This is a genomic window from Pseudomonas sp. LB3P93, assembly GCF_054898025.1.
Genome location: NZ_CM142713.1, coordinates 1,497,697 through 1,728,382 on the forward strand (window position 1 = coordinate 1,497,697; position 230,686 = coordinate 1,728,382).

Annotated in this window: 191 protein-coding genes, 2 tRNA genes, 7 pseudogenes and 1 riboswitch (2 of these 201 running past the window's edge); of the genes and pseudogenes, 111 read left to right on the forward strand and 89 right to left on the reverse strand. The window is 59.1% G+C overall.

Annotated elements, in window-relative coordinates:
* The 6 genes from ACYZT8_RS06605 to ACYZT8_RS06630 all read left to right on the forward strand — a co-directional run.
* Positions 1-404, forward strand: partial view of a PA3715 family protein gene (locus ACYZT8_RS06605; protein ID WP_461980061.1) — the 3' portion only. Its footprint begins 325 nt before the window's first position; only the last 404 of its 729 coding nucleotides appear in the window; its start codon lies beyond the left edge, outside the window; its stop codon occupies positions 402-404.
* 6 nt (positions 405-410) lie between these two features.
* Complete coding sequence (gene fos / locus ACYZT8_RS06610) at positions 411-827, forward strand: fosfomycin resistance glutathione transferase (RefSeq protein WP_461980062.1); 417 nt, start codon at positions 411-413, stop codon at positions 825-827.
* A 64-nt stretch (positions 828-891) separates the two neighbouring features.
* A complete protein-coding gene (locus ACYZT8_RS06615; protein ID WP_461957591.1) occupies positions 892-1,530 on the forward strand; it encodes a LysE family translocator in 639 nt (212 codons plus the stop codon).
* A gap of 86 nt (positions 1,531-1,616) precedes the next feature.
* Positions 1,617-2,966 carry a sensor domain-containing protein gene (locus tag ACYZT8_RS06620; protein WP_461980063.1) on the forward strand — a complete coding sequence of 450 codons (1,350 nt, stop codon included), beginning with the start codon at positions 1,617-1,619 and terminating at the stop codon, positions 2,964-2,966.
* A gap of 117 nt (positions 2,967-3,083) precedes the next feature.
* Complete coding sequence (locus tag ACYZT8_RS06625) at positions 3,084-3,242, forward strand: KGG domain-containing protein (RefSeq protein WP_309676802.1); 159 nt, start codon at positions 3,084-3,086, stop codon at positions 3,240-3,242.
* A gap of 75 nt (positions 3,243-3,317) precedes the next feature.
* Entirely contained in the window at positions 3,318-3,821 is a 504-nt protein-coding gene (locus tag ACYZT8_RS06630; protein WP_461980064.1) for a DUF4142 domain-containing protein, read from the forward strand.
* A 65-nt stretch (positions 3,822-3,886) separates the two neighbouring features.
* Here ACYZT8_RS06630 and ACYZT8_RS06635 read toward each other — a convergent pair whose 3' ends face one another.
* The 3 genes from ACYZT8_RS06635 to ACYZT8_RS06645 all read right to left on the reverse strand — a co-directional run bounded on the left by ACYZT8_RS06635 (position 3,887) and on the right by ACYZT8_RS06645 (position 5,613).
* Positions 3,887-4,297, reverse strand: coding sequence for a low affinity iron permease family protein (locus ACYZT8_RS06635; protein ID WP_461980065.1), 411 nt, complete (start codon positions 4,295-4,297; stop codon positions 3,887-3,889).
* A 149-nt stretch (positions 4,298-4,446) separates the two neighbouring features.
* Positions 4,447-4,986, reverse strand: a complete 540-nt coding sequence (locus ACYZT8_RS06640) for an AidA/PixA family protein (RefSeq protein WP_461980066.1) — start codon at positions 4,984-4,986, stop codon at positions 4,447-4,449.
* Positions 4,987-5,109: 123 nt separating this feature from the next.
* Positions 5,110-5,613 carry an inclusion body family protein gene (locus tag ACYZT8_RS06645; RefSeq protein WP_461980067.1) on the reverse strand — a complete coding sequence of 168 codons (504 nt, stop codon included), beginning with the start codon at positions 5,611-5,613 and terminating at the stop codon, positions 5,110-5,112.
* A gap of 536 nt (positions 5,614-6,149) precedes the next feature.
* Between ACYZT8_RS06645 and tam the strand changes: the two genes are divergently transcribed.
* Positions 6,150-6,920 (forward strand): trans-aconitate 2-methyltransferase, encoded by a 771-nt coding sequence (gene tam / locus ACYZT8_RS06650; protein WP_461980068.1) that lies wholly within the window; start codon positions 6,150-6,152, stop codon positions 6,918-6,920.
* Between the two features lie 239 nt (positions 6,921-7,159).
* Here tam and ACYZT8_RS06655 read toward each other — a convergent pair whose 3' ends face one another.
* From ACYZT8_RS06655 to ACYZT8_RS06730, 16 genes and pseudogenes are all read right to left on the reverse strand, one after another.
* Positions 7,160-7,903, reverse strand: coding sequence for a class I SAM-dependent methyltransferase (locus ACYZT8_RS06655; RefSeq protein ID WP_461980069.1), 744 nt, complete (start codon positions 7,901-7,903; stop codon positions 7,160-7,162).
* Positions 7,904-8,294: 391 nt separating this feature from the next.
* Positions 8,295-8,585 (reverse strand): annotated as a pseudogene (locus tag ACYZT8_RS06660) (type II toxin-antitoxin system HicB family antitoxin); the annotation flags it as partial.
* Positions 8,586-8,666: 81 nt separating this feature from the next.
* The gene (locus tag ACYZT8_RS06665) at positions 8,667-8,930 is read right to left on the reverse strand and encodes a short-chain dehydrogenase (protein WP_438660528.1); all 264 of its coding nucleotides are present in this window, start codon (positions 8,928-8,930) and stop codon (positions 8,667-8,669) included.
* Between the two features lie 443 nt (positions 8,931-9,373).
* Positions 9,374-9,583 (reverse strand): annotated as a pseudogene (locus tag ACYZT8_RS06670) (helix-turn-helix domain-containing protein); the annotation flags it as partial.
* A 214-nt stretch (positions 9,584-9,797) separates the two neighbouring features.
* Positions 9,798-9,871 (reverse strand) — tRNA-Gly (locus ACYZT8_RS06675).
* Positions 9,872-10,052: 181 nt separating this feature from the next.
* Positions 10,053-10,937 (reverse strand): alpha/beta fold hydrolase, encoded by an 885-nt coding sequence (locus ACYZT8_RS06680; RefSeq protein WP_461980070.1) that lies wholly within the window; start codon positions 10,935-10,937, stop codon positions 10,053-10,055.
* A gap of 313 nt (positions 10,938-11,250) precedes the next feature.
* Positions 11,251-11,943 carry a pseudouridine synthase gene (locus ACYZT8_RS06685; RefSeq protein ID WP_461980071.1) on the reverse strand — a complete coding sequence of 231 codons (693 nt, stop codon included), beginning with the start codon at positions 11,941-11,943 and terminating at the stop codon, positions 11,251-11,253.
* 57 nt (positions 11,944-12,000) lie between these two features.
* Positions 12,001-12,195 carry a cysteine-rich CWC family protein gene (locus ACYZT8_RS06690; RefSeq protein WP_461980072.1) on the reverse strand — a complete coding sequence of 65 codons (195 nt, stop codon included), beginning with the start codon at positions 12,193-12,195 and terminating at the stop codon, positions 12,001-12,003.
* A gap of 6 nt (positions 12,196-12,201) precedes the next feature.
* A complete protein-coding gene (locus ACYZT8_RS06695) occupies positions 12,202-13,689 on the reverse strand; it encodes a sensor domain-containing diguanylate cyclase (protein ID WP_461980073.1) in 1,488 nt (495 codons plus the stop codon).
* 192 nt (positions 13,690-13,881) lie between these two features.
* Positions 13,882-15,654, reverse strand: a complete 1,773-nt coding sequence (gene atzF / locus ACYZT8_RS06700; protein WP_461980074.1) for an allophanate hydrolase — start codon at positions 15,652-15,654, stop codon at positions 13,882-13,884.
* Positions 15,655-15,679: 25 nt separating this feature from the next.
* The gene (gene uca, locus ACYZT8_RS06705; protein WP_461980075.1) at positions 15,680-19,309 is read right to left on the reverse strand and encodes an urea carboxylase; all 3,630 of its coding nucleotides are present in this window, start codon (positions 19,307-19,309) and stop codon (positions 15,680-15,682) included.
* 282 nt (positions 19,310-19,591) lie between these two features.
* Positions 19,592-20,233, reverse strand: a complete 642-nt coding sequence (locus tag ACYZT8_RS06710; RefSeq protein WP_461980076.1) for an urea amidolyase associated protein UAAP2 — start codon at positions 20,231-20,233, stop codon at positions 19,592-19,594.
* Between the two features lie 11 nt (positions 20,234-20,244).
* Complete coding sequence (locus tag ACYZT8_RS06715) at positions 20,245-20,970, reverse strand: urea amidolyase associated protein UAAP1 (RefSeq protein ID WP_461980077.1); 726 nt, start codon at positions 20,968-20,970, stop codon at positions 20,245-20,247.
* Positions 20,971-20,982: 12 nt separating this feature from the next.
* Positions 20,983-21,771 (reverse strand): ABC transporter ATP-binding protein, encoded by a 789-nt coding sequence (locus tag ACYZT8_RS06720; RefSeq protein WP_461980078.1) that lies wholly within the window; start codon positions 21,769-21,771, stop codon positions 20,983-20,985.
* The gene (locus ACYZT8_RS06725) at positions 21,768-22,583 is read right to left on the reverse strand and encodes an ABC transporter permease (RefSeq protein WP_077749608.1); all 816 of its coding nucleotides are present in this window, start codon (positions 22,581-22,583) and stop codon (positions 21,768-21,770) included. Before ACYZT8_RS06725 ends, ACYZT8_RS06720 begins: the two co-directional genes overlap by 4 nt.
* Positions 22,584-22,599: 16 nt before the next feature.
* Positions 22,600-23,667: a putative urea ABC transporter substrate-binding protein gene (locus ACYZT8_RS06730; RefSeq protein ID WP_461980079.1), complete on the reverse strand. Its 1,068-nt coding sequence runs from the start codon at positions 23,665-23,667 to the stop codon at positions 22,600-22,602.
* A gap of 62 nt (positions 23,668-23,729) precedes the next feature.
* Positions 23,730-23,830: riboswitch (guanidine-I (ykkC/yxkD leader) on the reverse strand.
* Between the two features lie 276 nt (positions 23,831-24,106).
* Between ACYZT8_RS06730 and ACYZT8_RS06735 the strand changes: the two genes are divergently transcribed.
* On the forward strand, positions 24,107-24,349 hold the full coding sequence (locus tag ACYZT8_RS06735) for a hypothetical protein (protein ID WP_461980080.1): 243 nt from the start codon (positions 24,107-24,109) through the stop codon (positions 24,347-24,349).
* A 167-nt stretch (positions 24,350-24,516) separates the two neighbouring features.
* Complete coding sequence (locus ACYZT8_RS06740; RefSeq protein WP_461980081.1) at positions 24,517-24,972, forward strand: hypothetical protein; 456 nt, start codon at positions 24,517-24,519, stop codon at positions 24,970-24,972.
* A 51-nt stretch (positions 24,973-25,023) separates the two neighbouring features.
* On the opposite strand, the gene ACYZT8_RS06745 is transcribed toward ACYZT8_RS06740, so the two are convergent.
* Positions 25,024-26,136: an enoyl-CoA hydratase/isomerase family protein gene (locus ACYZT8_RS06745; protein ID WP_461980082.1), complete on the reverse strand. Its 1,113-nt coding sequence runs from the start codon at positions 26,134-26,136 to the stop codon at positions 25,024-25,026.
* A 132-nt stretch (positions 26,137-26,268) separates the two neighbouring features.
* Between ACYZT8_RS06745 and ung the strand changes: the two genes are divergently transcribed.
* Positions 26,269-26,961 carry a uracil-DNA glycosylase gene (ung, locus tag ACYZT8_RS06750; RefSeq protein WP_461980083.1) on the forward strand — a complete coding sequence of 231 codons (693 nt, stop codon included), beginning with the start codon at positions 26,269-26,271 and terminating at the stop codon, positions 26,959-26,961.
* 161 nt (positions 26,962-27,122) lie between these two features.
* On the opposite strand, the gene ACYZT8_RS06755 is transcribed toward ung, so the two are convergent.
* Genes ACYZT8_RS06755 through ACYZT8_RS06775 form a run of 5 tightly spaced genes read right to left on the reverse strand, consistent with a single transcriptional unit; the run spans position 27,123 to position 32,500 of the window.
* Positions 27,123-28,163, reverse strand: coding sequence for an AbrB family transcriptional regulator (locus ACYZT8_RS06755; RefSeq protein ID WP_461980084.1), 1,041 nt, complete (start codon positions 28,161-28,163; stop codon positions 27,123-27,125).
* Positions 28,156-29,670, reverse strand: coding sequence for a tripartite tricarboxylate transporter permease (locus ACYZT8_RS06760; RefSeq protein ID WP_461980085.1), 1,515 nt, complete (start codon positions 29,668-29,670; stop codon positions 28,156-28,158). Before ACYZT8_RS06760 ends, ACYZT8_RS06755 begins: the two co-directional genes overlap by 8 nt.
* Position 29,671: 1 nt before the next feature.
* A complete protein-coding gene (locus ACYZT8_RS06765) occupies positions 29,672-30,130 on the reverse strand; it encodes a tripartite tricarboxylate transporter TctB family protein (RefSeq protein WP_461980086.1) in 459 nt (152 codons plus the stop codon).
* 60 nt (positions 30,131-30,190) lie between these two features.
* Positions 30,191-31,168 carry a Bug family tripartite tricarboxylate transporter substrate binding protein gene (locus ACYZT8_RS06770; RefSeq protein ID WP_461980087.1) on the reverse strand — a complete coding sequence of 326 codons (978 nt, stop codon included), beginning with the start codon at positions 31,166-31,168 and terminating at the stop codon, positions 30,191-30,193.
* Positions 31,169-31,207: 39 nt separating this feature from the next.
* Positions 31,208-32,500, reverse strand: a complete 1,293-nt coding sequence (locus ACYZT8_RS06775; RefSeq protein ID WP_461980088.1) for an OprD family porin — start codon at positions 32,498-32,500, stop codon at positions 31,208-31,210.
* Positions 32,501-32,734: 234 nt separating this feature from the next.
* On the opposite strand from ACYZT8_RS06775, the gene ACYZT8_RS06780 reads away from it, so the two are divergent.
* Positions 32,735-33,406 carry a response regulator gene (locus ACYZT8_RS06780; RefSeq protein ID WP_038358340.1) on the forward strand — a complete coding sequence of 224 codons (672 nt, stop codon included), beginning with the start codon at positions 32,735-32,737 and terminating at the stop codon, positions 33,404-33,406.
* A complete protein-coding gene (locus ACYZT8_RS06785; protein ID WP_403098955.1) occupies positions 33,399-34,787 on the forward strand; it encodes a sensor histidine kinase in 1,389 nt (462 codons plus the stop codon). The genes ACYZT8_RS06780 and ACYZT8_RS06785 overlap by 8 nt, the downstream gene beginning before the upstream one ends.
* Before the next feature lie 178 nt (positions 34,788-34,965).
* Here ACYZT8_RS06785 and ACYZT8_RS06790 read toward each other — a convergent pair whose 3' ends face one another.
* Both ACYZT8_RS06790 and ygfZ read right to left on the reverse strand, forming a co-directional pair.
* Positions 34,966-35,787: an HDOD domain-containing protein gene (locus tag ACYZT8_RS06790; protein WP_461957621.1), complete on the reverse strand. Its 822-nt coding sequence runs from the start codon at positions 35,785-35,787 to the stop codon at positions 34,966-34,968.
* 35 nt (positions 35,788-35,822) lie between these two features.
* Positions 35,823-36,764 (reverse strand): CAF17-like 4Fe-4S cluster assembly/insertion protein YgfZ, encoded by a 942-nt coding sequence (gene ygfZ / locus ACYZT8_RS06795; RefSeq protein WP_461980089.1) that lies wholly within the window; start codon positions 36,762-36,764, stop codon positions 35,823-35,825.
* Positions 36,765-36,913: 149 nt separating this feature from the next.
* Here ygfZ and ACYZT8_RS06800 point away from each other — a divergent pair, with 149 nt between their 5' ends.
* Both ACYZT8_RS06800 and ACYZT8_RS06805 read left to right on the forward strand, forming a co-directional pair.
* Positions 36,914-37,168, forward strand: coding sequence for an FAD assembly factor SdhE (locus ACYZT8_RS06800; protein ID WP_007944081.1), 255 nt, complete (start codon positions 36,914-36,916; stop codon positions 37,166-37,168).
* A complete protein-coding gene (locus ACYZT8_RS06805; protein WP_461980090.1) occupies positions 37,152-37,604 on the forward strand; it encodes a protein YgfX in 453 nt (150 codons plus the stop codon). Before ACYZT8_RS06800 ends, ACYZT8_RS06805 begins: the two co-directional genes overlap by 17 nt.
* Here ACYZT8_RS06805 and nadB read toward each other — a convergent pair.
* Positions 37,573-39,189 carry an L-aspartate oxidase gene (gene nadB, locus ACYZT8_RS06810; RefSeq protein WP_461980091.1) on the reverse strand — a complete coding sequence of 539 codons (1,617 nt, stop codon included), beginning with the start codon at positions 39,187-39,189 and terminating at the stop codon, positions 37,573-37,575. The two genes, ACYZT8_RS06805 and nadB, sit on opposite strands and share 32 nt — an antisense overlap.
* Positions 39,190-39,747: 558 nt before the next feature.
* Here nadB and rpoE point away from each other — a divergent pair.
* From rpoE to ACYZT8_RS06830, 4 genes are all read left to right on the forward strand, one after another.
* On the forward strand, positions 39,748-40,329 hold the full coding sequence (gene rpoE / locus ACYZT8_RS06815; protein WP_007944079.1) for an RNA polymerase sigma factor RpoE: 582 nt from the start codon (positions 39,748-39,750) through the stop codon (positions 40,327-40,329).
* Positions 40,330-40,359: 30 nt separating this feature from the next.
* Positions 40,360-40,947, forward strand: a complete 588-nt coding sequence (locus ACYZT8_RS06820) for a sigma-E factor negative regulatory protein (RefSeq protein WP_461957625.1) — start codon at positions 40,360-40,362, stop codon at positions 40,945-40,947.
* Positions 40,948-40,955: 8 nt separating this feature from the next.
* Positions 40,956-41,912 carry a MucB/RseB C-terminal domain-containing protein gene (locus tag ACYZT8_RS06825; RefSeq protein WP_461980092.1) on the forward strand — a complete coding sequence of 319 codons (957 nt, stop codon included), beginning with the start codon at positions 40,956-40,958 and terminating at the stop codon, positions 41,910-41,912.
* Between the two features lie 182 nt (positions 41,913-42,094).
* Positions 42,095-43,522, forward strand: a complete 1,428-nt coding sequence (locus ACYZT8_RS06830) for a DegQ family serine endoprotease (RefSeq protein ID WP_461980093.1) — start codon at positions 42,095-42,097, stop codon at positions 43,520-43,522.
* 80 nt (positions 43,523-43,602) lie between these two features.
* Here the strand turns inward: ACYZT8_RS06830 and ACYZT8_RS06835 are convergent, their stop codons facing one another.
* The gene (locus ACYZT8_RS06835; RefSeq protein WP_461957628.1) at positions 43,603-45,036 is read right to left on the reverse strand and encodes a M48 family metalloprotease; all 1,434 of its coding nucleotides are present in this window, start codon (positions 45,034-45,036) and stop codon (positions 43,603-43,605) included.
* Between the two features lie 98 nt (positions 45,037-45,134).
* Between ACYZT8_RS06835 and ACYZT8_RS06840 the strand changes: the two genes are divergently transcribed.
* Positions 45,135-45,374 carry a sulfurtransferase TusA family protein gene (locus ACYZT8_RS06840; protein ID WP_028621876.1) on the forward strand — a complete coding sequence of 80 codons (240 nt, stop codon included), beginning with the start codon at positions 45,135-45,137 and terminating at the stop codon, positions 45,372-45,374.
* Positions 45,375-45,405: 31 nt separating this feature from the next.
* Entirely contained in the window at positions 45,406-46,476 is a 1,071-nt protein-coding gene (locus ACYZT8_RS06845) for an AI-2E family transporter (protein ID WP_461957629.1), read from the forward strand.
* A 126-nt stretch (positions 46,477-46,602) separates the two neighbouring features.
* Here the strand turns inward: ACYZT8_RS06845 and ACYZT8_RS06850 are convergent, their stop codons facing one another.
* Both ACYZT8_RS06850 and ACYZT8_RS06855 read right to left on the reverse strand, forming a co-directional pair.
* Positions 46,603-47,076, reverse strand: a complete 474-nt coding sequence (locus ACYZT8_RS06850) for a peroxiredoxin (RefSeq protein WP_010462257.1) — start codon at positions 47,074-47,076, stop codon at positions 46,603-46,605.
* Positions 47,077-47,086: 10 nt separating this feature from the next.
* Complete coding sequence (locus tag ACYZT8_RS06855) at positions 47,087-47,647, reverse strand: glycine cleavage system transcriptional repressor (protein WP_109628402.1); 561 nt, start codon at positions 47,645-47,647, stop codon at positions 47,087-47,089.
* Between the two features lie 328 nt (positions 47,648-47,975).
* Here ACYZT8_RS06855 and dapA point away from each other — a divergent pair, with 328 nt between their 5' ends.
* The 10 genes from dapA to ACYZT8_RS06905 all read left to right on the forward strand — a co-directional run bounded on the left by dapA (position 47,976) and on the right by ACYZT8_RS06905 (position 54,214).
* On the forward strand, positions 47,976-48,854 hold the full coding sequence (gene dapA / locus ACYZT8_RS06860) for a 4-hydroxy-tetrahydrodipicolinate synthase (RefSeq protein WP_131060374.1): 879 nt from the start codon (positions 47,976-47,978) through the stop codon (positions 48,852-48,854).
* A 17-nt stretch (positions 48,855-48,871) separates the two neighbouring features.
* Complete coding sequence (gene bamC, locus ACYZT8_RS06865) at positions 48,872-49,987, forward strand: outer membrane protein assembly factor BamC (RefSeq protein ID WP_461980094.1); 1,116 nt, start codon at positions 48,872-48,874, stop codon at positions 49,985-49,987.
* 4 nt (positions 49,988-49,991) lie between these two features.
* Positions 49,992-50,750 carry an MBL fold metallo-hydrolase gene (locus ACYZT8_RS06870; RefSeq protein WP_131060376.1) on the forward strand — a complete coding sequence of 253 codons (759 nt, stop codon included), beginning with the start codon at positions 49,992-49,994 and terminating at the stop codon, positions 50,748-50,750.
* 28 nt (positions 50,751-50,778) lie between these two features.
* Entirely contained in the window at positions 50,779-51,492 is a 714-nt protein-coding gene (gene purC, locus ACYZT8_RS06875) for a phosphoribosylaminoimidazolesuccinocarboxamide synthase (RefSeq protein ID WP_008034929.1), read from the forward strand.
* Between the two features lie 83 nt (positions 51,493-51,575).
* Positions 51,576-51,665: transfer RNA gene (locus ACYZT8_RS06880), tRNA-Ser, on the forward strand.
* A 271-nt stretch (positions 51,666-51,936) separates the two neighbouring features.
* A complete protein-coding gene (locus ACYZT8_RS06885; RefSeq protein ID WP_461957644.1) occupies positions 51,937-52,242 on the forward strand; it encodes a type II toxin-antitoxin system TacA family antitoxin in 306 nt (101 codons plus the stop codon).
* A complete protein-coding gene (locus tag ACYZT8_RS06890; protein ID WP_461980095.1) occupies positions 52,214-52,765 on the forward strand; it encodes a GNAT family N-acetyltransferase in 552 nt (183 codons plus the stop codon). Before ACYZT8_RS06885 ends, ACYZT8_RS06890 begins: the two co-directional genes overlap by 29 nt.
* A gap of 207 nt (positions 52,766-52,972) precedes the next feature.
* A complete protein-coding gene (locus ACYZT8_RS06895) occupies positions 52,973-53,296 on the forward strand; it encodes a hypothetical protein (RefSeq protein WP_461980096.1) in 324 nt (107 codons plus the stop codon).
* 248 nt (positions 53,297-53,544) lie between these two features.
* A complete protein-coding gene (locus tag ACYZT8_RS06900) occupies positions 53,545-53,910 on the forward strand; it encodes a hypothetical protein (RefSeq protein ID WP_461980097.1) in 366 nt (121 codons plus the stop codon).
* A complete protein-coding gene (locus tag ACYZT8_RS06905) occupies positions 53,903-54,214 on the forward strand; it encodes a hypothetical protein (RefSeq protein ID WP_461980098.1) in 312 nt (103 codons plus the stop codon). Before ACYZT8_RS06900 ends, ACYZT8_RS06905 begins: the two co-directional genes overlap by 8 nt.
* 95 nt (positions 54,215-54,309) lie before the next feature.
* Here the strand turns inward: ACYZT8_RS06905 and ACYZT8_RS06910 are convergent, their stop codons facing one another.
* Together ACYZT8_RS06910 and ACYZT8_RS06915 are read right to left on the reverse strand one after the other, a co-directional pair.
* Positions 54,310-54,909 carry a cupin domain-containing protein gene (locus tag ACYZT8_RS06910; RefSeq protein ID WP_461982386.1) on the reverse strand — a complete coding sequence of 200 codons (600 nt, stop codon included), beginning with the start codon at positions 54,907-54,909 and terminating at the stop codon, positions 54,310-54,312.
* 70 nt (positions 54,910-54,979) lie between these two features.
* Positions 54,980-56,941 (reverse strand): oxidoreductase, encoded by a 1,962-nt coding sequence (locus ACYZT8_RS06915; protein ID WP_461980099.1) that lies wholly within the window; start codon positions 56,939-56,941, stop codon positions 54,980-54,982.
* 216 nt (positions 56,942-57,157) lie between these two features.
* Here ACYZT8_RS06915 and ACYZT8_RS06920 point away from each other — a divergent pair, with 216 nt between their 5' ends.
* The 18 genes from ACYZT8_RS06920 to ACYZT8_RS07005 all read left to right on the forward strand — a co-directional run bounded on the left by ACYZT8_RS06920 (position 57,158) and on the right by ACYZT8_RS07005 (position 80,130).
* Entirely contained in the window at positions 57,158-58,207 is a 1,050-nt protein-coding gene (locus ACYZT8_RS06920; protein WP_461980100.1) for an ABC transporter substrate-binding protein, read from the forward strand.
* A gap of 76 nt (positions 58,208-58,283) precedes the next feature.
* Positions 58,284-59,063 (forward strand): class II aldolase/adducin family protein, encoded by a 780-nt coding sequence (locus tag ACYZT8_RS06925; protein ID WP_461980101.1) that lies wholly within the window; start codon positions 58,284-58,286, stop codon positions 59,061-59,063.
* A gap of 279 nt (positions 59,064-59,342) precedes the next feature.
* Positions 59,343-59,990, forward strand: coding sequence for a TetR family transcriptional regulator C-terminal domain-containing protein (locus ACYZT8_RS06930; protein ID WP_461957652.1), 648 nt, complete (start codon positions 59,343-59,345; stop codon positions 59,988-59,990).
* Between the two features lie 92 nt (positions 59,991-60,082).
* A complete protein-coding gene (locus ACYZT8_RS06935) occupies positions 60,083-60,799 on the forward strand; it encodes a response regulator (RefSeq protein ID WP_461980102.1) in 717 nt (238 codons plus the stop codon).
* A gap of 5 nt (positions 60,800-60,804) precedes the next feature.
* Positions 60,805-61,578: a substrate-binding periplasmic protein gene (locus tag ACYZT8_RS06940; protein WP_461982388.1), complete on the forward strand. Its 774-nt coding sequence runs from the start codon at positions 60,805-60,807 to the stop codon at positions 61,576-61,578.
* Positions 61,575-63,836: an ATP-binding protein gene (locus tag ACYZT8_RS06945; protein WP_461980103.1), complete on the forward strand. Its 2,262-nt coding sequence runs from the start codon at positions 61,575-61,577 to the stop codon at positions 63,834-63,836. The genes ACYZT8_RS06940 and ACYZT8_RS06945 overlap by 4 nt, the downstream gene beginning before the upstream one ends.
* A gap of 186 nt (positions 63,837-64,022) precedes the next feature.
* The gene (locus ACYZT8_RS06950) at positions 64,023-65,435 is read left to right on the forward strand and encodes an amino acid permease (protein ID WP_461980104.1); all 1,413 of its coding nucleotides are present in this window, start codon (positions 64,023-64,025) and stop codon (positions 65,433-65,435) included.
* Between the two features lie 319 nt (positions 65,436-65,754).
* Positions 65,755-66,546, forward strand: a complete 792-nt coding sequence (locus tag ACYZT8_RS06955; RefSeq protein WP_461980105.1) for an enoyl-CoA hydratase/isomerase family protein — start codon at positions 65,755-65,757, stop codon at positions 66,544-66,546.
* 53 nt (positions 66,547-66,599) lie between these two features.
* Entirely contained in the window at positions 66,600-67,760 is a 1,161-nt protein-coding gene (locus tag ACYZT8_RS06960; protein ID WP_461957657.1) for an acyl-CoA dehydrogenase family protein, read from the forward strand.
* 18 nt (positions 67,761-67,778) lie between these two features.
* Positions 67,779-69,878 carry an acetate--CoA ligase family protein gene (locus ACYZT8_RS06965; RefSeq protein ID WP_461980106.1) on the forward strand — a complete coding sequence of 700 codons (2,100 nt, stop codon included), beginning with the start codon at positions 67,779-67,781 and terminating at the stop codon, positions 69,876-69,878.
* 10 nt (positions 69,879-69,888) lie between these two features.
* Positions 69,889-71,496, forward strand: coding sequence for a 5-guanidino-2-oxopentanoate decarboxylase (locus tag ACYZT8_RS06970; RefSeq protein WP_461980107.1), 1,608 nt, complete (start codon positions 69,889-69,891; stop codon positions 71,494-71,496).
* 27 nt (positions 71,497-71,523) lie between these two features.
* A complete protein-coding gene (locus ACYZT8_RS06975; RefSeq protein WP_461980108.1) occupies positions 71,524-72,714 on the forward strand; it encodes a pyridoxal phosphate-dependent aminotransferase in 1,191 nt (396 codons plus the stop codon).
* Positions 72,707-74,122, forward strand: a complete 1,416-nt coding sequence (locus tag ACYZT8_RS06980; RefSeq protein ID WP_461980109.1) for an aldehyde dehydrogenase family protein — start codon at positions 72,707-72,709, stop codon at positions 74,120-74,122. The genes ACYZT8_RS06975 and ACYZT8_RS06980 overlap by 8 nt, the downstream gene beginning before the upstream one ends.
* A 106-nt stretch (positions 74,123-74,228) precedes the next feature.
* Positions 74,229-75,830 (forward strand): ABC transporter substrate-binding protein, encoded by a 1,602-nt coding sequence (locus ACYZT8_RS06985; protein ID WP_461980110.1) that lies wholly within the window; start codon positions 74,229-74,231, stop codon positions 75,828-75,830.
* A gap of 137 nt (positions 75,831-75,967) precedes the next feature.
* The gene (locus tag ACYZT8_RS06990; RefSeq protein ID WP_461980111.1) at positions 75,968-76,927 is read left to right on the forward strand and encodes an ABC transporter permease; all 960 of its coding nucleotides are present in this window, start codon (positions 75,968-75,970) and stop codon (positions 76,925-76,927) included.
* A gap of 3 nt (positions 76,928-76,930) precedes the next feature.
* The gene (locus ACYZT8_RS06995) at positions 76,931-77,758 is read left to right on the forward strand and encodes an ABC transporter permease (protein WP_461980112.1); all 828 of its coding nucleotides are present in this window, start codon (positions 76,931-76,933) and stop codon (positions 77,756-77,758) included.
* A gap of 2 nt (positions 77,759-77,760) precedes the next feature.
* Entirely contained in the window at positions 77,761-79,416 is a 1,656-nt protein-coding gene (locus ACYZT8_RS07000; protein ID WP_461980113.1) for an ABC transporter ATP-binding protein, read from the forward strand.
* A 9-nt stretch (positions 79,417-79,425) separates the two neighbouring features.
* A complete protein-coding gene (locus ACYZT8_RS07005; protein ID WP_461980114.1) occupies positions 79,426-80,130 on the forward strand; it encodes an NAD(P)H-dependent oxidoreductase in 705 nt (234 codons plus the stop codon).
* A 216-nt stretch (positions 80,131-80,346) separates the two neighbouring features.
* Here the strand turns inward: ACYZT8_RS07005 and ACYZT8_RS07010 are convergent, their stop codons facing one another.
* Complete coding sequence (locus tag ACYZT8_RS07010; protein WP_010462174.1) at positions 80,347-80,538, reverse strand: YegP family protein; 192 nt, start codon at positions 80,536-80,538, stop codon at positions 80,347-80,349.
* Positions 80,539-80,815: 277 nt separating this feature from the next.
* Here ACYZT8_RS07010 and ACYZT8_RS07015 point away from each other — a divergent pair, with 277 nt between their 5' ends.
* The 6 genes from ACYZT8_RS07015 (at position 80,816) to ACYZT8_RS07040 (ending at position 86,410) form a co-directional block, all read left to right on the forward strand.
* Positions 80,816-81,784: a glycosyltransferase family 2 protein gene (locus tag ACYZT8_RS07015; RefSeq protein ID WP_461980115.1), complete on the forward strand. Its 969-nt coding sequence runs from the start codon at positions 80,816-80,818 to the stop codon at positions 81,782-81,784.
* A 2-nt stretch (positions 81,785-81,786) separates the two neighbouring features.
* On the forward strand, positions 81,787-82,497 hold the full coding sequence (locus tag ACYZT8_RS07020; protein WP_461980116.1) for a class I SAM-dependent methyltransferase: 711 nt from the start codon (positions 81,787-81,789) through the stop codon (positions 82,495-82,497).
* Positions 82,494-82,880 carry a GtrA family protein gene (locus ACYZT8_RS07025; protein ID WP_461980117.1) on the forward strand — a complete coding sequence of 129 codons (387 nt, stop codon included), beginning with the start codon at positions 82,494-82,496 and terminating at the stop codon, positions 82,878-82,880. The genes ACYZT8_RS07020 and ACYZT8_RS07025 overlap by 4 nt, the downstream gene beginning before the upstream one ends.
* The gene (locus tag ACYZT8_RS07030; RefSeq protein ID WP_461980118.1) at positions 82,877-84,973 is read left to right on the forward strand and encodes a DUF6311 domain-containing protein; all 2,097 of its coding nucleotides are present in this window, start codon (positions 82,877-82,879) and stop codon (positions 84,971-84,973) included. Before ACYZT8_RS07025 ends, ACYZT8_RS07030 begins: the two co-directional genes overlap by 4 nt.
* Before the next feature lie 87 nt (positions 84,974-85,060).
* Positions 85,061-85,987, forward strand: a complete 927-nt coding sequence (locus ACYZT8_RS07035) for a LysR family transcriptional regulator (protein WP_461980119.1) — start codon at positions 85,061-85,063, stop codon at positions 85,985-85,987.
* A 57-nt stretch (positions 85,988-86,044) separates the two neighbouring features.
* Positions 86,045-86,410 (forward strand): 5-carboxymethyl-2-hydroxymuconate Delta-isomerase, encoded by a 366-nt coding sequence (locus tag ACYZT8_RS07040; protein ID WP_461980120.1) that lies wholly within the window; start codon positions 86,045-86,047, stop codon positions 86,408-86,410.
* 3 nt (positions 86,411-86,413) lie between these two features.
* Here the strand turns inward: ACYZT8_RS07040 and ACYZT8_RS07045 are convergent, their stop codons facing one another.
* Positions 86,414-87,349 (reverse strand): LysR family transcriptional regulator, encoded by a 936-nt coding sequence (locus ACYZT8_RS07045; RefSeq protein WP_461980121.1) that lies wholly within the window; start codon positions 87,347-87,349, stop codon positions 86,414-86,416.
* A 197-nt stretch (positions 87,350-87,546) separates the two neighbouring features.
* Positions 87,547-88,731, reverse strand: a complete 1,185-nt coding sequence (locus ACYZT8_RS07050; RefSeq protein WP_461980122.1) for a cyanate transporter — start codon at positions 88,729-88,731, stop codon at positions 87,547-87,549.
* A 515-nt stretch (positions 88,732-89,246) separates the two neighbouring features.
* Between ACYZT8_RS07050 and ACYZT8_RS07055 the strand changes: the two genes are divergently transcribed.
* The 6 genes from ACYZT8_RS07055 to ACYZT8_RS07080 all read left to right on the forward strand — a co-directional run bounded on the left by ACYZT8_RS07055 (position 89,247) and on the right by ACYZT8_RS07080 (position 95,794).
* A complete protein-coding gene (locus ACYZT8_RS07055; RefSeq protein ID WP_461980123.1) occupies positions 89,247-90,629 on the forward strand; it encodes a glutamine synthetase family protein in 1,383 nt (460 codons plus the stop codon).
* 179 nt (positions 90,630-90,808) lie between these two features.
* Positions 90,809-92,458 carry a phosphoethanolamine transferase gene (locus ACYZT8_RS07060; protein ID WP_461980124.1) on the forward strand — a complete coding sequence of 550 codons (1,650 nt, stop codon included), beginning with the start codon at positions 90,809-90,811 and terminating at the stop codon, positions 92,456-92,458.
* A 73-nt stretch (positions 92,459-92,531) separates the two neighbouring features.
* Entirely contained in the window at positions 92,532-93,194 is a 663-nt protein-coding gene (locus ACYZT8_RS07065) for a class I SAM-dependent methyltransferase (RefSeq protein WP_461980125.1), read from the forward strand.
* Between the two features lie 123 nt (positions 93,195-93,317).
* Positions 93,318-94,451, forward strand: coding sequence for a ribonuclease D (gene rnd, locus ACYZT8_RS07070; protein ID WP_131060408.1), 1,134 nt, complete (start codon positions 93,318-93,320; stop codon positions 94,449-94,451).
* Positions 94,448-94,741 carry a YcgL domain-containing protein gene (locus ACYZT8_RS07075; RefSeq protein ID WP_007898694.1) on the forward strand — a complete coding sequence of 98 codons (294 nt, stop codon included), beginning with the start codon at positions 94,448-94,450 and terminating at the stop codon, positions 94,739-94,741. Before rnd ends, ACYZT8_RS07075 begins: the two co-directional genes overlap by 4 nt.
* Positions 94,742-94,861: 120 nt before the next feature.
* Positions 94,862-95,794 (forward strand): D-2-hydroxyacid dehydrogenase, encoded by a 933-nt coding sequence (locus tag ACYZT8_RS07080; protein WP_219095184.1) that lies wholly within the window; start codon positions 94,862-94,864, stop codon positions 95,792-95,794.
* A 132-nt stretch (positions 95,795-95,926) separates the two neighbouring features.
* Here the strand turns inward: ACYZT8_RS07080 and ACYZT8_RS07085 are convergent, their stop codons facing one another.
* Positions 95,927-96,520: a nitroreductase family protein gene (locus tag ACYZT8_RS07085; RefSeq protein WP_131060411.1), complete on the reverse strand. Its 594-nt coding sequence runs from the start codon at positions 96,518-96,520 to the stop codon at positions 95,927-95,929.
* Between the two features lie 278 nt (positions 96,521-96,798).
* Between ACYZT8_RS07085 and ACYZT8_RS07090 the strand changes: the two genes are divergently transcribed.
* Together ACYZT8_RS07090 and ACYZT8_RS07095 are read left to right on the forward strand one after the other, a co-directional pair.
* A complete protein-coding gene (locus ACYZT8_RS07090; protein WP_461957674.1) occupies positions 96,799-97,248 on the forward strand; it encodes a YcgN family cysteine cluster protein in 450 nt (149 codons plus the stop codon).
* Between the two features lie 18 nt (positions 97,249-97,266).
* Positions 97,267-98,496 carry a hypothetical protein gene (locus ACYZT8_RS07095; RefSeq protein WP_461980126.1) on the forward strand — a complete coding sequence of 410 codons (1,230 nt, stop codon included), beginning with the start codon at positions 97,267-97,269 and terminating at the stop codon, positions 98,494-98,496.
* Positions 98,497-98,623: 127 nt separating this feature from the next.
* Here ACYZT8_RS07095 and ACYZT8_RS07100 read toward each other — a convergent pair whose 3' ends face one another.
* The 4 genes from ACYZT8_RS07100 to ACYZT8_RS07115 all read right to left on the reverse strand — a co-directional run bounded on the left by ACYZT8_RS07100 (position 98,624) and on the right by ACYZT8_RS07115 (position 100,846).
* A complete protein-coding gene (locus ACYZT8_RS07100) occupies positions 98,624-99,001 on the reverse strand; it encodes a YgaP family membrane protein (RefSeq protein ID WP_461957676.1) in 378 nt (125 codons plus the stop codon).
* Positions 99,002-99,082: 81 nt separating this feature from the next.
* Positions 99,083-99,553, reverse strand: a complete 471-nt coding sequence (locus ACYZT8_RS07105; protein WP_008153126.1) for an RNA methyltransferase — start codon at positions 99,551-99,553, stop codon at positions 99,083-99,085.
* Positions 99,554-99,736: 183 nt separating this feature from the next.
* Positions 99,737-100,111 (reverse strand): YajD family HNH nuclease, encoded by a 375-nt coding sequence (locus tag ACYZT8_RS07110; RefSeq protein WP_461980127.1) that lies wholly within the window; start codon positions 100,109-100,111, stop codon positions 99,737-99,739.
* 48 nt (positions 100,112-100,159) lie between these two features.
* Positions 100,160-100,846, reverse strand: a complete 687-nt coding sequence (locus ACYZT8_RS07115; protein WP_027925870.1) for a spermidine synthase — start codon at positions 100,844-100,846, stop codon at positions 100,160-100,162.
* 80 nt (positions 100,847-100,926) lie between these two features.
* On the opposite strand from ACYZT8_RS07115, the gene ACYZT8_RS07120 reads away from it, so the two are divergent.
* Positions 100,927-101,217 carry a hypothetical protein gene (locus ACYZT8_RS07120; RefSeq protein ID WP_461980128.1) on the forward strand — a complete coding sequence of 97 codons (291 nt, stop codon included), beginning with the start codon at positions 100,927-100,929 and terminating at the stop codon, positions 101,215-101,217.
* Here ACYZT8_RS07120 and ACYZT8_RS07125 read toward each other — a convergent pair.
* Together ACYZT8_RS07125 and ACYZT8_RS07130 are read right to left on the reverse strand one after the other, a co-directional pair.
* Positions 101,214-101,687, reverse strand: coding sequence for a cyclic nucleotide-binding domain-containing protein (locus tag ACYZT8_RS07125; RefSeq protein ID WP_461980129.1), 474 nt, complete (start codon positions 101,685-101,687; stop codon positions 101,214-101,216). The two genes, ACYZT8_RS07120 and ACYZT8_RS07125, sit on opposite strands and share 4 nt — an antisense overlap.
* A gap of 208 nt (positions 101,688-101,895) precedes the next feature.
* Positions 101,896-103,950, reverse strand: a complete 2,055-nt coding sequence (locus ACYZT8_RS07130; RefSeq protein ID WP_461980130.1) for a S9 family peptidase — start codon at positions 103,948-103,950, stop codon at positions 101,896-101,898.
* Positions 103,951-104,207: 257 nt separating this feature from the next.
* Here ACYZT8_RS07130 and ACYZT8_RS07135 point away from each other — a divergent pair, with 257 nt between their 5' ends.
* The 3 genes from ACYZT8_RS07135 to ACYZT8_RS07145 are packed head-to-tail and all read left to right on the forward strand — an operon-like array spanning position 104,208 to position 106,069.
* On the forward strand, positions 104,208-104,705 hold the full coding sequence (locus tag ACYZT8_RS07135; protein ID WP_461957680.1) for an MFS transporter: 498 nt from the start codon (positions 104,208-104,210) through the stop codon (positions 104,703-104,705).
* Positions 104,706-104,737: 32 nt separating this feature from the next.
* Positions 104,738-105,514: a class II glutamine amidotransferase gene (locus tag ACYZT8_RS07140; protein WP_461980131.1), complete on the forward strand. Its 777-nt coding sequence runs from the start codon at positions 104,738-104,740 to the stop codon at positions 105,512-105,514.
* A gap of 12 nt (positions 105,515-105,526) precedes the next feature.
* Positions 105,527-106,069: a DUF2937 family protein gene (locus tag ACYZT8_RS07145; protein WP_448092066.1), complete on the forward strand. Its 543-nt coding sequence runs from the start codon at positions 105,527-105,529 to the stop codon at positions 106,067-106,069.
* Between the two features lie 120 nt (positions 106,070-106,189).
* Here ACYZT8_RS07145 and ACYZT8_RS07150 read toward each other — a convergent pair whose 3' ends face one another.
* Positions 106,190-107,104: a LysR family transcriptional regulator gene (locus ACYZT8_RS07150; RefSeq protein WP_461980132.1), complete on the reverse strand. Its 915-nt coding sequence runs from the start codon at positions 107,102-107,104 to the stop codon at positions 106,190-106,192.
* Positions 107,105-107,262: 158 nt separating this feature from the next.
* Between ACYZT8_RS07150 and ACYZT8_RS07155 the strand changes: the two genes are divergently transcribed.
* The 4 genes from ACYZT8_RS07155 to ACYZT8_RS07170 all read left to right on the forward strand — a co-directional run bounded on the left by ACYZT8_RS07155 (position 107,263) and on the right by ACYZT8_RS07170 (position 110,980).
* A complete protein-coding gene (locus ACYZT8_RS07155) occupies positions 107,263-108,549 on the forward strand; it encodes an MFS transporter (RefSeq protein WP_094468621.1) in 1,287 nt (428 codons plus the stop codon).
* 63 nt (positions 108,550-108,612) lie between these two features.
* Complete coding sequence (locus tag ACYZT8_RS07160) at positions 108,613-109,365, forward strand: 5-oxoprolinase subunit PxpA (RefSeq protein ID WP_461980133.1); 753 nt, start codon at positions 108,613-108,615, stop codon at positions 109,363-109,365.
* On the forward strand, positions 109,362-110,066 hold the full coding sequence (locus tag ACYZT8_RS07165) for a 5-oxoprolinase subunit B family protein (RefSeq protein WP_461980134.1): 705 nt from the start codon (positions 109,362-109,364) through the stop codon (positions 110,064-110,066). Before ACYZT8_RS07160 ends, ACYZT8_RS07165 begins: the two co-directional genes overlap by 4 nt.
* The gene (locus tag ACYZT8_RS07170; protein WP_461980135.1) at positions 110,063-110,980 is read left to right on the forward strand and encodes a 5-oxoprolinase subunit C family protein; all 918 of its coding nucleotides are present in this window, start codon (positions 110,063-110,065) and stop codon (positions 110,978-110,980) included. Before ACYZT8_RS07165 ends, ACYZT8_RS07170 begins: the two co-directional genes overlap by 4 nt.
* A 104-nt stretch (positions 110,981-111,084) precedes the next feature.
* Here the strand turns inward: ACYZT8_RS07170 and ACYZT8_RS07175 are convergent, their stop codons facing one another.
* Together ACYZT8_RS07175 and ACYZT8_RS07180 are read right to left on the reverse strand one after the other, a co-directional pair.
* On the reverse strand, positions 111,085-112,263 hold the full coding sequence (locus ACYZT8_RS07175) for a vWA domain-containing protein (protein WP_077749161.1): 1,179 nt from the start codon (positions 112,261-112,263) through the stop codon (positions 111,085-111,087).
* 13 nt (positions 112,264-112,276) lie between these two features.
* Positions 112,277-113,122, reverse strand: a complete 846-nt coding sequence (locus ACYZT8_RS07180; RefSeq protein WP_010462104.1) for an AAA family ATPase — start codon at positions 113,120-113,122, stop codon at positions 112,277-112,279.
* A 217-nt stretch (positions 113,123-113,339) separates the two neighbouring features.
* On the opposite strand from ACYZT8_RS07180, the gene ACYZT8_RS07185 reads away from it, so the two are divergent.
* On the forward strand, positions 113,340-113,843 hold the full coding sequence (locus tag ACYZT8_RS07185) for a DUF2442 domain-containing protein (RefSeq protein ID WP_461982390.1): 504 nt from the start codon (positions 113,340-113,342) through the stop codon (positions 113,841-113,843).
* On the opposite strand, the gene ACYZT8_RS07190 is transcribed toward ACYZT8_RS07185, so the two are convergent.
* Positions 113,840-114,916 (reverse strand): AsmA family protein, encoded by a 1,077-nt coding sequence (locus tag ACYZT8_RS07190; RefSeq protein WP_461980136.1) that lies wholly within the window; start codon positions 114,914-114,916, stop codon positions 113,840-113,842. The two genes, ACYZT8_RS07185 and ACYZT8_RS07190, sit on opposite strands and share 4 nt — an antisense overlap.
* Before the next feature lie 127 nt (positions 114,917-115,043).
* On the opposite strand from ACYZT8_RS07190, the gene cysK reads away from it, so the two are divergent.
* The 4 genes and pseudogenes from cysK to ACYZT8_RS07210 form a co-directional block, all read left to right on the forward strand.
* On the forward strand, positions 115,044-116,018 hold the full coding sequence (cysK, locus tag ACYZT8_RS07195) for a cysteine synthase A (RefSeq protein ID WP_461980137.1): 975 nt from the start codon (positions 115,044-115,046) through the stop codon (positions 116,016-116,018).
* 221 nt (positions 116,019-116,239) lie between these two features.
* Positions 116,240-117,178, forward strand: coding sequence for an aspartyl/asparaginyl beta-hydroxylase domain-containing protein (locus tag ACYZT8_RS07200; RefSeq protein ID WP_461980138.1), 939 nt, complete (start codon positions 116,240-116,242; stop codon positions 117,176-117,178).
* 47 nt (positions 117,179-117,225) lie between these two features.
* Positions 117,226-117,318: pseudogene (locus ACYZT8_RS07205) on the forward strand (EamA family transporter); the annotation flags it as partial.
* Positions 117,319-117,373: 55 nt separating this feature from the next.
* A pseudogene (locus ACYZT8_RS07210) lies at positions 117,374-117,577 on the forward strand (aldehyde dehydrogenase (NADP(+))); the annotation flags it as partial.
* 131 nt (positions 117,578-117,708) lie between these two features.
* Here ACYZT8_RS07210 and ACYZT8_RS07215 read toward each other — a convergent pair.
* Complete coding sequence (locus ACYZT8_RS07215) at positions 117,709-118,617, reverse strand: DMT family transporter (RefSeq protein ID WP_461980139.1); 909 nt, start codon at positions 118,615-118,617, stop codon at positions 117,709-117,711.
* A 157-nt stretch (positions 118,618-118,774) separates the two neighbouring features.
* On the opposite strand from ACYZT8_RS07215, the gene aceK reads away from it, so the two are divergent.
* From aceK to ACYZT8_RS07240, 5 genes are all read left to right on the forward strand, one after another.
* On the forward strand, positions 118,775-120,493 hold the full coding sequence (gene aceK, locus ACYZT8_RS07220; protein WP_461980140.1) for a bifunctional isocitrate dehydrogenase kinase/phosphatase: 1,719 nt from the start codon (positions 118,775-118,777) through the stop codon (positions 120,491-120,493).
* A gap of 195 nt (positions 120,494-120,688) precedes the next feature.
* Positions 120,689-124,600, forward strand: a complete 3,912-nt coding sequence (gene hrpA / locus ACYZT8_RS07225) for an ATP-dependent RNA helicase HrpA (RefSeq protein WP_461980141.1) — start codon at positions 120,689-120,691, stop codon at positions 124,598-124,600.
* A 358-nt stretch (positions 124,601-124,958) separates the two neighbouring features.
* Positions 124,959-126,080: a beta-ketoacyl-ACP synthase III gene (locus tag ACYZT8_RS07230; RefSeq protein WP_461980142.1), complete on the forward strand. Its 1,122-nt coding sequence runs from the start codon at positions 124,959-124,961 to the stop codon at positions 126,078-126,080.
* 12 nt (positions 126,081-126,092) lie between these two features.
* Entirely contained in the window at positions 126,093-126,707 is a 615-nt protein-coding gene (locus ACYZT8_RS07235) for an RNA polymerase sigma factor (RefSeq protein WP_461980143.1), read from the forward strand.
* Complete coding sequence (locus ACYZT8_RS07240; protein ID WP_461980144.1) at positions 126,701-126,937, forward strand: anti-sigma factor family protein; 237 nt, start codon at positions 126,701-126,703, stop codon at positions 126,935-126,937. The genes ACYZT8_RS07235 and ACYZT8_RS07240 overlap by 7 nt, the downstream gene beginning before the upstream one ends.
* A gap of 133 nt (positions 126,938-127,070) precedes the next feature.
* Here the strand turns inward: ACYZT8_RS07240 and ACYZT8_RS07245 are convergent, their stop codons facing one another.
* Positions 127,071-128,387, reverse strand: a complete 1,317-nt coding sequence (locus ACYZT8_RS07245) for a putative porin (protein WP_461980145.1) — start codon at positions 128,385-128,387, stop codon at positions 127,071-127,073.
* Positions 128,388-128,671: 284 nt separating this feature from the next.
* Between ACYZT8_RS07245 and ACYZT8_RS07250 the strand changes: the two genes are divergently transcribed.
* Positions 128,672-129,796 (forward strand): GNAT family N-acetyltransferase, encoded by a 1,125-nt coding sequence (locus ACYZT8_RS07250; protein WP_461980146.1) that lies wholly within the window; start codon positions 128,672-128,674, stop codon positions 129,794-129,796.
* A 120-nt stretch (positions 129,797-129,916) separates the two neighbouring features.
* On the opposite strand, the gene ACYZT8_RS07255 is transcribed toward ACYZT8_RS07250, so the two are convergent.
* The 4 genes and pseudogenes from ACYZT8_RS07255 to ACYZT8_RS07270 all read right to left on the reverse strand — a co-directional run bounded on the left by ACYZT8_RS07255 (position 129,917) and on the right by ACYZT8_RS07270 (position 134,142).
* Entirely contained in the window at positions 129,917-131,749 is a 1,833-nt protein-coding gene (locus ACYZT8_RS07255; protein WP_461980147.1) for an ABC transporter ATP-binding protein, read from the reverse strand.
* Between the two features lie 85 nt (positions 131,750-131,834).
* Positions 131,835-132,395: a peptidylprolyl isomerase gene (locus tag ACYZT8_RS07260; RefSeq protein WP_461980148.1), complete on the reverse strand. Its 561-nt coding sequence runs from the start codon at positions 132,393-132,395 to the stop codon at positions 131,835-131,837.
* A 3-nt stretch (positions 132,396-132,398) separates the two neighbouring features.
* Positions 132,399-133,204 (reverse strand): annotated as a pseudogene (locus ACYZT8_RS07265) (alpha/beta fold hydrolase).
* 14 nt (positions 133,205-133,218) lie between these two features.
* Positions 133,219-134,142: a LysR family transcriptional regulator gene (locus ACYZT8_RS07270; RefSeq protein WP_461980149.1), complete on the reverse strand. Its 924-nt coding sequence runs from the start codon at positions 134,140-134,142 to the stop codon at positions 133,219-133,221.
* A 49-nt stretch (positions 134,143-134,191) separates the two neighbouring features.
* On the opposite strand from ACYZT8_RS07270, the gene ACYZT8_RS07275 reads away from it, so the two are divergent.
* From ACYZT8_RS07275 to ACYZT8_RS07290, 4 genes are all read left to right on the forward strand, one after another.
* Positions 134,192-134,506: a 3-phosphoglycerate kinase gene (locus tag ACYZT8_RS07275; protein ID WP_461957704.1), complete on the forward strand. Its 315-nt coding sequence runs from the start codon at positions 134,192-134,194 to the stop codon at positions 134,504-134,506.
* A 234-nt stretch (positions 134,507-134,740) separates the two neighbouring features.
* Positions 134,741-135,340: an FMN-dependent NADH-azoreductase gene (locus ACYZT8_RS07280; protein WP_102594234.1), complete on the forward strand. Its 600-nt coding sequence runs from the start codon at positions 134,741-134,743 to the stop codon at positions 135,338-135,340.
* Positions 135,341-135,620: 280 nt separating this feature from the next.
* Positions 135,621-136,487, forward strand: coding sequence for a carboxylate/amino acid/amine transporter (locus tag ACYZT8_RS07285; RefSeq protein WP_461980150.1), 867 nt, complete (start codon positions 135,621-135,623; stop codon positions 136,485-136,487).
* Between the two features lie 114 nt (positions 136,488-136,601).
* Positions 136,602-137,450, forward strand: a complete 849-nt coding sequence (locus tag ACYZT8_RS07290) for a mechanosensitive ion channel family protein (RefSeq protein WP_461980151.1) — start codon at positions 136,602-136,604, stop codon at positions 137,448-137,450.
* Positions 137,451-137,534: 84 nt separating this feature from the next.
* Here ACYZT8_RS07290 and ACYZT8_RS07295 read toward each other — a convergent pair whose 3' ends face one another.
* Positions 137,535-138,833 carry a mechanosensitive ion channel family protein gene (locus ACYZT8_RS07295; protein ID WP_461980152.1) on the reverse strand — a complete coding sequence of 433 codons (1,299 nt, stop codon included), beginning with the start codon at positions 138,831-138,833 and terminating at the stop codon, positions 137,535-137,537.
* 193 nt (positions 138,834-139,026) lie between these two features.
* Between ACYZT8_RS07295 and ACYZT8_RS07300 the strand changes: the two genes are divergently transcribed.
* Positions 139,027-140,373, forward strand: a complete 1,347-nt coding sequence (locus ACYZT8_RS07300) for a DEAD/DEAH box helicase (protein ID WP_008153197.1) — start codon at positions 139,027-139,029, stop codon at positions 140,371-140,373.
* A 62-nt stretch (positions 140,374-140,435) separates the two neighbouring features.
* On the opposite strand, the gene ACYZT8_RS07305 is transcribed toward ACYZT8_RS07300, so the two are convergent.
* From ACYZT8_RS07305 to ACYZT8_RS07315, 3 genes are all read right to left on the reverse strand, one after another.
* Positions 140,436-141,035, reverse strand: a complete 600-nt coding sequence (locus tag ACYZT8_RS07305) for a hypothetical protein (protein WP_461980153.1) — start codon at positions 141,033-141,035, stop codon at positions 140,436-140,438.
* A 12-nt stretch (positions 141,036-141,047) separates the two neighbouring features.
* Positions 141,048-141,632, reverse strand: coding sequence for a papain-like cysteine protease family protein (locus ACYZT8_RS07310; RefSeq protein ID WP_461980154.1), 585 nt, complete (start codon positions 141,630-141,632; stop codon positions 141,048-141,050).
* Between the two features lie 260 nt (positions 141,633-141,892).
* Positions 141,893-142,168 carry a hypothetical protein gene (locus ACYZT8_RS07315; RefSeq protein WP_461980155.1) on the reverse strand — a complete coding sequence of 92 codons (276 nt, stop codon included), beginning with the start codon at positions 142,166-142,168 and terminating at the stop codon, positions 141,893-141,895.
* Positions 142,169-142,453: 285 nt separating this feature from the next.
* Here ACYZT8_RS07315 and ACYZT8_RS07320 point away from each other — a divergent pair, with 285 nt between their 5' ends.
* From ACYZT8_RS07320 to ACYZT8_RS07340, 5 genes and pseudogenes are all read left to right on the forward strand, one after another.
* The gene (locus tag ACYZT8_RS07320; protein ID WP_461980156.1) at positions 142,454-144,160 is read left to right on the forward strand and encodes a ShlB/FhaC/HecB family hemolysin secretion/activation protein; all 1,707 of its coding nucleotides are present in this window, start codon (positions 142,454-142,456) and stop codon (positions 144,158-144,160) included.
* A gap of 24 nt (positions 144,161-144,184) precedes the next feature.
* A complete protein-coding gene (locus tag ACYZT8_RS07325) occupies positions 144,185-154,483 on the forward strand; it encodes a two-partner secretion domain-containing protein (protein WP_461980157.1) in 10,299 nt (3,432 codons plus the stop codon).
* A gap of 3 nt (positions 154,484-154,486) precedes the next feature.
* Positions 154,487-154,816, forward strand: coding sequence for an Imm40 family immunity protein (imm40, locus tag ACYZT8_RS07330; protein ID WP_461980158.1), 330 nt, complete (start codon positions 154,487-154,489; stop codon positions 154,814-154,816).
* A gap of 391 nt (positions 154,817-155,207) precedes the next feature.
* Positions 155,208-157,460: pseudogene (locus ACYZT8_RS07335) on the forward strand (DUF637 domain-containing protein); the annotation flags it as partial.
* Between the two features lie 2 nt (positions 157,461-157,462).
* Complete coding sequence (locus ACYZT8_RS07340) at positions 157,463-157,735, forward strand: hypothetical protein (RefSeq protein ID WP_461980159.1); 273 nt, start codon at positions 157,463-157,465, stop codon at positions 157,733-157,735.
* Positions 157,736-158,013: 278 nt separating this feature from the next.
* On the opposite strand, the gene ACYZT8_RS07345 is transcribed toward ACYZT8_RS07340, so the two are convergent.
* A complete protein-coding gene (locus ACYZT8_RS07345) occupies positions 158,014-158,172 on the reverse strand; it encodes a hypothetical protein (protein ID WP_461980160.1) in 159 nt (52 codons plus the stop codon).
* Positions 158,173-158,318: 146 nt separating this feature from the next.
* Entirely contained in the window at positions 158,319-159,704 is a 1,386-nt protein-coding gene (locus ACYZT8_RS07350) for an IS4 family transposase (RefSeq protein WP_461977426.1), read from the reverse strand.
* Between the two features lie 178 nt (positions 159,705-159,882).
* On the opposite strand from ACYZT8_RS07350, the pseudogene ACYZT8_RS07355 reads away from it, so the two are divergent.
* From ACYZT8_RS07355 to ACYZT8_RS07375, 5 genes and pseudogenes are all read left to right on the forward strand, one after another.
* Positions 159,883-162,582 (forward strand): annotated as a pseudogene (locus tag ACYZT8_RS07355) (DUF637 domain-containing protein); the annotation flags it as partial.
* On the forward strand, positions 162,582-163,055 hold the full coding sequence (locus ACYZT8_RS07360) for a hypothetical protein (RefSeq protein ID WP_461980161.1): 474 nt from the start codon (positions 162,582-162,584) through the stop codon (positions 163,053-163,055). The pseudogene ACYZT8_RS07355 and the gene ACYZT8_RS07360, both read left to right, overlap by 1 nt.
* 382 nt (positions 163,056-163,437) lie before the next feature.
* Positions 163,438-163,890 (forward strand): hypothetical protein, encoded by a 453-nt coding sequence (locus ACYZT8_RS07365; protein ID WP_461980162.1) that lies wholly within the window; start codon positions 163,438-163,440, stop codon positions 163,888-163,890.
* Positions 163,891-164,016: 126 nt separating this feature from the next.
* Positions 164,017-164,319, forward strand: a complete 303-nt coding sequence (locus ACYZT8_RS07370; protein WP_461980163.1) for a hypothetical protein — start codon at positions 164,017-164,019, stop codon at positions 164,317-164,319.
* Positions 164,320-164,390: 71 nt separating this feature from the next.
* Positions 164,391-164,570, forward strand: a complete 180-nt coding sequence (locus tag ACYZT8_RS07375; RefSeq protein ID WP_461980164.1) for a hypothetical protein — start codon at positions 164,391-164,393, stop codon at positions 164,568-164,570.
* Positions 164,571-164,576: 6 nt separating this feature from the next.
* Here ACYZT8_RS07375 and ACYZT8_RS07380 read toward each other — a convergent pair whose 3' ends face one another.
* Positions 164,577-165,311: a DUF899 domain-containing protein gene (locus ACYZT8_RS07380; RefSeq protein WP_461980165.1), complete on the reverse strand. Its 735-nt coding sequence runs from the start codon at positions 165,309-165,311 to the stop codon at positions 164,577-164,579.
* 178 nt (positions 165,312-165,489) lie between these two features.
* Here ACYZT8_RS07380 and ACYZT8_RS07385 point away from each other — a divergent pair, with 178 nt between their 5' ends.
* A complete protein-coding gene (locus ACYZT8_RS07385; RefSeq protein WP_461980166.1) occupies positions 165,490-165,879 on the forward strand; it encodes a transcriptional regulator in 390 nt (129 codons plus the stop codon).
* Between the two features lie 140 nt (positions 165,880-166,019).
* On the opposite strand, the gene ACYZT8_RS07390 is transcribed toward ACYZT8_RS07385, so the two are convergent.
* From ACYZT8_RS07390 to ACYZT8_RS07400, 3 genes are all read right to left on the reverse strand, one after another.
* Positions 166,020-166,889 carry a DUF6279 family lipoprotein gene (locus tag ACYZT8_RS07390; protein WP_461980167.1) on the reverse strand — a complete coding sequence of 290 codons (870 nt, stop codon included), beginning with the start codon at positions 166,887-166,889 and terminating at the stop codon, positions 166,020-166,022.
* Positions 166,890-166,966: 77 nt separating this feature from the next.
* Positions 166,967-167,683: a TorF family putative porin gene (locus ACYZT8_RS07395; RefSeq protein WP_461980168.1), complete on the reverse strand. Its 717-nt coding sequence runs from the start codon at positions 167,681-167,683 to the stop codon at positions 166,967-166,969.
* A gap of 221 nt (positions 167,684-167,904) precedes the next feature.
* On the reverse strand, positions 167,905-168,093 hold the full coding sequence (locus ACYZT8_RS07400) for a hypothetical protein (RefSeq protein ID WP_017337097.1): 189 nt from the start codon (positions 168,091-168,093) through the stop codon (positions 167,905-167,907).
* Between the two features lie 352 nt (positions 168,094-168,445).
* Here ACYZT8_RS07400 and ACYZT8_RS07405 point away from each other — a divergent pair, with 352 nt between their 5' ends.
* The 3 genes from ACYZT8_RS07405 (at position 168,446) to ACYZT8_RS07415 (ending at position 170,873) form a co-directional block, all read left to right on the forward strand.
* Positions 168,446-169,282 carry a CvfB family protein gene (locus tag ACYZT8_RS07405; RefSeq protein WP_461980169.1) on the forward strand — a complete coding sequence of 279 codons (837 nt, stop codon included), beginning with the start codon at positions 168,446-168,448 and terminating at the stop codon, positions 169,280-169,282.
* 46 nt (positions 169,283-169,328) lie between these two features.
* Positions 169,329-169,721, forward strand: coding sequence for a DUF2177 family protein (locus ACYZT8_RS07410; RefSeq protein ID WP_461980170.1), 393 nt, complete (start codon positions 169,329-169,331; stop codon positions 169,719-169,721).
* A gap of 219 nt (positions 169,722-169,940) precedes the next feature.
* Positions 169,941-170,873: a DMT family transporter gene (locus ACYZT8_RS07415; protein WP_461980171.1), complete on the forward strand. Its 933-nt coding sequence runs from the start codon at positions 169,941-169,943 to the stop codon at positions 170,871-170,873.
* Here ACYZT8_RS07415 and ACYZT8_RS07420 read toward each other — a convergent pair.
* Positions 170,818-171,999: an MFS transporter gene (locus ACYZT8_RS07420; protein WP_461980172.1), complete on the reverse strand. Its 1,182-nt coding sequence runs from the start codon at positions 171,997-171,999 to the stop codon at positions 170,818-170,820. The genes ACYZT8_RS07415 and ACYZT8_RS07420 overlap by 56 nt on opposite strands.
* A 103-nt stretch (positions 172,000-172,102) precedes the next feature.
* Here ACYZT8_RS07420 and ptrR point away from each other — a divergent pair, with 103 nt between their 5' ends.
* Positions 172,103-172,996: a putrescine utilization regulator PtrR gene (ptrR, locus tag ACYZT8_RS07425; protein WP_461980173.1), complete on the forward strand. Its 894-nt coding sequence runs from the start codon at positions 172,103-172,105 to the stop codon at positions 172,994-172,996.
* Positions 172,997-173,135: 139 nt separating this feature from the next.
* Entirely contained in the window at positions 173,136-173,264 is a 129-nt protein-coding gene (locus ACYZT8_RS07430; protein ID WP_007914492.1) for a PA1414 family protein, read from the forward strand.
* A 212-nt stretch (positions 173,265-173,476) separates the two neighbouring features.
* Here the strand turns inward: ACYZT8_RS07430 and ACYZT8_RS07435 are convergent, their stop codons facing one another.
* The 6 genes from ACYZT8_RS07435 to speB form a co-directional block, all read right to left on the reverse strand.
* The gene (locus ACYZT8_RS07435) at positions 173,477-173,728 is read right to left on the reverse strand and encodes an acyl carrier protein (RefSeq protein WP_461980174.1); all 252 of its coding nucleotides are present in this window, start codon (positions 173,726-173,728) and stop codon (positions 173,477-173,479) included.
* A 52-nt stretch (positions 173,729-173,780) separates the two neighbouring features.
* On the reverse strand, positions 173,781-174,506 hold the full coding sequence (locus ACYZT8_RS07440) for an MBL fold metallo-hydrolase (RefSeq protein WP_461980175.1): 726 nt from the start codon (positions 174,504-174,506) through the stop codon (positions 173,781-173,783).
* Positions 174,507-174,591: 85 nt separating this feature from the next.
* Entirely contained in the window at positions 174,592-175,971 is a 1,380-nt protein-coding gene (locus ACYZT8_RS07445) for a sodium:solute symporter family protein (protein ID WP_461980176.1), read from the reverse strand.
* A 224-nt stretch (positions 175,972-176,195) separates the two neighbouring features.
* A complete protein-coding gene (locus ACYZT8_RS07450) occupies positions 176,196-177,707 on the reverse strand; it encodes a purine-cytosine permease family protein (protein ID WP_461980177.1) in 1,512 nt (503 codons plus the stop codon).
* Positions 177,708-177,761: 54 nt separating this feature from the next.
* A complete protein-coding gene (locus tag ACYZT8_RS07455) occupies positions 177,762-178,184 on the reverse strand; it encodes a YybH family protein (RefSeq protein ID WP_461980178.1) in 423 nt (140 codons plus the stop codon).
* Positions 178,185-178,193: 9 nt separating this feature from the next.
* Complete coding sequence (speB, locus tag ACYZT8_RS07460; protein WP_010462004.1) at positions 178,194-179,144, reverse strand: agmatinase; 951 nt, start codon at positions 179,142-179,144, stop codon at positions 178,194-178,196.
* A gap of 310 nt (positions 179,145-179,454) precedes the next feature.
* Between speB and ACYZT8_RS07465 the strand changes: the two genes are divergently transcribed.
* Complete coding sequence (locus ACYZT8_RS07465) at positions 179,455-180,348, forward strand: LysR family transcriptional regulator (protein WP_007945995.1); 894 nt, start codon at positions 179,455-179,457, stop codon at positions 180,346-180,348.
* A 4-nt stretch (positions 180,349-180,352) separates the two neighbouring features.
* Complete coding sequence (locus ACYZT8_RS07470) at positions 180,353-180,949, forward strand: tRNA-uridine aminocarboxypropyltransferase (protein WP_461980179.1); 597 nt, start codon at positions 180,353-180,355, stop codon at positions 180,947-180,949.
* 146 nt (positions 180,950-181,095) lie between these two features.
* Here ACYZT8_RS07470 and ACYZT8_RS07475 read toward each other — a convergent pair whose 3' ends face one another.
* The 3 genes from ACYZT8_RS07475 to ACYZT8_RS07485 are packed head-to-tail and all read right to left on the reverse strand — an operon-like array spanning position 181,096 to position 186,009.
* Positions 181,096-182,463 (reverse strand): HlyD family type I secretion periplasmic adaptor subunit, encoded by a 1,368-nt coding sequence (locus tag ACYZT8_RS07475; RefSeq protein WP_461980180.1) that lies wholly within the window; start codon positions 182,461-182,463, stop codon positions 181,096-181,098.
* Positions 182,464-182,472: 9 nt separating this feature from the next.
* Positions 182,473-184,632, reverse strand: a complete 2,160-nt coding sequence (locus ACYZT8_RS07480) for a type I secretion system permease/ATPase (protein ID WP_461980181.1) — start codon at positions 184,630-184,632, stop codon at positions 182,473-182,475.
* An 18-nt stretch (positions 184,633-184,650) separates the two neighbouring features.
* On the reverse strand, positions 184,651-186,009 hold the full coding sequence (locus ACYZT8_RS07485; RefSeq protein ID WP_461980182.1) for a TolC family outer membrane protein: 1,359 nt from the start codon (positions 186,007-186,009) through the stop codon (positions 184,651-184,653).
* Positions 186,010-186,599: 590 nt separating this feature from the next.
* Here ACYZT8_RS07485 and ACYZT8_RS07490 point away from each other — a divergent pair.
* Positions 186,600-194,510 (forward strand): retention module-containing protein, encoded by a 7,911-nt coding sequence (locus ACYZT8_RS07490; protein ID WP_461980183.1) that lies wholly within the window; start codon positions 186,600-186,602, stop codon positions 194,508-194,510.
* A 383-nt stretch (positions 194,511-194,893) separates the two neighbouring features.
* Here the strand turns inward: ACYZT8_RS07490 and ACYZT8_RS07495 are convergent, their stop codons facing one another.
* A complete protein-coding gene (locus tag ACYZT8_RS07495) occupies positions 194,894-195,253 on the reverse strand; it encodes a DUF6124 family protein (protein WP_461980184.1) in 360 nt (119 codons plus the stop codon).
* 245 nt (positions 195,254-195,498) lie between these two features.
* Between ACYZT8_RS07495 and ACYZT8_RS07500 the strand changes: the two genes are divergently transcribed.
* The 5 genes from ACYZT8_RS07500 to ACYZT8_RS07520 all read left to right on the forward strand — a co-directional run bounded on the left by ACYZT8_RS07500 (position 195,499) and on the right by ACYZT8_RS07520 (position 203,622).
* The gene (locus ACYZT8_RS07500) at positions 195,499-195,804 is read left to right on the forward strand and encodes a transposase (protein WP_461973777.1); all 306 of its coding nucleotides are present in this window, start codon (positions 195,499-195,501) and stop codon (positions 195,802-195,804) included.
* Positions 195,801-196,637 carry an IS3 family transposase gene (locus ACYZT8_RS07505; protein ID WP_461973779.1) on the forward strand — a complete coding sequence of 279 codons (837 nt, stop codon included), beginning with the start codon at positions 195,801-195,803 and terminating at the stop codon, positions 196,635-196,637. Before ACYZT8_RS07500 ends, ACYZT8_RS07505 begins: the two co-directional genes overlap by 4 nt.
* A gap of 424 nt (positions 196,638-197,061) precedes the next feature.
* A complete protein-coding gene (locus tag ACYZT8_RS07510) occupies positions 197,062-199,008 on the forward strand; it encodes a hypothetical protein (RefSeq protein WP_461980185.1) in 1,947 nt (648 codons plus the stop codon).
* 123 nt (positions 199,009-199,131) lie between these two features.
* On the forward strand, positions 199,132-201,081 hold the full coding sequence (locus ACYZT8_RS07515) for a hypothetical protein (RefSeq protein WP_461980186.1): 1,950 nt from the start codon (positions 199,132-199,134) through the stop codon (positions 201,079-201,081).
* Between the two features lie 249 nt (positions 201,082-201,330).
* Positions 201,331-203,622 (forward strand): autotransporter outer membrane beta-barrel domain-containing protein, encoded by a 2,292-nt coding sequence (locus ACYZT8_RS07520; RefSeq protein WP_461980187.1) that lies wholly within the window; start codon positions 201,331-201,333, stop codon positions 203,620-203,622.
* A 420-nt stretch (positions 203,623-204,042) separates the two neighbouring features.
* Here the strand turns inward: ACYZT8_RS07520 and ACYZT8_RS07525 are convergent, their stop codons facing one another.
* From ACYZT8_RS07525 to ACYZT8_RS07595, 15 genes are all read right to left on the reverse strand, one after another.
* Positions 204,043-204,339, reverse strand: coding sequence for a hypothetical protein (locus ACYZT8_RS07525; protein ID WP_461980188.1), 297 nt, complete (start codon positions 204,337-204,339; stop codon positions 204,043-204,045).
* 438 nt (positions 204,340-204,777) lie between these two features.
* Positions 204,778-205,146 carry a DUF6124 family protein gene (locus ACYZT8_RS07530; RefSeq protein WP_461980189.1) on the reverse strand — a complete coding sequence of 123 codons (369 nt, stop codon included), beginning with the start codon at positions 205,144-205,146 and terminating at the stop codon, positions 204,778-204,780.
* A gap of 472 nt (positions 205,147-205,618) precedes the next feature.
* On the reverse strand, positions 205,619-207,004 hold the full coding sequence (locus ACYZT8_RS07535) for an IS4 family transposase (protein ID WP_461977426.1): 1,386 nt from the start codon (positions 207,002-207,004) through the stop codon (positions 205,619-205,621).
* Between the two features lie 240 nt (positions 207,005-207,244).
* Positions 207,245-211,399 (reverse strand): hypothetical protein, encoded by a 4,155-nt coding sequence (locus ACYZT8_RS07540; RefSeq protein WP_461980190.1) that lies wholly within the window; start codon positions 211,397-211,399, stop codon positions 207,245-207,247.
* Positions 211,400-211,975: 576 nt separating this feature from the next.
* Positions 211,976-213,034 carry an IS110 family RNA-guided transposase gene (locus ACYZT8_RS07545; protein WP_461982392.1) on the reverse strand — a complete coding sequence of 353 codons (1,059 nt, stop codon included), beginning with the start codon at positions 213,032-213,034 and terminating at the stop codon, positions 211,976-211,978.
* A gap of 292 nt (positions 213,035-213,326) precedes the next feature.
* Entirely contained in the window at positions 213,327-213,695 is a 369-nt protein-coding gene (locus ACYZT8_RS07550; protein WP_461980191.1) for a DUF6124 family protein, read from the reverse strand.
* A 654-nt stretch (positions 213,696-214,349) separates the two neighbouring features.
* A complete protein-coding gene (locus tag ACYZT8_RS07555; RefSeq protein ID WP_461980192.1) occupies positions 214,350-217,250 on the reverse strand; it encodes a hypothetical protein in 2,901 nt (966 codons plus the stop codon).
* 137 nt (positions 217,251-217,387) lie between these two features.
* Positions 217,388-217,771, reverse strand: a complete 384-nt coding sequence (locus ACYZT8_RS07560; protein WP_461980193.1) for a hypothetical protein — start codon at positions 217,769-217,771, stop codon at positions 217,388-217,390.
* Positions 217,719-219,329 (reverse strand): hypothetical protein, encoded by a 1,611-nt coding sequence (locus ACYZT8_RS07565; protein WP_461980194.1) that lies wholly within the window; start codon positions 219,327-219,329, stop codon positions 217,719-217,721. Before ACYZT8_RS07565 ends, ACYZT8_RS07560 begins: the two co-directional genes overlap by 53 nt.
* A 33-nt stretch (positions 219,330-219,362) precedes the next feature.
* Positions 219,363-220,271, reverse strand: coding sequence for an Ig-like domain-containing protein (locus ACYZT8_RS07570; protein WP_461980195.1), 909 nt, complete (start codon positions 220,269-220,271; stop codon positions 219,363-219,365).
* A 66-nt stretch (positions 220,272-220,337) separates the two neighbouring features.
* Positions 220,338-224,354: a hypothetical protein gene (locus ACYZT8_RS07575; RefSeq protein WP_461980196.1), complete on the reverse strand. Its 4,017-nt coding sequence runs from the start codon at positions 224,352-224,354 to the stop codon at positions 220,338-220,340.
* A gap of 139 nt (positions 224,355-224,493) precedes the next feature.
* The gene (gene lapD / locus ACYZT8_RS07580) at positions 224,494-226,434 is read right to left on the reverse strand and encodes a cyclic di-GMP receptor LapD (protein ID WP_461980197.1); all 1,941 of its coding nucleotides are present in this window, start codon (positions 226,432-226,434) and stop codon (positions 224,494-224,496) included.
* A 22-nt stretch (positions 226,435-226,456) separates the two neighbouring features.
* Entirely contained in the window at positions 226,457-227,161 is a 705-nt protein-coding gene (gene lapG, locus ACYZT8_RS07585) for a cysteine protease LapG (protein WP_461980198.1), read from the reverse strand.
* A 238-nt stretch (positions 227,162-227,399) separates the two neighbouring features.
* Positions 227,400-227,795, reverse strand: a complete 396-nt coding sequence (locus tag ACYZT8_RS07590; RefSeq protein WP_461980199.1) for a YbaN family protein — start codon at positions 227,793-227,795, stop codon at positions 227,400-227,402.
* A 10-nt stretch (positions 227,796-227,805) separates the two neighbouring features.
* The gene (locus ACYZT8_RS07595; protein ID WP_010461974.1) at positions 227,806-228,393 is read right to left on the reverse strand and encodes a UPF0149 family protein; all 588 of its coding nucleotides are present in this window, start codon (positions 228,391-228,393) and stop codon (positions 227,806-227,808) included.
* Between the two features lie 412 nt (positions 228,394-228,805).
* Between ACYZT8_RS07595 and recQ the strand changes: the two genes are divergently transcribed.
* On the forward strand, positions 228,806-230,686 hold the 5' portion of the coding sequence (gene recQ, locus ACYZT8_RS07600) for a DNA helicase RecQ (protein ID WP_461980200.1). It continues 246 nt past the right edge of the window; only the first 1,881 of its 2,127 coding nucleotides appear in the window; its start codon is at positions 228,806-228,808; its stop codon lies beyond the right edge, outside the window.

The window sequence follows — 230,686 nt, forward strand, 5'->3', positions numbered from 1 at the left end:
CGGCACGCTACAAATTGACGCCCGACAGTCGCGCTTTTGGTATTCGCTCGAGTTTTGAACACAGCTCAAGCGTCAGCCCTTACCACAAAACGGAGCTGGCCTTGTATATCAAGGAGGGCGATACATTGCGTCCGGTACTGGAAGGGCTCGTCATTTCTACAAGCAGGGGCGAGTGGGACGGCAATTGCGCAGGAGAGGGCGAGCGAACACAAAGAACCGTCGATATCGGCAATACAACTCATAACGGATTTGCAGATCTTGTTGTCAGTTCCACCGTGACAGTCACCAAAAACTTCCTGGTTGGCGAAGAGTGCGAAGACACGTCCAGCAAGTTGAAAACAACCCGGTCTACCCTGAAGTACGACGGTAAACAGTACGTCGTGCCAGAAGCACTCAAAGGTTAATCGCCCATGCTCACCGGCCTCAACCACCTGACCCTCGCCGTCACCGACCTGAACCGCAGCGTGGCGTTCTATCAAGACCTGCTGCAACTTCGCCTTGATGCTACTTGGGACAAAGGTGCGTACCTCTCGCTGCCCGGCCTGTGGCTGTGCCTTTCCCTCGATCCACTGCGCAGACCCGAACCCGCGGCCGACTACACCCACTACGCCTTCACCGTCAGCGCAGCGGATTTCCCCGTGTTCGTCGAACACCTGCGATCCGCCAACGTGCAGGAATGGCGCGACAACCGCAGCGAAGGTGCGTCCTTTTACTTTCTCGACCCGGACGGCCACAAGCTCGAAGCCCACGTCGGCGACCTGGCATCACGGCTGGCGGCCTGTCGCGAGCGTCTGTATGCGGGGATGAAGTTCTTCGACGATCAGTAAGTTCGTGCGAGTGGACCTGAGATAGACTTGCGCCCATTCACCAAATAGTTCAAAAGGATTTCCCATGACCCCATCGCTGCTAATGGCCGTCCTCGCCTCGGGTTTTATATATGGCATCACGCCGGGGCCTGGCGTATTAGCGGTATTCGGGATCGGTGCAGCGCGGGGTCGACGGGCAGGGGCGGGTTTCCTTTGCGGGCATTTGTTGGGGGATGTGGTCTGGTGCAGCACGGCGTTGATCGCCATTGTTGGCGCGCGGGAAATCGGCAGCACGGCGTTCGATGTGTTGGGCGTGCTCAGCGGGCTGTACCTGTTTTGGCTCGGTTTACGCGCAATACGGGCGAAACGCAGTAGCGCCGATGCACCTCAAGGCCCGGCTCGCCAGCCGTTTTGGCACGGCATTCTGTTCGGCCTGACCAATCCCAAGGCATACCCGGTGGCGGTGGCGACGTTCACAGCATTGCTGTCCAGCCGCGCAGAGTTGCTGCACTGGTCCATGCTGCCGTGGTTGATTGTCCTGAGCTTTATCGGTGGCCTGATGGCCTACGCTATCCTCATTGGCATTGTCGGTGCGCGGCAGGTACGCACCTTGTATCAACGCCATGAACTGGCGATCACCCGGTTGTGCGGGGTGATGTTTATCGGTTTTGCCATCAATGCCCTCGCTCATGCGCTGCCGGGGCTGGTGTCGAACAAGGCTTGAGGTTGAGCGCACGGATGCGTCAGCGTTACTGATCGGTCAGGGAGGGTTCTTTGATTGCTGCATTGTCTGGACACGCTCATCGCACCATGGCAACCAGAAATTCCGCGCCGTTGGCGAGCTACATCGATCTCTTGCTGGACGCCGTCTGTGCGGTGGATAAACAAGGTCGCTTCGTTTTTGTCAGCGCGACCTGCGAGCGTATTTTCGGCTACACCCCCGACGAACTGATCGGCCAGCCGATGATCGACCTGGTGCATCCTGCCGATCGCCAGCGCACCCTCAACGCCGCGCGCGAGATCATGGGCGGCGAGCCCAAGCTCAATTTCGAAAACCGCTACCTGCGCAAGGATGGCGGGGTGGTGCATATCCTGTGGTCGGCGCGCTGGTCAGAAGTCGATCAGTTGCGCATCGCCGTGGCCCGGGACATCACCGAGCGCAAGCAGGCCGAGTCCCGGCAAGCGGCGTTGTATGCAATCTCCGAAGCGGCCCACGCGGCGGAAGATTTGCTGGCGCTATTCAAGCGCATCCATTTGATCATCGGCGAATGGCTGCCGGCGCTGAATTTCTCCGTGGCTCTGTATGACGAGCACTGCGCGCAGCTGAACTTCCCGTATCACGTCGACGACCACGAACTGCAACCCGAGCAGCCCGGGACCATCACCGGGCGCCTCTGCTCCGAAGTGATTCGCAGCGGCCAGCCGATTCTGCTGACCCCGGATCAGGACACTCCGCCAGAGGGATTTGAGTTGCTGGTCGCCGGACCGGATTCGCCTTGCTGGCTGGGTGTGCCGTTGAACTCGCAAAACGGCACCATCGGCGCGCTGATCGTCAAAAGCGTACCGGGTGGCGAGCGCTATACCGAGCAAGACAAGGAATTGTTGCAATACGTCTGCGCCCAGGTCGCGACCGCGATCGAGCGCAAGCAATTGCATGCTCGATTGCAACGCATGGCCCAATACGACCAACTGACTCAACTGCCTAATCGAGAGTTGCTGCGCGAACGGCTCAAAGACTCGCTGGCGCTGGCCCGCGCGGATTCTGGGCGAATGGCGCTGCTGTACGTCGACCTCGACCGTTTCAAGGAAGTCAACGACACCCACGGACATGCGGTCGGCGACATGCTGTTGCAAGCGGTTGCCAATCGGCTCAAGGGCTGCGTACGCGAGACCGACACGGTGGCACGCATCGGCGGGGATGAATTCGTGGTGTTGTTGCACAGCATCCACGCGTCGGAAGACGCTGAGCGCGTGGCGGGAAAAATCCGTCTGGTCCTGGCGCAACCCCTGCGGCTGGACGGGCACAGCGTGAACATCCAGCCGAGTATCGGCGTCGCGCACTATCCCGAACACGGCACTGAAGAAAAGCAGCTGTTCCGGCATGCCGATGAGGCCATGTACGCCGCCAAACGCCAACATCACCAAGGCCTCGGGGCCTGAAAAATCTGCCACCGTTCGTCGCGGCGATTTCAACTTTTCTAAACCTTTGCGGTGATCGAAATTCAGATTCTATGCGGGCTCCTGCTCGCCGCGATCATCACCAAGAGGTAGAGAATCATGCCTAATTCAAGAAACTCGAACTCGGGAAACTTCACCAACGATCGAACGAAGGCGTCTGAAGCCGGTCGCAAAGGTGGGAAAACTACCACCACGACTGTCGATAAAGACCCTGCGAAACCCGATATGGGCCGCAAAGGTGGTCAGAAATCGAAGTAGTCGGTGAAGGTAGTTTTGATTGAGAGGCGGGGGCGAAAGCTCCCGTTTGAATTTTTTCAGAAGGAGGGCGCGACCATGAGCCGGATGGCCACCCGATTACGCACTGCCAGTTTTGCCACGTTGCTGGGCCTGTTTGCCAACAGTGCTTTCGCCCAGTCGCCCGCCGAATTCATCAACGATGCGTCGGCCAAAGGCATGGCCGACATCGAAGCCAGTCGCCTGGCGCACCAGAAAACCGAATCCAAAGAGGTCAAGGACTACACCATCGTGGTCATCAATGACCGTACGACCGCCAACCAGCATCTGGCGAAAATCGCCAAACAACTGGATCTGCCGGTTGCCCCACGAGAAGAAGTAGTCGACAAGGCCAAGGCCTTGATGCCGGAAGTGATGGACGGCGCGACTTTCGATCAGGCCTACGCTGCCAGTCAGGTGAAAACCACCCAGGAAGCCATCGAGCAACTTCAGCAAACCGCACAGACCACCGACGTGCCGGAAATCAAAGCCTTCGCTGAAGAGACATTGCCAAAATTGCAAAACCATCTGCAAATGGCCAGGGCACTTCAAGCGGGTCGATAACAACCGCGTTCGACGACGTTTAAAGCAAACGGCGCGTGATTTACATCACGCGCCGTTTTGTTTACTCAGCACTCATTCAAATCCTGTTTGCGCTTGTTCGAAGCCGTCAGCCCCTCCAGGCCATGCACCTCGTTTTCGCCCATGGCGCGATAGTGTTTGCGCAGCGCCTCGAGTTGCTTGAGGTCCAATGCTTCAAGCCCCAACATCGCGTTCTGCGCCTCCTTGTTCACCCGCAGCAACTCATCGATTTTCAAGTGCAGGATGTCGGTGTCGCGGTTCTGCGTGTTCTGGATCAGGAACACCATCAGGAACGTGATGATGGTGGTCGACGTGTTAATGATCAGTTGCCAGGTGTCGTTGTAATCAAAAATCGGCCCGCTCATTCCCCATAGAGCAATCAGAATCAGAGCCCCCATAAACGTCTTGGGACTGCCAGCCCACAGGGCGAGTTTCTGCGAAATTTTTGCGAATTTCATTGCCGTGTTCCTTATTGGGATGCGCCTGAATTTCAGACAGCGACGGCGTGTTGAAAATTCTACTTACATTTATACATTCGGCCGCGACGCACTTTCGCAGCAGCTGGCGAAGCTAGCAGCTACGAGTCGCGTTTCGGCTTACTTGGTGTTCAGTCCGTCAACTTCACATCAACCGCCCAGCTGAAATACCCCACCACCTCGCAACGCTGGTCAACCAGCATGAAGCTCAGTTCGCAGGCTGCCACACCTGGGGTCATTTGCGAGCATTCCCAATAGTGATCATCGGCCTGGTGGCTGCCAGGTTGGGTCGGGTTTTCCGGGTCGGGGGCCGGCACGGTTAGGTCGCCGTTAACCAGCAGTTTCGGCTGCGATAGCACTTGGGAATCGCCCACGGCCATGTCGTAGAAAACCACGCTGTGTTCAGCGATCAGACTCACGGTTCGGCCGCGAATGTGAAAGGTTTTTCCGTTGCTGGCAGTCAATGTCAATTTGCTGTCATTTTCGCCTGTTTTTTCTACATCTGCCCCATTGACGACAAAGACGAATACATCGGTGATAGTCGTCGGGTTTTCGGCTTCCAGGCTGGGTGCTGGATACTTTGAAAGCAGCGATTCAGCATCAACAACCAGCAACACATTGTTGGCAGTCGCGATACTCGATGAAGGGGATTTGATCGGTTCGGAGGTCATCATGGATTCCTTTCATGATGTTGACGCACAACGGCAGCCGCTTCGGTTCATGCAAGACATCCTGTTCCCGCCGAAACGGCAACGAACGGGGTTGGCCCCCTGTCGCCAAGGGGCCAGCCTTAGTCAGTTGCTGATGGTGATGAACGGATCCCAAGAGCAGCAGCCGACGATTTTGCAATCGCGATCAACGATCAGGAAATGGAAGTGATAGGTCACACTGCCGGTCTTCAGCGTTTCCGAGGACCAGTAATGGTTAGCGATTTTCTGGCAGCTCGGGACCGACGGGTTATCGGGGTTTGGAACAGCGACGCAAGCTTCAGCCTCGCGGGGAGTAGGCGTGGATATCAGATTGTTACCCTGATTGGCGATAAATTTGTAGAAAATAACAGCAGTCTCGAAGCTCTGCGACAAGCTGGTTTCACGCCAGCGAACCAGGTCGCCCACCCGGGCTTTCAAGTTGAGTTCGCCACCGGCCTGACCATTTATAACGTTGTCCTTGTTGGTCACCATGTACACATGATTGACGTCGATCAACGTAGGCGAGGCGGGATTTTTGCTGATGTTCGGGTAGTTTTTCAGAATGGTTTCAGTGTCGATTGAAACAAGCACGTCCGTGACTCGAGACATAGTAAAGCTCCATTTTCATAGTGAATGCCTGGTTAGTTACAGGCACAACAACGTTTGGTTGCCTTGCGGCCGTTGCGAAAACACTACGGGCGGAACCCACCAATCACGGGAGATAATTTGGCCTTGCTCCTGCGTGCAAACTGATAAGCCGGGTTCCTTCCGACAGGCCGCGATTAGGACTATAGATGCGAAACATAGGCTGTCAAAATTGATTGTCTTATCGCGCGACGGACGGTCGATATGGTTATGACTTCCGATGATATGGCGATAAAAAACAGCTCATTCAAAACTTCTTCGATTCGCCGGCGCCAAGTGATGCCAGTTCAGGCAATAGACAGACATGACCTGCTACAAGATTCAGTGAGCCAGGCAGGAGCATGGCTGGAAAAGGGGGCAATTTTGCTGGTTGACTCGATGTGGCCGGCCAACAGACATCTTTCGCCATAGGTCGGATAGGGCAGGGCGCACCGGTCGGGGTATCGTAGCGAACCGGTTGTGCGCCTCTGGCCACAACAACGCACCGACAGGAGAACGCAATGAGTTGGTCCGCCAAACAATACGTCGCTTTTGAAGATGAACGCACCCGCCCGGCCCGTGACTTGCTCGCGGCGATCCAGCCGATGGATGCGCACTCGGCCATCGACATCGGTTGCGGCCCCGGCAATTCCACCGAGTTGCTGGTGGAGCGCTTCCCCAATGCGTCGGTGCGTGGCCTGGACAGTTCGACCGATATGATCGAGGCCGCCCGCAAGCGCTTGCCTCAGGTGCAATTCGACACGGCAGACATCGATACCTGGAACGAACCGGGTCCGTTCGATGTGATCTTCGCCAACGCGGTGTTGCAGTGGGTGCCCAATCACGCGACGTTACTGCCTTCGCTGGCCGCCCGACTGACCCAGGGCGGCAGCCTGGCCATTCAGATGCCTGACAATCTCAACGAGCCGTCCCATCGCTTGATGCGCGAAGTCGCTGCCGATGGGCCGTGGGCGAGCAAGTTGGCGGACGCCGCCGGGCAACGCACGGAAATGGCGAGCGCCAGTGATTACTACTCGATGTTGCGACCGCACTGTGCGCGAGTCGATGTGTGGCGCACCACCTACCATCACCCGCTCGCGGGCGGCGCGTCGGGCGTGGTCGAGTGGTTCAAGGGCAGCGGCTTGCGGCCGTTTCTCGAACCGCTGGATGACGCGGAAAAGGCGCGATACCTCAAGCAGTACCAAGCCGCGATTGAGCAGGCGTATCCGGCACTGAGCGATGGTTCGGTGCTGCTGCCGTTCCCGCGGTTGTTCATCGTCGCGACGCGTTAATGCAAAAAGGGACGGATCACGCTGAGCGTTATCTGTCCCTTTGCCGGGCACTCAAGTACTCAAAAATAAACGAAGCAAAGCCGAACAACCCAATCATCGAAATGATCATGATCCCCAACTCTGAATTGTCCATGTCGATCTCTTGGCGATGTGTGAGCTGGCACAATAAAGGATCTGTGGTCAGGTCCAACGCAGCGCTACTGCTTCTTTACTGGCTTCCCGGAATCCATACGCAAAAATTACGAATACCCGGTGGGGCACTCAGCGCTGACCAGCATCATCATCGGTCGCTCCCGCTCTTCGGCGAGGGCTGGTTGCGCGGCCACTTCTGCATCGGTCGGGCCCCATTCGTTGACATGCAGGATGCTGAAACCTGCGCCAATCAGTGTATTGAGCAAGGTGCCGATCGTGCGGTGCTGCTTGATCACGCCATCGGCCAGCCAGTTCGTCATCCGCTCGCCTTCCAGTTGATAACTGTCCAGCGGCCAGCGCTTGTTCCCTTTGTTATCAATCAGCCAGCCCGGATTGCGAGGGGCCATGAAGATTGGGTGTTCGATCGAAAATACAAAGCGTGAGCCGGGTTTAAGTGCCGCGTGGATTTTGGCGAACAGACCTGAGAGATCCCTGATGTAGTGCAACACCAAGGAGCTGTATGCCAGATCGAAACTGGCTTCCGGCTGGTCGAGTTGTTCCAGGTCGGCACGGGCGTATTGGATATTGGTTTCTGACGTCGTCCTGCGTGCCTGCTCCAGCATTTTTTCCGAGACGTCCAGTCCGAGCACGCTATCGGCGCCTTGATCACTGGCCCAGCGGCAGAACCAGCCGTAACCGCAGCCAAGGTCTACGACCTTCAGGCCTTTCATGGGGGGCAACATTGATTTGAGTGCAGGCCATTCGGGTGCAGCGTCGAGGCCGCCGATGGAGCGGGCCATCTGGCTGTAGCCCTGGAAAAATTCCGGGTCGTCGTAGATGTTTTGAGTCATGTTTGGGGGGGCTCTGTTGAGATCGTTCATGGGCGGCACCTGATGTGCGGCCGATTGGGTTCCCTCGGAGAGTGATGACGCGTTTTCGTCGATGGCCGCGCAGGGGGGAGGGTGGTTGAAGATAGGGAAATGCTAGCGGGTTCAGCGGGTAGGGGAAGCGGGATGAGCGTTGGGGATTTGTAAGCGAGGTTCATTTCAAAAAAGCGGCTATACGGTTAATGCCGAACAGATAATTGGCGGAACACCGCAATGTATGTGGGAGCGAGCTTGCTCGCGATGACGGTTTAACATTCAACAGCTGTATTGACTGCCAGTCCGCTATCGCGAGCAAGCTCGCTCCCACATAGATTGCGGCTGAACTGATCGGAATTTGCAATCCATAGCTGCCTCATACGTCGATGCTAGTAGGTTTCGCGAAGTACTTGGTCAAGTTGATCTCCACCACTTCCCAGACACATCCCGCGTACTTCGGAATCGCTCTATGCCGGGTGACTTTGCCGGCAGGTGGAATCGGCAAGCGGTTTTCATCCAGTATTTCGAAATGCCCCTCAATGGCTTCACGCGCCATGGCCATCGCATCGTCCAGATCTTTCCCCGCCGAAAAACAACCCGGGACATCCGGGATTTCCACACCCCTTGCATGCTTGTCATCGCCCATTGAAATTGCAATCGGATAAAGCATGTTCACTGCCCTCTCTTAGACCAGTTGCTGGCGCTATAAACGCAAAGGACGCCCAAAAGGCGCCCTAATCTCACGTCACAACTATTCCGCATCCATGCGTCGAGCGATGACGTCCAGCACATCACAACCGTCGCGCAAAGGCACGCAGCACAGCAATGCAAAGTCGCTGAGGATCACAGCGTCAGACGTAATGTCGCCTCGCATCGCGAGGTTTTCAAGAAGCTGCGTCACGGCCCGGATTCTGTAACTGGCAGTGCTGAGCAGCGAATGCAGCGGTTGGGTGGTGTTGACGAACAGGGAGGGAAGGTCGTCAGCGTTACTGGTTAAAGCCATGTATTCGTTCATGAGTAATTACCGTTAGTAGGTGGAAGACCTACCACTCAATCGTCGCCAACTAATTAGGGTGGCAGCTGTACGCGGGTTGGCGAACCGGACAACGGTGAAACCGGCAGACCCGAAAGTCTCCCACGCACAGCTACCAAAAAAAGCGCAGTAAAGTGCAGTCAGAAAAAGCTCCGAAAAAGTTCGGAGTGCTTCTGAATCGTTGTCATCGAGTCGCCAAACCCAATACGCCATTTGGGCGCGGAACGGACTATAGGCCTCGTGACAACAGCGCAGCAATGCGCAAGTCTACGGACAATTCCCACCGTAGTGTAGGACCTTGCCTTTTCGATAATTGGCCACTTTCGTGCCACTAGCGAATGGGTTTTCGACAGGTGATGGCAGGCGTTGATTAATCATTCAGGATGAAAAAATCAGCGGTTCACTAAATCCTGTTCTCAACGATTCAGGCCTTGCTGATGCACACGGAATTTAAGAGCCTCAATCGGATCGGACGGCGGCATCGGGTGATGTTCGTCTTCGTACTTTTCGATGAGCAGCGCCAGAGTTTCCAGATATTCACCTTCACGCGACCCAATGCCTGCCCCCCACAGCTTCTCCACACGAGCAAATGCAGCGTTCAGGTCTTCTTGGTTGAGAATTAGCTTACGGTTCATTCCACGGTCTCCGCGTTGATCTGTTCATCCTGGGCAACGGGTGCCGACAATTCCGTTACCGGGGCAAGTAAAACGCTAACAAAACACCATTTTTGTGCGAAAACGTTAATTTTCGCGATGAAACACAAATCCCAGACACAAAAAAACCGGCCATCAAGGCCGGTTCTTTTGACTGCATCCCCCGTCAAAAAACAACGTGAGACCAAAATTCGATTGGAGCGGGTGAAGGGAATCGAACCCTCGTTATCAGCTTGGGAAGCTGGAGTAATGCCATTATACGACACCCGCTCAGAGCGGCTGACTTTGTACCAGATGTGCGCGTGGAAATGAAGTTTTTCTTTGCGCTGGATAGCTTTAGCGCAGGTGAAGCAAGACATCAGACCGCGTAACGGTCGTTCGCGGGCAAGCCTCGCTCCTACAGGAGTGCGTTTAATGCTGTAGGGCGGGGCTTGCACGCGATGACGCTGTTTCAGATGGCCAATGCATGTTGGTCCTGGACGTAGTGGTAACGCGGTCGGCTGGCGTGTTGCGCCGGTTTCAGAAAGCCCAGCAGTGCGTCGCGGCTGTCTCGGCAGGCAGCTTTGTGCTCCATGTCGAGAAAGTGGCCGGTGGCCTGCAAAGTGCTGAAGGTGGCGTTTTGCACGTGGTTGGCGAACAACCGGGCGCCATCGGCGGCGGTGTATTCGTCCCATTCGCCGTTCATGAACAGCACCGGCACGTTGATTTTCTCTGCGGCTTTGAGAAAGCACTGGCGATCGCTGTTGAGCAGGTCGCTGATGTGGAAGTGCATTTGCCCGTATTCATGCTCGGCCAGGGAGCTGACGTGGCGATAGTTGAAGCGCTTGAACAGCGTCGGCAGGTGTTTGCCGATGGTGCTGTTGACCAGGTTGCCGACCCGGTCACCGTCACGGCTGCCGAGGTAGTCAACGCCGCGCTCGAGGTAGTCGAGCATGTGCGCGTTGATCTCCGGGGAGAACGAGCTGATCACGGCTTTTTCGATGCGCCGTGGCTGGTGGGCCAGGGCGACCAGAGTCGCGGCGCCACCCCAGGAAAACGACAGCACGTGTTCGGCGGCGAAGTGGTCGATCAGCTCCAGGAGGATCTGCCCTTCGACTTCCTTGGTCAGCAATTTCTCATGTCGGTTGTGGGCTTTTGACTTGCCCGCATAGGGCTGGTCGTAGCAGACCACATTGAACTGCGGATGAAGGTTTTTCACGGTTTGTGCAAACGACGCAGTCGTGGCCATCGAGCCGTTGACCAGGATAATGGTCTTCTCTGCGGCGTCTGCGCGATAGAACTCCGTGTAAACCCGATACTGACCCTGTATATCCAGCACAGCGATTTCTGGCCTCATGTCATAAGACTCCAAGCAAGCGGGTATGCGCGCAAATGAGATTGCACGAGCTTTGTGACAGGTAGGCATACGCCTGGAATTTGGAGGCCCATGTCGATCCAATGCAGTCCGGTCGACGGGTATTGTTATTGGCGGGCAGTCTGTCGGTCTGAGGCGGAACCTGAGGGTTCTCTAACCGGCAAAAAGTTTCTTAGAAGTATGTTGTGACTCGTCGGTCACATTTCGGCCGACGTCCTGATTCAAGCAGGGGTCACGTGATCGCGCAAGTGTCATTCGTAAATTGTTCGACAACTTCTGCTCAGCGGTAGGCTGCTTAGATCAAATGGATCTCTTCGGTGCGTAATGCGCGGTACTCGCCCGGTTTCAGCGCACTGTCGAGCACCAGCGGGCCCATGCTTTCACGGTGCAGGCGCAGCACCTTGTTGTCGAAGTGGCCGAACATCCGCTTCACCTGGTGATAACGGCCCTCGACGATGCTCAGACGCGCTGACTTCGGCCCGAGCACGATCAGCTCGGCCGGTAGCGTGGTGAGGTCTTCGAAAGCGAAGTACAAGCCTTCGGTGAATTTCAATGCGTATTCCGGGCCAATCTCCCGCTCGGTCTCGACGTAATAGACCTTGGGCAGTTTGGTCTGCGGCTGGGTCAGGCGCCGTGACCAGCTGCCGTCGTTGGTGATCAGCATCAGGCCGGTGGTGTTGAAATCCAGACGACCGGCGATGTGCAGGTCATCGCGATCCGGCTCATGGATCAGGTCGAGTACGGTCGGGTGTTCCGGATCGCGGGTGGCGCTGACGCAGCCGGGCGGTTTGTGCAGCATGAAGTAGCGTGCGGGTTTGCCGATTTGCAGCACTTCTTCATCGACCTCGACGCGGCTGAATTCGAGCACCTCGGCATGCGGGTCGCTGACGATTTTTCCGTCGACCCGAACGCGCTTTTCCACCAGCAACAGACGCACTTGCTTACGGTTAAAGCGCGGCAGATTGCTGAGGAAACGGTCAACGCGCATGGCTGGGGTTCAGTTGGAAAAGGGCCGCGTATCTTACGTGATCGGCTGGGCGCTTGCTTACAGCTGCGCCTCGACCTCGGCACAACGTGGGCACAAGCAGGATTTGTCGCGCAGTTCCGCCGGCAGCGCTTCGAGCACTGCCGGGTCGATGCTGACGCCAAAGCACCAGCACGTCTGATCGACGGTGCGCGGGTCGGCCAGGGTGCAGGCGTTGGAGGCGCCGCAGGCGGGGCAAAGGTCAGGCTTGTTCATGCAGGACTATTCATAACGGGAGTGAGGCATTTCCACGCAGGTTCGGTTACGGCCGGATTGCTTGGCCCGATACATCGCATGATCGGCCCTGGAGAGCAGGGTGTGCAAGGTTTCATCCGGTTGCAGCGTCGTCAGGCCAATGCTGACTGTCAGCTGCAAGGCCTGATCGTTGTAGGCATAACGCTGTTGCTCGACATGTTGACGAATTTTCTCGGCGATCATCAGACCGGTCTCACCGTCGGTGTCCTTGAGCAGCACGATGAACTCTTCGCCACCCCAGCGGCAGACGATGTCGGAGTGCCGCAGGCAACTCTCCAGATCCCGGGCGAAGCCGATCAGCACTTGATCTCCAGCCAAGTGACCGTAGGTGTCGTTCAAGGCCTTGAAGTGATCCAGATCCAGCAGCAACGCGGTCAGCGGTTTGGGCTCGCGCTCGGCTTCGTGCATGGCTTGTGCCGCCAAGAGGTCGAAACCACGGCGGTTCGGCAGTTCGGTCAGGCTATCAAGCGTTGCCTGTGCCTGGATCTTGCCCTGATAGCGCTTGATCACGCGGTTGAGCAGGGCCAGCACGATCAGCGTGACGAGCAGGCAGATCAGCAGGTTGAGGTACAGCGACTGGCGAATTTCACTGAGGGCGCCGTCTTCACGCTTGTCGACAAACAGGTACCAGTTCAACTCCGGAATGAACCGCACGTTGAGGAAATGTCCCTGGCCATGGACGGAATATTCGTAGCTGCCGCTGTGGGGTTTTGGCAGCTGGCTGACCAAGTCCTTCATGTTCTCGAGCTCGCCGAGTTTCTGGCCGATGTGCGCGCCTTGCGGGCCACCCTCTGCGCCGGTGAGCACCAGGCGTCCGAAGTTGTCGACGAAGTACACGCTGCGCTGGTAACGCTGCTGGTATTTATCGATCAGCTTGATCACCGCATCGACCGTCAGGCCGACGCCCGCGGCGCCAATGAAACGGTTGTTGTAGTCGTAGACCTTGTAGTTGATGAAGAAAGTCTGGTTGTCCTTGTTGGCAAGGTCCGGGTCGACGTTGATCTCGTAGGGATCGGCCATGTCGCGCACGCGAAAATACCAGGCATCGCGGGGTTCAGTGGACTTGACCTGCTTGAGTACGCCCTTGGCGTGGTAGTAGGTGAGGCTGGTATTGGAGACGAAAAATGCCGTGTAGGCGCCGTAGTGGGTCATGACCTCGTTGAGGTAACGGGTCATTTTCTCGGGGTCTTGCTCGCCGTTTACCACCCAGTCGCGCATGAAGGTGTCGCGGGACATCATCGAGGAAATCAGGATCGGTCTGACGAGGTCTTTCTGGATCTCCGAGTAGACCGTGTCCGACGTCAGGGGCAGTTCGGTGTTGACGATGCTGTCGCGGATGGAGGCTCGCGAGGCGTAGTAACTGAGGAAAGAGGTCGCGAGAAAGCCTGCACCCAGCAACGCGATAAGCGTGAGGACCAACGATCGTTGCGAATACAGCGGCGAGCGAAGCGGCATGACGATTCCGTTGGCAGTGACCCGATGGCAGGCATTCTAATGGCACAGCGGGTAAATAACTGCTGCATTTGTAGGGTGAATCGGCACAGATCAAGCGTTGTGGCGTCTGGGCTGACGCCTTCGCGGGCAAGCCTCGCTCCCACAGGGATAACGCGGTCCTTGTGGGAGCGGGCTTGCCCGCGAATCGAGAGATCACCGCATATTTTGCAGATACGCACGCCACCCGCCCATATGACTGATATTGGCTGCCCCCTCCAACCCATACCCCTCGCAAATAAACCCACTCTCCCAGCGCCCGTCCGCCAGTTGCACCTTGCCCAACCCCAGCGGTGCCGGAATCCCGGTCAGAAACGAACCCAGCTCACTGCTCGGCAATTCCCAGACCTCCACGGCAATCGCCACGCCACAGTCCTTCACCCGAACCATTCCCGGACGAAACGGCGGGCCGCCGGCCAACGCGTACAACTGATAGTCAGGCGAGCTAAACGTCGTCTCGACCAAACGAGCCCCGCGCGTCTTCAATTGCCAGTTCAAGGCCAGCCCATCCAGATGCGCACCGCACACCACCAGTCGTGCGCGGTCATGGCGAGCGACAGTCGTCGGTGCAGGCTCAGCCGAACGGCGCTGCAGAGCATCCGCCACACCCAACAAATACTGGTCGGTAAACGCCCGGCCAAACACAGTCACTCCCCACGGCAAACCATTGCCCATAAAACCGCTGGGCACGGCGACGGCCGCGTAATCCAGCAGGTTCATGAAGTTGGTGTAGTAACCCAGTTCCGAATTGCGCAGTACCGGTTCGGCTTCCAGTTCTGCCCGCGTAACGGGGCGACCGAGGGTGGGCGTGACGACGCAATCGAGCCCTTCCAGCGCTTGGTCGCAGAGTGCCTTCAAGGCTTGCAGCCGATACTGAGCACGGAAGGTCTGCACGCCGCTCACCCCCGGCGCCTTGGCCAACACCGCGCGAATCACCGGCAGTACGGCTTCAGGATTCTGCTCCATCAACTCGCCGGCCACGCTGTAGCGCTCGGCCACCCACGGGCCTTCATACAGCAGCCGCGCCGCTTCGAGGAACGGCGTCAGATCCAGTTCCACCGCTTCCCCGCCCAATGCCTTGAGCTGGTCGATGGCATCACCGAACAACAACGGTCCTTCAGGGCAGCCGAAGAATTCCAGGTCCTGCGCACGCGGTACGCCGAAACGGAAAGGACGCGGAGCGCCGAACGCCGAGCCGTCATTCCACATCGGGTTGCGGCGGCTGTATTCATCTCGCGGGTCGAGGTGTGCAGTGAGCGCCAGCAACTGACTGGCCTCCCGGGCTGTCGCGGTGAACGTGGTCACGCAATCGAGCGTGCGACAGGCCGGCACCACACCCGCCGTGGAGATCAGCCCTTTGGTGGCTTTCAACCCGACCAGATTGTTCAGCGCCGCCGGCACACGTCCCGATCCCGCCGTGTCGGTGCCCAACGAAAAACTCGCCACGCCCAGCGCTACCGCCAGCGAAGATCCGGCGCTGGAACCGCCTGACGGATACTCCGGCAATACGCTGTTCGGGCATGCGCCATACGGCGAGCGACTGCCATTGAGGCCGGTGGCGAACTGGTCGAGATTGGTCTTGCCCAACGGGATCGCGCCCAGCGCCAGCAACTGCTCGACGATGGTCGCCGAACGCTGCGGCACATAAGCAAACGCCGGACATGCTGCGGTGGTGGGAATACCCGCCAGGTCGATGTTGTCCTTGATCGCAAACGGCACACCAAACAGCGGCAAGCTGTCGAGTTCGCGGCCGTCGAGCGCGGCGAGGTACGGTTCCAGTTCTTCAACACTGAGCAAGTGGATGAACAGGTGATAGTCCGGGTTCAGCGCCGCGGCTTTATCGCGCAGGCTCAGCAGCAGTTGCCGAGGCGTGGTGCTGCCGTCGCGATAGGCGCTGCGCAGGGCGTCGAGTTGCAGATTGATGTTCATGGCGTCATTCCTTTTTAAAATGGGATCAATCGAGTTCCAGCACCACGACGCGCTGGCCGGCGCGCACCGCCGAACCCGGTTGCACGCGGATCTCGCGCACCACGCCGGCCATGGGCGCGAGCAGCGGAATTTCCATCTTCATCGACTCCAGAATCACCAGCACATCGCCGGCAGCGACGCGGCTGCCGGTCTGCACCTGAACCTGCCACAGGTTGCCGGCGATGTGGCTGTCGACGCTCATTTCACCGCTGGCGAGCGGTGCGTCTTCGGCCACTTCCGGGGCCGGTTCTTCGCTGTCGAAATGTGCCTGGCCGCTGGCGATCCAGCGTTCGCGCTCGGCGTTGAACGCGCCTTGTTGCTGATCGCGAAACGCGGCGATGGTCTCGGCTTCTTGTGTCAGGAAGGCCTGGTAATCCGCCAGATTCAGCTGGCTGTGCTCGATGTTCAAATCGAAGCGCCCCAGCGGGAAGTCCCGGCGGATGCGCAGCAGTTCATCGGCGCTCACCGGGTAGAAACGGATCTGGTCGAAAAAGCGTAGCAGCCACGGTTTGCCATCGAACGCGGCGACTTCGCGGTAGCGGTTCCACATCTGCAGCGTGCGACCGACAAACTGATAACCGCCGGGGCCTTCCATACCGTACACGCACAGGTAGGCGCCACCGATGCCCACCGAATTTTCCGCGGTCCAGGTGCGGGCCGGGTTGTACTTGGTGGTCACCAGACGATGACGCGGGTCGAGCGGGGTGGCGACCGGTGCGCCGAGGTAGACGTCACCGAGACCCATCACCAGGTAACTGGCATCGAACACCGTGCGCTGCACTTCGTCGAGGTTCGGCAGGTCGTTGATGCGGCGGATGAACTCCAGATTGCTCGGGCACCACGGTGCGTCCTTGCGCACGGTGGTCATGTATTTCTCGATCGCCAACTGACAGGCCGGGTCGTCCCAGGACAGCGGCAAATGCACGATGCGCGACGGTACTTGCAAGTCTTTGGCGGCGCACACCGCGTCCCATTCGCCGGCGACGATACCGAGCAGGTCCGCTAGCGGAAGTTGCTCGGGCTGGTAGTGCACTTGCAGTGAGCGGATGCCTGGGGTGAGGTCGATTACGCCGTGGAGGTGCTTGCTTTCCAAGGCTTGCATCAGGGCGTGGGCGCGGAAGCGCAGGACCAGATCGAGTTCCGGCGCGCCGATTTCCAGTAACAGATGAGTGTCCCCCGACAACCTCGCTACCAGACGCGTATCCCCCTGACCCAAATCCAATACCACAGGCGACAAAAGACCCTGTGGGAGCTGGCTTGCCAGCGATGAAGCTGATGCGGTGTCTGGTCTGTCCCCATCGCTGGCAGGCCAGCTCCCACAAGGGGTATTCCATTTCAGGGCGAGGTTGCGGGCGGTCTTGAGATCGACCGGGAGGAACTGGACTTTGTCCCCTGCCTTGAGTTGCCCGAGCTGCCAAAGGTCCGCCTCAATCACCGTTACCGGGCACACAAACCCGCCCAGACTCGGGCCATCCGGCCCCAGAATCACTGGCATGTCACCGGTGAAATCCACCGCCCCAATGGCATACGGATTGTCATGAATGTTCGACGGATGCAGCCCGGCCTCACCCCCATCGGCACGCACCCATTCCGGCTTCGGTCCGATCAATCGCACGCCGGTGCGGCTGGAGTTGAAATGCACTTCCCACTGGGTCGTGAAGAAAGTGCCGATGTAGTTCTCGGTGAAATATTCCGGCGCACCATGCGGTCCGTAGATCACCCGGATCTGCCGCACGGCAGGTAACTCGGTGACGCGGTCCAGTTGCTGACCCACGTTGCGGTCGATCAACGCAGGCACATGCAACACATCAGCCGCGCGCAACGCACGACCGCCATGCCCACCAAACTGTCCGAGGGTGAACGTACTTTTGCTGCCCAGATAATCCGGCACCAGCAAGCCGCCGCGCAGGCACAGGTAGCTGCGAGCTCCCGCACCGGCAATCGTGCCGAGGCTTAAAGTGGCGCCGGCCGGAATCAGCAGTGCCGTGTTCATCGCTACGGTTTCACCGTTAAGCGTCAGCGGAATCACCGCGCCGGTGACCGCCACCACCGCATCACAATTGAAGCGCAGCAACGGCCCGCTCATGGTGATTTCCAGTGCAGCGGCCCCTTCGTCGTTCCCTAGCAAACGGTTGCCCAGTCTCAACGCGCGACTGTCCATCGGACCCGACGGCGGCACGCCCACGGCCCAGTAACCGAGCCGGCCGGGATAATCCTGGACGCTGGTCTGGGTGCCGGCGCTGAGCACTTCAAACGTGTTGGCCTGATACACCAGACCTTCCAGGCAACGGGTCCATGGCTGGCCGCTGGCGAACGGCGCATCCAGCAAAATTTGCCGCAGGTAATCGCGGTTGGTTTCCACGCCATAAAGCAGGCTGTCACCCAGCGCCTGATGCAGGTCGGCAGCGGCCTCTTCACGGGTCGGCGCCCAGCTGATGACCTTGGCGATCATCGGGTCGAAGTACGGCGGGATCTCGCAACCGGCCTCGACCCACGTGTCGATGCGCAGGTGTTTGCCATCGGCAACAGGGAAGTTCACGGCGGTCAGCAAGCCTGGGCTCGGCTGGAAATCGCGGCCCGGATCTTCGGCATACAGCCGCGCCTGAATCGCATGGCCGTCGGCTTTCAAACCTTGGCTCAACACATTCAATGGCGGCAAATCACCGGCCGCCAGTTCCACCATCCAGCGCACCAGATCGACGCCCCATACTTGCTCGGTGACACCGTGCTCCACCTGCAAACGGGTGTTCACTTCGAGAAAGTAGAAACGCTGAGTCTCACTGTCGAAGACGAATTCCACGGTACCGGCGCTGCGGTAGTTCACGGCTTTTGCCAGTTTGATGGCCGCTGCGCAGAGTTCTTCAGCCATGCCTTCGGGCAGGTTCGGCGCCGGGGTTTCTTCGAGGACTTTCTGGTTGCGGCGCTGCACCGAGCAGTCGCGCACGCCGATGGTAAGCACGTCGCCACGACCGTCGCCGAACACCTGAACTTCCAGATGACGGGCGCGCTGGATGTATTTCTCGATGAACACCCCTGCGTCACTGAAATTGTTCTGGCCGAGGCGTTTGACCGCTTCGAAAGACTCGCTCAACTCGGCCGCGCTGCGGCACACGCGCATGCCGATGCCACCGCCGCCAGCGGTGCTTTTGAGCATGACCGGGTAGCCGACCTGTTCGCCAGCGATGAGCGCCGCGTCGAGGCTGTCGAGCAGTTCGGTGCCTTCGAGCATTGGCACGCCGTGTTGCTTGGCCAAAGCACGCGCGGTGTGCTTGAGGCCGAACACGCGCAGCTGCTCGGGTGTCGGACCGATGAAAGCGATGTCGGCGGCTTCGCAGGCTTCGGCGAACGCGGCGTTTTCCGAGAGAAAACCGTAGCCGGGATGGATCGCCGTGGCGCCGGTGGCTTTGGCGATGGCGAGGATTTTGTCGACGGCCAGATAGGTGCCGGCGGCCGCGCCTTCACCGAGGCTGTGGGCTTCATCGGCTTGCAGAATGTGCAGGCTCGCGGCATCGGCTACGGAGTAAACGGCAACGCCTTTGACCTGCAATTCACCCAGGGTGCGCAGGATGCGGCAGGCAATGGCGCCACGGTTGGCAATCAGGACTTTTTCGAACATGGCATAGACCCCGGAGGGGATGCGGGCCGTCCCGCAGTTTTTCGAAATGCACCCGGGCCGTCCCGGGCGAAATAACAATCTGCTTTTTTGTGGCGAGGGAGCTTGCTCCCGCTCGGCTGCGGAGCAGTCGAAAATCAGCCGCCGCAATTCCGGGGGCCGCTTCGCTACCCAGCGGGAGCAAGCTCCCTCGCCACAGGGTTCAGTGTTGCTTTGGGGGTTTGAGGCACTGGCCCGAACGGGCCTGGCACAGGGCAAACAACCACCGTCGCAACCGCGCTAATTTCAGTTCCATACCAAAAGCTCCGCAGGGGTCGGGTTGTAGGCGTTGCACGGGTTGTTCAGTTGTGGGCAGTTGGAGATCAGCACGATCACGTCCATCTCGGCCCGCAGGTCGACGTATTTGCCCAGTGCCGAAATCCCGTCTTCAAAGGTCAGTCCGCCGTCCGCCGTGACCGGCACATTCATGAAGAAGTTGATGTTCGGGCCGATGTCGCCCTTGCCCAGTCGCCCGTCATGGACGCAGGCGCGCAGGTAGTTGTCGCGGCAGCTGTGCATGTAGCGTTTTTCCAATGCGTAACGCACGGTGTTGCTCTCTTGCGCGCAGGCGCCGCCGAGGGTGTCGTGCCGTCCGCAGGTGTCGGCGACGATGGTCAGCATCGGTTTGCCGAGGTTGGAATAGAGCACGCTGCCGGTGCTCAGGTAGACGCTGTTCTGCCGGCGCAACGTGCGCTGCACGTCGTAGCGTTCCTTGGGATTGGCCACGCTGTAGAACAAAGTGTCGACGGCCTGATTGCCTTCCAGGTCGAGGATGCGCAGGGTCTGGCCGGCCTTGACTTCCATCAGCCACGGCTCGCCGGCCGGGATGGTCGCGCGGTAGATCGCGGTTTCGGGTAGCTGTTGAGCGGTAGCGATTGCGAGTGACATGGCAGCGATCCTCAGGCGAACAGGCGGTCGGTGTTAATGAAACCGCGCTGGTTTTCCGGGCGCGAGGTGCGGCAGTGTTCGGCGACGCTGGCGTCGGCGTTCATCCAGCTCAGCTTCAAGGGTTTGGGGGCGTACTCCGGCGATGGGTCCATCGGGTGTTGCAGCGCGGTCAGCACCACCAGCGTGTCCATCGGCGCGTACAACTCGATGTAGTCGCCAGCCTTCGAGTTGCCTTCGACAAAGTGGAAACGCCCGGCCTCATCGACGTTCACGCGGCTGAACAGGTTGAGGGTCATCAGCAGATCCGACAGGCCCAAACCCCACTTGCCCAGTTCCACCAATAGATTGTCGGTGCCGTTGCGGAAGAAGCCGTTGCGCAGTTCCTGATAGCGCCCGGCACCGTATTTTTCCGCGACCTCTTCAGCGCAAAGCACGCCGCCAAGGCTGTCGCTCCAGCCGCAAGTGTCGGCGGTGATCGCGGCCAGCACGCGGCCCATGTCCGAGTACAGGCAATGGCCAGCGGTGAGCTTGGCGGTGTGTTGGCATTTGAGGCTGTCGGGCAGGTTCAGGCGTTCGGTTTTTTCATTGGCATTGAGCAGCGTCAGGCTGACGTTGGCGCCGCCGCGCAGGTCGGTCAGGCGCAGCAGTTGGCCGCGCTTCAACACGAACGAACGATGGCCGCCACCGGGGAGCGTTTCTTCGGCGAAGGGTGGGAACAGTTGAGTCGAATCAGTCATTTCAAAATTCCTCTAAGCGATACGAAGCGTGCCTGCCAGCTCAGCCGGCAAGGCGTCGACGGCGGCGCGATTGACGCGGCGGTCGCTGTTCAAAGGGATGTCGTAGGTGATGCGCGCGCCATAGGCGCCGGGGGCGTGCGGGTCGATGCGGACCTTGTCGAACACCAGCAAGCGCGTGCCGAGGCTGAAACCTTCGGACAGGTCATGGGTGACCATGAACACCGTCAATTGCGTCTCGCGCCACAGCTCCAGCAGCAGGCTGTGCATGTCTTTACGGATGCCCGGATCAAGCGCGCCGAAGGGTTCGTCGAGCAGCAACACACGGGGTTTCATGATCAGCGCCTGGGCAATGGCCAGCCGTTGCTGCATGCCGCCGGAGAGCTGCGCCGGGTACTTGTCCAGCGAGTGACCGAGGCCGACTTTGTGCAGCAGCACCGAGGCCTGTTCGCGGGCCTCTTTTTTTGCACTGCCGAACAAGCGCCCGAGTAGCGGCGAACGTGGCAGTTCGAGGCCGAGGGCGACGTTGTCCAGCACCGTCAGGTGCGGGAACACCGAGTAACGCTGGAACACCACGCCACGGCTCGAATCCGGTTCGCCGGCCAAGGCTTGGCCATCGAGCAGAATCTCGCCGCGACTGGCGCGTTCCTGGCCAAGCAGCAGCCGCAAGAAGGTCGATTTACCGCAACCCGACGCGCCGACCAAGGTGCAGAACTCACCTTCGTTGACGCTCAGGTTCAACCCTTCGAGCACCACCTGATCGGCGTATTGCTGCCAGACGTTTTTCACCGTAATGAAGCTCATGCGCGGGCTCCTTCATACCAGGGAAAAGCACGCTGAGTCAGGCGCTTCAGGCCCCAATCCATCAGCCAGGCGAGCAGGGTGATCCACACCACGTACGGCAAAATCACGTCCATCGCCAGGTAACGGCGCACCAGGAAAATCCGGTAGCCGAGGCCATCGGTGGAGGCGATGGCTTCGGCGGCGATCAGGAACAACCACGCCGAACCCAACATCAACCGCAGCGAGATCAGCAGGCGCGGCAACAGTTGCGGCAGCACGACGCGCAGCATCAAGGTCCAGGTTGAGGCGCCGAGGGTCTGAGCCTTGATCAGCAACTCGACCGGTATTTCACGGGCGCGTTGTTCCAGATCACGGGCGAGGCACGGGGTGATGCCGATGACGATCAGCATCACTTTCGACAATTCCCCCAGCCCGAACACGATGAACAGAATCGGCAGAATCGCCAGCGGCGGCACCATCGACAGCACCGTCAGCAGCGGCGACAACGGCGCGCCGAACAGCGGCAACGTCCCGGCGGCGATGCCCAGGCACAGCCCGGCCAATGCGCTGATACCGAGGCCGATGGCCAGGCGGCGCAGGCTGGACGCGGTGTCTTGCCACAGCAGGTATTCACCGGTGCGCGTGTCGGCGGTGAAGGCCAGGCGTTTCACCGCGTCTGTCATCTGCACGGCGCTTGGCAGCAGCTTGTCGTTGGGGTTGTCCGTCAGCCGCTCGGCCGAGCCCATGAAGTAGGCGAACAGCACCAGGGCGAACGGCAGGATCACCAACAGCAGGCGACTCGGGCGATCCGGGTGGCGATTGATCAGGCGCATGGCCAGGTCCTCCGGTTTACAGCTTGGCGTCAGCGGCCATCTGCACGTAGGTCGGGTCGAAGCGCAGCTTGAGGTTGGTCTTGTCGCCGCTGGTCACGCCATTGGCGAAGGCCATGCCGACCGCACTGGTGTCCTTGGCGCCTTCACCCAGCAAGCCGTGCTGGAACGAGAACTCGGCGACTTTGCGCATGGTTTCCGGCAGCTGTTTGCTGGTGGAGAAATCCAGGGCTTCCTTGGGCGTGGCGAACAACTTGGTGGTGTCGAGTTGCGACTGGAAACCGGCCAGGTCGGTGCCCGAAGCTTTGGCCATGTGTTCCAGCGCGGTTTTGCTGGCGGCGTTTTTCGCGTTCATCAACGCGACCACTTCGAACCAGGCACCGGTCAGCGCCTTGCCCAGGGCCGGGTTGTCTTTGAGGGTGGCGCTGTTGACTACCATCATGTCCATGATTTCGCCGGGGATCTGGCTGGAGTTGAAGACTTCGGTCACCGCAGGCTTGGCCTTGATGTCCGAAAGCATCGGGTTCCAGGTGGTGACAGCGTTGACCTGATCGGTGTTGAAGGCGGCGGAGATGTCGGCGTCGGAGGTGTTGACCACTTTCAGGTCTTTCTCGGTGAGATCGACCGAATCCAGCGCCCGGGCCAGCAGGTAGTGGGAGACGGACAATTCGACCAGATTGACGTCCATGCCCTTGAGGTCGGTGATTTTCTTGCCATCGCCCTTGAGCACGATGCCGTCGTTGCCGTTGGAGAAGTCGCTGACGATCAGCGCGGTGCTGTCGACGCCACCGGCCGCCGGAATGGTCAGCGCGTCCATGTTGGTCATGGTGCAACCGTCGAACTGGCCGGCGGTGTACTGGTTGATGGATTCGACGTAGTCGTTGAGCTGCACCACATCGATCTTGATGCCGTACTTCTTCGCCCATTTGTCGACGATGCCTTGGCTGCCGGCGTACTCCCAGGGCATCCAGCCGGCGTAGATGGTCCAGCAGACGCTGAAGTGGTCTTTTTGCGCGGCCTGGGACGAGACGCTCACGAGGGCTGCGAAAGCAGCGGCGAGCAGGGCGGGTAAACGAAGCTTGAGCATGGGTGGTTCTCCAGTTGATCAAGGGCGGGCAGGAGTCAACGCGGCACCGCGAACGGTGGCTTGTCTCCCGGGCTTTTGTCCCGCCGTGTAACCTCAACTGGAGGTCGCCAACTCTCGGACCAGCCACTCGCCTTAGCGAGCCGGAACCCTAGTCAGCCATTGCAAATTGTGGTGCCGCGAACCTGTGATGACTCCTGCACAGGTTTGCTAAAGCGAGAGCCGTGCCAAGTCGGCTTGAGGGCTCTAGCGTGGGGGATTACGCAGTCAGCGCGTTGGGGAGAGGCGGCGGCGTTGCATTGTGATGGTGCGTGGGTGCACCGCAATGGATCGGGCTGGCCGCTGATCTGAAGGTCCGTGCCGCTCGGCACTCGGTGCAGGATTGCCAGTCAAAAGGGATGTCAGCCGGCCTGTTCCGGTTGTGGTCTTTCAGGAGGCCGCCATGTTTCGTCGACTGTTGTTTGCCGTTGTTTTCGGTTTGGGGTTGTCCGGCTGCTATTACTACGCCGGTGGCTACGATGTGTATTCCTCGCCTTATTACTACCCCGGCTATTCCCCTTATTCCTACTATTACGGCCCGCGCTATTACTACGGTCCGCGCTTTTATGGTGGCTATCGCTACTTCTATTGGGGCGGGTACGGGCCACGTCATTACGGTGGTGGATATCGCGGTGGCCACCACTAATCAGCGGGTGAATAGATGAAAAACCTTTCATCGGCGACTTGTTTCAATCTATTTCAAGAACGCACCAGATTTCGAAAACGATGTCTGATCTTTCGACAGTCACCGAATAATTGACTGTCGCCCGCCAGCGTCGCTGGTGTGGCTCACTCGCGGTCCAGGAGGCCGCCATGCTCTGTCGAAAACAGGTCCACCGAATTCTTCTGATTGCAGTATTGGGATTGTCTCTTGGTGCGTGCGTGCCCTATTCCGATGGAGGAGGCAGCTATTACAGTTCCGAGGTCTATACCTCGCCAGCGCCAGCCTATTATTCCGGCGGCGGGCCTTATTACTCAGGTGGCGGGGGTTATTACACGCAGCCACGCCGGTACTACGCGCCCCCTGCGCGGTATTACCAGCCAACTCCGCGCTATTACCACCAGCCGCGGGTTTATCAACCGGCACCCCGTTATTACCAGTCGCAGCGAGGCGACTACCGGGCCCACCAGAATCATGGTTGGGACGGCCGGAATCGTGGCGGTTGGGACAATGACAACCGTGGCAATGGCGGACGCAACCATCACGGCGGGCGAGGTGACCATGACGGTCGTCGCGGTGATCACGATGGCCGAGGTGGCCATCGTTAATCCTCTACAAATAAGCGGCGCATTAAGCGCCGCTTTTTTTATGTCCGGACTTCAGTATTCCGACAGATCCGCCAACGGATGCCGGCCCTCCCATACTTTATGAAAGTGCGCTTCCACGACCGCATCCGGCACATTATTGATGTCCGGCCAGTGCCAATGCGGTTTCTGATCCTTGTCGATCAAGCGCGCCCGCACACCTTCGCTGAACTCCGGATGGCGGCAGCAGTTGAGGCTCATCGTGTATTCCATCAGGAACACTTGAGCGAGTGACATGTGCCGGGCGCGGGCGATCTGCTCCCACACCAGATGAGCGGTCACGGGCGAGCCTTCAGTCATGGTTTTCGCCGCGCGGCTGAACAGCAGATCCGTATGGTCGCGCAGATGGCTGATGGCCTTCCAGGCGCAGCGCACGTCGCTGACATCCAGCAGTTCATCGATTTGCTGGCGTCGAGGCAGCCACTGCGCTTCAGGCATTTGCGCGACGGCTTCCTGCTGCAAGGCCTTGAGCAGACTGTTGAGCTGCATCGGCGTCTGTTCCTGCCAGTTCAATTGCAGCAAGCCTTCGATCAGCTCTTCTTGCTGTTCATCGAGCAGGAAACGGTCGGCGAGGTCGAGGTCGATCGCATCACGACCGTTCATGTGCGCGCCGGTCAACCCCAGAAACAACCCGAGCTTGCCGGGCAGGCGTGACAGGAACCAACTGGCGCCAACGTCCGGGTACAGACCGATGCTGATCTCCGGCATCGCCAGACGGCTGCTCGGTGTGACAATCCGGATGCTTGCCCCTTGCAGCAACCCCATGCCACCGCCGAGCACATAACCATGTCCCCAGCAGATCAGCGGTTTGGGGTAGGTGTGCAGATTGAAATCCAGGCGATATTCCGCCGCAAAGAAATGCGCGGCCAAGGGCGGTACCTCCCCGGGATGAGCGCGACAGGCTTCCACCAGGCTGCGCACTTCGCCGCCGGCGCAAAAGGCCTTGGCGCCGTTACCGCGCAGCAGAACGCAGACGATTTGTGGATCCTTGGCCCACGCATCCATCTGATCGCGCAGGGCGTTAATCATTGGCAGGGAGAGGGCGTTGAGCGACTTTTCGGCATCCAGGCTGGCGACGCCAATGCGCGCACCGTCGGTGCCGGTGAGTTCTTCGAAGTGCAGATTCATCGTGACCTCGATAGGGAATTTGAGCGTTCAGTATGATCGCTGTACAGGAAAGTGCCGGATCTGCGTCAGATCAATTGACAAGCGTGATGGGCTTTCCTAGGGTTCGCCCCATTGTTTTTGCCGGATGTAACCATGACTGCTGACGACCGTATCAAACTCGAACCGAGCTGGAAGGAGGCACTGCGTGCCGAATTCGACCAGCCTTACATGGCAGAGTTGCGCAATTTCCTGCAACAGGAGCGCGCGGCGGGCAAGGAAATCTATCCTCCGGGACCGATGATTTTCAACGCACTTAACTCCACACCGCTGGACAAGGTCAAGGTCGTCATCCTCGGCCAGGACCCTTATCACGGCCCGGGACAGGCCCACGGGCTGTGCTTTTCGGTGCAACCGGGTGTACCGGCACCGCCGTCGCTGGTGAACATCTATAAAGAGTTGAAACGCGACCTGAACATCGACATCCCCGTTCACGGCTATTTGCAGAGCTGGGCTGATCAGGGCGTGTTGATGCTCAATACCACCATGACCGTTGAGCGCGCCAACGCCAATGCGCATAAGGACAAGGGCTGGCAGTTTTTTACCGATCGGATCATTGAAGTGGTCAGTCAACAGCAACCGCATCTGGTGTTCATGCTGTGGGGCGCGCATGCACAGAGCAAGCAGAAGCTTATCGATGCGACCAAGCATCTGGTGCTGACGTCGGTGCATCCGTCACCGCTGTCCGCCTATCGCGGTTTCCTGGGATGCGGGCATTTCAGCCGGACCAACAAGTATCTTGAGCAGAATGGCGAAACGCCGATCGAGTGGCGGTTGCCGCCTGTTTGAAGTGAAGTGGTGAAAAAAATGTGGCGAGGGAGCTTGCTCCCGCTGGGCTGCGAAGCAGCCCAAATATAGGGAACCTGATTTCTTCCAGCACACCGCATGCTCAGGTTTACGACTGCTACGCAGCCGAGCGGGAGCAAGCTCCCTCGCCACAGTGGGTTACGTCAGAGCTGTTCCGGCTCGCGATTCCAATACCTGAACAACGGCTCCGCCAAAAACAACACAAACAACAATCGCATCACCTGCATCGCCGTCACCAGCGGTACGGACAATTGCAGGGTCTCTGCCGTCAGGCTCATCTCTGCAATGCCACCGGGCATCATGCCCAACGTCAGCGAACGCAGGTCCAGATGGGTCAGCGCACTCAACCCCAGTGCCGCCGCTGTGGCGATCAGCATGGTCAACACCGTGCCGATCAAGGTTCGGCCCATGAATGAAGGTGCGCGACGGAAAAACTGCCGATTGAAGTGACAACCCAAGCCGCTGCCGATCAGCCATTGGCCGATCTGGCTGCCACCATTGGGCAAGCCGATGTGCAAATCCCAACCAATGCTCACCGCCGCACTCACCAGCAACGGCCCGAACAGCCACGGGTTGGGTTGACGAAGACGTTCCCAAAGCCAGGCCGCCAACGCGCCTGCCGGGAATAGAAGGGCCAGCCACCACCAATTGACGGCGGTTGGATGCAAGATCGGTGCGCCGTAGCCCAACAAATATTTGAAGGCCGCCGGCACGCACAGCACTACCACCAGCACCCGCAAGCTTTGTCCTGCCGCAACGCGGCTGAGCACCGCGCCATTGCGCGCGCCGAGGTTGACCATCTCCCCGGAGCCGCCCGGCATGCTGGAAAAGAATGCGGTGGCGCGATCCTCCCCGGTGCGGCGCATCAACCAGACCCCGACCACGGCGGACAGGCTGGTGATCAACGCACCGAAGAAGATCAGACCGAAGTGACTCAACACCTGCTCCATCACCCCCGGGGTGAAGTGCAGGCCGATACCGATGCCGACGACCCACTGGCCGCACTTGCGCCCGCCAGGGATTTCCGCTAATTGCCAGGGAGTCAGGCAGCGCACCAGGATGATCGCCAGCAACGAGCCGACCATCCACGGCAGTGGCCAACCGACCAGGCTGGCCAGGTAACCGCCCAGCGCGCCGACCAGCGGCGTACCCCACCAGGCTTTGAAGGGTGTTCGATCAAGCATCGGCGACAACGCGCCGGGCAACCGAACGTTTGCGCCAGATCCGCAGGATCGGCACCAGCAACATCACCGCGATCAACGCCCACACACCCATAGTGATCCCGCTCGACCAGAGTATTTCCAGCGAACCGTTGGAGATCGATAAGGCTCGGCGCAGATTCTGTTCCATCAAACCTCCGAGGATGAAGCCCAGCAGAACGGGCGACAACGGAAAGTCGAGCTTGCGCAGAATGTAGCCGAAGATGCCGATGCCGATCATGAGGAACAGATCGAAGGTGGTGGCATGCACCGCGAAAACGCCGATGGCGGTAATGATCGCGATCATTGGCACCAGTGCCCAGTTCGGCACGGCGAGGATGCGGGTGAAGATGCGGATCATCGGGATGTTGAGGATCACCAGCATGATGTTGGCGATGAACAACGACGCGATCAGGCCCCAGACAATGTCCGGTTGCTGTTGAAACAGCAGCGGGCCCGGCGTGATGTTGTACAGCGACAGTGCACCGATCATCACTGCTGTGGTGCCCGAGCCTGGAACGCCGAGGGTCAGCATCGGCACCAGCGCACCGCAGGCTTCAGCACCGATGGCGGTTTCCGGGGCGGCAAGGCCACGCTTGTCGCCTTGACCGAATTTTCCGCTTGGGCCAGCGATACGTTTCTCGGTCATGTAGGCCACGGCACTGGCCAGTGTCGCACCGGCGCCCGGCAGCACGCCCATGATGAACCCGAGTACGCCGCAACGCATGTTCACCCAGAACACCGAAGCTGCTTCCTTGAAGTTGAACATCATGCGGCCGGTGGCTTTGAACGCTTCCTGACCACGGTGGGTTTTTTCCAGCAGCAGGAGGATTTCGCTGATGGAGAACAGGCCCAGTACCAGCACCACAAACTGAATGCCGTCGGTCAGGTGAATGTTGTCGCCGGTGAAGCGATAGACGCCACTGTTGGCATCGATGCCGACGGTGGACAGGAACAGGCCGATCAACGCTGCAATAAACGTTTTCAGCGGTCGATCGCCGGCCATGCCGCCAAGGCAGACGATTGCGAACACCATCAGTACGAAGTATTCCGCCGGTCCGAAGGCAATCGCCCATTTCGCCAGGATCGGCGCAAAGATCACCATCCCGCAGGTGGCGATGAAGGCGCCGATGAATGAGCTCCAGGCCGACAGCGACAGCGCCACGCCCGCCATGCCTTGACGGGCCATCGGGTAGCCGTCGAGGGTGGTCATCACGGTGGACGCCTCACCCGGAATGTTCAGCAGAATCGAACTGATCCGGCCGCCGTACTCGCAGCCCAGGTAAACCGCCGCCAGCAGGATCAACGCCGATTCCGGCGGCAGGCCCAAGGCGAAGGCAATCGGGATCAACAACGCTACGCCGTTGATCGGCCCAAGCCCCGGCAGCAGGCCGACGACGGTGCCGATCAGCGTGCCGCAGAGTGCGGTCACCAGGTTGTAAGGGGTCAATGCGACGCCGAAGCCGTGACTCAAATAACCAAGCGTATCCATATCAGTTCTCCAGAACGTCGAGCAGGCCCAGAGGCAGTGGCACGTCCATCACTTTGTCGAACAGCAGGTACAGCCCGATACTCATCAGGCTGATAATCACCACGCTCGGCAACCAGCGCCCGCCGTACAGGCGTGCCATCGGAATGCCAATCAGCATGCTGCTGAGGATGAAGCCCAAGGGTTCGAACAGGCCGGCGAAGATCAGCAGCAACACGACGCAAAGGCCAATCTTGGTCAGGGTTTCGCGATCCATCGGCGGATCTTCGTCGGTGTGTTTGATGGGCGAGGGGCGGTACACCATGTAAACCAGCCCCAAACCCATCAGCCCCAGCATCAACAGCGGGAAGGCCCGTGGTCCGATCGGTTCGTAGGAAAAAGGCGCCTGGTAAGGCCAGGCCATCAGCACCAGGCTGAGACAGGCCAGCAACAGCACCGAAGCAAAAAAGCGTTGTAAGAGCATGGGAAACTCCTGGGCCACAGCCCCCGAGAATCAGGGGCCGCAACCGCTAGAAAGAGGCGATCACTGGATCAGGCCGAACTCTTTGGCCAGCACTTTGTAGTCCGCGACCTGCTTCTTCACGTATGTGTCAAGCTCCGGGCCGGTCATGGCGAACGGGAAGAGCTCACGCTGATCACGCAGCTTGGCGAAGTCTTCGGACGCCAGCAGTTTGTCGAAGGCCTCTTTCCACCAGGCGTAGTCTTCGTCGCTGACCTTTGGCCCGAGGTAGAAACCGCGAACCACTGGCCAGACGATGTCGTAGCCTTGCTCTTTGGCGGTTGGAATGTCTTTCATTTCCGGCTCGTCCAGACGCTTCTCGGAGAACACGGCGAGCAAGCGCATGTCACCGCTCTGGATGTGCGGCATGGAGTCGGAAATGTCGGTGCTGCCGACCTGGATGTGGCCGCCGAGCAGGGCGGTGGCGATTTCACCGCCGCCTTCGAGGGCGACGTAACGCAGGTCGCGCGGGTTGATCCCGGCGGCCTTGGCGATCAGCGCGGTCTGCATCCAGTCCTGGCTGCCGACGGTGCCGCCAGAGCCGATCACCACTTTGCTCGGGTCTTTCTTCAGCGCCTGGACCAGATCGTCCAGGGACTTGTAAGGCGAGTCGCTTTTCACCGCGATGGCGCCGTAGCTGGTGCCGACGGCGGCCAGCCAGCGAACGTTGGTTTCATCGAAACGACCGAACTTGCCCTGGGCCAGGTTCAGCAGCGAACCGCTGGACCAGGCCACTAACGTGCCGGCGTCGGCCGGACGCTGCGCGACCACCGCGTTGTACGCCACCGCGCCGACACCGCCGGGCATGTAGGTCACGCGCATCGGTTTGGTCAGCAGTTTTTCGTTCACCAGCGCGCTCTGCGCCAGTTTGCAGGTCAGGTCGAAACCACCGCCTGGCGAGGCCGGGGCGATGCATTCAGGGCGCTTTGGCTCGGCCATCAGTTGGCCGGCGAACAGCATGCAGCTGGCAGCTAGAGCAATTTTACGCAGTGATAAGTTCATCTTTGTCTCCTTAAGAGTTTTTGTTATGGACGTACTGAATTACCAAAGGGCAACGCTATAGCTCACCAGCAGACGCACTTCATCGGCATCGCGAGCGGAATAGTTGGAACGGTAGGTGGCATTACGCAGGCGTACGGCAACGTCCTTGAGGGCGCCGCTTTGTACAACGTATTTGATCTCGGTGTTGCGCTCCCACTCTTTGCCTTCGTCGCCGTTCTTGAGCTTGATGTTGTCACCGCTGAGGTAACGGCTCATGAAACTGAGGCCGGGAATGCCGAGCCTGGCAAAGTCAAAGTCGTAGCGCGCCTGCCAGGAGCGTTCTTCGGCGCCGGCAAAGTCGTTGATCTGCACGAAGTTGACGAGGTACGGGTCGCTGCCATCAACGTACGGGAACGCGCTGTCGCCGGACATGTGCTGATAACCGGCGCTGAATTTATGCCCGCTCAGGGCATAGCTCACCAGACCGTTGAGGGATTTGTTGTCGATTTTGCCGCCACGGGCTGCGCCCTGATCGTCACTGATGGCCAGACGCAGGTCTGTGCCGAAGGTGCCGGGGCCGAACTTTTCCGAGGCCACCATGCCGAGGAAGTGCTGGTTATAGACTTCATCAAGTTGTGCAAAGTGGTAACTGCCGGTGATCTTGTCGGTGAACTTGTAGTCCACGCCGCCAAAGTCGAAGTGTTTACCGGCCGCGGTGCCAGCAAAACGGCTGTTCTTGTTGTTGAGGGCAATGTCCTCGAAATCGGTGCTGTCGCGGTCCTTGGCTTTTTCCAGGCGTCCGCCGGTGAAGGTCAGGTTCTTAATCTCTTTGGAGGTCAACAAACCGCCTTCAAACGTCTGCGGCAAAATGCGCCCGTCGTTGGGCTTGAGGATCGGCAGCTCTGGAATCAGGCTGCCTATTTTCAGTTCCGTGGCCGAAATTTTCACTTTGCCGGTCAGGCCCAGCTTGGAATATTCATCCGCCGCGCGACCGTCATCGTGGGTCGGCAGCAGGCCGGTGCCCGTGCGGTCGGGACTCGAATCAAGTTTGACGCCGAGCATGCCCAGCGCATCGACACCGAACCCTACGGTGCCGTCGGTGTAACCCGATTGCAGATTGAGCATGAACCCCTGCGCCCATTCGTCCCGCTTCGATTGCTGGGCGCTGGTGCCGTCGCGAAAGTCACGGTTGAAATACATGTTGCGGGTTTCGAGGGTTGCCTTACTGTCTTCGAAGAAGGCAGCCTGGCTCAACGGCGAAAAGCCGGCGAAGGCAGCGGCACTGGCAAGGGCGGTGTGGCTGAGGCGAGAGAAACGAACAGGCGGGCGAGCCTGAGGCTGTGTAGACAGCATCGTGAAATACTCCGTTTTATTGTTCTTATTGGCGAAAACGCTTCGAGGCGTTTTTCGTATCGCTATGTGCGTAGCGACGGCAGTCGAAACTGTCCGTGGCTGAACTCTAACGGGCTAACCTTTCGCTAACCTTTCAGCAGCCTTTCGCGGTTTTCAGGCTTCACAGTGGCGGATGCGGCTGTAAACTCCGCGCCAAAGAATGGCGTCGACCATCCCTGACCGAGGTAAAGATCCATGCGTGTCCTGCTCGTCGAAGACCATCTGCAGCTCGCCGAAAGTGTCGCCCAGGCGCTCAAGAGCACCGGGCTGACCGTGGATGTGCTGCACGACGGCGTGGCGGCCGACCTGGCCTTGAGCAGCGAGGAATACGCGGTGGCGATCCTCGATGTGGGCTTGCCGCGCATGGATGGTTTCGAAGTGCTGGCGCGCCTGCGGGCCCGGGGCAAAAATCTGCCGGTGCTGATGCTGACCGCTCGCAGCGACGTCAAGGATCGGGTTCACGGACTCAACCTCGGCGCCGACGATTACCTGGCCAAACCTTTCGAACTGACCGAACTCGAAGCACGGGTCAAAGCCTTGTTGCGGCGCAGTGTGCTGGGCGGTGAGCGCCAGCAACGCTGTGGTGTGCTGGCCTATGACCTGGACACTCGGCGCTTCACCCTCGGTGAGGAATTGCTGACCCTGACCTCCCGCGAACAAGCGGTTCTCGAAGCATTGATCGCCCGGCCCGGTCGGGTGATGAGCAAAGAGCAACTGGCCTCTCAGGTGTTTGGCCTGGATGAAGAAGCCAGCCCGGATGCGATCGAAATCTACGTCCACCGCCTGCGCAAGAAACTCGACGGCCAACCGGTCGCCATCGTGACCTTCCGCGGCCTCGGTTATTTGCTGGAAAGCCGCGATGCATAAGCCCAGCAGCCTGCGCTGGCGGTTGTTGTGGAACCTCGCGCTGTTGTTGGTGGTTTTAATGCTGGCCAGTGGCTTGAGCGCGTACTGGAATGGTCGCGAAGCCGCCGACACGGCTTATGACCGGACGCTGCTGGCGTCGGCGCGGACTATCGCCGCCGGCGTCTCCCAGCGTGATGGCAGCCTCAGTGCCGATGTGCCTTACGTGGCCCTTGATACGTTCGCCTATGACAGCGCCGGGCGGATTTTTTACCTGGTCAACGACATCAATCAGAAGCTGATCTCCGGCTACGAAAACCTCCCGCCGCCGCCCCCGGGAACACCGCGTACCGATGACTATCCGGCACTCGCACGCTTCTATAACGCCCAGTACCGAGGGCAAAACGTACGCGTGGTGAGCCTGCTCAAGCCCGTGAGCGAGCCGAACATGAACGGCATGGCGGAGATCCGTGTGGCAGAAACCGACGAGGCTCGGGTCGCCATGGCCCGCAGTCTGGCGGCAGACACCTTGCTGCGTTTGGGCATGCTGGCGGTCGGCGCGTTGCTGATGGTGTGGTTTGCGGTCAGCGCGGCGTTGCGTCCGCTGGAGCGCTTGCGCACGGCGGTGGAAGAACGTCAGTCGGATGATTTGCGACCGCTGCCACTGGTGGAAGTGCAGCATGAGTTGTGGCCGCTGGTGCGCGCGCTCAATCACTTTACCGAGCGCCTGCGCGGGCAGTTCGAGCGGCAGGCGCAGTTCATCGCCGATGCCGCCCATGAACTGCGTACGCCGTTGGCGGCGCTCAAGGCGCGACTTGAACTGGGCCTGCGTTCAAACGAACCACAAACCTGGCGCAGCACCCTGGAAACCGCTGCCCAAGGCACGGATCGCTTGACTCACCTGGCCAATCAATTGCTTTCGCTGGCGCGGGTGGAAAACGGGGCCCGGGCGATTGCCGAGGGCGGCGCGCAGTTGTTGGACCTGAGTCAGTTGGCTCGCGAACTTGGCATGGCCATGGCGCCGTTGGCCCATGCCCGCGGCGTCGCCCTGGCGCTGGAGGCGGACGAACCGGTGTGGCTGCGCGGAGAGCCGACGCTGTTGAACGAACTGCTGAGCAACCTGGTGGACAACGCCCTCGCTCACACGCCGCCGGGTGGCAATGTGATTCTGCGGGTCACGGCGCCGGCGGTGCTGGAGGTCGAGGATGACGGGCCGGGGATTCCGATTGATGAGCGGGATCGGGTGTTCGAGCGCTTTTACCGGCGTAATCAGCAGGTGGCCGGTTCCGGGCTTGGGTTGGCGATTGTCGGTGAGATTTGTCGCGCGCATTTGGCGCAGATCAGCCTGCACGATGGTGAGTCGGCGGGGTTGAAGGTTCGGGTGAGTTTTATCGCGGGGGAATGAACACATTCCCTGTGGCGAGGGGGCTTGCTGTGGCGAGGGAGCTTGCTCCCGCTGGGCTGCGAAGCAGTCGTAAACTCGGACAATGTGGTTTAACTGAAAGACTGTGGTGCATGGTTTTGGGGCTGCTTCGCAGCCCAGCGGGAGCAAGCTCCCTCGCCACAGGCGCTAGTGTTCACAATCAATAAAACATCGACCGCGACTCTTCCAGATCCCGGCACATCGCCTCGTTCTCCGGATCGATGCCCAGTTTCTTGAACGCCGGCACACTGAACGCATCAATACGCGCCAGCGGATGATCGGTGTCCTTGTGGCAATACAGGCTGGCCACCTGAACCAGATCGACATAATCGACCCGCTCCGACTGGCGCTTGAAATCCAGATACAACCCCGGCAACTGCACCAGCATTTCCGGAAATTCCCAGACCCTGAGCAGTTTGTCGCCGATCAATGGATGAATGCGGTCGATGACATGGTTGAGGCTGACCGGGTCAGCGAGCAATTCATAATGGTCTTCGGCGTAGGTCAGGATCGGCAGCACGCCAATCTGATGCACCAGCCCGCCAAGGGCAGCCTGATCAGGTTTGAGTTGCGTGTAACTGCGGCACAGCGCATAGCTGACCCCGGCGATTTCCAGGCTTTTACGCCAGACATCGCGCATTTTCTGCTCCACCACTTCAGAGCGGGCGTGGAAAATCTGCTCCATCACCAGGCCAATCGCCAGATTACTGCTGTAGTTGACGCCCAGCCGTGTGATCGCCGTGTGCAGGTCAGTCACTTCCTGAGTCGCGCGCAGCAGCGGACTATTGACCACTTTGATCAGGCGCGCCGATAACGCCGTATCACGGCCGATTACTTTACTCAGGGCGCTGACACTGACCTCCGGATCTTCAGCGGCCTTGCGAATCTGCAGGGCCACTTCCGGTAACGTTGGCAGAACCAGGTCATCGTTATCGATGGCCTCAACCAAATCCTGTTGGACCTTATCCGCCAGCTCGCTCATTTCTTTTCTCTAGGGTGTTGCAACAAGTGCTGCGGTTAACGCTGGATTTCGCGATCGCGATCCAGTTGATAAGGCAGGTCGAGCAGGTGCAGGGCTGGCCCTTCGAGGGCGCCCAGATGAATATCGCCACCTTCTGCTGCTTCGGCTTGCAGCACGGCCAGGAGTTCAATGTTTTGCCCGTCGTTGGCGGCCAGCACCACTTCGCCGATAGAACTGCCGTGGGACGGGGAAAACAGTTGCGTGCCGGGTTCGGGCAATTCGCTGGCATCCAGTGTCAGGCGATACAAGCGGCGCTTGAGTTTGCCCAGGTACTGCATGCGCGCGACGATTTCCTGGCCGGTGTAGCAACCCTTTTTGAAACTCACGCCACCGACGGCTTGCAGGTTGAGCATCTGCGGGATGAACAGCTCGCGGGTACTTGGCATGACCTGGCCGATCCCTGCGCGGATCTGGCCCAGCAGCCATTGATTCAGAGTGCCTTCGGTCAGCAGAGCGGACAACTTGCCCTTGGTGACCTCGGCCTTGTCAGCCGCAACCCACAGTTCAGCGCGATTCGGCGAGACGCGAATGGCGATCAGACCTTCATGGCGCACGACGCTGTCGGTGTCTGCCGGCAACTCAAGACCCAGGCTGCTCAGTGCGGCATCGCCATGATCGAGGCCGAAGCGGACCCAGGCGGCGCTTTCATCGGTTAGTTTGGATTTGGAGAACACGGCGTACTTTTTCAGGTCCGCCAACTGCGGTTCGAGCAGTTCGGTGGCCATCGCCAGCAGAACGCCGTCACCTTCAAGCAGAATGCGGAAACTCGATTGCATCCGGCCTTTCTGCGTGCAGCGGGCGCCGAGACTGGCCTGGGTGTCGCTCAGGTAATTGAGATTGCAGGTCAATTGGCCTTGCAGGAACTTGCTGGCGTCCGCGCCGCGGACTGCAAGAACGCCTTCATGGGACAGGGTGCAGAAAAAAGCAGAATCGGCCATGGGTCATCGCAGGGTAAAGAGTCTGGGGGACATCATAAGGGGGCGCTCTCGAAATGGGTAGTTCACAAAGGATCGATGGCGCCCGACCAAAGCCGAGTGTTCGACCGGGCCTGGGGCTGTATACTTGCCGCATATTTGAGGAGCGCTCCATGGTCGAAGATGTTGAACTGAATCGCCTCTACTGGCACAGCCGCCGCGGCATGCTCGAGCTTGACGTATTGCTGGTGCCGTTCGTGAAAGAGGTCTACCCGCACCTCAACGATGTCGACCGCGATTGCTACCGCAAACTGCTCGAATGCGAAGATCAGGACATGTTCGGCTGGTTCATGGAACGCGCCGAATCGGAAGATCCGGAGCTTCAGCGCATGGTTCGCATGATCCTGGATCGTGTCCAGCCCAAGTAATGCGTTCGAATGCCGCTGGCATGCCTCGCGGCAGTTGCTGGCGGCGTATCTTGTGGCCCAGCTGTTCGCGCTGGGTTCATTGCTACTTCTTTCCATACCGGTCTGGGCCAGTCTGCTCGGCATGACACTGTGTGTGATTCACGGATTCTGGTTATTGCCACGACAGATTTTGCTAACACATCCTCAGGCATTTCGCGGCTTGCGTCGCGATGCCGATGGCTGGCAGTTGTGGAATCAGACCTCAGGTTGGCAACCCGTACAGTTGCGACCGGACAGCCTGGCGTTGCCAATGATGGTGGTCTTGCGTTTTCGACTGCGGGGCGAACGGCGGGTCAGATCGATCTGCGTTCCCCACGATTCGCAGGCCGCCGATTTGCACCGACGCCTGCGGGTGAGGCTCACCTTCAGTCGACGTAGGTGGGCGGCACCAGAATAGTGTCCAGCGCGACCGGCAGCATGTTCGGGTAGTCGAGGGTGTAATGCAGGCCGCGACTTTCCTTGCGCTCCATGGCTGACTGGATCATCAGCTCCGCCACTTGGGCCAGGTTGCGCAACTCGATCAAATCCCGACTGACCTTATAGTTGCTGTAGAACTCGTCGATTTCGTCCAGCAGCAGCCGTACGCGGTGTTGCGCGCGTTGCAGGCGCTTGTTGGTGCGCACGATGCCGACGTAGTCCCACATGAATCGCCGCAGTTCATCCCAGTTGTGCGCAATGATCACGTCTTCGTCGGAATCGGTGACCTGGCTCGCATCCCAGACGGGCAGGGCGATCGGAATCGAAACCTGCGGCAACTGATCCAGAATGTCCGCCGCCGCCGAACGGGCGTAAACGAAACACTCCAGAAGCGAGTTGCTGGCCATGCGGTTGGCGCCATGCAGGCCGGTGAAGCTAGTTTCGCCGATGGCATACAGCCCCGGCACGTCGGTGCGACCGTTCTGATCGACCATCACGCCGCCGCAGGTGTAGTGCGCCGCCGGAACCACCGGGATCGGTTGTTTGGTGATGTCGATGGAAAACTCGAGGCAGCGCTCGTACACCGTCGGGAAGTGGCTCTTGATGAACGCTTCGGGCTTGTGGCTAATGTCCAGATAGACGCAGTCGACACCCAGGCGCTTCATCTCATGGTCGATGGCGCGGGCAACGATGTCGCGCGGGGCCAGCTCGGCGCGAGGGTCGAAGCGCTGCATGAAGCGTTCGCCGTTGGGCAGCTTCAGGTGTGCGCCTTCGCCGCGCAGGGCTTCAGTGATCAGGAAACTCTTGGCTTGCGGATGGTAAAGGCATGTCGGGTGGAACTGGTTGAACTCCAGGTTTGCCACCCGGCAACCCGACCGCCAGGCCATGGCGATGCCATCACCGCAGGCGCCGTCGGGGTTGCTGGTATAGAGGTAGACCTTTGCCGCGCCGCCGGATGCGAGGATCACGAATCGTGCGCCGTAGGTGTCGACTTCGCCGGTGCTGCGATTGAGGACATAGGCGCCGAGACAGCGATCGCCTTCGAGGCCCAGGCGTTTTTCGGTAATCAGATCGACCGCAACCCGCTGTTCCAGCAGTTCGATGTTCGGTCTCTGTTTGGCTTGGGCGAGCAAGGTTCTGAAAATCGCCGCGCCCGTGGCATCGGCGGCGTGAATGATGCGCCGATGACTGTGACCGCCTTCGCGGGTCAGGTGAAATTCGAATCCACCGTCTTCGGTGCCGGACTGTTCATCGCGGGTGAATGGCACACCTTGGTCGATGAGCCACTGAATGGCTTCTTTGCTGTGCTCGACGGTAAAGCGCACGGCGTCTTCATGGCAGAGTCCACCACCGGCATTGAGGGTGTCGTCGACGTGGGATTCGACAGTATCGGTGTCATCCAGAACGGCAGCGACGCCGCCCTGGGCCCAAAACGTCGAGCCGTTGGCGAGGTCGCCTTTGCTCAGTACGGCGATGCGCAAATGACCGGGCAAGGTCAGCGCAAGGCTCAAACCGGCAGCGCCGCTGCCAATGACCAGAACATCGTGTTGAAACTGTTGGCTCATTTCAGGATTCCGCTCAAAGCGACCCGGGTCGGGGTTGGCGCAAGACTCCTGGAAAGGCGAGTCAAGGCAGCCACACAGCCCACTAGTATATAGAGGGGGGGAGCGGCACAATAGCCGAGCGCATATGGCATTGTGAAACTACTGTGACGGAAAATACCTGACGCTTCGTCGGATGCTTTTTCGGTCGGTTCGGCGACTGGGCGACTGTATCAACGATTTAACAGTCTTTTTCTATTCACGGTTGCACAATGTGCCTTTCGCCCGGCTATAAATATTTGGAACTTTTGTCAAAGGCCCAAGATCAATAGACGGTGCCTGAAAAGAAGGACAGTGTCGGTTTCAGGGCGGGACGTGCGGTTTGGTCCTGGTCAGTGAATCCGACGACAAGATTATTCGCGCAGCCGGGTCATGCCGAGCTGCGCTTTTCGTGCGTGCCAAATCAGAGCCCGCAGGAAACTTGCTTGGAGGGGGAGAACTTTTGCGAAAAGCCCGAGTCTATGTTTGCAAGTCTGGTCGTTTAGTTATGCAAGCCTCCTCCGAGCTTATCGAGGAGTGTTCATGCTAACCCAGGAAGAGGATCAGCAGCTTGTCGAGCGCGTTCAACGCGGCGACAAGCGAGCTTTCGATCTGCTAGTGCTGAAATACCAGCACAAAATTCTCGGGTTGATCGTGCGTTTCGTGCACGACACCCATGAAGCCCAGGATGTGGCACAGGAAGCCTTTATCAAGGCCTACCGCGCACTTGGAAATTTTCGCGGAGATAGCGCGTTTTATACGTGGCTTTACCGCATCGCCATCAACACGGCGAAGAATTATCTGGTTTCACGCGGCCGCCGGCCGCCGGATAGCGATGTCAGTTCCGAAGATGCAGAGTTCTACGATGGCGATCATGGCCTCAAGGATCTCGAGTCGCCAGAACGTGCGTTGCTGCGGGATGAGATCGAAGGCACCGTCCATCGAACCATTCAGCAACTTCCAGAAGATTTGCGTACAGCTTTAACTTTACGTGAATTCGATGGTCTGAGTTACGAAGACATTGCGGCGGTCATGCAATGTCCGGTGGGTACCGTGCGCTCCCGGATTTTCCGCGCTCGGGAGGCCATCGATAAAGCCCTGCAGCCGTTGTTGCAGGAAAACTGAGACAGCGGCGATAGCCAAGAGAGGAACGCCATGAGTCGTGAAGCCCTGCAGGAATCGCTGTCCGCAGTGATGGATAACGAAGCGGACGAATTGGAATTGCGTCGGGTATTAAATGCCTTTGACGATGTTGAAACCCGTGAAACATGGGCTCGTTATCAGATCGCTCGGGCAGTTATGCACAAGGATCTGCTGCTTCCACGTCTGGACATCGCCGCGGCAGTTTCTGCTGCTTTGGCCGACGAAGCCGTACCGGCAAAAGCCTCCCGTGGTCCATGGCGCAGCCTGGGTCGTCTGGCTGTCGCTGCTTCGGTGACCGTTGCCGTGCTGGCAGGTGTTCGTCTGTACAACCAGGACGAGATCGCTGGTGTCGAACTAGCTCAGCAGTCCGGTCAACCGACGCTGGCCGTTCCTCAGGTCAAAGGCCCAGCTGTATTGGCAGGCTATAATGAGAGTTCGGAAGCCACTGGCCCTATGGCCAACGGCGTATTGCAAGGTCAACCAGGCTGGCACGATCAGCGTCTGCCAGGCTACTTGCGCCAACATGCTCAACAGGCTGCACTGAAAGGTACTGAGAGCGCTCTGCCTTACGCTCGTGCAGCAAGCCTGGAAAACCGTTAAGGAGGATCATGCGCGCCATACCTCTACTTTCGCTTCTGCTCGGTGGCTGGTTTGTTGTTCCAGCCCACGCCGATGAAGCCCAGGACTGGTTGACCCGTCTTGGTCAGGCCGAGCAACAGCAAAGCTTTCACGGCACTTTCGTTTACGAGCGTAACGGTAGTTTTTCTACCCATAACATCTGGCACCGCGTCCAGGATGGCAAGGTCCGCGAGCGTTTACTCCAGCTCGACGGCTCAGCACAGGAAGTCGTGCGCATTGATGGGCATACTCAATGCGTCAGTGGCCTTCTGATAGCAGGGCTTGGGGATTCACCCAACTCCGCAGCTCGTGCACTCGATCCACAAAAGCTGAAAAATTGGTATGACCTTGCCGTCATTGGCAAGTCGCGTGTGGCTGGGCGTGCGGCAGTGATTGTTTCACTGACGCCACGTGATCAGCATCGCTACGGTTTTGAGCTTCACCTCGATAAGGAAACCGGCTTGCCGCTGAAGTCATTGTTACTCAATGACAAAGGGCAATTGCTCGAGCGCTTCCAGTTCACCCAATTGGATACTGACACCGTGCCTTCGGAAAGCGACTTGAAGGCCGGCGACGATTGCAAGGCTGTCACCCTCGGCGGTGACAAGGCTTCCGCGGTCAAGACCGCTCAGGCTTGGCATTCTGACTGGCTTCCACCCGGTTTCGAGTTGACCAGCAGCAGTGCCCGCAAGGATCCAGAGACTAAAACCCAGGTCAACAGTCTGATGTATGACGATGGTCTGGCGCGCTTCTCGGTATTCCTTGAGCCGTTGAACGGTGCGACCGTCACCGACACCCGCACCCAGTTAGGCCCTACCGTTGCTGTTTCTCGACGCTTGACGACCCCTCAAGGCGAGATGATGGTGACAGTGGTTGGTGAAATCCCGATAGGTACTGCTGAACGGATCGCGCTGTCCATGCGCACCGATGCCACTGCAACCAAGTAGTGAGCTGATGCCGAAATGTTTGGTGAGCATTTCAATTTGCAAAAAAACCTGAATTTTTCTATAGGTCAGAGCCTCACGGCTCTGGCCTTGTTTTGTTGTTCCCGGAACAAAAATACCGGCGTATCTTTCCCGGTGTTCCTTGCTCCATATCGCTTAACCATGCTCGTCGTAACGGGAGCCGTATGTCGATACCACGCTTGAAGTCTTACCTTTCCATTTTTGCCACCGTGTTGGTGCTCGGTCAGGCGGTCACTGCTCAAGCAGTCGAGTTGCCTGACTTCACTCAACTGGTCGAGCAAGCCTCGCCCGCGGTGGTGAACATCAGTACCACGCAAAAACTGCCGGACCGTAGAGTGTCCGGTCAGATGCCAGACCTTGAAGGCTTGCCGCCAGCGCTGCGCGAGTTCTTCGAACGGGGCATGCCGCAGCAGCCACGCTCGCCTCGCGGTGATCGTCAGCGTGAAGCGCAGTCCCTCGGCTCGGGTTTCATTATCTCGCCTGACGGCTACATCCTGACCAACAACCACGTGATCGCCGACGCCGACGAAATTCTCGTGCGTCTCTCCGACCGCAGTGAATTGAAAGCCAAGCTGGTTGGCACCGATCCACGTTCTGACGTGGCGTTGCTGAAAATCGAAGGCAAGGATCTGCCAGTCCTGAAGCTGGGCAAATCCCAGGACCTGAAGGCCGGCCAATGGGTCGTCGCGATCGGCTCGCCGTTCGGTTTCGACCATACCGTGACCCAAGGTATCGTCAGCGCTGTCGGTCGTAGCCTGCCGAACGAAAACTATGTGCCGTTCATCCAGACCGACGTGCCAATCAACCCGGGTAACTCCGGTGGTCCGCTGTTCAACCTGGCTGGTGAAGTGGTCGGGATCAACTCGCAGATCTACACCCGTTCCGGTGGCTTCATGGGCGTATCGTTCGCGATCCCTATCGATGTGGCCATGGACGTTTCCAATCAGCTGAAAAGTGGCGGCAAAGTCAGCCGTGGCTGGTTGGGTGTGGTGATCCAGGAAGTGAACAAGGACTTGGCCGAGTCGTTCGGTCTTGAGAAACCGGCCGGTGCGCTGGTGGCCCAGATCCAGGAAGATGGCCCGGCTTCCAAGGGCGATCTGCAAGTCGGCGACGTGATCCTGAGCATGAACGGTCAACCGATCGTCATGTCTGCCGATCTGCCGCATCTGGTGGGGGCACTGAAAGAAGGCGAGAAGGCCAAGCTTGAAGTGATTCGTGACGGCAAGCGCAAGAATGTCGAGCTGACGGTTGGCGCGATCCCTGACGAAGGCAAAGAGCTGGACTCCAAACTCAAGTCAGGTGCTGAAACCAGTAGCAATCGTCTGGGCGTTGCTGTCGCCGATCTGACCGCTGAGCAGAAGAAAACCTACGACCTCAAAGGTGGTGTGGTGATCAAGGAAGTTCAGGATGGTCCTGCATCGCTCATCGGCTTGCAGCCAAATGATGTGATCACTCACCTGAACAACCAGGCCATCAACGACAGCAAAGAGTTCGCTGAAATCGCCAAGGCGCTGCCGAAGAATCGTTCGGTGTCCATGCGGGTTCTGCGTCAAGGTCGTGCCAGCTTCATCACCTTCAAACTGGCTGAATAAACCGGTTGTCGGCTGAATAAAAAACCGCCTCGAAAGAGGCGGTTTTTTTGTGCCTGAAGCTTTTGTGTTTCTGAAACAGGTCAGCCCATCATGTCCTTGACCATGCGTTCCTGCTCCATCAGCTCACGCTGCCGGGCGTCGATACGCGATGACAACGGGAAATTGGTGCCGGCCTTGCGCTTGGCGAAGTCCAGTTGCTGAATAGCCTGACGATAGTCGCCAACCAGGGCGAAGTACTCCGCGCGAGCCTGATGCAGGCCGATGATGTTGCCTGACAGACCGCGCGTCTCGGCAACCTGATACCACACGTCCGGATCATCCGGGCGTGACTTGAGCAGCCCTTCCAGCGCCTTCTCGGCATCGGCGGCGCGGTTTTGTTTCAGCAGCAGATCGACACGCACCTGGTTCAGCGGATAGTTGCCGGGGTACTGAGTCAGCATCCGGTCAACCCGTGTTTGAGCATCGGGCAGACGATTGTTGGTGATGTCCAGATCGACCTGCGCCAGGTTGTAGATGATCTCGTTCGGTGATTTGGCCAGCAGCAGCTTGAGGTTCTCGCGAGCTTCATTCAACTGGCCGCCCTTGATCTGGGCGATCGCCAGACCATACCGGGCGACATCGTTTTTAGGGTTCTCATCGAGTTGCGCGCGAAAGCGCTTGGCGCCCAACCCTGGGGTTTCTTCATAGACCAGCTGAACGCGTGCACGAATCAGCTGATACCGCATGGTGTCTTCGATACCGCCCGGTTTGGCCTGTTCGGCGCGGTTGCGGGTGTCGGCGATCCGCGATTCGGTCACCGGGTGAGTCAGCAGGAATTCCGGCGGCTTGGCGTCGAAGCGGTATTGACGCATCAACCGCTCGAACATGGTCGGCATCGACCGCGGGTCGTAACCGGCCTTTTCCAGATTAAGGATGCCAATGCGGTCGGCTTCCTGCTCGTTCTGGCGCGAGAAGCGTCGTTGTTCTTGAATAGCCGCCGCCTGAGTACCGGCAATCGCCGCGATCCCGGCGTCACCGGCACCGGCGGCTGCAATGACAATACCGGCCAGCAGGGCAGCCATCATCGGCACCTGCATGCGCTGTTGGGCTTCAACACCACGGGCAAAGTGGCGTTGCGACAAGTGAGCCAATTCGTGCGCCAGTACTGAAGCGTATTCGCCCTCGGTCTGCGCGTTGAGAAACAGACCGCCGTTGACCCCGACAATCCCGCCCGGCGCCGCAAAGGCGTTGAGTTGCGGACTGTTGATCAAGATAAATTCCAGGCGCCGGTCATTGACCTGGCTGGTTTCTACCAGTCGGTAAACGCTGGATTCGACGTAATCCTTGAGCTGCGGGTCATTGAGCTGCGAGACCTGGCTGCGCAACAGTGCCAGCCATGCACGGCCCAATTGGTATTCCTGTTGCGGCGAGACAATGGCAGAACTGGCGTCGCCGAGTGACGGCAAGTCGTCGGCGAAGCCCGGTGAGGCGAGCAGGCAAGCGAGCGTCAGCAGGGTAGGGCGCAAAAAAGTCATGCACAAAGCCTTAGTCGACAAAGACCTTACTGTAGCCGGACACTTGGCTTGGGACCAGATATTCTAGGCAACTCCACCACCTGACCCGGAGCGATGTAATGACCGACGCTGTAGCCCATGACGCCGAACTGGACGCCAGTGGCCTGAATTGCCCTTTGCCGTTGCTCAAGGCCAAGCTGGAGCTCAATCGAATGGCCAGTGGCGCGGTACTCAAGGTGATCGCCACCGACGCGGGCTCCCAGCGCGACTTTCGCACCTTTGCCCGATTGGCCGGTCATACGCTGCTTCGCGAAGAAGATGAGGCGGGTGTTTACCGCTACTGGCTGAAAAAAGCCTGAAACCTGCTGCGTTCGTTTCTAAGGATTATTGATGTTCAAGGTGTTACGCGACTGGATTCAGCGCTACTTTTCCGACGAAGAAGCCGTGGTGCTGGCCGTGCTGCTGTTTCTGGCCTTTACCGCCGTACTTACTTTGGGTGGCATGCTCGCGCCGGTGTTGGCCGGGATGGTGCTGGCGTATCTGATGCAAGGCCTGGTCGTCACCCTCGAACGCCTGCGCATGCCCGGCGGGGTGGCGGTGGGGCTGGTCTTTGCGTTGTTCATGGGCGTGTTGCTGGTGTTCATTGTTGTCGTAGTGCCGTTGCTCTGGCATCAGCTGATCACGCTGTTCAATGAACTGCCCGGCATGCTTGCCAAGTGGCAATCGCTGCTGTTGCTGCTGCCCGAGCGCTATCCGCACCTGGTATCGGACGAGCAGGTGTTGCAGGCCATCGAAGTGGCGCGGGGCGAGATCGGGAAGTTCGGTCAGTGGGCGCTGACGTTTTCGCTGTCGAGCCTGCCGTTGCTGGTGAACATCATGATCTACCTGGTGCTGGTGCCGATCCTGGTGTTCTTCTTTCTCAAGGACCGCGAGATGATCGGGCAGTGGGTGCGCGGTTATCTGCCCCGTGAACGGGCGTTGATCACCCGGGTCGCCCACGAGATGAACCGGCAGATTGCCAACTACATTCGCGGCAAAGTCATTGAGATTTTCATCTGCGGTGGTGTGACCTACATCGGGTTCGTCGTGCTGGGGCTCAACTACGCAGCGCTGCTGGCATTGCTGGTGGGCGTGTCGGTGGTGGTGCCGTATGTCGGAGCGGTGGTCGTGACCGTGCCGGTGATGCTGATTGCGCTGTTCCAGTGGGGCTGGAGCGATCAGTTCATCTACTTGATGGCGGTCTACGGAATTATTCAGACGCTGGACGGGAATGTGCTGGTGCCGCTGCTGTTTTCGGAGGCGGTCAACCTGCATCCGGTGGCGATTATCTGCGCGGTGCTGTTGTTTGGCGGGTTGTGGGGGTTTTGGGGGGTGTTCTTTGCGATCCCGCTGGCGACGCTGTTTAAAGCTGTGCTGGACGCCTGGCCGCGCAAGGAACCGGTGGTGGCGCCGTTGCTTTAAACGTCATCTCTAATTTTGCAGTGAGGCTGATGGCCTCTTCGCGGGCAAGCCCGCTCCCACAGGATTAACGCAAACCCTGTGAGAGCGGGCTTGCCCGCGAAGGCGTCCGAACAAACACCGAAGAAATCAGGCCTTGTTCAACGCCTGGGCGGCAGCCAACACCGCATCCACATGCCCCGGCACCTTCACACCGCGCCATTCCTGACGCAGCACTCCGTCCTTATCAATCAGGAACGTGCTGCGATCAACGCCCATGTATTCCTTGCCATACAGCTTCTTCAGCTTGATCACATCAAACAACTGGCACAGCGCTTCTTCCTTGTCGCTGATCAGCTCAAAGGTGAACGCCTGCTTGGCCTTGAAGTTTTCGTGGGATTTCAGGCTGTCGCGCGACACGCCGAACACTTCAGTATTGGCCGCTTTAAAGGCGTCCAGCTGATCACGAAAGCCCTGACCCTGAGTGGTGCAGCCCGGCGTGCTGTCCTTCGGATAGAAGTAGATCACCACTTGCTTGCCTTTGAGGCCCGCGAGGCTGACGGTCTGTCCATTGGTGGCGGGTGCTTCGAAGTCGGCAACCGGTTGGTCGATGGCAACGGCCATGAAAGCTTCCTTACATTGGGTTTTGTGGGCGCCACGGTTCGATCAGCGCGTCCAGGTTCAGCGCGTCGGCGAAATCCAGGAACTGATCGCGCAGCCAGCTGATCTGCACGCCGGCCGGCAACGTCACGGTAAACGTGGCGTTGAGCATGGTGCCGCCGGTTTGCGGCGCCTGATACGTGTCGCAGGTCAGGTTTTCCAGCTCGACGTTGTGGTCCATGAAGAACTGGCACAGCTCGTTGATGATGTCCGAGCGATAGGCCGAGCTGACGTAAGCGACGTAAGGCAGGGCCTGAGGACGATTCTCCAGCGCCGCGCTGCGCACCACGTTGACGGTGAATGCGTGCTTCTTGGCGAGGCCAGACAGGCTGCCTTCCAGGCGCGCCAGAGCGTCCCAGCTGCCGGAGATCTCGAGGATCAACGCGCTGCACTCGCCGTGACGGGTCAGGCGAGAGGTGACCACGGCGCAGCGGTTTTCATGGCTGGCGCGGCACAGGACGTTAGTCAGCTCCATGGGGTTGGCGCCGAGGGCACTGATGACAAGGAATTGTTCGCGAACTGTGGGGGTGGACATGCAGCATTCCTAAAGCGATGAGCGGTCGATACTTCTACGGGCTTTTACTACCGGGGGCGAGCCTGCGGATGCGAATTCAGAAAACCCGGGCCGAAGGTTGCAACGTGCTCCAGCAAGGCAAGAGCGAGGGGTGGCAACGCTGGATCGGGGCTTGTGATGCCGAAAACGGAGGCTGAAATCCGGTGTGCGAGCTTATCAGTACCGATCAAAGTCTGAAGGGTAGCGAAAAGCAGCGCCAAGGGGAATGGCGGCAGCGCAGTACTTTGCTTGTACAAGCATCTTGGCGCCAGTACCATTACCGCTCTCTTTTTCCGGCAGGAGCGGTTGCATGATTGCGGGCAGTATGGTGGCACTGGTCACACCCATGGATGCACAAGGTCGTCTCGACTGGGACAGCCTGAGCAAACTGGTGGACTTTCACCTGCAGAACGGCACCCACGCGATCGTGGCGGTCGGCACTACAGGCGAATCCGCCACCCTTGACGTGAACGAGCACATCGAAGTGATTCGTTACGTGGTGAAGCAGGTGGCAGGGCGCATTCCGGTGATCGCCGGTACCGGCGCCAACTCGACGCGCGAAGCCATCGAGCTGACCACCAATGCGAAGACCGCCGGCGCCGATGCTTGCCTGCTGGTCACGCCGTACTACAACAAGCCGACCCAGGAAGGCTTGTACCAGCACTTCAAGGCCATCGCCGAAGCTGTCGACATCCCGCAGATTCTTTACAACGTGCCGGGCCGTACGGCCTGCGACATGCTGACCGAAACCGTGATCCGCCTGTCGACCGTGAAAAACATCATCGGCATCAAGGAAGCCACCGGCGACCTGACCCGTGCCAAAGCCATCATCGACGGTGTCAGCAAAGACTTCGTGGTGCTGTCCGGAGACGACGCCACCGCAGTTGAGCTGATCCTGCTCGGCGGCAAAGGCAACATCTCGGTCACCGCCAACGTCGCCCCGCGCGACATGAGCGACCTGTGCAACGCTGCCTTGAAAGGCGACGCCGTTACGGCCCGCGCGATTCACGAAAAGCTGATGCCGCTCAATAAAACCCTGTTTATCGAATCCAACCCTATCCCCGTGAAATGGGCACTGCATGAAATGGGCTTGATGCCGGACGGTATCCGTCTGCCGCTCACCTGGCTCAGCGCTGCCTGTCACGAACCGCTGCGGCAGGCCATGCGCCAGTCCGGCGTACTGGTTTAATTGAGGAAGCACTACGCATGAAGCGATTGGCCGGACTTTCCGCACTTGCCTTGATTATCTCCAGCACCAGTGGCTGTGGATGGGTCTGGGGCCCGGAAGGTTATTTCCGTGACCGTGGTAGCGATTACCTGGAAGCGCAACAGACTGCACCTATGCAATTGCCAACGGATGTCAGCACCGCCAAACGTCTGGATCCGCTGCTGCCGATCCCGCGTAACGTGGCCGATGACACCGCAAAGGGCGAGTACATCGTGCCGCGTCCGCAGCCGTTGTCGGCAGCGGCCGACGCCAGCGCTTACTCCCTGCAGAAGACCGGTGATTCGCGCTGGATCGTCGCCCAGAACCCTCCTGCCGAAGTCTGGCCAGTGGCTGTGCAGTTCTTTCAGGACAACGGTTTCCGTCTGGACGAACAGAAGCCGCAAACCGGCGAATTCACCACCACCTGGCAGCATGCCGAGGAACTGTCCGCAGCGATGGCCAAGCGCCTGAGCGCCGCCGGTGTCAGCACCGACAGCGAAACCCGCGTTCGGGTGCGTATCGAGCCAGGCGTGCAGCGCAACACCAGCGAAGTCTACGTGGTCAGCGCCGAACGTCCTGCCGGCAGCACCGCCGACGTGGCTTTCACCAACCGTTCGGTCAACACTGGCCTGGACGCGGCACTGGTCGACGACATGCTCGCAAGCATGAGCCGCATCTCGGAGAAGGGTGGTTCGGTCTCCATGCTGGCTTCGCGTGATTTTGATACGCCAAGTCGTGTCAGTCTGAGCGAAGACGGCAGCGGCAACCCGGTTCTGAACGTCGGCAACGACTTGGATCGTGCCTGGTCGAGCGTCGGTCGTGCGCTGGAACAGGGCGAATGGCGCGTTGAAGACATCAACCGCAGCCTGGGCCTGTACTACATCAACCTCTCCGAAAAAGCCGAGAAGAAAGACGAGAAGCCTGGTTTCTTCAGCAGCCTCTTCGGCAGCGCGCCGAGCAAGGAAGAAGTTGAAGCCCGTGCCGAGCGTTATCAGGTTCGCCTGAGCAAGGTTGGCGACAACGTCCAGGTCACCGTCGAGAAAAACATCAACACCGTGGCGCCGGCAGAAGTGGCGCGCAAAGTGTTGAGCGTGATTCAGGACAACCTGGGCTGATCACATGCGTTTTGCCGTTCTCGGCAGCGGTAGCCAAGGGAACGGCACGCTGATAGCCAGCGCTGACACGTATGTACTGGTGGATTGTGGTTTCTCCCTGCGGGAAACCGAAAAACGCCTGCTGCGCCTGGGTGTGAACCCTGCGCAGCTGAGCGCGATACTCGTGACCCACGAACATGCCGACCACGTGCATGGCGTGGGTTTGCTGTCTCGGCGCTACAATCTGCCTGTCTACCTCAGTCGCGGGACCCTGCGCGGGATGCGCAAACCGATTGAACCGGCTGGCCTTCTGGCTGGCGGCGAGCAACTGCAGATCGGCGCACTGAGCATCGGCGTCATTGCCGTGGCCCACGATGCACAGGAACCGACGCAGTACGTCTTCAGCGACGGTGAGCGGCGCTTCGGCCTGCTGACCGACCTGGGGTCGTATTGCAACAAGGTGCTGGACGGTTATCGGGACCTCGATGCATTGATGATCGAGTCCAACCATTGCCGTGACATGCTCGCTCGTGGTCACTACCCGTACTTCTTGAAGCAGCGGGTGGGCGGTGAACTGGGACATTTGAACAACCACCAGGCGGCATTCCTGGTGTCTGAGTTGGGCTGGCAAGGCCTGCAACACCTGGTCCTGGCCCATCTGAGCAGCAAGAACAACCTGCCGCAGCTGGCCCGGCAATGTTTTGTCGACACCCTCGGGTGCGACCCGGACTGGCTGCAAATGGCCGATCAAGATTCAGGGCTCGACTGGCGACACATCGCCTAGCCCACCTACTTAGCAAGCGGAGCCCATCATGGAAAAACGTGAAGAACTCTACCGCGGCAAAGCCAAATCGGTTTTCAAGACCGACGACGCTGACCGCTTGATCCTGCTGTTTCGCAACGACACCTCGGCGTTCGACGGCAAGCGCATCGAGCAGCTCGACCGCAAAGGCATGGTGAACAACAAGTTCAACGCCTTCATCATGCAGAAACTCGAAGCCGCCGGCGTGCCGACCCAATTCGACAAACTGCTGGGCGACAACGAATGCCTGGTGAAGAAACTCGACATGATCCCGGTCGAGTGCGTCGTGCGTAACTACGCCGCTGGCAGCCTGGTCAAGCGCCTGGGCGTCGAAGAAGGCATGAAGCTCAACCCTTACACCTTCGAACTGTTCCTGAAAGACGACGCCAAGGGCGACCCGTTCATCAACGAATCCCACGTCGTGGCCTTCGGTTGGGGCACCGCCGAGCAACTGGTTCGCATGAAAGAACTGTCGCTCAAGGTCAACGAAGTCCTGAGCAAACTGTTCGACGACGCCGGCCTGCTACTGGTCGACTTCAAACTCGAATTCGGCGTCTTCTCCGACGGCTCCATCGTCCTGGGCGACGAATTCAGCCCGGACGGCTGCCGTCTGTGGGACAAGGCTACCGGCAAGAAAATGGACAAAGACCGCTTCCGTCAGGGCCTCGGTGACGTCATCGAAGCCTACGAAGAAGTCGCCAATCGTCTGGGCGTACCGCTTTAATCAACGCAAGCATCTGATAGCACGGAAAAATTTTGCTTAGGGGGTTCGCTTCCGGCGAAAGTGTTGTTATGATGCGCGCCGTTGGAGAGATGCCAGAGTGGCCGAATGGGACGGATTCGAAATCCGTTGTACCTTCACCGGTACCTAGGGTTCGAATCCCTATCTCTCCGCCATTACATAGAAAAAGCCCCGTAGCTGAATAAGCTACGGGGTTTTTTCGTTTCTGGTGTTTGAAAAATGTGACCGCGTAGGGGTGTACGGTTATTGTACGGGTGGTATTTGACATCTCTCGCTGCGTACGGCTAGCATCCGTACATTGGTTGGCGCTCATTCCATTGCCTGGGAGTGAGCTGAAACTTTGAAATCACTCATGCTTCTGAGGCGTGGAAAGCAACAAAATGACACTCAGTAAGGGAACACACTCTCCGAAAACGGGTACACCCTATGTTAGAAATTAACGAAATACTCAAAGCACCAAAAAATGCTCGGCTTGAACTCAAAACCACGGATGTCGCTAAAGAGTTCATCCGTAAGGCCGCTTCAATCTCGGGGCTTGATATGACCTCGTTCATTATTTCCTCTGCTTTTGAGAAGGCGGAGGAGGTGATGGAAAAACATCGACGTATCGAGATGTCGGAACAAGCCTATGCCCGAGCTCTGGAGATCCTTAATGAGGATACGGCTCCAACGCTTGGGCTACTGAACCTGATGAGAGGGAAGCATGGGGACAAAAGCGATTCCGGCTTATGAAATTGACAACAATTTGCAAGCTCGTTTTGAGTCTTACCACTATCTGAAAGATTTCGATTGTGGGCTTGTCATGATGGATGAGTACTATAAAAGCGGTTTGAAGCGTGCCTTGAAGAGCGAGAACATCCGGGGCATTGGTGCGATTAATTCGGCGGGAGAAGTCGTCGGCTTTGGTACGCTCACGCTGGGTCACATTGACAAGGTGCTTGCGAAAGCCGCTATCAAAAAATCGAACTTACCGTCTCAACTGCCCGTTGTGAGGATGGTGATGTTTGGTGTGGATCGTCGATATCAAGGGCTTGGAGTCGGTCAGGAAATCCTGAGGCACACATTCATCCAGGCGGCTAAGGTCCACAAAGAGGTGCCTATCAAGGGCCTGTATTTGGACGCGGCACCGAACGCCGTTTCATATTATGAGTCGTTGGGATTTCAATCCCTGAACGAACCAGATATCAGGGGTGGGACCCCCATGCTAGTCGGCATCGAGCCGATCCTGCAGGCGATTGTTGATGCGGCTCAGTAGCGCTACACCCAGTACTCAGCAGTAAATTAAAAAGCCTCCTAACTGAAAAGTTACGGGGCTCTTTTGTTTCTGGGGTTTCAGTTTTTGGGGCGGGGGAGCTCGACCAATGCGTCGAAAATTACAGCAATGCTGTGCGGAGTCACTCTGAATCAAGGTCATTAGCTATCATGCAATAAAGAGCTATATCACCGGATAGCGGGGAAGAGCATGAACAGATGGCGGCGGCTTTGGTTGATTATCAAGCTGATAGTAGCTGTTGCGGCCTGCGTGGCCGTCGCTGTTCAGGCTTTTCTCTACATGATGGAAAGCTCCGACGCCGTGAAAATTCACCCCTTGAGCATTTTGGTTGTCGGGCTGATTTTTGGCTTCATTACTTTTGGACTTCTTTCGCTGATTGAAAGGGGGTTGTTGGGACTGGTGGCCCCGATCATTTCCAGACCTCTAGCCGAACCTCAGAGCGATGCCGGTGCAACGCCGGAGCGGCCACTGACCTTTCCAACTGAAGACCCCACTCATCTAAGAAACCTGTGACCCTGACGCTGGTCAGCTTCGAATAAGAACCGCCTGGACAAATCTCACAGGCAAAATTCCGGGCTGACACAAACAAGCGAATCCTCCTACTTCGTACGCGGATACGTCCGAGATTGATCGAAGGTATATTCGGTTTTCAGCGAAGGCATCAGTCATGACTTCGCGGTCGAGCAGGTGGCTGGACGTTACGCACCATCTTCTGGTTGATCGGTTAATCGATGATTTATTCCCTCAAGGAGGAGGTAGCGATGTACAGCGGCAGTGAAGAAGGTTTGCAGGGCGATGATCAGACCGGGGTGTCACGAGGCAAGCCAATGCCAGGGGATCTTCATCTGGATACCGGGCGGTTGGCTAACATTTTCAAAGAGCGAATCAAGAATACCGAATGCCCGTTCTGTGAGCATGATGAGTGGGAGCTACCGCTTCAGGCCGGGGCGACGGGCGTCGGGTTGCCTTGGGCGCGTGGCAACGAACATCTACGGTCCGGTACGCCGGCAGTGATGCTCAACTGCAAGTTCTGCGGTTTTGTTCGCCTGCATTCGCTCAATGTGCTGGCAGATATCGTCGTCGAAGACGGCACCAAAACCGGTGCGCTGGAGGCCTGCGATGAGTGAGCCTTTTGTGCTGGTAAACCTTGATGAGCATTACCCCGACCGCTTCCCCAGCAACAAAAGGAGTGGCGGAGACGATAAAGGACGAAGACCACAAGGTCCTCCAGGAGAAAACCCATTGGAACCGCGTGTATCCAAACTTGAAACGCATATCGAATACGTCCGGCGTGATCTGAGTGACCTTCGCACTGATTTTCGTGAGCAGCGGAATGACGCTCGAACGGATTTTCGGTTACTGTTTGGCGCTTTAATTACTGCCGCGCTGGGTTTGGCGGCAGTCATGGGGAAAGGATTCGGGTGGTTGTAAACGAATGCGCAAAAAGAAAAACCGGCCAGACGCCGGTTTTTGTGCAGTGGTCGTGCCACCTGAATTTATCAAGCACCGAGACCGCTACCGAGCCCTCAAAACGAAGGCGGCGTAATCACCCAAATCACCACCGCATCCACCTCACCAGGGTTCCCATACCGATGCGGCTCCTGGCTCGAAAAGCTGAAACTATCCCCCTCGCTCAACTGGAAATACCGCTCCCCGACCCACAACTCAAAACTCCCCGACAGCAAATACCCAGCCTCTTCCCCTTCATGGCTGTAACTTTGCTGACTGTAAGTCCCGGGCGGAAACCGTGAATGCAGCATCTCCAACTGCCGATTGGGCTGCGGTGTCAGCAACTGATCCACAATCCCGTCCTCATAGTGGACGCTCATCCGAGTGTTCTTGCGCACCACAACGCCGTTATCTTCAGGCGCCGTATTGCCCTCGCTGGCAAAGAACCACTGAATGGTCACACCCAGACTACGAGCGATATTGAACAGCGCAGGAATCGACGGATAGGCAAGATTCCGTTCCAGCTGGCTGATGTATCCCGCCGTCAGTTCGCTCATCTGCGCCAATTCCGCCAAGGTCATGCCCCGACGTTTACGCAACCCACGAATCCGTGTGCCGAGAAAATGCGGTTCTGCCGTGGCGCTGTCCTGTGTGGGCGCGCTGCTGGCAGGCGGCATCTTGCTGCTGTTGCTCATGGCGTGCTCCAAACCGGGGTGATGTGTAAAAGCCCCGGAGTATAAAACAGCCTCAAAGCGCCCAGGCGACTTTCAAACCTTCGTAGATGGCTTCTTCGGCGGTGCGCGGGGCAAGGCAGTCGCCGATGCGGCGAAATTCCACCAGGCCTTGCAGTTCGGCGCCGAGGGTGTCGACGGGTTGATGGCCCTGGCAGAGCACCAATGTGTCGATGTTTTCGAAGAGCATCGGTTCGCCGCTGGCGGTGTGTTGCAGGTAGACGGTGTTGTCGTCGCAGCCGTACAGGCGGGCGTAAGGGGTGATCGGGATGCCGAGTTTGTGCAGTTCGCCGGCCAGTTGATCGCGCACGTACAGCGGCAGGTTTTCGCCGCAGTGGGTGCCGTTGACGGCCAGTTGCACTTGATGCCCGGCGCGTACCAGACGTTCGGCGATGCCGGGGCCAATCCAGTCGGCTCGCCAGTCGACGACTACCACGGAACGGCCGATTTGCACTTCATCGCGCAGCACTTGCCAGGCGTCGACGACTTGCAGCTCACCGCCGCGCTCGAACGCTGGCCAATACGGTTCGGCGCCGGTGGCGACGATCACCATGTCCGGGCGTTCGCGTTCGACCAGCGCCCGGTCGACGCGGGTGTTGCGTACGACGCGCACACCGGCCAGTTCCATTTCCCGTTGCAGGTTGGTGCTGGCGCCACCGAATTCGGCGCGTCGAGGTAGCAATTGTGCTAGCAAGACCTGGCCGCCGAGTTGTGAGCTGGCTTCGTAGAGGGTCACGTCATGTCCGCGCTGGGCGGCCACGGCAGCGGCTTTCATCCCGGCTGGGCCGCCGCCGGCGATCATGATGCGTTTGCGTTGAGCGGTGGGTTGCCGTTGGCCGAAGATCAGTTCGCGCCCGGTTTCCGGGTGCTGGATGCAGGAAATCGGCAGGCCCTTATGGAAGTGGCCGATGCACGCCTGGTTACAGGCGATGCAGGCGCGCACATCCTCGACGTGGCCGGTGTCGGTTTTGTTGGGCATTTGCGGGTCGCAGATCAGCGCGCGGGTCATGCCACACACATCGGCCTGGCCGCGTGCGATGATCAGTTCGGCTTCTTGCGGTTGGTTGATGCGCCCGGTGACAAACAGTGGAATCGACAGCCCGGCCTTAAAGGTTCCGGCTTCCTTGGCCAGATAAGCAGCTTCGATCGCCATCGGCGGCACGATGTGCACGGCGCCACCCAATGACGCCGAGGTGCCGGCGACAACGTGCACGTAATCCAGAACCGCTTGCAGGGATTGCACGGCGGCCAGGGATTCGTCTTCGGTCAGCCCTTCGGGGTCGCGTTCATCGGCGGAAATGCGCAGGCCGATGATGAAATCTTCATCAGTGTTGGCGCGCACCGCCGCGATCACTTCGCGCAGGAAACGCAGGCGCTGTTCCAGTTCGCCGTTGTAGCCATCGGTGCGACGGTTGACCCGCGGATTGATGAACTGCGCCGGCAGGTAACCATGGCTGGCGACCACTTCCACACCATCGATTCCGGCCTGATACAGGCGTCGGGCAGCGGCCCCGTAACCGGCGACAATCTCGTCGATCATCGCGTGATCCAGCGCCCGAGGCATCACCCGAAACCGCTCGTTGGGCACCGCCGAAGGCGAGTAAGCGACAGCCAGCAAGCCATCGCTGGACTCCATGATTTCCCGACCCGGATGGAAGATTTGTGACAGCACCACGGTGCCGTGAGCATGGCAACTGTCGGCGATTTTTCGATAGCCGTCGATGCAGGCGTCGTCGGTGGCCATCAGCACGTGCGAGGTGTACCGCGCGCTATCGTGCACGCCGGCCACTTGCAACACGATCAGCCCGACGCCGCCTTCGGCCCGCGCGGTGTGGTAGGCGATCAGTTGCTCGTTGACCAGGTTGTCGGTGGGCATCGAGGTGTCGTGGCCGCTGGACATGATGCGGTTTTTCAGGCGTTTGCCACGCAGCTGCAAGGGTTCGAACAGGTGCGCAAAAGCAGGGGACGAGGTCGGCATGAGATGGGTACTCCAGGCAGGCTGAAGCCGAAAGGCCGGGTTTTCGGCGTTGTTATTATTCGCCTATAGAAATTTACCTGTAGTAAAAAATCAACTTGTTTTTTTACTACGGCTCGCAGTAGATTCATTTGGCGCCCGGACCTGGGGCGAACCTCACAACAATAAAAAAGGGTCACGTGGAGGTTATTCGCGTGGCACCTGCAAGAGGAACCACTGATGAAATCGAATACGCTCAAGCACGGTTTTTATCCCTTGTTGCTGTCCCTGGCCATAGGCCTTGGCAGCGCTCAGGCAGCACCGGACATGGTGGTGGTGGGTTACGGCGGTGCCGGTCAGAAAGCTCAGGATGTGGCTTTTTTTCAGCCCTTCAGCGTCGCGGATCACAGCAAGCTGATCCAGAGTGAATACAACGGCGAGATGGCCCGGATCAAAGTGATGGTCGACACCGGCAACGCCGATTGGGACGTGGTGCAGATTGAAGGCCCGGACCTGATGCGCGGTTGCGATGAAGGCATGTATGAAAAACTCGACTGGAAAACCCTGGGTCGCGTCGAGCAGTTGATTCCTGATGCAGCGCAGCCGTGCGGTTCCGCAGCGCTGGTGTGGAGCGTGGCGATTGCCTACGACACGCAGAAGCTGGCGCAGGCCCCGACTTCGTGGGCAGACTTCTGGGACGTGCAGAAAATCCCCGGTAAACGCGGGCTGCGCAAACGTGCAGTGTACAACCTGGAATTCGCCTTGCTGGCCGACGGCGTGAAGGTCGAGGATGTTTATTCAGTGTTGAACACGCCGAAGGGTGTCGACCGGGCCTTCGCCAAACTCACCGAACTCAAACCCTATATCCAGTGGTGGGAGGCCGGCGCGCAACCAGCGCAGTGGCTGACGGCCGGGGATGTGGTGATGACCTCGACGTACAGCGGACGCGTGGCCGCCGCCGCGCAAAGCGGCAGTCATCTCGGGCTGGTCTGGCCGGGCAGTCTGTATGGCATGGATTACTGGGCGATCATCAAGGGCTCCAGACACGTCGATCAGGCCAAGCGCTTTATCGCGTTCGCCAATCAGCCGGACGCCCAGGTCAAGTATGTCGAGCAGATCCCCTATGGCCCGACCAATACTGAAGCAGCCGCCAGACTGGACGGAAAACTCGCGCAATGGGTGCCCACCGCGCCGCAAAACCTGAAGGGCGCGCTGTCGATGGATGTGGCGTTCTGGGTCGATCACGGCGAAGAACTCGAAGAGCGTTTTAATGCTTGGGCCACCAAGTAATCCGTAATCGGCTGGACGTTTCAGCGCGTTCGGCCTTACTGTTTTGCGCAGTCGATCAGCCTGGAGAACCACAACAATGAACGAGATCGCCAACCACCTGCGCAGCGCGACGGAACAGCGTCTGCGCGAAGAGCTGGCTGCCTGTTACCGATTGATCGCGCACTTTCGCATGACCGATCTGATTTTCACCCACATCTCGGTGCGCCTGCCGGGGCCTGAGCATCACTTCCTGATCAATCCGTACGGGCTGATGTTCGATGAAATCACCGCGTCCAATCTGGTGAAAATCGATCTTGATGGCCAGGCCGTAGAACCGTCGCCGCTCCCGGTGAATCCGGCGGGGTTTGTGATTCACAGCGCCATCCACGGTGCACGTGAAGATGCGCGGTGCGTGCTGCACACCCACACCCGATCTGGTTGCGCCGTCGCGGCGTTGAAATGCGGGTTGTTGCCGGTGAATCAGATTTCCATGGAGTTCTATGGTCGGGTTGCCTATCACGACTATGAAGGCGTGGCGTTGGACATGAGCGAGCAGCAACGTCTGGTGCAGGACCTTGGCGACAAGCCGGTGCTGATGCTGCGTAACCACGGTTTGTTGACCGTTGGCGAGACCGTGAGCCAGGCTTTCTTGCGCATGTATTACCTGGAAAAAGCGTGCGAAATCCAGCTCGCTGCGCAGGCTGCGGGTGAACTGGTTTTGCCGCCGAGCGAGGTGTGCGAACACACCGAGCGTCAGTTCAACGATCCTGGCCGGCCGCTGGATGAAGGCGAGTTGAGCGACCCGGATGCGATGCAATTGGCCTGGGCGGCGTTGTTGCGATTGCTTGAGCGGGTGGCGCCGGGTTATCGGGACTGACCTGGGTTTTTGAATGGATGGCGGACTGTCAGGTGACATCAATGTTGGATGTGATGACCCCATCGCGGGCAAGCCGCGCTCCCACAGGGTTTTGTGTCGGGCACAAATAGCCGGTTTGCACAGATCAAATGTGGGAGCGTGGCTTGCCCGCGATGGGCGTGACAAGGTCTCAGAGACATTCAACCGACTGGAGACTTGCCACACTCTTGCTGTACAGTCGTTCAGCCCGCGGATTGTCCAGCCGCGCCCTGAATGATTGATCCACGGAGAGTGTCGCGCATGAGTCAGGAAGCCCGTTTTTCCCGCATGGAGCCGGAGTTGCGCAAGGCCAACCTGATCGAAGCCACGCTGGTTTGCCTCAAGCGCCACGGCTTCCAGGGCGCGTCGATCCGCAAGATTTCCGCCGAGGCCGGCGTCTCGGTCGGGTTGATCAGCCATCACTATTCCGGCAAGGATGAACTGGTGGCCGAGGCCTACCGGGCGATTACCGGTCGGGTCATGAGTTTGCTGCGCGAGGCGATGCAGCACGCAGCACCCAACGCCCGTGAGCGCTTGTCGGCGTTCTTCCGCGGATCGTTCTCCGCCGAACTGCTCGACCCGCAACTGATTGATGCCTGGCTGGCATTTTGGGGGGCGGTGCGCACGGCCGAGTCAATCAACCTCGCGCACGAGCATTCTTACGGCGAGTACCGCGGCATCTTGCGCAAAGTCCTGACCGATTTGGCGCAAGAGGAGGGCTGGGAAAACTTCGACGCCGATCTGGCTGCCATCAGCCTCAGTGCGTTGCTCGACGGTTTGTGGCTGGAGTCGGGCCTCAACCCCGGCACCTTTACCCCAGAGCAAGGCATCCAGATTTGCGAAGCCTGGGTCGATGGATTGCAGGCCGGCGGTCGCCAACGGTTTTGCGTCCAGACGACGGGCTGTTGATCGGTCGTTCAGCTGTCGATACTCTCTGATGCCAAGGCAACAAAACACTCTAATAAGAAACACGCCTTCGGGCATACGCGGGACACCTAGCGATGACTCCTCGGGTACTGATCGTCGATGACGATCCGCTGATTCGCGAACTGCTGCACGCCTACCTGTCCCAGGAAGGTTATGAAGTGCATTGCGCGGCCACGGCGGAGCTGGCCGAAACCTTTCTGGCGAGCCAGGCGGTTGATCTGGTGATGCTCGATATCCGCCTGCCGGGCAAGGACGGCCTGACCTTGACCCGGGAGCTGCGGGTCCGTTCGGAAGTCGGGATCATTCTGATCACCGGGCGCAACGATGAAATCGACCGCATTGTCGGCCTCGAATGCGGCGCCGATGACTACGTGATCAAACCCCTCAACCCACGCGAACTGGTGTCCCGGGCGAAAAACCTGATACGCCGGGTCCGTCACGCGCAGATGCCCCAACCCGTACCGACTATCGTAAAACCGGTCAAACAGTTCGCCGACTGGGCGCTGGACACTGATCGCCGGCGGTTGATCGACCCCTCCGGCAGCGAAACCCTGCTGACCCACGGCGAGTACCAGTTGCTTAGCGTGTTCCTGCGCAACAGCGGCCATACCTTGAGCCGCGATCAGTTGATGGACCAGATCCGCAACCGCGAGTGGGTGCCCAATGATCGCTCCATTGACGTGCTGGTCGGACGTCTGCGACGCAAGTTGCACGACGACCCGGCCGAGCCGCAACTGATCATCACCATCCACGGCGCCGGTTACCTGTTCACCGCCAGCGTGGCGGCTTGAGTTTTATGTGGCGGGTGTTTGTGCTGCTGTTGGCGCTGGTCGCGAACAGCGCGATGGGGGCGCAAAAGATTCGCTACTGCGACTATCCGGTGTATCCACCGATCTCCTGGAGCGACGGCAAACAAGTGCGTGGCCTGGCCCCGAGCGTGGTGAAAAACCTCTTCGAAAAACTCGGCTACGAAGTGGAAATCGTCGTGCTCGGCAACTGGAAACGCTGCCTGCTCGACGCCGCCGAAGGCCGGGTCGATGTGGTGTTGGCCTACAACACCGCGCAACGGGAGCAGAGCATGATTTTTTCCACGGTGCCGGTGCTGCGTGAAGAGGTCGCGTTGTTCATCAATCGCCAGCGTCCGGTGAAATTCGAGCGTCTGGAGGACCTGGCCAATTACCGTGGCGGGCTGTTGTTCGGTGAAAGTTATGGCGTGGAGTTCGACCGCCTGGTCGCACAACACCAGAACATCGAGTGGGTCTCTGACAGCCGCCAGAACTTCGGCAAACTGATCCGCGGGCGCATCGACTTCATCACCTCGGAGCGACGCACTGGTGAGCTGTACGTCGAAAACCTGCCAGGCGCGCAAGACATCGTCGCGTTGCCAACGTCCTTGAGCGTGGACTACCTGCGGATTGCGGTATCACGCCATTCGCCGCTGGCCAGCCGCATGCCGGACATCGATGCGCAACTCAAACGCATGGTCGATGCCGGAGAGGTCGACCGTTTGCTCAACGAAAGCGAAGTCACCTACCGCGACATGGTCAACCTGCCGGCGAATTCGCCATGATCCGCGCTCGACCCAGTGGACTGTTGCGGCGTCTGCTGCTGTTCATTTTGCTATTCAGCCTGTGCTTCACCGTACTGGCGAGCACCGTGCAGTTGTACTTCGAATACCGTCGCGAAATGCGCGACATCGACTCACGCATGGAGCTGATTCGCGCCGGGTATCTGGCCAGCCTGGAGCGCAGTCTCTGGGATTTGAACCAGGATCAATTGAATGTGCAGCTGCGCGGCCTGGTGGATTTCTCCGATGTGGCGCGGGTGCATCTGACCAGCCCTGATTTCGATTTGCTGCATGGCAGCGCGGACCCGGTCGGACCGCTGCGTATCGAGCGTTTTCAACTGGACTATCAGCCGCCGTCCGGGCCATTGCGACAGCTGGGGCAGTTGGAAGTCAGCACCGATCTGGGGGCCGTGCATCAACGTTTGTATGCCACTGGTTTAACCAGCTTGCTGTGGATGAGCGTGTTTTTGTGCGGGCTGGCGGTGGCGCTGTCGGGGCTGTTTTATCGACTGGTGACGCGGCACCTGCAAGTCATGGCCGATTTTGCCCGACGCATCGCCGCCGGTGACTGGCACGAGCCCTTGCAACTGGACAAACGTCGCAACGCTAACGAGGACGAAATCGACACCGTGGCCCATGCGCTGGACGACATGCGCCGAGCGATCCTCAGCGACATTGATCGCCGGGAAGCCGATCGATTGGCCCTGCAAGACAACCGCGATGAACTGCTGCGAATGGTCGAGCGCCGCACCGCCAGCCTGATGCGTGCCAAGGACGAAGCCGAGGCAGCCAACCTTGCGAAATCGCGATTCCTCGCGACCATGAGCCACGAATTGCGCACCCCGCTCAACGGCATTCTCGGCATGGCCGAATTGCTGCGCGGCGCGAGTCTGGATGAGCGCGACGGTAAACGTCTGGATGCGTTGTACAAGGCAGGCGAAGGATTGCTGTCGATTCTCAATGAAGTGCTGTATTTCGCTCGGCTGGAAGAAGGTGTCAGCCACCCGGAACCGGTGGATTTTTCGCTCCGTCAGTTGCTGGATGAGGTGCTGACACTGCTGGAACCGCGCGCGTTGAGCAACGACACGACGCTGCACTGTCGGATGGATCCGCAGGTCGCTGACCGGCACCACGGCGCCGAACAATTCTTGCGTCAGGTTTTGAGCAACTTGCTGGCCAACGCGATCAAGTTCACCGAGGGCGGAAAGGTTAAGGTCGAGGTCTTGCTGCTGGCTCCGATCCCGGAGCAGACCGGGCAACGGCTGCGCGTGAGTGTGACGGACAACGGCATCGGCATTGCGCCGGCGGTGCAGGAAAAGATTTTCGAGCGCTTCACTCAGGCCAGTGAGGAAGTGGCGCAACGCTTCGGTGGAACCGGTCTCGGATTAGCCATTTGCAAACATCTGGTGGAGCAGTTGGGCGGGCGGATCGGCGTTGAAAGTGAAGTCGGGCGGGGCAGCTGTTTCTGGTTCGAAGTGACGTTGCAGCCCTCGGCTGGCACCGCCGATGTGGCGTTAAGCAGCGAGCCCGGCCATGCGCTGAAGATTCTGGTGGTCGAGGACGTGGCGCTGAACCGCGAAGTGGTCAGCGGCTTGCTGCAACGGGACGGGCATCAAGTCTGGCTCGCCGAAGACGGCGAACAGGCGCTGATGCAATGCGCCGGGCAGGCGTTCGATTTGATCCTGCTTGATGTGCACCTGCCGGGCATCAGCGGTGTCGAGTTGTGCACATTGATCCGCCGCACCGAAGGCCCGAACCGCCACTGCCGAATCTTCGCCCTGACCGCCAGCGTGCAGCCGGCGCTGGTGCGCGGTTATCTGGATGCAGGGATGGATGGCATTCTCGCCAAACCGCTGAAGCTCGACAATCTGCGTCAGGCGCTGGCCGGGCATTCACCAACACCCGCGCCGCAGCCTGAAGACGAAACGATGGATTGGCCGCTGCTGGACACTCACCGCACCTTGCTCGGTGAACAGAAGCTCCAGGGCTTACTGGCGGTGTTGCGCGATTCGATCAGTCAGCATCGTGAGGCGCTCACGGAAGCAATCGAGGCCGACGATTGCACCGAAGTCGCTCATCTGGCGCATCGCCTGGCCGGCAGCAGCGATTCATTGGGTTTTCGTGCACTGGCCAACGCGTTACGCGCGCTGGAAGAGGCCGCGCTGGTCAACGACGAATCAAGGTTGCGGGCATTGGCGCCGCAGGTTGATGCGCAATTGCGGCATTCGCAACAGACGCTGGCTGACCTGCTACGCACCTGACGTACAAGTTCGTTACGACTTTTTACAACTTCGATCGTTACGGTCAACGTGAGCTTACATGGTCTTCCAATAATCGAGGCAACCGCCACAGCGCGGTCTTCGAAGCTTATTGGAGATAATAATAATGAACCGCCGTAAAGCTGATCCCTCCTCGCGCTACGCGCACCTTGCTGATGGGGTGCGGACATGAGCGAATCTACCGAACGTAAAGGCATCCAACTGACCCGCGCTTTAAAGAGCCGACACATTTTCATGTTGTCCCTGGGCGGCGTGATCGGCACCGGGCTGTTCATGGGCTCCGGGGTGACGATCAATCAGGGCGGGCCGGTGGGGGCGATTCTGGCCTACCTGGTCGCCGGTTTCCTGATGTACCTGGTGATGGTTTGCCTGGGCGAACTGTCCGTGCAAATGCCAGTCTCCGGCTCTTTTCAAACCCATGCGACCAAGTTCATCGGGCCGGCCACCGGGTTCATGATCGGCTGGGTGTACTGGATGAGTTGGGCGACGACTGTGGGTCTTGAGTTCACGGCGGCAGGCATGCTGATGGAGCGCTGGTTCCCGACCATTCCGATCTGGTACTGGTCGGCGCTGTTTGTGGTGGTGCTATTCGGCCTGAACGCATTGGCGACGCGCGCCTTCGGTGAAGCGGAATACTGGTTCTCCGGGATCAAGGTCGCGGCGATTCTCGGTTTTATCGTAGTCGGCGTGTTGGTGATCTTCGGTGCGATCCCGCTGACCAGCGGTGCACCGGCGCCGATGATGAGTAATTTGATTGGCGACTCGCTGTTCCCCAACGGCATGTCCGCAGTGTTCGCGGTGATGATGACGGTGGTCTACGCCTTTCAGGGTTGCGAGATCATGGGCGTGGCCGCCGGCGAAACCGATCAGCCGGAAAAAAGCATCCCCCGCGCCGTTCGCAACGTGGTGTTTCGCGTATTGATTTTCTATGTGCTGGCGATCGTGGTGCTGTCGGCGATCGTGCCGTGGCAGCAGGCCGGGTTGATGGAAAGTCCGTTTGTGCAGGTGTTCGACATGGTCGGCATTCCTTATGCGGCCGACCTGATGAACTTCGTGATCCTCACGGCGATTCTGTCGGTGGGCAACTCCGGCCTTTACGCCTCGACGCGCATTCTGTGGGCGATGTCGAAGACCGGCATGGCGCCGAAAAGTCTATCGCCATTGAGCAAGCGCGGCGTGCCGTTGCGAGCGCTGAGCATCACCCTGTGCTTCGCGCTGGTGTCGTTGATGACCAGCTTCGTCGCGGCGGACACGTTGTTCATGGTGCTGATGGCGGTGAGCGGCATGTCCGGCACGGTGACCTGGATTGTGATCGCACTGGCGCAGTACAAATTCCGCAAGGCCTACCTGCGCGATGGCGGCAAGCTCAGCGATTTGAAGTACCGCGCGCCGTGGTTCCCGCTGCTGCCGCTGACGTGCATTGCGTTGTGCTGCTCGCTGTTCGTGTTCCTGGCACTGGATGAGACGCAGCGTCCTTCGTTGTATTGGGGCTTTGGGTTCATCGCGGTGTGCTACGCCGCGTATTTCCTGACTCAACGCAAACGCCAGGCGGTGCTGGCGCCGAGCCTGCCGACGGCGTAACCGCACACACCAACGCAAAACCATGTGGGAGCGAGCCTGCTCGCGATGACGGTGAATCAGTCAACAGAGATGTTGAATGGTATTCCGTCATCGCGAGCAGGCTCGCTCCCACAGTTGTTTACGCAGTTGTTCAAAGTTGTAACAGCACAGCCGCTGCAAAACCGGATCTGAGGAATTAATACAATAAAATCAATCATTTACTAAGTAAATGAGACTGTTACAGCCCATTTCCTCGCCAATTGCCGTCTTACTGAACACTCGTTTAGTATGGCCTCAAGTCGCATCACCTCAGGCCAAACACAATAATTCGAGGATTCGCATGACTACTCACATTTCGCTGCTCTGCCAGGTAAAAGCCGGCGTGGCCTGGATCACCCTCGATCGTCCCGATCAGCGCAATGCGCTGGACATTCCGACCCTGAAAAACCTGCACGCCTTACTCGATGAGTTCAACGCCGATCGCTCCGTTCGAGTCGTTGTGCTGACCGGAAGCGGCCGCAGTTTTTGCGCCGGTGCCGACCTCGCCGAGTGGGCCGAAGCCGAAGCCCGTGGCGCTCTCGAAAGCTACGGCTGGACCGAAACCGCCCACGCACTGATGAACCGTTTGTACAGCCTCGAAAAACCGACCATCGCCGCGATCAACGGCACGGCCGTCGGCGCCGGGATGGACCTGACGCTGTGCTGCGACCTGCGCATCGCCGGGCAATCGGCACGGTTCAAGGCCGGCTACACCAGCATGGCCTACTCGCCGGACGCCGGGGCCAGTTGGCATTTGCCACGCCTGATCGGCACTGAACAAGCCAAACGCCTGCTGTTTCTCGACGAAATGTGGAGCGCCGATCGTGCCTTGGCCGCCGGTCTCGTCGGCGAAGTCTGCGCCGATGATCAACTGCACGACGTGACCACTGAACTGGCCACACGCCTGGCCAACGGCCCGACGTTCGCTTTCGCCCAGACCAAAAAACTCATGCGCGAAGGCGCCCAGCGCAGCCTGCCGGAGCAACTGCAAGCCGAGCTCGCCGCCGGCCTGCTCTGCGGTCGCAGCAAGGATGGCGCCGAAGCTTTGCGCGCCGCCATCGAAAAACGCCCGGCCTACTTCAGCGGCCAATAAGCCCGGTGGCTTGCCCCGTACACCTACTCAGCACATGAACAACAGGTAGCCCCATGAATTTCCAACTGACCCAAGAACAAGAAATGTTAGTGGACGCGGTACGCAGCTTTGTCGCCAAGGAACTGCTGCCTCATGAGGAAGCGGTCGACCGCGCCGACGAAGTCTCCCCCGAATTGGCGGCACAGATTCGTGGCAAGGCAATCGCGGCGGGTTTTTATGCCTTCAACATGCCGGAAGAAGTGGGCGGTGGCGGCCTCGATTACCTGTCCCAGGCGCTGATCGAACGTGAACTGTCCAAGGTGTCATGGGCGCTGCATGTGTTCGTCGCGCGGCCATCGAAAATCCTCATGGCCTGCACCGGCGAGCAGATCAACGACTACCTGCTGCCATGCATCCAGGGCGAGAAGATCGATTGCTTCGCGCTGACCGAACCGGGCGCTGGTTCCGATGCCAACGCGATCAAGACCCGCGCCGTGCGCGACGGCGATGACTTCGTTCTCAATGGCAGCAAACACTTCATCAGCCACGCCGGGCACGCCGATTTCGCCATCGTGTTCGCCGTCACCGACACCTACGAGCACAACGGCCGCAAACGCAACGCCGTGACCTCGTTCCTGGTCGATCGCGACACGCCGGGCATGACCATTCGCCGGGGTCCCAAGTGCGTGAGCAACCGCGGTTACCACACCTTTGAAATGTTCTTCGATGACTGCCGCGTACCCGCCAATAAGGTGCTGGGCGAAGTCGGCAAGGGCTGGGAGGTTGCCAATGCCTGGCTCACCGCCGGGCGGGTGATGGTCGCCGCCAACTGCGTCGGTCAGGCGCAACGCGCACTCGACGTGTCGCTGCAATGGGCCGCGGATCGCAAGCAGTTCGGGCAGCCAATCGGCACCTATCAGGGCATCTCGTTCAAGCTCGCCGACATGGTCACGCAGATCCGCGCCGCTGAGCTGCTGACCTTGCACACCGCCTGGAAAATGGACCAGGGGACCATGACCGATGGCGAGGCCGGCATGGCCAAGTTGTTCGCCAGCGAAGTGCTCGGCAAGGTCGCCGATGAGGCGGTGCAGATCTTTGGCGGCATGGGCCTGATGGACGAATGCCCGGTGGAACGCATCTGGCGTAACGCACGGATCGAGCGTGTCTGGGAAGGCACCTCGGAGATTCAGCGTCACATCATTTCCCGCGAATTGCTGCGGCCACTGTTGCGCTGATCCGCCCGGAGAATTGCTATGTCGCAAACGATTCGTGACAACCTCAAACGCTTGCTCGCACCGCGCCACCTGGCGTTTGTCGGTGGTCGCAGCATGGCCCGTGCGCTCAAGCGCTGCGCCGAAGGTGGCTACCTTGGCGAGATGTGGCTGGTCAACCCGCAGCACGACACCCTCGAAGGCGTGCCGTGTGTGCGCAGCATCACCGATCTGCCGTGCGGTCCGGACGCGGTGTTCATCGCGACCAACCGCGAACTGACCCTGACCTGCGTCGCCGAACTGGCCACCAAGGGCGCGGGCGGTGCAATCTGCTACGCCTCCGGGTTTGCCGAAACCGGCGTCGAGGGCCAGGTCTTGCAGCAGCAGTTGCTCCAGGCGGCCGGCAACATGGCCTTGCTCGGCCCCAACTGCTACGGCTTGCTCGACTACCTGCACAGCTCCGCGCTGTGGCCGGTGGCCCATGGCGGCAAACCGGTGGAGAAGGGCGTCGCTGTCCTGACCCAAAGCGGCAACTTTGCTTATAACCTGTCGATGAGCGACCGCTCACTGCCGGTGGCCTACATGGCCTCGGTCGGCAATCAGGCGCAACTGGGCGTCGCCGAGTTGATGGACGTGTTGCTCGACGAGCCGCGCGTCACCGCCATCGGCTTGCACCTCGAAGGCCTGAAAAACGTCCCGGGTTTCGCCCGCGCCGCGCACAAGGCATTGGAGAAGGGCATTCCGATCATCGCCCTGAAAACCGGCGTGTCGCAAATCGGTGCCGAACTGGCGCTCAGTCACACCAGTTCGTTGTCCGGTTCCGATGCGCTGTACGACAGTCTGTTTGCGCGCCTCGGCGTGATCCGCGTCAGTGGCCCGGTGAGTTTTGTCGAAACCCTGAAAGCGGCGGCGTGCGGCAGGCTGCCAACGGGCAACAGCCTGATCGCGTTGGCCTGTTCGGGAGGCGATGCCGGGCTGATTGCCGACTACGCCGAACGCAACGAACTGACCTTGCCCAAACTCGACGAGGGCCAGCGTGAAGAGCTGGCCCACGTGCTGCCGAGCTATGCCAACCTGGTCAATCCACTGGATTTCACCACGGCGATCTGGGGTGACGGCGATGCCTTGAATCGTATGCTCGACAGCGCCCTGCGCACCGAAGCCGATGCGGCGATGTTGGTGCTCGATTACCCGGCGGAATTTACCGGCGAACGCAAAGAATGCGACCTGCTGCTGGAGCTTTACTGCGCCGCCCTGGTCCGCCACGGCAAGACCGGTTTTGTCACCTCGGCGTTCCCGGAATTGCTGCCGGCCCATGCGCGCGAGCGCCTGCATGCCCAAGGCGTGGCGGCGTTGCAAGGTGTCGAAGACGGGCTGGCCGCGTGGGGCCGGATCGCCGGCTATCAGCGCAATCGTCAGGCGCTGCTGGCGCTCGGTGAATCGGCGCTGGTGCCGCATTGCCCGCAAGCGCTGGAAGGCGAAGGTCGCTTGCTCAATGAATGGGATTCCAAAAAAGCCTTGCGCGCCTTTGGCCTGCAGACGCCCAACGGCGTATTGAGCACCCCGGACGAGGCGTTGAGCGACGCCAACGCGCTGGGTTATCCGCTGGTATTGAAAGCGGTCAGTGCCCAACTGCCGCACAAGACTGAAGCCGGCGCCGTGGCGTTGAACCTCAAGGACGTTGCGGCCCTGAGCGCTGCACTGGAAAAAATGCGCGCGAGCATTGCCGATTACGCGCCGCAGGTGCCCTTCGATCAGGTGCTGCTGGAGCCGATGGCCACACCGCCGTTAGCCGAACTGATCGTCGGCATCAAACGCGAAAACGACTTCGGCCTGGCCCTGGTCATCGGTGCCGGCGGGATTCTGGTGGAGTTGCTCAAGGACAGCCGCAGCCTGCTGCTGCCGACCACCGATGGTGCCATCCGCCAAGCGTTGTTGAGCCTGCGCAGCGCCCCGTTGTTGCAAGGTTTTCGTGGTCGCGAAGCGGCGGATCTGGACGCGTTGGTGGCGGCGATTCGTGCGGTGGCCGATTACGCCTGCGAGAACGCCGGGCAGTTGCTGGAACTCGATGTGAACCCATTGTTGGTCGGTGCCCACGGCACGACTGCGGTCGACGCGTTGATTCGCCTCGGCCACGAGTGAGGAAGTGAACATGCAAAGCACAACATTGACCGGCGGCCAGGCCCTGGTGCGTCTTCTGGCCAACTACGGCGTCGACACCGTGTTCGGCATTCCCGGTGTGCACACGCTGGAGTTGTATCGCGGCTTGCCCGGCAGCGGCATTCGTCACGTGCTGACGCGCCACGAGCAAGGCGCCAGTTTCATGGCCGACGGCTACGCGCGGGTCAGCGGCAAACCGGGCGTGTGCTTCATCATCACCGGACCGGGCGTGACCAACGCCGCAACCGGCATCGGCCAGGCGTATGCCGACTCGATTCCGATGCTGGTGATTTCCAGCGTCAACCACACGGCCAGCCTCGGTAAAGGCTGGGGGTGCCTGCACGAAACTCAGGACCAGCGCGCAATCACCGCGCCGATCACCGCGTTCTCGGCGGTGGCGCTCAGTGCCGAAGACCTGCCCGAGTTGATCGCCCGTGCCTACGCGGTGTTCGACAGTGAACGTCCGCGCCCGGTGCACATCTCGGTGCCGCTCGACGTGTTGTCCGCAAAAATCACCCGCGACTGGAGCAATGAAGTGGTGCGTCGGCCAAGCCGTGGCCTACCGGCCTCCACGGCGTTGGACCAGGCGGTGGCCAAGCTGCAAAGCGCCAAGCGGCCGATGATCATCGCTGGCGGTGGCGCCTTGAATGCGCAGCAGCAAGTGCATGAACTCAGCACCCGACTCGCCGCGCCGCTGTTCACCAGCGTTGCGGGCAAAGGCCTGTTGCCGCCGGATGCACCGCTGAATGCCGGATCAACCCTGTGCGTGGAACCGGGCTGGCAACTGATCGCCGAGGCCGACGTGGTGCTGGCGGTCGGCACCGAAATGGCCGACACCGATTTCTGGCGCGAGCGTCTGCCGCTGAATGCCGAACTGCTGCGCGTGGACATCGACCCGCGCAAGTTCAACGATTTCTACCCGTGTGCGGTGGCGCTGCAAGGCGACGCGCAACACACCCTCGCCGCATTGCTCGAACGTCTGTCGCCCGCCAGGCGCGATGCCAGTGCTGCGATTGCGTCCGTCGCCGCACTGCGTGAAGCGGTGCAAAACAGCCACGGCCCGTTGCAGTCGATCCACCAGGCGATCCTCGAACGGATCGCTGCCGAGCTACCGGACGATGCCTTCATCAGCACCGACATGACTCAACTGGCCTACACCGGCAACTACGCCTTCAACAGCCTGGCGCCTCGCAGTTGGTTGCATCCGACCGGTTACGGCACGTTGGGTTACGGCTTGCCGGCGGGCATCGGCGCCAAGTTCGGCGCACCGCAACGGCCCGGTCTGGTGCTGGTCGGCGATGGCGGTTTTCTCTACACCGCGCAAGAGTTGGCGACCGCCGTCGAAGAACTCGACAGCCCGCTGGTGGTGTTGCTCTGGAACAACGACGCGTTGGGGCAGATCCGCGACGACATGATTGGGCTGGATATCGAGCCGATCGGCGTGCTTCCGCGCAACCCGGACTTTGCCGCCCTTGGTCGCGCGTTCGGTTGCACGGTGAACGAGCCGCAGAGCCTGGCCGAGCTGCAAACCGATTTGCGTCATGGCTTCAAGCGCAACGGCGTGACCCTGATCGAACTCAAGCATGCGTGCGCGCTCTGATTTCCAATTTTTTAAAGGGATACCGTCATGCGTTTTTCCGACCTGACACAACGTATCGCCGGTGACGGCGCTGCCGCCTGGGGCATTCATTACCGCGCACTGGCGCTGCTGGAACAGGGTGAAGACATTCTGCTGCTGTCAGTCGGCGACCCGGATTTCGACACGCCGGTGCCGATTGTGCAGGCGGCCATCGACAGCCTGTTGTCCGGCAACACCCACTACGCCGACGTGCGTGGCAAACGCGCACTGCGTGAAAGCATCGCCAGGCATTACGGCAAACGCAGCGGCCAGCAGGTCTCTGCGGAGCAGGTCACCGTGCTCGCCGGGGCGCAATGCGCGTTGTTCTGCGTGGCTCAGTGCGTACTGAATCCGGGCGATGAAGTGATCGTCGCCGAGCCGATGTACGTCACCTATGAAGCCGTATTCGGTGCCTGTGGCGCGGTGGTGATTCCAGTGCCGGCGCGCTCGGAAAACGGCTTTCGGGTACTGCCCGAAGACGTCGCCGCACGCATCACGCCGCGTACTCGGGCGCTGGTGCTCAACAGCCCGCACAACCCGTCGGGTGCCAGTTTGCCGCGCAGCACGTGGCAGGCGTTGGCGCAGCTGTGCATCGCCCACGACCTGTGGCTGATTTCCGATGAGGTCTACAGCGAGCTGTTGTACAACGGCGAACACATCAGCCCGGCCAGTCTGCCGGGCATGGCCGAGCGCACCGCGACGCTTAACAGCTTGTCGAAATCCCATGCCATGACCGGCTGGCGCATCGGCTGGTCGATCACGCCGCCCGCCCTGGCTGCGCACCTGGAAAACCTCGCGCTGTGCATGCTCTACGGTTTGCCGGATTTCGTGCAGGACGCCGCCGTCGTCGCGCTGGAAAGCAACCTGCCGGAACTGGAAGCGATGCGCGAAGCCTATCGCCAACGTCGCGATCTGGTCTGCGAATGTCTGGCCGACTGCCCCGGCGTGCGTGCCTTGAAGCCCGATGGCGGGATGTTCGTGATGGTCGATATCCGCGACACCGGGCTCAGTGCCCAGGCGTTTGCCGACCGCTTGCTCGACCGTCATGGCGTCTCGGTCCTGGCCGGTGAAGCCTTCGGCCCGAGCGCCGCCGGGCATATCCGACTGGGGCTGGTGTTGGGCGCAGAACCCTTGCGTGACGCCTGCCAGCGAATCACCCGTTGCGCCACTGAACTGATGGAAGCCCAAGTCTATGCATAACCACAAGACGCTGTTTATCGATGGCCGCTGGCAAACTCCGTCGGGGCAGGGCATCGCCGAAGTCATCAACCCGGCCACTGAAGAAGTCGCCGGTTCGGTGCCGCTGGGCGATGAGCGCGATGTCGACAACGCGGTGGCCGCCGCCCGCCGCGCGTTCGGTTCATGGTCGCGGACGCCTTCAAGTGTTCGCGCCGGATACATCCGCGCGCTCGCCGAGCAGTTGCACACGCGGGCCGACGAGATGGCAGCGGTCATCACCACTGAATTGGGGATGCCGGTGCAATGGTGCCGGTCAGTTCAGGTCGACGGACCCATCATCGGCCTGGAGCAATACGTCGAACTCGCCGGCTTGATGGATGAAGTGCGTGAGGTCGGCAGTTCGCTGGTGATCCGCGAGGCAGTCGGTGTGTGCGCCTTCATCAACCCGTGGAACTACCCGCTGCATCAACTGATCGGCAAGCTCGCTCCGGCGCTGGCCGCCGGTTGCACCGTGGTGGTCAAACCGAGTCAGGAAACACCGCTGCACGCCTTTTTGCTGGCGCAAATGATTGAAGCCATCGGCCTGCCTGCCGGGGTGTTCAACCTGGTCAGCGGACCGGGCTCGAAGGTCGGCGAAGCACTGGCCAAACACCCGGACGTGGACATGGTCTCGTTCACCGGCTCCACCGGCGCCGGGGTGCGCGTGGCACAAGCGGCGGCGCCTTCGGTGAAGCGCGTGTGCCTGGAGCTCGGCGGCAAGTCGCCGTTGCTGATCGCCGAAGACGCGGATCTGGCCGCCGCCGTGCGCTACGGCGTGCAGGACGTGATGATCAATTCCGGGCAGACCTGCACCGCACTGACCCGCATGTTGCTGCCCGCCAGTCGTTACGCCGAGGCCGTGGAACTGGCCATTGCCGAAACCCAAAGCCTGCGCATGGGTGATCCACTGGACCCGCAAAGTTTCCTCGGGCCGATGTGTTCGGCGGCGCAACGGCGCACCGTGCGCGACTACATTCAGGTCGGCCAACAGGAAGGCGCGCGACTGCTGTGTGGCGGCGATACGGTGCACGCTTTCGAGCGCGGTTACTACGTCAGCCCGACGCTGTTCGCCGATGTCGACAACCGCATGCGCATCGCCCAGGAAGAAATCTTCGGGCCGGTGCTGTGCCTGATTCCTTACGCCGATGAAGCGCAAGCGATTCAGATCGCCAACGATTCGCCGTTCGGCTTGTCCAGCGGCGTCTGGGCCGCCAGCACCGAGCGCGCCTTGCACCTTGGGCGTCAGCTGCGCGCCGGGCAATGCTTTCTCAACGGCGCGGCGTTCAATTATCAGGCGCCGTTCGGTGGCTACAAACAGTCGGGCAATGGCCGTGAATGGGGGGAAGAAGGGCTCAACGAGTTCGTCGAAGTGAAGGCGATTCAAGTGTGACCGTTGACGATTCAAATGATATTCGCACCGGGCCTTGGTCCGGTGCCTTGCGTGGTTTCAAACCGGTAATTCATTACTAACTTTGCTTGTGATCAGGGGCAATGCAATGAGCGATAACAAAAACAACATTACTCAAGCGAACCATGAATTCAGTTTTCCGCGTCGTGACTTTTTGAAATACAGCGCCACCGCAGCAGCCGTAGCCGGGGCGTTTTCCATGGGCTTGCCGATGGGCGCCTTCGCCCAGGAAACCACGCCAAAACCGGGCGGCGTGTTGCGCCTCGGCCTGGCGGGCGGCAGCACCACCGACTCAAAAGATCCCGGTTCCTGGGTCGACACCTTCACCTTCGTCGGCTTCTCCGCGGTCTATAACACCCTCACTGAAATCGCCGTCGACGGCACCGCCATCCCGGAGCTGGCCGAGAGCTGGACGTCGACACCGGACGCGCGTATCTGGACCTTCAAACTGCGTCAGGGCGTGACCTTTCACAACGGCAAGACCCTGACCGCCGACGACGTGGTCGCCTCGATCCAGCATCACCTCAGCGAGAAATCCACCTCTGCCGCCAAGACCGTCTTGGGCGACGTCGCCAAGGTCAGCGCCCAAGGCACGGACAGCGTGGTGTTCGAACTGAAGTCGGGCAACGCCGATTTCGCCTATGTGGTTGCCGATTACCATCTGGTCATCATGCCGGCCAAGGACGGTGTGGCCGACTGGCAGGCCGGCGTCGGGACCGGCGGTTATCGCCTCAAGGACTTTGAACCGGGCGTGCGCATGGGCCTGGAGCGCAGTCCCGATTACTGGAAGGCGGGCCGGGCGCATTTCGCCAGTGCCGAGCTGATTGCGATTGCCGACGGCGCGGCGCGGATCAACGCGCTGGTCACCGGGCAAGTCGATGTGATCAACAAGGTCGACCTGAAAACCGTGGCCTTGCTCAAGCGCAATCCGAACCTGGTGATCGAAGAAACCAAAGGCGCCCAGCATTACACCTTCCCGATGTTGTGCGACAGCCAGCAGTTCCAGGACAGCAACATCCGCATGGCGATGAAGCACGCGATCAATCGCGAAACCCTGCTGTCCTCGGTGCTGTATGGCTATGGCCTGGTGGGCAACGATCACCCGATCCAGCCCGGCAGCCGCTTTATCAACACGGCGCTGGAGCAACGTACTTACGACCCGGACAAGGCGCGTTTCTACCTGCGCCAGGCCGGTGTCGATTCGCTCAAGGTCCGTCTGCAAGCGTCTGACGCGGCGTACAGCGGCGCGGTGGATGCGTCGGTGCTGTTCAAGGAGCAGGCGCGTCAGGCCGGGATCGATATCGACGTGGTTCGCGAGCCGGCGGATGGTTTCTTTTCCAATGTCTGGATGAAACAACCGTTCACCACATCGTTCTGGTACAGCAGCCTGACCGCCGACCGGATGTTCAGCATCGGTTACGCCAAAGGCGCGGCCTGGAACGAAACCCATTGGGACAACCCGCGCTTCAACCAACTGCTGAACGCCGCCCGCGGCGAGATGAACGACCCGTTGCGCCGCGAGATGTACAACGAAATGCAGGCGCTGTGCCGGGACGATGGCGGGGCGATTGTGCCGTTGTTTGCCAGCTCGGTGGCGGCGCGGTCGAACCGTGTTGCGCACGGCGGCCAGACCGCGCCGTATGGCGAACTGGATGGGTTGCGCGTGATCGAGCGCTGGTGGCAGGCCTGATCGTTATGATCGTTCCCACGCTCCGCGTGGGAATGCAGCCCGTGACGCTCCGCGTCACTGGACGCGGAGCGTCCCTTGAGGCATTCCCACGCGGAGCGTGGGAACGATCAACAGTGTCCATTTCAAGGAACTGCACAGTGAATAGTATTTTCAAGTTGCTCCTGCAGCGTTTGGCATTGGGTCTGTTATCGCTCTTCGCGGTATCAGTCATTATCTTCCTCGCCGTCGGCATGCTCCCGGGTGACATCGCCCAGGCCATGCTCGGCCAATCCGCTACCCCGGAAACCGTCGCGGCATTCCGGGCGCAACTGGGCCTGGACCTGCCGCCGCTGACCCGCTTCGGTCACTGGATCTGGCACCTGCTGCAAGGTGATCTCGGTGTCTCGCTGGCCAACCAGCGGCCCATCGCCGAACTGGTTGCCTCGCGGCTGGGCAACACGTTCAGCCTCGCCGCGCTGGCGGCACTGGTGTCCGTGCCGCTCGCATTGGTTCTGGGGATGCTCGCGGCGCTGTATCGCAACAGCTGGTTCGACCGCTTGCTCAATACCAGCGCCTTGAGTGCGGTGTCGTTTCCGGAGTTCTTCGTCGCCTACATCCTGATCCTGGTGTTCGCGGTGAAGCTCAACTGGTTCCCGAGCATTTCCAACCTTGCGCCGGACGCCTCGTTTGGCACCGTGCTCGAACGTTCGGTGCTACCGGTCGCGACCCTGAGCCTGGTGGTGATCGCGCAGATGATGCGCATGACCCGCGCCTCGCTGATCAACCTGCTGGCCAGCCCGTACATCGAAATGGCCCGGCTCAAAGGCATCAGCCAGTCGCGCATCATCTTCCGCCACGCCTTGCCCAATGCTTTGGCGCCGATCGTCAACGTGGTGGCGCTGAACCTCGCGTACCTGGTGGTCGGCGTGGTGGTGGTCGAGGTGGTGTTTGTCTATCCGGGCCTCGGCCAATTGCTGGTGGACTCGGTGGCCAAGCGTGACATTCCGGTGGTCCAGGCCTGCAGCCTGATTTTCGCGGCGACCTACATCCTGCTCAACACCACGGCGGATGTGCTTTCAATCGCCAGCAACCCACGCCTGATGCATCCGAAGGGGTAGAACATGAGCCTGCTCAAACAATTGGTCCGGGCGCCGCTGAGTGCCCAGTTCGGAATGCTGGTGATCATCCTGTACATCCTCGTGGCGCTGTTCGCGCCGTTGCTGGCGCCGTATGGCGAAACGCAAGTAGTGGGCGAAGGCTTCGCGCCCTGGAGCGGCGAGTTTCTGCTGGGCACCGATAACCTCGGTCGCGACATGTTCAGCCGCCTGGTCTACGGTGCGCGCAACACCTTGGGCATTGCGTTCCTGACCACGGTGCTGGCGTTCCTGCTCGGCGGCTTGAGCGGTTTGATCGCGGCGATCAAGGGCGGCTGGGTCGATCAGGGATTGTCGCGGGTTGTCGATATTCTGATGGCGATTCCGCAGCTGATCTTCGCCTTGCTGATCCTCAGTGTGGTCGGCACCACCGCGACTTCGCTGGTGCTGGTGATCGCGCTGCTGGACGCGACCCGGGTGTTTCGCCTGTCACGGGCGGTGGCGATGAACGTGGTGGTGCAAGACTTCGTCGAAGCCGCACGCCTGCGCGGTGAAGGCCTGTGGTGGCTGGTGACCCGCGAAGTGTTGCCCAACGCCGCCGCGCCGCTGATTGCCGAGTTCGGCCTGCGGTTCTGCTTCGTGTTTTTGTTCATCAGCGCGCTGTCGTTTCTCGGCCTGGGCATTCAACCGCCCACCGCCGATTGGGGCAGCATGGTCCGCGACAACGCGGTGCTGATTACTTTCGGCGACGTCAGCCCCTTGCTGCCCGCCCTGGCCGTGGCGTTGATCACGGTCAGCGTCAACTTCGTCGTCGACTGGATGCTGCATAAATCCAGCGGCCTCAAGGAGTGCTGAACATGAACGCGATCACCGAAGAAAAACCATTGCTGGAAATCCGCGATTTGCACATCGAAGGTCATTACGAGGACGCTTGGCACCCGCTGATCAAGGGCATTGATCTGACCCTGCAACGCGGCGAAGTGCTGGGCCTGATCGGCGAGTCGGGGGCTGGCAAGTCGACCCTCGGCCTCGCCGCCATGGGCTACACCCGCGACGGCTGCCGGATCACCGGCGGCTCGGTTCAGTTCGACGGCATCGACCTGCTGCGCGCCAAACCCGAGGCCCTGCGCAAACTGCGTGGCCTGCGGATCGCCTATGTGGCACAAAGCGCTGCGGCGTCGTTCAACCCGGCCCATCGGTTGATTGATCAGCACGTGGAAACCGCGGTGAAAAACGGTGGCATGAGCCGCGCCCAGGCGATGGCAGAAGCGGTGGAGTTGTATCGGGTGCTGCGCTTGCCCAATCCGGAACAGATCGGTCAGCGTTATCCGCATCAGGTGTCCGGCGGGCAGTTGCAGCGGGTCATGACCGCCATGGCCATGGCGTGCCATCCCGACCTGATCATCTTCGACGAGCCGACCACCGCCCTCGACGTCACCACGCAGATTGAAGTGCTGGCGGCCATTCGCGATGCGGTGGCGACCTATGGCAGTGCGGCGATCTACATCAGCCACGACCTGGCGGTGGTCGCGCAAATGGCCGACCGGATCATGGTGCTGCGCCACGGAAAACTGGTGGAGGAGGCCGAAACCCGCAAGATGCTCGGCGATCCACAAGAGGATTACACCAAGTCCCTGTGGGCGGTACGCAGTTTTCGCACCGAACCCAAGCCGTGCCCGCAGCAGGAAAAACCGCTATTGGAGTTGCGCAAAAGCTGCGCCAGTTACGGTCATCAACCGGTGTTGCACGATGTCTCGTTGCGCCTGTATCGCGGCCAGACCCTGGCGGTGATCGGCGAGTCCGGCAGCGGTAAAAGCTCGACCGCGCGGTTGATCACTGGCTTGCTGACGCCGACGTCGGGCCAGGTGCTGTATGACGGCGAGGGGCTGCCGGCGGACTTTCGCCAGCGCAGCAAGGAGCAACTGCGGCGCATCCAGATGATCTACCAGATCCCCGATACGGCGCTGAACCCGCGTCAGCGCATCGTCGACATCATCGGTCGGCCGTTGACGTTTTATCTGGGGCTCAAGGGCAAGGCGATGCGTGCACGGGTGGCCGAGTTGCTGGAAATGATCGAGCTTGATCCGGCCACCTTCATGGAGCGCCAGCCCCGCGAGCTGTCCGGTGGGCAGAAGCAACGGGTATGCATTGCACGAGCATTGGCGGCCGATCCGCAATTGATTATTTGCGACGAAGTGACCTCGGCGCTGGACCAACTGGTGGCCGAAGGCGTGCTCAAATTGCTCAACCGGATTCAGCAGCAACTGGGCGTCGCTTATTTATTCATCACCCACGATGTCGCGACTGTCCGGGCGATTGCCGATGAGGTGTTGGTCATGCAGCGGGGCAGGGTGGTCGACCACGGCTCGCGCAGCGCCATTTTCACCCCGCCGCATCAGGATTACACCGGCCTGCTGTTTTCATCCGAACCGCAAATGGACCCCGACTGGCTCGACCGGTTGCTCGCCACGCGCGCGTTATTACCCTCAAATTCAAAACCTGTAAGCGTCTAGGGAATTGCCATGAAAGTATTGATTGTCCACGCCCATCCGGAGCCGAAATCCTTCACCGCCGCCCTGCGTGATCAGGCGGTGGCGACACTTGAGGCCCAGGGGCATGAGGTCCAGGTCAGCGACCTGTACGCGATGAACTGGAACCCGGTGGCCAGCGCTGATGACTTTTCTTCGCGGGAGAACCCCGAGTACCTGGTGTATGCGCTGGAGCAACGTCTGGGGGTAAAGAGCCAGTCGCTGGCGCCGGACATCCAGCAAGAACTCGACAAACTGTTGTGGGCTGACCTGCTGATTCTGAACTTCCCGATTTTCTGGTTCTCGACCCCGGCCATCCTCAAGGGCTGGATTGATCGGGTGCTGGTGTCGGGTATCTGCTACGGCGGCAAGCGCTTTTACGACCAGGGCGGATTGAGCGGCAAGAAGGCGCTGGTGTCCATCACCTTGGGCGGCCGTGAGCATATGTTCGGTGATGGCGCGATCCACGGTCCGCTGGAAGACATGTTGCGGCCGATCCTGCGCGGCACGCTGGCCTATGTCGGATTTGATGTGCTGGAACCGTTTGTGGCCTGGCATGTGCCGTACATCAGTGACGTGGCTCGCAAGGATTTCCTGCAGAGTTATCAGCAGCGCCTGGAGCGCCTGAGTGATGAACAGCCGATGCAGTTTCCGCGGTTGTCGCAGTTTGATGATGGGTTGTATCCGTTGCCCGGCTAATGGGGGCTTTTGGCCAAGAGTTGGATGGTGAACTTTCGGGCCCCATCGCGGGCAAGCCCGCTCCCACAAGGTTTTGTGTCAATCGCAATTATGTGACTGGCACAAAACCTGTGGGAGCGGGCTTGCCCGCGATGGGGCCAGTGGTTTCAACATAAAAAACGGAAACATGCCGAAGCTGTTCACAGCACCTGAACAGTCTCGGCACGGGCTTTTGGTTTAAATCTCCTTCACCGGCGTCTCACCCTCAACCCCTTTGATCAACCCGATGGCATGCAGGCAATCCGCCTTGTTCACGTACGACTCACCGCTGGCGATCGTCTCGTGGTTCCCCGCCCTCAAGCGCCAGCGCCATTGTCCTTTGCCGGTGCTCGGCGTGCCTTTGGATTGCCTGTAAATCTCGAAATACATTCTGCTCGCTCCATGCGATGGGTAATTGCGACAACCTGTGTGACGCATCGGGGGCAAGCCTAGCGGAGCTGGCTTTTTTGACCATCAGGCATTTGTTTCCAGGCATTTGAAAATATTTCAGCCTGCGCAACCGGGCTGGCGCTAATGGCCAAAACCCCCGCAGTTTCGCCCTTGCATCACCTCCCTTGGTCCTGCTTAATACGACACGGCTCATGGCGTCGATCAACGGTCGGCGACCTCGGATTGTAGAAAAACCACTATAAAAAAGAGCAATCAATTGACTCATCAGCACGGAACGCAACTGGCCGGGCATTTGCAGCTTTCGCTCGTGATACCGGTATTCAATGAAGCGGCGACCATTGATTTGTTCATCGCGCGGATCACCGACGTCTTCAAGGAAGAAACGCTGGTCAGTATTGAAATGGTGTTCGTCAACGACGGCAGCACCGACACCACGCTCGACCTGCTGCTGGAGCGGCAGCAGACCGATTCGCGCCTTCGCGTTGTCGATCTGAGCCGTAATTTCGGCAAGGAAGCGGCCCTGACCGCAGGCTTGCAGACCGCCACCGGCCAGGTGGTGGTGCCGATCGATGTCGATTTGCAGGACCCGCCTGAAGTCATCCTCGAAATGATCGCCCGCTGGCGTGAAGGCTATGAAGTGGTGCTGGGCCATCGTGTGAGTCGTAAGGACGACTCCTGGGCCAAGCAAACCTCGGCCAACTGGTTCTACCGTCTGCACAACAAAATCGCCGAACAACACCTTCCGGAAAACGTCGGCGATTTTCGGCTGATGGACCGTTGCGTGGTCGATGCGCTGCAAACGTTGCCAGAATCGCGGCGGTTCATGAAAGGCCTGTTCGCCTGGGTCGGGTTTCGCACCACCCACGTGAACTATGACCGCCCGGAGCGAGTGGCGGGTGCGACCAAGTTCAACGGCTGGCGCTTGTGGAATTTCGCCCTGGAGGGCATCACCAGTTTCAGCACCGAACCGCTGCGCATCTGGACCTATATGGGGCTGTTCGTTTCGCTGATCTCTTTTTCGTTCGCCATTTTTATCATCTTGCGCACCCTGATCTCCGGTGTTGATCTGCCGGGTTATGCCTCGCTGATGGTCGCCGTCACTTTTCTGGGTGGCCTGCAATTGATTGGCATCGGCGTGTTGGGTGAATACCTGGGCCGGACCTACATCGAGTCAAAACGCCGCCCGGTGTATCTGGTGCGACGAGTCTATGACCCAAAGGACTGACAATGGATCTCAAGGAAACCGACATCCTCGGTTCAAGCATCGACCAGCATTGGTATTACGCCTCCAAAGCGGCGGCCACTACGCGACTGTTGGGCAACACGCCGATCAAAAAGATTCTCGACGTGGGCGCAGGCTCCGGGTTCTTTTCCCACCATTTGCTGACGCATTCAGCGGCCCGTGAAGCGTGGTGCGTCGACATCAGTTACGACGCCGATTCGGACGCCACAACCGCCGGGAAACCGGTGCACTACCGTCGCGGCATCGACTCGGTGGACGCCGACCTGGTGCTGCTGATGGACGTGCTGGAGCATGTCGATGACGACGTCGGATTGCTCAAGGCCTATGTTGATAAAGTCCCTTCCGGCAGCCGATTTCTGATGACGGTGCCGGCGTTCCAGTTTCTCTGGAGCGGGCACGATGACTTCCTCGAACACAAGCGTCGCTATACCTTGCCGCAGCTGGAAACGGTGGCCCGGGATGCCGGTTTGACGGTGAAGCAGGGTGCGTATTATTTCGGTCTGGTGTTCCCGATTGCCGCCACCCTGCGATTGCTGCCCAAAGGTGCACAACCGTCACCACCGCGCTCGCAGCTCAAGCAGCACCATCCGTTGGTGAATACGATTTTGAAGACGCTGTGCAGCGTCGAACGGCCGTTAATGGGTGCGAATCGTCTGGCCGGTTTGACGGTGTTTGTCCTGGCGCAGAAGCCGTGACGTCAGCCGAAAAAACCGCCTTGATCCAGCGTGGCCTGCGTTTTGCCGTGACCGGGTTGTTCGTCACGGCCCTGCACGCGCTGGTGGCTGTGCTGTTTATCAACTATGTGTTGCCTCTGCCACCCTTGGCCAACGGCGCGGCGTTTGCCGTGGCGACCGTGGTGTCTTACCTGATCAATACCACCTGGAGCTTTTCCGCCCGATTGCATGGGCGAACGATGCTGCGCTTCATGATGGTTTCCGTTGCCGGTTTCTTGCTGGCGATGTTGGTGGCCTGGGCCGCGCAAATGGCCGGGCTGCATTATTTGCTGGGGATCGGCGCGGTGGCGCTGACCCTTCCGGCCTTCACCTTTGTATTGCATAACTTCTGGACGTATCGATGAAGGTTTCGGGCAAGCATTGGGCAGTCGCAGTGCTGCCTCTGTTAATGGGCGTTGTGGCTTTTTTCATGGTGATCGGGCCACGGGTACTGGACCCGCAAAACATTGCCTGGCTGGAAAGCGGTGACCCCGCGACCCATTATCTGGGCTGGGTATTTTTTCGACATTCGCCCTGGAGTTTTCCACTCGGACTGAATCCGTCGTACGGTCTGGAGCTGGGCAACGCGATCATCTTTTCTGACTCCAACCCGCTATTGGCGTTCCTGTTCAAACCTTTCAGTGCATGGCTTCCCGATACGTTTCAGTACTTCGGCATCTGGTTGTTGATGTGTTTTGTCCTGCAAGCCTGGTTCGCCTGGAAATTAATGGGGCTGGTAACGCCCAGTGTCTTGCTCGGGTTGTTGGGAACAGGTCTGTTCCTGTTTTCGCCGCCGATGTTCGTGCGCATGGGCGGGCATCTGTCCCTTGCCGGGCATTTTCTGATCCTCGCTGCGCTCTATCTGGCGCTGCTTCCCGAGGTGGCGCGACGCCGACTGGCATGGGGCTCTCTGTTAGCGGCTACCGCGCTGGTGCACGCGTATTTGCTGGCGATGGTTGCCTTGATCTGGATCGTCGATCTTGTCGGCAGAACCCTTAGAGGCCAGCTGACGCGGCGCATTGCACTGATCGAACTGATCCTGCTGTTTCTGCTGGTGAGTCTGTGCTGTTGGCAGGCCGGGTATTTCAGTGTGGGTGACGGCACTGTTTCCGCCGGTTTTGGCTTGTATCGCATGAATTTGCTGGCACCGATCAATGCCAACGGTTGGTCACTGGTATTGCCGAGCCTGCCGCAAGGATCCGGCGACTATGAAGGTTTCAACTACCTGGGCGCGGGCACGCTGTTGTTGGCGATTTGCGCTGGCATCGTGCTTTTGCGTCGCGGGGCGGGCGTTGGCCATGCCCTGCGTCGTCTTCCCTTTCTGTTGCTGGCCCTGATCGGCTTGACGCTGTTTGCGCTGTCGAATGACATCGGCGTCGGCCAGTTCGGTTTTCACTATTGGCTGCCAAGGTCATTCGTCGATTTGGCCAACGTCTTCCGCGCATCGGGGCGGATGTTCTGGCCGGTGTTCTACGTCATCGTGTTGCTGGTCATCTACCTGGTGGTGCGTGGCAATCGACCGGGCATTGCCGGCTGCTTGCTGGCGTTGGCGCTGTGTGTCCAGGTCGTGGATACCCAATACGGCTGGGTCGGGTTGCGTGACAACCGCATGGTAACTCCGGCTTCGCAGTGGTCTACACCGCTACGCGATCCGTTCTGGGCCAATGCGGCTTCGCACTACGCAAAGGTTCGTTCATTGCAGCCGCAGAACTCGTCGGATACCTGGCAGCCTGTCGCCAGCTTCGCCGCCACCCACGGTCTGAAAACCGACACCACTTATTTGGGTCGCATGAGTTCGAAGGCGCTGGAACAGGCGAGGAAAAACGCGCAACGGATGCTGCAAACAGGCCAGTACGAGCCGGACTCGCTGTACATCCTCGATGAAGAATCCATGCTGGAGGCTGTAAAAAGTGTCCGCAGCGACACCGATCTGCTGGCCCGTGTTGATGGGCTGGTGGTGCTGGCGCCGGGTTGGAAGCAATGCACGCAATGCCTTGCGATTGAAGACGAGGGGCGCTCGATGCAGTTAGTCCCGCTGATCAAGTCGGGGCAACAACAGCTGTTCAATTACAAGACGTCCAGTCTGGCCAAAGGGTGGTCGACGCCTGAAACCTGGGGCACTTGGTCAGAAGGCGAGGAGGCCGAGATTCTGTTGCGGGTTCCACCCAAAGCTCAGTCCATTGTCATGGAGGTGCTGGCCTTTGTGCAGCCAAACCATGAGCGTCAGACGATGGTCTTTACCATCAACGGCGTACAGGCCTTGTCGACTCGTCTGACGAGCTTGCAGGGCAATCGCATCGAAATCCCGCTCACACCAGCCATCCACGAAGCTATCGCCCGGGATTCGATGATGCGCATTCACGTGCAGTTACCCGACGCGATCAGCCCTAAGCAACTGGGGCTGGGGGATGATCAGCGTGTCATGGGCCTGGGGATGAAGTCGCTGACCGTGCAGTGATTCGCCAGAACGCGGCGCTCATGCCGATAGACGCCGGCCCCAAGGTCTTTCTACACTGCCTGGTGTGTCTGGGACCGGGGGCAAGGAATGAATCGCAACGAACTGCGCAAGGCTGACATCAACCTGATGGTGGTGTTTGAAACGTTGATGCTCGAGCGCAACGTCACGCGGGTGGCGGAGAAGCTGTTTCTCGGCCAGCCGACCATCAGTGCCGCGCTCAACCGCTTGCGGACGATGTTCAACGATCCGCTGTTCATTCGGGTCGGCCATCGCATGGAACCTACGGCGCGGGCCGAGGAAATAATCCTGCACCTGTCGCCGGCACTGGATTCGTTGTCGGTGGCCCTGAGCCTGACCCACGATTTCGACCCGGCCAGCAGCACCATGACCTTTCGCATCGGGCTGTCGGACGATGTCGAGTTCGGCCTGCTGCCGCCGCTGCTGCGCACGTTGCGTCAGGAAGCACCGAAGGTGGTGTTCGTGGTTCAGCATGTCGATTACTGGCGCATTCCCGACTTGCTGGCCTCCGGCGATATCACGGTCGGCATCAGCCAGACCCGCGGCCTGCCGGCCAACGCCAAACGCAAATTGCTGCGGCACATCCAGCCGAGCATTTTGCGCGCCGATGCCTCGGACACCCCGCTGACCCTCGATGAATATTGTGCCCGCCCGCACGTGTTGGTATCGCACACCGCCAACGTCAGCGGCTATGCCGATGAATGGCTGGCGGAGATCGGCCGTACGCGTCAGGTCGTGCTATCGGTGCCGCAATACAGTTCGTTGCCGGCCCTGCTCGCCGGTACCGACCTGATCGCCAGCCTGCCGGATTACACGGCCGAGGCGATGGCGGCTTCAGGGCAGCTGTTCAAGGAACCCTTTCCGTTCAAGACACCGACGCTGGACTTGTCTATGGTCTGGCTCAGCCATGTCGATACCGACCCGGCCGAACGCTGGTTGCGCTCACGGCTGGAGGCGTTCATGAGTGAGCGCGTTGAATTGCTGCTGTCCAAATGAGTCAGACGGTGCTGTGTTATATGTAGGACCTTTCCGCCCACCTTCAGGAGCCCAACCATGCCCCACCTGCACATGGAATACACCGCCAACCTGCCCGGACTGAACGCCGACGTGGCGTTGATTCGGCTCAACAATGCATTGGTGGCTTCCGGTCAGTTCGCTGCCGAGTTCGACATCAAGAGCCGGGCGGTGAAGGTCGAGACGTTCAAGGTCGGCACGGCGATGGGGGAGCGGGCGTTTGTGCATGTGAAGCTGGCGCTGCTGAGCGGTCGCTCGCCGCAGATCAAACAGCAGTTGTCCGAAAGCCTGCTGGCCGTGGTGCAGGAGCTGTGTGAGTGGCCGACAGGGGTTGAAGTCCAGTTGTGCGTGGAGATCCTCGACATCGATCGAGAGTCCTACACCAAGACTGCCATCGGCCACTGAATTTCAGGCCAACTCCTGCTCGGCGCAGGCCTTGATCACTTGTTCGCGCAACCAGGTGTTGGCGCTGTCCTGATCAACGCTTTGACTCCACAGCATATCCAGAGTGAAACCCGGCAAGCCGTTGGGTGCTTCGCAGTGATTGAAGATCGCCTCGTTGGCCAGCAATTGCTGGATGCGACGGGGCAGCGTCAGGATGAAGTCAGTGCCGGTGATCATTTTCAGCGCCGCGCTGTAGCTGTTGGAGCGTGCGACAATCTGCCGTTTGTGCGCCTGTTGCGCCAGCCAGCCATCGACCATGTTGGTGGTGGACGTCCACGGCGTCGGAAACACATGCCGGCGTTCGACAAAGGCTTTCAGGCTTAATCGCGGTTCCAGTGGTGTGGCACGCTTGTCGAAGACGCAGACCAGGTCATCCTCCAGCAACAGCCGGGATTTGAAATCGGTGTGGCTGCGATGAAAATGCGGGCCGAAACAGATCACCAGATCGAGGCTGCCATCGCGCAGGTCTTCGCTCGGGATATCAGTTTCGAATTTGTGCATGTTGACCATCACCGGCAGGTCGGCGAAATCGAAGCTTTTCAACAGGCGCGGCAGGATCAGCTGCTCGAAGTATTCCGGTGCGCAGATATTGAACGTGACCGGTTGCAAGGTCGGGTCGAAGGCCTGGGCACCGGCGTGGCAGAGATTGATGCTTTCGAGAATCTTCAGCACATGCGTGTACATGGTGCTGGCTTTGTACGTGGGGCGCATACCCGTGCGGGTATTGATGAATAGCTCGTCTTCAAAACTGGTGCGCAGCTTTTTCAGGCAGTAACTCACGGTGGACTGGCTGACGCAGAGCGCCTCCGACACACCAGTGACGCTGCTTTGCTCATACACGGCGACAAACACCATGAGGTCCTGCATATCGAGCTTTCTAAGCAAGTTACTGTTCAGCATCCGTTCTGTCTCGCTGTGCTCCTTGCGCTGACTGTGCGCAAACGTGTGCGAATGATCCTAACGGAACGATGGTGCCAGGAGAATGCCTTGTAGGACGTTTCACGGTCAGTTGTGGGACAGAAAATGTTACGAACACGACGTGGGAATTTAATCCTACATAACATGGCCGAAGGCCTTTACCAGGACGGCGCTCCGGGTCAGTGAATGTGTCGGGCGTAATGCCGCGGGTTGAAGCGCAGAGCCATCAGGATCATCAGCGCCATGACCCCGGTCAGGCACCACCAGGCCCATTCGAAGCTACCCAACTGATCGCGGACCATCCCGGCCATCAGCGGCGAAAGGCCGGCAATCAGGTAGCCGATGCCTTGTACGAAGGCCGTCAGCCCACCGGCGCGTTGCGGGTTGTCGAGGTGATCCAGCGAAACAATCAGGCTCATCGGGAACAGGCCGCCAATGCCCAATCCCAACAGGCACGGCCAGAGCAGGCTGAAGTGTTGCGGGCTGAGGATCAGCCCACAGAATCCGGCCATGATCAGCGCCAGCAACACCACCAGCACCAGGCGTCGATCACGGCTGCGGTTGGCGATGGCGGGTGTCACCAGCCCCGACAACACTTCCATGGCCGTCAAAAAGCCCAGCAGCAACCCGGCATTTTGTTCGCTCCAACCCTTTTCCACGTAGTACGGCGCCAACCAGGCCAGCACACAGGTGTAGGCCGCGGTGCCCAAACCGAAGAAGATGGCGAGTAACCAGGCGCGGGAGTTGGCGAAGAAGGATGCCTTTCGTGGTGCCCGCGTCTCCAGTGTCGGTGCCTTCTGGCGCCCGGCCGTCCAGAACATCAATGCCACCAGGGCCAGCACTGCCCAGATTGCCAGCCCCACCCGCCAACTGCCGGTGCGGGTCATCACCAGCGGTGCAAACGATGCCGCTATCGCCGCACCGCCCATGATCGACGTCACGTAGAGCCCCATGCACACGGCAACGTTATCGCTGAAGCGGGATTTGATCAGCACCGGCATCAATGCCTGGATCAGCGCAATCCCTATACCGGCCAGCATGGCGCTGAGGATCAGTTCGACTGCCGAGTCCACGAACAACCGCGACACCGTGGCCAGGCCAATGATCAGCAGTGATATCACCACGGTGCGCTGTTCACCGAGGCGTTGGCTGACGCTCAGGCCAAAGAACATCGCCAGCCCCATGGCCGTGACGGGTAGCATGGTCAGCAGCGAGGCCAGGCTGAAACTCAACGGGATGTCCCCGCGAATGCCCGACAGCAAAGGCCCGACAGCCGCCATCGATGGCCGCAGGTTCAGGGCGACAAGGATGATGCTGACCATCAGCCAGAGGGCAGGGCGGGAAGTGGCGCGAACGTTTTCCATCAATCGGACCTTGAATAAACAGGGGCCGATTAGGCGCACGAGGGGCTGGAGGCCGCAAATCAGATAGTCCTCAGTGGTATTTAAAAATTAAATACCACTGCTGCACCACAATCCCCCTGTGGGAGCGGGCTTGCCCGCGATAGCGGTCATTCAGTCACCAAATCTGTTGAATATAGATCCGTCATCGCGGGCAAGCCCGCTCCCACAGGGATGGTGGGCAAGTCATGGATGATTGTTTAGTCCATCCACACCCAAGGTTCTACAAATCTCGATTTAACGACCTGACCGCCCGTGTGACGCTGCTGCTCATCTGTTTCCTGCGGTCATTTCTATGGACGGTTGCCCCGTCGCACTTCCCTCCGAATTAGCCTTCTGGGCGCTATGGCACTGTCGCCACGCGCGCCCACCGGATTCCTGCCTTTCCCGTTGATTCTTCTGACAGGTCCCGCGCTGTGCGCAGGGATCAAACCGGCAGCGCCTGCGCGTTTGCCTGACGCGAAAACAAGAGAATTCCCATGAGTTGTGTCACAACCTCCTTCGCCACGAAGCAAGAAGCCCTGACCTTTCTGGAACAGAACCCGGATATCGAGATGTTCGAGTTGTTCATCCTCGACAACAACGGCGTGCCTCGGGGCAAGTTGCTGCATCGCGATGAACTGCTGGCGGTGTACGAAAACGGCCGGCCGTTGCCGAGCACCATTCTTGGCCTGACCATCAACGGCGATGACGTGGAAAACTCTGGCCTGGTCTGGGACGTCGGCGACATCGATTGCCGGGCGTACCCGATCAGCGGGAGTTTGACGCGCATGCCATGGCGATTGATTCCAACGGCGGCGGTGCAGGTCAGCATGCATCCGAAAGAAGGCATGCCGGCGACGATTGCTGATCCACGGCACCTGCTGGCGAAGGTGATCGAAGGCTTGCAGGCCGACGGTTATTACCCGGTGATGGCGGCAGAGCTGGAGTTCTATCTGCTCGATCAGCAACGCAACAGCAACGGTCGGCCGCAACCGGCGCGGGACGTCGATGGCGGACGACCGCGCTCGACGCAAGTCTACGGTTTGCGTGAGCTGGAGCAGATCGAGCCGTTTCTGGCGGATCTCTACAGTGCCTGCAAATTGCAGGGCATTCCGGCGCGTACGGCGATTTCCGAATACGCACCGGGGCAGGTGGAAATCACCCTCGAACACCGCACCGACGCCTTGCTGGCGATGGACGAAGCGGTGCGTTACAAACGGCTGGTCAAAGGCGTCGCTCACAAACACGGGATGGCCGCCTGCTTTATGGCCAAACCGTTCGATGACCTGGCGGGCACCGGCATGCACATGCACGTCAGCCTGGCGGACAAGGACGGCAATAACCTGTTCGCCAGCGAGTCCCCGGACGGCACGCCGCTGCTCAAACAAGCGGTCGGCGGCATGCTCAGTACCTTGCTCGATTCGTTGCTGCTGTTCTGCCCGAACGCCAACTCTTACCGCCGATTCCAGACCAACAGCTATGCACCGCTAGCGGCGACTTGGGGGGTGGACAATCGCACCGTGAGTTTGCGGGTTCCCGGCGGGCCGGCATTCTCCCGGCACATCGAGCACCGTATCTGCGGTGCCGACGCCAACCCGTATCTGGCGGCTGCAGCGATTCTGGCCGGCATTCATCGCGGCATTCGCGAACAACTCGACCCCGGCGCACCCGTGGAAGGCAATGGTTACGCCCAGGCCACGGAGTTGTTGCCAACCGATTGGCTGACCACGTTGCGGGCGCTGGAAGGTTCGACCTGGGCGCGTGAAGCGTTCGGCGGTGAATTCCTCGGCGTGTACCTGGCGGTGAAGCGCGCCGAGTATCGGCAGTTCATGGGTGAGGTCGGAGAGCAGGACTGGCGTTGGTACTTGCATCAGGCCTGAACAAAAGCTGAACCATTCTCAAATAAGTTAAAAGTATCGATCTAACAACAGAAGCCAACTAATCGTTGGCTTCTTTTTCACAAAAAATTGATGGTTGGCTGCCTAAAGTTAGTGCTGTCACGGTAAATGAAATTTTCACATTTACCGAGGGCACTTCTTTTCAGGAACAGCCAATCATCATGTTGAAGTTCAAACCCGTGCGCCCGGAATGGGTGACACTGATTGCCAGCGCCTTTCTTCTGACGGGCTTTAATTTAGTGCTCTGGCAGCACCTGTTTGATATCACCGCTGCGGACGGTAAAGGCATCGTCATGCGCATCGCGTTCGGCGTGATGATTCTGGCAGCCTTCAACATTGTGTTGACCCTTCTGGCGTTCCGGCGCGTGATGAAGCCGGTCTTGATCCTGATCTTTATGATCAGCGCCGGCGTGGCGTACTTCATGAGTCAATACGGTGTGCTGATGGATACCGGCATGTTGCGTAACTTTGCACAAACCAACGCGACGGAAGTGCGTGATTTACTGTCGTTGAAGTTGTTTGTTTATATTCTTATGCTCGGTGTTTTACCTTCCTTGGTGTTGTGGAAGATTCCGGTTAGTTATCGCCGCTGGCACCGTGAGTTGATAAGTAAGGCGCTGGTGAGTGTCGCGTCTGTTGCGGTCATCGGTGGTGTCGCGCTGGTGAACTATCAGGGCCTGTCCTCGTTGTTTCGCAATCACCATGAACTGCGCCTGATGGTGGTGCCGAGCAACTACATCGGTGCGGCGTTCGGTTACCTGCGTGAGCAAGTCGTCTCCGCCCGGCAGCCCTTCGTCAAGGTCGGTGAAGATGCCCAGCGAAATCCCGCCTGGCAAACCCACGGACGTAAATCCCTGACGGTGCTGGTCGTCGGTGAGAGTGCCCGGGCGGAGAACTTCGGCATCCTCGGTTACGGACGCGACACCACGCCCAAACTGGATAAGGAAGCCGGCCTGATTGCGTTCACCGATGTGCATTCCTGCGGCACGGAAACGGCTGTGTCGGTACCGTGCATGTTCTCGAATATGGGCCGCAAGAATTACAACGCCGGCAAGGCGAAGAATGAAGAAGGCCTGCTGGACGTGCTCAAGCGCGCGGGTCTGGAAGTGATCTGGCGTGACAATCAATCAGGCTGTAAAGGTACTTGCGACCGGGTCACCCTCGACGATGTCAGCAATCTCAAGGACCCGGTGCTGTGCGCCAACAGTGAATGCCGCGACGAAATTCTCCTGCAAGGTTTGCAGCACTTCATCGACACGCTGGATAAAGACACCGTGCTGGTTCTGCATCAGATGGGTAGCCATGGCCCGGAATACTTCAAGCGCTACCCGAAAGAGTACGAGCACTTCACGCCCGTCTGTGAAAGTAACGCGCTGAACAATTGCAGCCGAGAAAGTATCGTCAATGGCTACGACAACACGCTGGTATATACCGACCACGTGCTGTCGACCCTGATCGATCTGTTGCGCAGCAACCAGGACAAAGTTGATACCGCCATGTTGTACCTGTCGGATCACGGCGAATCCCTGGGCGAATACAACCTGTTCCTCCACGGCACGCCTTACATGCTGGCGCCGGATCAGCAGAAGCATGTTGCGATGCTGGCGTGGTTCTCCGACAGCTACCAAAAGTCGTTCTCGGTGGACACCCATTGTCTGCAACTGAGCCGCGAAAAGCCCCTGAGCCAGGACAACCTGTTCCATTCGATGCTCGGTCTGCTGGAGGTCAATAGCAAGGTCTACAACCAGGATCTGGACATGTTCGCCGGTTGCCGCGGGGCGGTGATCGATGGTGTGTTGGCCAAAGAGTAAGCCTTTCGACCTTTTTTTCACGTGCCGGTGGTTAACCTGCGGCCGGTACATATTCCTACAAGAGCCATCGCACATGTCCGCGCAGCCCCCATCCGCCATCGAGCTTGAGTTCGCCCGGCGCTACGATCAGGAACACAGCCGCGGCTGCCTTCAGCCGCGACCGCGTGGCCTGGCGGGGCGCCTGACCTTCTGGCGCGACGAGCAATTGGTGCGCAACGCGCTCAAGGTCGCCGGCGAGCCGGGCTTGATGCTTGATGTGGCCTGCGGTGCCGGGCGCTTCTGGCCGGTGTTGGTCGAGCACGCAAACCGCGTAATTCTCGCGTCCGATCATTCGCAGGACATGCTCAATCACGCCCAGACTCACCATTCGCAGAGCCTGCTCCAGCGGATCAAGACGTTCCAGAGTTCGGCGTTTACCCTCGGTTTGTCGGCGAACGCGGTGGACAGCATTTTTTGCATGCAACTGTTTCAGCACATCACCCGCCCGGAGCATCGGTTGGCCTTGCTTAAAGAGTTTCACCGTGTGAGTCGCGATACCGTGATTGTGGCGGTACGGGTCGCTGCACATTTCAAGCTTCGCCGATCAAGCGCAGCGGATGCTAACGCCCGGCAGCTGGCGGACAAGTCCGAGGTGGAAGCCGAATTCAGGCAAGCGGGTTTCCGCTTGCTCAGTCATCAGGACTTCCTGCCCGGTTGTGCGCGGATGCGGGTCTACGTGCTGCGTAAGGCCGGTTAACCTCCGCTTGTCAGACATTTCTTGCTGTTTGGAAGGTCTTTTCGCTAAAGCTCTTGTTCAGTGGATGCGCGGAAATCGCCGGGGGCGATATATACTGCGCGCCATTCTTCAAGGGAGAGCCGTGTGGCCATCGATATTCACTGGATTCGCGACAACGATAGCCTCGGTCAGTTTTGCGCCGAGTGGCAGCAGCTGCCATTCGTTGCCCTCGACACCGAATTCATGCGGGTCGACACCTTTTATCCGATCGCAGGCCTGCTGCAGATCGGCGATGGCGTACGCGCTTACCTGATTGACCCACTGACCATCGACAACTGGAAACCTTTGGCCGCGTTGCTGGAAAACCCGGCCGTGGTCAAAGTCGTCCATGCGTGCAGCGAAGACCTCGAAGTGTTGCTGCGCCTGACCGGCAGTCTGCCGGCGCCACTGTTCGATACGCAACTGGCCGCTGCCTACCTGAACCTCGGTTTCTCGATGGGTTATTCGCGACTGGTGCAGGAAGTGCTCGGCATCGACCTGCCCAAGGGCGAGACCCGTTCCGACTGGCTGCAACGTCCGCTTTCCGATACTCAGATCAGCTACGCCGCCGAAGATGCCTTGCACTTGGCGGAAGTTTTCGTACAACTGCGTCCGAAGCTTTCTGACGACAAGTACAACTGGGTCCTGGAGGACGGCGCCGAGTTGGTGGCCAACCTGCGCCGCGAGATCGATCCGTACGAGGTCTATCGCGAAGCCAAGCTGGCCTGGAAGCTCTCCCGCGCACAACTTGCCGTGTTGCGTGAACTCTGCGCCTGGCGTGAACGTGAAGCACGCGCCCGTGACCTGCCGCGCAATCGCATCGTGCGTGAGCATTCGCTGTGGCCGTTGGCACGCACGCAACCCGACAACCTCGGCGCGCTGGCGAAAATCGAAGACATGCACCCGCGTACCGTGCGTCAGGACGGCGAATTTCTGCTTGATCTGATCAAGCGCTCTGGCAGTGTGTCGCCAGATCAATGGCCGCCCGCCGTGCCGGAGCCGTTGCCGGTGGACGCCGCCACCCTGGTCAAACAGCTGCGTGCAATCGGCCAGGCCGAAGCCGAGCGCCTGAACATTGCGCCGGAGCTGATGCTGCGCAAGAAAACCCTGGAAGCGCTGCTCAAGAGCGGCTACCCCAATGGTCCTTACCAATTGCCTGATTCGCTGCGTGGCTGGCGCCGCGAATTGATGGGCCAGGCGCTGCTCGACAGCCTGGCCACCGCCGGAGAACAGCCTTGAAACGTATTTGCTCCATCTACCGAAGCCTGAAGAAAAACGAGATGTACCTCTATGTGCTCAAAAGCGATGCACTGGAGCGTGTCCCGGAAAGTCTGATGGCAGCCTTTGGCAAACCTCATCACGCTTTCGATCTGGTGCTGACCCCCGAGCGCAAACTGTCGCGCGAGGACATCACCGTGGTCCTGGAAAACCTTGAGAAGCAGGGCTACCACCTGCAAATGCCGCCGGCCGAAGACGAATACATCGAACACCTGCCGGAAGAATTGCTGCGACGCAACGACCCGATGTGATCGGCAGACAGGCTCTGTTCAGAGTCTGTGTGAAACACTGGAATGATTTTGGCGATGGCCAGGGCGACGGAGCGATACTCCGTCGGCGGCCGTCTGCACTGTTTTCGAAAGGTTTGAACCATGCGCGTTCTGATTGCTGAACACGACCACCCTGTGTACGCCCAACTGCTGCGTCAGGCTGCGCCTGATCTGGAAGTACTGACCAGCGGCGACTCCGCAGAATTGGCCAGCCAGGCGGCCGACTGCCCGATCTGGCTGGGCCAGCCGGACCTGTTGGCGAACCTGTTGCGTCAGGGCCACCAGCCACAATGGCTGCAATCGACATGGGCCGGCATTACGCCGCTGCTGGCTGACGGTTTGCGCCGTGATTATCGCCTGACGCGTGCGGTCGGGATTTTTGGTCAGGTCATGGCCGAATACGTCCTGACCTACATGCTCGGCCACGAGCGCGAAGTGCTGGCACGGCTGGTCAGCCAGGTCGAGCGCAAGTGGGACAGTCGCCAGGGCCAAAGCCTGGCGGGACGCAAAGTGCTGATCGTCGGCACCGGTGACATCGGCCAGACCGTGGCCAAGTTCCTCGTGCCGTTTGGCGTCGAGTTGTACGGCATCGCCAGCGAAGCCCGCGAGCAGGCGCCGTTTGTTGAAGTCGGCGCGCTGGCGGACTTGCCGCGGCTGGTCGGTGAAGTGGATTTTGTCATCAATCTGCTGCCCAACACCCCCAATACCCATGACTTGTACGATGCGGCACTGTTCAAGCAGTTCAAGCCGACCGGGTTGTTCATCAACGTCGGGCGTGGCGTGGCCGTGGTCGATGCGGACCTGGTGGAAGCCTTGAAAGAAGGGCATCTGGCCGGCGCGGTGATCGACGTCTGCCGCCAGGAACCGCTGCCCCAGCGTCATCCGTTCTGGACGGCCTGGGGCTTGCTGCTGACCGGCCACAGCTCGGCACCGACCTCGCCATCGATGATGGTGAACCTGTTTGTCGAAAACCTGCGGGCGTATCAGGCGGGCGAGGCGTTGCGCGGCGAAGTGGATTTCAACCGCGGCTACTGAAGCCACCACTGATCGTTCCCACGCTCTGCGTGGGAATGTCGCCGGGGACGCTCCGCGTTCCGCTTTGGATGTGACGCAGAGCGTCACGGGATGCATTCCCACGCAGAGCGTGGGAACGATCAGGTTCAGCGCTTAGAGGGTGAAGTCGCCTTCAGCCGCCAGTTCGCTCAGCGGGCGACGCGGGCTTGGTTCTTCGCGCGCTTGCAGGTAATCGGCCAGCGTTGCCTTATCGCCCAGTTTGCCCACGGCCACTGCCGCGTGCAGTGCATAACCTTCAGGAATGTTCAGCTCCTTGCGGGTCAGGTCCTGGTCGAAACCGGCCATGCCGTGGGTGTGCCAGCCGCTGATGCTGGCTTGCAGCGCCAGGTGGCCCCAGGCCGAACCGGTGTCGAAGGTGTGCCACAGGGCCGGGGTTTCTTCAGTGGCGCCGGGTACGGCGAAGGTGGTTTTCGAGATCACGATCACCAGTGCCGAAGCGTGTTGCGCCCAGCCACGGTTGAATTCGTTCAGCAGCCCCAGAAAGCGCTCCCAGTTCGGCGTGTCGCGACGCGCGTAGAGAAACCGCCAAGGTTGCGAGTTGTAGGCCGATGGCGCCCAGCGAGCGGCTTCGAAGAAGCTCAGCAAGGTTTCTTCGGCAATGGTTTCGCCGGTGAAGGCACGGGGCGACCAGCGATCGGTGAACTGAGGGTGGATCGCATAATCGGCAACGCGTGGATTTGCACTCATCAAGAGATTCCTTGCTTCGTCTGAAAGTTAGGGTCGTCTGAAACCTGCGGGCGCAGTTGAGCTGAGCACCAAGGTTTTCGAGAGCCAGGCAGTTCACCTGAATGCAACGCGGTTGAGCGTTAATGGCATTTGGGCATGGCTCGTTGCGACTGGCAAAGCTACGTGGCGGCGCAATAACTGACAAGCCCCGTTCTACCGGCAGTCGCCAATGCTTGGCCCGCAAGGGCCTTGGCACTAGACTGGCGGCCTTTTCACCACCTGATGTCGATGCTCGAACCATGGCCGCCAACGTCGAACCGTTCTGGATACGCAAAACCCTCGATCAACTCGATCCACAGGAATGGGAATCGCTGTGCGACGGCTGTGGCCTGTGCTGCCTGCAAAAGCTCGAAGATGAAGACGACAATTCGGTCTATTACACGCGCATCGCCTGCAAACTGCTGGACCTGAACACCTGTCAGTGCACCGACTACCCGAACCGCCGGGAATTCGTCCCCGATTGCATCCAGCTCACACCGGGCAAGGCTGACGAGTTCAAATGGCTGCCGCCGACCTGCGGTTATCGCCTGGTCAGCGAAGGCAAGGACCTGCCACTCTGGCATCACCTGGTGTGCGGTGATCGCGATGCGGTGCACCACGAACGTATTTCCCAGTCCGGGCGCATGCTCGCCGAAGGCAGCGTGGACGAAGATGACTGGGAAGATCATTTGATTTTCCGGGCAGGCTAGTTTTACAAAGGAGTGTGTATGGCTGTGGGATTGCGGCTGGCGTTGACCGTTGGGTTACTGGCCCTGAGTTCGTCCGTGTGGGCGGCGAAGAAGGTCGATCTGGATTACCACGTGCGCCTGTTGCCGCAAAGCGATCAGGCCGAAGTGCGACTGACGCTGGCCCAGGGCTCGGCGGTGCGCAGTCTGGATTTCGATCTGGGCGACGGCAGCCACTACAGCGACTTCAAGGCCGATGGCCAATGGCAGCTCACGCCGGGCGAGCAGACGCGCGGGGTTTGGCGTCCGGCCACTGACAAGGCCAGCCTGACCTACCGCGTGCGCATCAGTCACGGGCGCAAAAGCGGCAGCTTCGATACACGCATGACCCCGACCTGGGCGTTGATGCGCGGTGACGACCTGGTGCCGCCGGCCAAACTCGATCAGCAGGACGGCATCGAGCTGGTATCACGCCTTGAGTTCGAATTGCCCAGCGGCTGGAAAAGCGTCGAAACCGCCTGGCCGCGAATCGGCAAGAACAAATTCCGCATCGAAAACGTCTCTCGACTGTTCGACCGGCCCACGGGCTGGATGCTCGCCGGTCACCTTGGCAGCCGTCGCACGCGGCTTGGGGAAACCGAAGTCACCGTCGCTTCGCCCCGAGGCCAGGGCATGCGCCGCATGGACGTGCTGACGCTGCTGACTTTTGTCTGGCCGCAGGTTCAAGCGGTGTTCCCGCGCCATCCCGCCAAACTGTTGATTGTCGGCGCCAACGACCCGATGTGGCGCGGCAGCCTGGCCGCGCGTGAATCGATCTACCTGAACACGCGTCTGCCGTTGGTCAGCGAAAGCGGCACCAGCGCGGTGGTACGTGAACTGGCGCAGGTGTTCGCGCGGATCAACGACAAGCAGCGCAGTGACTGGATCAGCGAAGGGTTTGCCGAATATTACGCCATCGAACTGGTGCGCCGCGCCGGTGGCATGAGTGATGAGCGGTATGAAAGTTTGCACCGCAAGTTGATCAAGGACAGCCAGAAAGTCACCACGTTGCGTGGCGAACAGGTGAGCCCGGCGCAGGTGTCGAAAGTGGTGTTGTTATTGCAGGAACTGGATCGCGAGATTCGCTTGAAGACGCGCAACAAACGGTCGCTGGATGATGTGTTGCGTGGGGCGATGCATCTGGAGAGCGTGGAAACCAAGGAGTTTGTGCAACTCGCGGAAAGCGTGATTGGCGAGTCTTCCAAAGTATTGGATACCGAGTTACTCCAGTAACACCGCCTTCGCGGGCAAGCCCGCTCCCACAGGTATTGCGTCGTCCACCAATGTTGCGATCGACACAATACCTGTGGGAGCGTGGCTTGCCCGCGATGGGGCCGTCAGCCTCACCGCAAATTCGAGATCAGACCCCGGCTTTTGGCGATTTCAACGAATCATTACCCGTCACCGTAGCGGTATTGGTCGCCGCCTCGGCATTCGCCTTCAACTTGCTCAATTCTTCCCCGGCCCGCTCGATCTTCGCCCGTACGTTGTTCATGTCCTGACGGCTTTTCTCCAGCAGGCTTTTCGCCGAACTGTGCCCGGTAATCCCGCGAGCCAGCGCCACACCGCCGATCGCCACTTGAATCAGCCCGAAAAGACCGCCGCGACGCAGGCCCTTGCCCATCATCAGCACGCCACCGGCGAGAGAGCCGACGCGTTCCCAGCCGTGAACATTTTGCTCGGAATGAGTCTGGAACGGGGTGGATTCGATGCGTTCTACGCGTTTGAGTTCGCTCATGATCTGTCTCCAGGCATTCAACAATAGATAGTTAAGCTGACTGCCGGAGCCGTCGGCTTGTTCCATCGAATGTGCGGTGATTCAGCGGAATTTTGCCCCGGAACGGGTATTGAGTCCCTTGGACATGCGGTCGTAGAGCACGACGTTGACCGTGGCGGCCAGGTTCATGCAACCGGTGGTCGGGATGTAGACCACGTCTTCGCACCAGTCGCGAATCTCTTTATCCAGCGAGCCGTCTTCCGGGCCGAAGATGTACAGCGCACGGTCCGGGTGGGTGTATTCCGGCAGCGAGCGGGCGCCTTCGACCAGCTCCACCGCGACGGGGACGCAGCCTAATGGCAGGATTTTCTTCAGATCGTCGATGCCGATCAGCGGGATGTCGTAGTGGACGCGCTTGGTGTCGGTGACGAAGTCGGCGGCGCGTTCATAACGCTTGCCGGTGTAGAACACGGACGCCACGCCATAGCAGCCGGCGGCGCGCATTACCGAGCCGACGTTTTCCGGTGATTTGGGGTTATACAAACCAATGCAGCTGTACCGTTTGTCTGCCACGAGCGGGGTGCCTTCGGGAAAAAACGGCGATTATACGGGGATTGGGGGAGTGGAGTCAGTGATCGTTCCCACGCTCCGCGTGGGAATGCCGCCAGGGACGCTCCGCGTTCCGCTTCTGAATGTGACGCAGAGCGTCACGGGATGCATTCCCACGCGGAGCGTGGGAACGATCAGTGCGGACCTTCAGTCGTCTTTTTTCATCAGACCGGCCAACGCCGCAAACGGGTTATGCGTCGCCTTGGCAATTTTCGGCGTGCTCAGCGAGCCTTCGTGAAAATACTGCTGGTCGGTATAGCGCGAGTGTTCGTTGTCATGGCAATACAGGCACAACAATTCCCAGTTCGAGCCGTCTTGCGGGTTGTTGTCGTGGTTGTGGTCGCGGTGGTGCACGGTCAGTTCGCTCAGGCGCTTGCCGGAGAACTCGCGGGCGCAACGGCCGCACACGTGCGGGTACATCTTCAGGGCCTTGTCGCGGTAACCCATTTCCTTGTCGCGCTGATTGTCGGCAAGGATGCGGTCCAGTTTCGACGTGTTGGTCGGAGGCGTTGACGAACTCATGGGTTCACCTTTGTAAAAGACTAATGACGGTTATGAGCGAAGTTTAGCTCAGCCCTTGAGCTTCTCGGCAATCCAGATGGTGTGGCGCGTGCCTTTGTTGCCGTGAGCAAAGACCTGGACTTCCTCGGCCTTGAAACCGGCCTTCTTCAATTTGTCGGAAAACTGTTTGTCGGCGCTGGCCGACCACACCGCCAGCACACCTTTTGGCCGCAGTGCCTTGGCGCAAGCGCTCAGGCCACCGGCGGAGTAAAGCCAGCTGTTGGCCCGTTGGGTCAGGCCTTCGGGGCCGTTGTCGACGTCGAGCATGATGGCGTCGAAACCTTGTGGCTCGGCTTGCAGCACTTTGGCCACGTCTTCCATGCGAATCACGGTGCGAGGGTCAAGCAGCGGGTTGCCGGCTTTCTCTCCCAGGGGCCCGCGATTCCACTCCACCACGCCGGGCACCAGCTCGGCGACCACCACTTCAGCGGTCTTGCCCAAATGCTTGAGGGCCGAGGCGAGGGTGAAACCCATGCCCAGGCCGCCGATCAGCACCCGCGAATTCGGCCGGCCGGCCACCTTGCGGCACGGGATCTCGGCCAGGGCATCTTCGGAGCCGTGCATGCGGGTGTTCATCAACTGCCCGCCATCGCCGCCCTGGATCTTGATGACGAAATCCTCGCCATACTCGAACAGGCACAAGGCACCGCCGTTTTCAGGGATAGGGGCGGTGTCGAGCAGAACAAAACGTTTCATGGAAATCTCAAATTGGGGGAAGGCAAACAGAGGCAGTTGGGAGTAGCCTGCCAATGACAACAAGGCCAACGGAGCCATTGATGAAGCGCACCATTCTAACGGTCATTGCCTCGGCCGCGCTCTCGATAACTGCAGTGCAGGCCCAGCAGTTGCAAACCATTCCGACCAGTCCGACAGTGATGCCCGGCTCACCCGGCACCGCCACGCCTACGCCGTATCCGCAAATCACCCCGACCTCCTTGCCCAAGGCCGGACCGGGCAGTGGTGGCCCACCGCTGGTACCGATCGAGATGCCCAGCCCTCCGTCCAAGGATCAACCGTTGCCGGGCCTTGAACCAAATAGCACGAAGACCAAATCGCCGGGCGGTTAGACCTGCTGCGAAAGCAGTTGCCCGTCGGCCATGCGCAGGCGTTTGGAGAGGGCGACGGCGAGGGCGCGGATGATCTTGGCGGCAATTTTCGGCGCCTCGTTGATCATCTTTTCCAGAGAGTCCTTGCCCAGGTTCAGCAGCTGGCAATGGCTGGCGGCCACGCAACTGGCCGAACGTCGTTCACCATCGAGCACGGCCATTTCGCCGAACGAGCGACCGCTGCGCAAGGTGGCCATGGTCACCAATTGCCCGTCGCCGTTGGTTTTCTGCACCGACACCTGGCCGGTGTGGATGATGCACATGAAACTGCCGGCATCGCCCTCATGGAAAATCTCTTCGCCTTCGGGGATGGTGCTGATGCTGAAGTAGCCGGACGCGGCGGCGAAGTCTGCTGGCAGCAGCTGATCGAACAGGCCGCAGTCCATCAGCCAGTCGCGGATTTCGTTGTTCAGTAAGGTCGGTTCTGACATGTCGGCACGGTCTTTTTTGTCTGTTCTGTTCCGGGTCTGGATTCACTGCATATCCCTGTGGGAGCGGGCTTGCCCGCGATGACGATGTAACATTCAACATAAATGTTGAATGTGAAGGCCTCATCGCGGGCAAGCCCGCTCCCACAGGGGAAGGGTGTGACCGAGGCCCGGTGTCTGGTGTTAAGACCAGCACGCCGGGCCAAGTTCCTCAGGCAATCCCCAAAACCTTGAAAACAAATGCGTATTCGAGTGCTACGTCACGCAATCCTTGATATCGACCGCTCATCCCGCCATGCCCGGCGCCCAGTTCGGTCTTGAGCAGCAGGGGATGGGTGTCGGTTTTGGTCGCGCGCAACTTCGCCACCCACTTCGCCGCTTCCCAGTACTGCACACGGCTGTCGTTGTAGCCGGCGATCACCAGGGTCGCCGGATAGGCTTGCGCCGTGACGTTTTCGTACGGGGCGTAGGCCTTGATCCGATCATAAACGTCCGGCTCTTCAGGATTGCCCCATTCGTCGTATTCCGTAACCGTCAGCGGCAGGTCCGGGTCGAGCATGGTGTTGAGCACGTCGACGAATGGCACTTCAGCAATCGCCGCGCCGAACAGCTCCGGACGCTGATTGAGTACGGCGCCGATCAGCAACCCGCCGGCACTGCCGCCGCTGATCGCCAATTGCTGTGAAGTGGTGAAACCGTTGTCGATCAGGTGCTCGGCACAGGCGATAAAGTCGCTGAAGGTGTTGTGCTTGTGTTCTTGCTTGCCGGCGCGATACCAGGCTTCGCCCAGTTCACCGCCGCCACGCACGTGGGCGATGGCAAACGCCACGCCGCGGTCCAGCAAACTCAGGCGGGCGTGGGAGAACCACGGGTCGAGGCTCTCGCCATAGGCGCCGTAGCCGTAGAGATACAGTGGCGTCGGTTTGCCGAGTGCTTCGCGTTTGACCACGAAGCTGATCGGCACTTGCGTGCCGTCGGGTGCCGTCGCCCACAGGCGCTGGCTGACGTAAGCGTCGGCGTCGAACGGGCCGAGCACCGGGGTTTCCTTGAGGACTTTCTGCTCGCCACTGTCCAGTTCCAGCTGACGGATCTGCGCCGGACGGTTCAAGGCCTCGTAGCGCAGGCGGATTTTGTCGCTGACAAACTCCAGGCTGTTCTGCACGTGCAGGCTGTAAGCCGCATCCGGCAGTTGCACGCGGTAGCTCGGCAGGTCCTGCGGGTGGACTTCAATGACTGGCAGGCCGCCGACCCGCAGGCTCAGGGTCATCGCGCCGACGTTCAGGCTCATGCCTTCGATCATCGTGGTGTCGCTGTGGGGGATCAGGTTCTGCCAGTCGGCTTCGGTGGGCGCCACGCCGGTATCGACAGCGGTATACAGGGCAAAGTTGATGCCGTCGCGGTTGGTCCGGATGAACCAGGCCCACTCGCCGTTCAGCGTGCCGTGGTCGACGTCGTATTCATGGTCTTCAACCCGTGGCGCCAGGCACGTAAAGGCTTGCTGCGGCTGCGAGGCGTCGAGGACCCAGACTTCGCTGGTGGTCTTGCTGCCCAGCGACAACAGCAATTGCTGTTCGGAACTGGAGCGGTAGCAATGCAGGAAGAATCGTCCGTCCGGCTCATTGAACACTTCTTCGGCTGCCGTGCCGTCCAGTCGATAGCGCAACAGTTTGTGCGGGCGGTGGGTGTCGTCCAGTTCGCCAAAAAACAGCGTCAGGCTGTCGTTGGCCCAGGTCATGCTGCCGTCGCAGTCCTGAAATTCCAGTTCGCTGACACGGCCGCTGGATAATTCCTTCACGAACAGCGTGTAAATCTCATCGCCCGTGGCGTCGATGCTGTAGGCCAGGCGCTGATGATCCGGGCTGATGCTGAATGCGCCGAGGGAAAAGAAGCCGCCATTGGCCAGTTCGTTCGGGTCCAGCAGCAGCTGTTCCTGGCTTTCATCGAGCTGCAGGCTGTCATCGGCGGAACGCGGGCAGCGGTAGTGGCGGGCGTATTCGTCACCGGCGGTGGTGCGCGTGTAATACAGGTACGGGCCCCACGGGGAGGGCAGCGACAGGTCGGTTTCGAGAATCCGGCCCTTGATCTCCTCGAACAGGGTTTCGCGCAGCGCGGCCTGATCGGCGGTTTGCGCTTCTTGATAGCTGTTTTCAGCCTTGAGGTAGTCGAGCACCGCGTCGGTGTCGCGCTCCTGCAGCCAGGCATACGGGTCAGGGCCGTCGGCCTTGTGGGCAATCGGGGCGCTGGTGACGTTGGCGGATAAAGGCATGAAGGACTCTCGAACGTTGTACGGAAAATAGGGTTTCGCAGACAGCACGCAGGTCTTGGTGCCACTTCAGAACCTGTGGGAGCGAGCCTTTGTGGCGAGGGAGCTTGCTCCTGCTGGGTTGCGAAGCGACCCCAAAAGCTTTGCGACTGCTTCGCAGCCGAGCGGGAGCAAGCTCCCTCGCCACAGTTCGCTCCGACATGGATTACGCCTGACGGGCGAAAAGTCGTTACTATAAGCGCCTCTTTGCCTGCCTTGCCATGGACACCATGACCGAGAACGACTATCTGATCGCCTGGGGCCTCTACGCCTTTGCCGCTTTAGGCTGCCTGTTGGTGTGGATGCGCATGACCCGCTGGATGTGGCGTTGGCTGCGCGAACCGCTGCGGCTGCTGGTTGCCGTGCTGCTGTTCAGCCCGACCATTATCGACCCGGTGAAGGAAAAAGTGGCCCCGGCCATCGCCATCACCGCGCTCGATCTGCTGTTCAAGGTGGGCAACAACGCCTGGCGGGCGGTTTCCGATCTGTTCATGTACGGCATGATCGCCTTCGGCATTTACCTGGTTTACGTGGCGATCCGCTTCCCGCTCGAACGCGCCTCCAACGCTCGCAAGGAACAGGCTGCCGCCGCCAAGGCCGCGGCCCGGGCCGACGATCCTGAAGACGATCATCCGTTCGGCGGTGCCGGCGATGATCGTTACGGTCGTCCGCCAGTGCCGAGCAACCCTCAGCGATTGCGGGTCGAACCGCGTTTGTAACCTTGCCCCTGCCTTCCATCGAGAGTCCGAGCATGTGTGAGTTATTGGGCATGAGCGCCAATGTGCCGACCGATATCGTGTTCAGCTTTACCGGGCTGATGCAGCGCGGCGGCCGTACCGGTCCGCACCGTGACGGTTGGGGCATCGCCTTCTACGAAGGGCGCGGCCTGCGGCTGTTTCAGGACCCGGCAGCTAGCAGCGAGTCCGAAGTGGCAAACCTGGTGCAGCGCTATCCGATCAAAAGCGAAGTGGTGATCGGGCACATTCGCCAGGCCAACGTTGGCAAGGTCTGCCTGTCCAACACGCACCCATTCGTGCGCGAACTGTGGGGCCGCAACTGGTGTTTCGCCCACAACGGCCAGCTCGCGGATTTTGAACCGATCAAAAGCTTTTACCGCCCCGTCGGTGACACCGACAGCGAAGCGGCTTTCTGCGATTTGCTCAACCGTGTGCGCGCAGCGTTTCCGGAGCCAGTCGAGATCGAAGCGTTGCTGCCGGATCTGGTCGCCGCTTGCGCCGAATACCGCAGCAAAGGCGTGTTCAACTGCCTGCTGAGCGACGGCGACTGGTTGTTCTGCTATTGCTCGACCAAATTGGCCCAGATCACCCGTCGCGCGCCGTTCGGCCCGGCGCGGCTGAAGGATGTCGATGTGATCGTCGATTTCCAGGCTGAAACCACGCCCAACGATGTGGTCACGGTGATCGCCACCGAACCCCTGACCGAAAACGAAACCTGGACCCGCTACGAACCGGGCCAATGGAGCCTCTGGCGACGCGGCGAATGCGTCAGCCAGGGCCAGACCGAATAAGGATCTCACCCGATGTTGCTCAGTTATCTACGGCTGGTGTTGTTTGCGGCGGGCCTGTTGATCGGTGTCCAGGTGCCGGGGTTCATCAACGATTACGCCAAGCGTGTCGAAGCGCATCTGATTGAGGCGCAGACCGGCCTGAGCGGTTTTCAGGGCACGGCCAATCAGTTCTTCAAGGGCGATATGCAGGCGCTGGTCGCCCACTACCGCGCCAGCGAAGACCCTATTTTTCGCAGCGACGCCGACAGCCTGAGCACCCTGCTCACCCGTCAGCTGGCGCTCGATAAACAGTTCCAGGCCATGCAGGGCCCGTGGTACATCCGCGTCCTGCAGGTTGCGCTGGCGGCTGATCCGGATATTCGCAAGGAAACCTGGAATGGCTACAGCTACCAGATCCTGCTGACACCGGAAGCGATGATCTGGGGCATGAGCGGTGCGCTGCTGCTGTCCTTCGGCATCGAGTGCCTGTTCCGTCTGATCGACTGGGTGGTGCTGGGCGGCAAACGCCTGCGCCAGAGCCGCCCGATCGAAGACCGGGATGTGCGCGGCCTTTAGGCCGATGATCGTTCCCACGCTCCGCGTGGGAATGCCTCAGCGGACGCTCCGCGTTCGGCTTCGGATGGGACGCGGAGCGTCCCGGGCTGCATTCCCACGCAGAGCGTGGGAACGATCAGCTCAGCGCGCCAGGGTGATGTAGTCTTTACCCACCTTGCGCGCATACCCTTCCAGCACCTGCTGACACAACGCCACGATCTCCTCGACCCACTCCACGCCAACCCGCCACGACACCACGACCTGCAAGTTCGGCAGCTGTTGATCAATGGTCAGCAAAGTCAATTCCCCCCGAGCCAGCTCCTCGGCCACCAATACCGGCGGCAACGCCCCAATCCCGAATCCATCACGCAGCAACCGGGTAATCGCCGACACCGAATTCACGCAGTTCAGCCGAGGCGTCATCACCCCGTTAGCCTGCATCAGGCTCAGAATGTCCTGATGCGGATGTGAGTTCTTCGAGTAAGTAATGATCCGCTCTCGCGCCAGATCGGCAATGCCTGAGTACTCACGGTTGTAGATCGAATTACTGGCCACGATCCAGCCCATCGGATGGCTCGCCAGCTCCAGGCTGCGCACGCTTTCCTGACGAACGAGGTCGGTTTGCAGGATCAGGTCGAGAAAGCCTTTTTGCAGCTGATCGCAGAGGTTGAGCGCCGTATCGGCCACCAGCTCGATTTCCACCAGCGGATAATGATCCATCATCTGTGCCACCAACGGGCTCAGCCACGTGTGGATCACCGTGTCCATCACGCCGATCCGCACGCGTCCGACCTTGCTCGAACGTGTCTCGATCGACTGCTTGAGGGCCTGCATGGTGTCCATCATCTGCTCGGCGTATTCGAGCACTTTCAAGCCTTCGGGCGTTAGGCTCACGCCTCGGGAATCGCGAAGAAACAACTTCACCCCGAGCTCGCCTTCGAGCACCGCGATGCGACTGGAAATCGACGCTTGGGTGGTGAAGAGCTTGTCTGCGGTCAGGCGAAAACTCTTGAGTCGGGCGACCCAGACGAAGGTCTCGAGAAACTTCAAATTCATGGGATCTGCTCGGGGATAAAGAATTCTTATGTCTAGGGCGGGGTTTTATTAGTTGGACGCAACAGGGCCGGGCGCCCAAAAATCAGGCCATCCGGTTCCCACGATAGGCGTCGTCGGGGCTCAGAACAATACCAATAAAATCTGCACGGAGATTCGCCATGAGTGCGCCCGACACGCTCGACATCCCCAAAGCCACGCCTCGCCCGGGTCCTTTCGACTGGTATCGCAACATCAATCAGCAGGAGCGCCGCACCTTCTGGAGCTGCAAGATCGGCTATGGCCTGGACGGCATGGACACCCAGATGCTCAGCTTCGTGGTGCCGACCCTGATTGCCATGTGGGGCATCACCACCGGCGAGGCCGGGCTGATTCACACCAGCACCCTCATTGCTTCAGCCATCGGCGGTTGGGTTGCAGGCATTCTGTCCGACCGCATCGGCCGCGTGCGCACCTTGCAACTGACGGTGTTGTGGTTCGCCTTCTTCACCTTCCTCTGCGGCTTCGCGCAAAACTACGAGCAACTCTTGATCAGCCGCACCCTGATGGGCTTCGGCTTTGGCGGTGAGTGGACCGCCGGCGCGGTGCTGATGGGCGAAGTCATTCGCGCCAAGGACCGCGGCAAAGCGGTGGGCATGGTGCAATCGGGCTGGGCGCTGGGTTGGGGGCTGACGGCGATTCTCTATGCGCTGCTATTCTCGGTACTGCCGCCAGAAGACGCTTGGCGCGCGCTGTTTATCCTGGGCATCGTGCCGGCGATTTTCGTGATTTTCGTCCGTCGACTGGTCAAGGACCCGGAGATCTACCGCGAAGCCAAGGCCAAGCAGGAACCTGGCAACGCGGCTAAGTTCTACGAGATCTTCGCCCCCGGCATCCTGTTCACCACGATTCGCGCTTCGGTACTGACCACTGGCGCACTGGGCGGTTACTACGCGATCACGTCCTGGCTGCCGACTTTTCTGAAGAACGAGCGCGGTTTGAGCGTACTTGGCACGGGCGGTTATCTGGCGATGGTGATCGTCGGTTCCTACGTCGGCTACGTCATCAGTGCGTATTTGACCGACATCCTCGGGCGCAAAAAGAACTTCATCCTGTTCGCCGTGGGCTCGTTCACCATCGTGCTGCTCTATACCCAATTACCGGTGAGTAATGGCGTGATGCTGTGGCTGGGCTTCCCGCTGGGCTTCTTCGCCTCGGGGATTTTCAGTGGCATGGGCGCGTTTTTGACCGAGCTGTTTCCGACGCGGATTCGCGGCTCGGGCCAGGGTTTTTGCTACAACATCGGCCGGGCGCTGGCGGCGTTGTTCCCGCTGTTGATCGGTTTGATGAGCCAGAAGGTGCCATTGAGCGTAGGCATCGGGGCGTTTGCGGCGGTTTCCTACGGGGTGGTGATCCTTGCGGCGTTGAGCCTGCCGGAAACCCGTGGCAAACAACTCGAAGCCGAGTAACTGATAATCTGCGGGGCAACTGCCCGGCAGTAAAAAAAGAAAATGCCTACAGGAGTGTTCACCGTGAGCCGCCTGCTATTGAACTGCGACATCGGCGAGAGTTTCGGCAACTGGACCATGGGTCTGGACGCCGAGGTCATGCCCTTCATTGATTGCGCCAACATCGCCTGCGGCTTCCATGCCGGCGACCCGAGCATCATGCGCAAGACCGTCAGCCTGGCCTTGAGCAACGGCGTGAAGATCGGTGCGCACCCGGCCTATCAGGATCTGGTGGGTTTCGGCCGCCGCTCCATGGCCTACACCGCCCAAGAACTTCAGGACATTCTGCATTACCAGATCGGCGCCCTCGACGGCATTTGCCGGGCCCAGGGCGGGCGCATCAGTTACGTCAAACCGCACGGTGCGATGTACAACGACATGATGGCCAACCCGGCGCAATTGCGCGCGGTGCTTCAGGCCGTGGCGGCGTATGACCGGACCCTGCCGTTGATGCTGATGGCCACTCGCGACAACAGCGCCGCGCAGCAACTGGGTGAAGAATACGGCGTGACCCTGTGGTTCGAAGCCTTCGCCGATCGCGCCTACGACAGCGCCGGTATGCTGGTTTCGCGGCAACTGCCGGGGGCAGTGCATCACGATCCCGAGCGAATTATCGAGCAGGCGCTGACCATCGCCCGTGGCGACAACCTCACCGCCAGCGACGGCAGCTCGTTGCATTTACAGGCCAACACCCTTTGCGTCCACGGCGACAACGCCAGTTCGGTAGCCGCCGTGCGCCGGATTCGCGAAGCACTTGATCAGCAGAGCGCGCCATGAAACTGCGGGTTGAGGTAGTGGCGCTGGATTGTCTGATGGTGCGTCTGTTCGACGAAATTGCCGAAGCCAATATGCCGTGGATGCTGGCGGCCAGCGAAAACCTGCGTGCGGCGTTCGCCGGGCATTTGATCGATCTGGTGCCGTCTTACACGACGTTGATGGTGCATTACGACCTGACTGCGTTGAGTCCGGCGCAGGCCCGGGAACTGATCGCCGAAGCGCTGATCGACCTGTCACCCAACGCCCGCACCGGCGGCAAATGCCATGTGTTGCCGGTCTGGTATGACCTGAGCGTCGGCCCGGAGCTGAGCCTGTTGTCTCAGCGCAGCGGGCTGTCGGTGCACGAGGTGATCCGTCGTCACAGCGAGCGCGAATATCAGGTGTTCGCCTTGGGCTTTGCACCAGGGTTCGCCTTCATGGGGCTGGTGGAGGAAGTACTCGCCGCGCCGCGCCTGAATACACCGCGTAAAAAGGTTGCCGCCGGCAGTGTCGGCATCGCCGAACGGCAAACCGCCGCCTACCCGGTGGTTTCCCCCGGCGGCTGGAACCTGATCGGCCGCACGCCGGCCAAATTGTTCGACCGCGAACGCGACGGCTACAGTCTGATGCAACCGGGTGACACCGTGCGCTTTGAAGCGGTCAGTCATGCCGAGTTCATCAACCTGGGCGGTGACGACACGCCCTTGGAGGCCCAGGCATGAGCCGTCTATTGATTGAGGCGAGTACGCCGCTGTGCCTGTTGCAGGACGCTGGCCGTTTCGGCGTGCGGCATCTGGGCGTGACTCAGGGCGGCGGCTTGGATTGGCGCTCGATGTCGTGGGCCAACTGGCTGCTGGGTAACGGGCTGGATGCGCCGGTGATTGAAATCACCCTCGGCGGATTCAGCGTCGTGGCCGAGGAAGATTGCGTGTTGGCGCTGGCCGGGGCGGATCTGGGCGCGCAAGTGGATGGTGAGGCACTGGCGCCGTGGCGCAGTTTCCGGCTGAACAAAGGCCAGCGGTTGCAATTCACTCAGCCACTGCTCGGGGCGCGGGCTTACCTGGCGGCGCCGGGCGGGTTTGAGGCGCCGAAGGTGTTGGGCAGCAGCGCGACGGTGGTTCGTGAAGAGCTTGGCGGTCTGGATGGAATGGGCCGGCCTTTGGCCAAAGACGCTCAGTTAAGCTATCGCGGAAGTGCGCTGTTATTGCTGCGGGAGTTGCCGATGGAGCATCGGCCGGACTTCAAAGTCGATTCGCCACTGGATCTGGTCCTCGGCGCGCAGATCGGTGAGTTCAGCGGGCAAAGTCTGTTCGATGCATTCAACAGCGTCTGGACCCTCGACAGCCGTGCCGACCGCATGGGCATTCGCTTGCTGGGAACGGCGTTGCAGTACCAGGGCAAACCGATGATTTCCGAAGGCATACCCCTCGGCGCCGTCCAAGTGCCGCCGGATGGGCAGCCGATTGTGTTGCTCAATGATCGGCAGACCATTGGCGGTTATCCGCGATTGGGGGCGTTGACGCCGTTGGCGCTGGCACGGCTGGCGCAGTGTTTGCCAGGTGCGAAGGTGCGATTGCGGCCGGTGGTGCAAGAGGTAGCGCATCGGGAGCAGGTCGAGTATTTGCGCCGGTTCTAACTGTGGCGAGGGAGCTTGCTCCCGCTGGGCTGCGAAGCGGCCCCAAAAATGGGACTGCTGCGCAGCCCAACGGGAGCAAGCTCCCTCGCCACAAGGTCAACGCTCTATTTGGAAAGAAACCGCATCCCTTCCTCCAACCCGCGCAACGTCAGCGGGTACATCTGGTCGTCAATCAAGTCCCGCACGATATTGGTCGAAGACGTATAGCCCCACGTATCTTTCGGATACGGGTTGATCCAGATGACCTTCTTGTACTTCTCCATGAACCGCTGCATCCACACATAACCGGCTTCTTCGTTCCAGTGCTCGACGCTGCCACCGGCCTGGGTGATTTCATAAGGCGCCATTGCAGCATCGCCAATGAAGATCACTTTGTAGTCGGCGCCGTACTTGTGCAGCAGGTCCTGGGTCGACGTGCGCTCGGAAGTGCGGCGCATGTTGTTCTTCCACACCGATTCATAAATGAAGTTGTGGAAGTAGAAGTACTCCAGGTGCTTGAACTCGGTCTTGCAGGCCGAAAACAACTCCTCGCAAATCTTCACGTGAGCGTCCATCGAGCCGCCGATGTCGAACAGCAGCAACAGCTTGACGGTGTTGCGCCGCTCCGGCCGCATCTGGATGTTCAGCAGGCCGGCATCGCGCGCGGTGTGGTCGATGGTGCCATCGATGTCCAGCTCTTCCGCCGCACCCTGACGCGCAAATTTGCGCAAGCGACGCAGGGCGACCTTGATATTGCGCGTGCCCAACTCGACCGAATCGTCGAGGTTCTTGTACTCGCGCTGATCCCACACCTTGACCGCTTTGCCCTGGCGCTTGCCGGCATCGCCGACCCGAATGCCTTCCGGGTTGAAGCCGCCGGAGCCGAACGGGCTGGTGCCGCCGGTGCCGATCCACTTGTTGCCGCCGGCGTGACGTTCTTTCTGTTCTTCGAGGCGTTTCTTGAACTCTTCGATCAGCTTGTCCAGGCCGCCGAGGGACTGGATCGCGGCCCGCTCTTCTTCGGTCAGGGAACGTTCGAATTCCTTGCGCAGCCAGTCTTCAGGAATCAACGCCTGAAGGTGATCGTCGAGTTTTTCCAGGCCATTGAAGTAGGCGCCGAACGCGCGGTCGAACTTGTCGAAATGCCGTTCGTCCTTCACCAGAATTGCCCGGGACAAGTAATAGAACTCGTCCATGTCGGCGAAGGTCACGCGCTGTTTCAGCGCGTTGATCAGGTCCAGCAGCTCGCGCACCGAGACCGGCACCTTGGCTGCGCGCATTTCATTGAACAGGTTGAGCAGCATGGCGATCAGCCTCTTAGCGGGTGCCGCGACGGCTCATGAACGCCAGACGCTCAAGCAACTGAACGTCCTGTTCGTTCTTCACCAGTGCGCCTGCCAGCGGCGGAATCGCTTTGGTCGGATCGCGTTCGCGCAATACCGCTTCGCCGATGTTGTCGGCCATCAGCAGTTTCAGCCAGTCCACCAGCTCCGAGGTCGACGGCTTTTTCTTCAGGCCAGGGACCTTGCGAACGTCGAAGAACACGTCCAGCGCTTCGCTGACCAGGTCCTTCTTGATGTTCGGGTAGTGCACGTCGACGATCTTCTGCAGCGTCACGCGATCGGGGAACGCGATGTAGTGGAAGAAGCAGCGGCGCAGGAACGCGTCCGGCAGCTCTTTCTCGTTGTTGGAGGTAATGATGATGATCGGGCGTTTCTTGGCCTTGATGGTCTCGTCGATCTCGTAAACGTAGAACTCCATCTTGTCGAGTTCTTGCAACAGGTCGTTGGGGAACTCGATGTCAGCCTTGTCGATTTCGTCGATCAACAGGATCACCCGCTCTTCGGACTCGAAAGCCTCCCAGAGCTTGCCCTTTTTCAGGTAGTTGCGAACGTCATGGACCTTTTCCGTGCCCAGTTGCGAGTCACGCAGACGGCTGACCGCGTCGTACTCGTACAGGCCCTGATGCGCCTTGGTCGTGGACTTGATGTGCCAGGTGATCAATTTGGCGCCGAAGGACTCGGCCAGTTGTTCGGCGAGCATGGTTTTGCCGGTGCCCGGCTCGCCCTTGACCAGCAGTGGACGCTCCAGGGTAATGGCGGCGTTGACCGCCAGCTTCAGGTCATCGGTGGCGACGTAGGCCTGGGTGCCTTCGAACTTCATCTGCTAATCCTCGAACGGTAATGCCGACCTGAACGGGGCAGGGCGGAGCGCAATAATTGTAGTACCCGACTATAACGCGCTGCCCCGTCGACTGTGAACGCAGACGGCTTATTCAGTCTCTGAATGGGGCGTCACATCTTGACTCAGTCTCGGCTGCTAGCCAGTATTGAGCTATCGCCATTTTGGCGATAGCTTGCGGGGCATGTCTAAAGAATCGATGTTACCGATGAAACGACCACGGCTGTCGGCTGTGCAGGCGTTGCCGGACTACCGCCTGGCGCTGACGTTTATCGACGGTCAGCAACTGACCCTCGATTTGAGTCACGACTTGCACGCCTATTCAGGATTGCAGCCATTGCTGGAGGCTGGCGCATTCGAAAGTGCAATGTCGGGCGATGACGGCTGGAGTGTCGAGTGGCCCGAGCACGACATCCAGATCGGCGCCGACACTCTTTATCTGGATGCGCTCGCGCAAAACGCATCGGACGAAAACACCCGGATCTTTATCGATTGGCGCGCCCGTACCGGATTGCCGCTCAATCAGGCGGCGGAAGCGTTGGGAGTTAGCGCCCGCAGCATCACGCGTTATAGCAGCGGGCGTGAACCGGTGCCCCGATCATTGGCGCTGGCCTGTCTGGGCTGGGATTTCCTGCAGCAGCAAGCGAGCCCGATGCGGGCCGCCGAAGAAACCGGGCGCTACACCGTTACGCGCAAACCCTAACCAGCCTCCGGCTTCGGCCGTTCATACCGGGCATTGAATGCCTGAACAAAACCATTGCGTAAAATCTGCAAAAACGCCTGGAACGCGCTGATATCTTGTCGATGCACATTGCCGCTCAGTTCGACGCGAGTTGCGAATTGGTTCTTGCCCTGATTTTTCAGCACGGTTTCGGAGCCCCCGACGATGGCCTCCCAGATGGAACGGAAAAGTCCCTTGTCCTTGTTTTCCACATCCTGCTGCCAGTTGAACACGTCGACGTCTTTCAACAGCGGTTTGATGTAGCCGGTCAGTTTGGCTTTCTTGGCTTGCGCTTCTATCACCACATCGCCGTGACCGGCGTTGAAGTCGAACTTGCCATAGGCCGAGGCGAAGTCGTTCATGCGTTTGAGTTCAATGTCCTTGGCCCGCAGGCGGAACTCGAAGTCTTCAAAGTTGCTTAACGGGTCGAAGGTTGCCGTTGTTTCCAGTGGCGCGTGGCCCAGCAACAGCGCCTTGCCTTCAAAGCGGGCGTCGCGCTTGCCTTCGGTATCGACCACGTTGGTCAGGTTGTAAAGGCTGGCGTTGACCTGGGTGGCGTTCATGTTGACGGGGGGCTTGGAATTGAAGTTTCGAAAGGTGATCTTGCCGTCGTAGATGCGTATTTCATTAAAGGTGAACGGTGCCAGTTTACCCAACTGTGCGCGCCAGTCGGTGCCTTGACCGGTCTGGGAGTTTTGTTTGTTGGCGCCGCCGTCGACGAAGTTCACCTCGGGGTTGAAGAACTGCACCTCGGCCACCACTGCGCGGTCGGACCAGAGTGAGTGCCAACTGACAGAAAGGTCGATCAGCGGCGCATTGACGAACGGCACCGGGACCTTGCCGTCGACCTTGACGATTTTCAAACCGTTGATTTTGTAGGCGCCGCGCCACCAGGCCAGGTCCACGTCGGTGACCTGACCTCGGTAATCACCCATGTCTGCCAGTTTGTCGTTCAGGTAATCGCGCACCAGGTAGGGCAGGGCGATGTGCAGGGCAATCAGCAGCACAACGAGGCCGGCGAAGGTCCACAGGGGCCAACTGTATCGACGTTTCATGGCAGCAAATCTCTGGCGATGTAAAGCCATTGACTGCGGCGGCCACCGGACGTTCGACCTGACTGGACGACCATCGGCAACAGGCATACCTTTGGGAGCTTATTCAACGCTGTACAAGGACCCAGCCATGAGCCGTATTTACGCTGACAACGCCCATTCCATCGGCAATACGCCGCTGGTGCAGATCAACCGCATTGCCCCACGCGGCGTGACCATCCTGGCCAAGATCGAAGGGCGCAACCCGGGTTATTCGGTCAAGTGCCGGATCGGCGCGAGCATGATCTGGGACGCCGAAAGCTCCGGCAAACTAAAGCCTGGCATGACCATCATCGAACCGACGTCGGGCAATACCGGCATTGGCCTGGCGTTTGTTGCCGCTGCCCGTGGTTACAAATTGATGCTGACGATGCCGGCGTCGATGAGCATAGAGCGACGCAAGGTTCTCAAGGCGCTGGGCGCCGAACTGGTATTGACCGAACCGGCCAAGGGCATGAAGGGCGCAATCGAGAAGGCTGCCGAAATTCTGGCCAGCGATCCGGCCAAATACTTCATGCCGGCGCAGTTCGACAACCCGGCCAACCCGGCCATCCACGAGAAAACCACCGGCCCGGAAATCTGGAACGACACCGACGGCGCGGTCGATGTGCTGGTAGCGGGTGTTGGAACCGGCGGAACCATTACTGGCGTTTCGCGGTATATCAAGAATACCCAGGGCAAACCGATTATCTCGGTGGCGGTGGAGCCGATGGTGTCGCCTGTGATTTCTCAGGCGATTGCCGGTGAGGAGATCAAGCCTAGCCCTCACAAAATCCAGGGGATCGGTGCCGGTTTTGTCCCGAAGAATCTGGATCTGGCGATGGTCGATCGGGTTGAGTTGGTCAGCGACGACGAATCCAAGGCCATGGCCCTGCGCCTGATGCAGGAAGAAGGGATTTTGTGCGGTATTTCCTGTGGCGCCGCGATGGCGGTGGCGGTGCGTTTGGCCGAAACACCGGAAATGCAGGGCAAGACTATCGTGGTGATCCTGCCGGACTCCGGTGAGCGCTATCTGTCGAGCATGTTGTTCAGTGATCTGTTTACCGAGCAGGAGAATCAGCAGTAAAGCGGTGACGTCTGCGCGATCGTTTAAACGTGTGGCGAGGGGGCTGATTCAGGTCAGCCCCCGTTCAGGAACCTTATGTTAATAAGTGCTTTATTGCACAAACCTTAATACTGAATGTCGAGTTTTGCGGGTTTTTCCCGAGGCCGGTAGTGTTTATCATGGCCGACTGCCACGTCGGGTAAATGGCGTTGTGCATAGAACCAATACTCAAGGAGCCGTAGATGACCTTTTCCTTTGCCGCGAAAGCGTCAGTGTTGCTGCTATTCCTGGGTAGCACCCTCTATGTGCATTTGCGCGGCAAGGCTCGATTGCCGGTTCTGCGTCAGTTCGTCAACCATTCGGCCCTGTTCGCACCGTACAACGCGTTGATGTACCTGTTCTCCGGCGTGCCGTCCAAACCCTATCTGGACCGCAGCAAATTCCCGGAGCTGGACGTACTCAAGGACAACTGGGAAGTTATCCGCGACGAAGCCATGCACCTGTTCGACGAGGGTTACATCTGTGCCGCCGAAAAGAACAACGATGCCGGTTTCGGTTCGTTCTTCAAGAAAGGGTGGAAACGTTTCTACCTCAAGTGGTACGACAAACCTCTGCCATCAGCCGAAACCTTGTGCCCGAAAACCGTGGCCTTGGTCAGCAGCATTCCCAACGTCAAGGGCGCGATGTTCGCGTTGCTGCCGGGTGGCAGCCACCTCAACCCGCACCGCGATCCGTTTGCCGGTTCGTTGCGTTATCACCTGGGGCTGTCGACGCCTAACTCCGATGACTGCCGCATTTTTGTCGACGGTCAGGTTTACGCCTGGCGTGACGGTGAAGACGTGATGTTCGATGAGACCTACGTGCATTGGGTCAAGAACGAAACCGAGAAAACTCGAGTCATTCTGTTCTGTGACATCGAGCGACCGCTGAGCAGCCGTGTCATGACTCGTATCAACCGCTGGGTCAGCGGCTCGCTCGGTCGCGCCACCGCACCACAGAATCTTGATGATGAACGGGTTGGCGGGATTAACCAGGTTTACGCCTGGAGCAAGAGTTCCAGCGACAAGGTCAGCGGTGTGGTCAAGCGCTGGAAGCGTCGTAATCCCAAGGCATACCGCGTGCTTCGGCCGGTGCTGGCGGTGGTGGTGTTGACGTTGTTGGGGGATTGGTTGTTTGGGTGACTGGATGCAATAGAAAACCGCTCCTTGGGAGCGGTTTTTTTATGACGGTGATGGACTACCCGATTTTTGGTAATCGGCTGGCGGCATTGAGCATGCTGGGCATCATCGGTCTGGTCTTCGTGTTCCGTAAAACAGTGTAAAAATGATAAGGCCTGGAACGTTGCTCCGGGCCTTTTTCATTTGGCCGGCACCGGTGAAGCGATGGTGCATGGCAGGCCGTATCCGGCGACGTCGGATTCGCGTGGGACGTCGGTCGGGACGTTGGCGATTGAGCGGTTTCTGCGGCCGATGTGCTTCCAGAATTATCCGGATGCGTTGCTGCCGGAGGCGTTGCAGAACGCCAATCCGCTGGGGATTCGGCGGTTGGTGGATGGGGAGGTGAGTCAGTCAGCTTTGTAGTGTCTGAGCTGGCGCCATCGCGGGCAAGCCCGCTCCCACAGTGATTGGTGTCGTATACAGATTCTGTGATCAATACCAAACCCTGTGGGAGCGGGCTTGCCCGCGATGACGGCATCAGCCACTCCACAAATCTACTTGGCCGCCACCGCCGCAGCCTTCACCACCGAAGGCTTCAACACCAGCCACAACGCCGCCGCAATCAACACCCCGCCATAGATATGCGCCATCGACAGCGGCTCATCCAGCAACAGCGCCCCCCACAACACCCCGAACGGCGGGATCAGGAAGGTCGTGGTCATCGACCTCACTGGTCCGATCGAGCTGAGCAAACGGAAGTAAATGATGTATGCAAGCGCGGTACACACCAGCCCCAACCCGAGCAACGACAGCCAGACATTCCAGCCGCCCCAGCTGGCCGGTGGCTGGCTGATTACGCTGTAGCCGAACAACGGCAGCAAAAACAGCGTCGCCCCGAGCATGCTGCCCAGCGCCGAAAGACGGCTGTCGAGACCGCCCGCGTGATCAAGCCAGCGGCGGGCCAGGAACCCGGCAAAGCCATAACAGGTGGTGGCGAGCAGGCAGGCGACGGCGCCCATCAGCAATTCCATGTCGAACGCCACCGGCCCGGCTCGGGTCAGGACGCCTACGCCGAGCAGCCCGAGGAACACGCCGCCAAGCTTGGCAGCGGTCAGTCTTTCATGGAAAAACAGACCGCCGATCAATACGCCCATCAATGGCGTGGTGGCATTGAAAATCGCCGAATAGCCGGCCGGCAGCACTTGGGCGGCCACGGAATAGAGCGTCGCCGGAATCCCGGAGTTGATCACGCCAAGCAGCATCACCGTCTTCAGCTTGCCTTTGAAATCCCAGCTGATGCGCATCAGCCCGAGGATCACCAGCAAGCCGGTGGCGGCAATCGACACGCGGAAAAAGGCCGTGGGGATTGTGCCAATCACTGGGGCGATGATGCGCATGAACAGAAAGCTCGCACCCCAGATCGCTGCCAGCGACAGTAAACGGAAAGTATCGACAGGGCTCACGGTGCATTCCTTCCTTGATGAGGACGAGAGTGTTGCCGAGCGCCTTATCCATGGCAACCGAAAAACGAGCATTTAACTCAAGCCGAAAATTACGCTTCTCCTGCACCCGGTTCACTGGCTAAGCTCAGGGCTCCCGAATTCCCGCAGAGGTCTCACCATGCCGCAGCAATGGCCAGCCGCCGACATCGCCCGAATGATCCTCGATGGCTTTGACGATTACCGCGAGCATTTCCGCCAGATCACCGACGGCGCCCGGGCCCGTTTTGAGCAGGCCAAGTGGCAGGAGGCCCAGGTAGCCTCGGCCGCGCGGATCAATCTGTACGAAGAGAAAGTCAGCGAAACGGTCGACCGCCTGCGCATCGCGTTTGACGCCGACACGCTGGACGTCAGTTGCTGGCCGCTGGTCAAAAGCGCTTACATCACCCTGATCGACCTGCGCTTCGACGATGAACTGTCCGAGACCTGGTACAACTCGATTTTCTGCGGGCTGTTCAGCCATGACCTGATCAGCGACGGCTGCATGTTCATTCACACCACCCGGCCAAGCCTGCGCCGGGCTCGTGCTGCGCAAACCCGGACCTACAAGCCGCAGGGCCAGTTGTCCGGCATGCTCGCGAGCATTTTTGCCGATTACAGCTTCAGCGAGGATTACGCCGATCTGGCCGGCGACTTGCGCCGCCTCGAAGCACAACTGCGCGAGAACCTGCCGGACTGGGTGTGCAAGGACCCGGAATTGAGCGTCGAACTGTTTTCCTCGGTGCTCTACCGCAACAAGGGCGCGTACCTGGTGGGACGCATCTACACCAACGACGAGCAATGGCCGCTGGCGATTCCGCTGCTGCACCTCGAAGGTCGCGGCATCCAGATCGATGCGCTGATCACCGATGAAGCGGACGTGTCGATCATCTTCTCGTTCACTCGCTCGTATTTCATGGTGGATGTGCCGGTGCCGGCGGAGTTCATCGGTTTCCTGCGGCGGATCCTGCCGGGCAAACACATCGCCGAGCTGTACACCTCGATTGGTTTCTACAAGCACGGCAAGTCCGAGTTCTACCGGGCGCTGATCAATCACCTGGCCAGCACCGACGACCAATTCATCATGGCCCCCGGTGTGCGCGGCATGGTGATGAGCGTGTTCACGTTGCCGGGCTTCAACACCGTGTTCAAAATCATCAAGGACCGTTTCTCGCCGTCGAAAAACGTCGACCGCGCCACGGTGATCGAAAAATACCGACTGGTGAAAAGCGTCGACCGCGTCGGGCGCATGGCCGATACCCAGGAATTCGCCGATTTTCGCTTCCCGTTGAGCAAGTTCGATCCGGCGTGCCTGGAAGAACTGCTTGAGGTGGCCGCGTCCACGGTGTCGGTGGAAGGCGACACGGTGTTGATTCGTCACTGCTGGACTGAACGGCGAATGACCCCGCTGAATCTGTACCTGGAAAACGCCAACGAGGCGCAGGTGCGCGAGGCGCTGGAAGATTACGGTCTGGCGATCAAACAACTGGCGGCGGCGAACATCTTTCCCGGCGACATGCTGTTGAAGAACTTCGGCGTCACCCGGCACGGTCGCGTGGTGTTTTATGACTATGACGAGATTTGTTTCCTGACGGAGGCCAACTTCCGTCACATCCCGCAACCGCGCACACCGGAAGACGAGATGGCGTCCGAACCGTGGTATTCGATCGGGCCGCTGGATGTGTTTCCCGAAGAGTTTCCGCCGTTCCTGTTTGCCGATTCCGGGCAGAGGAAGCTGTTTGACCAGTTACATGGCGAGTTGTACAACGCCGATTACTGGAAAAGCCTCCAGGAATCCATTCGCGCCGGCAAGGTGATCGACGTGTTCCCGTATCGCCGAAAAGGCCTTGATAACGAATAGTCCCACACCGTCACACCCGACACCGATCGTTCCCACGCTCTGCGTGGGAATGCCTCAATGGACGCTCTGCGTCCGCTTTTGGGACGCGGAGCGTCGCGGGCTGCATTCCCCACGCAGAGCGTGGGAACGATCACAGCAGGGCGCAAATCTGCGACAATCCGCCCCCTGCGCCACTAGACGACTTTTGCGTACCTGATGACTGACGAATCGCCTTCCATCGACAAACTGCTGAAAAACCTCGATCACGCCATGCTCGCCGACCGCCACCGGCTGCGGCGGCAGTTGCTTGAGCTGCGCAAGAAACCTGACGAGGCCAAGCTGGCCCAGTGGGTGACGCGCATGCAGGCGTCCTGTGACCAGGTGTTGGCGCGGCGTGCCAGCCTGCCGGTGATTCGTTACGACGACAGTTTGCCGATCGCCGCCAAGCGCGATGAAATCAAAGAAGCGCTGCTCAAGCACCAAGTGCTGATCATTGCCGGCGAGACCGGCTCGGGTAAAACCACTCAGTTGCCGAAGATCTGCCTGGAAATCGGTCGCGGCCAGCACGGCCTGATCGGCCACACCCAGCCACGTCGAATTGCCGCCCGCAGCGTGGCCAGCCGCGTTGCCGAGGAACTGGCGACACCCTTGGGCGCGCTGGTCGGCTATCAAGTGCGGTTCGAGGACCAGAGTGATTCCAACACCCTGATCAAGCTGATGACCGACGGCATCCTGCTGGCGGAAACCCAGAACGACCGCTACCTCGAACGCTACGACACGATCATCGTCGACGAAGCCCACGAACGCAGCCTCAACATCGACTTCCTGCTCGGTTACCTGAAAACCCTGCTGCCGCGTCGGCCGGACCTGAAAGTCATCATCACCTCGGCGACCATCGACCTGGAGCGTTTCTCCAAGCACTTTGATGACGCGCCGATCGTTGAAGTCTCTGGCCGTACTTTCCCGGTAGAAACCTGGTATCGCCCGCTGACCCTGGAGCAGGATGAGGAGGGCAATCGCGTCGAGGACGACTTGACCGTGGATCAGGCGATCCTCGCCACCCTCGATGAAATCGCCGCGTTCGAACGCAGCGAGCGCAAGAGCCCTGGCGATGTGCTGGTGTTCCTGCCCGGCGAGCGCGAGATTCGCGACGCCGCCGACATGCTGCGCAAGGCCCAGCTTAAGCACACCGAAATTCTGCCGCTGTACGCACGTCTGTCGCCGGCCGAACAGCAGCGGATTTTCCAGTCGCACCCGGGCCGTCGTGTGGTGCTGGCGACCAACGTTGCAGAAACTTCGCTGACCGTGCCGGGCATTCGTTACGTGATCGACAGTGGCACCGCGCGCATCAGCCGCTACAGCTACCGCGCCAAGGTCCAGCGCCTGCCCATCGAAGCCATTTCCCAGGCCAGCGCCAACCAGCGTAAAGGTCGTTGCGGACGGGTCGAGCCGGGCATCTGCATCCGCCTCTATGGCGAAGAAGACTTCATCGGTCGTCCGGAATTTACCGACCCTGAAATCCTGCGGACCAACCTCGCGGCGGTGATCCTGCAGATGCTGCATCTGCGCCTCGGCGAGATCACCGATTTCCCGTTTATCGAGCCGCCGGATGGCAAAGCCATCAGCGACGGTTTCAACCTGCTGCAAGAACTCTCGGCGGTGGACCGCAACAGCCAGCTGACCCCGCTTGGCCGCCAGTTGGCGCGCCTTCCGGTGGACCCGCGCATGGGCCGAATGCTGCTGGAAGCGGCGAAACTCGGCAGCCTTCAGGAAGTGCTGATCGTTGCCAGCGCCATGTCGATTCAAGACCCGCGCGAACGTCCGCCGGAGCGTCAGCAAGCGGCGGATCAGGCCCACGCACAATGGAAAGACGTGGACTCGGACTTCGCCGGGCTGGTCAATCTGTGGCGTGGTTTTGAAGAGCAGCGTCAGGCGCTGACGGCGAGCCCGTTGCGCAACTGGTGCCGCAAGAATTTCCTCAATTACCTGCGCCTGCGCGAATGGCGCGACTCGCACCGTCAGCTGAGCCTGATCTGCCGCGACATGCAGTTGAGCCTCAACAAAGAGCCGGCGGATTACCCGAAACTGCACAAAGCCGTGCTCTCGGGCCTGCTCAGCCAGATCGGTCAGAAAACCGATGAAGGCGATTACCTCGGTGCCCGTCAGCGACGCTTCTGGATTCACCCGTCCTCCGGGCTGGGCAAGAAGCGGCCGCAATGGCTGATGACCGCCGAACTGGTGGAAACCACCAAGCTCTACGCACGCATGGTCGCCAAGATCGACTCCGACTGGATCGAACCGCTGGCCGGGCACCTGATCAAGAAAAACCACTTCGAACCGCACTGGGAAAAGAAGCGCGGTCAGGTCGTGGCCTTCGAGCAGATCACCCTGTTCGGGCTGATCGTGGTCGGTCGCCGGCCGGTGCATTACGGGCCGATCGACCCGGTGGTGTCTCGTGAGTTTTTCATTCGCGAAGGCCTGGTGCGCGGCGAGATTCAATCCAGGGCCAAGTGCCTGACGGCCAACCAGCAACTGCTGGAACAGCTCGACGAACTGGAAGCCAAGGCCCGTCGTCGCGACATTCTGGCCGACGAAGAAACCCTGTTCGCTTTCTACGATGCGCGACTGCCGGCGGAGATCCACCAGACCGCGACTTTCGACAGCTGGTATCGGGTCACGAGCCAGAAAGACCCGCAGTTGCTGATCATGCGTGAAGAGGACGTGCTGGCCCGTGAGGCCAGCGAAGTCACCGCCCTGCATTACCCCGACACCTTGCACATCGGCGATCTGGAACTGGCCCTCAGTTACCACTTCGAACCGAATCACCCGCGCGACGGTGTGACCTTGCGTGTGCCGGCGCCGCTGTTGCCGATGTTGCCGCCGGAACGCCTGGAATGGCTGGTGCCTGGCGTGATCGAGGCCAAATGCATTGCGCTGGTGCGCAACCTGCCCAAGGCCCTGCGCAAGAATTTCGTGCCGGTGCCGGACTTCGTCAAAGCCGCGTTGCAGCGCATGACCTTCGCCGACGGTTCGTTGCCTCAGGCGTTGGGCCGCGAGCTGCTGCGCATGACGGGCGCGCGGGTCAGCGATGATGCGTGGGCGGAAGCGGAGCAACAGGTCGAAAGTCATCTGCGGATGAACCTGGAAATCGTCGATGGCCAGGGCAAGTTCCTCGGCGAAGGGCGAGATCTGGCCGAGCTGACCGCACGTTTTGCCGAGGCCAGTCAGGCCGCGTTGGCTGTGCCGCAAACCGCGAAAAGCCAGCAGCCGGTGGAGGCGAAGGTGTTCGCCGCTGTCGCCGAAAAGACTCAACAGAAAATCGCCGGGCTATCGATGACGGTCTATCCGGCGCTAGTGGAAGAGAGCGGCACGGTCAAGGAAGGGCGGTTCTCGACCCCGGCCGAAGCCGAGTTCCAGCATCGCCGCGCCTTGCAGCGCTTGTTGATGCAGCAATTGGCCGAGCCGGCGAAGTTCCTGCGCGGCAAGTTGCCGGGGCTGACCGAACTGGGCCTGATGTACCGCGACATGGGGCGTATCGACAGCCTGGTGGAAGACATTTTGCTGGCCAGTCTCGACAGCTGCATTCTCGACGGCGAAGACCCGTTGCCGCGTGATGGTGCGGGTCTGGCGGCGTTGGCTGAGCGTAAACGCGGTGGCTGGACCGAGCATGCGGAGCGTCTGGCGAAACTGACGCTGGAGATTCTCAAGCTCTGGCACGGCCTGCAAAAACGCTTCAAGGGCAAAATCGACCTGGCACAAGCGGTGGCCCTGAATGACATCAAGCAGCAGCTCAGCCATCTGGTGTATCCGGGGTTTGTCCGGGAAACGCCGATGCAGTGGCTCAAGGAACTGCCGCGCTACCTGAAAGCGGTCGAGCAGCGCTTCGAGAAAATCGGCGCTCAGGTGCAGAGGGACCGGGTCTGGAGCGGCGAACTGTCCGGTCTCTGGGCCCAATACCAGGCCCGCGCCAACAAGCACGCCCAGGAAGGCAAACGCGATCCGCAGCTGGAGCTCTATCGCTGGTGGCTGGAGGAATACCGGGTTTCGCTGTTCGCCCAGCAGTTGGGGACCAAAGTGCCGATCTCCGACAAGCGCCTGAACAAGCAATGGACCCAGGTCGAACCGTAGAACCAAGGCTTTGCGCATTACCCTGTGGGAGCGGGCTTGCCCGCGATGGCGGCCGGCCATTCGACATAGATGTTGGATGTGCTGGCCTCATCGTCGGAACGCCGCCCGGGGCAAGCCCGCTCCCACAGGTCAGGTGTTGTGTCAGGAGGTGCTTCATCCAGCAAAGAGGGGCCAAAACCCAATGTTTATGGCAAACTTCGCGCCTATAAACGCCGGTCCCGCGGTTTTGAGCCTCTCAAGGTTCGGGCGGTACGGAATAAAGCGATGCCAGGTGTGCTTCCCGTGACGGAAACAGACCCTTTGTGTGTTGGTACGTCGGTGCCAACGCTTTCTGCCTGAACAGATTAGAGAAACGACCATGCATAACGTCGTCATCAGCGGCACCGGCCTGTACACCCCGGCCAACAGCATCTCCAATGAAGAGCTGGTGCAGTCTTTCAACGCTTACGTCGCGCAATTCAACGCCGACAACGCCGATGCCATCGCCCGTGGCGAAGTCGAAGCGTTGACCGAATCCAGCGCTGCGTTCATCGAAAAAGCGTCCGGCATCAAAAGCCGCTTTGTCATGGACAAGGACGGCATCCTCGACCCGCAACGCATGGCACCGCGTCTGCCTGAGCGTTCCAACGACGAGTGGTCGGTGCTTTGCCAAATGGCCATCGGCGCGGCCGAACAAGCCTTGCAACGTGCGGGCAAAACCGCCGCCGACATCGACGGCGTCATTGTTGCCTGCTCCAACCTGCAGCGCGCCTACCCGGCCATCGCCATCGAAGTCCAGGAAGCGCTGGGCATCCAGGGTTTCGGTTTCGACATGAACGTTGCCTGCTCCTCGGCGACGTTCGGCATCCAGGCGGCCGCCAACAGCGTGCAACTGGGCCAGGCCCGGGCGATCCTGATGGTCAACCCGGAAGTCTGCACCGGTCACCTGAACTTCCGCGACCGTGACAGCCACTTCATCTTCGGCGACGCGGCCACTGCGGTAATCATCGAGCGGGCTGACCTGGCGACGTCCAAGTATCAGTTCGACGTGGTCAGCACCAAGCTGCTGACCAAGTTCTCCAACAACATCCGCAACAACTTCGGCTTCCTCAACCGCGCGGCGGAAGAGGGCATCGGGGCCAAGGACAAACTGTTCGTGCAGGAAGGCCGCAAGGTGTTCCGCGACGTTTGCCCGATGGTGGCCGAGCTGATCGCTACCCACCTGGAAGAGAACAAGCTCAACGTCAGCGACGTGAAGCGTTTCTGGTTGCACCAGGCCAACCTCAGCATGAACCACCTGATCGTCAAGAAACTGCTGGGCCGCGAAGCCACGGAAGAAGAAGCACCGGTGATTCTCGACACCTACGCCAACACCAGTTCCGCCGGTTCGGTGATTTCGTTTCACAAGCATCAGGACGATCTGGCCGCCGGTTCCTTGGCCGTACTCAGCTCGTTCGGCGCGGGTTACTCGATTGGCAGCGTGATTTTGCGCAAGCGTTAAAACGAGGTCGCAATGGCTGTTGCTGACGACACCCAACTGCTCGAACGCCTGTTGGCGGGAGAGCAGAGGGCTTTCAAGGAATTGGTCAGCACTTACCAGAGCCCCATGCGCGCGGTGGCTTACGCGATCGTCGGCAGCCGGCATGCCGACGAAGTGGTGCAGGACGCGTGGCTGTCAGTCGTGCGCAACCTGAGCAAGTTCGAGGCGCGGTCGAGCCTCAAGACCTGGTTGCTGACCATCACCGCCAATGCGGCGAAGGGTCGATACAAGCAAAACCGTCGCGAAGTGCTGCTCGATGACCTTCCATCGCCCCATGGCACGATCGATGATGATCGTTTTTCGCCCGGCGATGGTCATTGGCTGGTGGCACCGTTCGCCTGGCACCAGGACACCCCAGAGGCGTTGCTCACCGAAAACGAGCTGCGCGAATGCCTCGAACACACCTTGCTCAGCCTGTCGGAACTGCAAAGCAGCGTGTTGCTGTTGCGCGAACGTCAGGGCCTGGAACTGGAAGAGATCTGTAATCTTCTGGAACTCTCGCTCTCCAATGTTCGCGTGCTGCTGCATCGGGCGCGCTTGAAGGTCTTTGCGACCGTAGAGCATTTTGAGGAAACCGGCGAATGCTGACCTGTAAGGAACAAGTGGCACGTTCCAGTGATTATCTCGATGGCCAGTTGAGCTTTCGGGAGAAGTTGATGGTGCGGCATCATTTAATGTTCTGCCCTAATTGCCGGCGGTTCATTCGTCAGATGCGGCTGATGCAGGCGACGTTGCGCGTCTTGCCGGAAGAGGCAGTGCCGGAGGTCGATGCACTCGCTGAACGCCTCGCTGCAGAGCGTCGCAAGGACATTCCGTAAAGTCGTGGAGTCACCGTGGGGAAGAGAAGCAGGCCGGCGTGGATGCATCGAACGGATGATGGGGATCGATCCATCCGCGCCAGACTGTAAAGCGCCTCAAGCATCCATGACCTGAGGCGTGGAACGGTACTGCTTAGAACTTGGCTTCGGCGTCCAATTGCAGGGTGTTGATGTCCGAATCTCTGATCGTGGCGTTGGTGAAGTCAGAGTTAGCCATTAAGTACGTCGCACCCACGGCGAAGTTCTTGTCCAGCTCGTAGCTCACTTTCAACTTGCTGCCACGCGAACCGGTGAAACCGTTGGCGAAGTCGGAGTCGGTGAAGGCGCCAACCACGGCGTTACGCTGTACGTCGCGATAGTTGTAGTCCACGGCGAAACCGTAAATCTTGGTCTTGATACCGGCCAACCAGGCAGAGTCCTGATCGTTGCTGGCATCTTTGTTATTGACGTACTGACCGTAGAACGAGAGCGGCAGTGGCAGGCCGGTGATGTCGATCTGACCAAAGCCTTCGTACAGTTTGAATTGCTCGTTCGGGGTGTTGCCGTTGGTGGCCAGCACGGATGGAATGCTGGTGCCGCCTGCGGTGATGTCGTCGTCGTTGTCGTAGCCGTAGACGCTGCCACCCAGGGTCAGTTTCAGGTTGTCGGTGAGGGCGAAGCGCGCGCCTAACTGGCCGGCGTACAGACGCAGGTCGTGTTTGAACTGCACGCCGTCGCCGTCGACGTTGTCCTTGAGGGTGTAGTGGCCGGCGCTACCGAACAGTTCGGTGCTGGCGCCCAGCGGGTATTTGTAAGTCAGTGCCAGACCTTCCGGGCTGATGTCGCTATCCCAGATGATGTCGCCCATGCTCACCCATTGCTGTGGCATCTTGCCGCCAACGACGTGCAGGTTTTTGGCGAAACCCGGATGGTAGTCGACGTAACCCTGGTCCAGCCAGATCGACTTCTTGTCGAAGTAGTTGTCCAGGCTCTGGTTGGTGGAACGCGCGTCGTCGTTGTTACCGGTGGCGATACGGATACCGGTGTCGACTTGCGGGTTGATTTCGGTGTAGGCACCCAGGCGGGCACGAATGCGCTGACGATCCTGGTCGCGGTTGTTGGAAACGCCATCGTTCTTGACCGTCTCCTGACGGAAACGCACGTCGCCCTTGAATTGGGTCTTGGCGGCCCAGGCCAGTTTCTGGTCGAAGGTGCTCAGTTCATTGGTTTTCTTCGCGGTTGCCGCGATTTGCTCGTTGGTCTCTTGCTGAGCCTGACGGGCGATTTGCTGATCTTTCTGATCCCTGGCCAGCTCGGCTTGCAGTTCGCCGTATTGCGCGTTGGTAATCGAGCCGTTTGCCTTAAGCATGTCGAGCAGTTTGGCGTCGACTGCGGCGCTGGCCGGAACACTCATGGCCAGCAGCAGACCGCCACACAGGACCGCCGCAGTTTTCGTGGAAGCAAGACGCATATCAATCTCCGAAGATGTAAGGGGATGACTGAGCCATCCGGGACACAACCGACCATTGACGGACGGAAACAGTGGCCGGGTAGAACCCGACGCTCTAAAAACTGGCGCCAGTATCGCGATCGTTTATGACAGAGCAGTGGCAAAGTGATGGCGTCTCGATGACGATAAAAAGACGGTCTGAACTTTTGATCCAAAGCTCTGTCGGCGATTTTTGGCGGATGTGCAATGGCGGGCGATAGGCGATACTCGCCAGGCTGTTACGCGAAGAAGTAGAGAGGGTGTCGATGCCGCTGCAACGTCTGGAAAGCCTGTCCGATATTGGTCCGCACACGTGGGATGCCCTGGTGCCGGATAATCAGCCGTTCCTGCGCCATGCCTTCCTTAGCTCACTGGAAGACAGCGGCAGTCTCGGGCCCCATTCCGGGTGGCAACCTGAGCATTTGTTGCACATCGAAGCGGGTCGGCTAATCGCCGCGTTGCCCAGTTACCGCAAATGGCATTCCTACGGCGAGTACGTGTTCGATCACGCCTGGGCCGATGCCTGCGAGCGTGCTGGCATCGACTATTACCCCAAGCTGTTGACCGCCGTGCCGTTCAGCCCCGTCAGCGGGCCGCGATTGCTGGCGGCCACGGTCGAGGACGGCTTTGAATTACTGAACAGCCTGCCGGGCTACCTTGAGATCGAAGAGCTTTCCAGCGCTCACATCAATTTCACCGACCCTTTCACCGACGCGGCCCTTGCCGAACAACCCGGCTGGTTGCAGCGAATCGGCTGTCAGTACCACTGGCAGAATCGCGGTTACCGGGATTTTCAGGACTTCCTCGACGTCCTCAGTTCGCGCAAACGCAAGCAGATGCGCAAAGAGCGCGAGCAAGTGGCGGGGCAGGGCATTGATTTCGAATGGCTGGAAGGCAGCCAACTGGATCAGGCGCAGTGGGATTTCGTCTATGCCTGTTACGCCAATACCTACGCGGTGCGTCGGCAAAGGCCCTATCTGACGCGGGAATTTTTCAGTTTGCTGGCCGAGCGCATGCCCGAATCCATTCGCGTGGTGCTGGCCAAACAAGGTTCACGCCCCGTAGCCATGGCCTTCAGCCTGGTGGGCGGCGACAGTTTTTATGGGCGTTACTGGGGCTGCCTGGCGGAGTTCGACCGTCTGCACTTCGAGACCTGCTTCTACCAGGGCATGGACTACGCGATTGCCAACGGCTTACAGCGTTTTGATGCCGGCGCCCAGGGTGAACACAAGTTGATTCGTGGGTTTGAACCGGTGATCACGCATTCCTGGCATTACCTGCGTCACGCGGGATTGAAAGCGGCGGTTAAGGACTTTCTGGAGCAGGAGAGGGTTGGCGTGCTGGCTTACGCTGAGGAAGCGAGGACCGCGTTGCCTTATCGGCAAGAGTGATCTTTGCAATCCGCCAGGCCCACGGTTGACGGGTTGTAGCGGTTGTAGCGGTTGTTCAGGTTGTCTCGGATCATTGTGGGAGCAAGCTCACTCCCACAGGATCAGTGTTGTTCATTCAGTTCAATCGATACCGACAAACCCGCCTGTCTGGTGCTGCCACAGCCGCGCATACAATCCGCCATGCGCCAGCAGTTCGGCGTGGGTGCCGGTTTCGGCGATCTTGCCTTTTTCCAGGACCACCAGCCGATCCATTCGGGCGATGGTCGAGAGCCGGTGGGCGATGGCGATCACGGTTTTGCCTTGCATCAGGGTTTCGAGGCTTTCCTGGATCGCGGCTTCGACTTCGGAATCCAGCGCCGAGGTCGCCTCGTCCATGATCAGGATCGGCGCGTCCTTGAGCAGCACCCGAGCAATCGCAATCCGCTGACGCTGGCCGCCGGAGAGTTTCACCCCGCGTTCACCGACATGCGCATCGAAACCGGTGCGGCCTTCGGCGTCCGACAGCAACGGAATGAACTCATCGGCGCGGGCCTTGTGCACTGCTTCCCACAGATCGGCGTCGGTGGCATCGGGCCTGCCGTACAGCAAATTGTCGCGGATCGAACGGTGCAGCAACGAGGTGTCCTGGGTGATCATGCCGATGCGCTCGCGCAGGCTTTCCTGGCCGACTTCAGCGATGTTCTGCCCATCGATGAGGATTCGCCCGCCCTGCACGTCATAGAGGCGCAGCAGCAAGTTGACCAAGGTCGATTTACCCGCGCCTGATGGTCCGATCAAGCCGATTTTCTCACCGGGCTTGATCGTCAGGTTGAGGTCGCCAATGATCCCGCTCTTCTTGCCGTAGTGAAAATCCACGTGCTCGAAACGCACTTCGCCACGGGGCACGGTCAGCGGTTTGGCCTGATCGCGGTCGGTGATGCTGACCGGTTGGGCGATGGTCCGCAAACCGTCCTGGACCATGCCGATGTTTTCGAAGATGCCGGTGACCACCCACATGATCCAGCCGGACATGTTGACGATACGAATCACCAGGCCTGTCGCCAGGGCAATCGCGCCCACCGAGATCAGCGACTGCGTCCACAGCCACAGGGCCAGGCCGGTGGTGGTGACGATCAGCAAGCCGTTCATGCTGGTGATCGCCACGTCCATGCTGGTGACCACGCGCCCGGCCAGTTGGGCTTTTTCGGTTTGCTCCTTGATGGCTTCCTTGGCGTATCGCTGTTCATGGTTGGTGTGGGCGAACAGCTTCAAGGTGGTGATGTTGGTGTAGCCGTCGACGATCCGTCCCATGAGTTTGGAGCGTGCATCGGAGGATTGCACCGAGCGGTCCTTGACCCGAGGCACGAAGTAATAAAGCGCGCCGATGAACCCGGCGATCCAGGTCGTCAGCGGGATCATCAGACGCCAGTCGGCTTCGGCAAACAGCACCAGCGCGCTGATGGCGTAGATCAGCACATGCCAGAGGGCGTCAACTGCCTGGACGGCGGAGTCGCGCAGAGCGTTGCCGGTCTGCATGATGCGTTGGGCAATGCGCCCGGCGAAGTCGTTCTGGAAGAAATTCAGACTCTGTTTGAGTACGTAGCGGTGGTTCTGCCAGAGAATCAGGCTGGTCATGCCGGGGGTCAGCGTCTGGTGCACCAGCAGGTCGTGCAGGCCGAAGAATATCGGCCGCAGAATCAGGGTCACTACCACCATCCAGGTCAGTTCAAGTGCGTGATCCTGGAAGAAATCCGGGTTCGGCGTGCCTTGGGCCAGGTCGATGATGCGGCTCAGGTAGTTGAACAGCGCGACTTCGATCAATGAGGCGAACAGGCCGACAATCAGCAGGGCGGCGAAACTCGGCCAGACCTGCTTCAAGTAATAGGTATAGAAGGGGAGAACCCGATCCGGCGGAGCCGCCGTCGGAGCGTCACGGAATATGTCGATCAATTTCTCAAAACGGCGATAAAGCATCAGTTCTCCGCCCGCGCGCGGGCTCTCCTTTAAACGATATGAGCGGCGCCGGAGACCGGCAGCCGCTCAAGCACTCCTGTGCAGATTAGTCGATAACTTTGGCTGACTTGATGAACACAGGGTCGGCCGGCACGTCTTTCATGCCGCCGCGAGTGGTGGTTGGCGTGTTGACGATGATGTCCACCACGTCCATGCCTTTGACGACTTTACCGAACACGGCATAACCATCACCGCTGTCGAGGAAGTCGTTGTCTTTGACGTTGACGAAGAACTGGCTGGTGGCCGAATCAGGATTGGAGGTCCGGGCCATGGACAGCGTGCCACGCACGTTATGCAAGCCGTTTTTGGACTCGTTCTTGATCGGCGCCTTGGTTTCTTTTTGCTGCATTTGTTGAGTGAAACCACCGCCCTGAACCATGAAGCCAGGAATCACACGGTGAAAAATCGTGTTGTTGTAGAAGCCGCTGTTGACGTAATCAAGGAAGTTCTTGGTACTGATTGGCGCCTTGACCGAATCCAGTTCGATTTCGATCTGGCCGTTGGTAGTTTCCAGCAACACGTGCGGTGCCTTGGCGACAGGTGTTGCGGCCATCAGGTTGGCGGCAAACAGAACGGAGCCGGCGACGAGGGCGATTTTTTTCAGCATGGGTCAGTGATCCTGAGTGGGGTGGTGTCGACTGCGGTGAGAAACTCGAGCAGGGTTTGGTTGAAGCGTTCGGGTTGATCCAGCGGGGTGGCGTGGCGCGAATCGGCGATCACCACCAGCCGCGCATCGGGCAGCAGTTTTACGTAGGTTTCCTTCAGCGATACCGGCGTGTAATCGCGGTCGGCGCTGACGATGAGGGTTGGACAGGCGACCTTCGAAAGTCGTTCCTGAACGCCCCAGCCAACGATGGCATCGAAGCTGGCGAGATAAGCATGTTTGTCGTTTTTTGCCCAGCGCTCGGCCATCTTTTGGCGCAAATCAGCTTGTTCGGGTTTGGGGAACAGCTTGGCGCCCAAGGCCTTGCCGATGGTGCCCAGACTGAGGACTCGCATCAGGCTCCAGCGCTTGAACCACTGCCAATAATCGTCGCGGCTGCGCAGTTTGACCTCGGGTGCACTGTTGACGATGCACAGGCTTTTAAGCATTTGCGGCTGATCCACCGCCAGCTGAAAACCGATCATGCCGCCCATGGACAAGCCCACGTAATGCGTGGGGCCGAGGTTCAGGTGTTCCATCAGTGCGACCAGGTCGGCGCTGAACCCGGCGATGCTGTAGCGCTCCCGGGGTTTGTCGGAGCGACCATGACCACGCACATCCGGAACGATCACGCGGTATCGGGCGGACAGCGCCGGGATCTGCTTTTCCCAGTCCAGGGTGCTGGAACCCAGCCCGTGAACCAGCAGCAACGGCGTGCCGTGACCGTATTCCTCATAGTGCAGGTTGCAACCTTCATGTTCGAAATAGGCCATGCGGATACTCCATGTCAGGCTTGTTCAGGGGCGGCGAACGGCGCATCCAGCGGCGCGGTGTCAAAGGTGCGCAGCAGCTCGATCAGAATCTGCGTCGCCGGGCCCAAGGGTTTGTCCTTGTTCGAATACAGATAGAAGCTCGGGTTGCGGCTGCCACCCTGGTCCAACGGTAGCAGCTTGAGCGTACCTTCCTGAAGTTCGCGTTCGATCATGTGCCGGGGCAGCCAGGCGAAACCCAGGCCGCTGCTGACAAACGTCGCCGCGGTGGCCAGACTGCCGACGGTCCAGCGCTGTTCGGCGCCGAGCCAGCCGACGTCTCGAGGTTGCTGGCGACCGGAGTCGCGGATCACCACTTGCATCTGAGTTTCCAGATCCTGGAAGTTCAGTTCGCGGTTCAGACGATGCAACGGGTGTTCGGGATGGGCGACGGCAACGAATTCGACGTCACTCAATTCCGCACCCAGATAGCCCGGAATACTGAAACCAGTGATCGCCAGGTCGGCCACGCCTTCCAGCAGGACTTCCTCCACACCCGACAGCACTTCTTCGCGCAGACGCACCCGGCAGCCACGGCTTTGCGGCATGAACGCGGTCAAGGCGCGGACGAGGCGGGCGCTTGGGTAAGCGGCGTCGACTACCAGCCGCACTTCCGCTTCCCAGCCTTGCTCCATGTGGTGGGCCAGGTCTTCGAGCTGGCTGGCCTGTTTCACCAGTTGCCGCGAGCGGCGCAGCAACACGCCGCCGGCTTCGGTCAGCACCGCTTTGCGGCCGTCGATGCGCAACAGCGGCACGCCGAGTTGGTCCTGCATACGCGCCACGGTATAGCTCACCGATGATTGCGAGCGGTGAAGCGCTTCGGCGGCCTGGGCGAAACCGCCGTGGTCGACCACGGCTTGTAAGGTTCGCCATTGATCAAGGGTCACGCGGGGCGCTTTCATGAATAGCTCCTCTTGTCCTAAGCTGGCAGTCCTTATTGGAGACTGCTGAATGAGAAAATTCTGTTGTGTGCTGTTGGCGATGCTGCCGCTGACCGCGTTTGCTTATCCGATTGATGTGGAGAAAAACCTCAACGGCATGAAGATCGACTACAACGCCTACGACACGGATAACGATATCGCCTCCATACAGGTCAACAACTACGGCGACACCGATGCGATCTGTAAGGTGGTTTTCAACAATGGCCCGGAAGCACCGCGCACCCGCTCTATCGAAGTGGCCGCCGGCAAACACAAAAATGCCACCGCCAAATTCACCCGGACCATTATCAAGATGCGAATCAACCTGACCTGCAACCCCAAATGACATGAAACACTGTAGGAGCGAGGCTTGCCCGCGAAGGCGGTGTTTCAGTCGACATCGATGTTGAATGACACGGCCCCTTCGCGGGCAAGCCTCGCTCCTACAGTGTAAGTATGCTCAGCTTATAAACGAATTTATTGATGGGTTGTAGCAGTTATTTGCGCTTTTTCATCGATATGACTCTGTTTAACCTTCACTCCATCGCCTTACAGCATTCTCAGATGGAGCCTACATCCCATGTCACGCGTTCTGATCATCGAAAGCAGCGCCCGTCAGCAAGACTCGGTTTCCCGCCAGTTGACCCAGACATTCATCAGCCAGTGGAAAGCCGCGCACCCGAACGACCAGATCACCGTGCGTGACCTCGCCGTCAACCCGGTGCCGCACCTGGACATCAATCTGCTCGGTGGCTGGATGAAACCTGCCGAACAGCGCAGCGACATCGAACAGGTCTCCCTGGAACGCTCCAACCAGTTGACCGACGAACTGCTGGCCGCCGATGTGCTGGTCATGGCCGCGCCGATGTACAACTTCGCCATCCCGAGCACCCTCAAAGCCTGGCTCGACCATGTGCTGCGTGCCGGTGTGACCTTCAAGTACACCGAGACCGGCCCGCAAGGTTTACTCAGCGGCAAGCGTGCCTACGTGCTGACTGCTCGCGGCGGGATCTACGCTGGCAGCACAGCCGATCACCAGGAACCGTACCTGCGTCAGGTGATGGGTTTCATCGGGATTCATGACGTGACCTTCATTCACGCCGAGGGCATGAACCTGGGCGGTGACTTCCAGGAGAAAGGCCTGAACCAGGCCAACGCCAAGCTTTCCCAAGTGGCTTGAGGCTTTAATCGCCAGATAATCCCTTGATGTTCAAGTGGCCTGGCGCAACCCCTTCAAGGCTTTACGCGCATCGAACCTCCCTTTGCACTTGTTGCTCCTGAGTGCTGTCGCCCGATTGAACGCTTTAGCGAGATCGGGCTTTTTTTTGCCTGGGATTTGGTGGCCGAACATACAAACCCTGTGGGAGCAAGCTCGATCCCACAGGGTTTTGTGTGTGACCAGCAATTCGCGGTGATGGGCAAAACCCGCTATCGTCGCCGCCATTCGAAACGAGGCGAGCATGGGCTATCTACTTTTTGTCACGCTGATCCAGGCGTTTTCCTTCAGTCTGATCGGCGAATACCTGGCCGGTCATGTCGACAGCTACTTTGCGGTGCTGGTGCGTGTGGTGTTGGCGGGGCTGGTGTTCATTCCGTTGACGCGCTGGCGTTCGGTGGAACCGGCGTTCATGCGCGGCATGCTGCTGATCGGCGCGTTGCAGTTCGGCGTGACCTACGTCTGCCTGTACTTGAGCTTCCGGGTGCTGACGGTGCCGGAAGTGCTGCTGTTTACCATCCTCACACCGCTGCACGTGACCCTGATCGAAGATGCCCTGAATCGGCGCTTCAATCCGTGGGCGCTGGTGGCGGCACTGGTAGCAGTGCTCGGTGCGGCTGTGATTCGTTACGACCGGATCAACCCGGATTTCTTCATGGGCTTCCTGCTGCTGCAACTGGCCAACTTCACCTACGCCGCCGGGCAGGTCCTTTATATGCACCTGGTGGCGCGCCATCCGAGCGATCTTCCGCATTACCGACGCTTCGGCTACTTCTACCTGGGCGCGCTGGCGGTGGCATTGCCGGCGTTCCTGATGTTCGGCAAACAGAACTTCCTGCCCGAGGCGCCGTTGCAATGGGGCGTGCTGGTGTTCCTCGGCCTGGTCTCGACTGCGTTGGGGTTGTATTGGTGGAACAAGGGCGCCTGCCTGGTGAATGGCGGAACGCTGGCGGTGATGAACAACCTGCATGTGCCGGTGGGGTTGCTGATCAACCTGCTGATCTGGAATCAGCATGAAGAGCTGGGGCGGTTGTTCCTGGGTGGGTCGGTGATTTTGATGGCGGTGTGGATTAGCCGGTTGGGTGTACGAAAGTCTTTGGCGGTCACCTGACCCCTGGTGGCTTGGTGCTGTTGTACCGCGATACGTAGCGCAGCCCATTGACTGGCGGGGCATACAGGCTGTGCTAGTGTTTCGGAACCAATTCTTCACCTTTGGGCCCCAGCCATGGACGAGACGATTGTTGACGTGACCACCGCGAAGTTCAACGCGTTAATCACGGTGATACAAGTGTATGGCGCCGCTTTCGCGGTGAAGATTCTCACCGCAATCGCCTTCTGGATCGTCGGGCGCTGGCTGATAGGCTTTGCTGTCGGCATGGTGCAGCGGGCCCTGGCCAAGCAGAAGGTCGACCCGACCGTTCTGCGCTATGTCGGCTCAGCCATTACCGTGACGCTGAATATCATTTTGGTGATCGGTATTCTCGGCTACCTGGGCATGCAAACCACGACCTTCGCCGCGCTGCTCGCCGCGGTCGGTCTTGCGATCGGTCTGGCCTGGTCGGGGTTGCTGGCCAATCTGGCGGCGGGCGCGTTTATTATTGTCCTGCGCCCATTCAAGGTCGGTGACTTCATTTGCGCAGGCGGGGTGACAGGTACGGTCACCGAGATCGGTCTGTTCGCTACCGCTATCAACACCCCGGATAACGTGCTGACTCTGGTCGGTAACAACAAGATTTTCAGCGACAACATCCAGAACTTCACCCACAACCCGTTCCGCCGTGTCGAACTGAAAGCACAGCTATCGGGCGCGGCCGACTGGAAAGCGGCGGCGGCTTTGCTCAAACAACACATTGCTGCAATCCCCAACGTGCTCGCCGAGCCTGCGGTGGAGGTCGAGATTCTGGAGTTCAACCTGGTCGGTCCGGTGTTGGCGGTGCGTCCTTACTGCCACAACGAGCACTATTGGCAGGTGTATTTCGACACCAACCGCACCATCAAGGATTCCCTCGGTGAAGCCGGTTTCCCGGCTCCGATGCCGGCGCAGACGGTGATCATCCAACAGCAGGCCGGGTGAGCCTCACACCTACACACCATGGTCCATAAGGAGCTGTAGCGTCAGGTCAACGGCAGCGATGCAAACCCATATGGGAGTGCGGTTCTACATGATGTGTTTTTCGGGTTCAGGGATATGGCTCGCGCCTAACATGGCCGGGAGTAACCCTGCCCGTAAATCCCCGCCACTGGGCTGCTGATAAAGGCTCAACCCAAACTCCGGCAGCACCGCCAGCAGGTAATCGAAAATATCCCCCTGAATCCGCTCGTAATCTGCCCACGCGGTGGTGCGGGTGAAGCAGTAGATTTCCAGTGGAATGCCCTGCGCGGTGGTTTGCATCTGGCGGACCATGCAGGTCATGTTCGGCTGGACCTCCGGGTGACTCTTCAGATACGCCAGCGCATAGGCGCGGAAAGTCCCGATGTTGGTCATCCGCCGACGGTTGGCCGACATCGCCGCGACGTTGCCCTGAGCCTCGTTCCAGGCTTTGAGTTCGGCCTGTTTGCGGCTGATGTAATCGGTCAGCAGATGCACCTGGCTCAGCTTCAACTCTTCGTCATCGCGGATGAACCGCACGCCGCTGGCATCGATGAACAGGCTGCGCTTGATCCGTCGGCCTCCGGACTGCTGCATGCCGCGCCAGTTTTTGAATGATTCGGACATCAGGCGCCACGTCGGGATCGAAACGATGGTCTTGTCGAAGTTCTGCACTTTCACCGTGTGCAGGGTGATGTCGACCACGTCACCATCGGCACCGACTTGCGGCATCTCGATCCAGTCGCCGACCCGCAGCATGTCGTTGCTGGTCAGCTGCACGCTGGCAACGAACGACAGCAGCGTGTCCTTGTAGACCAACAGAATCACCGCCGACATGGCGCCCAGGCCTGACAGCAACAACAGCGGCGAGCGGTCGATCAGCGTGGCGACGATGATGATCGCGCCAAACACGTACAAGACCATTTTCGCCAGCTGCACGTAGCCTTTGATCGAACGGGTGCGGGCGTGTTCGGTGCGTGCATAGATGTCCAGCAGCGCGCTGAGCAAAGCGCTGACCGACAGCACCAGAAACAGGATGGTGAATGCCAGTGCAACGTTGCCGAGGAAAATCAGGCTGGTCTTGCTCAGTTCCGGCACCAGGTACAGGCCGAACTGGATCACCAGCGACGGCGTCATTTGCGCCAGGCGATGAAAGACCTTGTTGTGCCGAAAGTCGTTGATCCAGTGCAGGGCTGGTTGGCGACCGAGCATTTTGGTCGCGTGAAGAATGAGATAGCGCGCCACTCGTCCGAGGACCAGCGCCACCACCAGCAGCAGGATCAGCGCCAGGCTGGAATGCAGGAGCGGGTGCTGATCAAGGGCACCCCAGAGGTCTTGGACGTTGAGCCAGAGCTGTTTGATATCCATGGGCGAAAACCGTTCTTCTGTAGGACGCGACGGGGCGATTAGAGCATTTAAGACGCTTTGCATGACGTTTGGAGACAAATCAGGCAACAAAAAAGCCACTGTTTACCGTCGTTTGCATAAAGAAACTCGGCCTCGGCGCTCGAAACCGTTACCCTATGCAGCTGTTTTTTTGTATTTCTTCGAGGTAGCACCCGTGTTTTCCCAATTCGCCCTGCACGAACGCCTGCTCAAAGCCGTGGCCGAGCTTAAATTTGTCGAGCCAACGCCTGTGCAAGCAGCGGCTATTCCGCTGGCGCTCCAAGGGCGTGACCTGCGGGTGACAGCGCAAACCGGTAGCGGCAAAACCGCTGCATTCGTTTTGCCGATCCTCAACCGTCTGATCGGCCCGGCGAAAGTCCGCGTCAGCATCAAGACCCTGATCCTGCTGCCGACCCGCGAGCTGGCCCAGCAGACCATCAAGGAAGTCGAGCGCTTCGCGCAATTCACGTTCATCAAGTCCGGCCTGATCACCGGCGGTGAAGACTTCAAGGTCCAGGCCGCCATGCTGCGCAAGGTGCCGGACATCCTGATCGGTACGCCGGGCCGGATGATCGAGCAACTGAACGCCGGCAACCTCGACTTGAAAGAAGTTGAAGTGCTGGTGCTCGACGAAGCCGACCGCATGCTCGACATGGGCTTTGCCGAAGACGTGCAGCGTCTGGTGGAAGAGTGCACCAACCGTCAGCAGACCATGCTGTTCTCGGCCACCACCGGTGGTTCGGGCTTGCGCGAGATGGTCGCCAAGGTCCTGAACAATCCAGAACACTTGCAACTGAACAACGTCAGCGATCTGAACGCGACCACCCGTCAGCAGATCATCACCGCTGACCACAATCAGCACAAAGAACAGATCGTGAACTGGCTGCTGGCCAACGAGACCTACCAGAAGGCCATCGTGTTCACCAACACCCGGGCCATGGCCGATCGTATCTACGGCCGCCTGGTGGCGCAGGAATACAAAGCGTTCGTGCTGCACGGTGACAAAGACCAGAAAGATCGCAAACTGGCCATCGACCGCCTGAAGCAGGGCGGCGTGAAAATCCTCGTCGCCACCGACGTTGCCGCTCGCGGCCTCGACGTGGAAGGCCTGGACCTGGTGATCAACTTCGACATGCCACGCAGCGGCGACGAATACGTTCACCGTATCGGTCGCACCGGCCGCGCCGGCAACGATGGCCTGGCCATCTCGCTGATCTGCCACGGCGACTGGAACCTGATGTCGAGCGTCGAGCGCTACCTCAAGCAGAGCTTCGAGCGCCGCACCATCAAGGAAGTCAAAGGCACCTACGGCGGGCCGAAAAAGGTCAAGGCATCGGGCAAAGCCGTTGGTGTGAAGAAGAAAAAAGTCGACGCTAAAGGCGACAAGAAGAAAACCGGCGCCAAGGCCCCGACCAAACGCAAAATCGCCAATCGCCCGAAGACCGACGCCCTGTCGCTGGTCAGCAAGGACGGCATGGCGCCGCTCAAGCGCCGCAAGCCGGAAGCGCCGGCTGCTGAATAAAGCGCCGTAGCGATCCCAAAAAAACCCGGACAGTGTCCGGGTTTTTTTACGTCCAGCGTTTGTCAGCTTCCCAACAGCCCTCGGGTGTCCGCATCAAAGCGTTGTTTGGCTTGATCAGCCTTCGGTTTGAGTAACGCGAGCAGCGCGGCCTCACTGTACAACTGAGTCACCGCCAGTTCCCTGGGCGTCGGCTCAATCGGGATCAGCACGTCCTCAGTGTCTGCATGCAGCCAGATCGCCACCAAGTGCAACGCCGAAACAAACAGAACCCGCAGTTCAACGGTTTTACCCTGCAGTTGCGGCGACTGTTCCGCCAGTTTCAACGCACCAACTGTCGCGGCCGCCATGGCCCCGTGGTTCAGCGAAGAGAACTCGACATGGCCACGGACATCAGCCAGTTGCGCATCGGCAATCGTCACGCCATCGGAAAACACCAGGTAATGCCAATCACCCACCTTGGCGTTTTTCAGGCCTTTGCCCTGGCTCACGTCCTCCAGGCTGAGCGAGTAGCCACGGTAAGCCTCGCTGAGGCTGATTTTGCCGGGTGTGGCGCTGGCGAACTGGCGATTGATGCCAAAGCCTTGGGTTTGCAGGGCGGCTTGAAGTGCCGGACGCAATGTCTGCACGCCGTTGGAAGGCGCCTTTGGATAAGTCAGTTGCATGATGTCGCCCTCCTAGTTTTTAGCGGTGAAGTAAGTGTGGGTCCAGTTGCCGCCGCCGTTGTAAGAACCGGGGAACGAATTCAACGCGCGGACCGAGTAGCCGTAGATCGAGTCCGCAACCAGCACGTAATTACCGTTGGTGCCATAGATCGCCAGGAAGTGCGCACCGCCGCCGTACCAGGCACAGCGCAAACCGATCGGTCGGCCCATGTTGATCTGGTTCTGGATGGCCGACATCTGCAGCGACCCCTGATTCATGCCGTTGAAACTGCGGGTAATCGTCAGGGCTGAATCCAGATAGCCGTACACGTTGCAGGGCCCCGGTTGACTGCAGCAGTTGCGGTCCAGCGCGGTGGTGGCCACGCCGCATTGGGTCCAGGACCCGGTGCCGTAATAGTTGCCGACCGAGGCGGAAACGGCTGCCCAACACCAGTTGGTCTGGGTTTGTTTCTGCATCGTGAAGTTTAGGCTGGCAGCAGCCTGTGCACTGAGGGGGGCAGCCGATTTTACATCGGACAGTTGCGGGTTGAGCAGTCGACCGGTCAGGCACCTTGGCAGGGTCTCGCCGGTGAGTTGCGTTGCTTCAGTGGTTAACATTTTTCAATCCTCCATGAGTGAAAACTAGCGTCCAGCTAGTGGGTCTGTAGCGGTGTTGCTGAGCGATCGGCGTGTGCGGTTTGCCATGCTGGATGGCCGACTCCGATCCGGGCTCAAGGTAACCCTAGGCAGGTATATGCGTTTGTGCAAATAACTAAATGCACTAGCGCAAATTCCAGATCGAAAGAACGGCACCTTAAGCAGCGCCGGAGGAACCGTCATTCTTGCGTTTCGATGACTGAAGGCTGCAATCCCTGGTTTCAGCTCTCAGCCTTTTTATCCGCCGTCTTCAGCTCTTTCAATCGCTGATCAATTAGCTGGCATTTGTCGGGCAGATCCGCACTTGCGGTGCCCAGATCCATCTTCTGCAACTCATCGTTGATCTCCTTGGCCTTGGCCGGATTCTGTTCCGTGAGTCTGGTGACTTCCTTGGCCAGTTGTTCGCGCTTGGCGGTGGCTTCTTCAGGAGTGCAGGCCCAAGCGGGGAGGGCGCAGGAAAATGTGGCGACGAGGGTGAGCGTCATTAGCGTTTTCATGGAAAGCCTCGAGTTCCGTGTTGGGCGGTTAAACGGTGGAGGCTCCGCCTTGCCGAAAGTTCAGCTTTCTGTAGCACATCGTCTTTCGGAAATGCCCTGTCAGTCGAGGTCGCTTTTTTTGAATGCATTGGGAAAATTCCTACGCGCTAGCAGGAAGAAGCTGATTCTACCGTGACCGTTCGTCGCCCAATCTACTCGAGTGGATCCATTTATTGACGCCAAAATAGTGGCTCACTAATATCGCGCCACTATTGTGCTATCAGTCTCCATTTCGAGGGATCGAACATGTACCCATCCGCCCTCGCGGCGAGATTGTGCTTGGCTTTGCTGTGCCTTTCTCCGCTGAATCTTGCTTACGCTGCTCCCACGCCAGGGGAAACCGACCTCATCCGTGAACGCCAGGATCGCCTGCTCGAAGAGCAACGTCGGCGTCTCGACGAGCTCAAGGAGTTACCCGGCAAGGCGGTCAAACCCGCCGCACCGACTGCGCCCGCTGACACCCGTTGTTTCCCCATCAAAGACATCGAGCTCAAAGGCGCCGACAGCCTCTCCGAAAGCGAGAAAAATCGTCTGCTCAAGCCTTACATCGGCCAATGCCTGGGCGTTACGCAGCTCAACGAACTGCTGAAAGTCATCACCGATCACTACATCGAAAAAGGCCTGGTCACCAGCCGTGCCTACTTGCCGCAGCAGGATTTGTCCGGCGGGCATCTGAAGGTGCTGGTGGTTGAGGGCAAGCTCGAAGGGTTGAAGGGTGCGCAGGGCAGCAAGTTGTCGGACCGCGAGTTGGGCATGGCTTTTCCCGGCAAGGCCGGTGAGCTGGTCAATCTGCGGGAAATCGAGCAATTGGTCGATCAGCTCAACCGTCTGCCATCGAATCAGGCGCAGATGGAATTGGCGCCGGGCAAGAATGTCGGCGGCAGCGAAGTGCTGGTCAAGAACACGCCGCAAAAGCCGTGGCGTGCCGGGTTGTCTCGCAGCAACGAGGGGCAGCGCAGCACCGGTGAGCAACAGTGGGGCGCCACGTTTGATTGGGACAGCCCGTTGGGTCTGGCGGATCAGTTGAATCTGCGCGGTGGTCACGATGCGGTGAGCGATCACCAGCACACCTCCAACAACGCGCTGCTCGATTACAACCTGCCGTGGGGCTGGTGGAACTTCAATTACAGCTACAGCCAAAGTGAGTACCGCTCGCAGGCGCAAGCCAACGGTTTCAATTTCAAGCAGACCGGCGACAGTGAAAACCACCAACTGCGCGTCGAGCGGGTGATCCATCGCGACGCCGTGAGCAAGACCTCCCTCAGCACCGGCCTCTCTCACCTGCGCACCAACAACTTCATCGAAGACAGCAAGCTCAAGCTGAGCAGCAACCGCATCAGCGAAGCGCAGTTCGGCATCAACCACGGTCGGCGAGTCGGCGGTGCCTTCGTCAACATTGACCTCGGCATGCAGCAAGGCATCGGCGCGTTCGATGCGCAGGGCAACGGTCACCCGGGCCCCGGTGAGCCGGATGCGCGCTACCGCAAATACACCGCCACCGCGAGCTACCTGCACCCGTTCAAGGTGTGGGGCGAGTCGTTCAGTTTCAGCAGCCTCATGACCGGGCAGCGCAGTGAAGACGTGCTGTTCAGCCCGCAGCGCACCAGCCTCGGCGGGCAGTCGTCGATCCGTGGTTACAAGGATCAATCCTTGTCTGGCGACAGTGGCGGTTACTGGCGCAACGACCTGCGCTGGAGCCGTCCGGTGACCCTGGAATGGCTGCGCCCGGTGTTCGCCGAATACGGCACCAGCCTCGGTTACGACCAGGGCGTGATCCGTGGCAATCGCTACAACGGCGATCAGCACGGACGCATGTCCAGCAACTCGCTGGAGTTGTTTGCTCGGGGTCAGCACTTGGCCGCCAGCGTGACCTTTGCGCATTCCCTTGAACGCCCAGACGCGGTGACCGAGCGCGAAGCGCCGATCTATTTCCGCATGGATTTTTTCCTCTAATTTCGCCTCATCGAGACCTTCCACATGGACGTTCGCCACTACGCCTTCCTTGCGCGCCAGCCTTCTGCGCAACTGAAAACCCGCGAGCACTTCTTGGGCATGCCCAAGCGCGGATTGGCGTTCCTGTTGGCCAACGTGATGTTCTGGCAGCCGATGTGGGCGCAGGCCGAGGGTATCGTGGTGGCTACGCCGGGGACCAGTCTTGGGCAGGCGGGCAATGGCGTACCCATCGTTAACATCGCGGCGCCCAATGCCAGCGGCCTCTCGCACAACCAGTTCCATGACTACAACGTCGGCAGCGAAGGGGTGATTCTCAACAACGCCACGGTGCGAACGCAGTCGACGCAGCTGGGCGGCATCATCCTTGGCAACCCGAACCTCAACGGTACCGCCGCGCAAGCCATCCTCAACGAAGTCAACGGCGGCAACCCGAGTCAGTTGCGCGGTTACACGGAAGTGGCGGGTCAGTCAGCGCGGGTGATCGTCGCCAACCCCTACGGCATTAGCTGCAACGGCTGCGGATTCATCAACACCCCCCGCGTGACCCTGACCACCGGCAAACCGGTGCTCGACAACGGGCGTCTGGATCGCTATCAGGTTGATCAGGGCAGCGTTTCCATCGACGGCGCCGGGCTGAACGCGACCAACGTAGACAGCTTCGAAATCATCACCCGCAGCGCGAAGATCAATGCCGAGATTCAGGCGAAGAACCTGACGATTGTGGCCGGTCGTAACGACGTCAATGCACAGACGCTCAGCGCCACCGCTCGCGCCGATGACGGCAGCGCCAAACCGCAACTGGCCATCGACTCGTCGGCACTGGGCGGCATGTACGCCGGAGCGATCAAACTGGTCGGTACCGAGGCCGGGGTCGGGGTAAAACTTGACGGCAAACTGATCGCCAGCGGTGGTGATATTCAGCTCGATGCCAATGGGCGTTTGAGCATGGTCAATGCCAAGGCCAGCGAAGCCGTGGTGGTCAAGGCCAGACAGCTTGACGCCACGGGCGCGATCTACGCCGGCACCCGTATCGATGTGCAAGCCACCGAGGGGTTGAGCAACCAGAAAAGCCTAGCCGCGCGGGATAGCATCACCCTGACCAGCAGCGGGCAGGTGATCAACAACGGCATCATCGAAGCGGGCGTCAATGCTGATGAAAGCCGCAATGCCAGCGGCGACGTCAGCCTGTCGGCGGCGAGCCTTAAAAATACTCAAAGCGTGGTTGCCAGTCGCACCTTGACGGTGGCTGCCGCCCAGACCTTGGATAACCAGAGTGGTACGTTGAGCGGCGCGAAAGCCGTGGTTAACGCAGGCCAAATAGATAACCGTGGTGGCCGCGTCCTCGGCACGGACTCGCTCAAAGTCAATGCCATTGGCCTGGATAACCGCACGAATGGTTTGCTGCACAGTGACAACAGTGCCGATGTCACGGTGACGGCTGCGCTGGATAACCAGAGCGGTCGAGTGATAGGCCTCAAAGACTTGGCGCTCAACGCCGGCCAACTGACCAACGACAACGGCCTGGTGGCCAGCCAGAAGCAGGCCCGTGTAACAGCCGGACAGTTGAGTAACCGCGCGGGTGAAATCTCCGCCAACCAAACTACCGTTACCGCCACGACGCTGGATAACCGTTCCGGCAAGCTGCTGGGCAGCAACCTCAACGTAACCGCCAGCGGCGCGATCGATAACCGCCTGGGAATTTTCTCCGCCACCAGCCTGCTGACGGTGCAAGCCTCAAGCCTGGATAACAGCGATAAAGGCTCCGTCGCCAGCCAGGGTAACTTGACCGCGACCATCGCCGGGCTACTCGACAATCACAATGAAGGCAACCTGATCAGCCAGGGCGCCCAGCAGGTTTCCGTCGGGCAACTGAACAACGCCCAGGCCGGGCTGGTGTCCAGCAAAACGACCCTCGCGCTGCACGGAAATACCCTGGCCAACCAGGGCGGTCTGGTGATCACGGATGGGGCATTGACCCTGACCGGTGGCAGCGTCGACAACAGCCAAAAGGGCGTCATCAGCAGCAAGGGTGATACCCGTGTCGAATTGGCCAGCCTGAACAACAGTAATGGCGGCAAACTGAGCAGCGATGGTCGGTTGACGCTCAATGCCAACCAACTCGAGAACGGCGCCGGTCGAATCAGTGCCAAGGGTGACCTGCGGGCAACTGTCGGCGTACTCAACCAACAAGCGGGTGAGTTGGCCAGCGAAGGCGCACTGAGCCTTACCGGCACCTCGCTGGACAACCGCAACGGCGGGCTCGTCGCCGCCACCAAGGGCGTGGACCTGCGTAGCCAGACTATCCTCAACCAGCAAGGCGAAATATCCAGCCAGGCCAAAGTGCTGCTGGTGGCCGATCAACTGACCAACAACGCCGGCAAGGTGATTGGTGACAGTGGCTTGACCTTGACGGTGCAACGCCTGCTCAACCAGAGCAAAGGCCTGCTGGCGGGGCGCGAAAGCCTCGTGTTGAACGGCGGTCAACTGGATAACAGCCAGGGTGGCCGTGTCACCAGCCAAAAAGACCTGAACATCCAGCTGACCGGTGACTTGCTCAACCAGGGGCAGGGCACCTTGCTCAGTGAAGGCGCGTTAACCGTCAAGGCGGCTGCGCTGGATAACAGCCAGGGCGGCATTCTGTCTGCCGCCAATGCGCTGTCGGTCACGACCCAGGGCCAATTGAACAATCAGGCGGGCAAACTGCTGGCCGATGGCACGACCACTCTGGTGAGCGCTGCGCTGAACAACAGCCAGGGAGGTGTGATCAGTGCCAAGGACAGCATTGAGGTGCATAGCGCGGGCTTGAACAACAGTCAAAAAGGCAGCATCAGCAGTGACGCCGGAATCACCCTCAATGCCGGGCAACTGAACAACAGCCAACAAGGTTCGATCTTCGCCAAGTCCACGGTCAAGGCAAGCCTGACCGAGCTGAACCAACAGGATCGTGGCGAATTGGTCAGCAATACTCGCATCGACCTGGACTTGAACTATGGGCAACTGATCAACCGCGACCACGGTCTGATTGCGACACCGGGCCAATTGCTGTTGAGCAACCTAAGCAACGTCGACAACAGCCAGGGCGGTGAGATTTCCAGCACACTGTCATTCCTGTTGGCGGCCGACGTGCTGAGCAACCGGGGCGGCAAAGTCATCAGTGGCGACAGCCTTCAGGTACGCGTCGCCAAGGCGCTGGATAATAGCGTCGAAGGTGTGTTGTCAGCGAAGAACCTCTTGCAGGTGGATGCAGGCAGCCTGGACAACCAGGCCGGTGGCGCACTCGCCAGCCGTGGCGCCTTGGACCTGAAGGTCACCGGTGTTCTGGACAACCATAACCAGGGGCTGATTTCCGCGGCTACTGCCCTGACTGCAACCTCGGGTTCACTGAACAATAGCGACAAGGGCCGGCTCTCCGCCGGCACGCACCAGACCCTCAACACTGGCGCGTTGGATAACCGCCAGGGCGGGCAACTGGTCAGCGATGGCAGCCTGACGGTTACCGCTGCCGATGTGGACAACCGCAGTGGCGTGATCGGTAGTCAGCAAGCGTTGAACCTGACCGTCGCCAACCTCGACAACGGTGCAGGCCTGATCAACAGCCAGGGCGATCTCACCTTGGCAGGCCAGCATGTGGACTCGAGCCTTGGCGGGGAAATCTCGGCCAAGGGCGACTTGAAACTCACCGTTCAACAGCTGATTCAGCGCCAGGGCCGCTTGATCGGCGAGCGCGCCGTGACCATCGACCTGCAAGGCGGCAATCTGGACAACAGCGCGGGCTTGATCAGCGCCAAAGGGCTGTTGACCTTCGCTCGTCTTGCCAACCTGACCAACCGCGAACAAGGAGAAATCTCCAGCCAGAAGGCGTTCACGGTGGCCGCCAGGCGCATCGATAACGGTGATCGCGGGGTCATCCTCAGTGGCGATCTGTTGCGTCTCGACGCTGAGGCAGTGGTCAACGCTGACAAGGGACTGATCTCTGGCTGGAATGGCTTGACGGTCGTTGGGGGCAAGCTGGACAACAGTGCCGAGGGCACGCTGTCGAGCAAGAGCGGTACCTTGAAAACCACACTTACCGGTGCGTTGGACAACCACGCAGCGGGTGCCCTGGTCAGTCAGGGCAAGCAAACCATCAGCGCGGCCAGCCTGAACAATGATAAAGGGATCATCTCAGGCCAGGCGGATGTCAGCCTCACCGTTACCGGTCGCCTGGACAACAGCAACAACGGGTTGATTTCCGCAGGCCAACACCTGGACTTCAACAACGCCCAGAGTGAGATCCTCAACCGTGGCGGCCAGATCAGCGCGGCCAACATCACCCTGATTGCCCAAAGCCTGGACAACAGCGCCGGTCAACTGATCAGCCAGGGCACCCTGGAAGGTACCCTCAGTGGTGCGCTGATCAACGCCAACAAAGCCCGTCTGGCCAGTAGTGCGGCCCTGTTACTGAACGCCGCCAACCTGGATAACCGTGGTGGTCAATTGGTCAGCCAGGACCGGCTTGACCTGACCCTCGCCAATGGCGATCTGAATAACCGCGATAAAGGCACGCTTGCCAGCCAGAAGGACCTGGTGCTCAAGTTGCTGGCCGGTGACGTCAACAACCAGCAGGACGGCCTGATCTTCAGCCAGAAGGGCAAGGTGGATCTCGCCGCTCGAACCCTCAATAACCAGCAGGGCACGTTACAAAGCCATGCCGACAACCTGCTGCGCCTCGGTGGCGCGCTGAACAACCAAGGCGGCCGGGTTGACAGCCTCAGTGGCAGTCTGGACCTGGCGTCGGCCAGTGTGGCCAACACTGCGGGTGGCGTACTCAACAGCAGCAAAGGCTGGATCAAACTGGTCAGTGGTCTGTTCGACAACGGCGGCGGTATCACCCAGGCACAATCGCTGAATATCGACGCCAGGGATGGGTTGCTCAACCAATTGGGGCACTTGTCTGCCTTGGGCGGTGAAAACCGTATCGTCACCAGCACCTTGAACAACCAGGGTGGTGGTGTGTATGCCGATACCTTGCTCAAGGTCACCGCCAAGGATTTCGATAACCAAGGCACTGCGACCGGCAATGGCGGCAAGGTCGGTGCACGCACTATTGACTTCGGCCTCACGGGTACCCTGAGCAACCGCTTCGGCCTGATCGAGAGCGACGACGCCCTGCGCCTGGCTGCTCAATCCATCAACAATGTCGGCGGTAGCCTGAGGGCCATGGGCCGTGCGGGTACCACCGAGATCGATGTTTCGGGCCTGTTCGATAACCGTTTTGGCGCGCTAGAAAGTGCTAATGAAAACCTTAACCTGCAAGCCGGTGGCCTCGACAACAACGGTGGGCGCGTCGTGCATAGCGGCAGCGGTAAGTTCGACCTGACCTCCGATCAAGTCACCCGTGCCGGCGGCAGCTTTGTCACCAACGGTCAACTGGGCATCAAGGCCGCGAGCTGGACCAACAGCAGCGTGATCCAGGCCGGGCGCCTCAACCTTGACATTGGCCAATTCACCCAGACCGCCAGCGGTCAGTTGCTGGGTGCCCAAAGCCTGACCGGCACCGGCGACACCTGGACCAACGAAGGCCTGCTGGCCAGCGACGGTACCCTCAACCTGACGCTCACCGGTGGTTACAGCGGCAACGGCCGGGTCAGCAGCCTGGGAGGCATGACCCTCACTACCGCCAGCCTTAATCTGGGCGAAAACGGCCGTATTGCCGGTGGTGCACTCACCCAGGTCAACAGCACCACCCTGAACAACCGTGGGCGCCTGACCGCCATCGGCGACCTGACGGTCAACGCCAGCACATTGAACAACTACGGCACCCTGGGCGGCGCTGAAAAGGTACGCCTGAACGCCACCCACTTGGTCAACGACAAGGGCCTGATCTTCAGCGGCAGCGACATGACGTTGCGGGTCAATGACTTCAGCAACCGCTATGGCGACGTCTACAGCCTCGGCGGCCTGGACATTGCCCGGGATGACGCAAGCGGGCGCAGCGCCCTGATCGAAAACGTCTCCGGCACTCTGGAAAGCACCGGCAACATGCGCTTGCTGGCTGACACCCTGAGCAACCGCCGCGACCAGTTCAGCACCGAAATGAAACTGGTGTCGGGCAGCTTTGATACCTACTACGACGATTTTTGTGATGGCAAGGGTTGTGAAGTCCACTTTCGCTCGGTTGAGCGTTATGAGGACGTCGTCACCGGCAGTTCCCCCATGGCGTTTATCTCATCGGGTGCCGGCCTGACGGTTACCGCTCAAACCGTCGACAACCTCTACAGCTCAATGTCGGCGGCAGGCAATATCCTGATCAACACCGGGGTACTGAACAACACGGGCGCGGCAGGTGGCGAAGACCGCCATTTTGACTCGAGCTTCTATACCCGCAATGACAGTGTGTACGACACGCTTATCAGCCGTAGGGATCAGTTCAACCTCTATAACAACCCCGACTCGAAAGACTACCGTCCCGGCGAAATGACCATTGAAAAGCTGAAAAACGGGATCGGTAACTTTTACGAGGACTCCAGCTATGTGGTGACGACTACCGGGAGTGTGCTTGCACCGGCCGTTATTCAGGCGGCGGGTTCGGTGACGGTTAATGCGACAAAGGAAATCAATAACAGCGTCATCCGCCCCAACGCCACGGATATCAATACGCCGGCGCAAAACCGCAACACCAACTCCGACGTCGTTGCCTCCACCGTCAAACCGGCGATCACCGCGCAACTGCCACCGGAGCTGGCCCAGCGTCAGGTCAACCCGGTGACCTTGCCCGGATTCAGCCTGCCCACCGGCCAGAACGGCTTGTTCCGCATGAGCGGTCAGCAAGCCAAGGCTGACGGTGCCTCCAGCGCTTCGACGACTAATGCGGACTTCAGCGTCGGCAGCCGCCAAATTACCGCCAAAGACCGGGAACGGACCCTCGACTACACCGCCGTGCAAAAGCGCGGTTTCAGTGTCGACGGCCAGCCACTCAGCGGTGCGGTGAACGGTCAGGGTCCGCTGGCACTGGACACCCGCGCACCGTCGGTCAACCGTGTGCAGGGGTTGCCCGAAATCGCCCCGGTAGACAACAGCCACAAATACCTAATCGAAACCAATCCGGCGCTCACCGACCTCAAGCAGTTCATGAGCTCCGACTACCTGCTCGGCAACCTGGGTTACAACCCCGATGACAGCTGGAAGCGTCTCGGTGACGGCCTCTACGAGCAACGCCTGATCCGCGAAGCCGTGGTGGCGCGTACCGGCCAGCGTTACATCAATGGCATCGCCAGCGATGACGCGCTGTTCCGCTACCTGATGGACAACGCCATCTCCTACAAGGACTCGCTAAACCTGCAACTCGGCGTGTCGCTGACCGCCGAACAAGTGACGGCGCTGACCCACGACATCGTCTGGATGGAAGAGGCGGAGGTCAATGGCCAGAAAGTCCTGACCCCTGTTTTATACCTGGCCCAGGCCAACAATCGTCTGGCGCCCAACGGTGCACTGATCCAGGGCCAGGACGTGAGCCTGATCACCGGCGGCGATCTGCACAACAGCGGCACCCTGCGCGCCACCAACAACCTGAACATGGTGGCGGGCAACCTCGACAACAGTGGCCTGATGCAAGCGGGCAACCGCCTGGAAATGCTCGCCACCGACTCGATCCGCAACAGCCGTGGCGGCATCGTCACCGGCCGCGACCTCAGCGCCACCACCCTGGCCGGCGACATCATCAACGAGCGCACCGTCACCACCTTCAAGCGCGAAGGCGAGCAATTTCAACTGCGCGATGACGTGGTCAGCGAAGCATCGCGCTTCGAAGCCACCGACACCCTCAAGCTCAGCGCCGGGCGTGACGTCCTCAACCTCGGCAGCCACCTCAAGGCCGGCGGCAACGCCAGCGTGACGGCCGGGCGCGACGTAGTCATCGCCAGCCAGACCGAAGAAGACAGCGCCGCCTACCAGCGCCGCCGGGTCAAGAGCACCGAACAAACTGTCCTGCAACACGGCTCCAGCGTGGACGTGGGCGGCAACTTGGCCATCGACGCCCGACGCGACATCGCCGTGGTCGCCAGCACCGTCAGCGCGGCAAAAGACCTCAGCGTCCAGGCCGGCGAAAACCTGACCCTGGCCGCAGCCGCCAACGAAGAGCACGACTACTCCAAAGGCAAAAAAGGCCAGACCAAAACCATTACCCAACTGGACACGGTTACCCAACAAAGCGCCGAGCTGAAAGCCGGTGGCAACCTGATCGCCATCGCCGGCACCGACCTGACCCTGGTCGCCAGCAAAATCAGCGCGGGCAACGAAGCCTATGTGCATGCCAATAACGAGCTGAACCTGCTGGCGGCACAAGACAGCAATTACTCGCTGTACGACATGAACAAAAAGGGTGGCTGGGGCAGCAAGAAGACCCAGCGTGATGAAGTGACCGACGTCAAAAACATCGGTAGTGAAATCAAGACGGGCGGCAACCTGACGTTGGTCAGCGGTGGTGACCAACGCTACCAGGGCGCCAAGCTCAACAGTGGCAAGGACCTGACCCTCGACAGCGGTGGGAGGATCACCTTCGAAGCGGTCAAGGACCTGCACCAGGAGAGCCACGAGAAGAGCAGCAGTAATCTGGCCTGGCAATCGGCCAAGGGTAAGGGCAACACCGATGAAACACTGCGCCAGAGTGAGCTGGAGCACCAAGGCCAACTGATCATCAAGGCCGTCGATGGCTTGCACATCGACATCAAGCAGATCGATCAGAAGTCGGTGAGCGAGACCATCGACACCATGGTGCAGGCCGATCCGAGCCTGGCCTGGCTGAAGGACGCCGAGGCCCGTGGCGACGTGAATTGGCAGCAGATCAAAGAGATCCATGATTCCTTTGACTACAGAAGTTCCGGCCTCGGTGCCGGAGCGATGCTGGCCATCATCATTATTGTGGCGGCACTCACCGCGGGAGCCGCCAGCGCACTCGCGGCCTCGGCGGGTAGCGCTGTGGGTGCGGGTGGCACCATGGCTGCCGCGACCGCTGCAACTGCGGCCACTGCAACCAGCGCCGCCGTGGCGGGCACCGCTGCCGGGCTGGGCAATATTATTGCCACTTCGGTGCTGACGGCGATGGCGGGCAATGCGGCTGTCAACGTGATCAACAACAAAGGCAACCTCGGTGCGACCCTCGCGGATACGTTCAACAGCGAGAGTATGAAAAATTACATCATCGCTGGTGTGACCGCAGGTCTCGCCGCCGGAGTATTCAACGGTTGGACGGGAACTGAAGCGGCCGCCGGGACGCCATTGACCGAATCCACCAGTGGGGCCTTGGCCAATACCGGTAAGGTCGTGGTGTCCAATCCGGGTGGCCTGAGCAGCTTGGGAGGCCTCGGCCAGTTTGCCGCGAACCAGGCACTGCAGAACACCACCTCCGCACTGCTCAATAAAGCGCTGGGGCGCGATGGCAGCTTGGGCGATGCCTTGCAAAACAGTCTGGTGAGTGCGTTCACCGCCTATGGCTTCAATCTGGTGGGTAATACTGGATTGCCGGATGGCGGTCTGGCCAAGATTGGCTTGCATGCGCTGATGGGTGGATTGGCCGCTGTAGCGGCAGGCAGTGACTTTAAAACGGGTGCCTTGGCAGCCGGGCTTAATGAAGCCCTGGTTGCTGATATGGCCTCAAGCTATGCCGGTTTACCCAAGGATGAGCGAGACCGTCTGCTGACGATGAATTCGCAGTTGGTTGGCTTGCTGGCGACCGCTGTTCAAGACCCCAACGCTGATGCTGACAAACTGCAAACTGGGGCGTGGGTCGCGCAGAACGGTACCCAGTATAATTTCGGCGATCACCTGCCTCCAGGTTTAACCGAATATGCGCAAGCGGCCACTACCGCCGTGGAGTACATGCAAAGCCAGGGGGCTTCCGCCGAAGAGGTTGATCAGCTCGCACGAGCACTCGCGCGAGGTGAAGGGTTTGAGGGCGTCCAGCCAGCGAACGAATTCGTCAAGGCGTGGGGCGAGTTCATGGCCGGATCGCTTTCTGGCTTAGGGTTAGCCGCTATACTAGGGAAGGCCGGTTCGTGGTTTGCAAAAGGTGGAAGTTCGGTCGCAGATGATTTCTTCGCAGGCACGAAATATACAGATAAAGTCCTAGGTCAGATCAAGACTGGCGATCTTCATGGATTCCCGGAAAGTGTCACAACGTTCCAGGGGGCCGGACAGGTGACGAAGATCACCGGGGGAGATGGTGTTGTAAGAGATATGCTGAAAATTCCAGGTGAGTATCGTGGGAAACAGGGCGTTTTCGAGTTCATAAAGGAGTCGGATGGGTCAATCAATCACCGACTATTCAAGCCAGCCCCGGCGGAGTGACTTATGAATACTATATGGTCGGAACAAATTGATCCTATTCTAAATTGCGGAGTATCCCTCGAGCATTTGGGTGTGAGGAACTGGGCCTTGGGACGTGATGAAGCTTTACGTGCTGTTTATGAACTTGAGGCTTTTGGAATTTCGATTCTTGGAGGGGATGTATATCAACTAGTTGGCGAGACAGCTGAGCAAACGTACGACAGTTGGTACTGCGACCAAGGTTCCGACGAGTCGGATTCTGATTTTTTAAAGCGAAGTTCTGACAAGGCCGCGAGTTATATTTTCAGGTACTTAATGCCTGGAGGGCTTTTTGCTCTAGTGCCTAAAGTCTAGTTTCCCCAAGAGGTGTAGTAACGGTAGGCGCGTTGCCCTTGGCCCTCCGCTGGCTTTGCCGCTGGACAGCTAGGGGTTTTGGGTTTGTGGTGACTTAGGCTGCCCCGAAATTTCCCAATATATAGGCGCAAAACCGCGCCCCACCCCCGCGGAAGCCATGACGACGTTTGGGGGCGGTGAGCCTCTGGTAGGCTTTGATCGCAAAACCGTCGGCAGAGTCGTCGATCGCTCTTTAAAAATGCGTCTCTACAATTTTTGAGACACGGGCCGAACACCCACGTCGTGGTGTTTTTTGACCTTGACCGCGTCTCGGCTGTGCCAACCGGCGAGCAGGCCGCGCCCCGTCTAGCGTTGCGCGCCTCAACAACGGAATTCGCCTCGGGCGATCCCCTTGAACAAAAAGGGTGGTTGGGGCAGCAAAAAAACGCAGCGTGATGAAGTCACTGATGTGAAAAACATCGGCAGCGAAATCAAGACCGGTGGCGACCTGACGCTGGAGAGCGGTGGGGATCAGAAGTACCAGGCGGCGAAGCTCGACAGTGGCGGCGATATCGCGATTGTCAGTGGTGGGGCGGTGACGTTTGAGGCGGTTAAGGATTTGCGTCAGGAGAGTCATGAGAAGAGCAAGGGTGACTTGGCTTGGACGAGTGCGAAGGGCAAGGGTAATACCGATGAGACACTGCGCCAGACGCAGATGATCGCGGAAGGTAGCGTCGTGATTAAAGCCGTCGACGGCTTGAAGATTGATATTAAGCAGATCGACCAGCACACCATAAGCCAGACCATCGATGTGATGGTAAAGGCCGACCCGCAACTGGCTTGGCTGACAGAGGCCGAGAAGCGTGGAGATGTGGACTGGCGGCAAGTGCAAGAAATGCATGATTCGTTCAAATACAGCCATTCCAGCCTTGGGCAGGGCGCGATGCTGGCGATCATCGTCACGGTCCTGACGGCGGGGGCTGCGAGTGCGGCGGTGGCTTCTGCCAGTACGGCGATGGGCGCCACTGCGGGTGGGACCATGGCGGCGGCTTCGATAGGCACCGCAGCGACGGCGACTACCGCTGCCACGGCGGCTACGGCGGCGGGACTGGGGAATGTGATCGCGACGAGCGTGCTCACTTCGATGGCCAGTACGGCAGCAGTTAGCACGATTAATAACAAAGGGAATTTGGGCGCTGCTCTGAAAGACGTCGCCTCCTCTGAAAATCTCAAAGGTTACGTACTTGCGGGTGCTACCGCGGGTATTGCCGCACAGTTCGGTTTTAACCCTACGAAGTTGTCGTTTGATGCAGCTGGCGCTAAGGCTGTGGCGATTAAAGTTGCCGCCGACACCGCAGCGAAAACGGCGATCATGGGCGGTAGCGTTAAAGACAATCTCATCGACGCGACGCTGGGGGCCGGAATATCTATTGCCGGCGCAATCGGTGCCAATAAGATTGGTGATGTAACGCTGTTCGAAAACGGCAAACTGACAAAAACAGTAATGCACGCCGCATTGGGCGGCTTGATGGCCGAGGCAATGGGCGGCGACTTCCGATCAGGGGCGCTGGCGGCCGGTGTGAATGAAGCTGTCGTGGACTTCCTTGCCGACAAGTTGCTACCCGTCGGCGTCGATAGAAACAGTCCGGAATACCAGCAAGGGATCAGTAAGCTACTGGCAGCATCGCAACTGATCGGTGTATTGAGCGCAGCGATTACTGGGGGCGACGCATCTGCTGCTTCCGCAGTTACGGCAAACGCAACGCAGTACAACAACCTCGACCACCCCTCTGCTGAGCGTTTGCTGAAAGAGCTTCAAGGCTGTCGCGCGACGCAAGGCTGCAGTGCACAGAACATCCGCGAGATTGTAGGAAACTACGAAGAACTCTCGACCAAGCGTTCGATGGCCATGAATGCCTGTAAGAGCAGAGCGTGTGTAGATGGAGTCCAGAACAGCGCAGTTTCACTGGATGCACCGGTCGCCAAGGACCTGATGGATTTCCTGCGGCGAAATATCTCCTACGACATGGCCGGGCTGCTCACAGGGAACCCAGGAGCCATAGCGGTTCCCTCGCAGGGAGTCGATGGCTGGGGAGCATTGTTTGCTTCGGATAAGCAAATTGCTTTTGCGAAGAATCTCAAGGAAGGTTGGCTGACCCCGGCTGAGCTGGCGGATATAGATCAATGGGCCAAAGAGACCAGCTGGATAGATCCGCCGAGTGGAAAGAAACTGTCTCCGCTGGAACGGGCTACACTGTTGACCGAGGTCATGTCAGCGGTGGGTCCGGCGCTGATTGGGAAAAGTCCGGTAGGTTTTGGTAGGGGTGGCGCAAAAGCAACTGGTTCGGTAGATAAGCTTCCACCTCTACGGCAAGCATATGTCGATGAAGTTAATAGTTTGTCAGAGATTAGTCTCAGTATGCGCGCAGCAGGTGCAACGCCAGAGCAAGTCGCTCGTCAACTCCATCAGATACGCCGTGAGTTAGGCGTTCAATATAAGGATCTAACACCACCTGATAAGCTTGCAGGGATTTATGAGCGAAACTTGCGAGTATATGGGGACAAGCTTGGGCCATCTATTGATTGGCTGAGAGCTAAAGGCAAAAGCTGGGAGCAGATAACTGAGTCTGCAAGTCGTTCAGGCGGGAAGGATTTAGGTTTTTAAATATGACTGATGAATTTGCATCAATAGTACTGGGTGATGAATACGATGCGGTGTTGCGTAACGCCCTGCACATTGTTTTAGTCAGGCTTGGTGCTGTAGGGCTTGATAAGTCCTGGGCGGTTGGAGGCTCTCAAGAAATTGAGGTCGCAGAGGTTGAATTGATGGGCGAGAAAGTTAAAATTGAGTCAGAAACATTCGTGGGTCTTACTATATTTGGACCTGGGTTTATTATTGATGAGGTAGCCGAGAAAGTGCGTCAGGAACTTGCTATCTAAGCGTTTAAACTAGTGGTAGTGTTGTGCCTTGCAGCTGCAAAGTTTTTCTGTCGGCTGGCCACCTGTTTCATGCTCTGTCTTACCATGGAGGCATAGGCGGTTGGCGGGAGGCAGTTGTAGCAGGAGCAAAAGCTGGTGACTTGCTTCTTTCTCGAATCGACGGTGATCAATTTGTTATTTTCGATGGCCGCTCGATCCCTTTTTCAGAGTGCAAATTAGAGTTCTCTTGAACACTGCCTAGCCTCAACACCGGCCTCATGCCGGTGTTTTTTATCTGCTTACTGCAAAACCTCTCTTCCTTCGCTGCTCGCTTTGGTTGTGGCTTGAGCGATCAAAGCATCAAGCATCTGCGCAACAAATTTCTGTTGGGTCTTAGGTAGCTGATCAATGGCTTCCAATTGCTGCTGCCATTTCGGAGCTGGGCCACGCTTACGCACAGTGGTTTCCTGCTGCTGACCAAACAGCTCTTCGAGTGTGGTCGAAAGCAGCCGGGCCAGCTCCGGTAACGCCGCTACCCGGATACGCCGCTTGCCGGACTCATAGGCTTGGATTGCTGAGAAAAGGGGACAGATTTGAATGGCACTTACTTAACATGTTTTGGGTGCCCGTTTTTTCTGACATCTGCCCTTGCTGACCGACGTGGTTTGGTCAGCAAGGGGTAGGCTTGAGGTCTTCGTTTTATGGCTCGCGGCTCGATACGACCAGGCCGATTCCCGACGCGCCTCTGAGCAATCAGCATCAATAAATTCGACAGGCCATCCTCGTCTTCGGGGCTGCCATATTGTCGCAACGCCAGCCATAGCTGAAGACTGTGTTTGAAGCTCAGTTCGCGAGGTAAACAGTCCGCTAACAGCGCCGATTGCGCCATCAGCATTCGGATCAGATTGTGTGCCAACAGGTAGACCCACAACTCCTTGACTGCCATGCCTGGGGTTTTGCAGCTTAACTTTCCAAGCCCCAGCGTAGCTTTGAGATTGCGCAGATCCAGTTCAACATGCCATCGACCCTTGTACAGCGATTTCAGGGCTGTTTTAGGTGTCTGCTTTGGGCAATGCAACGTGGTGACCAAAGTTTTCCCACCCGCCTTCAACTCTCGCACGGTCAGTCTTTCAGGCGCCTTTTCGTAATGCGTTTGACTCATCCACAGCGGTCTTCTTGCAGGCTTTTTCAATTCGATCAGGTGATCTTCCGAACCGAGACTCTGCCCTAGGCGAAAGTCCGTGCTGCGCCGTCGAGCACCGTATTGTTCGAACACGCCATCGATACCTCTTCGTTGCAACTCGCACAGCAAGAAATAGGTAGCGTAGTAAGCGTCGCCTAACAAAATGTCACCTGTTTTCAACGTGTCGAGCATTGATCTGAGCAGCGTCTGTTCATCGCCGCCCTTGCCTCGGAAACGCCCAAGGGCAGCATCTAAAACGGCGCCGCTGGAGAGGCAGACGATGCCCACCACTCGACACAACGGAAAACCAAGACCGACTTTCTGGCCGCGAGATTGCGGATAGGCGCCCTGATTGGCCGCTGTGTCGGGCATGCTGACCGTCGTGCCATCCACCAGCCGCACAGGCCGTCCCATCCAGCGCCACGACGAGGGTGCGTTATCACTTATTGAAGCACCGGTGTGCCTGACCAGCGTGGAAACCATTTCCACAGGCAGGCGTTTTCTGGCTTTGCAGTAGGCGCCCGTGCGAGTGCTATTGGGCTTCATGCCGCCACATGACCGTTTAATCGACAGGTCGTTCACGGCGTTCTGGCAGGAGCGGTCGGCGCTCATTGCTTGAGCCAGGAACATAGACAACGTTTCAGTTGGCGGAAACAGGCGTTCCCGATGTTCTGGCAGTGCAGACTCGACGAGTTGTAAGAGATCGGGAGACGTGAGGAGATTGAAAAACGCATAGGCATCGCAGTCCAACGCGTGTCGATGAAAACGTTGCTGTTGATGCTGAAGAATTTCACGTCTACGATCCATTTGGGGCTGTGTCCTTGGTTTGTCGGGGTGTGTTCGCAACTATCACCGTAGACCAAGACCAGCCCTTCTTCATTTTTTGCTTTCAGCTCAAGTGGTTAGCTGTTAAGTAAGTGCCATTCGGGACAGATTTATTTTATTTGATTGTCCGGAAAATAAATCTGTCCCCTTTGTTTAACTGGACACGGTTACCCAACAAAGCGCCGAGCTGAAAGCCGGTGGCGACCTGATCGCCATCGCCGGCACCAACCTGACCCTGGTCGCCAGCAAAATCAGCGCGGGCAACGAAGCCTATGTGCATGCCAATAACGAGCTGAACCTGCTGGCGGCACAAGACAGCAATTACTCGCTGTACGACATGAACAAAAAGGGTGGCTGGGGCAGCAAGAAGACGCAGCGTGATGAAGTGACCGACGTCAAAAACATCGGTAGCGAAATCAAGACGGGCGGCAATCTCACGTTGGTCAGCGGAGGCAATCAGCTGTACCAGGGCGCCAAGCTGGACAGCGGCAAAGACCTGACCCTCGACAGCGGTGGCAGCATCACCTTCGAAGCGGTCAAGGACCTGCATCAGGAGAGTCACGAGAAGAGCAGCAGTGACATGGCCTGGACCAGCGCCAAGGGCAAAGGCAATACAGATGAAACCCTGCGCCAGAGCCAACTCACCGCCAAGGGCAACCTGGCGATCAAAGCCGTGGATGGCCTGCACATCGATGTCAAACAGATCGACCAGAAGACGGTCGGCGAAGCCATTGACGCGATGGTCAAGGCAGACCCGGATCTGGCGTGGCTGAAGGACGCCGAGAAACGCGGGGATGTGGATTGGCAACTGATCAGGGAAACCCACGAGTCGTTTAAATACAGCAACTCCAGCCTGGGTCAGGGCGCGATGCTGGCGATCATTATTATCGTCACGGTCCTGACGGCGGGGGCTGCGAGTGCGGCGGTGGCTTCTGCCAGTACGGCGATGGGTGCCACTGCGGGCGGGACCATGGCGGCGGCTTCGGCAGCAACGGCGACTGCTGCTGCCACATCGGCGGGACTGGGCAACGTGATCGCCGCGAGCGTTTTGACCTCGATGGCCAGTACGGCGGCAGTCAGCACGATCAATAACAAAGGGAATTTGGGCGCTGTATTTAAAGAAACGTTTAGCAGTGACAGCTTGAAAAATGCAGCCATTGCGGGTGCTACAGCGGGCTTTACTCAAGGTGTGATCGATCCGCAACTCAGCGGCCATACGGCACCATTCAACAACCTTACAAAGGGGTTCGACCTAAGTACTCTCCAGGGCATTGGTGGTTTTGCGATACATGCGGGTGCGCAGGGACTGGCTGCGGGCACTATCAAAACGGTCATCGGTGGGGGAAGCCTCAACGAGAATCTAAAAAACGGATTAGTCGCTCAGGCGAGTAATGTCGTTGCTGCGACCGCATTTAATTTCGTCGGAGGTTACGCGCAGAAGAATTGGCAGGACGCCAAGAACGCGGGCGATTCCGCCGGCATGGCGATGTGGGCAGAAGGCGGTATTGCTCGTACCGCCATGCACGCATTGATGGGGGGAGCGGTTTCCAGCGCAACCGGTGGCGACTTCCAAACCGGCGCCATTGCCGCTGGTGCCAGCCAAGCCATGGCCGGAGTGCTGAACGCGACGTTTGATAAGCAGCCAGAGCTGCGCCAGGCGGCCTCGCAGATTGTCGGTTTGATGGCTTCCGGACTGGCGGGCGGCGAAGTCGAAAAGGCCTCGTGGGTCGCGTTAATGGCTGACGAATACAATCGCCAGCTCCATCAAAAAGAAACACTCGCGCTTGAGCAGCTGCAAAAAGAGTCGCCGGAGAAGGCTTATGAACTGAAAGCGGCTGCGTGTGCGTTGGTTCATTGTGCGGCCTCGGTCCCCCCGGAAGACAGCAACTATCAAGCGGTCAGAAAGCTTGAAGCTGATGGGAAGGGTTTCAAGGATGCTCAGAGTGCGCTTTTCGCCACCGGTGCATTTGACGAGTATTCAAAATGGGACCAGGCCAATGACGACCTGCTGCTTAACGATAAAGAGCTCAAGCAGTCAGGAAGGGCGAGCCGTGCTGTTCTTGGAGCAATAGGGGCATCAGCAGGATTTGGTGGTGCGATACTCACTACGCCGGCTTGTGTGTCCGGAGTGGGTTGCGCTATACCAGCGTTCTCCGCATTGGCTGGCGCAGCGTCGTTTGTTGATGGATGGGGGGCAACGAGAGAGTTGTTTGCGCCCTACGATTACACTCAAGGAAGCAAGGTCCTTGCTTCATTTGACAGTGCAACCTATCCGGGAGATGTGAACCCGCTTCGCGATTACGGGACTGAGGCGGCGAAGGCAGCGCTGGAAATTGCGTTGCTTAAGGGGACAGGGAAGTACCTGGAGGGGACTGGGGCTACGGTTCTGGTTTCGGGCGTTAAGAAGGACGGGGCGGGTGTAGTTGATGGTGCAAAAGCAAACGTGCCTTCGAAAACACCAGTTCAAGAACTTGATGTGGACTCTTATAAAAATCTTAAGGCGCGAGAGGTGGTTGGAGATGGTCTAGAACATGACCATATCCCTTCATTTGCTGCGTTGCGTACGGCAAAGGAAGTAGAATTGGGCCGCCCCCTTACGGAGCAGGAAACCAAGGTTCTCTATCAAAACTCAACTGCTGTAGAGGTTCCACGAGATGTACACATTGCAGGTCCTACGTATGGCGGGAAAAATACTCCTGCACAGATTCAACAAGACGCAGCGGACCTATGCGGTGCAATCTGTCGTGACACAGATGCACTGCGAGCAAATTTGAGCAGTCGAGGTTACGATTCTAAACTTGTGGATGAGACTATTCAAAAAATAGTGGAAAGAAATCGGGAGACGGGAGTTATTAAATAATGAGTATTTGGTCGAGTTTTATTTTAGCTCTTGGTCAAGATGAAAATGGTTCAATCGTAACAGAGTTGTGTCGAATGATTGGAGAGTCGCCGGTCGTTTCGGAGACACCGGATAGCTATAACGATCCAGAGGGGAAGACAAGATTTTATAAGTTTATTAATTCCGGCTTGGAGTTTGGGTTTCGCTCGGGAAAATTAAATCATATTCATTTTTTTGTACAGCGTCACGAAGGATATTCGGAATATAGAAGAGACGTACTTGGCCGAGCAGCTCAAGTCTGGAGCGCTCGAGATATTGTTAACCAGCTAGGTCCTGCTAGTACAGAGGCTCCAGGTAGAGTTGATATGTTAATTGGCTATGTGCAGCAGTGGCTGAAGTATGAGTTTGAGACGTATGCCTTACGTATGGAGTTTTCTGAGAGTGGTCGTTTGTGGAAGGTGACTCTGATGGCAAACCCAATGATTCACGCGTGACAGTAGGTTATGTTTTTATGTGATTTTTAGATGGTGCAAAAGATGTGGTGCCTAATCCAGGTAAGACCGCCGTTTACTCATCGACAGCAGAAGACGGTACCGTGCAATATGTTGGCATTACCGATAATCTTGAAGCGCGGTCAGCGGCGCGCTTATCTCAGAAAGGCATTGAGATTGATGCAATGCCAGGTCTTCAGAACATATCTTGCAGTGATGGGAGAGCAGTTGAGCAAGTGCTGATCGAGTAAAACGGATTAGGTAAGGATGGTGGTTCATTGATCAGTAAAATCAACAGCATTTCTACAGCTAATCCGATTTATGCGGAGTCTCTTGCTAGGGGGGCTGCTCTTTTGAAAACAGTTGGATACCCAGGGTTTAAATAATGATCAAAATTGGAGATGTATTTGCCATCGAGACTACGAGTGGAAAAGCATATTTCCAGTTTGTGAAAAAAATACCTCCTATGGGCTCATTAATCCGTGTCTTGCCAGGTACGTATAATGAGTTGCCGGATTTGGATGCCCTAGTGGAGGAAAAAACAAATTTCTGGATTTTTTTTCCTGTATCGGCAGCTTTGAAGCAGGGAATTATCCACAAGACTAAGGTGTGTGTAATTCCAGAGCACTCTCAGAAGACACCGATTTTCCGTACTGGAGTAGTAGATCCTTCTACTGGGCGTGTAGATGCTTGGTGGTTCTGGAACGGGGAGAGAGAGTGGAAAGTTGGTGAAATAACACAGGAACAGAGGGCGTACCCCATCCGTGGAACGTGGAATGACACGCTGTTAGTACAGCGGATTGAAGAGGGCTGGCTGCCGGAGAAGGATAAGCGTTAACTCTATTGGTGTTCAACGCAAAGGGGACGCCCATTAGCCGGTCTCAAGTCAAGGCTAATGGGTGTCCCCTTTGTTTAAAACGTTGGTTTTTCAGAATGAAGCTCATATGACGCCGGAGGCAATACAGTGGTTGCCGAAGACTTCGAATTGGTAAGAAAGATTTTTGAACTGGTAGAGTCTGGGGTTGTTCGTGGATATGACTCATTTTGTTATAAGGTTGAAGTAGGGCCGGGGTGTATGGGAGCCGAGTTGGCCGTTGAACGGGATGGTGTTGAGTTTAATGACGATGAGACTGATTTTGATAGCTTTGCTGTATATGATTTGGTGAAACAATTAAAAGATAACGCTGTGAGGCGTGGTGAAGGTTGGGTTTCATTTGCGATGTCTTATACTCGTGGTGGTGAAGTGAAAACCAATTTTAAATATTGAGTTTTAAAAAGTGTGGAAAAGGGGGAGTATCCGACCTCGAAACCAGCCCGTGCGATGTTCACTGTCGGCTCATGCTGTGGTCCCCGAACAATCACGAACACCACTATGAGCGAGTGGTCGAGGGCGACGGCAATCGCTACTACTTCAACTGGCTGTTCGATTGCAGCTACTCGGTGTACACCACGGCCGATGGCGTGATCCGGTCGTGGCGTTTCGAGACTCTGCGACCTGAAAGTTGCTATGTGTTTTAGCGCGAACTATCCCCCATGGCAGCAACTCGATGACGTCTTTTCTTCGTATTTGTCGTGGTGTTGCACCCACTCCATGATTTGTTCTTCATTGCGACCCTTGGGCGTCAGGTCGAGGTAGTTGTAGGCGCCGACCAGCATGTCGAGGCCTCGGGCATAGGTGGAATAGGTGTGGAAGATTTCTCCCGATTCATTGCGATAAAACACGCTGAGGCCGGGGAGTTCTTCTTCGGCGCCGTCGGATTTTTCGTAGTTGTAGGTGGCTTTGCCGGCAGCGACGTCTTCGGCTCGGGCGGTGACGCCAAAGTCGTAGTTGAAATCGCAGCCTTCTGACGACACCCAATCAAATTTCCAGCCCATACGCCGCTTGAAAGCCTGGAATTCGGCGAACGGTGCGTGGGAAACCGCCACCACGGCCACATCATGGTGGGCCAGGTGCTGGTTGGCGCCGTCAATGTGGTCGGACAGGAACGAGCAGCCGGGGCAGCCCTCATCCCATCCCGCGGCGAACATGAAGTGGTAGATGACCAATTGGCTGCGGCCGCCGAACAGGTCGGCGAGTTTGAGTTCGCCGTGGGGGCCTTGGAAGTGGTAGTCCTTGTCGATTTTCACCCAGGGCAAGGCGCGGCGTTCGGCGCTGAGTTTGTCCCGTTCTTTGGTGAAGGCTTTTTCGTGGGCCAGGTGTTGTATGCGGGCGGCGAGCCATTCTTCGCGGGACACCACGGGATGATTCTGAACGTTCATCAGTTGTTCTCCTTCGCAATGCTGGGAGGTGCCTTACACAGCCTAGTCGTTTGGCCTGCTTCAAATTCGACATGCCGTCGGTCTGTAGTCGCAAAAAACTCGGCTGAACGGCTGCGCGCGGTGCCGGTCACAACTTAAGAAGGCCATCTCACTCACAGGCTTTGGAGGTTGAATCAGGATGACAACTTACAACTGGGATTTGATTGAACGCTTGCTGCACGAAGTACAACACGGTGAGGCCAGTTACACGCCGCGAGCGTATGCCGAACGGTATGCGGCGGAGAAAGCGTCGAAAGGCGAAGTGACTGAAAACCTGGATCACCTGAAAGCGGTGGCCGGCGAGTACGAAAAATTACTGCTGGCGCGCGGTTATATCGAGCCTCGGCCTGAAGAGCAGGGCGGCACTGGCTCCAATTACAATTTGACGGCGCGGGGTTCGAGTTTGTTGAGCCTGATCGACAGCAGCATTCCGGGTAATGACCATCCGCGGCAGGTATTGGATGAGCAAGCAGATGCGCTGGATGAGGTGACGTTTGATGAGGTGGCGTCGAAGGCGCAGATTGCCTGAAGACCACCGATAACTAATGTGGGAGTGACGGTGCGACGATTCGACCTGCTCGAGATTGCGGAGTGTCATTCGACATCGTCGTTGTCTGATACTCCGCAATCGCGAGCAGGCTCACTCCCACATTTTGATTTGTGTTGGGCTTAGCCTTTCTGTGCAGCTCTCAGGCACTTCAAATCGTTGAAGTCCTTGCGCACCCCTTCAATCTTTTTCAACAGCCGCTGACGCTGAGCCGGCGTGCTCTCAGCCATTAAATCCACAAACAAGCTTCGTGCCTGCGCTTCTGTGTTGGCAAAAGCCTGACGGTACGCCGGTGTCCATAAACTCTCGCGATTCACCAGCAGCGTCTCAATGCGTTGTGGGAATTCCGGACTCTGGCGCTGCGCAACCGCCGCACTGAACTGCTTCTGCCAATGGACACGGTTGGCAATCCATTGCGTGTTCTGGTCACCCAAGGCGTTCGACCAGGTCACCACCCGTTGTTGCTGGGTCGGACTGAGTGGACCCAGCCAGTCATTCAAACGTTTTTCCATGCGCTCGGCGCGCTGTTTGATCTGCTGATCGGGAGACGGTTTAACGTAATCCTCCAGGCGTTTGCGCTGATCCTTGGCGAACGCGTCGTTCATTTCCGCGACTTGCTTGTCATCCAGCCCCTGTAACAGCTCGATCGCCGAGGGCGTGATTTCCCGGGCGGTCTGGGCGATGGCGGCTTTGGCTTCCTGGGTGCGGGTTTGCAGCGCGGCGTCGGTAACCTGATTGGTCTCGACCATCACCTGCAAGCGGTCCAGCCAGTCGAGATAGCCCGGCAGTTGCGTGGAGCAGTGCCAGCTCAAGTGTTCCTTGAGGCGCTCGTTGAACCAGCCTTTTTGTTCGCCGTTCATGTCCAGGTAGTCGCTGAGCGTCCACGGAATGATCACGTCAAGGTTGCGGTAAGCCAGGCCCACGCGGCTGCACGCGCCAAGGGCGAGACTGAGGGTGAGGATGACAGCGAGATACTTCAACCAGCGCGACATGGGCGAGTCCTTGCGAAGGCCTGGCTTATTGAGTGGATTCTTATGTGAACGCAGAATGTGCCCGGCAGTTCAGCCGATCAATAGAAGGCGCGCTCGGCCTTGAGGGTGACCAGCCCGTCGCATTGGCTGTTGTGCCCGGAATAGGCGGAGCAGTCGCTGCCGCTTAGGCTTGAGTCGCTGTAGATCAGGTCGAGGTCGACGCCCATGAACGGCCGGGAAAGTTGTACGGACCAATCGGTGAAACTGCCGATGTACCCACCGTCGACGGACGCCGGCGTGTTGAGCTGGTGGGTGGTGTATTTCATGCTGATCCCGATACCGAACGGCTGATTGCCGCCCAGGTCGGCGAAGACGGTGCTGTTCTGTTTGTCCGGGTCGTTGCTGAACGCGGCGCCGAAACGGCTGCCGAGAAAGGTCAGGCCACCGAACAGCTCCTGGCTGTCGAGGGTGTCCACTTTCGGATAGCTGTAACGGATCATGCCGACTTCGTACCCGAGGGTATTGTCGAAAGGCTGTTTAAAGCCCAAGTAGGAGTCGACTTCCAGCTTGGCCCCCGGCGTCAACCCCATGCTCGGCGCCCATTGCCCTACGTAAAAACCGCTGTCGTGGCTCAGGTCGAGACCGCCGTGGAATGAGCCGGTGCTGGAAGGTTTGACCAGCCCTTGGGCCATGCTGCGGCTGGGGGTGGTGCCGAGTTTGAGATCGAAGTCGCCCAATTCACGCTGGAAGACTTGCGCGTTGGCGACCGAACACCACAGCAGGGTGCCGAGCAGTAAACAGGAGGGTTTGAGCATGCGTCACTCCATGACAGCGGGGAGCAGGAACGAAAACCTACTGAAACGCTTGATCTAGACGTGTGCAAGCATACCGGCGAATGCTCGGCATTGAAGGCCGTTCGTCGATTTTTGAAATATTGGGTGGGTTTGGCGGGGTGTTGCGGGGAGGTTCCAGTCCAAGCGCTTCGAAGCTCAAAGCGCTTACGGACCAGGTGACGCGGCAGATATTTGGGGGAGTGTTACTTCTTGCCCAACGTGATCTGCTTGGACGGGCCGAACGTCTGGCCGCTGACGCCTTTGGCAATTTGCTGGATCTCGCCGCCGGACTTGAGGAACGCAGCAATCTGGTTGTTGATCGATTCGCTGGTTTCAACGGCTGGAGCTGGCTTTGCTTTGCTGTTGGATGCTTTTACACGCATGGCGGCCATTAACCTGTAGAAAATTAACTTGGCCAGGCATCGTACAGGAAATACTTGACAATTGCTTGGCAAATATCCTCTCAAAATACACATCGTAGGGGCATAATTACTCACAAGTTAATATTGGAAATACGCCCCTAAGCTGCTGTTTTAAATAAAAACGACGGTGGCAACGTATGAAATTCTGATGGGCTGGCAGGGGTGGAAATCACCCGTTCGGCCTGACGAGCGGCCAAAGACCTGAGGCAGAACCCAGGAAAATGAAGGCCTTCAGAAGAATTTCTGCTGTCACCGGGCCGGCCACGGAAACGCCGCCCGCAAAAACGGGTAGAATGCCGCCCACGCAATGAGGGTATTGGAAATGGCTTTAGTCGGGCGCTACAACAGTTTGCAAGTGGTTAAACACACTAACTTCGGTTTATATCTTGACGGTGGCGCGGACGGCGAAATCCTCCTGCCTAATCGTTATATTCCCAAAGATATTCCCAGCGAAGATGAAGATTGGCTCAACGTTTTTGTTTATCTGGACAGCGATGACAAACTCATCGCAACTACCGAAACGCCGAAAGTTCAGGTCGGTGAATTCGCCAGTTTGAAAGTCGTTGAAGTCAACAGCATCGGTGTTTTCCTGGATTGGGGTCTGCCGAAGGATCTGCTGCTGCCGTACTCCGAAGAAAAGCGCCAGATGACGGCCGGCGAATACGTCGTGGTGCACGTCTACCTCGACAAGCACACCCGCCGCATCACCGCGACGGCGCGCCTGGACCGCTACCTCGACAAAACCACGGCCAACTACACCCCAGGCCAGGAAGTTGATTTACTGGTGGCCGAAGCGACCGACATGGGCTTCAAGGCAATCATCAACAACAAGCACTGGGGCCTGATCCACAAGAACGAAATCTTCAAGTTCATGCGCGCCGGCAAGGAAGAGAAGGGCTTTATCAAAGAAGTCCGTGCCGACGGCAAGATCAGCCTGAGCCTGCAACCGGTAGGCGAAGAAGCGGCCACCAGCCTCAATTCGAAGATCCTCGCCAAGTTGCGTGACAACAACGGCACCTTGCCGGTCAGCGACAAGAGCGACCCGACGGTGATCACCAGCATGTTTGGGGTCAGCAAAGGTAACTTCAAGAAGGCCATCGGTGCGCTGTACAAGAATGGCCAGATCGTCATTCATGCGGATCGCATTGAACTAAGCTAACCTCGCTCCGGCCCCATGTAGGACAAATACATGGGGTTGGGCAGCTATGAAAAAAGCGCTGTTTGCATACACGGGCACCTTGCTCGCGTTTCTCGTGCTCGACGGCCTCTGGCTCGGCGTGCTGATGGCGCCCACGTATCGGGCACTGCTCGGCTCGCTGATGCTCGACCAACCACTGCTGGCCCCGGCAGTGGCGTTCTATCTTCTCTATGTGTTCGGTTGTGTGGTGTTCGTGGTGTTGCCGGCGAATACCTGGCGGCGCGCTGCCCGTTTGGGAGCGCTGTTGGGATTGGTTGCGTATGGCACGTATGACTTGAGCAACTGGGCGACGTTGAAGGGGTGGTCGTCTCAGTTGGCATTGATGGATATGGCGTGGGGTGCTTTTGCCACGAGTGTTGCGTGCAGCGTTGGGTATTGGGCTGCGCGCAAGGCGCGGTGATGTCCGTGGTTTGAGATGACGTCATCGCGAGCAGGCTCACTCCCACAATTGATTTTTGTCGTACGCATTTACAGGTCCCCCGAAGCGGCATTTTCTGGCCGTTTGGTTAATAATCGACACCCTCATTTTTCGCCCCGGTACTGTTTGTTCAGCAAGCAGGCCGGGGCTTTGTTTTTACTGTCAGGTCACTGCCATGTTGTGTGTTGTCGAGGTTTTCCGGTGAGCGTCACCCGGCGTAGCGCCGATGGGTTTGCCCTGCAAGTGATGATCGGGTTGTGCCTGATCTGGGGTGTGCAGCAGGTGATGATCAAATGGGCTGCGCCCGACATCGCGCCGGTCATGCAAGCGGCGGGGCGGTCGGGTATTTCCGCATTGCTCGTAGGATTGTTGATCTGCTGGAAGGGCGGCTGGGATCAGGTCAGTAGCACCTGGCGCGGTGGCTTGCTGGCGGGTGCGCTGTTTGGCCTGGAGTTCTTCTTCATTTCCGAAGGCTTGCAACTGACCACGGCCGCACACATGTCGGTGTTCCTTTACACCGCGCCGATTTTTACCGCGTTGGGCGTGCACTGGCTGCTGCCGAGCGAACGGTTGAGACCCGTCCAGTGGCTGGGGATTTTCCTCGCCTTTGTCGGGATCGCCATTGCGTTTGCAGGCGGCGTGTCCTGGGACAACCTTGATCACCGCATGTTGATGGGCGATGCGTTGGGCGTACTGGCCGGCGCATCCTGGGGCGCGACTACGGTGGTGGTCCGTGCCTCGCGATTGTCGGAAGCCCCCGTCACGCTGACCCTGTTCTATCAACTGATCGTCGGTTTCGTCGGGCTGCTGCTGATTGCGATCCTCAGCGGCCAGGTGACCCACGTCAGCCTGACCACCGTGGCGGTGGCCAGCGTGCTGTTCCAGGGACTGGTCGTGTCGTTCTTCAGCTACCTGACGTGGTTCTGGCTGTTGCGCCGTTACCTGGCAGCGAACCTGGCGGTGTTTTCGTTCATGACGCCGCTGTTTGGTGTCACGTTCGGCGTGGTGCTGCTGGGTGAAGAGTTGAGCCTGAACTTCGTCATCGGTGCGGTGCTGGTGCTACTGGGCATCACGTTCGTCAGCGCTGAGCAGTGGGTGCGCCGTCGTTTGCGCAAAGCCCTTGGGCAGCAGTGACCGGACGCAACAGCAGACCACCAGCCACAAGCAATCCGCTGCCGGCGAGTACCAGCGCTGGCTGCAAACCACCACTGAAATGGCTGCTCAGCGCCGCCAGTAACGGTCCGGCGAGCTGACCCAAGGCAAAGCAAGCCGTCAGCAGTCCGGCGTTGCGTTGGGTGGCGTGGGGCGCGAGTTCTCGGGAACGCTGCATCACCAATTGCATGCAGGCCAGGAACGGCGTACCGCAAAGAATCACTCCCAGTGCCAGGCCCGGCCCGCTGCCCAACAGGCAGGCGAAGACGCCGGCGGCCTGGAGCCATAAGGTCGCGATCAGCCAGTGGCGAGTGCCATTCGGATGGGGTCGACGCAGACTGACCAGCACCACCCCGATGGCCGACGCCAGGCCGAAGCACGGCCAGAACAGGTCGGCTTGCCATTGGCCATGAAACTGAGCGCTGGCCATTTGCGAAAGGAATGTGGCGGGGATGATGTAGCCCAACCCGTACAACCCGTAGATCACCCCTAAACGGCCAATGCCTTGATGTCTGGATGTGGCTGCGCTCGGTGCGGCAACGACTGTCACGGTCGGTTGCGGCAAAAACGGCAGAATACCCAACAGCATTACCAATGCGACAACGGCATACACCAGCCACAAAGTTGCGGAAGTCTGGCCCAGCAGGTGTGAGCCCAAGGCCAGCAACCCTGTCAGAAAAATCCCCAAACCCGGTCCGGCAAATACCTGGGCGCCAAGTCGCGGGCGGCCGGCGGCTGCCGCCAGCGGCTGGCTCAACGCAGTAATCATCACCAGCACCCAGGCGCTGGCCACGCCGGTCCCGAATCGCAGCACAAGATGCGACCAGAACCCGTTGGCCCAGAACGACGCCAGCGTCAGCAGCACACACAGCCACAAACCACCCAGCAATCGCCGGCGAACCTGTTCGGGACGGCGAGAGAACATGGCGTCCACGGCACCGACGAAGTAGCCGAGGTAGTTGGCCGCCGCAATCAGACCGGCGGCGGTCAGGTCGATCTGGCCTTCACTGAGCAAGTGCGGCATCTGCGGCGTGAGGGCGAATCGCCCGATGCCCATAGCCATCATCAGGGCAATAAAACTGGCGAGTAAGCGAATCAGCGGAGACATGGTCTGGGTTCCGGCAATGGATCAATGACCGTCAGGCTAGGACTGATTGACTTTCTTTAAAAATGAATAATAGTGAGTAACTTGTTCTGATTTGGAGAAGGTCGTGGAATTCAGCCAATTACGGATCTTCCAGGCCGTAGCGCAGGAAGGCTCGATCACCCGTGCTGCCGAACGTTTGCATCGGGTGCCGTCCAACCTGTCGACGCGACTTAAACAACTTGAAGAGCAACTCGGCGTAGAACTCTTCGTCCGAGAGCGTCAACGTTTGCAGTTGTCGCCTGCGGGAAAAGTCCTGCTGGACTACACCGCCAAACTGTTCAACCTGCACGACGAAGCCCAGGCGGCGGTGCAGGGCGGGCAACCGGCGGGGGACTTCGTGCTGGGCACCATGTACAGCACGGCGGCGATTCATCTGCCGGGGTTGTTGGCGCGTTACCACCGCACTTACCCGGCGGTGAACCTGCAAGTGCAGTCCGGGCCCAGCGGCGAATTGCTTGAAGGCTTGCTTACCGGACGCCTCGATGCGGCGCTGGTGGACGGCCCGCTGCAGCTGGCCGGTCTGGACGGTGTGCCGTTATGCGACGAGCGGCTGGTGCTGATCAGCGAGGCCGATCACCCGCCGATCCTCAGCGCCCTGGATGTGGAAGGGCGCTCGGTGTTCACCTTTCGGCAGGGTTGTTCCTACCGGATGCGCCTGGAAGCCTGGTTTGCCCATGACCACGCGGCCATGGGCCGGGCGATGGAGATCGAATCCTATCCGGGGATGCTGGCGTGTGTGATTGCCGGCTCGGGCGTGGCGCTGATGTCAGAGTCGATGCTTGCCAGCCTGCCGGGCCGCGAAAGCGTGGCGGTGCACCCGTTGGCGGAACCGTTTGCCCGCGCGACGACGTGGTTGATGTGGCGCAAAGGCATGGTCGGGGCCAACCTGAACGCGTGGATTGAGCAGCAACAGGCAGTCTTCCCGTCGGCGCCGATTCAGGACTCGGCGATAGCTTGAACTATCGGTCAGGAATTTTGATCCATTAAGTAACAGATCATTGCGGATTTGGGCGAGCAATGCGTAGGACTTCGGACTATTATCAGTGCGAAGGGGCCACAGAATTCCGGTCACTCGGCACTACCCTGAAGGGGGCACCATGAAAGAGAAAATCCAAAACTGGCTGCACGACCTGGGTGTTGCACTCGGTTTGATTGAACCGCCTCTGCAACCTGTGCCTATTCGCACTGACGACGAACAACGTCGACGCCAGCAGCGCCGCCGGTAATCGCAACGCTGCTGCTGTTGTAGCAGCTGTCGAGCACCGCGAGGCAGCGTTCGGCTGCAAAGCAGTCGTGAATCAGACGACGCGGTGTGTCAGGCAATCTTGCAAATAGGGTTGACGACTGCTTCGTCCGAACGCGGCCCGAACCGAACGCTGCCTCGCGGTGCTCGACAGCTGCTACAGGGAAACAAGCGAATCCAAGATTGTGGGCGGATTCAATCCCGCCCGATCTCCATCAGAAACCGACTCAAGTCATTCACCGTCCTGGCGTCCTTGAGCATCCGGTCTTCTTCCGCCGTAAACGCCGTCAACCCCAGCTCATCCTCCAGATGGAAGATCAGCTCTTCGATATCCTGTTTATCCAATCCCAACTGCGCCAGGCTGGCGTTGTCGTCGAAGTCATCCTGACCCTCCAGCAGGCGGCTGATGAAACGATGCACGGCGGCACGAACGGCAGCTCTTTTCATGATGGTTCTTCGAGGGCGTTATTGTTGTTCCTGGGCTTGAGTACAGCAGGCTTCAGGCGTGTGAGCGCTGCCACTCGTCAATCATCGTGCGCAAATGCTCCCCGGAAAAACTCCCGAAATGCCCGCCGTGTACCGTGCGGATTGGCAACGCGCGCAAGCGTTGCAGGCTGCGGGCGTAGTCGTCGAGATTGGAGTGGTAGGCGTCTTCGATCAGCGGCCCGTCGTAGATGATGTCGCCGCTGAACAGGGTCTCGGTCGCCGCTTCATACAGGCTGATGCCACCCGGCGAATGCCCCGGCGTGTGCAGTACTTGCAGCACGCGATTGCCCAGATCCAGCACGTCGCCTTCTTCAATCATCCCCGTGGCTGGCGCGGCTTTGACCCGGTATTCGGCGTAGCACAACGGGCAGTCCGGATGCGCCTCGAACATCTCGTCACCGACGAATGCACGGCTCAAATCGTTTTCGCCGTCAGGTGCCGCCAGGATGTCGGCCTCGGCCGGGTGCACCAGGCGTTCCGGAAATTCGTGATGCCCGGCGATGTGGTCGAAATGGCAATGACTGGCCACCGCCACCAGCGGCCGCTCGGTGATCCACGGCAGTTGTTCGCGCAGGCTCACCAGCCCGGAACCGCTGTCCAGCAGCAGATCCTTGTCGCGGCCCTGAATGTGCCAGAGGTTGCAGCGATAGAAGGGCCGGATGTAAGGCTCGTGAATCAGCCGAATGCCGTCACTGAGCTGTTTGACCTCGAACCACTGATCGCGAGAAACAATCTTCATCAAAGGTTTTCTCCAGACGAAAAAAAACGGGTGTGGCAACCGACGCCACACCCGTCGAAGAAAGCATCAAGTCGTTATGGAAAGCTTAGATGGCGCTCGCCACCGCTGCCGGGCGACGGGACAGCAAGCTGACCACGACGAAGCTCACCAGACCCACACCGAGGCTGTAGTAGATCGGGGTGTTGGCGTCCATACCGTCCTTGATCATGAACAGCAGCGCGGTGGCAAAGCCCATGCCCATGCTGGCGATTGCGCCGGCAGTGGTTGCGCGTTTCCAGAAGATTGCACCGATCAGCGGGATCAGCATGCCGCCCACCAGCAGGTTGTAGGCCAGGGTCAGGGCGCTGATCACGTCGTTCACCACCAGCGCGATACCCAGCACGGCGATGCCGGTCAGCAGGGTGAACAGGCGGTTGACGCCCAGGCTCGACTGTTTACCGCCGCGCAGTTTCGGCAGCAGGTCTTCGGTCAGAGTGGTGGCAGCGGCGAGCAGGCCGGCGCTGGCGGTGGACATCATGGCGGCCAGTGCCGCAGCGATCACCAGGCCACGGATACCGTCCGGCAGGGACAGTTTGACGATGGCGGCGAAGGCGTTGTTGACGTTGTCCAGGTCCGGGATCAGCACATGAGCGGCCATGCCGATCAGGGCGCAGGCCAGTCCGTAAAGGATGCAGTAGAAGCCTGCGAAGGTACCGGCGACCTGAGCCACTTTGGCGCTTCTGACGGTGAACACACGCTGCCAGATGTCTTGGCCGATCAGGATCCCGAAGAAGTAGATCATGAAGTAGGTGATGATGGTGTCCCAGCCAATCGTGGTGAAGCTGAAGGCGGATGCCGGCAGTTTCAACACCAACTCATCCCAGCCACCGACGCGGTACAGGCAGATTGGCAACAGGATGAACATCAGGCCTACGGTCTTGATGACGAACTGGACGATGTCGGTCAGGGTCAGGGACCACATGCCGCCGATCGCTGAATAGATCACCACCACGCCACCGCCGACCAATACCGACAGCCAGAACGGCAGGTCGAACAGCACTTGCAGCACGGTGCCAATGGCCAGGATCGAGACCACGCCGATCATCAGCGCATACGCCAGCATGATCACCGCGCTCGCCGAGCGGGCCATCGGGTTGTAGCGTTTTTCCAGCACCTGGGTAACGGTGTAGATCTTCAGTTTCAGCAGCGGTTTGGCGAGGAACAGGTTCAGCGCCACGATCCCGCAACCGAGGGCCGCGCAGAGCCAGAAACCGGAGATGCCATGGACGTAGCCCAGGCGCACGGTGCCGACGGTAGAGGCGCCGCCCAGAACGGTAGCAGCCATGGTGCCCATGTACAGGCTCGGGCCGAGGTTACGACCGGCGACCAAAAAGTCTTCGTTGGTCTTGGCCTTGCGCATGCCGTAGTAGCCCAGTATCAGCATCGCGGCGGCGTAGATGAGTACGACGAATAAATCCAAAGCCATGATGGCGTGTCTCCGATTGTCTTTTTTATGGTGAGGCTGAATTGCATTGCTGTGATGGGGCTTTGTGGCGAGGGAGCTTGCTCCCGCTGGGCTGCGAAGCAGCCCCAAACCCTGCAATCGAGTTCCTTCAGGGGGAACTCAATAGCTTGTTTTGCGACTGCTGCGCAGTCGAGCGGGAGCAAGCTCCCTCGCCACAGGTGTAAGCCATCACAATGTGTTTTTAATCAGGCGGCTTGTCGCATCGCCGGTTTACCGAGCGAATCCGTGCCCTTGCTGCGTGCATCATTCGGCCCGAACACTGCAGCCGATTCCGGGAAGAGGCTCAGCAGCGTCAGATACACCACCGAGGCCAGGCCGAGGGTGACCGGCAGGCTGATGTCGATGCCGCCGGCCAGATCGCCCAGCACACCCACAAACTGCCCCGGCAGGTTCACAAAACACAAACCCACCAGTGCACTCGGGACCCAGGCACCCAGCCCACGCCAGTTCCAGCCGTGGGTGAACCAGTAGCGGCCACCTTTCTCGCCGCGGGTGAACACTTGCAGGTCATCCGGGCAGTAGAAGCCGCGACGCACCAGCAGGCCGATGATCATGATCACCATCCACGGGGTGGTGCAGGTGATGATCAGCACGGCGAAGGTCGACACGCTCTGCACCAGGTTCGCCGCAAAGCGTCCGATGAAGATGAAGGCAATCGACATCACCCCGATCAGCAGCGTGGCCTTGACCCGCGACAGCACGCGAGGGAACACGCTGGACATGTCCAGCCCGGTGCCATACAGCGAGGTGGTGCCGGTGGACATGCCGCCGATGACCGCGATCAGGCACACCGGCAGGAAGAACCAGCTCGGCGAAACGGCCAGCAGGCCGCCGACGTAGTTGTTGGCCGCGATGTAGTCCGGCGCCTTGATCGCTACGATGGTGGCGGTGGCGAGGCCGAACAGGAACGGGATGAAGGTCGCGATCTGTGAGATCACCACGGCGGCCATGATCCGGCGCTTGGAGGTGTCACGCGGGATGTAGCGCGACCAGTCACCGAGGAACGCACCGAAGGAAATCGGGTTACTCATTGCTACCAGCGCAGCGCCGATGAAGGCCGCCCAGAAACCCGGTTGACCCATGCTCACGGTGCCGGCGTAGTTCACATCGAACGGTCCGGCGAACGCGAAGATGCCCAGCAGGAAGAGCAGGCTGGCGCTCCACACGGCGATCTTGTTGACCCACAGCAGGAAGCGGAAGCCATAGATGCAAACCGTCAGCACCAGAATCGCGAACAGACCATAGGCCAGGCCCAGGGTCAGGTCGGTTTCCGGCAGGCCGATCAGGCGTTTGGCGCCACCGATCAGCGCATCACCCGAACTCCACACCGAGAGCGAGAAGAAGGCGATGGCGGTCAACAGCGACAGGAACGAACCGACGATCCGCCCGTGCACGCCGAAGTGCGCACCGGAAGACACGGCGTTGTTGGTGCCATTGATGGGACCGAACAGGCCCATGGGCGCGAGGATCATCGAGCCCAGCAGTACGCCCAGCACAATCGCCCAGACGCCCGCCTGAAAAGACAGGCCGAACAGCACCGGGAAACTGCCGAGCACGGCGGTGGCAAAGGTGTTGGAACCGCCGAAGATCATCCGGAACAAGTCCGTAGGGCCTGCGGTGCGTTCGTTGTCCGGGATCTGTTCGACCCCGTAGGTTTCGATGTGCGTAAGGCTTTGGTCTTTGTTGTTGTTATTCATGATCAGCTCCGATCATAAAGGCGCGCTCATCGTGTGTAAGCGTCACCTGTTTGGCTAAGGGGGTGGCAGCCCTTCCGGCATCGCGGACAAATGTTCGTGGCAGGCCAGCCATAGGCCTTGTTGTTCTTGGCCAGACGCTTGTTTCTTGAAAACAATCGTCTCGCGCTCCTGGCTGAAGTGTTGCTCCCCTTGCATGCGCAGCTCGGTGGCCACGTCATGGATGAAAATCGCCACGTCACCTTGCAGGCTGACGAAAGCGTTGCTTGACGTGCACGCAAGCACCTCGAAGCCATCCTCGGCGCGCCAGGTGTCCCACAACGCCTGATAGGCATCGCGCGACAGCAGGGGCTGCTCGAGGGTGTAGAACACGAAGCTGGCGTCGGCGCTAAACGCGCCGAAGTAGGCTTCGCGATCGTTACGGGCGAAGGCGGACACCAGATCGGCAGCCGCTCTCAAAACCTGATCACGTTCATTCATGACCGATCCTCAGCGGTGGGCCACGCCAGGCAGTACGCAGAGCATTTCGTACAGCAAATTGGCGGCCAGCAGCGAGGTGTTGCCGGTGGTGTCGTAAGCGGGCGAGACTTCTACCAGATCGCAGCCGATCAGGTCGAGTCCTTGGCAGCCGCGAATGATCTCAATCGCCTGAATGGTCGTCAGACCACCGATTTCCGGGGTGCCGGTGCCTGGGGCCCAGGCTGGGTCGATGCCGTCGATGTCAAAAGTCAGGTACACCGGACCGCCGCCGACTTTCTCGCGGACTTCAGCCATCAACGGGGCCAGGGATTTGTGCCAGCACTCTTCAGCCTGAACCACGCGGAAGCCTTGTTTACGGCTCCAGTTGAAGTCTTCGGAGGTGTAACCCTGAGCGCGCAAGCCGATTTGCACCACGCGATCACAGTCGATCAGGCCTTCTTCGGCGGCGCGACGGAAGGTGGTGCCGTGGGCGACTTTCTCGCCAAACATGTGATCGTTCACATCGGCGTGAGCGTCGATGTGCACCAGGCCGACCTTGCCGTGCTTCTTATGAATCGCACGCAGGATTGGCAGGGTGATGGTGTGGTCGCCGCCCAGGGTCAGCGGGATCACGTTGTGTTCGAGGATGGCGTCGTAGGATTCTTCGATGATCCGCACGGCGTCCAGCAGGTTGAACGTGTTGATCGCCACGTCGCCGATGTCGGCAACCGACAGCGAGTCGAACGGTGCCGCGCCGGTGGCCATGTTGTATGGGCGGATCATCACCGATTCAGCGCGGATTTCGCGAGGTCCGAAACGGGTGCCGGGGCGCAGCGAAGTGCCGATGTCCAGCGGAACGCCAACGAAGGCAGCATCCAGACCGGCAGCGGTAGGCAAATGGGGGAGTCGCATCATGGTGGCGATGCCGCCGAAGCGCGGCATTTCATTGCCGCCCAGTGGTTGGTGAAGAATCTTGTCCACGGGTAAGGCCTCATCGTCGTTGTTTTATTTATGTCGGTTGCGCCGCTCCGGGGAGGTACGGGCACCGTTGGGGGCCGATTCTGCGAAATGTAGTGGCGGGGAAGAATCGCTACGGGCAAATACTTAGTTCAGATTTTTCTAAACTAATGGCGATGACGGCGATAGACTCTTTCCCGTGATCGTTCCCACGCTCTGCGTGGGAATGCATCCACGGACGCTCCGCGTCCCGTTGTTCCGAGTATGTGACGCAGAGCGTCACGAGCTGCATTCCCACGCAGAGCGTGGGAACGATCGAGAGATGGAGCCCCCCATGGCCAACGCTTTACCCGACCTGAAACTGTTACGCATTTTCGTCAGCGTGGTCCGTCATCAGGGGTTCGCCAACGCCCAGCAAGAGCTCAACCTCTCGACCTCGGCCATCAGCACCTACATGAGCCAGCTCGAAGCCGCCCTCGGTCTGGTGCTCTGCCATCGCGGTCGCGGTGGTTTCAGCCTGACCAGCAAGGGCGAACTGTTCCATCAGGAAACCCTGCGCCTGCTTGGCGAACTCGAAGGCTTCGAGCAATACGCGGCGGCACTCAAGGGCGAACTGCGCGGCACGCTCAACCTGGGCGTCATCGACTCCACCGTCAGCGACAAGGCCTTGCCCTTCGCCGAAGCCATCGGCGCTTACAGCCAGGAACACCCGGCCGTGCATTTGCACCTGTCGGTCATGAGCCCTTACGAACTGCAACTCGGCGTGCAGGACAACCGTCTCGACCTGGCCATCGGCGCGTTTTCCACGCGCATGAGCGGTCTGGTCTACATGCCGCTGTACCGCGAACAACACTGGCTGTATTGCAGCAGCCGTCATCCGTTGTTCACCGAGCGGCGCATTCCCGAACAGGTCATCACCCAGCAGCGCATGGTCGGTCGTGGTTACTGGAGCCAGGCCGAACTGGCCCGGCACGGTTTCAAACACAGCGCCGCCACCGTGGAAAGTATGGAGGCCCAGCTGATTCTGGTGCTGTCCGGCGCCTACATCGGTTACCTGCCGGAGCACTACGCCCAGGCCTGGGCGGACAAGGGCGATTTGCGGGTGTTGCTGCCGGCGACCTTCGGTTATCAGGCGCCGTTTTCGATGATCGTGCGCCGTGGCCGCAGTCGCGAGCCGCTGATCCAGACCTTCCGCGATCTGCTCAAAGCACAACTGAACCAGGCCTGAGAACATGTCCAGAATCCACTGTCCGCGCTGCCTGCGCCCACAAACCCACTGCCTATGCCCGTTGATCCCGAGCCTCGACAGCCGCACCCGGGTGTTGCTGTTGCAGCATCCGAGCGAGGTGAACCATGCGCTGAATACCGCAAGGCTGGCGGCGTTGGGCTTGAAGAATGCCGAATTGATTGTGGGCGAGGTGTTTGAGGATTTACCGACGCTGTTGAATCAGCCGGGTTATCAGGCGCGACTGCTGTTTCCGGCCGATGATGCGCAACCGATGCAGGCGTACGCCGTGAATGACGAACCGCTGTTGCTGGTTGTCCCGGACGGCACCTGGCGCAAAGCGCGCAAGATGTTGCACCTCAATCCGTTGCTGGCGGCGTTGCCGAGGGTGATGTTGGCGGATGGCGGCGTGTCTCGATATCGACTGCGCAAAGCCCCGGGGCCGGGGGCGTTGTCGACGGTGGAGGCGATTGTTCAGGCGTTACAGACGCTGGAAGCGCCTGTCAGTTTCGAGCCGTTGTTGAAACCGTTCGAGGCGTTGATCGAGGGGCAGATTGCGGCGATGGGGGAGGAGGTCTACCAACGTAACCATGGGCCGAAATAGATGCTGCCTGTGAGGGCCTCTTCGCGGGCAAGCCCGCTCCCACAGTGTTTTGTGGTGATCACATTATTTGTGTACGACTCAACCCCTGTGGGAGCGGGCTTGCCCGCGAAGACGGCAGCACAATCACCACCAATCCCGGCATAAAACTACCGCTCCCGCATCGCCTCTGTCCGGGCTTTCAACACCGGTTTCAGCAGGTAATCCAGCACACTTTTCTCGCCAGTGATGATATCGACGGTCGCCACCATCCCCGGAATAATCAGCAACGGTTTCACATCCCCGCCCAAGTGGTTTTTGTCCGTCCTCACCTGAATCAGATAAAAGCTGTTGCCCTTGTCATCGGTAATCGTGTCCGCACCAATCAGCTCCAGCTTGGCTGTCAACCCGCCATAAATCGTGTAGTCGTACGCACTGAACTTGACCATCGCTTTCTGTCCCGGATGCAGGAACGCCACGTCCTGCGGCCGCACTTTGGCTTCGATCAGCAAGTTGTCTTCAATGGGTACGATTTCCACCATGTCGCTGCCCGGTTGAACCACGCCGCCGATGGTATTGACCTTCAGTACCTTGATAATCCCGTGTACTGGCGACACCACGGTGGTGCGGGTCACACGGTCATCGATGGCGATACTCGACGCTGTGATTTTCGACAGGTCGGTGCGTTTTTCATTCAGCTCTTTCGCCGCGTCCGAACGGAAGGATTGTTCCGATTCATCAATCTTGCTTTTGATCTCGTTGATCGCCGATTCCGCCCGTGGAATCGCCAGCGTCGTGGCGTTCAGCGAGCCGCGAATCTCCACCGCGCTGCGTTTGAGCCGCAGGATTTCCACCGGTGAAACTGCCCCGGTGCCCACCAGCGGCGCGGACATATTCATCTCTTGTTGCAGCAACGCCAGGCTTGAACTGAATTGCCCCTGTTTGGAGCGGAATTCCGCGAGTTCCTGGGTCTTTTGCCGAAGTTGTTCACTCAGCGTCCGTTGCTCGCTGGCCAGTCGGCGCTGGCGTTGTTCGTACAGCGAGCGCTCGTCCTCGGCCACTTGCGGGGCCTTGGCGATTACTTCAGGCGACAGCTTGAACGGCCGGCCTTCCGCTTCGGCGGACAGGCGTTCGACCTGCGCGGTCAACGCATAACGATCCGCTTCGCTCTCGCCCTTGTTCGACAGAAAACGCGTGTCATCCAGGCGCAGCAAGGTGTCGCCCTTGTTCACCATTTGCCCTTCGCGCACGAAAATCTCGGTGACGATGCCGCCCTCCAGGTTCTGGATCACCTGGACCTTGCTTGACGGGATCGCCTTGCCTTCGCCCATGGTGACTTCTTGCAGTACCGCAAACTTGGCCCACACCACCGCAGTGATAATCAACCCGGCAGCCAGCCACACGGTAATTCGCGACCAGCGCGGCGAATCCTGCAGCGAGGCGCCGGCGGTTTCCGGCATGAATTCGCTTTCCGCGGTTTTGCCGAAACTGCCGAAGTAGCCCCGGTCTCGCGACTTGTCTGATGATGAACGGGCCATGGGTAGCTCCTAGACAGCCGCAGAGCCGACGCGGCCCTTGCGCAGTGCATCGATGACCGCTTCTTTCGGACCGTCGGCAACGATTCGCCCGTTGTCCAGCACCAGCAGCCGATCCACCAGGCTGAGCATCGAGGTACGGTGGGTCACCAGCAGCAAGGTCTTGCCCTGCACCCAGCCGTGGAGTTTTTGCCGCAAAACGTCTTCGCTGCTGTTGTCCATGGCGCTGGTGGGTTCGTCGAGCAGCATGATCGGCGGATCCAGCAACAAGGCCCGGGCCAGCAGCACCGCTTGACGTTGACCGCCGGACAGCAACTGCCCGCGTTCGCCGACGGGCCGGTCAAACCCTTGCGGATGCTGACGCGCCAGCTCGGTGACGCCGGTCAACTCGGCGACTTCGAGCATCCGTGAATCGCTGATGTAACGGGCGCCAAGGGTCAGGTTGTCGCGCAGGCTACCAGCGAGCAGCGGCAGGTCATGGGCGACGTAACCGATTTGCTGGCGCAGGTCGGCGACATCGAGTTGCCGCAGGTCTAGCCCATCGAGCAGCAGTTGTCCTTCTTCCGGCGCATAGAACCCCATCACCAATCGCGCCAGGGTGCTTTTGCCCGAACCGCTGCGACCGATGATGCCGATCCGTTCGCCGGGTTTGACGCTGAAACTGACGTTGGCCAGGGCCGGCGCGTTCTGGCCGTTGTAGTGAAAGGTCACACCGCTGACGTCCAACGCACCTTGCAGTTGCGTGCGCTCCAGCGGCCGCTGATTGGCGTCGCGCTCTTGCGGCAAGGACATCAGCGCATCGGTGCTTTTCATGGTCAGTTGCGCTTGCTGGTAGCGGGTGATCAAACCGGCGATTTGTCCCAATGGCGCGAGCACGCGGCTGCCGAGCATGTAGGTCGCCACCAGCGCACCCACACTGAGGTTGCCGGCGATGATGCTGTAGACCCCGGCGACGATGGTCGCCATGCCGGAGAATTGCTGGATGAACAGCGTTCCGTTGGTGGCCAGCGCCGAGAGGTTGCGCGCATGGCTGTCGAGGCGGGTGAGGGCGCCGTGGGTGCTTTCCCATTTGTGCTGGCGCTCGCTTTCGGCGCTGCACGCTTTCAGGGTTTCCAGGCCACCGAGGGTTTCGATCAGCAGCGCCTGGCGTTCGGCGCCGAGGCTCAAGCTTTTCTGCACGGTGTCGCGCAGGCGCACCTGGATCACCATCGCGAAAATGATCGTGATCGGAAACGCCAACAATGGAATCACCACCAGCCAGCCGCCGAGCAGGCCGATCACCACCAGCATCAGCACGGCAAAGGGCAGGTCGATCAGGCTGGTCAGCGTGACGGCCGTGAGGAATTCGCGCAGGCCCTGAAAGTCATGGATGCTCTGGGCGAAACCGCCGATGGTCGCCGGCCGCGCCTTCATCGCCATGCCCGTGATGCGTTCGAACAACGTCGCGGAAAGAATCACATCGGTTTTCTTCCCGGCGGTGTCCAGCAAGTGCGCACGCACGACCCGCAGCACCAGTTCGAAACCGGTGCCGATCAGCAAGCCGATGGACAGCACCCACAAGGTCGACGTGGCCTGGTTCGGCACCACACGGTCATAGGTTTGCATGACGAACAGCGGCACCATCAACCCCAAAAGGTTGATTAGGAAACTCGCCAGAATCGCATCGCTGTACAGCCATTTCGACAGCTTCAAGGTGTCGCGAAACCACGCTTCCACACGCGGCACCAGCGGCGAGCGCAAGTCTTCGAGTTCATGGCGTGGCCGGGCGAACAAGGCCTGGCCACTGTAATTCTCGGCCAGCTCTTCCCGGCTGACCCATTGTTCACCGCCGTCCGCTTCGCTGGGCAGAATCAGCAGCCGACCGTCCTCGCCGAAGCGTCGCAGGATGGCGGTGCGGCCGTTGTTGAGGATCAGCATCACGGGCAGGTTGAGCGAGGAAATATCTGCCAGTTCGCGGCGCAACACCCGCGCTTGCAGGCTGGCCCGGGCGGCTGCGCGTGGCAGCAGGTCCAGGCTCAAGCGCTGCTTGTTCAGTGGCAGGCCGGCACTCAGGCTGGCGCGACTGACTGTCGCGCCGTGGAGTTTGCAGAGGATCAACAGACCGTCCAGAAGCGGGTCATCGAAGCTCAGGCGCGGATCGACACCGATGTTGCCGGGTTCCATGCTGGTCAAATTGATCTCTCCACAGGCCTACTTCAGTTCAGGCAAACGGGCTTCGCTTTTCACTTCGGTGGAGGCGATCGCATCGGCGGGCAGTACCACCCGTTGTTTGCTCAGCAACTGGCCCATGTTCGCCAGCACGCGGTACATCGAGTACTCCTCGGTGTAGCGCACTTCGGTGTAGCGGCGATTGGCGTTGTAGAGCTCGTTTTCACTGTCGAGCAAGTCGAGCAGGGTACGTTGGCCGAGGCCGAACTGGTCCTGATACGCCACGCGCACGCGTCGGCTGGTATCCGCGTATTCGCGGGCAGTCGGGGTTTGTTTCTTGGCATTGACCATGGCGTTCCAGGCCAGGTGGATGTTCTCGTTGAGTTGGCGCAAGGCGTTGTTGCGGATGTCCATCGCCTGGTTGATCTGGTGCGCATCGGACTGCAGGCGCGCCTTGTCGCTGCCGCCGCGGAACAGGTTGTAGTTCATCACCACGCCCACGCGCCATTCGTTGTCGTGACCTTCATCGCCTTGCACGTTGTTGTTCGCACCCACCGCCGCTTCGGCGTCGAAGCGCGGGTAGAACGGCGACTTGGCAACTTCGTACTGGCTCTCGGCCGATTGCACGTCCGCCTGGGCGGATTTCAGGTACGGGTTGTTTTCCACCATGCTCTGCTGGGCTTCCGGCAGGCTGGCGGGCAGTTCGCCGCGGATCGACGGCGGCGCTTCGAGTTCATCGGGCAGGCGCCCCACAACGGCGGCGAAATTCGACTCGGCATCCGCCAGATCGACCTCGGCAGTGTCGAGGTTGTTTTGCGCCAATGCCCGGCGCGCGCCGGATTGGTCGGAGTCGGCGTTGCTGCCGACGCCACGCTGGGTGCGCAGGCCGATCTGGTCATTGACCCGCAAGTGAGCCTGCAGGTTGTTCGTGGCCAAGGTCACCAGTTCGCGGCGCTTGAGCACTTCGAGGTAGACCTCGATGGTGCGCAATGCCAAGTCCTGAGCGGTGCCTTGCGCGTAATAAGCCCGGGAGTTGACCACGCCTTTGGTGCGTTCGACTTCGTTCGCGGTGTTGAAACCGTCGAACAGCATCTGCCGCATGCGCAGCTCCGACTGGGTGTAGGTGAGGATTTCGGTGTGGTGATTGCCGAACGCCCGTGTGTTGGTGTTATCGCTGTACCCGCGCCCGTAGGCGGCGTTCAGGTCCACCGATGGATAAAAGCCCCCTTTGGCGACTTTCACTTGCTCATCGGCCGAGAGACGGCTGTCCACCCGCGACGCCAGTTCCGGGTGGGTTGCGATGGTGCTCTGGATCGCCTCGGTCAACGACATGGCTTGCGCCTGGGATGTGCAGGCCATCGCCAGCAGAACTGCGCTGCAAAGGGGGGTTAAAACGCGCATGGGTACATCTCCCTGATTCCTGATGGTTCTTTATAAGTCGCCAATTATTTGACGGCATTTATAGGCAAAACCGTTTCATGCTTGTAACAACGTAGCTAAGAACATTCTAGAGCGTAGCTAAGAAATTTTTTTCATATGGCTTATTCCAAAAAAAACTTATGCGCGCTGCGAAATCCAGCACATTGTTCACTCCGGAAGCCCTTGATTTAGGAGCTCTTGGGAGTATTCGAGGGTTTAAGGAAAGTTCCATCCACTTATCGACATAGGGCGGAGAAGTGCTGGAGGGGAGGGAAGCGAAACGGTTTTGAGGTGACAGTTTTTTGTCACTGTTTAGGTTCAAAATCGTTACGCATCGCTCGCAGGGCGATTTGTCGGCAATTAGAGCCCCGAGGTTATTGATTGCAATGGGGTTTTACCAAAATCGGACACGTCCCCTGCGAGCGACACGCTTGGCGAGAAGATCGCCGGGGCAGCGGCTTACTCAGAAAAAGCGCCCCGCACGCGATCCGCCACGCAAACCTGCTTCAACCATGAGCACGTTCTTCGCAAAAACAGGGTGCCGACAGCGGTTGGCAGCGGAGGAAATGCACATGGCAACGCTCATCGGTATCGTCAGTAAAGTCATTGGTCAGGTGTTCGCGGAATCGAGCGGTGGCACTCGACGCGTGTTGATCGAGGGCGATCGATTGTTCGTCGGCGACCAATTGATCACCGGGGCCGAAGGCGCGGTGGCCGTGCAGCTGCAAAATGGCCAGGAACTGACCCTCGGGCGCGGCAGCAGCCTGCCAATGACTTCCCAGTTACTGGCGCATCAGGCGCCCCATGTGGATACCGCTGAAGCGGTGACGCCGACTCAGGCGCAACTGACCGATGTCGAGCAACTGCAAAAAGCCATCGCTGCCGGCGATGACCCGACCCAAACGGCTGAAGCAACGGCGGCCGGCGCTGCTCCGACCGGCGCACCCGGTGGGGCGGCGGGCGGCGGCCACAGTTTCGTCATGCTCGAAGAAGTGGGCGGGCGGGTCGATCCCACCATTGGTTTCCCCACCGCGGGCTTCAACGGCATTCCTGAGTTTCCGCTGGAACGGCTGGCCGGTGACCCGGACAACGGCGACAACGGTGCCGGTTCAGGCGGAACAGGCGTCCTGCCGAACAACCCGGTCACCCTCGCGGGTCTGTCGGTGGCGGGGGGCGAACTGACCCTCAACGAAGCCAACCTCGCCGACGGTTCTGCCAGCAACCCGGGCGCGTTGATTCAGAACGGCACATTCACCGTGTCTGCGCCCGACGGGCTGACCAGCCTGAGCATCGGCGGGATCAACGTGATCACCGGCGGGGTGGCCGCCGGCTTCCCGCAGTCGATCACCACGCAACTGGGCAACACCCTGACGATCACCGGTTACAACCCTGCCACTGGCGTGGTGAGTTACAGCTACACCTTGGTCGGCAACGACACCCATTCGGCCGGCGAGGGTGCCAACAATCTCAGCGAACAGTTCACCGTGGTTGCCGGTGATTCCAATGGCGATACCGCCACCGGCACGCTGGACGTCAACATCAAAGACGACGTGCCCAAAGCGGTCGATGACAGCAACGCCAGTACTGCTTCGGAAACCCTGCTGACCCTGACCGGCAGCGTGCTGCCCAACGACTCGCAGGGGGCTGACCGCATTCCCACCGGCCCCAACAGCGGGCCGATCATTGGCGGTACGTTCACCGGGACTTACGGCACGCTGGTGCTCAATCCCAATGGCACTTACACCTACACGCTGAACACCAGCGATGCTGATTTCAAAGCGCTGCACGGTGGTGGCAACGGCACCGAAACCTTCACCTACACCCTGACGGATGCCGACGGCGACACCAGCACCGCCAACCTGGTGCTGCAAATCCACAACAACGATGACCCGGTCACGATTGGCGGCCTCAACGTCAATGGCGGCGAACTCGTTGTCTATGAGAAAAACCTCAGCGACGGCAGCAGCCCCGATGCGCCGGCGCTGACCCAAAACGGCACCTTCACCATCACCGCACTCGATGGTGTGCAAACCCTGAGCGTTGGCGGCATCAACGTGGTGGTCGGCGGCGTGTCCGCAGGCTTCCCGCAATCGATCGTCACGCCGCTCGGCAGCACGCTGACCATCACCGGGTTCAACAGCGCAACCGGCGTGGTCAGTTACAGCTACACCCTGGCCGATAACGAAGCGCATCCGACCGCCAACGGCGCCAACAGTCTTTCCGAGCAATTCGCCGTCACCGTTGTGGATGACAACGGCACCACCGCCAACGGCAATCTCGACGTGAACATCGTCGACGACCTGCCCAAAGCGGTCGATGACAGCAACGCCAGCACCGCCTCGGAAAACCTGCTGACCCTCAACGGCAACGTGCTGACCAACGACACGCAAGGCGCTGACCGCGTGACCATCGGCGAAAACGCCGGCCCGATCACGCCCGGCACCTTCGCCGGGACTTACGGCACCCTGGTGCTGAACGCCAACGGCACGTACACCTATACCCTCAACACCAGCGATGCGGATTTCAAAGCCCTGCACGGTGGTGGCAACGGCACCGAGAATTTCACCTACACCCTCACCGATGCCGACGGCGATACCAGCACCGCGACCCTGGTGCTGGAAATCCATAACAACGATGACCCGGTCACGATTGGCGGCCTCAACGTCGAAGGCGGCGAGCTTACCGTCTACGAGAAAAACCTCAGCGACGGCAGCAGCCCCGATACCCCGGCGCTGACCCAAAGCGGCACCTTCACCATCACCGCGCCAGATGGCGTGCAAACCCTCAGCGTTGGCGGCATCAACGTGGTGGTCGGCGGCGTGTCCGCAGGCTTCCCGCAATCGATCGTCACGCCGCTCGGCAGCACGCTGACCATCACCGGTTTCAACAGCGCAACCGGCGTGGTCAGTTACACCTACACCCTGGTCGATAACGAAGCGCATCCGACCGCGAATGGCGCCAACGGCATCTCCGAGCAATTTGCAGTCACAGTGGTCGACGACAACGGCACCACCGCCAACGGCAACCTCGACGTGAACATCGTTGACGACCTGCCCAAAGGCGTGGACGACAGCAACGCCGGCACCGCCTCGGAAACCCTGCTGACCCTTAACGGCAACGTACTGACTAACGACGTGCAAGGCGCCGACCGCGTACCGACTGGCCCAAGTGCCGGACCGATCACCCCCGGCACCTTCACCGGGACTTACGGCACCCTGGTGCTGAACGCCAACGGCACGTACACCTACACCCTCAACACCAGCGATGCAGATTTCAAAGCCCTGCACGGCAATGGCAGCGGCACCGAAACCTTCACCTACACCCTCACCGATGCCGACGGCGATACCAGCACCGCCAACCTGGTGCTGAACATCCACAACAACGACGACCCGGTGACCCTCAACGGCCTCGACGTCTACGGCGGTGAACTGACCGTCTACGAGAAAAACCTCAGCGACGGCACCAGCCCGAACACGCCCGCCCTGACCCAGAGCGGCACCTTCACCGTGACCGCCCTCGATGGCCTGCAAACCCTGACCGTGGGCGGGATCAACGTGGTGACCGGCGGCGTGGCCGCAGGTTTCCCGCAATCGATCGTCACGCCGTTGGGCAGCACGCTGACCATCACCGGCTACAACCCGGCCACCGGCGTGATCAGCTACAGCTACACCCTGGCCGATAACGAAGCGCATCCGACCGCCAATGGCGCCAATAGCCTCACCGAGAACTTCAACGTGGTGGCGACGGACACCGACGGCAGCACCGCGTCGGGCCAGATCAACGTCAACATCGTCGATGACCTGCCCACAGCGCACCCTGATTTCGCCTCGGTGGACGAGGGCGCGACGGTCTCGGGCAACGTGCTGGATAACGACATCGGCGGTGCCGACGGCCCGGCGCTCAGTGGCGCCGTGATTGGCGTGCGCGCAGGCTCGGACACGTCGACCTCGGCCATCGGAGGCCTGGGCACAAACATCAACGGCACCTACGGTTACCTGACGCTGGATGCCAACGGCAACGCGACCTATCACAGCAATCCCAACGCGGTGAACGGCCCGGGTGCGATCGACGTGTTCACCTACACCGTGCGCGATGCCGATGGTGACGAAAGCACCACCACCGTCACCATCGACGTGTCCAACAGCTGCATCGTCGCGTCCCGCGATACCGACGTGACCGTCTACGAAAAAGCCCTGGACCTGACCAAGGACGGGCAAGACCTGGCCGCCGGTTCGGTCATCGGCAGCGACCCCACCAGCACCGGCGAAACCGCCAAGGGCACGCTGGTTGGCTCGGTCACCGGTGCGACCGGCGCGATCACTTACACCCTGGTTGGCAGCGCCACAGGCAATTTTGGCCAGCTCCAGCTCAACCCCAACGGAACGTACACCTACACCTTGACGTCGCCGGCGACCACCACACCGCATGCCAACGACGGTGCGAATTCGCTGACCGAAAGCTTCACCTACAAGGCCACCGATTCGCTGGGCAACAGCACCACCAGCACCATCGTGGTCAAGATCGTCGATGACGTGCCAAAAGCCGTTAACGACAGCAACACTGGCACTGCATCGGAGACTGTGCTGACACTCAATGGCAACGTCCTGACCAACGACGTTCAGGGCGCGGACCACGTCGCCACCGGGCCGAACGCCGGGCCTGTGACCCCCGGCACCTTCACCGGGACTTACGGCACCCTGGTGCTCAACGCCAACGGCACGTACACCTACACGCTGAACACCAACGATGCCGACTTCAAAAACCTGCACGGTGGCGGCAACGGCACCGAAACGTTTGCCTACACCCTTACCGATGCCGACGGCGATACCAGCACCGCCAACCTGGTGCTGAACGTCCACAACAACAACGACCCGGTCACCCTCAACGGCCTCGATGTGTACGGCGGTGAACTGACCGTCTACGAGAAAAACCTCAGCGACGGCACCAGCCCGAACACGCCAGCCCTGACCCAGAGCGGCACCTTCACCGTGACCTCGCTGGATGGTCTGCAAACCCTGACCGTGGGCGGGATCAACGTGGTGACCGGCGGCGTGGCGGCAGGCTTCCCGCAATCGGTCGTCACACCGCTCGGCAGCACGCTGACCATCACCGGTTACAACCCGGCCACCGGCGTGGTCAGTTACAGCTACACCCTGGCGGATAACGAAACCCATCCAACCGCCAACGGCGCCAATAGCCTCACCGAGAACTTCAACGTGGTGGCGTCGGACACCGACGGCAGCACCGCGACCGGTCAGATCAACGTCAACATTGTCGATGATTTGCCAACCGCCAAAGCGGATACGGCGAGCGTGGTCGAAGGCGGCACGGTCAGCGGCAACGTGCTGGACAACGACATCAAGGGCGCCGACGGCGCGGCACCCGGTGGTGCAGTGGTCGGCGTGCGCGCAGGTTCGGACACTTCGTCCTCGGCCATCGGCGGCCTGGGCTCGAACATCAACGGCACCTACGGTTACCTGACGCTGGATGCCAACGGCAACGCGGTTTATCACAGCAATCCAAACGCCGTGAGTGGGGCGGGCGCCACGGACACGTTCACCTACACCGTGCGCGATGCCGATGGCGATGAAAGCACCACCACCATCACCATCGACGTGTCGAACAGCTGCATCAAAGCGGTCACCGACACTGATGTGACCGTCTACGAGAAAGCGCTGGACCTGAGCAAGGATGGTCTGGACCTGGCGGCCGGCACCGTCACTGGCAGCGATCCGGGCAACACCGGCGAAACGGCGACTGGCACCCTCGTGGGTTCGGTCACCGGCGCGAGTGGCGCGGTCACGTACACCCTGGTCGGCAGCGCCACAGGGACGTACGGGCAAATGCTGCTCAACCCCAACGGCACCTACACCTACACCCTGACTTCGGCACCGAAAACGTCGCCGAACGCCAACGATGGGGCCAACACCCTGAGCGAAAGTTTCACCTACAAAGCCACGGATGCCCTGGGTAACAGCACCACCAGCACCATCGTAGTGAGCATCGTCGATGACGTGCCCAAAGCGGTGGCTTCCGATCGTTCGGTCGCCGCGGTCGAGATCGATTCCAACCTGCTGTTGGTGATCGACGTCTCGGGCAGTATGGCCGACGCTTCCGGCGTACCCGGGCTGTCGCGGTTGGCGCTGGCCAAGCAGGCGATCAGTGCCTTGCTCGACAAATACGATGACCTGGGCGATGTAAAAGTGCAGATCGTCACCTTCAGCAGCAACGCCACCGACAAGACATCGATCTGGGTTGATGTAGCGACCGCCAAGTCGATCATCTCCGGCCTGACTGCCGGCGGTGGCACCAACTACGACGCGGCTGTCGCCACCATGCAAACCGCGTTCAATACCTCGGGCAAACTGACCGGGGCGCAGAACGTCGGCTACTTCTTCTCCGACGGCAAACCCAACGAAGGCGACATCGGCACTGCGGACGAAACCGCGCTCAAAGCCTTCCTCGATGCCAACAGCATCAAGAACTACGCGATCGGCCTGGGCAGCGGCGTGAGCAACGCCAACCTCGACCCGCTGGCCTATGACGGCAGCACGCACACCAACACCAACGCGGTGGTGGTGACCGATCTCAACCAACTCAACTCGGTGCTTTCGGGCACGGTGGTTGGCGCGCCGGTAACGGGCACCTTGCTCGATGGCGGGACCTTCGGTGCCGATGGCGGCTTCATCAAAACCCTCGTGGTCGACGGCACCACGTACACCTACGACCCTAAAGGCAACAGCAACCAGGGCGCGCTGAACTTCAGCGGCGGCGCCAACCACGGCACGTTCAACACGGTGAACAACAGCATCAGCATCGCCACCAACAATGGCGGCACCCTGGTGGTGAACCTCGACACCGGCGAGTACACCTACACCTCGCAAAAAACCACAGCAGTGGTGCTCACCGAAAACATCGGCTTCACCGCCAGCGACAACGATGGCGACCTGGCCAGCTCCACGCTGACGGTCAAAGTCATTCCGAACGCGGCGCCGGTGGCGGTCGATGACCACATCATCACCAACGTACTCTCGGGCAACATCGTGGTGCCGGGTGAATTGCTGCTGGCCAACGACACCGATGCCAATGGCGATCCGCTGACGGCGTCTCCTACCACCTTCACCACCGGCTGGATTTCAAAAGCCGCCGACTTCACCGGCACCGGGGCGATCAGCTTCTCCTCGACCGGCAACAACACCGCCAACCAGGTCCTGGCGAATGTGCGCAACGCCTTTGCGGCAAACGCGGCGACCATGACGGCGGTGCTGGTGGTCAGTGGTTACCTGGGCGGGGTGACCACCGGCAATGCCAACGATGAGGACCGGATCACCGTCAACCTGAAACAAGGCGAAACCCTCAACCTGGACCACAACCTGGCGGGCGGTCACATCGCCATGGAGTACTCGCTCAACGGCGGCGGATGGATCACCCTCGCGGACGGGCAAACCCTCACCGCGGCGGCGGACGGCACCTACCAGATCCACGTCACCAACATCACCAACACCAGCGGCAGCGGCGTGAACAACGCGGAAAACTACCAACTGACCATGACCCTCAATTACGCCGGGGGCCACGACATCGCCCCGGACGCTCACGGTACCTACACCGCCAATGACAGCCATGGCGGCAGCGACAGCGCAGCGGTGACCATCAGCTATCAGGATGGCCACACCCTCACCGGCACGGCGGGCGACGATGTATTGGTGGCGGGCACCGGCAACAACGTCATCAATGCCGGCGACGGCAACGACGTGCTCAGCGCCGGTAACGGCAACAACGAGCTGCACGGCGGTGCCGGCAATGACTTGCTGTTCAGCGGCACCGGCAACGACCTGCTCGACGGCGGCACCGGCATCGACACCGTGAGCTATGCCCACGCCAGTGGCGCGGTCACGGTCGACCTGAGCCTGGCCACCGCGCAAAACACCGGAGGCGCTGGCACCGACACCTTGACCGCAGTCGAAAACCTCACCGGCTCCAACTTCAACGACTCGCTCACGGGCGATAACTTCAGCAACGTCATCAACGGTGGCTTGGGCGATGACATCCTCAAGGGCGGTGGCGGCGACGACTTCCTGATCGGCGGCCTGGGCAACAACACCCTCACCGGCGGGGCAGGGGCCGACACCTTCCAGTGGCTCAAAGGCAACAGCGGCCACGACATGGTCACCGACTTCACCCCCGGCACCGACAAGCTGGACCTGTCGCAACTGCTGCAAGGCGAAAACAACACCGCAGCGTCGCTGGATGACTACCTGCACTTCAAAGTCATCGGCAGCGGCGCCTCGGTGCTGACCAGCATCGACGTCAGCGCCATGGCCGGCGCGGCACCGAACCAGACCATCGACCTGGCCGGCGTCAACCTGGCCAGCCACTACGGCGTCACGCCGGGAGCGGGCGGGGTGGTGGCGGGCGGGCATGACACGGCGACCATCATCAATGGCATGTTGAATGACCATTCTTTGAAGGTGGATACCGTTTGATCTGAGCGCTGAAACGACAAAACCCGCCATTCCTGTGAAAGGAATGGCGGGTTTTTTGTTGTCTGCGAGATCGCTTTCGTAGGATCGTCGCCCGGAGCAAACCCGCTCCCACATTCGGTCTTCATTGAACACAAAACTGGCGAACAACCCATATCACTGTGGGAGCGGGCTTGCCCGCGAAGAGGCCCAAAAGACCACCACAAAACTCGCAGCCTTACAGGCTGTTGTGGCGAGGGAGCTTGCTCCCGCTGGGTTGCGAAGCAGCCCCAAAACCATTCACCGCCGTTTTTCAGGTAAACCGTCTGTGCTGGATGGCGACTGCTGCGCAGCCGAGCGGGAGCAAGCTCCCTCGCCACAGGTAAAGGTTTATCGCGAATACTTCGCTAGGCCTGCGGAACAAAATTATCCAGCATCCGATTCACCGCCAACTCCCCCAGCATCACCACCTGCTGAATCCCCAGCACGGTATTGCGATGCGAGCCCTCCATCAACCCCGCGAAATTACTCAGCATCACACTCGCCGACGCCAGGGTTTCGCAGGCGTTGACCAGCAGGGTTTCGTCGTTGGTGTCGGGAGCGATGGAATAAATCGTGCTCGGTTGACGCGGTGTGTCTTTGGGAATGACCGGTTTGAGGTAGTAATCGAGGGCGCGGTCGGCGGCTTCGTTGAGCTTTTTGGAATCGGTGGTTTCGTAGGGGGAAACGTCGTCGGTTTCGGGTGGGTTGGGTGTGATTTTGAACATGGTGAAACTCCTACAAGAAATGGAGCCACCAAGACCTGTCGCTAAACAAGTAAGGGTGGCGGCTGCACGCAGGTTAGCGAACCGGGTGTAGGCGCCCGGCAGACCCGAAGGTCTCCCGCGCACAGCCGCCATGACATCAATCGCAGACATGAACAATCTGCAAGAGAGTTTGGAGCGCTGTGAACTGGCCTAATAATTCCGGACACCTCTTAAGGGCGATATGATTTCGCCAATTTGGAGGTTCCATGAACGAAAGAAAGGTCTATTCCCGCGAATTCAAGCATCGTGCAGCCAGCATGGTAATTGACGATAATTGCCCCGTTCCAGATGTCTGCGCGTCTTTAGGTATTGGACCTACCGCCCTGCGGCGGTGGGTCGAGCAGGTTCGCAAGGAGCGCAAAGGGCAACCCGTTCAGGGCACCAAGGCAATTACTGAGGATCAGCGCCAGATTCAGGAATTGAAAGCCAAGATCAAACGCCTGGAACTGGAAGCCGAAATCTTAAAAAAGGCTACCGCTCTCTTGATGTCGGACCCCGATCGTTTTCGATGATCGCGGAGCTAAGAGAGTCATTTCCGACCGCCACCCTGTGTCGCGTTTTCGATGTGAAGCGCAGCAGCTTTTATGAATGGATGCAGCGGCGCGCCAAGCCAAAGATCAGACGCGAAGAACTCAAAGAGAAAGTGGTCGAGTTGCACAGCGAAAGTCGGGAAGCCCTGGGCTCCAGAGCGATCAGCAAAAACCTGAAGGCACTAGATATATCTGCCGGAAGAAGCCTTGTTAGAGCATTGATGAGAGAGGCCAACATTGTCAGTAAACAACGCCAGCCGCACCTATTCAGATCCAAAGGGGTTGAAGCATTCGTCGCACCCAATTTGCTCAAGCGCAATTTCAAACCGACCGCAGTCAATCAGGTCTGGTGTGGCGATGTTACAAGCCTGATGGTGGGTAAACGTTGGGTTCATCTGGCCATCGTGATCGACTTGTATGCACGCCGGGTCATCGGTTGGGCATTCTCTCTGGTCAACGACGCGAACCTGGTCAGCAAGGCGCTACGGATGGCGACAGAGCTTCGTAAATGCCCGTCAGGAGTAATGTTCCATTCGGATCAGGGTTGTCAGTACACCAGTCGCAAGTTTCAAGAAGAGCTGAGACGCCATGACATTTTGCAAAGCATGAGTCGTCGCGGGCAGTGCTGGGACAATGCGCCGACAGAACGCTTTTTCGGCACGCTAAAGTCAGAATGGGTCCCTCGTAACGGCTACAGCACGGTCAAGGAAGCCGAAACTGATATGACGCGTTTCTTCATGTACTACAACCGCACCAGGCTCCACAGCTACAACAACTACCTGTCGCCACTAGCTATGGAGCAAAAAGCGGCATAAGCACCGTAACCGGTGTCCGGATTTACTTGACCAGTTCACTGTTGCGCCTACAAAGGTTCGGGTCGCTAAACCCGATCGCTGATTGTCAGCGACCGAGAAACAATAGAGCCCGCCCCCAAGGCGCACAAGCCGGCGGATTCTGGCGCAGACGTAGGTAACGGCGCAAGGATGTGTAGCCGGAGTCAGTGTCAGGAGATGTCTTTTAAACATCGACGTTTATTTCTCTCTCCAGATTGATGTTTGCGTCCCCTCACTTGCACATGAGTGAAGTGCCAATCTCCGACAAACGGTCGCAAAACCTGTTATTTCTGACAGTAGCCAGTGTTCCCTGCGAGGCATTAAATAAGACCAACCGTTCACGGCATGTTTTACATCGACATGTACCGAACCGTCAGGCCTAGGCATCTGTAAGGGAATACACGTTATGACTGCCCCCGAAACGCCCACCGATCAGCAAGGTCCTCGGAACATACCGAATGCGGACCTTGAAGCGCCGAAGGTTCCGATGGTGCTGGATCCGGATGACCCTGACGGATTGTTGCCACTCCGGGTATTGGGGCAGGATCTGGAAGTTACGTTCATGGGGTGGGACTTCACTGTCGTTCCGAATCGTACCGATCTGGTTGAGTTGGGCTTCACGCCTTTCGGTTCTGCTTTCGTCAAAGTCAATGAGCGTCTATATCCATCCCAGGTCCCCGTTCCACTGCCACAAACCCTCACGGTTCCAAAAGACCTGTTGGGCCAAGGGGCTTACGTGGTGTCGATCCGGGTTTCTCCCAGCCAGCAGCACCCTACAGAGTCGCCTAGAAAAAAAATCACCATCGACACCACCAAACCCAACTTTGGCAATACACCCGACCCGGTGAGATTTCCCCCAGAGTTGAACGGTACTCTCACGGAAGCCTATCTGACCCAGCACGGACAGGTCGTTGTTGATGTGCCGTTTTACACCGATGTCAAAGCCGGTGATCGCGCGGTTTACTTCTGGACGGACAAGGACACCCCTCCCGACAGTGAAACTGAAATTCGTGAGCAGGAGTTCAGCGAGCAGGACATCATCGACGGGCGCCTTCTGATTACGGTATATGCCGATGAGATCCGCCCATGGCGCTCCGGTAAACGCTTCATGTACTACCGCCTCAGAGATCGGGCCGGGAACACAGGACCTAACGCCAGGTTGGCGGACATCCTCGTAGATCTGACGCCATTGCCAGGCGTACTTCCCGCCCCCAGAGTGCCTTTGCCCCGGGATCTGCTTGATCGCCAGCAGGCACGTGAGGGGGGGCTGGTGGAAATCGACGAGTACGAGTTCGCGGATGCTGCACACCGGATCGCGATCGATTGGGACGGAACGCCGCTGGTTGAGATTCCGGTCGATCCAACGGATTTTCCCTTGAAGGCGACCGTCCCATGGACTGCCTTGCAGGCGCGGGGAAATGGGCCGACTCGGCCGTTGGTGAGCTATCGGGTCCGCCATGTTGATGGCACTTATACGCCGCCGTCTCCTGCGATCTCGGTGGCCCTCGATTTGACAATTGCAGGGCCTGACCATGCCAATGCCCCGGCATTGCTCAACCAAACACTGGCCAAGCTGGAAATTCGCGGCCAGAGGTCTGACCTCCCCAACAAACTGTTGGGGATCGACTTCGGTTTACCGGCAAAAGCACTGCTGGCGCTGTATGACGACCCTGAGCCTTTAGAAGAGATTGATATCTACTGGGGACAGATCACCACGCCCGTTGCCAGTTACGTAGTTCAGGCAGGTGATGTCCCTGGCAAGCCTGTCGAGTTTGAAATCCTTTGGGAATACATCGAACCAGAACTGCAAAATCCAAGATTGCAGGTCTATTACATCACCCGCAATGGCGTGAATGATCAGCACTCCCGAAAGACTGAGGTTGAGGTGTCCATTGTGGTCATCGACAACCTCAAAGAACCGACATTCCCTCATGCCGGAAAACACGTAGTCCTGCATTGCTGTTCCACGCCCCGGTTGTGGGAAGGCGTCACCGTGCACATACCGGCACATCCCGGTTTCGCCCCGATGGATGAGGTCATCGTGTATTGGCAGGGATGCAAGGGCGTGAACGGTACCGATCCGATAGCGGGAGCTTACGCAGAGTTGCCAAAGACGCTTGATCCAGTTGATACGACTGAAGGTTTTGATGTGGTCATCACAGATTATGAAGCGCTGATTGCACCCATGGTGGATAACGGTTCGGCACTTGTTTATTACGTCCTGAACAAGCAGAACGGTGGCAGAGGAACGTCACGTTCTGAGTTTGTCATCATTAATAGAACCATGCCGAGTGGGGAGATCTGCTCACCCACTAATGAGGTTGATTGTTCAGCGGTTTTGTGGGGCGAGTAAGTTGTAAAGCTTTAAAAGAGTGTGGTTTTCGTGAGGACAAATGAAAGTTTTGATTCGTGAGTTTTTACGTCTCGAGAAAACCTGCATGGCAGCGCTGCATTTAATTAATTTGGAGAATAAGACATGACTGCTTATAAGCGATTTACCGATGATGATCCGGGTAGGGCTGCGATGAAAGCCGCTCGTCTTGCCAGGTCCACGCGTGTTGCAAAGCCGCCGGAGCTACAAGGGCTTTTACCGCCCGTTGTAGGAGATGATCCAAACAAGCTGCCGAAGGCTCTTCAGGGGGGGGATAACGATGTCACGATTGAAGAAGTCTTGGTCCTTGATCCGCCGGCGCCGGATGGTCGCCAGGTGCAACTTCAATTGTTGTGGAAAGGCGTGCCTGTAGGCGTTCCACTCATGGCAAGGACGCCCATTACTACTACGCAGACATTAGTATTGCCCGGTTCTGCAACTATCAGTGAAGGTGTATTTCCACTGAGTTATAGGTTGATCTATGCTGGTCTGCCCTACGACTATGAGTCACCCGTTTCCATTTATATAGACAAGGAAGCACCTAACAAGAATGTCGCAGGGGCGGAGGTAGAACTTCCAGCGGAGTACGCTGATCTCCGTATTACCAAGGAACGCCTGGAAATCGACCCTGTAATAGCATTGACCATCCCTCTGCATTCTGATCGTAGAACGGGAGATCTTGTAGATGTCTTTATGGGGGCCAGTGAACCGGGAACCTATATCGATACCTATGAGGCGCCTGATGATTCCGACTCGGTCATGACAGTGGACCTGACAAAAGCTCAGGTTGAAAATGGTCGTGAAGGCAAGCGAATCATTTATTACAAATGGAGGGATCGCGTCGGTAATGAAGGGCCAAGTTCCCATGAACTTGAGGTTACTGTCGAACTCACGGCGGCACCTGGCAATCTGAAGCCGTTAGAGGTGCCCGAGGCTCCTGATCCGGACAATCTCATCACTATCAGGGATGCCTTCCCTGATGTGGGTGTGCTGATCAAGGCCTACGACAATATTGGCCCTATGGATGAAGTCGCCTTGATATGGGATGGCATTGCACAGGCGCGCAAGCGCTCCGTCGATGGTTTTCCGATGATTTTCGATGTTCCGTATGAACACGTTAAACGCAACGGCCTCGGGCCAAGACCTGTCACAGTGACGTACTCAGTATGGCGCGGTGATCAGCAGTACGAAGAAACAACAGCGGTTCCGGTTAATGTCGATCTCCGACGTCCCGGTACACCACCACCTGATCCGGAAGATCCGGATATCGGTAACCCTAATTTGGCTCCTGTAACCGTTCAAGCAGCGAACACGACCGATCCTAACAAATTTGAATTGATTGACGCGGGGGAGGACGGTACAGCAAGCACAGTTATTGATGACGTGCGTAATGATGGTGATATCTATCAGTTGTATTGGAAAAACATAGCTGTTCCCGCTCCGGGTGGACAATACGTAGTCGATGGTACTGAAAGTGACGGTGATCCGATTACGTTTAGCATTCTGGGAGCCTTTATTACTGCACGAGGCAACGGACCAGAGATTCCCGTCCATTACACCATTACGAATCCAAGCCTTCCTGACGAAAACCCCAATCCATCGCTGCGTCAACCCGTCAGTGTTTACGTCATAGACGTGACACTTCCTGAGCCAAAGATCAATTACTTGTCAACTGTTGGAGGTGATGAGTATTTGAATTGTTTTTCTTTGAGAAATATTTCTAACGTCGGATGGGCGGCTGTAGTGGACGTCAGAGGGGGGGCGCCTCTGGAATCAGGCATGGAGTTGGAGTTTATTTGGGAGGGGACCACCTATGACGGGACTGGGCCTATACCGTTGCCTGACTATAAATTTCCTAAAACCCTGTCGGGCAATGAGCATATAGACGGCTTCACAGTGTACTTGCCTTATGAAGGAGCACTGAAGCCGATTAAAGACGGTGATGGAAAAATTAGATATGAAGTCACCATAGATAGTCGTTTGGAAGCTTCGGACAAACATGAAGTAGCAGTGGTAGTGCGCGATGGGGCGGGAGGGGAATGTCCTCTACCTTAACGTACGGCAAACTTGCAGATTAAAAAAGGAAGATGGATGTCTTCCTTTTTTTATACCAGGTTTTTTTTGCTTCTGAAGCGTGAATGGCCGTCGGCAGTTAGGTTTTTTGAAACAACGGGCGACGATAAATCACGTCAATTTAGGATTTCCCCTACATAAAAGGTGGAAAACAGACACTAAGCTGCGCGCCCTGCTTGTATGTTTTTACGAAGGCTACGGGCCCCTCATTAAGTTTATGGAGTAGATCTTATGAAGCGCTTTTATTCTTTCGCCACTTCAATTCCGCCTGCTCGGTTCATGAAGGCGTTGATGCTCTCCCCCGCGTTACTTATTAGTCCCGCATCAATGGCATTGACAACCGTAGGCCCTGGTCAAAACCTCAGTATCGATAGCTCTACCTCTGTCGACAATTACTTGGTGGATGGTGGTGGCGTCCTGAATGCCACTAACGCGCAAACCTTTGAAGTTTTCGTTCAATCCGGCTCAACGCTCAACGCTGTTGGCGGCACTTTTTCCGGGCGCAATGGCAATAGCGGGATTAACGTGACCAACAGCCAAACAACCCTGACTGGCGCGACGGTGACCAGTGAGGGGGCTGCCCTGTGGCTAACCCGCCAAGGAGGCACGACCACGGGATCTACGGGGGTAGTCAACGACAGTATTATTCGTGGTGGGACAGCGGGTGTGCTGATTACAGGGTTGAGTACGCTTGAACTGAATGGCGGTGAAGTCACGGGAACCCTGTCGGACAGCGTCGGCATTGACTATTACGGTGGAGAGGTTCGCGCGACCGGCACCACAATCAGTGGGGGTGAAAATGGGGCGCGGATGACTACAGATGGAGCCGGGCTAGGCAGTACTCGCTTGTTGTTGAGTGGCGCCAGCCTTGAAGGGCGAGCGGGCTCAGCCATCCTGGTCGAAGGTGGTGTAGAGGCGAATGTCGAGGTTTTGAACAATTCGCAGCTGCTTGCCGGTAATGGCACGCTGCTTGATGTTCAGGGCGCTTCCACGGTCGACATGACCGTCGCCAACAGCACTCTGCAAGGCAACATCAACATCGATGGCAGCAGCACAGCCAACCTCATCTTCGATCAGGGTCGTTTCACCGGCAATGTGGTGCTGGCCGATGACGCCTCCTCAGCCAGGGTCACCCTGCAAAACAATTCACAGTTCACCGGCAGCCTCGATAAAGTCGACGGCGTGACCATCAACAGCGGTTCGAACTGGACCCTGACCCGTGACAACGACACCGTCGGCGCACTGGCCATGAATGGCGGCACTGTCAGCTTCGGTGCAGCCGATGCCCCGGACACGTTCTACCAGCTAAACATCGGGACGCTCACGGGCGAGATCGGCACCAATGTATTTGTGATGAAGGGCAATTTTGCCACCGGCTATCACGACTTCCTGAATGTTGCCGGCGTGGCCGCAGGCAAATTCGGTCTGCTGGTTGCGGCCTCCGGGCTGGATGCCGTGTCGCCGGGGACATTGACTCTGGTGCACACAGGAGCAGGTAATGCGCAATTCGCGCTGGTCGGTGGCAGGGTGGATCTGGGGGCCTGGTCCTATTCGCTGGAAAGCACAAAGAATGGAGAGGCCACCGACTGGTATCTGGACCCTGCTACCCAAACGGTCAGCCCGGGTGCGCGTTCGGTATTGGCGCTGTTCAATACACCGATAACGGCCTCCGAAGGCGAAAATGCATCGCTGCGCAGCCGCATGGGCGAACTGCGATTCAACGGCGGCCAGTCGGGTGCCTGGGTGCGTACTTACGGCAGCCAATACAATGTGGCCGCCGGCTCGGGCGTGGCCTATCAGCAAAACCAGCAAGGTTTTTCCCTGGGGGCGGACGCGAGACTGGGTGCCAGCCAGTGGTTGATGGGCCTGATGGCGGGGTACAGCAAGTCCGATCTGAATCTTGATCACGGCACCTCCGGGACCGTCGACAGCTACTATTTCGGGCCCTACGTAACATGGCTCGACGCAACCTTCGGTTACTACTTCGATGCCGCGCTCAAGTTCAACCACTTCCGCAACGAGTCAAAAGTCGGCCTGAGCGACGGTTCCCGCGCCGAAGGCGACTACGACAACTCCGGCCTCGGCGGCTGGGCTGAATTCGGTCGGCACATCAAGGTCGGCAAAGGATTCTTCTTCGAACCGTTCGCCCGATTCTCGTCTGTCGTGATCCAGGGCAAACACTACAACCTGGACAACGGCATGGACGCCGACGGCGATCAAGCCCGCTCGATGCAGGGCAAGATCGGCAGCACCTTCGGGCGTGATTTCGACTTTGGCAACGGCAAGGTCATACAGCCTTATATCAGTGCCGCGGCGGGTTATGAGTTCGCCAAAAACAACGAAGTGCAGGTGAACAACAACGTGTTCAACAACGACCTGTCGGGCCGCCGTACCGAATTCGGGGCGGGGATGGCGGTGGCTTTCTCCGAGGGGCTGCAGGGGCATGTTGATTTTAATTATGAGAAGGGCGAGCACATTGAGATGCCTTGGAGGATTAACTTTGGGCTGCGGTATAACTGGTAAGGGAGTGTTGGTCTTTTAAAACTGGAACGCCGCTTCTCCTTTGGGGGAAGCGGCGTTTTTTTATCAGACCGAAAAATATCCGTTATACATAGTGCGAACCGTTAAGCCCTTCTGATACCAAAACCATCAGCTGTACCGCCAGTGTTGCCTATAACTGGACGAGTTTCCGTTTGGCCTGTCGCAGGGTAGATAACCACTCCCTTGAGCCAGCCACCAGAATCTGATGTCCAGCACCACCTCTCGATGGTGCGAACACCGCCGTAATTGCGCATGAAGGCTGCCCACTCTGCCAGTGAGGGAATTCGACCGCGCATGCTGGCAGCCGTACTGCTGCAAACGCCGTAAGTATTAAAGTGGCCTGTGCCAAATAGATGAGTGTGGTGTTGAAGGTGTATCTCACGGTCTCAAGTTCCGCCATGCTCAGAACGCGTCCTTATTGTCCTGCTTCGGTAATGTTATGTAGCCAATGCTCCCGTCCCGAAGTTCGATTGTTTTAATCGGGCTGGCTTTACCGCTCAAGGTCACCGTTTTGTAATAGGTGGTACCGCCGTTGTCGACAGTGCCACGGATGTCAGTCACCAGTGAAATGGTCGGTGTGACCGCTTGTGCGACCACGAAGCTTCGCGGCGGGCTCAGCTCCGGGTCGATCTCATATAAGGCTTTGGCGACGAGGGTGTAGGTCTTGACCGTCAGGTTAGTGAGTCGGTGGCTCCACAAGCCTTTGTCGCTGACATTGAACGTGACGGGCGCGCTCCCTCCCGACAGCTCAACCTTTTCATTCGGTTGGCGCGGCCCTCGACCAACACGTTGGCTAATGCTGATCAGTTAAGCCATAACGCGATCCGTAGCCGCTGGCGAAGCCTGCGTTCGGCTGCGCAGCAGTCGTGAAACCTGAGTTTGCGGTCTTCCTGAAACACCACATCGTCTGATTTCACGACTGCTGCGCAGCCGAACGCAGGCTTCGCCAGCGGCTACAAAAACTGCATTGCCGCGCAAATTTCTTAACTGACCGGCATTAGCCTGGGTTGGCCGTTTCTTGTTTTACGCAACGCAAGCAAGTTCGCCCCACATCAAAACCGGCGCCGTACACCGATATTGTGATCAACACAGTCCAAATGTAGGAGCGAGCCTGCTCGCGATGAACGATGACGCGGTTTAACTGGCTAGCTTCGGATCAACGTTATCCAGCACCCGATTCGCCGCAATCTCCGCCACCATGATGCTGTTGGAAATACCCAAAAGCGCATAACGCGACTCACCCTCCAGATGATCCACCAACTGATGCACCATCACATCCACCGAGGCCAGCGTCTCGACCAGATAAACCGCCAGGGTTTCGGTCGTGGCCTGCGGGTCCACTGAAAACAGGGCGCTGCGTGTGCGCGGAGTGGCTTTGATGTCGGCATTCGACGGGAAGTGGAAGTCGAGCGCCCGCTCGGCGGCGTCGTTTAGTTTTTTGGAATCGGCGGTTTCGTACGGGGAAACGTCGTCCGCTTCTGGTGGATTTGGTGTTGGTTTGAACACAGATGAAACTCCTCGTGCTACCAAAAAAGGAGCCATCACCCTCGCTACCAAACGAATGGGTGGCGGCCATGCGCAGGTTGGTAGACCGGGCACAAGGAAACCGGCGCGTCAGAAGACGCCCTGTGCATGACCACCATAAAAGCTGAGACGAAAAGACGCCTCAATTGATGGTGCGTTGCACTCTTGTGAAAATCCGGGCTACCAAACCCCATCGCTGTTCTTCAGCGACGGGGTAACGATAAAACCCAGGCCCAAGGCGCACAAGCCGGCGGATTCTGGCGCAGTCGTAGGCAACGGCGCAAGGATGTGTAGCCTGAGAGAGTGTCTGGAGATGTCCGTTAAACATCTCCGTTTAATTCTACAATTCAGATCAGTCAAGAAGGCAATAACGCGCAAATAGATCCGTAAATAGATCTGCCCCCTTAACTCGTCCCCTTAACTCACGAACAAATAAATCTGTCCCGAATGGCACTTACTTAACATGTTTTGGGTGCCCGTTTTTTCTGACATCTGCCCTTGCTGACCGACGTGGTTTGGTCAGCAAGGGGTAGGCTTGAGGTCTTCGTTTTATGGCTCGCGGCTCGATACGACCAGGCCGATTCCCGACGCGCCTCTGAGCAATCAGCATCAATAAATTCGACAGGCCATCCTCGTCTTCGGGGCTGCCATATTGTCGCAACGCCAGCCATAGCTGAAGACTGTGTTTGAAGCTCAGTTCGCGAGGTAAACAGTCCGCTAACAGCGCCGATTGCGCCATCAGCATTCGGATCAGATTGTGTGCCAACAGGTAGACCCACAACTCCTTGACTGCCATGCCTGGGGTTTTGCAGCTTAACTTTCCAAGCCCCAGCGTAGCTTTGAGATTGCGCAGATCCAGTTCAACATGCCATCGACCCTTGTACAGCGATTTCAGGGCTGTTTTAGGTGTCTGCTTTGGGCAATGCAACGTGGTGACCAAAGTTTTCCCACCCGCCTTCAACTCTCGCACGGTCAGTCTTTCAGGCGCCTTTTCGTAATGCGTTTGACTCATCCACAGCGGTCTTCTTGCAGGCTTTTTCAATTCGATCAGGTGATCTTCCGAACCGAGACTCTGCCCTAGGCGAAAGTCCGTGCTGCGCCGTCGAGCACCGTATTGTTCGAACACGCCATCGATACCTCTTCGTTGCAACTCGCACAGCAAGAAATAGGTAGCGTAGTAAGCGTCGCCTAACAAAATGTCACCTGTTTTCAACGTGTCGAGCATTGATCTGAGCAGCGTCTGTTCATCGCCGCCCTTGCCTCGGAAACGCCCAAGGGCAGCATCTAAAACGGCGCCGCTGGAGAGGCAGACGATGCCCACCACTCGACACAACGGAAAACCAAGACCGACTTTCTGGCCGCGAGATTGCGGATAGGCGCCCTGATTGGCCGCTGTGTCGGGCATGCTGACCGTCGTGCCATCCACCAGCCGCACAGGCCGTCCCATCCAGCGCCACGACGAGGGTGCGTTATCACTTATTGAAGCACCGGTGTGCCTGACCAGCGTGGAAACCATTTCCACAGGCAGGCGTTTTCTGGCTTTGCAGTAGGCGCCCGTGCGAGTGCTATTGGGCTTCATGCCGCCACATGACCGTTTAATCGACAGGTCGTTCACGGCGTTCTGGCAGGAGCGGTCGGCGCTCATTGCTTGAGCCAGGAACATAGACAACGTTTCAGTTGGCGGAAACAGGCGTTCCCGATGTTCTGGCAGTGCAGACTCGACGAGTTGTAAGAGATCGGGAGACGTGAGGAGATTGAAAAACGCATAGGCATCGCAGTCCAACGCGTGTCGATGAAAACGTTGCTGTTGATGCTGAAGAATTTCACGTCTACGATCCATTTGGGGCTGTGTCCTTGGTTTGTCGGGGTGTGTTCGCAACTATCACCGTAGACCAAGACCAGCCCTTCTTCATTTTTTGCTTTCAGCTCAAGTGGTTAGCTGTTAAGTAAGTGCCATTCAAATCTGTCCCCTTAACTCGCCCTTAACTCGTTTACTCCATCCACATCCCCTGACGGGACATGGATGAGGTGGATTAACGTTTTTTCGTACTAACTCGTCGCACTATGTCGAGGTTGCCTATTATCTGGCAATGGCGATCCCGGGGAGCGGTGGGCTATTCCAAACCGCCCCTTCGGGATAGAAGGCTGGTATGTCATTCGGGTAATAGTTGATCCCATGGCCTGCTAGAGGTTGGGGATTTGACATGGGGTAGCCCCCAATGTATGCGGTCTCTCCTTTGCCCGGGCGGTATTTGACGGATAATAGATTGGTGTGCAAGACCACTTGGTGGGTGAGGATTACTGATCCGCCGATTGATTGGACCCAGTTGTAGTATGGTCGCGGGGTCATGTATGTGGGGTTGTATGCGTACGTCAATACGTTTGATGCTATGACGGGGTATTCCTTTGTTTGATGTTTGTCGGTTACATAAATCGTGGCCTGTCCATTCCCTTCGCTACGTACCCGGCCATTACTATCGACTGATGCGATGTTTGGGTGGGAGGATCTATAGGTGTAGGGGGGGGAACCGCCGGTAGGAACGCGGGCGTCGGCGGTGCCGGTTGGGTCATTTCCGGTGAGGGCCCAATCGAGTCCCGAACGAGCGATCGAAATGTTGAAGCCGTTAAGAACCATCGGTGTCAGGTCCAGCATCATTTCCGTCACTACAGTCAAAGTCCGTGGCGGGGTGGAGATCTGACCACTGCCATACAACGCTTTGGCGGTGAAGCTGTGGGCTGCCACAGTTAACCCCGACACCAGCAAGGTCCAGATTCCCGTGATCAGATCCGCAATCGGTTGGCCTTTTGAAACAGCACCATCGAGCACATCGACTTTCTGACCTTTGCTGGCCGTGCCGGTCAACATGATGCTGGTTTCGGTAGTCGTACCGTTATCGGGGATTTCGACCCCGCTAGGCGAGCCTTTGACCGAGGAAATGCTCGGTTTGACCGCCGCCGTTACGGTGAAGGTTCGCGGCGCTGATACCTCGCCCGACCCGTACAGCGCCTTGGCGGTGAAGCTGTGGGCTGCCAGGCTCAGTGCCGTCACCAGAAGCGTCCAGATCCCCGTCGTCAGGTCGGCGGTGGCCTGGCCTTTGGAGACAGCGCCATCGAGCACATCGACTTTCTGACCTTTGCTGGCCGTGCCGGTCAGCGTGATGCTGGTTTCGGTAGTCGTGCCGTTATCGGGGATTTCGACCCCGCTCGGCGAGCCTTTGACCGAGGAAATGGTCGGTGCAACCACCGCCGTCACGGTCAAGGTTCGCGGCGAGGATACCTCGCCCGACCCGTACAGCGCCTTGGCGGTGAAGCTGTGGGCTGCCAGGCTCAGTGCCGTCACCAGAAGCGTCCAGATCCCCGTCGTCAAGTCGGCGGTGGCCTGGCCTTTGGAGACAGCGCCATCGAGCACATCGACTTTCTGACCTTTGCTGGCCGTGCCGGTCAACATGATGCTGGTTTCGGTAGTCGTACCGTTATCGGGGATTTCGACCCCGCTAGGCGAGCCTTTGACCGAGGAAATGCTCGGTTTGACCGCCGCCGTTACGGTGAAGGTTCGCGGCGCTGATACCTCGCCCGACCCGTACAGCGCCTTGGCGGTGAAGCTGTGGGCTGCCAGGCTCAGTGCCGTCACCAGAAGCGTCCAGATCCCCGTCGTCAGGTCGGCGGTGGCCTGGCCTTTGGAGACAGCGCCATCGAGCACATCGACTTTCTGACCTTTGCTGGCCGTGCCGGTCAACATGATGCTGGTTTCGGTAGTCGTGCCGTTATCGGGGATTTCGACCCCGCTCGGCGAGCCTTTGACCGAGGAAATGGTCGGTGCAACCACCGCCGTCACGGTCAAGGTTCGCGGCGAGGATACCTCGCCCGACCCGTACAGCGCCTTGGCGGTGAAGCTGTGGGCTGCCAGGCTCAGTGCCGTCACCAGAAGCGTCCAGATCCCCGTCGTCAAGTCGGCGGTGGCCTGGCCTTTGGAGACAGCGCCATCGAGCACATCGACTTTCTGACCTTTGCTGGCCGTGCCGGTCAACATGATGCTGGTTTCGGTAGTCGTACCGTTATCGGGGATTTCGACCCCGCTAGGCGAGCCTTTGACCGAGGAAATGCTCGGTTTGACCGCCGCCGTTACGGTGAAGGTTCGCGGCGCTGATACCTCGCCCGACCCGTACAGCGCCTTGGCGGTGAAGCTGTGGGCTGCCAGGCTCAGTGCCGTCACCAGAAGCGTCCAGATCCCCGTCGTCAGGTCGGCGGTGGCCTGGCCTTTGGAGACAGCGCCATCGAGCACATCGACTTTCTGACCTTTGCTGGCCGTGCCGGTCAACATGATGCTGGTTTCGGTAGTCGTGCCGTTATCGGGGATTTCGACCCCGCTCGGCGAGCCTTTGACCGAGGAAATGGTCGGTGCGACCAATGCTGCGACCAGCAAATCCAACGTAACCGAATAACTCCACAACCCCGTAGCCGCCCGCTTCACGGTGTAACGCACCTTGACGTACTTGCCGATGTTGGCCGTAACGAACTCGGCCGCCACCCTGAACGTCACCGGTTTGCCGGCGGTCACGGTGGTGATCGGCACCCAGTTGCTGGTGCTGCCAAAAGGCCCGTTGCCGCTCCAGTAACAGGTCAGAATGTCGCCCGGGAGCATGCCGAGGTAATCGACCCTGACATTCACGTTATGGAAAACCTTCGAAGGATCGAGCACGTCCGGTGGATCGGCTTCCACGACGACGGGTACCGGCAGCGTGGCACGCAGTTGTTCGACCTTGAGCAGCAAACGCTCCGATTCGCTGACGCCGTAAAGCGCAGCGTCGTCGTTGGTGACACGGTAAGACAAGTCCAGCGAGCCCTTGTCCAGTACAGCGATGTGTCGACCGTCGATGTAGAACATCACGAGTTTGTCGGCGGCCTCTCCTGCGCTGACGGTGTGTTGCTCTTCGTGCGGATACGCCTGACCGTTGGCCTGGGTGCCCAGCCAGATCAGGTTGATGTAGTCACCACTTGCAATGCCGGGATAACTGATGCGCACCGCTGCATATTCGTTGTCGGGTTCCAGCGTGTCGCCCACCACTTGCTCAACGATGGGTTCGGGGAGCATCGACACATCGCCAATGACATCCGCGAAGGCACGCTTGGACGACAGGGGCGGGGAGTTGTCTTTCTTGATCAACACATAAGACGCGTCGGCCAACCCCATGGCGATGGCGCGGACCTCGGTGTAGGGCACCTTGAATTCGAGGATGTGCGGGATGCTTTCCACGGGGCGCGATTGCGTGTAGATCAACGGCTTGCCAACAGGGGGCGTGCCGATCCAGGTCATCTTCACCGTGTCGCCGACAGCGAAATCGTCACCGACAATCTTGACCTTGACGGTGACGTCTTCTTTGTTCAAATCCTTGAGGGTGATGATTCCGTTGACGGCATCATTGATGATCGGCGATTCCAGGCGCCAGGCACCGGCATCGACCAGCACGCTCGTGCTTTTTGAGTGCTTGTCGGCCCAGTTCCACACCTGGTCGTGAGGAAAGTATCGAACCGTCAACGCAGCGCTGTCGCCGCCGGCGAGAATGGCGTCCTGATCCACCAGGATGATGATGGGTTCTTCGCCAGCGGCTTGTTGCGCGGTGACGGTGTGGGGGATTCTGACGCTGCCCCAGAGCAGGATGATAACGTCGTGCAGGTGGATTCCGGGGTAGAAGGGGATCGTGACAGGAACACCGTTTGCGGCCCACACCGCATCGATACCGTTGGCGATCACATCGTCGGGCAGTAGCGCTATGTGCAGTTCGGAGTGCCAGTCATATTGAGGTTCCTTGTCACGCCCCCCCGGCCTGTCGAGCTTCACCAGCACCCGCAACGCCGCAGACGGGTCGTCCGGCACGGTCTCGCCCTGGCGAGTGAGCACGTAGTAAGCCGCTTCCACCCAGCCGGGAACCATGAGCGCGACAGACAGAAAAAAGAACAGGAAGTCACTGTCGACTTCCTCTGGCTGGACCACTTTGTGGAAGATCTTTTCGCCTTCCCAGTACACATCAATCTGATCGCCCGCCTGCACCGGAGGGCTGTATTTATTAATGGCGCACAACACACCGTCCGGATGGTCCTCCACCACACTGAGGTTGATGCCGGCGTCACCGTCCACAATTGGCTCGACCGCGCCGGCAATCAGCAGCGGTCTGTTCTGCAGCGGGGCGATGACAGACGCTGAAGGACGAAACAGGAACAGACCCGAAGCGGCCATCAAAAACTCCTTGGCGAAGGTTCGCCACTGGGGAAGGGGGACAGTTGATGGAGTGATTGGGCACGATGAAAGGCGCGCTGGCTACTGTCAGAAATAACAGGTGGGCGGGGGTTTTCGACAAACGGTAGGCGGAAAAATGACCTGAGTTGGCTAATGCCGATCAGTTAAGCAATTTCCGGGATAACGTAATTTCTGTAGCAGCTGGTGAAGCCTGCGTTCGGCTGCGGAGCAGTCGCAAAACCATGCCTTGCGGTGTATCAGGTAAACCGCATGATCTGTGTTTACGACTGCTCCGCAGCCGAACGCAGGCTTCGCCAGCTGCTATGTATGGACTCGCCCCCACTGTCTACCCGCTTTTGAAAAACCGCCGCCCCGTTGCATCTATGTATTAGGCCTATTCGAGGAAGCCGTCTTCGGCTTCTGGCCAAAATTGGAAGAGCTCGTGGTATGCCGATTACAGTCAGGCCTCGAAGGCCAGTAGCAGCTAAGGCATCAATCCACGCCGGTCTTACCTGGGGTCAATGTTTTTCAGCAAAGGGTCGGACAGTTGGTACCTCGGTGGCAGAACTCTGTCGCTCAGTGGCTCATCGTCGCTTGCTGGCCATCACCCGCCTGGCGACGATAAGTCTGGTCATTCTGTAGAAGCACCCAGACGATTCGCAGGTTGCGGTTGGCCAACCTGATCGCAGCCTCCTTACGACCCAGCCGGCTCATCCAGCGCAACAAGCGGCGGTCATCGGGTTGCTGGGAATCAGGTCGTAGTTGTTGCAGTACCGCGTGGGCTCCCTGGATCATCAGGCTGCGTAAATAAACATCGCCTCGCTTGGTCATGTCCCCCAGCCGGACCGTCTGCCCGCTGCTGTGCTGGTCTGGCACCATGCCAAAGTACGCGGCAAACTTGCGGGCATTGGGAAATCGCTCAGGCTTGGTTTCCTTGGCCACCAGTGCCGTGGCAGTGACTGGGCCGATGCCGCGCACAGTCATCAGTCGCTTCGCCGTCATGTCGGCGTTGGCGGCCACTTCCAGGCGCCCCGTCAGCACGCTGATGCGTTCGCCCAAATGGCGCCACTCGGCCAACAGTTCGTCGATCAGTTCACGCAGCAGGCCCGGCACCGGCTGGGTGGCATCTTCCAGTACCCGCGGAATTTTCTGGCTGATCGCAACATCGCCCTGCGCCAAGGCCACGCCATGCTCGAGCAGCAGGCCGCGCATCTGATTGCTCACCGCCGTGCGTCGACGCACATAGCCTTGGCGGGCCCGATGCAACGCCTGCATTGCCAGCGCCGCAACGCTTTTGACCGGCACTGCGTAGATCTTTTCATCGCGACCAGCCCGCAGAATCGCCAGCGCATCGTTGCGATCATTTTTAGGCCCGCTACGATGTGTGGCCACCAAACGGGCTGGAAGAATCCGCGCCAGATTGCCTTGGTCTTGCAGCTGCCGGGCCCAGGCTTGAGCACCCGGACCGGTCTCCATCAGAACCACGACATGAGGCGGCAACTGGCGTAGAAACTCATAAAACGCCTCGCGCGACTTGATCCGCTGCTCGTAGTGCACCTGGCCGAGGACATCTTCCCCGGCGACCTGAAAGACCTGCTTGGCCAAATCGACCGCTACGGTTGTGCAGGCCGACAAATCGGAAGAAGACAGGGATTGATCAACCGAAGTATGCTTTTTCATGGACTCGCCCTCGCTGTCGTTGGCTGTTTAGACTGCCATCGTGGCGCATTGACGCCTCGACTTGGGCGAGTCCATCCAATTACGGATCGTGTTACGGCCAACCTGATAAGCATTCCCGGGTTAGCCGTTTCTTGTTTTACGCATCGCAAGCAAGTACGCCCCACATTAACGGCGCCGCACACAATCACCGTGATCGACACAGTTCAAATGTGGGAGTGAGCCTGCTCGCGATGAACGATGACGCGGTTTAACTGGCTAGCTTCGGATCAACGTTATCCAGCATCCGATTCGCCGCAATCTCCGCCACCATGATGCTGTTGGAAATCCCCATAAGCGCATAACGCGACTCACCTTCCAGATGGTCCACCAACTGATGGACCATCACATCGACCGAGGCCAGCGTCTCGACCAGATAAACCGCCAGGGTTTCGGTCGTGGCCTGCGGGTCCACGGAAAACAGGGTGCTGTGTGTTCGCGGGGTGGCTTTGATGTCGGCATTCGACGGGAAGTGGAAGTCGAGCGCTCGCTCGGCGGCGTCGTTTAGTTTTTTGGAATCGGCGGTTTCGTAAGGGGAAACGTCGTCCGCTTCTGGTGGATTGGGTGTTGGTTTGAACATAGGTGAAACTCCTCTCATCGTATATAGGAGCCATCACCCTCGCTACCAACGAAGGGTGGTGGCCATGCACAGGTTGGTAGACCGGGATGTGAGGAGACCGGCGCGCTCGAAAGCGCCCTGTGCACGACCACCATAAAACGAGACGAAAAAACGCCGCAAATGGTGATGCTTAGCACCTCACATGAAACCCGGGGCTACCAAACCCCCATCGCTGTTCTTCAGCGACGGGGAAACGATAAAGCCCAGGCCCAAGGCGCACAAGCCGGCGGATTCTGGCGCAGTCGTAGGCAACGGCGCAAGGATGTGTAGCCTGAGAGAGTGTCTGGAGATGTCTATTAAACACCATCGTTAAACACTCTCTCCAGTTTCGAGAAAAGCACGGAGATGGATAAATAGATCCGTCCCATTTTTTCCATTTTTTCGTCCCGTTTTTTAGTTCTTGCTGACCAAATCACGTCGGTCAGCAAGGGCAGATGTCAGGAAAAATGGGCACGCTAAACATGTTAAGTAAGTGCCATTTAGATCTGTTCCCATAACTATCCCCTTAACTTTTAAGCCGGTTGAGATAAAGGTAAACCCTGCTGTGAAAAGCTGCAGGGCAAGTTTGCTTTTATCCTTGACTTGAGACTGGCTAATGGGTGTCCCTTTATTTTCCTATATGTATGTAAAAGTTCTCGGGGACGTCTTCGGTCCAGTTCTGGATAGTGAAAATTGGACTGAGGCTTTAAGTGGTCGATTACCAGACCAATATATGGAGTTTGTGTATACGCCAGGAAGGTCTGTGGGTTCAACTTTGGGGGTATGACTACTATTCTCGTTATTGAGCCAATAGTCTATATCAATTGTTCCTGTGGCCCCGGGGACAAAAAGCCAACAGGTCAATTCGAAGGCAGTTGTATTGCCACCTTCTGGTACAAGTGGACCGGCATCGTTGTATCCTTCACGCACGTAGAGGACCCGAAAGCTGTTATTGGATACCATATAAGTCCGCAGCATAAAAGTTACAGCTTCGCCCTCATCGGTGTTGCCATCCAAGGTCACTTTGAATTCGATCTCCAGTTTCGAGCCCTCCTTCAACCCCCGCAGCTTGTCCACAGGTGCAGGTGGATGAGGACCCACGGTGACCGCCTCGCCGACCAGTGCTTCCCCTGCATAAGTCACCTCGCTGAACATCGAATCATCTTCGTATGTCCCCGTGTAGCGTAACCACATCTTCTGATTCGCTGCGATCAACGGCCATGGCGGCACCCGAGTGCACGCGTTATCAGACAATTGGATGACATCAATTTCGTCGCCTGAGAAGACGTCGATGGTCGCGGGCAGAAGATTCGGGTCGCCATTGGCAATCGATTGCACGCTCAAGGAAAGGGGCATCGAAGGCTTCGGTGCTGCGCTACCAATAATTACGCTATACGTAACCGTCACCGACTTGCCAAGGTTAAAGACGACCACGCTTTTAGGAATGCGGATGTCCAGTCCGGCGCTGACGAGCGTGGCTGGCGAGGTAAATGAACCTTCGGGCGGGGTTCCTTCGGCCCCGGCCCAGTGGACGCTGATCCTGTGATCCGGCAGAAGGTCAGCGTTGGCCGGTACTCGAATGGTCAGGGTTTCCTTGGCGTTGATGGGGTTGAGGATTTTGTCATCAGCCTCGACCACACTCGGCGGCTTCAGCTCCAGCGCCGCCCCAACCACAAACTCCAACCCATTCGAATAACTCGTCTCATCCGTCGCCGCCCGCCAGATCCGGTAACTCACCGTCACCTTCTTGCCGCGGTTCGGTTCGATATGCTCGGCGACGAACGCGGCGCTGAGGGTGAAATGCACATCCTTGTCCTTGGTCAGCGCATTGAGGAGGATGTCGTCTTCCTTGATGCCCGTCGCCTCGCCTACCCACTTGTAGAACACCTTGTCACCGGCCTGAGTCGGGTTGACGGTCGGCCTTGGCGCGGTCAGTTTACCGATGCCGTTAGGCCAATCGTTGGGTTCCAGCGCCCCCTCCTGTTCACCCAGCACGATGGGCTTGACCAGTTCAAACTGCGGCTCGCCCACCTTCAGCTGCGTCGCATGCAGCGATTCGCGCCGCACGATCTCACCGTTCGGGCCTTCGCTGAGCAGGTAGTACGACAGATCCAGCGTGCCGCCCTCCAGGGTTTTCAGGTGCTTACCGTCCACCATGATGAAGAGGTCTTCCCCAGCCTCGATTTCTTCCTTGCTGAGAATGTGCCATTCCAGCTCAGGGGTATAACTGCTCTTGTCGGGGCGCATACCGGACCAGATCAGCTCGATGCCCATGCCCAGCAGCATGATCAGGTCGAACGGAATCCGCACGCGAGGGGACAGCAAGTTCGGGTCAATCGCGCCGTTTTGCTCAGCTTCGGCACTGGGGGCGGCCAGGCGTTTCGGCTCGCCGATGAAGCTGACGAATTGACCCTTGGATGGCAACGGGTCGGACACGCCGGGGCGCTCCACGTGGTAGGAAAAAGTTACTTGGGTTTTTGCCAGTTGTCGCACGTCCGCGTTGAGCAGGATGAATATGTAGGTATGCGGCAGGTCGTCGACCGTCTTGGGCGGCGCGTTGATTTCCACCGCCTCTTTGTCGACCGTGGTGCCGCGCATCTTCAGGATAATGCGGTCGCCCAGCTGGAACTGCGGCTTTTGGGCCCGGACGTGAACCGTGATGTTGTTGTCGCCCAGCGCATCGAGATCGAGCACGTTGTTCACGGTCTCATCAACGATCGGCGCGTCCAGCAGATCGGTGCCGGTCATGACCACCAGTCGCGTGGCCTTGCACCAGTCTTCCGAGTAGTTGTGCACCACGTCGCGCACCCGGAAGGTGACCGCCAGCCCAGCGCCATCGGTGTCGCCGACCTCAAGAATGATGGCTTTGACGATGTGGATCACGATCGGATGATTGACCGGGTCGCGGATTTGTTCGGCGGTCAACGGCGCGGATTCAACGTACACACCGCCCCAACTGCACACGCAGACATCACCCACCGCCGCATCGGGATAAGGCGCACCGGTCCCGGATTTCGGCCGAATGATGATGTATACCCCGTCCTCGGCGATGTCCTTGTCGACGAGGCCGTCGACAATGGGCGGGTCGAAAACCATGTACAGGTTTGAATGGCTGCCTTCTGCCTCGTCCGTGTCCTGGCCGGCGGGGATCTCGAGTTTGGCGTAGAGCTTGAGCGCGGGCGCGTAGGTCTCGGGGCCCTGATTGAAGCGGGTCACCCGATACGCCAGCGTATGCGGCCCCGTCAGCCAATGTTTCGGCGCAACCCACAAGGTCACGCGCTCGCCGACTTCGGTGTCTTCGGTGAGGGTGTGCTGGTCGACCACCAGGCTGTTGAACAGCAGCTCGACTTTGTCACCTTTACCCATCGCCGACCAGGCCGGGACGTAGACTTTCAGCCCATGGTCGGGAAAGTTGTCCAGGGCGGCGGCGCGGTTGATGGCCCATTCGTCAGCGGAATATTCCAGCAGGCGAGCACCAGGGATTTCCGGTGGACGAAGCAGCAAAGAAACGGGTTGGCGGCGTGGTGGCACGAGCATGGTGAGGACTCCTGTCGAATGAGTTGGGCGACGGAGTCATTTAAGGTGTGAAGTGAAGGTGTTGGCTACTGTCAGAAATAACAGGTAGGCGGTTGTTTCCGACCAATGGTCTCGGACGGATAAATAGCTCCGTCCGCTTATTTTCTTACGGTGTACACCCTCAACGGAAAACTCACCGCCGTGGCCTCATCCTCCACCTTGTCGAGATTCACCTTGAAGGTGACGGTGACATCTCGACCCTCCTTGAGGGTCTTTAACCACGCGATGGGTGCCGTTGTGACCAGATCCGCAGGCGACTGGCTTTGCTCCTGGCCTTTCCACATGACCAGTTCGGTGGTAGCACCGTTTTCCAGAAAACCGTCATAGCGCAGCCATACCCACTGTCCCGCTGCCTGTCTTAGCCACTGCGCTATTCTGAGTTGCTCGTTCCCTGCCAGTCTGGTGACATTCAGCTCCCGACCCGTTTCGTCAGCGATGGTCGGCATCGGCCAGACCTTGAACGGTTTGATCTGCAGGGTCATAGCTGACGACATGCCCGGAGGCGGCTGCCAGATCCACATGAACAATCGGCAAGAAACGACCTGTCTGCTGGAAGTAGTCCCGTTGGAAAAACTGAGCATTGGGCCTGCCAGTGATCGCTACGTAAAAGAACGCGTCAAGCGGAAGTTGATCTGCAATGTTTTGGGGCCAACTGGCCATGACAACTTCGTTATGATTGGCCCGCTCAGGTGCGTTCGCGAGAGCTCTTGCTCTGATACTTACTTCAAACGGTAGCGTCTCACCGGTGAAGCTACATCCCGCTCCCTTATTGGCTTGCTTGTAAATGTGATCTATCCATGCCTGCGAGGTGGTAATGCCCTGTGCAGCGCAAGGCACACTCGCCTGCGGTGATCCAGAGTGTTCGTTGCAACTGTCCGAACGAAAAAACGTATCGCCATCAATCGGGTAGGCACATCGCACGGTCAGCGGATAGGCCGTGGGCGCGGCCATTTCTTTCATGATTAAACCTTGGTGTTTGTACCAGGCCAAGGCGGGTAAATGCACATCGGCACGCATGTATGAAAACGCGACACCATTACGCGCTATCGAACCGTCGCTGGGATTCCAGGCGTGGAAGGCCGGGGACGCGTCGGTGATGCGGATCAAGATGCCATTGCAAAAATACGCCGGTGTGCCGCCACGACACTCCGGCGCTGTATCTGCATACCGCGCATTGAGCCGCGCCGCCACTTGATAACCGATATACAACTGATCCTGCTGATTGAAACCAAACACCGCATCAGCTCCCTGTGTCAGGTCCATGCGCAGGATCGGCAACCAGTCGCCGGTGGCGTTGAAATAATCGCGCTGATCTTTCTGTGCGCCCAGCAATGAACCGGTTTGCGTCACGTCGTAAAACAGGCCTTGCAGTGGCAGCTGTTCGGGCGCTTGAGCGTCGCCGTTTTTGACTTGCAGCAAGGTGGGTTTGGCCGACCAGTCGGCATCGAGATTTTGATGGGCGATGAGGCTGGCCATGAACTGTGCGGGGTCACGACTGCTCAAGGAACATTGCCCGGCGGGCTTATTGCCCTGTTGCCCAAAGTGCGTAAGCCAGCCTGGTGCGTCAGTCACGCCCAACGCCGCGCAAGAACTGACGTCCTGGGTGTTTTTGGCGGCAGCGGTCCCGCCACAACCGAAGTCGGGACGTGTGCTCTGGACCGGGAATTCAAACGGGTAGACGCAGAGCACATCCAGCGATTTACCCCAGCCGATGGCGGTGAACTGATCGCTGAACACCGCACCGTTTTTTTGCGTCAGCGTGCGGGTATCCAGGTCGGCCCGTACGTAGGCAACACTTCGTGCGCCAAGGGCCGTCGAGGGTGCGTCGGGTTTCCAGAACTCGTTCGGCCCCTGGCTTGGGAGCAGCAATACGCCGCTGCAGAAATAGGCCGGGTTGTCGCCCGCGCATTCGGTCGTGGTGTTTTTGAAGCGGCTGTTGAGCAGATGAGCGACTTCCGGGCCGGTGATGGCGTGGCTTGCACTGCTGACGAACAGCAAGGCAAACAGAAGTTGTCTCGCCCGCGACAGGACAGTCCCCATGACGCTCTCCTTGTGTCAGTTTGACTGCGTCGCTCAGGCTTGAGAGGCGCCGACGATCTGCATGTGCAGGGTCGTGTCATGTCCTTGGGCATTGTCATGATCATTCGAGCCGCTCAGGTCATAGGCGTACGCCGTGCCGGCACCCAGCACGTCGGCCGTCCATACCGGGTAGATCAACCATTCAAGGTAGGCGGCGACTGTTCCGCCGCTCCATTGGTACAGGTTCCATAGCCGTCTGATCTGCGCGAGAGTGACGGGTTGCAGCTTGGCGGCGGCACAAACGTGGGCCATGCCCTCCCAATCCGCGGCAGGGCTCAACCATGTCAATTCCGTGATGCCCTTGATCGTGAGCTTGTAGCTGCGCGCCTGATGCTGGCTGTCGGTGGCGGTGATCATGCATTCGCCATTGCGCAGCGCGGTGACTTCGCCGGAGTGTTCATGGACGCTGGCGATCGTCGGATGTTCGCTGGTGTATCGATAGGGCGCGGCTCCCCAGTTGGCCGCCCTGGTTGTGCGTGCAAACACAGGCGTCGTCTCGGGTGGCTTTTCAACCGACACCACATAGTTTTCTGCACTCAGGTCCAGGCCGGCGTCGCTTTCGAAATTGCCTTTCAGCTTCAGATCCAGCGTCAGGGATTCTTCACGCGTTCCCTGATAAAACTGCACTTCATAGCGAATCTGCACACGGTTTTCGCTGTCTGCGACAAACTCTTCGGCAGCAACGGTGAACACCACGTCTTTGCCCACGGCGTTCGCGCCAATCGGAATGTCGTCGACGTAATGATTGCCGACGTAAAGGTAGACATGGTCACGAAAGGCCATATTTTCATAGGGTCTGATGCGGACCGTTGCACCTTTGTCGGGGAGCGCTTCCGGGTCCAGGACACCCTCGGGCGCTTCGTCCACGGATGGTTTGTGCAGTGTTATTTCGGCAGCGGACATGGTGTCACCCTCGGGGAAGTCGACGCTCCTGTCGGAGCGCCGAGAGTTGGGGAGGAGGGAGGAGGGTTATCGGTCCAGGATTTCCGGTTTCACATTCAGTTGTGCCCAACGGCTGGCCATCAGAGCCCGACCCCGTGAAACGGCACTTGCCTGATAAGAAACCTTGCCCCGCAACCGGTCTTGCACCGCGCTGCTGTCGCCGCCGCCGGCAGCGTGCCCCCACGTCACTACGCGACCATCGGAGGTCAGGGCGATGAAGCCGTGGGTGTTGTCGTACAGCGCACGCACATTGGTCAATTCGCTGACCACCGCTGTCGTATCGCCACCCACAGCCGCATTGCCCCACGCCACTACCGTGCCGTTTTTGCGCAAGGCTGCAAACGCCTGAGAGGTGCCGACCACCTGGACGATGTCGTCCAGCCCAGCGATATCTGACGGCACCAAACCGCCTTCCGCCGGCGTTCCCCATGCCACGACATGACCGTTGCCACGACGTGCCGCGAACGCACGCCACGTCGAACTGACCTCAACGATATCTGTCAGGCCTTCAATCAACGGATCAATGGTGCCGCCGTATGCGGCGGTGCCCCAGGCCACGACCTGGCCGGTGGCACGCCGTGCGGTAAAGGCTTGTGCATTGGCACAACTCAGCTCGATGATGTCGGTCATCGAAGCAATGTCCGCCGGCACTTCTGCGCCGTAGGTTTTGTTGCCCCACGCCACAATCCTGCCGTTGCCGCGATGCGCTGCAAAAGCGCCGTAACTGCCGATGAGTGCCTTGATGTCCGTGAGCCCGGCGATGTCGTCCGGCACGGTTGCACCATTGGCGGCAAGCCCCCAAGCCGTCACATGCCCGGTTGCCCTCAGCGCGGCAAACGCTTGCCCGGCGGCGACGACGTCCACGACATCCGTTAGCGCAGTGATGGGAGCGGGTACCAGGCCGCCATCGGCCGGAACACCCCAGCCAACGACTTGGCGTGTGTCTTTCAAGCCGGCGAACGCGGTGGCATTACCGATGACCTTGGCAAAACCGAGCGGGGAGACGCCAGTCATGCTTCCGCCTTCGGTCGCAGTCCCCCACACAACCACCGCGCCATTGACTCGACGGCCGGCATAGGCACTGCGTGTGCAGCTCACTTCAACAATATCGTCCATGGTGATAATGGTTGAAGGGATACTGGCGCCATACGCCGCGTTGCCCCAGCCGACGACGTCACCGACATCGCGATGGGCGACGACAGCCGCCAGGCCGGTGATGGTAGTGTCGATCCCGTTACCAATAACGTTCGCCGGATTCAGCGTGATCTGATCATCGGCCGTGCGAACCTGCAGTGGTTCTTGCGGGTGGGTATCGCGCCAGGTGGCGGCCGTCACCCATTCAGTCCCGGAAGGATATTTCCACTGGGCCTGCAACGGTTGGCCGGTGGTGGCGTTAAATGCGCTGAGCACACGCGAGGCACTGGATGCCCGGTAAGTACTACGGTTGAAGCGTGCACCCATGACCTTCAGGGAGCCTGAACCAATGACCTTGCGAACGTCGTACACCACAGGGTCAGACGGGCCATCCGTGCCGCCGACTTTGCGTTTGACGGTGTAACTCAGGTCGATGCTTTCGCCGTCGTTTTCGTTGATGAAGGCATGCGCCACTTTGATGGTCGCCAACTCTTTGCCAGCCTCCGTCGACAGCACCTTGTGTGGGTAAGTCGTGGTGGTTTTACCCGCCACGGTCACGGTGATCTCGTCATCTGTCTGCAGTCGAGCGGCTGCCGCGATGACGACTGTCGCGCCATTGGGGTACACATCGTCAGGATTGAGTTGGTCTTTCTGTGGGCCTGTTGCTTCCTTGAAGGAGGCGACGGGCAATCTGAACGCTTGTGTCTCTACCCGCAGTTCGTAATCCTCCCCGAGGGCTTCGCCACCTTCGAACAGTTCGACCCGATAGCTGATGGTGACCTTCTTGTTCAGGCTGTCTTGTACAGTTTTAAGCGGGACGGTGAACTCGACCGGCTTGCCTTTCGTATTGCCGGTGATTGCCTTGTCATCCGTGTGTTCGACTTGCCCGTCTTCCGATTTCCAAAGCAGGTAAAAGTGATCCCCTGCGTTCTCGGAGCGATTGGCAGGAATCTCGACGGTGGCACCGTTCGGCACATTGGCGGGGTCGAGTATGTCGTCCAGTGCTTCCTTCACTTTGGCCGGGTCCAGCCGTTCACCTTGTGTTTCGCCGATGGTCATTTCCAACGGATTTGCATAACTGAATTTTTCCTCCTCTGCTCGCCAGATCTTGTAGGTCACCACCACTTTATTCCCGCGGTTCGGCTCGATGTTACGGGCGACAAACGCAGCGTTAAGGGTGAGAGGTACGTCCTTGTCTTTGTTCAGGGCATTGATCGGGATCGAATCGTTCACGGGGCCGGTAATCGCGCCGTCCCAAGTGAACGTCACGATATCCCCGGGCTTGGTCGGGTTCATTGGTTTGAGGGCGGTCACCTTGCCTGCGCCGTTAGGCAGGTCGTTGGGTTCCAGTGCGCCATCCTTTTCACCTAGGACAACCGGTTTTACCAGTTCGAACACAGGCTTGCCGACGTTCAACAACGCAGCAAACAGGGAACCCCTCTTGACGATGTTGCCATTGTCATCACGCAGCAGGTTGTAAGACAGCTTCAGCGTGCCACCTGCGAGCATTTTGAGGTGCCTGCCTTCCACCGTGATGAAGAAGCTGACACCGGCGTCGATTATTTCTTTGTCGAGAATGAACCACTCCAGCTCCGGGTTGTAGCTGCTGTTGTCCGGGCGGGTACCGAACCAGATCAACTCGATGCCCATGCCCGCTTCGAAGCTCGGATCGAAAGGGATCTCGATGCGGGTGGAGAGCCGTTCCGGTTCGATGGCGCCGTTTTGTGCATCTTCGGCAATGGGCGCGGCCAAGTGTTTGGCTTCACCGATGATGCGGACGAACTGCCCCTTTGAGCGAAGCGGTGGCGTGCCGCCGCGTATCACACGGTAGGAGATTTTTACCTGGGTTTTCGTGAGTTTGCGGACATCGGCGCTACGCAGCAGGAACTCGTACGTGTGCGGAAAATTAGTGAAAGTTTGTAGCGGTGTAGAAAACTCGAGAAATTCCTCATCCAGCGTGGTACCGCTCAATGTGACGACAACCTCGTCGCCGGACTCGAAGGCGGGATTTCTAGCCCAGACCTGAATCTTAGTGTCGTTGTTGCCCAGTTTATCCATATCAAGGACGTTGTTTACCGCATCCTGGGCGACAGGAGCGTCCAGAAGACTGGTGCCGGTCAACACCTCGATCCGGATTTCCTTGCACCAGTCTTCCGCGTAATTGTCTACCAGATCGCGAACGATGTAGGTGACCGCCAGTTTGGAATCACCCGTGTCACCCGCTTCCTCGATGATGGCTTTATCGACAACGATCTCGATTGGATTGTTTGTCGGTTCGGTGATCTGCCCAAGGGTGAGCGGACTGGATTCCTTGAACACACCACCCCAGCTCAATCGGATGACATCGCCCACCGCCGCGTTCGGATAAGGAATGCCGGTACCGGATTGGGCTCGAATGGTGACGGTTACCCCTTCCTCGGCGATGTCCTTGTCTACCCCGCCATTGACGATTTGCGGGTCGATGAACATGTACAGATTCGAGTGATTGCCTTCTTCTTCCTCCGTGTCCTGGCCCGCTGGTATCTCCATTTTGACGTAGAGCTTGAGCGGCGGTGCGAAGATCTCGGGACCCTGATTGAACCGGGTTACGCGGTAAGCCAGCGTGTGGGAACCCGTCAGCCAATGGCGTGGCGGCACCCATAACGTCATGCGTTCGCCCACCTCGGTTTCTTGCGTGATGGTGTGTTGATCCACCACGTCGTCATTGAATAACAGCTCGACCTTGTCGCCGATTCCCATGGCCGCCCAGGCCAATACATAGACCTGCAATCCCCTGTCCGGGTGCACACCCAGCGCGGCGGCACGGTTGATACCCCATTCGCCGGAAGGTAACTGATTCTGCGTGCGATCAGGGATTTCCGGCTCCAGCAGAACCAGCGTGGAGCGGTCACGAGCGGGTTGGACGAGCATGGCGATGACTCCTGTCGAGGGGGTGGGCGACGGGGTCATTTAAGGTGTTAACAATGCTGTTGGCTACTGTCAGAAATAACAGGTAAGCCCCGAATTCCGATAAACGGTAATGCTGTGTCGGGATTGAATTTGAGTCGGGCTACATCGGCTCCGGCGGCCCGATCAACCGTCCCATCACCCCAAACAAACCCAGTTCCCGAATCACCTCCAGCTCTCCTTTGGTCTCGACCATTTCCGCAATCAACGGTAAATCAATGCTGTTGGTCGCCCGGAAAATCGCATCGATAAACAGTCGCTTGTCACTCTGCTCATCAATGTGCCGGATGTACGCCCCATCGATTTTCAAGTACGCCAACCCCAGCTGCGTCAGGTTGCCGATTTGGCTGAAGCTGCCGCCGAAGTGCTGCAAACCGATGCGGAAACCGGTGTTGAGCAGGCTGTGGCTCAAGCGCTGCAATTCTTCCTGCGGCGGCAGTTGGCGTTCGTCGATTTCCAAGGTCAGCAGGGGGGCGAGTTCGGGCAGTGATTCGAGCATGTCGATGATTTGCTTCAGCTGCGTTTGATCACGCAAGGTGCTGCCGGACAGGCTTAGCGCCAGCGGCCAACGGTTGACGACGAGGTAGTCGAGGGTGGCTTCGAGCATCGCCAGGTCGAACCGTGCCGACCAGCCCAGACGCTCGATCCACGGCAGGAAATGCCCGGCGGCAATGGCCTCGCCCTGCGGGTCGAGCAGGCGCGCGAGGACTTTGTGGTGCAGCACCTGGCTGGTGTCGGCGCATTGCACGACGGGTTGGAAATACAGCAGTATTTTGCCCTCGGTCAGCGCGTCGTCGATCCAGGTGCGCCAGTCGTGTTGGGATTGGTTTGTCGCGGTATCGGAACGCGCCAGATGCACCCATGGGCGCTCGGGATGTTGCTGAGCCTGGGCGAGCGCTTGATCGAGGCGCAGCAGGACGTCGCTGGCCTGTTCGCCGGGCTGGTAGGCAACCACACCCAAGTGCGCCACCGGCATGCAATCGCTGGCGCCGGTCAGGCGCAGATTTTCCAGCGTGGCGCTGATTTCCGAGGCGAGGCGGGCCGCTTCGGTGCTGTCCAGGCCTGGTGTCAGCAGGCTGAATTCGCCGCCACGATTGCGCGCCGCCAGCCAGGTGCGTCGTTCCGGCAGTTGCGTCAGACGCTTGAGCAATTCGCCGACCGCGCTGATCAGCCCATCGGTGCGCTGTCCGCCCAGGCGTTGGTTGAGGCCGATCAGATCGTTGATGCGCAGCATCATCAGATGGCCGTCGCTGCTTTGCTCGGAGACCAACAAATGGTCGGCCAGTTGTTCATCCAGCAAACGTCGATTGGCCAGGCCCGTGAGGCTGTCCTGATAGGACTCGGCGCGCAGTTTTTCGCTGCGCGTGGCCTCTTCGGAGAACAGCGTCTTGAGTTTTTCGACCATCTGATTCATGGCCAGCACCACACGTCTCAGTTCAGGCGTGCGTGGCAGTTTTGGCAGGCTGAGGAACTCGCGTTTGCTGATGGCTTCGGCCTGTCTGACCATCTTGTCGAGTGGACGCAGTTGTCGACGTAGCAACCATCCACCGAACACCGCGCTGAGCAGTCCGCAGATCAACAGCCAGATCAGGCTGCCGAGTGTGCTGTCCCAGAGTTTGGCCAGGGCGAACTGCGGGTTGCTCAGCACTTCGACCCGCGCCACCTGTTCCCAGCCGCGCATGATCAGCGCATCGCCACCTTCCGGGCGCAGGTTAACCAGACTTACAAACCAGCCGGGCACACCTTCGATTTTCGCCGGTGTGCCGCGCTCCACCAGCACCTTTTCATCAACGATATTGACGACGCGGATGCTGCGGAAATAGCCGCTGTCGAAAATCGAGCTGACCATCAATTCGCTCATCGCCGGGTCGTCGATTTGCGCGGTCAGCGACAGGCCCAGCGCGGTGGCGGCGTCCTGGGCGTGAGAGCGTAACTGGCCGAGCATCTGTTCGCGGGAGCTTTCCAGGCTGACAAAAAAACTGCCACTGAAGGCCACCAACAAGAACAGGCAGATGGCGAGAAACAACTGTTTGCGCAGTGACATAAAACGCTCCTTGCGATGGCGGCTAGCCTTCGCCCACGGCGAACCCTTCGGCTTGCATCTTTTTCAACACGTCCTGCCAACGCGACAGTTTTTTCGAGTCGCTGCTGCGTTTGCCGCCATTGGTGCCCGGCAAGTACAGGCCTTCGGCATTGAAGGCGTACACCGGCAACAGGTCTTTGCGTTGGGAGGCGGGGCGGATCTCGCCGATCAGGTTATCGAGCACCAGCGGTTCGGCCGTGGGGCTACTGTAGAAGGTCAGCACCATGTGCGCCTGGTTCTGGTTCAGGGCTTTGACGTAGGTGATGCGCAGCTTTTCACTGGGAATCCCGAGTTGGCGCAGGCTGAAATATTTCGCCAGCGCGTAGTCTTCGCAGTCGGCGGCGCCCTTGATCAGCGACTCTTCTGGCGTGGCCCAGTAATCGGTCTGACGCCAGATGCGCGTGTCGTCCTGAAAAGTCAGTTGTTGATTGAAGAAGCGATTGACCGCGTTCAGTTGCTCGCGCTCGGGTTGGTTGAGTTCGCTTTTGAGCATTTGACTCCAGGCCTCGATTCTTCCTTGAGCGGGGCCGAGCGGGCCGTAGCGCTTTTCGGCGATTTGCAGGATCTGCGTAAAATCCCAGTCGGCCCAGACACTGCCCAGCCCCGTCAGCAGAAAACTGGCCAGCAGCCATCCGCCGAGCCGAAGTCGGAGCGTTGACCCTCCTGGACTACGCCGTCGACGAGACATGTCTGGCTGCTCGGGTGCAGATGACTGAAGTCTAGGCGGAGTTTTCAGCGAGGCAGGACAAATCGTCGAGTGGGTACTGACCATTTGTGGCGAGGGAGCTTGCTCCCGCTCGGCTGCGAAGCAGTCGCCAAACCAGTCAATGAGGTCTTTCAGGAGAAATGGGGTTTGAGGTTTTGGGGCTGCTTCGCAACCCAACGGGAGCAAGCTCCCTCGCCACAAAAGCTCAATTGTTCAAAGCTCAGGGCTTGCGCAGGGTTTTCTGTTTGAGGATGTAGATCGTCACCAGTATCGCGCTGGTCAACATGAACCCCCGCGCCCACAGCAGGGGCACCAGGTAGCAGGAGAACAGGATGCTCACCCACATCAGGCCGATCGCGTAGACCTTGCCCTTGAGCGGGATGCCGTTGCCGTCGAGGTAGTCGCGAATCCACGGGCCAAGCCGTGGATGCCCCACCAGCCACTGATAAAACCGCGGCGAACTGCGGGCAAAGCAGGCGGCGGCCAGCAACAGGAAAGGCGTGGTGGGCAACACCGGCAGGAAAATCCCGATCACCCCCAGCGCTACGCTCAACCAGCCGATGGCCAGCAGCACGTAACGCAACATCAGGGAGCGGTTGCCTATGGGGTTATCCATAGGCAAAACCTTAGTGGTGACGTGGCTTGAGGATCGCCGGTTTTTCGTCTGGCGCCTGGCACAGCAAGTACAGCGCGGTCAGGGCTTCCGGGATCTGCACGATCATGTCGTCCATCAGGTTGGCGTCTTTGGCGATGTCTTCGAACTCAGGCTGTTCGTCGAACAGACCCGAACCGACCATGATCGGCAGCAGCATTTCGCTGACTTCGTCTTCGGCGGTTTCAAACCAGGCCGCTTCGCGCAGGAACACGCCTTCCATGAAACCGATGCACCAGCCGCGCAGGTCGGAATCGTCCGGCTCTTCGCCCAGGTCCAGGTCGCACGGCAGCTCGAACTCTTCATCGGAGGCCAGTTGGCGAGCGATGTGAGCCTTAAGGGCCAGCAGGGTGGATTCGATCGCTTCACGCTCGGTGTCGTCGGCGTAATGCGGCTCTTCGGCGAAGAGGGCGTCGATCCATTCACGATCCGGAACCTCTTCGGAACAGATCGAAAGCGCAGTGAGGTAGCCGTGGGCGGCCACGTAGTCCAGCGCCTCGTCATGCAGTTCGTCGGCGTCGAGGAAGACTTGCAGGCGGGTTAGTTGCTCAGCGAAGGACATTAAAGGGCTACCTTGGGGAATTAACAGATGCGGGAATTCTAGGCCTTCTTGAGCGGTCAGGCCAGCCGCGCGGCATATTTGCGCCCCTGAGACCTCACAAACACCGCAATCCCTGTGGGAGCGAGCCTGCTCGCGATGAGGCCGGTATATCCAATACATTTATTGCCTGACACGCCGCCATCGCGAGCAGGCTCGCTCCCACAGGTTTTGTGTTGCATCGACATTCGTGTGTCTTCTCAGCGGCACCCTTTGGCGGGCAGGCCTCGGGTATACTCGCGCGTTTTGTGATGCCCTGCTGGCGTCACGGCTGAAATGTGAAGCGTCATGCAATGCGCACTTACGATTTGTCAGTGCAGCCAGCGTGGTTCTGAACCAGCCTTGCAGGGATGTTTTTGTGATTTCTGGAGTTTTTATGCTCGAACAGGCTCAACGCGTCCTCAAGGACATCTTCGGCTACGACAGTTTCCGTGGCCGCCAGGGTGCAATCATTGAGCGCGTGGCCAACGGCGGCGACGCCCTGGTGCTGATGCCTACCGGTGGCGGCAAATCATTGTGCTTCCAGGTCCCGGCGCTGCTGCGCGAAGGCCTGGCGGTGGTGGTGTCGCCGTTGATCGCGCTGATGGACGATCAGGTCGCGACCCTCGAAGAGCTCGGCGTCGCTGCCGCCGCATTGAACTCCACGCTGAGCGCCGAGCAGCAGCGCGATCTCGCCGCGCGGATCAAGCGCGGCGAAGTGAAGATGCTCTATCTGGCGCCCGAGCGTCTGGTCCAGCCACGGATGCTGGCCTTCCTGCAGAGTCTTGAAATCGCCCTGTTCGCCATCGACGAAGCCCACTGCGTGTCCCAGTGGGGCCACGACTTTCGCCGCGAATACCTGCAACTGGGCCAGTTGGCGGAGCTGTTCCCCAACGTTCCGCGCATTGCGCTGACGGCCACGGCCGACAAGCGTACTCGCGAAGAAATCGTCGATCGTTTGCATTTGCAGAACGCCGAGCGCTTCCTGTCGAGCTTCGACCGTCCGAACATTTTTTACCGCATCGTGCCCAAAGAGCAGCCGCGCAAGCAGTTGCTGGCGTTCCTTGCCGAGCGCCGCAGTGATGCCGGCATTGTCTATTGCCTGTCACGCAAGAAAGTCGACGAAGTCGCGGTGTTCCTCAGCGAACAAGGCTTCCCGGCACTGCCGTACCACGCCGGTTTGCCCAACGATACCCGGGCCCATCACCAGAAGCGCTTCCTCAACGAGGAAGGCCTGATCATGGTCGCCACCGTGGCGTTCGGCATGGGCATCGACAAGCCCAACGTGCGCTTTGTCGCTCACCTCGATTTGCCGAAATCCCTTGAGGCGTACTACCAGGAAACCGGTCGCGGTGGCCGTGATGGCCTGCCGGCGGATGCCTGGATGGCTTACGGCCTGCAAGACGTGGTGATGCTCAAGCAAATGTTGCAAAACTCCGAAGGTGACGAGCGCCACAAGCGTCTGGAGCAGCACAAGCTCGACGCCATGCTCTCGCTCTGTGAAGAAACCCGCTGCCGTCGGCAAACCTTGCTGGCTTATTTCGACGAAGACATGCCTGAGCCGTGCGGCCATTGCGACAACTGCGTCGATGGCGTGCAGACCTGGGACGCCACCGAGCCGGCCCGTCAGGCGCTCTCGGCGATTTACCGCACCGGCCAGCGTTATGGCGTCGGGCACCTGGTGGACGTGCTGCTGGGCAAGGACAACGAAAAGGTCCGCAGCTTCGGCCATCAACATCTGTCGGTGTATGGCGTAGGCAAGGCAATGGGCGAGAGCGAATGGCGCTCGCTTTTCCGACAACTGGTGGCCCGTGGTCTGGCAGACATTGACCTCGAAGGTTACGGCGGCCTGCGCTTGAGCGACACGTGCCGACCGCTGCTCAAGGGCGAAGTGACCCTGGAACTGCGCCGCGACCTCAAGCCGCAAACCACTGCCAAAAGCAGCAAGAGCCAGGCGAGCCAACTGGTTCGCGGCGAAGAACGCGAGCAGTGGGAAGCCTTGCGCGCCTTGCGTCGCAAACTCGCCGAAGAACACGGGGTGCCGCCGTACGTCATCTTCCCCGACTCGACGCTGCTGGAAATGCTCCGCAGCCAGCCAACTTCTCTGGCGGAAATGGCCACGGTCAGCGGCGTCGGCGCGCGCAAGCTCGAACGTTATGGCGAGGCCTTCCTCGAAGTGCTGGGCGGTCAGGTCGAGGCGCCGAAAGTCGTCGCCGACGTGCGCCATGAGCTGATCACCCTCGCTCGCGCCGGCATGACGCCGCTGCAGATCGCCGGT

What these genes read in the sequence shown, in the direction of transcription:
- ACYZT8_RS06910 (WP_461982386.1), bottom strand. Translation starts at nt 54,909, where the DNA reads ATGCCGCCTGCCAGCAGCGCGCCCACACAGGACAGCGCCACGGCAGAA.
- ACYZT8_RS06980 (WP_461980109.1), top strand. Translation starts at nt 72,707, where the DNA reads ATGCATAACCACAAGACGCTGTTTATCGATGGCCGCTGGCAAACTCCG.
- ACYZT8_RS07420 (WP_461980172.1), bottom strand. Translation starts at nt 171,999, where the DNA reads ATGTCTCCGCTGATTCGCTTACTCGCCAGTTTTATTGCCCTGATGATG.
- ACYZT8_RS06765 (WP_461980086.1), bottom strand. Translation starts at nt 30,130, where the DNA reads ATGCTCTTACAACGCTTTTTTGCTTCGGTGCTGTTGCTGGCCTGTCTC.
- ACYZT8_RS06960 (WP_461957657.1), top strand. Translation starts at nt 66,600, where the DNA reads ATGAATTTCCAACTGACCCAAGAACAAGAAATGTTAGTGGACGCGGTA.
- bamC (WP_461980094.1), top strand. Translation starts at nt 48,872, where the DNA reads ATGAAGCGATTGGCCGGACTTTCCGCACTTGCCTTGATTATCTCCAGC.
- ACYZT8_RS07390 (WP_461980167.1), bottom strand. Translation starts at nt 166,889, where the DNA reads ATGTCGCGCTGGTTGAAGTATCTCGCTGTCATCCTCACCCTCAGTCTC.
- ACYZT8_RS07135 (WP_461957680.1), top strand. Translation starts at nt 104,208, where the DNA reads ATGGACACCATGACCGAGAACGACTATCTGATCGCCTGGGGCCTCTAC.
- ACYZT8_RS06785 (WP_403098955.1), top strand. Translation starts at nt 33,399, where the DNA reads ATGCATAAGCCCAGCAGCCTGCGCTGGCGGTTGTTGTGGAACCTCGCG.
- ACYZT8_RS06935 (WP_461980102.1), top strand. Translation starts at nt 60,083, where the DNA reads ATGACTCCTCGGGTACTGATCGTCGATGACGATCCGCTGATTCGCGAA.
- ACYZT8_RS07260 (WP_461980148.1), bottom strand. Translation starts at nt 132,395, where the DNA reads ATGCTGAAAAAAATCGCCCTCGTCGCCGGCTCCGTTCTGTTTGCCGCC.
- ACYZT8_RS06780 (WP_038358340.1), top strand. Translation starts at nt 32,735, where the DNA reads ATGCGTGTCCTGCTCGTCGAAGACCATCTGCAGCTCGCCGAAAGTGTC.
- ACYZT8_RS07190 (WP_461980136.1), bottom strand. Translation starts at nt 114,916, where the DNA reads ATGAAACGTCGATACAGTTGGCCCCTGTGGACCTTCGCCGGCCTCGTT.
- tam (WP_461980068.1), top strand. Translation starts at nt 6,150, where the DNA reads ATGAGTTGGTCCGCCAAACAATACGTCGCTTTTGAAGATGAACGCACC.
- ACYZT8_RS07535 (WP_461977426.1), bottom strand. Translation starts at nt 207,004, where the DNA reads ATGGATCGTAGACGTGAAATTCTTCAGCATCAACAGCAACGTTTTCAT.
- ACYZT8_RS07150 (WP_461980132.1), bottom strand. Translation starts at nt 107,104, where the DNA reads ATGAATTTGAAGTTTCTCGAGACCTTCGTCTGGGTCGCCCGACTCAAG.
- ACYZT8_RS06790 (WP_461957621.1), bottom strand. Translation starts at nt 35,787, where the DNA reads ATGAGCGAGCTGGCGGATAAGGTCCAACAGGATTTGGTTGAGGCCATC.
- ACYZT8_RS07180 (WP_010462104.1), bottom strand. Translation starts at nt 113,122, where the DNA reads ATGAAGTTCGAAGGCACCCAGGCCTACGTCGCCACCGATGACCTGAAG.
- ACYZT8_RS07435 (WP_461980174.1), bottom strand. Translation starts at nt 173,728, where the DNA reads ATGAAAAGAGCTGCCGTTCGTGCCGCCGTGCATCGTTTCATCAGCCGC.
- rpoE (WP_007944079.1), top strand. Translation starts at nt 39,748, where the DNA reads ATGCTAACCCAGGAAGAGGATCAGCAGCTTGTCGAGCGCGTTCAACGC.
- ACYZT8_RS07550 (WP_461980191.1), bottom strand. Translation starts at nt 213,695, where the DNA reads ATGTTCAAACCAACACCCAATCCACCAGAAGCGGACGACGTTTCCCCT.
- atzF (WP_461980074.1), bottom strand. Translation starts at nt 15,654, where the DNA reads ATGAACATCAATCTGCAACTCGACGCCCTGCGCAGCGCCTATCGCGAC.
- ACYZT8_RS06900 (WP_461980097.1), top strand. Translation starts at nt 53,545, where the DNA reads ATGTACAGCGGCAGTGAAGAAGGTTTGCAGGGCGATGATCAGACCGGG.
- ACYZT8_RS07140 (WP_461980131.1), top strand. Translation starts at nt 104,738, where the DNA reads ATGTGTGAGTTATTGGGCATGAGCGCCAATGTGCCGACCGATATCGTG.
- ACYZT8_RS06735 (WP_461980080.1), top strand. Translation starts at nt 24,107, where the DNA reads ATGTTTCGTCGACTGTTGTTTGCCGTTGTTTTCGGTTTGGGGTTGTCC.
- ACYZT8_RS07280 (WP_102594234.1), top strand. Translation starts at nt 134,741, where the DNA reads ATGTCACGCGTTCTGATCATCGAAAGCAGCGCCCGTCAGCAAGACTCG.
- ACYZT8_RS06885 (WP_461957644.1), top strand. Translation starts at nt 51,937, where the DNA reads ATGTTAGAAATTAACGAAATACTCAAAGCACCAAAAAATGCTCGGCTT.
- ACYZT8_RS06655 (WP_461980069.1), bottom strand. Translation starts at nt 7,903, where the DNA reads ATGACTCAAAACATCTACGACGACCCGGAATTTTTCCAGGGCTACAGC.
- ACYZT8_RS07400 (WP_017337097.1), bottom strand. Translation starts at nt 168,093, where the DNA reads ATGGCCGCCATGCGTGTAAAAGCATCCAACAGCAAAGCAAAGCCAGCT.
- lapG (WP_461980198.1), bottom strand. Translation starts at nt 227,161, where the DNA reads ATGTCTCGTCGACGGCGTAGTCCAGGAGGGTCAACGCTCCGACTTCGG.
- ACYZT8_RS07315 (WP_461980155.1), bottom strand. Translation starts at nt 142,168, where the DNA reads ATGAAAACGCTAATGACGCTCACCCTCGTCGCCACATTTTCCTGCGCC.
- ACYZT8_RS07590 (WP_461980199.1), bottom strand. Translation starts at nt 227,795, where the DNA reads ATGGATAACCCCATAGGCAACCGCTCCCTGATGTTGCGTTACGTGCTG.
- ACYZT8_RS07325 (WP_461980157.1), top strand. Translation starts at nt 144,185, where the DNA reads ATGGACGTTCGCCACTACGCCTTCCTTGCGCGCCAGCCTTCTGCGCAA.
- ACYZT8_RS07375 (WP_461980164.1), top strand. Translation starts at nt 164,391, where the DNA reads ATGCTGTGGTCCCCGAACAATCACGAACACCACTATGAGCGAGTGGTC.
- ACYZT8_RS06925 (WP_461980101.1), top strand. Translation starts at nt 58,284, where the DNA reads ATGAACGAGATCGCCAACCACCTGCGCAGCGCGACGGAACAGCGTCTG.
- ACYZT8_RS06680 (WP_461980070.1), bottom strand. Translation starts at nt 10,937, where the DNA reads ATGAGGCCAGAAATCGCTGTGCTGGATATACAGGGTCAGTATCGGGTT.
- ACYZT8_RS06835 (WP_461957628.1), bottom strand. Translation starts at nt 45,036, where the DNA reads ATGACTTTTTTGCGCCCTACCCTGCTGACGCTCGCTTGCCTGCTCGCC.
- ACYZT8_RS07005 (WP_461980114.1), top strand. Translation starts at nt 79,426, where the DNA reads ATGAAAGTATTGATTGTCCACGCCCATCCGGAGCCGAAATCCTTCACC.
- ACYZT8_RS07485 (WP_461980182.1), bottom strand. Translation starts at nt 186,009, where the DNA reads ATGCGCGTTTTAACCCCCCTTTGCAGCGCAGTTCTGCTGGCGATGGCC.
- ACYZT8_RS06695 (WP_461980073.1), bottom strand. Translation starts at nt 13,689, where the DNA reads ATGCCGCTTCGCTCGCCGCTGTATTCGCAACGATCGTTGGTCCTCACG.
- ACYZT8_RS06850 (WP_010462257.1), bottom strand. Translation starts at nt 47,076, where the DNA reads ATGGCCGTTGCCATCGACCAACCGGTTGCCGACTTCGAAGCACCCGCC.
- ACYZT8_RS07255 (WP_461980147.1), bottom strand. Translation starts at nt 131,749, where the DNA reads ATGCTTTATCGCCGTTTTGAGAAATTGATCGACATATTCCGTGACGCT.
- ACYZT8_RS07565 (WP_461980194.1), bottom strand. Translation starts at nt 219,329, where the DNA reads ATGGGGACTGTCCTGTCGCGGGCGAGACAACTTCTGTTTGCCTTGCTG.
- ACYZT8_RS07285 (WP_461980150.1), top strand. Translation starts at nt 135,621, where the DNA reads ATGGGCTATCTACTTTTTGTCACGCTGATCCAGGCGTTTTCCTTCAGT.
- ACYZT8_RS06845 (WP_461957629.1), top strand. Translation starts at nt 45,406, where the DNA reads ATGTTCAAGGTGTTACGCGACTGGATTCAGCGCTACTTTTCCGACGAA.
- ACYZT8_RS07060 (WP_461980124.1), top strand. Translation starts at nt 90,809, where the DNA reads ATGTTGAAGTTCAAACCCGTGCGCCCGGAATGGGTGACACTGATTGCC.
- ACYZT8_RS07515 (WP_461980186.1), top strand. Translation starts at nt 199,132, where the DNA reads ATGACTGCTTATAAGCGATTTACCGATGATGATCCGGGTAGGGCTGCG.
- ACYZT8_RS06630 (WP_461980064.1), top strand. Translation starts at nt 3,318, where the DNA reads ATGAGCCGGATGGCCACCCGATTACGCACTGCCAGTTTTGCCACGTTG.
- ACYZT8_RS07570 (WP_461980195.1), bottom strand. Translation starts at nt 220,271, where the DNA reads ATGTCCGCTGCCGAAATAACACTGCACAAACCATCCGTGGACGAAGCG.
- ACYZT8_RS07020 (WP_461980116.1), top strand. Translation starts at nt 81,787, where the DNA reads ATGGATCTCAAGGAAACCGACATCCTCGGTTCAAGCATCGACCAGCAT.
- aceK (WP_461980140.1), top strand. Translation starts at nt 118,775, where the DNA reads ATGCCGCAGCAATGGCCAGCCGCCGACATCGCCCGAATGATCCTCGAT.
- ACYZT8_RS07560 (WP_461980193.1), bottom strand. Translation starts at nt 217,771, where the DNA reads ATGACCCTGCAGATCAAACCGTTCAAGGTCTGGCCGATGCCGACCATC.
- ACYZT8_RS06760 (WP_461980085.1), bottom strand. Translation starts at nt 29,670, where the DNA reads ATGGATACGCTTGGTTATTTGAGTCACGGCTTCGGCGTCGCATTGACC.
- ACYZT8_RS07110 (WP_461980127.1), bottom strand. Translation starts at nt 100,111, where the DNA reads ATGAGTTCGTCAACGCCTCCGACCAACACGTCGAAACTGGACCGCATC.
- ACYZT8_RS07575 (WP_461980196.1), bottom strand. Translation starts at nt 224,354, where the DNA reads ATGCTCGTCCAACCCGCTCGTGACCGCTCCACGCTGGTTCTGCTGGAG.
- ACYZT8_RS06640 (WP_461980066.1), bottom strand. Translation starts at nt 4,986, where the DNA reads ATGACCTCCGAACCGATCAAATCCCCTTCATCGAGTATCGCGACTGCC.
- ACYZT8_RS07010 (WP_010462174.1), bottom strand. Translation starts at nt 80,538, where the DNA reads ATGTATTTCGAGATTTACAGGCAATCCAAAGGCACGCCGAGCACCGGC.
- imm40 (WP_461980158.1), top strand. Translation starts at nt 154,487, where the DNA reads ATGAATACTATATGGTCGGAACAAATTGATCCTATTCTAAATTGCGGA.
- ACYZT8_RS07505 (WP_461973779.1), top strand. Translation starts at nt 195,801, where the DNA reads ATGATCGCGGAGCTAAGAGAGTCATTTCCGACCGCCACCCTGTGTCGC.
- ACYZT8_RS06970 (WP_461980107.1), top strand. Translation starts at nt 69,889, where the DNA reads ATGCAAAGCACAACATTGACCGGCGGCCAGGCCCTGGTGCGTCTTCTG.
- ACYZT8_RS07500 (WP_461973777.1), top strand. Translation starts at nt 195,499, where the DNA reads ATGAACGAAAGAAAGGTCTATTCCCGCGAATTCAAGCATCGTGCAGCC.
- ACYZT8_RS06920 (WP_461980100.1), top strand. Translation starts at nt 57,158, where the DNA reads ATGAAATCGAATACGCTCAAGCACGGTTTTTATCCCTTGTTGCTGTCC.
- ACYZT8_RS06965 (WP_461980106.1), top strand. Translation starts at nt 67,779, where the DNA reads ATGTCGCAAACGATTCGTGACAACCTCAAACGCTTGCTCGCACCGCGC.
- ACYZT8_RS07145 (WP_448092066.1), top strand. Translation starts at nt 105,527, where the DNA reads ATGTTGCTCAGTTATCTACGGCTGGTGTTGTTTGCGGCGGGCCTGTTG.
- uca (WP_461980075.1), bottom strand. Translation starts at nt 19,309, where the DNA reads ATGTTCGAAAAAGTCCTGATTGCCAACCGTGGCGCCATTGCCTGCCGC.
- ACYZT8_RS07380 (WP_461980165.1), bottom strand. Translation starts at nt 165,311, where the DNA reads ATGAACGTTCAGAATCATCCCGTGGTGTCCCGCGAAGAATGGCTCGCC.
- cysK (WP_461980137.1), top strand. Translation starts at nt 115,044, where the DNA reads ATGAGCCGTATTTACGCTGACAACGCCCATTCCATCGGCAATACGCCG.
- ACYZT8_RS07185 (WP_461982390.1), top strand. Translation starts at nt 113,340, where the DNA reads ATGTTACCGATGAAACGACCACGGCTGTCGGCTGTGCAGGCGTTGCCG.
- ACYZT8_RS07200 (WP_461980138.1), top strand. Translation starts at nt 116,240, where the DNA reads ATGACCTTTTCCTTTGCCGCGAAAGCGTCAGTGTTGCTGCTATTCCTG.
- ACYZT8_RS07350 (WP_461977426.1), bottom strand. Translation starts at nt 159,704, where the DNA reads ATGGATCGTAGACGTGAAATTCTTCAGCATCAACAGCAACGTTTTCAT.
- ACYZT8_RS07475 (WP_461980180.1), bottom strand. Translation starts at nt 182,463, where the DNA reads ATGGCCCGTTCATCATCAGACAAGTCGCGAGACCGGGGCTACTTCGGC.
- ACYZT8_RS06715 (WP_461980077.1), bottom strand. Translation starts at nt 20,970, where the DNA reads ATGACTGATTCGACTCAACTGTTCCCACCCTTCGCCGAAGAAACGCTC.
- ACYZT8_RS07295 (WP_461980152.1), bottom strand. Translation starts at nt 138,833, where the DNA reads ATGGATATCAAACAGCTCTGGCTCAACGTCCAAGACCTCTGGGGTGCC.
- ACYZT8_RS07595 (WP_010461974.1), bottom strand. Translation starts at nt 228,393, where the DNA reads ATGTCCTTCGCTGAGCAACTAACCCGCCTGCAAGTCTTCCTCGACGCC.
- ACYZT8_RS06615 (WP_461957591.1), top strand. Translation starts at nt 892, where the DNA reads ATGACCCCATCGCTGCTAATGGCCGTCCTCGCCTCGGGTTTTATATAT.
- ACYZT8_RS06725 (WP_077749608.1), bottom strand. Translation starts at nt 22,583, where the DNA reads ATGCGCCTGATCAATCGCCACCCGGATCGCCCGAGTCGCCTGCTGTTG.
- ACYZT8_RS07035 (WP_461980119.1), top strand. Translation starts at nt 85,061, where the DNA reads ATGAATCGCAACGAACTGCGCAAGGCTGACATCAACCTGATGGTGGTG.
- ACYZT8_RS06955 (WP_461980105.1), top strand. Translation starts at nt 65,755, where the DNA reads ATGACTACTCACATTTCGCTGCTCTGCCAGGTAAAAGCCGGCGTGGCC.
- ACYZT8_RS06840 (WP_028621876.1), top strand. Translation starts at nt 45,135, where the DNA reads ATGACCGACGCTGTAGCCCATGACGCCGAACTGGACGCCAGTGGCCTG.
- ACYZT8_RS06665 (WP_438660528.1), bottom strand. Translation starts at nt 8,930, where the DNA reads ATGAACGAATACATGGCTTTAACCAGTAACGCTGACGACCTTCCCTCC.
- ACYZT8_RS07120 (WP_461980128.1), top strand. Translation starts at nt 100,927, where the DNA reads ATGAAGCGCACCATTCTAACGGTCATTGCCTCGGCCGCGCTCTCGATA.
- ACYZT8_RS07385 (WP_461980166.1), top strand. Translation starts at nt 165,490, where the DNA reads ATGACAACTTACAACTGGGATTTGATTGAACGCTTGCTGCACGAAGTA.
- ACYZT8_RS06930 (WP_461957652.1), top strand. Translation starts at nt 59,343, where the DNA reads ATGAGTCAGGAAGCCCGTTTTTCCCGCATGGAGCCGGAGTTGCGCAAG.
- ACYZT8_RS07555 (WP_461980192.1), bottom strand. Translation starts at nt 217,250, where the DNA reads ATGCTCGTGCCACCACGCCGCCAACCCGTTTCTTTGCTGCTTCGTCCA.
- ACYZT8_RS07095 (WP_461980126.1), top strand. Translation starts at nt 97,267, where the DNA reads ATGGCTGTGGGATTGCGGCTGGCGTTGACCGTTGGGTTACTGGCCCTG.
- ACYZT8_RS06745 (WP_461980082.1), bottom strand. Translation starts at nt 26,136, where the DNA reads ATGAATCTGCACTTCGAAGAACTCACCGGCACCGACGGTGCGCGCATT.
- ACYZT8_RS06770 (WP_461980087.1), bottom strand. Translation starts at nt 31,168, where the DNA reads ATGAACTTATCACTGCGTAAAATTGCTCTAGCTGCCAGCTGCATGCTG.
- ACYZT8_RS06800 (WP_007944081.1), top strand. Translation starts at nt 36,914, where the DNA reads ATGGTCGAAGATGTTGAACTGAATCGCCTCTACTGGCACAGCCGCCGC.
- ACYZT8_RS07340 (WP_461980159.1), top strand. Translation starts at nt 157,463, where the DNA reads ATGACTGATGAATTTGCATCAATAGTACTGGGTGATGAATACGATGCG.
- ACYZT8_RS07275 (WP_461957704.1), top strand. Translation starts at nt 134,192, where the DNA reads ATGAGAAAATTCTGTTGTGTGCTGTTGGCGATGCTGCCGCTGACCGCG.
- ACYZT8_RS06890 (WP_461980095.1), top strand. Translation starts at nt 52,214, where the DNA reads ATGGGGACAAAAGCGATTCCGGCTTATGAAATTGACAACAATTTGCAA.
- ACYZT8_RS07495 (WP_461980184.1), bottom strand. Translation starts at nt 195,253, where the DNA reads ATGTTCAAAATCACACCCAACCCACCCGAAACCGACGACGTTTCCCCC.
- ACYZT8_RS06895 (WP_461980096.1), top strand. Translation starts at nt 52,973, where the DNA reads ATGAACAGATGGCGGCGGCTTTGGTTGATTATCAAGCTGATAGTAGCT.
- ACYZT8_RS07000 (WP_461980113.1), top strand. Translation starts at nt 77,761, where the DNA reads ATGAACGCGATCACCGAAGAAAAACCATTGCTGGAAATCCGCGATTTG.
- ACYZT8_RS07100 (WP_461957676.1), bottom strand. Translation starts at nt 99,001, where the DNA reads ATGAGCGAACTCAAACGCGTAGAACGCATCGAATCCACCCCGTTCCAG.
- ACYZT8_RS07235 (WP_461980143.1), top strand. Translation starts at nt 126,093, where the DNA reads ATGGCTGTTGCTGACGACACCCAACTGCTCGAACGCCTGTTGGCGGGA.
- ACYZT8_RS07270 (WP_461980149.1), bottom strand. Translation starts at nt 134,142, where the DNA reads ATGAAAGCGCCCCGCGTGACCCTTGATCAATGGCGAACCTTACAAGCC.
- ACYZT8_RS07360 (WP_461980161.1), top strand. Translation starts at nt 162,582, where the DNA reads ATGAGTATTTGGTCGAGTTTTATTTTAGCTCTTGGTCAAGATGAAAAT.
- ACYZT8_RS07510 (WP_461980185.1), top strand. Translation starts at nt 197,062, where the DNA reads ATGACTGCCCCCGAAACGCCCACCGATCAGCAAGGTCCTCGGAACATA.
- ACYZT8_RS06720 (WP_461980078.1), bottom strand. Translation starts at nt 21,771, where the DNA reads ATGAGCTTCATTACGGTGAAAAACGTCTGGCAGCAATACGCCGATCAG.
- ACYZT8_RS07310 (WP_461980154.1), bottom strand. Translation starts at nt 141,632, where the DNA reads ATGTTAACCACTGAAGCAACGCAACTCACCGGCGAGACCCTGCCAAGG.
- ACYZT8_RS07250 (WP_461980146.1), top strand. Translation starts at nt 128,672, where the DNA reads ATGCCGCTGCAACGTCTGGAAAGCCTGTCCGATATTGGTCCGCACACG.
- ACYZT8_RS06830 (WP_461980093.1), top strand. Translation starts at nt 42,095, where the DNA reads ATGTCGATACCACGCTTGAAGTCTTACCTTTCCATTTTTGCCACCGTG.
- ACYZT8_RS06645 (WP_461980067.1), bottom strand. Translation starts at nt 5,613, where the DNA reads ATGTCTCGAGTCACGGACGTGCTTGTTTCAATCGACACTGAAACCATT.
- ACYZT8_RS06945 (WP_461980103.1), top strand. Translation starts at nt 61,575, where the DNA reads ATGATCCGCGCTCGACCCAGTGGACTGTTGCGGCGTCTGCTGCTGTTC.
- ACYZT8_RS06625 (WP_309676802.1), top strand. Translation starts at nt 3,084, where the DNA reads ATGCCTAATTCAAGAAACTCGAACTCGGGAAACTTCACCAACGATCGA.
- ACYZT8_RS07055 (WP_461980123.1), top strand. Translation starts at nt 89,247, where the DNA reads ATGAGTTGTGTCACAACCTCCTTCGCCACGAAGCAAGAAGCCCTGACC.
- ACYZT8_RS07065 (WP_461980125.1), top strand. Translation starts at nt 92,532, where the DNA reads ATGTCCGCGCAGCCCCCATCCGCCATCGAGCTTGAGTTCGCCCGGCGC.
- ygfZ (WP_461980089.1), bottom strand. Translation starts at nt 36,764, where the DNA reads ATGGCCGATTCTGCTTTTTTCTGCACCCTGTCCCATGAAGGCGTTCTT.
- ACYZT8_RS07445 (WP_461980176.1), bottom strand. Translation starts at nt 175,971, where the DNA reads ATGGCTTTGGATTTATTCGTCGTACTCATCTACGCCGCCGCGATGCTG.
- ACYZT8_RS07540 (WP_461980190.1), bottom strand. Translation starts at nt 211,399, where the DNA reads ATGGCCGCTTCGGGTCTGTTCCTGTTTCGTCCTTCAGCGTCTGTCATC.
- ACYZT8_RS07490 (WP_461980183.1), top strand. Translation starts at nt 186,600, where the DNA reads ATGGCAACGCTCATCGGTATCGTCAGTAAAGTCATTGGTCAGGTGTTC.
- ACYZT8_RS07175 (WP_077749161.1), bottom strand. Translation starts at nt 112,263, where the DNA reads ATGCTGCTCAACCTGTTCAATGAAATGCGCGCAGCCAAGGTGCCGGTC.
- ACYZT8_RS07115 (WP_027925870.1), bottom strand. Translation starts at nt 100,846, where the DNA reads ATGAAACGTTTTGTTCTGCTCGACACCGCCCCTATCCCTGAAAACGGC.
- ACYZT8_RS07240 (WP_461980144.1), top strand. Translation starts at nt 126,701, where the DNA reads ATGCTGACCTGTAAGGAACAAGTGGCACGTTCCAGTGATTATCTCGAT.
- ACYZT8_RS07230 (WP_461980142.1), top strand. Translation starts at nt 124,959, where the DNA reads ATGCATAACGTCGTCATCAGCGGCACCGGCCTGTACACCCCGGCCAAC.
- ACYZT8_RS06870 (WP_131060376.1), top strand. Translation starts at nt 49,992, where the DNA reads ATGCGTTTTGCCGTTCTCGGCAGCGGTAGCCAAGGGAACGGCACGCTG.
- lapD (WP_461980197.1), bottom strand. Translation starts at nt 226,434, where the DNA reads ATGTCACTGCGCAAACAGTTGTTTCTCGCCATCTGCCTGTTCTTGTTG.
- ACYZT8_RS06995 (WP_461980112.1), top strand. Translation starts at nt 76,931, where the DNA reads ATGAGCCTGCTCAAACAATTGGTCCGGGCGCCGCTGAGTGCCCAGTTC.
- ACYZT8_RS07305 (WP_461980153.1), bottom strand. Translation starts at nt 141,035, where the DNA reads ATGCAACTGACTTATCCAAAGGCGCCTTCCAACGGCGTGCAGACATTG.
- hrpA (WP_461980141.1), top strand. Translation starts at nt 120,689, where the DNA reads ATGACTGACGAATCGCCTTCCATCGACAAACTGCTGAAAAACCTCGAT.
- ACYZT8_RS07165 (WP_461980134.1), top strand. Translation starts at nt 109,362, where the DNA reads ATGAAACTGCGGGTTGAGGTAGTGGCGCTGGATTGTCTGATGGTGCGT.
- ACYZT8_RS07450 (WP_461980177.1), bottom strand. Translation starts at nt 177,707, where the DNA reads ATGAATAACAACAACAAAGACCAAAGCCTTACGCACATCGAAACCTAC.
- ACYZT8_RS06825 (WP_461980092.1), top strand. Translation starts at nt 40,956, where the DNA reads ATGCGCGCCATACCTCTACTTTCGCTTCTGCTCGGTGGCTGGTTTGTT.
- ACYZT8_RS06915 (WP_461980099.1), bottom strand. Translation starts at nt 56,941, where the DNA reads ATGCCGACCTCGTCCCCTGCTTTTGCGCACCTGTTCGAACCCTTGCAG.
- ACYZT8_RS06740 (WP_461980081.1), top strand. Translation starts at nt 24,517, where the DNA reads ATGCTCTGTCGAAAACAGGTCCACCGAATTCTTCTGATTGCAGTATTG.
- ACYZT8_RS07245 (WP_461980145.1), bottom strand. Translation starts at nt 128,387, where the DNA reads ATGCGTCTTGCTTCCACGAAAACTGCGGCGGTCCTGTGTGGCGGTCTG.
- ACYZT8_RS06685 (WP_461980071.1), bottom strand. Translation starts at nt 11,943, where the DNA reads ATGCGCGTTGACCGTTTCCTCAGCAATCTGCCGCGCTTTAACCGTAAG.
- ACYZT8_RS06635 (WP_461980065.1), bottom strand. Translation starts at nt 4,297, where the DNA reads ATGAAATTCGCAAAAATTTCGCAGAAACTCGCCCTGTGGGCTGGCAGT.
- ACYZT8_RS06710 (WP_461980076.1), bottom strand. Translation starts at nt 20,233, where the DNA reads ATGTCACTCGCAATCGCTACCGCTCAACAGCTACCCGAAACCGCGATC.
- ACYZT8_RS07440 (WP_461980175.1), bottom strand. Translation starts at nt 174,506, where the DNA reads ATGAAGATTGTTTCTCGCGATCAGTGGTTCGAGGTCAAACAGCTCAGT.
- ACYZT8_RS07520 (WP_461980187.1), top strand. Translation starts at nt 201,331, where the DNA reads ATGAAGCGCTTTTATTCTTTCGCCACTTCAATTCCGCCTGCTCGGTTC.
- ACYZT8_RS07430 (WP_007914492.1), top strand. Translation starts at nt 173,136, where the DNA reads ATGAAAGAGAAAATCCAAAACTGGCTGCACGACCTGGGTGTTGCACTC.
- fos (WP_461980062.1), top strand. Translation starts at nt 411, where the DNA reads ATGCTCACCGGCCTCAACCACCTGACCCTCGCCGTCACCGACCTGAAC.
- ACYZT8_RS07290 (WP_461980151.1), top strand. Translation starts at nt 136,602, where the DNA reads ATGGACGAGACGATTGTTGACGTGACCACCGCGAAGTTCAACGCGTTA.
- ACYZT8_RS07155 (WP_094468621.1), top strand. Translation starts at nt 107,263, where the DNA reads ATGAGTGCGCCCGACACGCTCGACATCCCCAAAGCCACGCCTCGCCCG.
- ACYZT8_RS06905 (WP_461980098.1), top strand. Translation starts at nt 53,903, where the DNA reads ATGAGTGAGCCTTTTGTGCTGGTAAACCTTGATGAGCATTACCCCGAC.
- ACYZT8_RS07320 (WP_461980156.1), top strand. Translation starts at nt 142,454, where the DNA reads ATGTACCCATCCGCCCTCGCGGCGAGATTGTGCTTGGCTTTGCTGTGC.
- ACYZT8_RS07170 (WP_461980135.1), top strand. Translation starts at nt 110,063, where the DNA reads ATGAGCCGTCTATTGATTGAGGCGAGTACGCCGCTGTGCCTGTTGCAG.
- ACYZT8_RS06855 (WP_109628402.1), bottom strand. Translation starts at nt 47,647, where the DNA reads ATGTCCACCCCCACAGTTCGCGAACAATTCCTTGTCATCAGTGCCCTC.
- ACYZT8_RS06975 (WP_461980108.1), top strand. Translation starts at nt 71,524, where the DNA reads ATGCGTTTTTCCGACCTGACACAACGTATCGCCGGTGACGGCGCTGCC.
- ACYZT8_RS06820 (WP_461957625.1), top strand. Translation starts at nt 40,360, where the DNA reads ATGAGTCGTGAAGCCCTGCAGGAATCGCTGTCCGCAGTGATGGATAAC.
- ACYZT8_RS07405 (WP_461980169.1), top strand. Translation starts at nt 168,446, where the DNA reads ATGGCTTTAGTCGGGCGCTACAACAGTTTGCAAGTGGTTAAACACACT.
- ACYZT8_RS07125 (WP_461980129.1), bottom strand. Translation starts at nt 101,687, where the DNA reads ATGTCAGAACCGACCTTACTGAACAACGAAATCCGCGACTGGCTGATG.
- ACYZT8_RS07085 (WP_131060411.1), bottom strand. Translation starts at nt 96,520, where the DNA reads ATGAGTGCAAATCCACGCGTTGCCGATTATGCGATCCACCCTCAGTTC.
- ACYZT8_RS06730 (WP_461980079.1), bottom strand. Translation starts at nt 23,667, where the DNA reads ATGCTCAAGCTTCGTTTACCCGCCCTGCTCGCCGCTGCTTTCGCAGCC.
- purC (WP_008034929.1), top strand. Translation starts at nt 50,779, where the DNA reads ATGGAAAAACGTGAAGAACTCTACCGCGGCAAAGCCAAATCGGTTTTC.
- ACYZT8_RS06620 (WP_461980063.1), top strand. Translation starts at nt 1,617, where the DNA reads ATGGCAACCAGAAATTCCGCGCCGTTGGCGAGCTACATCGATCTCTTG.
- ACYZT8_RS07090 (WP_461957674.1), top strand. Translation starts at nt 96,799, where the DNA reads ATGGCCGCCAACGTCGAACCGTTCTGGATACGCAAAACCCTCGATCAA.
- ACYZT8_RS07465 (WP_007945995.1), top strand. Translation starts at nt 179,455, where the DNA reads ATGGCCAACGCTTTACCCGACCTGAAACTGTTACGCATTTTCGTCAGC.
- nadB (WP_461980091.1), bottom strand. Translation starts at nt 39,189, where the DNA reads ATGAGCCAACAGTTTCAACACGATGTTCTGGTCATTGGCAGCGGCGCT.
- ACYZT8_RS06775 (WP_461980088.1), bottom strand. Translation starts at nt 32,500, where the DNA reads ATGCTGTCTACACAGCCTCAGGCTCGCCCGCCTGTTCGTTTCTCTCGC.
- ACYZT8_RS07470 (WP_461980179.1), top strand. Translation starts at nt 180,353, where the DNA reads ATGTCCAGAATCCACTGTCCGCGCTGCCTGCGCCCACAAACCCACTGC.
- ACYZT8_RS06940 (WP_461982388.1), top strand. Translation starts at nt 60,805, where the DNA reads ATGTGGCGGGTGTTTGTGCTGCTGTTGGCGCTGGTCGCGAACAGCGCG.
- ACYZT8_RS07080 (WP_219095184.1), top strand. Translation starts at nt 94,862, where the DNA reads ATGCGCGTTCTGATTGCTGAACACGACCACCCTGTGTACGCCCAACTG.
- ung (WP_461980083.1), top strand. Translation starts at nt 26,269, where the DNA reads ATGACTGCTGACGACCGTATCAAACTCGAACCGAGCTGGAAGGAGGCA.
- ACYZT8_RS06690 (WP_461980072.1), bottom strand. Translation starts at nt 12,195, where the DNA reads ATGAACAAGCCTGACCTTTGCCCCGCCTGCGGCGCCTCCAACGCCTGC.
- ACYZT8_RS07365 (WP_461980162.1), top strand. Translation starts at nt 163,438, where the DNA reads ATGATCAAAATTGGAGATGTATTTGCCATCGAGACTACGAGTGGAAAA.
- ACYZT8_RS07030 (WP_461980118.1), top strand. Translation starts at nt 82,877, where the DNA reads ATGAAGGTTTCGGGCAAGCATTGGGCAGTCGCAGTGCTGCCTCTGTTA.
- dapA (WP_131060374.1), top strand. Translation starts at nt 47,976, where the DNA reads ATGATTGCGGGCAGTATGGTGGCACTGGTCACACCCATGGATGCACAA.
- ACYZT8_RS07050 (WP_461980122.1), bottom strand. Translation starts at nt 88,731, where the DNA reads ATGGAAAACGTTCGCGCCACTTCCCGCCCTGCCCTCTGGCTGATGGTC.
- ACYZT8_RS06755 (WP_461980084.1), bottom strand. Translation starts at nt 28,163, where the DNA reads ATGCTTGATCGAACACCCTTCAAAGCCTGGTGGGGTACGCCGCTGGTC.
- ACYZT8_RS07395 (WP_461980168.1), bottom strand. Translation starts at nt 167,683, where the DNA reads ATGCTCAAACCCTCCTGTTTACTGCTCGGCACCCTGCTGTGGTGTTCG.
- ACYZT8_RS07455 (WP_461980178.1), bottom strand. Translation starts at nt 178,184, where the DNA reads ATGAATGAACGTGATCAGGTTTTGAGAGCGGCTGCCGATCTGGTGTCC.
- ACYZT8_RS07040 (WP_461980120.1), top strand. Translation starts at nt 86,045, where the DNA reads ATGCCCCACCTGCACATGGAATACACCGCCAACCTGCCCGGACTGAAC.
- ACYZT8_RS06985 (WP_461980110.1), top strand. Translation starts at nt 74,229, where the DNA reads ATGAGCGATAACAAAAACAACATTACTCAAGCGAACCATGAATTCAGT.
- ACYZT8_RS06950 (WP_461980104.1), top strand. Translation starts at nt 64,023, where the DNA reads ATGAGCGAATCTACCGAACGTAAAGGCATCCAACTGACCCGCGCTTTA.
- ACYZT8_RS07045 (WP_461980121.1), bottom strand. Translation starts at nt 87,349, where the DNA reads ATGCTGAACAGTAACTTGCTTAGAAAGCTCGATATGCAGGACCTCATG.
- ACYZT8_RS07410 (WP_461980170.1), top strand. Translation starts at nt 169,329, where the DNA reads ATGAAAAAAGCGCTGTTTGCATACACGGGCACCTTGCTCGCGTTTCTC.
- ACYZT8_RS07130 (WP_461980130.1), bottom strand. Translation starts at nt 103,950, where the DNA reads ATGCCTTTATCCGCCAACGTCACCAGCGCCCCGATTGCCCACAAGGCC.